The following is a 227,618-nucleotide window of genomic DNA, read 5'->3' as shown; positions in this document are numbered from 1 at the left end:
GCCACCTGCACGGGGTGTTGTTCGGGGTGGTGCCATTCGGGTGAGGGGGCGGGGCGGGGGCCGGCTGACGGTCGCCGCGGGATTGTTGGCGAGGGGAACGTGCGGGCGGGGACGGAGGTCAGCGCCGATGAGGAGACCGTTCCGATCGTTGGACGGCCCTTCGGTCATGCGGGTCGTCGCGCTCGATCGACCCTGCGCTGGGGCCGTAGCGCATTCTGCCGACAATTTCGCCCACCACACCGACATCGGCACTGTGAACAGCGCATTCCCGAAGGGGAGGCTGCTACTCGTCGTCGCAGCCGCCGTAGCAACGGCGCCATTGGAGCGACACGACCGAACTGGCACTAACGGCCCAAACGGCCGACTGTCGCCCTGCTAAAGCTGCCCCTCGTGGGGCAGGTTAGCGCGACATGCGGCCAGATGGATGATGCACATAAACTCGCGCTGACGGCTGCCAAGGGCCGAGCAGGTAGGAACTGTATACTGTCAGAACCTTCCGCTCCATATCGCATATGCGATATCGCATATGCGTGTTTGTGCGTGACTTTCGTCGCCGCGCACAAACACCGGTCACACGCAAAAGGGCATTTTCAGAAGAATCGATACGTGTAATCGAGATACACGCGATGGTCGGTGTTGTCCTGCAGGACGCCATCCACCCGACCCGTCTTGTCGGAATTGTACTCAAGGTACCTGTAACGAAGATTCAAGCCCTTGAGCAGCGGAATCTGGTAGCGCACATCGACTTCCAGTTCACTTTCGTCCGCCTTGCCCAGCGACGAGACGTGACTGTTCCTGGCGCCCGTGCCCTGCTTGTACTTGACCGTTGTCTTGAGTCCCTTGACGTAGTCTTTCCAATCGTAGCCCGCGCGAGCCATCCAGACCGTCTCGTCGTTGTTCGTCATGTCCGCCAGCACGCCGCCCGTGGGGAAGGGGTTCATGCCGTGGTCGCCGGTGAAATTGTCCTCGATCCACGCGCCATCGAACTTCGCCACCGCCGCCCCTAGCATGACGTTTCCGGCCGTCCACTCCGCATCGAGATAGACACCGCGCCCGTCGTTGTCGCTGCGGGTCACGCCGGCACGCGAGCCGGGGACGTCCTCGTCGTCCAGTTCGGCCCCCTCGGCGGCCGTGACGAACAGCTTGCCCGCATCTCGCGAGGTATGCAGACCGGCACTCAGCTTTAGCTTGTTCTTGTCCGCCAGATTGAACGTATAAGCTCCCACGAGACCGACCTTGGTCAGGAAGTCCTTCGAATTCAGGTACTCGAGGTTGATTTCGTAGGGCCCCTTCGCATAGCGTGCGCCTGCGGCGGCGACGTAGTCGATGGCGCCCTCGTCGGAACGATCGGTTGCGAATTTCTCGAAATGCGCTTCGCCGCGCCGCGACCACTCGTCGAACATCGCGCCGTAGAGCGTGAGCCCCGGGATGAGCGTCAGCTGGCCGCTCGCACCGGAGTAGGTGTTGGGCACCGCACGGCTGGTCGAGCTGATCAGGAGCAGGCTGTCATAGAGTTGCCGACCGATCTTGAGCTGGGCCTTGTCCTGGTACTTCAGCTTGACGAATGCTTGGGCGACCTTGCCGAAGGAGTCGTGCAGTTCTCCGTTGTTGTCGGCGGAGAGCACGTCAGTGGTGACAAAGCCGGTCGCATCGAGCTTGGTGACACTGTAGCCCGACACGCCGAATCCGACGATGTCGGCGAAGTACGGCGACTCGTAGTTGAGCTGCAGGCCGAGCCCGGTCTGGGTGCGATCCCTCGAGGATGTCTCGAACTCGCGGTCGAAATGCACGCCGCGCACTTTCAGTTCCAGCTTGTGCCCGTCCTCTTCGGCCGCCACGCCGATCGCGGGCGCAAACAGCCCGGCCACGAGCAGGGGCAGGACGCCCGCATTGATCTTCTTCATGCCTTCCTCCTTGGTTGGATTCGTTTTCTCGCCGTCGCCCCGGACTTCGGCCAGGGTCGTCATGAGCTCTTGCAGCCGCAGTGGATTTCTTCCGAGACTGTCGAGCGCAGGCGAAGTATGGGGATCGTACTTAATTGCGGGAAATGCAAAACGGCAATCGATTCATGCGGGATGCGCATCATTTGGCCGGCGCGTGCCGACGGCGGCCTCCAGGCTTCCGGCGACGCGCGCTTGGCTATTCGGGGGAGTTGCGCTTATGCGGCTTGGCCGGGATCGCACAGAGGAACGTGAACGGCTCCCCGAAACAGTGGGCGGGCCGTCCGGATCAGGCCTGCGGACTGGATGAGCGGAATGCCGTCGGCCCCCTTCGCCGCGACGTCGAGGCGGATGTCCAGCGTTCCGGCAGGCTGCTCGATGGTCACGAGGTACGGGTCTTCCGGCTTCGGCCGGGCGAGACCTTGCACCACGGAGCCGGGAATGATGCTCGCGGCCGCGAGGCACAGCGCGCCGGTCACGGCATAGGCGGAATGGCAGTTCCACGGGGTGAAGTAGCGCGAGGCGATCACGCCTCGGCCCTGCGGCGACGCAACCAGCGCGATCTTCGGCAAGACCTTGTCGCGCACGTCGCCGAGTCCTGCCAGCAGCGCAACCTGCAGTCGGATGGACTCGAGTCGGATCTTCAGTTTCCGGTCGGCATCGAGTTCGGCCTTCGTCTCGTGGCCGGTCTTGCCCATCGCTTCGGCCGGGACGAAGACCAGCGGCGTCGAGAAGTCGATGCAGGACACTCCCACGCCATCGACGACATCGACCACACGCCCGGTCGGCAGCAGGCGTCCCGTCTTGGCGCCGGCGGCATCACGGAAATTCAACTGGATCGGCGCGCCACTGCCGGGGACGCCGTCGATTCGTGCGAGTCCGTCGTAGCTCACCTTGCCGCCAGGCGTCTGGATTACGGCCTCGACGATCTTGCCGGTGTTCACGTTGAGGATGCGCAGGGTCGTGACGGGGTCGGTTGCAGCGACCAATCCGTTCTCGATTGCGAAGGGCCCGACGCCGGCGAGCATGTTGCCGCAGTTCGGCGTCGTGTCGACCGTGGCCGTTTCCACCGACACCTGGGCGAAGAGGTACTCGATGTCGATGTCGGCCCGGGACGAGGGGCTCACGATGACCACCTTGCTCGTGAGCGTGTCGCCGCCGCCGATGCCGTCAATCTGGCGCGCATGGGGCGACCCCATCGCCGCGAGCAGTACCCGGTCGCGCTCAGAGGGATCAGCGGGGAGGTCCGCTGCGTGGAAATACGGCCCCTTCGACGTGCCTCCACGCATCAGCGTGCAAGGGATGGTCAGCATCATGGTGGTGTTCCTCCGTCTCAACGATGGCGCGATTCTGGGCGCACGACGGAAAAACCTGAAATGCAATAATCGCTACGACTCTTGCGAGAATGGCATTAATAGGGCGGCGCGGTTCCCTGACCGGATGTCGCCTGTTCCCCGGCCACGAATCGCCGTACATGGGCGAATGCGTCGCGAAAGTAGGCCTCGTAGGTATCCTGATCGACGAAGCCCAGGTGCGGGGTGCACAGGATCGCCGGGTGGTTCAGGTAAGGTGCCGCGCCATCCGGCTCGCCCTCGAAAACGTCCAGCGCTGCGACACCCGGTCGGCCACGGGCGAGCGCGTCGAGCAGGGCGCCCGGCGCGAGAAGTTCGGCACGGCTGGTGTTCACCAGCAAGGCATCCGTGCGCATGCACCGAAGATCGTCGGCACCGATCATGTGGCGCGTGTCGGGGCCAAGCCGCAGATGCAGCGTCAGGACGTCGAGTTGCGCCAGGAACTCGCGGCGGTCGGCGATGAACTCGTAGCCTGCACGCGCTGCCGCTTCCCGTGACTGCTCGCGCCCATGCACGACGACGCGCATCCCGAAAGCCCGCCCGATGGCCGCGACGTGAGTGCCGATCTTGCCGAGCGACCAGACCCCGAGCGTTCGACCGTGCACGGCCCGTCCGAGCTGTTCATCCTCGATATGCTCGCGGCTGCGCTGCCACTGACCCTGCGACAGGTGGGCCGCATAGGGCAGCAAGCGGCGCGACGCAGCGAGGATCAACGCCCAGGTCAGCTCGGCCGGCGCGATCGGATTGCCGCCGCCGTCGCGGACTTCGACGCGCCGCCGCTTGCAGGCCTCGAGATCGATGGAGCCGGAAAGCCGCCCAGTCTGGACGATCAGTTTCAGCCGCGGCAGGGCCTCGATGACACGAGCGGTGATCTGCGTGCGCTCGCGAATCAGCACCAGGCAGTCGGTATCCTGCAGCGCGGCGATCAACCCGTCCTCGTCGACGAGGCGCTCCGTGAGCGTCTGGAGGCTTACCGGAATGTCCTCAAGCTCCTTCGTGGCGGCGAGGCACGGGACCACGCCCTGATAGTCGTCCAGGACGGTCACTCTCATCAGCTTTCTCCTCTACCTGTTGCAAGATTTTCGGGTGGCTGCGCCGGCATTGCCTCCGGGCACGCCCGGGTGCCGGATTCCGAGCGCCGCATAGATCGGGCGCAAATGCATGCGCAGGAATTCCAGCTTGAGCCGGAAATGAAGACTCGCGAGCAGGAGCGTCAATCCCGCCGCGACTTCGGTCGTTTCAGCACCCGCGTGATCGGCGACGATTCCCGCAAGCAGGCTCCCGACCGCGGCCGCGCCGAGGTTCGCGGCGGTATATAAGGCAAGCACGCGGCCCCGCAGCACGTCGGGCAGGATCGTCTGCAGCACCGTATTGCTCGACGCGTTGCCGGTAATGATCCCGAAGCCAAGCAGAAACAACATCCCGGCCCCCAGCCAGAGCGTGTCCGACAATGCGAATCCGATAAGCGCCAGCGCCGCGAGCAGGTTTCCCCCGGCAATGACACCGGTGAGTCCTCTCACGGACCGGCGCATCACGAGATGCAGGGACGCACACAAGGCTCCGGCGCCCGCGCTGCCGAGGAGCATTCCGAGGGTATCGGGGCCGCCGTGGAAGACGTCGCGGGCGAAAACCGGCATCAGGGGCACGTAGCTTGCGGCGAGAAAGTTGAGCAACGCGACCTGCATCAGCAGCTTGCGGACTGGCAGCTTGCTCCGCACGAACTGCGCCCCCTCCCGCATCGCAGCGCCGAACGGGACGGCGACGGCCTGATGGTGCGGGATGCGGATACACAGCAGGGCCGCAACCACGGCAAGAAACGAAACCGCATTCAACGCAAAGCACGCCGCCTCCGAGGTCATCGCCAGCACGGCGCCGGCAACAGGCGGTCCGATGAAGCGCGCAGTGTTGAAGATCAGCGAGTTCAGCGCGATTGCATTGGGTAGATCGTCCGGGTCGGCGATGAGAGGCGCGGCAAGCGCATGCCGAAGCGGCGCATCGAAGCTGTTGAGCACGCCCAGCAATGCCGACGCAATCAGGATCTGCAGCGGGCTGATCGCCCCCGAGAATGTCGAAACCGCCAGGAAGCTCGCCTGGATCAGCATCATGAGCTGCACGAGCAGCATCAGGCGTTTGCGCTCCACGCGGTCGATGACGATTCCGGCGAAGGGGGCGACTACGAGTTGCGGCGCCTGGGCGAGGAACGCGACGGTGCCGAGCAATGCGGCGGAGTCCGTGAGTCGATAGACGAGCCAGCCGAGTGCCACCTGCTGAGTCCAACTGCCCAGCAGCGACACCGACTGACCCCAGAAGTAGAGCCGATAGTTGCGATGACGCAGTGCGCGCCAGGACCGGCCGGACGTCCGCGGCGCGACGGTCGCGGCCGCGTTTCCGATCCGGTCCGGGCCCACCGGCGTCACTCGCTGCCGACGCCGACCGGATTGGGCGCGCGCTTCTCGATGGCCCATTTCAGCAGCGCGGCGGTGCGAAAGATGCCGTGCGCGAACTTGCCGTAGGGCATCGTCAGGAACAGTGCCATCACGGCGCCGAGATGTGCGGCAAGGAGCAGAGCCATCGCTGCAGTGTCGCGCCCGGCAAGAAGCGCGAGGCCCGTGGCGCTGGTGAGCAGCAGCAGCGCGATGAAGCCGCGGTCCATCGGTTTTTGCGCGGCGTCCCCGTGCTGCGCGTGGCGCCGCACGTTCAGCCACAGCAGGCCTGCCGGACCGATGAGCAAGCCGATCCCGCCCAGGGTGCCGAGCATGACGGGCAGACTCGTCAGCGCGTACGGCGCCGCCCAGCCGAAGACGTAGTGGTAGATCGTCGCCACACTCGTCGCAGCGAAGCACAGCATGAAGCCGTAGAAAGTCAGGTGGTGGAAGCGGCGGCGGGCGAGGGTGCTGGCGTCGTCCGCGTTCGGGCAGCCTTGACCGTGGCCGCCGTCGAGGTACTTGAGCTTGAGCACGTCATGCGCCGTCTCCGCGATTGCCGCCGCATTGGGGTCTCCCGCCGAGATGCCGCGCCAGAACTTCGCGACCCCCAGGCCCAGCGCCACCGCGACGAACAGGAACACCGGCCCGAACATCGACACCAGCAGATTGTGCGGGAAGATCGCGTAGAAATCGCCGGCGAGCGGGGCATGGAACAGCGTGCCATTCTTCGCCAGGGCCATCATCAGGAAGAGCGCGAGGCCGGCCGCAAGCGCCAGCGCGACGGTCAAGCCATTGTTGCGGTAGAGCGTGCCGAGACTGCTCGGCCACGCGAAGTCCGAGTAGGTTTGCCCGCGTACCTTGGCCATCGCCTGCGGGATGTTGACCGCGAACTCGTGCGGCGGCGCGTACTGGCACGCGTGCAGGCACGCGCCGCAGTTGTGGCAAAGGTTCGCGAGGTAATGGATGTCGGCCTGAGCGAATTCAAGCCGGCGTGTCATCGCCGGGAAAACCGCGCAGAAACCTTCGCAGTAGCGGCAGGCGTTGCAGATCTTCATCACGCGTTCGACTTCGGCTTCGGCTGCGCTGGGCGCGATGACGCCCTCGGCGAGATCGCTCGCTTCGCGGAGCAGGGCTTCAAGCTGCTGCATGTTCGACTCCTTCCTTCCTCGTCGCCGCGGCGGCCGAGGCGCCCGCGATACGTCCGAATACCGTGCCGATCGTCATGCCGACGCCGGCGGTGTAGCCCTGCCCGAGTACGTTGCCGGCCATCATTTCGCCGGCGACGAAGAGATTGCGGCTGGGCTCACCCTTGAAGTGGGCGGCCGCCCGTTCATCGACCTTCACGCCGAGGTAGGTAAAGGTGATACCGGGCTTGAGCGCGTAGCCGTAGAAGGGAGCGGTATCGAGCGGCAAGGCCCAGTGGGTCTTGGCCGGCGTCACGCCGTCCGTATGGCAGTCGTCGAGCACCGTGTGGTCGAAGGTGCCGACGCGGCAGGCGGCGTTGTAGTCGCGCACCGTGCGCACGAAGGCCTGCTCGTCGAGACCGAGCTGGCGCGCGAGCCCTTCGAGCGTGTCCGCCTTCGCACCGGGGAACACAGGGGGCATGAAGCGACCGACGGCTTTCGAGTCGATGACCGAAAATCCGACCTGGCCGGGCTGCTGGGCGACGAGCCGTCCCCAGATCGCGTAGCGCTTGGGCCAGAAATCCTCGCCTTCGTCGTAGAAACGCTGCGCATGCTTGTTGACGACGATGCCGAGGGAAACGCAGTCGATGCGCGTGCAGATCCCGCCGTCGTAGAGCGGCGCGCGCGCGTCGACCGCGACGCAGTGCGATTGCGAGGGATCGCCGATCGTGTCCGCCCCGGCCTCCATCATCGCTTTCAGCAGCACACCGCGATTGAAGCGCGTGCCGCGGATCGCGAAATTGTCCGCCGGCCACTCGCCGTCGGAATTCTGACCCCAGGCTTCGCGCAGCCATTCCCGGTTGGATTCGAAGCCCCCGGACGCGAGCACGCAGGCACGCGCCGCGATGCGCTCCTGTCCGATCCAGGCGGCACGGAACTCGCCGTCGACCACTTCCAGTCGATCCACCGGCGCCTCGTAGCGGACGCGCACCCCCAGCGCTTCGGCGCTGCGGTAATAGGCATTCACGAGCGCCTTCCCGCCCCCCATGAAGAAGGCGTTGGTGCGCGACAGGTGCAGCGTGCCCGACAGCGAGGGCTGGAAATGCACGCCGTGCCTGCGCATCCAGTCACGGCAGCGCGAGGACTCGCGGATCGCCAGTCGCGCGAGTTGCTCGTTGGTGCGGCCACCGGTGACCTTCTTGAGGTCCTGCCAGAATTCTTCCTCGGGATAGGCGTCGGTGAGGACGTCCTGCGGGGCGTCGTGCATGCAACGCAGGTTGCGCGTGTGGCTCGAGTTGCCGCCACGCCATTCGCGCGGTGCGGCTTCCAGCAGCAGCACGGAAGCGCCCGCCTCGCGGGCGGTCAGTGCTGCACACAAGGCCGCATTGCCGCCGCCGATGACGAGCACGTCGGGGGTGCCCTGATTCGATGTGTCTTGCTTCATGTCCTGAACTCCATTCGGGGCGAATTGTTCTTCGCCTCCACTATCGCGTCGGACGCACCCCGTGCCCTAAGCTGCTCCGATATCGCCTCATCTCGAATCGAGATGGCTGGTCGTGACGCCGCGCCAGCGCCCCTCGTCAATGAGCTGTTTCACGACGCGGGTCACCATACCGCGCGTCGCCAGTGCGGCCGGCGACAGCTCGTCGTCGGAGAGACTGCACAGGAGATTCCGGCGGGACGTCCCTTCGTCCGTGATCTCGCTCCAACCCAGGCGCGACATCGCATCGGGCTGGCGCGCGAGCGCTGCCCAGGGCTGCAGCGTGGCCGCCATGCCGCGCGCCACCATGTCCATCAGCACATAGAGCGAATCGACTTCGGCGATGACTGCGGGACGCACGCCGAGCGCCGTGAACGCGGCGTCGATGACCCGCCGCAGACCGTGGCGCGGAGTCGGCAGCACAAGCGGGACGTCGACGATGTCTGCGAGGCGCGTCGGCAGGGCCGAGGGGCGTGTGTTGGCACCGCAGATGAAGAACAGACGCTCTTCCAGCAGGGGCTGCACACTGCACCGGCTCGCAGGCCCGGTGTCGAAGAGGACAGCGAGATCGAGCTCGCGGCCGTTCAACATCTGGCCAAGGTGACCGGACATGCCTTCGACCAGGTGAATGCGGATGTCCGGATAGTGCTCGCGCATCGCCTCGATCAGAGGGAGGCCGAGCACCCCGGACGTCGACGGCGCGAGTCCCACGCTGACGACCCCCGACAGGCGCGATTGCTGCGCGGCCGTCGCCGCCTCCATGGCATGGCGCAGGGCGAGCTGCGCATGGGCGAGGAAGGCGATGCCGGCATCGGTCGGCATCACCCCGGTCGCGGTACGCTGCAACAACCGTGTCGCGAGTTCGCCTTCAAGGCGCTGAATCTGCAGGCTCACCGCGGATTGAGCGATCCCGAGATCGAGCGCAGCCTGGCTGATGCTGCCGAGCTCGATCGTGCGCACCAGATAGCGCAGCTGTCTGAGTTCCATGCTGTAGCCCTCCTTTGGCGATCTCTCTCCGCGATGCGAGTCAGCGCCGCGCTAGTTCGTGCTCAGCACTGCCACGGTTGCGAGTTCGTCGGATTCCTCACATCCGTCCGGCGCACGCTTGACGACCGGGGCCGACTCGCGGGCGGGAGACTCCCTCCCGCGGAACGGCTGTGACCTGCTTTCCGGCAATGACCTTGTCTGCGTTGTGTCGCTCATCGCACCGCTCCCGCCGCCCGCTGCAGCACCTTGTCGACCATCACGCCGGCCTGCCCAAGGTAGTTCGCCGGATCGCACAGGAGCGCGAGCGCGGCACGGTCGAGGTGGATGTTGATCTCGGGATGCTCGGCCAGGATGTCGAGCAGCGGCCGGTTCGTGCGGATCGCCTCGCGGCACAGGTCATAAACCAGGTCGTGCGCGTACTCGCGGCCGATGTAGGGGCCGAGCCCCATCATGACCGCTTCGGACATGACGAGACCGTTGGTGATGTCGATGTTCGCGCGCATCTTTGCCGCGTCCACCTCGAGCCCCTCGAGCACGAAGCGCGTCTGCTTGAGCGCGCCGGCGAGGAGGCAGAAGGCCTCGGGCAAGGCGATCCACTCGATCTCCCACGGGCCGGTGGAGCGCTCGTGGTCGGCGATCATCGCATCCATCAGCGCGGCGGCGTGCTGGCGCACGACCGACACGGCGGCGTGGATGTAGCAGCTCGAGATCGGGTTGCGCTTCTGCGGCATCGTGCTGCTCGAACCGCGGCCCGGGTGGAAGGGTTCGAACACCTCGGCCACCTCGTGCTGCATCATCAGCTTGACGTCCATCGCGATTTTGCCGAGCGAACCGCCGACCAGGCCCAGGAAGGCGCCGACTTCGGCGATCGTGTCGCGCACCGTGTGCCATGCGATGTCCGGTTGGGCGAGACCGAGCTCCTCCATCAGGCCGGCCTGGGTCTCCATCGCGCCCCGCTCGATCGACGCGAGGGTGCCGCAGGCGCCGCCGAATTCGCCCATCAGCACGCGCGGTCGGAGCTGCGCGAGGCGCTCGCGGTGGCGCTCGATGCCGGCCAGGATCGCGGCGGTCTTGAAGCCGAAGGTGACGGGAATGGCCTGCTGCAGGTTGCTGCGGCCGATCACCGGCGTGTCGCGATGGCGGCGCGAGATGTCCACGAGGGCCGCAGAGATGCCCTGCAGGTCGGCGTCAACAAGCTCCAGGGCCTCGCGGATCTGCAGCACGGTCGCCGTATCGGTGATGTCCTGCGTCGTCGCGCCCCAGTGGCAGTACTCGCCCAGTTTGTCGCGGCACAACGCGTTGAGCTGCGAGACGACGCCGAGCACCGGATAGCCGATGCGCTCGGTCGCCGCACGCAGCTTGTCCATGTCGATCTTGTCGATGTCGCAGTTCTTGACGATCTCGTCGGCGGCTTCCTGGGGAATGATGCCAAGCCGCCCCTGCACGACGGCGAGTGCGCGCTCGATCTCGACGTATTTGGCGGTACGGTTGCGGTCGGACCAGACCTGACGCATCGCGTCGGTGCTGAAGATGTTGCCGAAAATGCTTGAATCGATGATGGTCGCGCCCATGGGGACGTCCTCCTGAATGCTTGAAATGTGGAAATGCTGGATTGGGGGCGTCCGGCTAGCCGTGGCTGGAACGGCTGCGAGCAACGATCGCCTGGGCCTTGAGCACCACCGGACGGTCGATCATCCGGCCGTCGAGCTGCACGGCACCCTCGGAGGTTTGCGCCGCCACGAGCACGCGCTCGGCCCACGCCAACTCCTCGGCGGACGGGCGGCACACTTCGTGGATGACAGCGACCTGCCTGGGGTGAATGCACAGCTTCGCGCCGAAACCGAAAGCGCGCGCGGAGGCAAAGTCCGCGCGGATACGGGCCTCGTCGTCGATTGCGGGCGTCACGCCTGCGACCGGGGAGGCAAGCTCGGCGCAGCGCGAAGCGATCGCGATGCGTGCCGAGGCGTAGGCGAGGCCGGCCTCGTCGCCCGAAAGATCGAGGTCGACCGCATAGTCCAGCGTGCCGAACGCGAGCCGCAGCACGCCCTCGGTCGCCGCGATATCGTCCACGTTGCGCACGCCGCGCGCCGTCTCGATCAGCGGCAACACCGCGACCGTCGGCGACACGGCGTCGACGACCTGACGAACCTGCTCGCGCCATTCGGTCTTCGGCAGCATGACCTGACGGATTCCGATGGCTTCGAGCAGCGCGAGGTCGTCCGCGAAGCATGGGGACTGCGCATCGTTGATGCGCACGACGATGCGTGACGCATCGTCCGCGTGGCCGGGGAACCAGTCCGCGATCGCATCCCGTGCGAGGGATTTCTCGGCGGCGGCAACGGCATCCTCCAGATCCAGGACGATTGCCCCGGCTCCGGCAGCCAGCGCCTTGTCGAAACGCTCGGGCCGGTTCCCCGGCACGAAGAGATAGGTGATCGGCATCCGCATGGCCTGAACTCCCGCCGCTCAGATCACGCCGTCACGGCGCAGGGCCGCGATGCGTTCGGCTTCGTAGCCGAGTCCCGCGAGGATCGCCGCGCTGTGCTCGCCGAGCGCGGGAACGGGGTCCATGCGCGGCTCGCCTTCCTCCCAGGAGCCCGGCGGCAGCAAGGCCGGGACGGCGCCGGCGGCGGTGCCAACCTCACGCCAGCGACCGCGCGCCTTGAGCTGCGGGTGGTCCCACACGGCGTGCATGTCATTCACGTGGGCGTTGGCGATCTGGGCCTCTTCCAGGCGCGCGATGACCTGCTCGGCGGTCAGTGCGCTAAAAGCGTCGAGGATGATCGCGCGCAACTCATCACGTGCGGCGCTGCGCCGCGAGTTGGTGGAGAAGCGTTCCTCGCGTGCGAGCCCGGGCTGCAACAGCACCTTCTCGCAGAAAGCGCCCCATTCCCGTTCGTTCTGCAGACCGAGCATGACGACCTTGCCATCGCCGGCCGGAAACGGTCCGTAGGGATAGATCGTTGCGTGCGAGGCACCGGTGCGGCGCGGCGGCGAAGCGCCGTCGAAGGCGTAGTAAAGCGGATAGTTCATCCACTCGACGAGGCTCTCCAGCATGGAGATATCCAGGTGCTGACCGCGGCCGGTCTTTTGCCGCTGCAGCAGAGCCGCGAGGATGTTGCTGTAGGCGTACATGCCGGCCGAGATGTCGGCGATCGACGGCCCCGCCTTCGACGGCTCGGCTTCCGTGCCGGTCACCGAGAGGAAACCCGACTCGCTCTGGATCAGCAGGTCGTAGGCCTTCTTGTCGCGATAGGGGCCGTCGCTGCCGTAACCCGAGATGTCGCACACGATGATCTCCGGCTTCAATGCGGAAAGTTCGCGGTACGACAGGCCCAGACGGGCGGCGGCACCCGGCGCGAGGTTCTGCACGACGATGTCGGCCTCCTCGACGATCAGGCGCTTGAGGATCGCCTGCGCCTCCGGATGTTTGACGTCCAGCGTCAGGCTCTCTTTCGAGCGGTTGGTCCACACGAAATGCGACGCCAGGCCGCGCACGCGCTCGTCGTAGCCGCGCGCAAAATCGCCGACACCCGGGCGCTCGACCTTGATCACGCGCGCGCCGAGATCGGCGAGCTGACGTGTCGCGAATGGCGCGGCGATCGCGTGTTCGAGCGTGATGACGGTAATGCCTTCCAGGGGTCTCATTGCTCGTTCCTCACTTGATCACCGCGGTGGCTTCCATCGTCAGCCAGCCTTCGTGGTCCTTCGCCCACAGGCGAATCGTCTTGCCGTCCGCCTGCGGCTCGCCGCAGACGAAGAAATGGTTGATGTCGAACACCGGGCGGATCGCGCGAAACTCGTAACGCACGACTTCCGCGTCGGGCAGCTGGTGGCGCAGTAGGTCCAGCAGCAGCGTCGCGATCATCGGGCCGTGGACGATCAGGCCGGGGTAGCCCTCGGTTTCCGTCACGTACTTGCGGTCGTAGTGGATGCGGTGGCCGTTGAAGGTCAGCGCCGAGTAACGGAACAGCAGCACGTCGTCCGGCACCCACTTCTTCTCCCACATCGAGCTCGCGGGGGCCGCCTTCGGCGGCGGCGCGACGTCGTCGGGTTTCGGTGCTTCGCGGTAGACGATGTCGTGGAACTCCGTGAGAGCGACGTCCGATTCCCCCTCGCGGCGGATCTCGTGGCGCACCTTCACGAACACCAATGGGCCCGTGCGTCCGGTCTTCTCGGTGACGTCGTGGATCGTGGACGTGCGCGTCATCGCATCGCCGATGCGCAGCGGCTTGTGGAACTCGAACTGGCTGCCCGCCCACATGCGACGCGGCAGCGGCACCGGCGGCAGGAAGCCGCCGCGCTTGGCGTGGCCGTCGGGGCCGATTTCCGACTGCTTGTGCAGCGGCAGGAAGTACAGCCAGTGCCACAGCGCAGGCAGGGCGGTGCCGGCTTGTGGGCGAAGGGCATCGCGGTCGAAGGTCGCAGACAGCGCGGCATACGGGGTCGCCGTCGCGATGTCGGAGACTTCCTCCGCGCGGCCGATCCATTCTTTGAGGTTCATGTTGGGTTCTCCGTGGGGTATGACGAGGATGACTCGCTCCCCCGACGGCCCCGCTGGGGCCGCCGGGCACGCATCACATCATTCCGAGGGTCTTGGGCAGCCACAGCGTGAGCGGCGGCCAGTAGGTGACGATCGCGAGGAACACCAGCATCGTCAGCAGCCAGGGGCCGACGGCCTTGCTCATGTCCGTCAGGCCGAGCTTGCTGATGCCGCTCGCGACGTAGAGGTTCAGGCCGACCGGGGGCGTGATCATCCCGATCTCCATGTTCACCGTGATCATGATTCCGAAATGCACCGGATCGATGCCGAGGCTCATCGCGATGGGGAACAGGATCGGCGCGAAGATCAGGATGATCGACGCCGGTTCCATGAAGTTGCCCGCGATCAGCAGGATGATGTTCGCCATCAGCAGGAAGCCGATCACCCCCAGGCCACTCGCGACGATCCATTCGGACATTGCCTGCGGGATCTGCTCGTTGGTGAGCAGGAACGAGAACATCACGGCGTTGGTGATGATGTAGAGCAGCATCGCCGACAGGTTCGCCGACGAGATCAACACCTGCTTGAGATCGGACAGGCGCAGATCCTTATAGACGAAGGTGGCGATAACGAACGCATAGACCGCACTCATCGCCGCTGCCTCGGTCGCGGTGAAGATGCCGGTGTAGATCCCGCCCATGACGACGATGATCAGCAGCAAACCCCAGATCGACTCGCGGAACGCCTTGGCGCGCTGCGCCCAGGTCGCACGGGCGGCGCGCGGATAGTTGTTCTTGCGCGCGATCCACCAGGTCGTGAACATCAACATCGCGGCAAGCACCAGGCCCGGAATGACCCCCGCCATGAACAGTGCGCCGATCGAGCTGTTGGTCGACACCGCGTACATCACCATCGCGATCGACGGCGGAATCAGGATGCCCAAGCCGCCGGCGGAGGCAACCACACCCGCACCGAACTTGTTCGGGTAGCCCGCCTTGACCATCGCCGGCAGCAGGATCGAACCGATTGCCACGACCGTCGCCGGGCTCGAACCCGACACGGCGGCGAACAGCGAACACGCGACCACAGCACTCAAACCGAGACCGCCAGGCATGTGCCCAACCATCGAGGTCGCAAACGCGATCATCCGTTTCGCTACGCCGCCATGCGTCAGGAAGTTGCCCGCCAGGATGAAGAACGGCACCGCCATGATTTCGAACTTCTCGATGCCGGTGAAGAGCTTGAGGGCGACACTCTCGATCGGCACCTGGGTCATGAAGAACAGGAAACTCAGGACCGTCAGGCCGAGCGAGATGGAGATCGGCATGCCGCTGATCATCAGGACCAGCAGCAGCACGAATATGACAGCGGCGCTCATCGCACACCCCCGGTCTTGTCATGGATTTTCTTGCCGAGGTCGCGCGGATACACGTCGCTCGGGTCGGGCATGTCGAGCCCGACGTCGACCTCCTCGTCCATGCCTTCGACATGGCCGTGGTCGTGATGCGGCAGTTCGCCGGTGCGCATGAAGGACCCGCATACCTGCAGGAAGCGGAAACACATCAGGGCGCTGCCGAGCGGGATCGCGGAATAGACAACCCAGGTCGGCCACTCGAGGTCGACCGTCGTCGGCCCCTCCAGCGCTTCGCCCGTATCGAGGCCCAGTGCGCTGAAGATCGCGTAGTGGGCACCGTTCTCCCACACGAAATGGCCGCCCAGCGTTGCGATGATGCCGGTGAAGAACGCACCGGCGAGCAGGCCGAAGATGACGAACTTGGCGCGCGTGCGATCGGGCAGACGGTTGATCAGCACATCGACGCCGACGTGGATGCCGGTACGCACGCCGTAGGCGGCGCCGAACTTGGCCATCCACACGAACATGATGATCGTGAGCTCCTGCGCCCAGCTCATGTTGATCGAGATGAGCCAGTCCTGCACGACGGGAATCGGGAGTCCAGCGCCGTAGCGATGGATCACTGCAGCGAAGGTAATGACCGTCGCGCCGCCAATCAGGAGCGTGACGAGCCATTCCTCCAGAGCATCGAGGAATTTCATGGGGATCTCCTTGCGGAGTTGGGGGGAGCGGCAGACGGACGATCGCGCCCGGCCTGCCGTGGGGGAATGCTTAGTTCTGTGCGACCGTAGCGGTTTCCTTGCGGATCGCGTCGATCAACTCACGCCCGACGCGGGGGGCCATCTCTTCCTGAACGGGCATCATGGCCTTCATCCAGGCGTCCTTCTCCTGCGGGGACAGCGCATGGACTTCCGTCTTGCCGGAGGCCTTGATCGCGGCCAGAGACTTCGCATCGTCCTCGACGGCGACCTTGCGATTGAACTCGGTCGCGTCCTTGATTGCAGCCTCGAGTTCCGTGCGGATATCCTCGGGCAGCTTGTCCCAGAAGGGCTTGTTGGCGACGACCACGTAGCCGCTATAGGTGTGATTGGTCAGCGTCAGGTACTTCTGCACCTCGTACTGCTTCTGCGTGTAAAGATTGGAGAGGTTGCCGTCGGCCCCGTCGACCACTCCGGTCTGGAGCGCCTGGTAGACCTCGGAGAACGCCATCGTCTGCGGCAGTGCGCCAATCGAGCGCATGATCGACTGATTCACCTTCGATGAGTTGATCCGGATCTTCTGCCCCTTGGCCTGGTCGGGCGTGCTGATTGGCTTGTTCGAACTGAGGACGCGGAAGCCTGCATCCCAGTACGAAAGCCCGACGAAGCCGCGCGGCTCGAGTTTCTTCAGCAGTGACGCCCCGATCGGCCCCTGGGTGATACGGTGCAGTGCGGCGTCATTCGGGAATATGTACGGGAGATCGAAGACCTCGAACTCCTTCACGCCCGCAGGCCCGAACTTGCCCGCAACCGGCGCCAACATATGCACGGACCCCATCTGCAGCGCTTCGAGCTCCTCCTTGTCCTTGTACAAGGTGCTGTTCGCGTAGATCTCGACCTTCACGCGGCCCTTCGTGCGTTCCTCGGCCACCTTCTTGAAGTGCTCGGCTGCGCGCCCCTTGGGCGTGTCGGCGGCTGCGACGTGTGCGAACTTGATGACGATCGGGCTCTGCGCGAACGCCCCGCCGGAAAAGGCGATACCGACTGCAGCGGTCAATGCAATGATGGTTCTCATGTTTGGTCTCCTTGGTGTGAGCGTGAAACTTTTGTGGTTACGGTGATGAATCAGGTCGCCGTCCGCACGTACACCTCGCCACTGAGCAGTGGTCGGGCAGACGTCACGATCGAGGCGGAGTCGATGACCGGCACGTCGTGGATGGCATGCGGTGCGATGTGCAGGTCACAGGCCATCTGGCCGCTTGGGTGCTCGATGACGATGCGGTATGGGGTGTTCTCGTCGATCTCCGCGAGTTCCTCGGCGACGGTGTCCGGCGTGTGACATGCAGCGGCCAGTGCCAATGCGCCCGTGGCCGCGTGCACCGGATGGCAGCTCGAGGGCACGAAATAGCGCGACGCAATGCTTCCACCGTTGCGCGGCGCCGCGATCATCGCGATCTTCGGTACCCCGCGATCGGGTGAAACCTCCAGCCTCATGAGGGCCGCGGCGGCAACGCGAAGCGACTCCAGGCGCTGAAGAAAGTCGGTGTCGCTGTCGAGTTCTTCCTTCGACTCGTGCCCTGTCTTGCCGAGAGAGACCGCCTTCACGAAAACGATGGGAATCGCGAAATCCATGCAGGTAACGGGAAGCCCATCGATGACATCCTGGGCATTTCCGGTCGGGAGCAGGCGCCCGGTCCGCGTCCCCGCCGGATCGAGAAAATTGAGGGTCACGGGTGCGCTGGTGCCCGGCACGCCGTCGAGATGAAAGCTCCCCTCGTAGGTCACTTTTCCACCGGGCGTCTGCACGATCGCCTCGACTTGCTTGCCGCTATTGATATTCAGGATGCGAACGCGCGTGACCGGGCTGGACGCCTTGACCAGACCGCGTTCGAGTGCAAACGGCCCCACCGCCGCGAGCATGTTGCCGCTGTTGGGCAGCACATCCACCAGATCCCGGGCGACCGAGACTTGTGCGAAGAGATACTCCACATCGACATCGGGCCGGCGCGACGGCGCCACGATCACGACCTTGCTGCTCAGATCGTTTCCGCCGCCCATGCCATCGATCTGCCGAAGATCAGGGGACCCCATCGCTGCGAGCAGAAGGCGATCGCGGGCGGTCGTGTCGTCGGGCAGGCTCTCCGCGAGGAAGAACAACCCCTTCGACGATCCGCCTCGCATCAGCACACACGGAATGTGATCCACTTGCCTGTCTCCTTATTGCACGTTCTGCTGTTTTGTGAGGCAATGTTAGTCACGCTGGAGTGATTACTGAAATGCAACGGATGTCGGTTTTATTGCGATTTGAGCATAGCCGAATCCTGCCGCCCTGCTTGAGTGCGAGGACACAAGATGAAGATCGATTTCGACGGCATCCAGGCGTTCGTGGTGATTGCCGAACTGGGCGGATTCAGCAAGGCCGCGGAGCACCTCCATGTCACGCAGACGGCGCTGACACGCCGCGTGCAGAAACTCGAGAGCTACCTCGGATTGCGGCTCCTCGACCGCACGACGCGCTACGTCGAGCTCACGGCCGTCGGGCGCGAGTTTCTTCCCCAAGCCAAGGCCATCGTGGGGGAGATGACGCTTGCTGTCGGCCGACTGAAGGACATGTCGAAAAATGCCCGCGGGAGCTTCACCCTCGCCTGCGTGCCCACCATGGCCTCACACGTCCTGCCGGCGGCGATCCGGCGCTACCGGGAATCCCATCCGGGCAACAGGGTGCGTTTGATCGACACGACCGCTTTCGAAGTCCGCGACGCTGTGCTCCACGGTCAAGCCGAACTCGGAATCGGAATCCCGACAGAGCGCCATCCGGAGCTTCTCGAAACGCCGCTCCTGGAAGACCCGCTGATGTTCTTTTGCCGCGAGGAACATCCCCTCAGTCATCGAGAAGCGGTTACCTGGTCAGATATGCGCGAAACCGAGCTGGTGGTCGTCAGTAGCATGACTGCCACACGGGTTTTCATGGACTACCAACTGGCGAAGCGCGGAATCAGCCTCAGCGGGGCCTACGAAGTTCAACACCACGCCACGGCCATCAGTCTCGTCGCCGCGGGTGTCGGGACGGCCATTCTTCCTGCATCGACGCTCGAGGAGGGGGCCCGGCCGGGCGTCTGCCGGATTCCATTGGTCAGCCCGGTTGTGAAAAGAAGAATCACTCTGCTTCGTCGCAAGAACAGCACCCTATCGCCTGCGGCGAACGCATTCTTTGAGTTACTCAAGAGCGGCACCCCGTGAGGGGCTGAATCAATGGGATGGACGCCTCCTTCGTTTCGAGTGGTTGATCAGCGCTTCCACTCTGGCACATCGATGCCTACTCGGGTGGGGGCGTCCATCCCATTGATTCAAAACCGTTGAAGGGGGCGCGGGTTGAAACCGCCGCCTTCCTTGTGAAACTCAACGGCGGGACGCAGTGCGCGGGCGGTCTTTGGATCAAGGGTCAAAGGGGTTCTCTGTTGCGGTTCGCGGCTACTGGTCCTCACTTCGCTGGCGACTTACATGAACTCCTCGATCTCACGCAAAGGACTCCGCATTGCACCACTCGGTGCGGTCGCCGTACCGGTGGCCCCCGACGACCGATTGCGTGGGGCAACCGCAAGTTTGAGCTTGTTACTGGGGTGAAACACCACCACGCGGCGCGCGCTGATGAGCGCGGTTTCGCCCGTTTTCGGATTTCGTCCGGGACGTGCGCGCTTTTCACGTAATTGAAAGCTTCCAAAGCCCGACAGTATGGAAGTTCAGGTCCTGAAGAGTAAATTTCGGTGTCCCTTGACACGGAGAATGCGAATCCTGCACGGCATCTACCTGTGTGCTACTTTGCTGGCGTCTCCTATCATGGAACTGCCAGATCCTTACCCCCTTGCCCATGGCTATCAACAATCCGACATCCATTTCGCCAATGGCTGATCCGCGAGGTCAGGAGATGGCAGCCATGACTCGCGTCGACGATGTGTCTGAACTTGGCAACGAGTTGGCCGCGTGGGACGCCGTTTACGAGCAACTTTCGCCAGGTGTCTTCAACGGGAGCATCCGCGAGATCTGGATTGACGAGCGCCTCGAGATTCTTTGGGAAGTCGGGAGTCAGGCGATATGGACCGCGGGGAGTAACGTCGAGGGAATGGTGTCACTCGGCGTTCCGGTCGCTTCGGGGGCGGCGGGGATCTATTGCGGAGTCCCGCTTGACGACGGCGCGGTCTCATTCTTGCCGGCCGGCAAGGAGTTCGAGATTTATTGTCGGGGCAGGATGGACATTGTGTCGGCGACAATTGGCGAAACACTCCTCGCTGAGTTTGCTGCAGGGGAATCCCTTCAATTGGCTGACCGGATTTTCCGACAGCCCTTGGTGCGACAGCATCCACTTCAGGCGGCAAAGCTCCGCAGGGGGCTCGCGGAGATAGTCCGGGCCGTCCACCTCCATCCGGAGTTGCTGAAAATCGATGCGAGCCGGAAAGCGATGCGCGACTGCGTGCTCACACTGGCTCTCGAAGCGTTCGACGTCAATGCGAAGCGAACGTCGTGGAACCTGCACCCGAGCGCAAAGGCCTGGATCGTCCGCACTATTCGCGAACACGCGCTGGCCCACCCCGAAGATCAGCTCAATATCGGAGACCTATGCCGCTTCTACCGAATCTCCCGCCGCTCCCTGCAATATGCGTTCGAAGAGCTCACGGGGATGGGGGCGGTGCAATTCCTTCGTAACGTTCGCCTGAATGCAGTACGTCGCGAGATCCGGCGACTTGCGTCGAATCCTGTAGAGTCGATTGCCGGGATCGCTGCCCGATGGGGTTTCTGGCATCTGCCGCGATTCGCAGAGTACTACCGGGGCCTGTTCGGGGAACTGCCTTCGGAAACGCGGAAGCAGGGCTCCCAATTGAATACGCCGGAAAGCTGAGAGTCCGCCGGGTCGATCGACACTGCACCGCAGCACGAATTTCGTGCTGAAAGCGGATACCGCCCCGTCGGTCTTCTTCACTAGTCTCACCTCCACGACTCGAACCTGAGGTTCGAGCGAAACAAACAACGCAGGCCGTTGCCAACCAAGCAACCGGCCTCGACGGAGGAGACTAGGAACCATGCAAAAACCATCTTCGGATGGCTCGTCGGCTAATGCCCCGCACGAGCTGTCGGATTCGGCAAGAGCATCCCGGCGCAATTTCCTGCGGCTGGCAGGGGCCGCGGCAGCGGGTTCAGCCCTGTCTATCGACGTAAACGCGGCGGCGAGGTCAGGCGCCATGAAAAAGCCTGACGTCGTGGTCGTGGGCGGCGGCTTTGCCGGCGTCACGGCTGCACGCGAGCTGGCGCATGCGGGGGCGCGCGTGCTGTTGCTCGAAGCGCGCAATCGACTCGGAGGCCGGACCTTCTATACGCAGTTCGGTGACAAGAAGGTCGAGCTGGGAGGTACCTGGGTTCACTGGTCCCAGCCCCACGTGTGGGCTGAGATCATGCGTTACGGCCTGGACCTCGAGGAAACCATCGGCGCGTCGGCGCCCGAGCGCGTGATGTGGTTGTCGGAGGGGAAGGTGCAGGAAGTGCCCATCGAGGACAGCATGAAATTGCTGATCGATGCGAGCAATCGCTTCCACGAGGGCTCCGAGAAGGTCTTCCCGCGGCCCTATCTGCCCTTCCTGCCGGACGATGGTGCGATGCTCGATGAACTGTCCATTGCGGATCGCATCCGGCAGCTGAACCTTCCGCCTGTCCAGCGCGATCTGCTCGCCGGCCTGATGGCGACCAATTGCCACAACCGCACCGGTGACGGCGCGTTCACCGAGATGTTGCGCTGGTGGACGCTGGCCGACCGTGACGTGTTGCGCCTCTTCGATGCCTGCGCGCATTACAAGCTGAAGGGCGGCACTTCCTCGCTGATCGATCGCATGGTCGGCGACGGCGGCTTCGAGGTGCGCCTGTCGACGGCCGTATCGTCGATCAAACAGTCGGCCGCCGGCGTCGTCATCACCACGGAGGCCGACGAGCGGATCGAGGCGCGGTACGTCGTCATGGCGATTCCCGTCAACACCACGGGCGCGATCGAATTCCAGCCTGCGCTGTTGCCGGGCAAGCAGGCGATGGCGCGCGAGCACCACGCCGGCGCCGGTCACAAGGTGTACATGAAGGTCAAGGGCGAACTCGGCTCCGTCATGATGTATGCGCCCGAATCCGAACCCTTGAACCTGATCTTCACGGACCATCCGGGCGCTGACGGTGGAACGCTGATCGGATTCGGCGTGCCCGATTTCGAAGGCTTCGACGTGCACAACCCGAAGTCGGTCGAGCCCTTCATCCGCAAATTCCTGCCGCATGTGAGCGTGACCGAGGTGCTCGCCTACGACTGGCATCTCGATCCGTACTCGCTCGGCACCTGGTGCACCTACCGGCCCAGACAGTTCAGCCGTTATGTGCGGGATCTGCGCTCGCCCGAAGGACGCTTGTTCTTCGCTGGGGCAGACATCGCCGCGGGCTGGCGCGGCTTCATCGATGGCGCAATCGAATCCGGTCTGCAGGTCGCGCAGGCGGTGTCCGGCGCGCTGCGCCAGAAAGCATAAGGGGACGGTGCGATGAAGCTTGTGATTGCCCTCGGGGCAGGGCTTGCCCTGTCCGCTGCCGCCGCCCTTTCGGCCAGCGCAGCACAAACCGCGTCCGGTCCGCTGGCCCAGTGCGTGGCCTGCCATCCGATTGAGAAGGGTGCCCCGCACACGGTCGGTCCCAACCTCAACGGCGTATTCGGCCAAGCGGTGGCGCACGCGCCGGGCTTCGTGTTCTCGAAGTCCCTGCGGGCGCGTGGCGGGAACTGGACCGAGGAAGAACTGCACCGTTGGCTTGAGGCACCGCAGACCTACGCCCCCGGTACCAAGATGGCCTTTTCCGGGCTGAAGGACGCCGTGGCGCGGCAGGAAGTCATCGACGCGCTGAAGGGACTGCGCTGATACGCGTAGTCCGCTGCTTTGCCGAATGAAACGGATATTCCGATCCGACTCAAGGAGAGACGACAGATGATGAAACGAGTTGTGCTTGCTGCCATGGCTTCGATGGCGGTCCCGCTTGCCGCCCACGCAGCCGGCGAGGAATTCGCGAGGGCCCTGGATCAGCGTTATCGCGCGGTCGAGGCGGCCATCGAGGCCCGCGACGGTGCGCGCTGGTACGAGGAAATGTATACGGCGGACACCGTTGTGACAGGCGAGGGGACAAAGGAGGTCCTCCGCGGTCGAGCGGCGCTCCTGCCTGTGGTGATGGACATCGCCAAGAGCACACGGAGCTGCGCGATCAAGCCTGACGGCGCGCGCCAGGCCTCCGCCGGCCTTGGTTATTCCTTCGCGACCTACCGTTGCAGCCCCGCCGACACGAGCGCGGCCGACTACGAGGTTCGCGCGCTGTTCGTATGGAAGAAGACCCGTGCCGGCTGGCGGGTCGTGGCCGAGAGCTACACGATGGGCAGCATGTAGGACGCCGAGGCGGCGTACGACGCCGCCCGGATGCAAAACGACAACAACGCACGACGATGCGAGGAGACAAGGATGAAAGCATTACGCACAACGGGCCTGCTGACGCTGGCCCTGGCCGCCGGCGCCGCATTGGCGGCCGCGCCTCAGGACGCCGACAGGCTCGGTAAGGATCTCACCCCGCTGGGTGGCGAGAAGGCCGCCAACAAGGACAACTCGATTCCTGGATGGCAGGACGGAGGCGCGCTCAGCCCCGGGTGGGCCTATGGAAAGCCGCGCGGCAACTTCTTCAAGTACAAGGATGACAAGCCGCTCTACACGATCGATGGCTCGAATGCCGACAAGTACGCGGACAAGCTGGGTGAAGGCCAGCGTGCCCTGCTCAAGACGCTGAAGAACTACCGCATGGACGTGTACCCGACGCATCGCCACTGCTCGGCGCCGGACTTCGTGCAGGACAGCACCCGGAAGAACATCACCGCAGCCAAGCTGGGAAGCGATGGCTGGAGCCTCGCCGAAGCGGTCGTGCCTGGCGTCCCGTTCCCGGTGCCGACGAGCGGAATCGAGGTGCTGTGGAACGCCAAGATGAAATACGCGGGCGTCGGCATCACCTTGCCCGCGCAGTGGACGATGCTCTCGCCGCGGGCGAGCGGCGGCGACTGGATCGAGGCGAAGTCGACGCAGACCTACTACTACCCGTGGGGACGCAAGGGCGCCAAGAAGCTCAGCGAACTGCCTCCAGTCGAGTACAACACCTATTTCGCCTACGCGTCGCCCACCGCGCTCGCCGGTCAGGCGCTGCTCGTCACCTCCTACACCGACAAGACGGGTGACACCTTCTACTACTTTCCAGGCCAGCGCCGTGTGCGCCGCATGCCGAGTTATTCGTACGACGCACCGCAGATCGGCTTCGAGAATCAATACACGATGGACGAGCCGCGCGTGTTCAACGGTCCGGCCGACCGGTTCGACTGGAAGCTGATCGGGAAGAAGGAGATGTATGTCGCGTACAACGCGTTCGGCATGTACGACCCGGCGGCTGACCGCCACAAGGTCGTGACCCCGGAGGGCGTCGATGCGAAGGCGGCGCGCTACGAGCTGCATCGCGTGTGGGTCGTCGAGGCGACGGCAAAAAGCGGCGTGCGCCACGTGGCGCCGAAGCGCCGGTTCTACTTCGACGAGGATTCGTGGGCGCTGATGGGAGCCGAGGATTACGACGCGCAGGGCAAGCTCTGGAAGGTGCGCGAAAGCTTCCTGATCCCCGTCGCCGAGACCGGCACCTGCGACAACCCGGCCTTCGTGCAGTACGACCTCGCGTCCGGCCGAGTGCTGTACGACCAGGGTTCGCTGGGCGCCGGGCAGGACATGGCGTGGGCGACCGAGCCGAACGATCCCAAGTACCGGGACGATTTCTACACGCCCGACAACCTGCGGGCGATCAGCGACCGCTGATCCTCCAGCCTCTCCCGAAATCCGATCTCTCTTCGCCGCGACCGGGGCTGTCCCCGGCCGCCGGAGACCCTTTCGAGGTAAGAAACGATGAGCATCCATCTGAAACGGACGGTGCTGTGTCTCGCTTTCGCGGGCATTTTCGCCCCCGCGGCGCAAGCGTTCCAGTTCGAGGCGGGTTCGATCACCGGTTCGTTCGACACCACCCTCACGCTCGGCTTCGGCCAGCGTGTCGAAGGCCAGCGTTGCGATCATCACGGCGATCAATCCACAAGCTGCGGCGCCGGTGCGAACACCGTGCAATGGGGGAACGCCGACGACGGCAATCTCAACTACGACAAGGGCGATCTCTTCACGACGCACCTGAAGGGCTCGCATGAACTGCTGCTGAGCTTCCCCGACGAATGGAAGTTCATGGGCCGCGTCGGCTGGCTGTACGACTTCGTCGCGGATGAGACCGCGCGCACCTCGCTCGACGGCGAGGCGAAGCGCGCCGTCGGCCGCTATGCGCGGCTCTACGACCTGTGGGTGAGCAAGGAGCTCGATTTCGGCGGCCAGCGCGCCCGCGTGCGGCTCGGCAACCAGGTTGTGAGCTGGGGCGAGAGCTTGTTCATGGTCGGCGGCATCAATTCCAACGTCGCGATGGACCTGCAGCGCCTGTCGTCGCCCGGCGTGCAGCTGAAGGAGGCCTTCCTGCCGTCGCCGATGCTGAGCGTGGCGACAGGGCTCGGCCGCGGCGTGAACCTCGAGGCCTACTACCAATTTCAGTGGAAGCAGTACGAGTTTCCGCCTGCGGGAACCTACTTCTCGATGGGCGACACCTTCGACAAAGGGCGCGATAAGCTGCTGTATTTCACGCCCGACGCGGCGAGCCGTATCCGCACGCCGGGCGATCCGCTGTTCGGGCAGTCGCTGTCGAGCGCGAAGGCCTCGATGCTGGCGGCAGGCGAAGCCTTTCCGGTCGGCCGCGACGACGATCCGCGCGACAGCGGGCAGTACGGCGTCTCGCTGAAGGTCCGCCCCGCAGGCTGGGACGTGGACCTGGGCTTCTACTATCAGCGCTTCCACGACAAGACGCCGAACTTCCAGTACTGGAACGCGCAGAACAACACGAAGGTGTATTTTCTGGAAGACCGCGAGCTGTACGGCATCAGCGCGAACACGTCGATCGGCAACTGGGCGGTCGGCGCGGAACTCTCCTACCGGCCCAAGGATGCGGTCGCCACGAGCGTGTGCCTCGATCCGGCGACAGGCGGACTCGCGGGCGTCGACGAGTGCAACGGCTCGATCGACAGGGAGCGCTACCAGCTCCACCTCACCGGCATCCTCAGCCTGACGCCCAGCGACCACGGCTGGTTCCTCGACCTCGTAGGCGCGCAGACCGGTACCTTCCTCGGCGAGGCCGTCGCGATCGCCTACCCGGGCGTGAGCTCGAACAAGGTGTTCACGCGCACTCGCAACGGCGTGAGCTACCAGCAGCTTCCCGCGGCGGGCGCGTGGACCTATCTCGACGCCAACGGCGCCTTCAAGGGGGTGGGCGACGAGCTGTCCTGGGGCTACATGTTCGATTTCAGCCTGACCTACGACAGCACGCTGATTCCCGGCTGGCAGGTGATCCCGGGCGTGTTCCTGTCGCACGCGGTCCAGGGCAACACGCCGAACTTCATGGCGAACTGGATGGAGGGCGCGAAGTCGGCCAACTTCTACGTGCTCTTCAACCGCAATCCGGCCACGTGGCAGGCGGGCATCAACTACACGAAGTTCTGGGGCGGCGACATGCCCGTCAGCGCTCCGTTCCGCGACCGCGACTTCATCGGCGGATTCGTTTCGCGCAACTTCTGACGAGGCCACGCAGCGGCTGCCCGAAGCGCCGCTGCGTCATCCGCGGCACCCAACCCCACAGAGCACCTACACATGCTGAATCCACTCAGCGTCGACGAGGTCGACAGCTTTCTCACCCGCAGCCTGCGACGGCTGGAGGCATTCTGCTTCGGCCAGCGGCGCACCGTCCTGATCCTGCTCGCGCTATTTACCGGGCTCATGGGGTGGTTCGCGCTGCAGCTGCGCATGGACGCCGGCTTCGAGAAGCAGATGCCGGTCGGTCACGAATACATCCAGACCTTCAACCAGTACCGCGACGACGTGCTCGGCGCGAACCGGCTGAACATCGTCGTCAAGGCGCGCAAGGGCACGATCTGGACGCAGGACGCGCTCACGCGTCTTTATGAAGTGACGCAGGCGGTGAGCTTCCTGCCGAATATCGACCGGCTGGGTGTGCAGTCCCTGTGGACGCCGAACTCCTTCGTCAACGAGATCACCGAGGAAGGCTTTCGCGCCGATCCGCTGATCGCGGGCACGATCATGCCGAAGGATCTGACGCCCGACGTCCTCGCGGCGATCCAGCGCGCGGCGAGCCAGGGCGGCTTCGTCGGGACACTGGTGGCCCGCGACCAGACTAGCGCGATGATCGTCGCCGAGCTGCTGGAGCACGACCGCGACGGCAATCGCGTCGACTACGTCGCGTACAACCGCATCCTCGAAGAGCAGCTGCGCAGCAAGTTCGAGGACGGCGAGTTCGAGATCCAGATCATCGGCTTTGCCAAGCAGATCGGCGACATCGCCGACGGAGCATCGGCGGTGCTCGAGTTCTGCGCTATCGCGCTGCTGCTGACGGCGCTTGCAGTGTACTGGTATTGCCAGTCCGTGCGCTTCACGCTGCTGCCCATCGTGTGCTCGCTCACCTCGCTGGTATGGCAGTTCGGCACCTTGAAGCTGCTCGGCTACGGACTCGATCCGCTCGCCGTGCTGGTGCCTTTCCTGGTGTTCGCGATCGGCGTTTCGCACGGCGTGCAGCAGATCAACTTCATCGTGCGCGAACTCTCCCACGGCCGCAGCACCGACGAGGCTGCGCGCGCGAGCTTCACCGGGCTGCTGATCCCCGGCACGCTCGCCCTCGTGACCGCCTTCGTGTCCTTCGTGACCCTGGTCCTGATCCCCATTCCGATGGTGCGCGAGCTGGCGATCACCGCATCTCTGGGGGTCGGCTACAAGATCGTCACCAACCTCGTGATGCTGCCGCTGGCCGCGTCGCTGTGCCATTTCACGAAGGACTACGCCGACCGCGCGATGCTCAAGCGCGAGCGGCGCGCGACCTGGCTGCGGACGCTCGCGCGCGTCGCCGAGCCGCGCAACGCCGCGATCGTCATCGCCGTCACGGCGGCCGTCTTCGTCACGGCGGTATGGCAGAGCAGCGACCGGGTCGTCGGCACCGTGCAACCCGGAGCCCCGGAGCTGCGGCCCGAGGCGCGCTTCAATCGCGACGCGGTGGCGATTTCCGGCAGCTACGACACGGGCCTCGACTGGCTCACCGTGATCTTCGAGGCGCCGCCGGAGTCGTGCGAGAACGTGAAGGTCGGCCTCTACCAGGATCGCTTCGTCGCCGCGATGCAGTATGTGCCGGGAGTGCTGTCCGCGCTGTCCTTCTCTGGGCAGCTGCGCACCTACAACGAGGGCTACAACGAGGGCAATCCGAAGATGTCGGTGGTGCCGATCGATGCCGGCAACTACGCCTCCCTCGCGACTGAGATCGGCCGCGTGCGCGGCTTCATGAACAAGGATTGCAGCATGACGGCAGTCCATCTGTTCCTGACCGACCACAAGGCCACGACGATCGATCGCGTGATCCGGGAAGTGAAAACCTTCCGCGAACGTGACCGGGAAGACGGGATCGGTATCCGGCTCGCGTCGGGCAACGCCGGCGTGCAGGCGGCGGTGAACGAGGAGGTGCACAAGTCGGAACTCCCGATGATGCTCTACGTCTATGCGGCGATTGTGATCCTCGTCGCCCTCGTGTATCGGGATTTCCGTGCCGTGATCGCGTGCTGCCTGCCGCTCACGGTCGGCACCTTCATCGGCTACTGGTTCATGAAGGAGCTGGAGATCGGGCTAACGGTGGCGACGCTCCCGGTGATGGTGCTGGCGGTGGGGATAGGCGTGGATTACGCCTTCTACATCTACAACCGCCTGCAGTTGCACCTCGCCAACGGCCAGCACATCGTCAAGGCGCTGGAACACGCGATCCTCGAAGTCGGCACCGCGACCATCTTCACCGCGATCACGCTGGCGGTCGGCGTAGCGACCTGGATGTTCTCGGAACTCAAGTTCCAGGCCGACATGGGCAAGCTGCTGGCCTTCATGTTCATGATCAACATGGTGATGGCGATGACCGCGCTGCCCGCGCTGGCCGTCTGGCTCGAACGGCTCTTCCCGCGGCGGAGCGCCGTGCGCGCGCCGGGCATCCTGGCGCACTGAGCGGAGACATGCAATGAAGAACGGATTTCGAGTAATCCTCGGGGCGATCGTGCCGGTGATGATCGCGGCGTCGATGAATGCGTTCGCAGGAGCGGCGGACGCGGCGACGCTCACACCGCGCGCCGCCGAGCGCTCCGCGGCAGCGGGCAAGTCGATGATCCTCGCGGCCACACAGGCCGGAGAGCGTCTGGTCGCCGTGGGCGAACGCGGGGTCGTGTTGCTGTCGGACGACAAGGGGCTCACTTGGCGCCAGGCAGCGAAGGTGCCGGTAAATGCTGCGCTCACCGCCGTTTCCTTCGTCGATCAGAACACCGGCTGGGCGGTGGGGCACTGGGGGGCCATCCTCAACACTGTCGACGGGGGCGAGACCTGGACCTCGCAGCGCCTGGATACATCCGAGGACCGGCCCCTGTTCTCGGTGCGCTTCACCGACGCACAGCACGGCATCGCGGTCGGGCTCTGGTCGCTGATGTTGCGGACGGCCGACGGCGGCAGGACCTGGGATACCGTGAAACTTGCCCCTCCGCCGAACGACAGCCGAGCCGACCGCAACCTGATGCACGTTTTCGCGGATCGCAATGCAGCCCTCTTCGTGGTCGGCGAGCGCGGCACGGTACTCCGCTCCCTTGACCACGGCCAGACCTGGACCTACCTGCCGTCCGGCTATCGCGGCTCCTTCTGGAGCGGCACGGCTCTTGCCGACGGCACCCTGCTCGCGGCGGGGCTGCGCGGGAGCCTGTATCGCAGCGGCAATGGCGGCGAGAGCTGGCAGAAGGTGGAGACCGGCACGCAGAGTTCGATCACGTCGCTCGTCCCCCTCGCGGACCGGGTGCTGGCGGTCGGACTGGACGGCCTGATGCTGGAAAGCCGTGACGCCGGCAGAAGCTTCGCGGCAAGCCAGCGCCCCGACCGGCTCTCGCTCACTACTGCCGTGGGCACCGACCTGTCGCAGCTCGTCCTGTTCTCGCGCGCCGGCGTCGTGCCGCAGTAGGCGCGGGGGAATTCGCTCTGCCGAATTCGGCTAACGGGGCAGCGGTTCGCCCGATCAGCCTGCACTTTCAGCGTCACACGTCATGCCCATATGGCGGCGTTGTGACACTTACCTATGGACAAGAGGAGATCCGATGCAAGTTTTCGACATGATCATCAACGGCCAGCCCGTGAAGGCCGACAGCGCGTTCGACGTCATCAATCCGGCGACCGGCGAGGCCTTCGCGTGCGTGCAGGCCGGAAATGCCGGGCACGTGGACCAGGCGGTCGCAGCCGCACGTGCCGCGTTTCATGACTGGAGCCGCACGCCGGACGCGCGTCGCAAGGACTTGCTGCATGCCTTGGGCGCTGCGATCGAGGAGGACATGCCAACCCTGATGGAGTTGGTCACCAAGGAGAGTGGCAAGCCGCTCGGGGGCCTGAACGGCGTGGGCGCGGGCATGGAGGTCGGGGGTTCCATCGCCTGGACGCACGTCACCGCTGATCTGGATCTGCCGGTCGAAGTGATCCAGGACGATGACATCGCCCGTATCGAAGTCCATCGCAAGCCGCTGGGCGTGGTCGCGTCGATCACCCCGTGGAACTGGCCGCTGATGATCGCCATCTGGCACGTGATCCCGGCGCTGCGCGCGGGCAACACGGTCGTCATGAAACCGTCTGGCCTGACACCCACTGCCACGCTGCGCTTCGCCGAGCTCGCCAACCGTATCCTGCCGCCGGGCGTGCTCAATATCGTCACCGGCGAGAGCGGGGTCGGCTCGGCGATCGCCAAGCATCCCGACATCAACAAGATCGTGTTCACCGGCTCCACGCCGACCGGCAAGACCATCATGCAGAACGCCGCGGGCAACCTGAAGCGGCTCACGCTGGAGCTCGGTGGCAACGACGCGGGAATCGTGCTGCCCGATGTCGATCCGAAGGCGGTTGCGCCCAAGCTCTTCGGCGTCGGTTTCCACAATAACGGTCAGACCTGCGCCTGCCTCAAGCGCCTGTACGTGCATGACTCCATCTACGACGAAGTCGTCGAGGAGCTCGCGCGTCTTGCACGCGATACGGTCGTCGGCGACGGTCTGGTCGAAGGCACGCAGCTCGGCCCGGTGCAGAACAAGGCCCAGCTCGACTTCGTGCACGAATTGGTCGAGGACGCACGCGCGAACGGTGCGCGGATCCTGTCGGGCGGCAAGGCGCGACCCGGGAAGGGCTATTTCTACGAGCCGACGGTGATCGCCGATGCGAAGGACGGCATGCGCGTCGTCGATGAAGAGCAGTTCGGGCCGGTGCTGCCGGTGATCCGCTACTCGGACGTCGATGCGGTGCTGACCCGCGCCAATGACAACGAAAACGGCCTCGGTGGCTCGGTGTGGTCGAACGACCGCAAGAAAGCCGCCGAGCTCGCGCTGCAACTGGAGTGCGGCACGGCGTGGATCAACGAACACGGCGCGGTTCAGCCCGACGCACCTTTCGGCGGCGTGAAGCAGTCGGGGCTGGGCGTCGAGTTCGGTCGTTACGGCCTGGAGGAATACACCTCGATCCAGACGCTGAAGATCATGAAAGCCTGAGGCTCGGAATCGTCCCACGGATGCTGCCGTTAAGCGACGGCGAGTCGCAACGTCTCCGTCACCGTCGAGGAGCATCCCTTCGCGCCTCCTTAGCGGGGCGCGTTTTTTCCCCGACTCCGTTTCGTAAGGAAACTGGTTCTTGCACAAGTGCCGAGTCGTTCGCGGAAGGGCCAAGACCACAGGCTCCTACCGCATCGACGGTCTGCGGTACGACCATATAGCGGTTAGGCGTAAATCGCCTGGGATCAGAGCATCATGCGCAATGTATTCCGTGGGAAAGGCAATCGCTGTGATACGCCTATTTTCAAGCACGTCCCCCTCAACGGCGCGGAAGAGGGCTGTCTGATTTCGGCCATTCGACCGCAACCGTAGCTGTAATAGCGGCAGGGTGTTGAAGTGCGCGACGCCTTCGCCGCCGTATCCCTGACGACGGGTGCCGAGGCAGCAGTCCGGGGTCGTTGCTCACACGTATCCCAAAAGATACAATCCGTCGCATGAAGACCACTCTTACCACCGAGTTCTTCGACGCTTGGTTTGCCTGTCTCCGGGACCCGCAGGCAGCGGCCCGCATCAAGATGCGGATCGGCCGGGCAGAGTTGGGCGACTTCGGCGACTGTGAATCGGTGGGAGAGGGGGTTTCAGAGATGCGGATCCATTATGGGCCGGGCTACCGCGTGTATTTCACCCAGCGCGGCATGGAAGTGGTGATCCTGCTGGCGGGCGGCGACAAGACCACCCAAGCCAAGGACATCAAGACCGCCTTGAAGTTGGCACGGGAACTGTAGGAGAAGGCGATGGCACTCAAGCTGCGAAAATGGAACACGGCGGAGCACCTCAAGACCGAGGAGGAAATGGCGCTCTACCTCGAGGCTTGCCTGCAAGAAGCCGGGGACGATGCGGCCTTCATCGCCAAGGCACTGGGCGATATTGCCCGCGCCAAAGGCATGACCCAACTGGCCAAGGACACCGGTCTGGGGCGGGAGAGCCTGTACAAGGCCCTTTCCGGCGAGGGCAATCCGAGCTTTGCCACCATCCTCAAGGTGACGCACGCGTTGGGCCTGCAACTGCACGCGGCACCACGCCACGCGCCGGTGTGAACGCCTGGCGCGCGAAAAGTGAATTTCGCGCGGCGGTCCGTGCAACGCCGCGTCAGGAAGGGCGTCCGATTGACCCTTTTCACGGGCCGGATTGCTGGCTGCGGTCCATCGGGGGGCTTGCGCCGTCACGGCCAACAAAGGGGAGTTCCGCCGGGGCGGTGAGCTATGTGTCGAGAATTGGCGAGGATCAAGGGTAAGCTGAAGTGACCGGAACGCCCGCTGCGGTTGTTGCCCCGCGTGGCCTCGTCGGGATGGCAAACCGTGGAGCTCGCGACGATTTTGCCTACGCATTTGTTGTCGTCTGGAGAGCTCGAATTTTTTCGTAAGATCGCGTGGCCGTTTCCCGCCGATACTGGCCTTTAAAGGCGATGTTCTTACGAAAAATCGAGTCTAAAGTATTGATTTTGCGGAATTGTAAGGTCGGATTGTGGCTCCAGGTGTCACCGGTTCGATCCCGGTATGTCGCCCCATATATTCAAGCACTTGCAGCTCTCGTTGAAGCCAAAAGGCATATTACCAAGAGCGATGCATGTGCTTGTTTCGGCTGAATTGAGCACTGGACTCGTTTCCCGGAGATAGGGGCATCGGTGCAATTCCGATCACGCAATGCTTACGGTAACCTCGGAAGCGTTTGCTGTTCCAGAGGCCATGCGTTCAGGCCGATTATCTCCTTGAGTACTTTTTTGGCATATGCCACATCTTTGCGGCTACCGTTCGCATCCCGCAAACCTTGCAAGATCCACGGACTGACCAAGCCGTCTTCCCAGGTGTCGCTTTTGAGTTCGTGACGCCAATCAGTCGATTCAGGGACGCAACGGTGTGCCGATCACGGAAGTGCAGCGGGAGAATGATCACGTGATCGCGCCACATCAATCTAACGACAGTTTGCTCGGCTTTAGGAGATGAAGGCCTGACTGCCTCAGGCTTGCTGGCTCAGCGCACCCGCGTTTCAGGTTTCAGCTGTCCCCAGGCCCCATCAACCCGTCGACGAAGGCCCTCAGCACGGCGGGCATTGCTTGACTGCGACGGGTAACGACCGAGAACGGCCATCGGTTTTCGAGGTCGCGCGCACGCAGCCGGCGCATGCGCCCGGAATCGACCCAACGTTGCGCGTAGTGCAGGGGCAGGAAACCGATGTAGGCGCCGGAAAGGATGAGGATGGCCTGCGCCTCGACGTTGTCCACGGTGGCCGCTGCCATGTTCGCCTTGAGCAGGCGCAGATCCCTTTCCTGCATATAAGCGCGCGCGACGACACGGCTTGTCGAGATCAACTCCAGTAGCGCGTCGCCGTCGTCGGGCGCGGCGTGGAGCGGATGGCCCCGGCCGCAGAAGAGGCCGTCGGCTTCGTCGTAGAGGGCGACGTAATCCAGACCCGCGACCTGCAGCGGGAAGTGGCCGATCGCGACGTGCAGGCGGCCGTCGAGGATGCGGGCTTCCAGTTCGGCCGGACTGCCGATGTAGATGTCGATCTGCACGTCGTGGCCGAGTGCGAGGAAGCGCTGCAGGGCGGGGAGGATCGGGGAGCTCTCGTCGGTGACCGTGTTGTCGATGAGCCCCAGTTGCAGGCGTCCCGCGATGCGCTGCGCGAGCACGCTCGTGTCCATGCAGAAATTTTCGACCGCGAGCAGCAGGCGCTGGGCCGCTTCATAGGTCGCGTGGCCGTGCTCGGTGAGGCGGAAACCGCTGCGTCCGCGTTCGCACAGTTTCAGCCCGAGGCGGGTCTCCAGCGTCGTCATCTGCTCGCTGATCGTGCTCTGGCTCGCATTCAGTGCCGCCTGCGCGGCGGAGAAGCCGCCGTGGCGGACGACCGCGACGAAAACCCGGACCAGTTTCAGGTCGACATCCTGCAGTTGCTTCATCGCTTTGCTCCGTGGGTTTCTTCGTAAATTCCGATGTTAACATCTTGTCGCGACTATTTTTCCGAAGCAAGAGCGGAAATATAGTCCGCCCATGCCCGACGCCGGTCGTCAGAACCGGGGCGGCGCATACCGAACGAGGAGACACCGCAATGCCCACCAAACCCGCCCTCGCGGCGCGTCGCAGCCAGCGCGCGCCCGCAACCCCGAAGTTCTTCCGCGTCGACCCGCATGCCGGCCAGTCGACGCTTTCGCTCGATCGTTTCCACTTCACCACCCGCCTTCGCGCCCACGCCTGAGCGCGCACAATCACGGAGACAACGCATGGACAGCATCGTCGAAACCTACCTGCAGCGCTACGGGGTGTCTCCCGCGGCGCAGCGATTCCTCAACAAGACGCAGAAGATGTACATCGACGGCGAGTGGGTGGCCGCGAGCGACGGCGCGACGGCCGAGGTGACCGAGCCGTCGACGCTCGGCTGCATCACGCAGATCCCCCTTGCCACCGTGGCCGACCTGGACCGTGCCGTTGCCGCCGCCCGCGCGGCCTTCGACACCGGACCGTGGCGCACGATGAAGCCGCTGGCGCGCGAGCGCCTGCTGCACCGGTTGGCTGACCTGATCGAGGCCAATGCGGGCGAACTGGCCGAGATCGAGTCGGTGGATATGGGCAAGTCGGTCACCAGCGCGCGCGACGTCGACGTGCAGGGCACGGTGGATACCTTTCGCTATTTCGCCGGTTGGGCGACGAAAATCCACGGTCGCACCGTGGAGCCGGCCTCGCTCCCCGGCGATTACGTCGCCTTCACGCGCAAGGAACCGGTCGGTGTCGTCGGGGCGATCGTGCCGTGGAACTTCCCCTTGCAGACGATGGCATGGAAGCTCGCTGCGGCGCTCGCCGCCGGCTGCACGGTGGTGGTCAAGCCCGCCGAGCTGACCTCGCTGTCGACCTTGCGCTTCGCCGAACTCGTCGAGGAAGCCGGATTCCCGCGCGGGGTCGTCAATATCGTGACCGGCACCGGTCGCGACATCGGCGCCGCAATGTCACGCCATCCCGGCATCGACAAATTGAGCTTCACCGGCTCGACCCCGGTGGGGCAGGAAGTGGGGCGTGCCGGGCTCGACAGCCTCAAGCGTCTGACGCTGGAACTTGGCGGCAAGTCGCCGGTGCTCGTGCTCGAGGACGCCGATCTCAAGGCGGCGGCGCGCGCGGTCGCGAACGGTGTGTTCTTCAACTCGGGCCAGGTGTGCGACGCGGGCACGCGCGTGTATGTGCAGCGCGATGTGCACGATGAATTCATGCGCGAACTCGTCGACGTGACGCGCACGCTGAAGATGGCGCCCGGCCTGGATCCCGAATGCTTCATCAGTCCGCTCGTGTCGGTCCAGCAGAAGCGCCGGGTTGCGAGCTACATCGACGCCGGGATCACCGAAAGGGCGGAGCTTGCCTATGGCGGGCGAGCGCAGGACGGATGCTTCGTCGAACCGACGATCTTCGCCCATACTCGTAGTGAAATGCGCATCGTGCGCGAGGAGATCTTCGGGCCGGTGCTGGTGACGGCGCCCTTCGACGATCTCGATGCGGCGGTGGCGGAAGCGAACGATTCGCCCTACGGGCTGGCCGCGGCGATCTACTCGAACGACCTCGGACGCGTGCATCGGCTGATTCCGCGCCTGAAGGCCGGCTCGGTGTATGTGAACGCGCACAGCACGATCGATCCGGCGATGCCTTTCGGCGGCTTCAAGCAGTCGGGCTTCGGGCGGGATCTGGGCGCCGAGCAGCTCGACTTCCTGACGGAAACCAAGGCGGTGTGGATCACGCTGCCCTGAACACACCGATAAACGCTGCGGCCGGACGCGCGCAAGAACAGAGACGCGCGCCGGCGGCAGGCGACGAGGAGACAAACATGCAAACGACAATGGATCGGGAGCGCGAACAGGATCTGGAGCTTCGCCTGCGCGCCTACGAGAGGCTGGCCGACCAGCCGTACTGGCCGGGCGCGATGACCGCGCTCGATTACTGCCTGGCGCTCGCGTTGACCGTGGCGCTGGTGATCGGCTTTTACATCTGGGGGGTGTGAGATGTCGAACGCCGAACTGTTCCGCCAGGCCGCCGAGCGCGGCGATACCCCGCTGCTGCCGGGCGAGCGCCTGTGGGGTTTCTGGGAATTTACGTACGCCAACTCGGCCCTCGCGATCGCGACCTGGGCCTTCCTGATCGGCGGTGCGACCGCGGCCTTCGTCGGGCCGCGCGAGGGCATCGCGGCGATCATCATCGGCAACATCCTCGGCGTGATGCTGGTCACGCTGCCGACCTGCCTGCCTTGTGGCAAGTACGGCGTCGAGCAGTTCACGCTCTTGCGCAGCACCTTCGGACGCAACGGCAGCCGGCTCGTGTATGCGCTGGCGGTCGTGCTGCTCACGCTCGGCTGGCTCGCCGTGCTCGGCATGATGTTCGGACGCTCGGTCGACGGCATGCTCACGCTGCTCAAGACCGGCGAGGCCGTCACCGAACCCGCAAACGGTTTGCTGGTGTCCGTGCTGGCCGCGGTGGCGATCATCGTGACCGGGTTCGTCGTCGCACGCGGGCCGACGTCGATCAAATTCTTCAACATGATCATGTCGCCCGCGCTGGTGCTGCTGATGTTCGTGATGATGTGGCTGATCCTCGGCCAGCATCAGCCGGCCGAGCTGTTGGGCCTGCCCGCGCTGGCACCGCCGACGGAGGACAAGCGGCTCAACTTCATGATCGCCGTGGAGGTGAACATGGCCGCCGGCTTTTCGTGGTGGCCCTACCTCGGCAACCTCGCGCGCCTGTCGAAGAACGAGCGCACCTCGTTCTGGCCCAACGTGGTCGGGGTGTTCGGTGCCGCGTCGCTGGGCGAGATCGTCGGACTGCTGGGCGCCGCTGCCCTGGGCAACGCCGACCCGACGATCTGGATGACCTCGATCGGGGGAGTCGCGATCGGCATCGTCGCGCTCGGCTTCATCGCCTTCGCCAACGTCACGAGCATGATCAACATCCTCTACACGTCGGTCGTGGGGCTGCGGCAGTTGGCAGGACCGGTGCTCGGGCGCCTGTCGTGGGACATGCTCGTCGCCGCCTTCTGTGTCGTGCCGCTCGTCGTGGCGTTCGCGGCGCCCGGCATCTACGACGGCTTCTTCATCTTCCTCGTGTGGACCTCGGCCCTGAACGCGACGCTCGCGGGGATCGGCATGGCCGACTATTTCGTGCTGCGGCGCCAGCACATCAGCCTGCGCGCGGTGTTCGCGTCGCCCGAGCGGAGCCCCTTCGCGTACTGGGGCGGCTTCAACCCGATCGCGCTGACGGCTCTGGTGGCGGGTTCGGCGGTCTATGTGTTCGTGTTCAACCCGCAGACGCTCGCAGCGGGCCCCGGCTTCACGTTGCTGTCGGCGTCGATGCCGGCCTTCGTCGCCGCGGCCGTCGTGCAGTGGGTGGGGACGCGGATGTTCGGCAGCCGGCGTTTCGGCGACTACGGCGAGCGCATCGCCTCCGGCGCCGGGACGACGGTCGAGTCGCTCGCGGTCGTGGAGCCCGCGGTCGATGCGATCGTTCGGTGACGGGGAGACGGACATGCAAGAAACTTTCGACTACATCGTCGTCGGCGCGGGCTCCGCAGGTTGCGTGCTCGCCGCACGACTCACCGAGGATCCGGACGTCAGCGTGCTGGTCCTCGAATACGGCGGCAGCGACCGCAGCGTGATCATCCAGATGCCGAGCGCATTCTCGCTGCCGATGAACACGCGCCGCTACAACTGGCACTATGAGACTGAGCCTGAGCCGCACCTGAAGGGTCGGCGCCTGCACTGCCCGCGCGGCAAGGTGCTGGGTGGATCGTCTTCGATCAACGGACTGGTCTATATCCGCGGCCACGCCTGCGACTTCGATGAATGGGAATCGCTCGGCGCCGACGGCTGGGGCTATCGCAACTGCCTGCCGTACTTCAAGCGCGCCGAGCACTTCAAGTTCGGCGGGGACGCCTACCGTGGCGACGGCGGTCCGCTGCACACCAACAACGGCAACAACATGGCGAATCCGCTCTACGGCGCCTGGGTCGAAGCGGGTGCGCAGGCGGGCTACATCAAGACCGAGGACTGCAACGGCTACATGCAGGAAGGCTTTGGCGCGATGCACATGACGGTGAAGGACGGCGTGCGCTGGTCGACGGCGAACGCCTACCTGCGTCCGGCGATGAACCGACCCAACCTCAAGGTCGTCACGCATGCGATGACGCGCGAGATCGTCATGGAAGGCAAGCGCGCGGTCGGCGTGTGCTATGAGACCGGCGGCGACGTGTGCACCGTCCGTGTTCGGCGCGAGGTGCTGGTCGCGGCGGGGCCGATCGGATCGCCGCATCTGCTGCAGCGCTCGGGCATCGGACCGGGCGACGTGCTGCAGCGCGCCGGCGTCGCGGTGCGCCACGATCTGCCCGGCGTCGGCGCCAACCTGCAGGACCACAGCGAGATCTACATCCAGTGGGCGTGCAAGGAACCGATCACGCTCAACGGCAGCATGGACCTGATGGGCAAGGCAGCCATCGGCGCGCGCTGGCTGATGAAGCGCGACGGACTCGGCGCGAGCAACCACTTCGAGGCGGGCGGCTTCATCCGCTCCGCACCGGGGCTGCGCTGGCCGGACATCCAGTTCCACTTCCTGCCGGCGGCGATGCGCTACGACGGCCACAAGCCGATCGAGGGACATGGCTTCATGGTGCTGACGGGGCCCAACAAGCCCAAGAGCCGCGGCCATGTCCGTCTCGTGTCGGCCGACCCCTACGTGCACCCGGAGATCCGCTTCAACTACCTGTCGCACGAAGCCGACCGCGAAGGCTTCCGCCGCTGCGTGCGCCTCACGCGCGAGATCGTCGGCCAGCCGGCGATGGACCGCTACCGCGGCGAGGAGCTCGCGCCGGGGCCGGACGTGCGCACCGACGACGAGATCGACGCCTTCGTGCGCGAGAACATGGAGTCGACGATGCATCCCTGCGGCACCTGCCGCATGGGCGAGGACGACATGGCGGTGGTCGATTCGAACCTGCGCGTGCGCGGCGTCGAGGGGCTGCGGGTGATCGACTCGTCGGTGTTCCCGACCGAGCCGAACGGCAACCTCAACGCGCCGACCATCATGGTCGCCGAGCGGGCTGCCGACCTCGTGCGCAGCAGGCCGATGCTCGCGTCCGCCGACGCACCGGTGGGCTTCGTCAAAGACTGGGAGACGAAGCAGCGCAGCCGAAGTCCGGTGCGTCGTGTAGCGGTCTGATCCGCATCCCCTGAATTCACCCCTTGCCGTACCCGCGGAGGAGGCCCGAGCGCCCCCTCCGGGGACCTCTACGCCCCTAATTCCGAGGAACTCACCGATGAAACTCCGCACCCTTGCCCGCGCATTGGGCTTCTGCGCCGTGCTGGCCGCCGGCCAGGCGCACGCCGACCTCGTCCTGAACGTCGCCGCCGTCAGCGAGTACCGCGCCCGCGGCCTGTCGCAATCCCGCTTCAATCCCGCACTGCAGGCCGGCGCGGACTACACGAACGGCGGCCTCTACCTGGGCGCCTTCGCATCGACGATGCAATGGATCGAGGACATCCCCGGCGGTGACGCCGTCTACGAGCTCGACCTCTACGGCGGCTACGCCGGGGAACTGACCGAAGGCATCGGTTACGACGTGGGCTTCCTGCGCTACATCTTTCCGAACAACAACCTCCATCCCGGTGCCGATACCACCGAGCTCTACGCGGCCCTCAGCTACGGCGTCGCGAAGCTGAAATTCAGCCGGACCGTCAGCAAGAACTTCCTGGCGATTCCCGACAGCGGCGAGAGCTGGTACGCGGAGCTCGGCGCGACGCTCGATCTCGGCGACGGCTACACGCTCGTGCCGCACGTCGGTTACCAGTACATCAGCGGACCGTTCTCGAGCGATGCGAGCTATGCGGACGTCGCGCTGACGCTCTCCAAGGATTTCGACGGCCTGGTGCCGAGCATCTCGTTGATCGCGACCGACGCGCAACGCGACTTCTACAACCCGGGTGCCGGGATGACCGGCGATTCGCGCAACCTCGGGCGAGCCGCCGTCGTGCTCGGCCTGAAATACAACTTCTGACCCCCGCTTCGACAGGAGACCGAACATGTCCAACAACGCTTATGAATCCGGCCGCCTCAACCTTCCCTTCGTCGGACACTGCACCTTCGCGAAGTCGCCCCCGTGCGTCGATTGGGACAACATCGATGCCGACGTCGCGGTGCTCGGCGCGCCCAACGACATGGGCACGCAATGGCGCTCGGGGGCGCGCTTCGGGCCGCGCGGCATCCGCGAGGCCTCGACGCTGTTCTCGTTCGGCCACGCGGGTGCGTACGACTTCGAGGACGACGTGATGTACCTGACGCGCGACGAGGTGCGTATCACCGACGTCGGCGACGCGGACATCGTGCACACCGACATGGCGAAGAGCAACGCCAACATCGAGCTCGCGGTGCGCAAGATCCTCGAGAAGGGCGCGATGCCGCTGGTGCTCGGCGGTGACCACTCGATCCACGCGCCGGTGATCAAGGCCTTCGAAGGCCGCGGGCCGATCCACATCCTGCACGTCGACGCGCATCTGGACTTCGTCGACGAGCGTCACGGCGTGCGCTTCGGCCACGGCAACCCGCTGCGCCGCGCGTCCGAGATGGACCACATCGTCGGCATGACGCAGATCGGCATTCGCAACGTCTCGTCGTCGAACCGCGACGACTACATGGCCGCCCGCGAAGCCGGTTCCCAGATCCTGTCGGTGCGCGACGTGCGCCGGCTGGGCACGGAAGGCGTGCTCGCGAAGATTCCGCAGGGCGTGTCGTACTACATCACGATCGACATCGATGGCTTCGACCCTTCGATTGCGCCGGGTACCGGCACGCCGAGCCACGGTGGGTTCCTGTACTACGAAGTGCTGGAAATCATCCAGGCGCTCGCGAAGCGCAGCCGGGGCAACATCGTCGGCATGGATCTGGTCGAAGTCGCGCCGGCCTACGATCCGACCGGCACGACCTCGATCCTCGCCGCGCAGCTGCTGATGAACAGCATCGGGTTCATCTTCCACGCGCGCAAGGCCGGGGACCGGTGATGGGACACGAGTGATCGCGGCGGGCTGCCTTCGATGAGGTGCCCGCCGTTCAGCGCGCTGTCCTGCCTCGCAGCAAGGAGCGCGCCCCCGCTAGGCGATGTGCGTCGCCTGCGTTTCCAGTTCCCGGATCAGGCTCTCCGCGAGCGGCCATTCGCCGAAGCCCGCAGCCGGATTGAGGTGGCCGACGGCGCCGATGTTCTCGAACCGGCTGCCCCAGGCGTCGGCGAGTTCGGCCACGCGATCGATGTTGCCGAGGGGGTCGTTCGTGCTCGCGACGACGATGCTCGGGAAGGGCAGGGGACTGCGCGGAATCGGCAGCCAGCCGTTGTCGCGCAGCGCCTCGGTGCTCGGATAGCCGGGCGGGAAGGGCGATTCTAGATCGGCCGGCGCGGCGAGCAGGGCGCCGAGGATAGTCCGGGTGTGCTGCTGTGCCCAATGCACGGTGATCATGACGCCGGCGCTGTGCGCGACGAGGATCACCGGGCCGTCGATGGCGGCCAGCGCCTGGTCGAGCGCCGCGACGCGGGCGTCGCGGCTCAGCTTGTCGTGCTCCAGCGGTTGGACCGAGCGCGCCGGCTTGCCTGCGGCGAGGAGCTTCTGTTCGAGGAGGGTCTGCCAGTGCTCGGCGACGTGGTCGCGCAGGCCGGGAACGATCAGGATGGTCGGGGTGGTCGTCATGTTCTTGTGCGTGGCGAAGGATGAGACGGGAAATCAGTGTTGCTGCGCCTGGATGCGCGCGAGATCTTCGGCGTAGTGGCGCTTGCCGATGGCGAAGGCGGCGACGGCCCCGAGGGCGACCAGCGGCACCAATTGCATCGCGTCCATCAGGCCGACGCGGTCGGCAATGAGGCCGGTGACGAAGGGGCCGGGGGCCAGGCCCAGAAGGTTGTTCGCGAGCGTCAGCGTCGCGAAGGCGGTTGCATGGATGGGGGCCGGGGTCAGGTTGGCGACCATCGCGCCGGCCGGGCCGGTGGTGCCGGCGACCATCGCCATGCCTGCGCCGAGGAGCACGAGCTGCACGGGTCCGGGCGGGAACTGGAAGGCGAGGAGCAGCAGCGCGGCCGAAGTCAGCGAATAGGTCATCGCGATCGTCCATTTGCGCTCCGTGTTGGTACGGCTGAGGCGGTCGGTGACGATGCCGCAGACGATCATGCCGACCGCGCCGATCAGGATGAAGGCAGCGGCGCCGACACCGGCCTTGTCGGTGGGCAGGTCGTAATAGCGGTTGAGGAAGCTCGGCAGCCATGCGAGCATCGACGCCATGATGAAGAGTTGCAGCCCGCTGCCGATGTAGGCGGCGATGACCGACACGGATGCGAACAGCCCGGAAAAGATCATCCGCAGGCCGGGGCGGGCGGTGCGCTGCGCGACGCGGCGCGTTCCGCCGTACGGGCACAGGCGGCTTTCACGGACGATGAGGGCGTAGAGCACGACGAGCACAAGTCCGAAGGCCGCCATCGAACCGAAGGCCCAGCGCCAGCCGAGCTGCGCGGCGATGATGCCACCGAAGGCCATGCCGACCACGGAACCGACCGGGCCGCCGGCCATGAAGGCGCTGCTGAGCGTCGAGCGCAGGTGCGCCGGGAAAATGCTCAGGATCAGCGCGATGCCGACGCTGCCGTAGGCGGCCTCGCCGACGCCGACACAGAAGCGGGCGATGAACATCTGGTTGTAGTTGGCGGCCAGCGCGCAGCCGAGGGTGGCCAGGCTCCACAGCGTGGCCATGAGGGTCACGCTCTTCACTCGGCCCCAGCGGTCGGCGACGACCGAAAGCGGGAAGGTCAGGAGGCCGACGAGCAGGGCGACGATGCTGCTGAGCGAGCCCAGTTGCGTGTCGGTGAGCGTCCATTCGGCCTTCAGCACCGGAAACACGGCGTTCAGGACCTGGCGCGACATGTAGTCGGACAGCAGCAGTCCGAAGGTCAGTGCGAACACGATCCAGGCGTAGGTGCGCGGAGCGGTCGGGGTGGAGGTCGATGCCTCCGGCAGGGCCTCTGCAATATACGCGGCCAAGCTTGTCTCCTCTTATTGGTGGCCGTTCCGGCATCGCGGGACGGCGCTTTATGCGGGCAAGGGGACGAAATCGCTCCCTTGCCCGTACTGCATCGGTATTACCTTGTGCCGAGAATCATGCTGCGTGCTGCAGGAAGCCGACCTGGCCCGGCTTGCGGTTGGGTGCGAAGCCGTTCTTCGCCAGGGTCTCGTCGGCGCCTTCGTAGAACTTGCCGATCTTGTAGATCTCGCGCGCTTCCTTGGCATTGGCGACGTCGCGGCCGAACTCGCGCGAGATGCGCACGAGCTGCTCGATCTGCTCGACGGAGCCCATCTTGCGGTCGCGGCGCTGGGTCCAGATGTTGTCCTCGATGCCGCAGCGCACGTGCAGGCCCATCGCGATCGCCATCATGTTGATCGGCAGCACGTTGAGCATGGAGGTTTCCAGCGTCAGTACGGCGCCGTCCGGGCAGGCGCGAACGAAGTTCGCCAGGTTGTAGATGTTCGGCGCATCGAAACCGCCACCGATCGCCACCCAGGTCAGGATCAGCGGCACGTTGCAGGCGCCACGGCGCATCATGCGTTCGACGGTCTCGAGCTGCGTGATGTTGGCGAGCTGGAAGTGCGTCTGGATGCCCTTCGACGACAGGCGACGGATGTGCTCCTCGACCCATTCCGGGCCGGCCGGAATCGTCATCTCGCGGTAGGCCTTGTACATCGCCGGCTCGCCGAGCGAAGTGCCGGCGACGTCGGCGGCGCACATCTGCTCGACCACGTTCATCTGGTTGGTGTTGATCGCAATCGTCACCTGGTCGGGCGTCGGCTGCAGCTCGGCGAGCATGTGGCGGGTGTCGTCGGAGAGCCACTTGGCCGCCTCGCCATCACCCTCGGGGGCGAAGGAGATCGAGCCGCCGACCTGCAGGATCATGTCCGGCACGCGGGCGCGGATGCCGGCGAGCAGTTCATTGAATTTCGACAGGCGCTTCGACCCGTGCCCGTCGAGTTCGCGCACATGCACGTGCAGCACCGTTGCGCCGGCGTTGTAGCAGTCGACCGCCTTCTGGATCTGTTCCTCCATCGTCACGGGAATGTCTTCGGGGAAGTCGGAAGGCATCCACTCGGGGCCGTAGGGCGCGGCGGTGATGACGAGTTTCTGCTGGTTTTCGGGGAACAGCGATCCGTCGAGGAAATTCATGTCAGGTGCTCCTTGCGGGGATGGGTAGCGATTGGGGGATTCGTGTCGGCGCGCTTCAGGCGCCGGGGCCTTCGAGGCCGTAGGGCTTGTCGCCGATGATGCCGGCGCGTTCCATCTTGCGATGGCAGGGCGCGTAGTCCATGACGGCGTAGTGCTGGGTGCTGCGGTTGTCCCAGATCGCCATGCTGTTGGGCTTCCAGCGCCAGCGCACCTGGTACTCGGGGACGAAGGCCTGGCGGACCAGGTACTGCATCAGCTCGGACGCGCCCGGGGCGTAGTCCTGGCCGAAGCGCACGTTGGCCGGGGTGTGGAAGTTGGTGAAGTGGGTCGTGAAGGCGTTCACGAACAGCACCTTCTCGCCGGTCTCGGGATGCAGGCGCACCACCGGGTGTTCGGGGTCCGGGTACTGGGCCTTCAGCGCCAGGCGCTTCTCGATCGGCATCGCCGCGCCGAAGCTCGCCTCGATGCTGTGGCGGGCGCGCAGGTGCTCGATTTTCGCCTTGATGTCCTCGGGCAGGCGCTCGTAGGCGAGCACCATGTTGGCCCACATCGTGTCGCCGCCCACCGGCGGGCACTCGACGCAGCGCAGCACGCAGCCCATCGGCGGCGCCTCGCGCCAGGTGGCGTCGGTGTGCCAGGCGTTCTCGTAGCGGTCCATCGGCTGGTCGGGCGACTTGTAGATCTGCACGAGGCCGGGGTGTTCCGGGTGGCTGCCGGCCACGGGGTGGTCTTCGAGCCTGCCGAAACGCTCGGCGAAGGCGACATGCTCGGCGCGGGTGATGTCCTGATCGCGCAGGAACAGCACCTTGTATTCGAGCAGCAGGGCCTTGATCTCGGCGAACAGCGCCGGGTCGCGCGAGGCGTCGCCGAGGTTTACGTTGACCAGCTCGGCGCCAATGCTGGCGGTGAGCGGCTCGAACTTGACCGAGCTGTTCAGCACGCTTGGCCGCACGAAGGCCGGCGCTGCGGGTCTGTCCTGGGTCGTCTGATTCATGAAACCTGTCTCCTGTGTGTCCGTGGGTTCTCGTTATCTCTCTGCGGGACGACTTTTCTTGTATTCGTTCAGACCGTGAAGATCGACGAGCCGATCGTCCTGCCGGCTTCCATGTCGTGGTGCGCCTGCACGGCGTCCTGCAGCGCATAGCGCTGGTTGATCTCGATCCTGATGCGGCCGGCGGCGACGTGGTCGAAGAGCTCGCCGGCGAGCGCGTCGCGTTCTTCCGGGGTGGCGATGTAGTCGGCCAGCGCGGGGCGGGTCAGGTAGAGCGAACCCTTCATCGCCAGCAGTTGCGGGTTGAAGGCATCGATCGGGCCGGACGCGGTGCCGAAGCACACCATCAGGCCACGGCGCTTGAGTGAGGCGAGCGAGCCCTCGAAGGTCGTCTTGCCGACGCTGTCGAACACCACCGAGACGCCGGCGCCGTTGGTGATTTCGCGTACCCGCGCCGCGACGTCCTCGCGACGGTAGAAAATCACGTGGTCGCAGCCGTGCGCACGGACGATCTCCGCCTTCTCCTCGCTCGACACCGTGCCGATCACGGTGAGACCCAGCAGCTTCGCCCACTGGCATACGATCAGCCCGACGCCACCCGCCGCCGCATGCAGCAGGATCGTGTCGCCCGCCTGCAGCGGCCAGATGCGGCGCATCAGGTAGGCCGAGGTCAGGCCGCGCATCGTCATCGCCGCGGCCGTCTCGCACGAGATCGCGTCCGGCAGCTTGATCAGCGGCGCGGCGGGGATGAGGCGTGCGGTGCTGTAGGCGCCGAGGGTATTCACGAAGCCGGTGTAGGTGACGCGGTCGCCTTCGGTGACGTTCGTCACGCCTTCGCCGACCGCCTCGACCACGCCCGCGGCCTCGACGCCGAGGCCGTTGGGCATCGGGATCGGATACAGGCCGGTGCGGAAATAGGTGTCGGCGAAGTTCAGGCCGACGGCCTCGTGGCGCAGGCGGACCTGGCCCGGGCCGGGGGCACCGACTTCGACGGATTCCCAGCGCATCACTTCCGGCGCGCCGGTCTCGTGGATTCGAATCGCATTGGCCATGCTGTGTGCTCCTTGCTGCGGCGCGAAGTGCGGCCGCGGTATGTTTTAAGTAAAGCTCTTTATTGCTTCGCGGGCGAGGGCGCGAGATTCACGATGCGCGAGAACAGCCGCTTGAATTCCGCGTCGGTGTCGCGACCGAAGCGCGGATCGCAGTTTTCGGAGAAGGCTGCGTTGATCTCGTCCCAGTCCTCCTGAGTGAGGTAGCGCTGCGCGGCGGGCAGGATCACGCCTTCCTCGCGCCCCATGTGCTCCCAGATGAAGAGCGCGTAGCGGCTCACCGCTTCCTTCACGCTCGCGAGGTCTGCCTCGCCGGCCGTATGGCGGTCCACCGCTTCGGCCAGTGCATCCACCAGTTGCAGGTCGCGCTCGTGCTGGCGCTCCAGTTCGTCCAGTTCGGCGTTGCACTGCGAGGTGCGTTCGCGCAGCTTGCGGAACAGGTAGTCCTCTTCCTTCGGGTGGTGCAGCGCGACCGGGAAGGCCTTGATGTAGTGAAGCATCGCGCGCATCAGTTCGTCGCGCGAGCCCTCGGTCGGGCTGCCATCCGTTTCCAGCAGGTGCAGCCAGGCGTGCAGCACCGCGGCGAGCGAACGGTGTTCGTCGCGGATGATGCCGATCGCCTGCGAGGTGGCGGGCGGGCTCGACGTCGCTGCGACCAGCACCGGGATGCCCGCATTCACCAGCACTTTCAGCGTCTGCGAACCCAGCATCATGCCGATGCTGCTGCGCCGTCCGTGCGAAGCCATGTAGATCAGGTCGCAGCCGGAATCCTGTGCCGCGGCGATGATCGCGCGCCAGGGCGAATCGCTGACTGCGGTGGAGGAATCGCACGGCACACCGAGCGCCCGCGCCGCCGATTCGGCCTTCGCCAGCAGTTCGCGGGCGCGCCCCTGGTAGGCGTAGGCGAAGTCGGCCGGCGAGGTCAGGCGCACGATCTCGGATTCGCCCCCGAACGCCGCCGCATGGTTCGGCTGCGCGTGGAAGAAGGTGATGCGGGCACCGAGGCTGCGGGCGAATTCGACGGCGTTGCTGACGGTTTCGGTCGCGAGATCGGTACCGTCGATGGGCACGAGCAGATGGCGATACATGGCTACTCCTGGAGGCTGGGCGGGTGGGGACTCAGGCGGCGCTGTCGGGCGCGACGCGCACCCTGCCGTCGACAATTTCGACCGGATATTTCTGTACCGAAATCTCGGGGGCCACGAGGAGCGCGCCCGTCGTGACGTCGTACTTCCATCCGTGGGCCGGGCAGGCGACAATGCGGCCGCACAGCTTTCCGCCCGCGAGTGCCGCGCCGGCATGACGGCATGCGTTTTCGATCGCATGCACCACGCCATCGACATTGAACAGCGCAAGGTCGCGACCGCCGGCACGCACGGCCAGCGAGTCGCCCGGGGCGATGTTTTCCACTGCGCAGACATCGACGTATTGCATCCGCTTCTCCTCGCATGGGGGATGACTTGAAACGGATGGTAGAGAGGGGGCCCAAGGGCCACCCCCCTCGTATAAGGGGGGGAGGCCCCCCACGGGGGGTGTGCCTATAATTGCCCACCCCTCGCCGGAGCGTGGGTATAAGCTGCAATGGCGCCCTGTGCGGTGCTCTCCGCTATCCGGAGGAGCGAACGCCGTGGCGTATGAGCCGGATCCAAACCTGTCGGGACGCCCATGACCTCTGCGATCGGCGCTGCCGCGCTGCCGGAACTCGTTCTCAAGACCACGCCGCCTCGCGCGCCGCGCCATCTGCTGCTGCGCCCCCGGCTCAGTCTCGACGAAGAACAGTTCCGCGACCGGCAGGTGGTCGTCGTGCAGGCCCCGCCGGGCTTCGGCAAGACCTCGCTGCTCGCGCAGTGGCGGCGCGAGATCCTCGCGCGCGGCGCGGCGGTCGCGTGGATCTCGGTCGACGAACATACCGACCCGCAGCGCCTGCTGCAGAGCCTCGTGCAGGCCGTGCGCTCGGGCTGCGGCCGGCCCGCCTTCGGCCGTATCCTGATCGAGGGCGCCGGGGCGTCGGCGAGCGAGCTCGAAGGCGTCACCGCCTGGCTCGCCGAAGTCGCTCAGACCTCGCTCGACCTTGTGCTGATGGTGGACGAGGCGGAGCGCCTGCCCGAAGCCTCCTTCGCGTTGCTTTCCTACCTGCTGCACAACGCGCCGCCCAACCTGCGCCTCGTCGTCGCCGCGCGCAGCGGCTTCGAGCACGAGGTCGCGGACCTGTGCTCCTACGGCTATTGCGTCCTCCTCGGCGCGGAATCGCTGCGTTTCCGTCTCGACGAGACGCTCGACCTCGTGCGCAACCGCTTCGGTACCAAGGTCGACACCGACACCTGCGCGCGCATCCACGAGATCATCGAAGGCTGGCCGCTGGGCCTGCAGCTCGCGCTCGCGGCTCTCGAAAGCGGCGGCGACCCGCGCCTCGTCGTCGATGCCCTGGCGGCACGCGCCGGCAGCCGCCAGGACCAGCTCCTCGGCGGCCTGCTCGCCAAGCTCGCGCCCGACGACGCGGCCTTCCTCATGCGCATCTCGGTTGTCGACATGCTGCACCCCGACCTGTGCGGCGCGCTCACCGGCGTTGCCGATGCGGCCGAACGCATGGCGCGGCTGATGCGCGACATTCCCATCTTCGCCGTCGGCGACGACGGCGAATGGGTGCGCCTGCACACGCTCGCCCGCGACGCCCTGCGGGCCCGCCTTGCCGAACTGCCCGCAGCCGAACAGGCGGACGTGCACACCCGCGCGATGCGCTGGCTCGAAGCCCACGGAATGCTCGAGGAGGCCGCCCGCCACGCGCTCGCGGCGGGCGAGCGCGACGTCGCCTTCGGCCTCGCCGAGCAGTGCCTCTACGAAGCCGCGCTGCAGGGCCAGGTCGGCATGGTGCTCGACTGGGTGGAACTGCTGCCCGAAGCCGAACTCGACAAGCGCCCGCGGCTACGCCTCGCCGCCGCCTGGGTGCTCGCGCTGAGCGAACGCCACGACGCGGCCGAACGCCTCGTCGCGCGCATCCTCGAGGGGGCGGACGTCGACCTCGGCCTGCGCTACGAATGCGCGCTCATCGGTAGCGGCGCCGCCTATTACGGCGACGAGCCCGACCGCTGCATCGCTCTCTTCGAACCCTGGGCGGACGCGCCTCCCGCGCGCGAACCGCGGCTGCTGCAGATGCATGCCAACCGCCTTTCGGTGCTCGCGATCCTGCGCGGCGACCCGGCACTCGCGCGCCGTCACCAGCAGCAGGTGCCGCGCGGCGAATACGGCGTCGCCTATGCCTACTCCGCACGCTGGGGCGAGTTCATCACCGGCCTGAGCTACCTGTGGGAAGGGCAGGTGCGACTTGTCGAAGAGGTGCTGCGCCCGGCGCTCGTGCACGCCGACGAAGCGCTCGGCCGTCGCCATCCGCTGTCGTGCATGCTCGCCTCGCTGCTGGCCGCCGCGGCCTACGAACGCGACCGCGTCGACGAAGCCGCCGCGCTGCTCGCCAACCGCCTCGACGTGCTGGAACGCACCGGCACCCCCGAAACCGCGCTGCTCGCCTACCGCACGGCCGCCCGCGTCGCTGCCGCGCAGGGCGTGGAGCACCGCGCGCTGGACCTCCTCGAGACCCTTTTCGCGATCGGCGCCGCGCGCAACATGCCGCGCCTGTGCGTCGTCAGCCTCGCCGAACAGGCCCGCATGCACGCCGGCCGCTTTCGCCCCGAAACCTGCCGCGCGCTCGCCCAGCGCGTCGACGACATCCTCGCGCGCGAGGAGGGCAAACACGGCCCCGTGTGGCAGCGCATGGTGGAACTGCAACGAACGATGGCCCACGCCAACGCCGCCATCGCCGCCCAGGACTGGCGCAGCGCCCGCGATGCCCTCGAACGCGCCGCGCCCTTCGCCGAAGGCCTCAAGCTCGGCCGCGCCTACATCGAGAACATGGCGCTGCGCGCCTGGGTGCTCGACCGTTCGAGCGAACACGGCCGCGAGCTGCTGCGGGAAGCCATGGATCTCGCCCACACGTACGGGCTCGTCCGCGTCTTCGTCGATGCCCACCCCGCCATCGCCGACTGGGCGCGCAGCCTGTCCGTAGACGTATCCGGCGATCCCGAACCCGGCCGCAGCATCGCCGTGGCCCGCGTCCTGCGTCCGGCAACGCCCACGCCCCCCCGTGACGCCGCCGGTCCGCGTGCGATTCCGAGCATGGTGCTCACGCCCAAGGAGCGCGAAGTGCTCGAACTCCTCGCGCGCAACCTCTCCAACAAGGAGGTCGCGCAGGCGATGGGCGTCGGCGAGGAAACCGTGAAGTGGCACCTCAAGAACCTGTTCGGCAAGCTCGATGCTGCGAACCGCAAGCATGTGGTGCGGCGGGCGCAGTTGCTGGGCTTGCTGGAGGGGGCCGAGTAGCGCTCAGCCCTCACCGGTCGGGGCGCTTGCCCCCCCGTGGCTCAAGAGGTTTGCGGCATGCTGTGCCACCAGATGCGGGCTTCGGAGCACAACGAGCCCGCGAATTTCGCGTGCAGGATTCCGTCGAGCACCATCCGCGGCAACGGATCTCCGGGGCGGCGGGCGACCAAGTTCGTACCGGTCGACTTCGCCCAGATCTGGAACAATTCCTCCGACGCGACCTGGTAGGTCGTGTGCCAGTGAGCAATGCCGGAGTCTCCGGTGTTGGCGAGAACTTCGTAGGTGACCTGCACATCCTCCTGCAGTTTCACGCGCTCCCAGTACGCGGCCAACTCGGCCGGCCCGCGCTGCACTGCGAAGGGGGTGTTGTGGTAGGCCCCGTCGGGTGTGAACAGGGCGACAAATCTCGCTTCGTCGCGCGCCTCCCAGGCGGCCTTGTACCCCTGCATGAACTCTTCGATGCCCATCGTGGTTCCCCTGCAATTGTCAGTAGCTCCATCCGGTCGGGCGGCGTTGCGACCTGAGGGTCTCCGGTTGGAAGACGTCGCTGGCAAGTCCGATACCGCTCGCTTCGGGACAATAACAATATCGTGTGCAACCACAACGGTTGCTGTCGGACAATTGCCCTATGGATATATTGATATCTTCCGCCGCCGTTACGCCGGAGATTCTACGCCCGGCTCATTCGAATTGTCGGCCTCGATACACAGTGCCGATGTGCGCCGCTGGCGGATCGCGCGTGCTGATGGCGGGCCGCCCGACAGCTCTCCACGCTTTCCCTGAGCCGGCCCTTGCTCCCCCTCGCCACAGGGGGGGAGGGCGCGCCAAGCCTTCAATAAGCTTTCTCCAGTCTGTGCGATCGCGTACAGGGGCTATGCTGATCTTGCGCCCCGATCCGCTGATCGCACACCGGTTTCATCTCGAACAACCATGACGGAGACAACCATGCCGGACAATACGATCGTCGCCACGCCTTCGGCCTATACCTACCCGCTGCTGGTGAAGCAGCTGCTGCTCAATTCGGTCAACCTGCATGGCGACCAGGAGATCACCTATCGCGGGGAGATGCGCTACACCTTTCGCGATTTCCGCGCGCGCGTCGGCAAGCTCGCGTCGGCGCTGACGGCGCTGGGTGTGCGCCACGGCACGACGGTGGCGGTGATGGATTGGGACAGCCATCGCTATCTGGAGAGCTACTTCGGCATCCCGATGATGGGCGCGACGATGTTCACCGTGAACGTGCGCCTGTCGCCGCAGCAGATCGCCTACACGCTCAACGATTCCGAGGCGGAGGTGGTGCTGGTGCATGCGGACTTCGTGCCGCTGCTCGAGCAGCTGAAGCCCGAATTGAAGAACGTGCGGCAGATCGTGGTGATGGCCGACGGGCAGGCGGTGCCGGCGACGTCGCTCTCCTTTGCGGGTGAGTACGAGGCGCTGGTGGAGGCGGCGTCGGCGGATTTCGAATTCCGCGATTTCGACGAGAACACGAAGGCGGCGACTTTCTACACGACCGGCACGACGGGCGACCCCAAGGGGGTGTGCTACAGCCACCGCCAGATCGTGATGCACACGCTGGGCACGGCCCTGAGCCTGACTTCGCAGCCAGAGGGGCAGCGGCTGCATCGCGATGACGTGTACATGCCGATCACGCCGATGTTCCACGTGCTGGCGTGGGGCGTGCCCTACATCGCGATGCTGCTGGGCCTGCGGACGGTGCTGCCGGGGCGCTACGTGCCGGACCTGCTGTTGAAGCTACAGCGCGAGGAGAGGGTGACCTTCTCTCATTGCGTGCCGACGATCCTGCAGATGCTGCTGCAGGCGCCGTCCGGGGCGGATCAGGATCTTTCCGGCTGGAAGATCATCATCGGCGGTTCGGCGCTGTCGCCGGTGCTGTGCCGCGCGGCAGTGGAGCGGGGCATCGATGTGTTCGCGGGCTACGGGATGTCGGAGACGGGGCCGGTGGTGGCGCTCGCTCAGCTGTCGGCTGACGACGTAACGGCGGATCTGGGCGAGGAGGTGCATCTGCGCTGCCTGACGGGTCGGCCTGTGCCGCTGGTGGACTTCCGCGTGGTCGATGCCGACATGAACGACGTGCCGCGCGACGGCAAGACGCAGGGCGAGATCGTGCTGCGCGCGCCCTTCCTGACGCAGGGCTATTTCAAGAAACCGGAGGCGTCCGAGGAGCTGTGGGCGGGGGGCTACCTGCACACGCAGGACGTTGCGGTGGTGCGGCCGGACGGCTTCGTGCAGATCGTCGATCGCATCAAGGATGTGATCAAGACCGGCGGCGAGTGGGTGTCGTCGATCGAGGTCGAGGGGTTGATCGGCGAGGTGCCGGGCGTCCAGGAGTCGGCTGTGGTGGGCGTGCGCGACGAGAAATGGGGTGAGCGCCCGATGGCCTACGTGGTGTGCAAGCCCGGGGTGACCGTCGATGTGGAGGCGATCCGCCTCCATCTGCTGGGGCTCGTGGAGTCGAATCGCATCAGCAAGTACGCGGTGCCGGATGCCGAACGCATCGTATTCGTCGCGGAAATTCCGAAGACCAGCGTCGGCAAGATCAACAAGAAGGTTCTGCGCGAGCGGACTGCCTGATTTCCGTCGCCAATAGGCAGCACTGTGGGGGGCGTTCGGGCCCCCCGGTTTTTTTCACCCCCCGAGCGCTACCCCCCACACCCCCCTTACCCCCCGTCGCTGGGGGGAAGGGTAGGCTCCCCGGTGCGCACAATGAACATCATCCGGAATACAGTGACCGGACAGAGAAGCAGCTCAAGCCAACGATAAAAGAGGGGCAGCAGACGATGAATATGAGGAGACAAGGTTCGGCTCCGGCGCGCAGGAAGATGGCGCTGGCCGTCGCCGCAGCGACGCTGGCCCTGAGCGGCACCGCACAGGCGTTCGAGCTTGACACGGGGAACGCGGACCTGCAGGTTCGTTGGGACAACACCGTGCGCTACAACATCGCCTCGCGGGTGGAGTCGCGCAACAGCAAGTTTGCCAACTCGGCGCTCACCGACGAGGGTACGTACAGCTTCGACCGGGGCGATCTGGTGGCCAACCGCCTCGACCTCTTGTCCGAGCTCGACGTGGTGTACCAGGGCAAGACCGGCTTTCGCGTGAGCGGCGCGGCGTGGGTCGACGCGGCCTACGGCGACAAGAGCGAATCGAACCCGAACGCCCCGTTCGCGGCCATTCCGAGCTACCGGGACCATGAGTACAGCCGCTACACCAAGCGCTACTACGCCGGCCCCTCGGGCGAGCTGCTCGACGCCTTCGTGTTCGCCAACTTCGACGCCGCGAGCGTGCCGGTGCGCCTGAAGGCGGGCCGTCACACGGTGTTCTGGGGTGAATCGCTGTTCCTCGGCGGCGCGCTGCACAGCGTCTCCTACGCGCAGATGCCGCTCGACCTGCAGAAGGGTTTCGCGACCCCCGGCGCCGAAGCGAAGGAACTCTTCCGCCCGCTCAACCAGCTCTCGGGCCAGGCCCAGCTCACCGACACGCTGTCGGTGTCGGCGCAGTACTTCATGGAATGGGAAGCCTACCGCTACCCCGAAGGGGGCACCTACCTCGGCCCGGTCGACTTCGCCTTCAACGGCCCCGACCGCCAGTTCATCAGCCGCGGGCTGGGCTTCGCCGCCAACGGCAAGCCGGTCGAGCCCAGGCAGTCCGGCGAATACGGCGTGTCGCTGCGCTGGTCGCCCGAAGCGCTCGACGGCACGCTCGGCTTCTACTACCGCCGCTACGCCGACAAGCTGCCGCAGACCTTCCTCACGCGGGTCGGCCCGGGCGTCTCCCGCTACAACCTCATCTACGCCGACGACATCGACCTCTTCGGCGTGAGCCTGGCCAAGAACATCGGCGGCGTGAGCGTCGGCGCCGAACTCTCCTACCGCCGCAACACCCCGCTCAACTCGCAGGTGCTGGGCATCTCGACCACGGGGCTACCCGATCGGGGCGACACCAGCGGCCCGCGTGGCGACACCTTCCACGGGCTCGTGAACGTGCTGGGGCTCGTCTCCGAGACCCCGGCGTTCGATGCCGCGAGCTGGGCGGCCGAGCTCACCTGGGCCAAATGGGACAAGGTGCGTAGCGGCGAACGCCTCTTCTACGCCACCGGCTTCGCCCCCTGTGCCGGCCGCGACAAGTGGGACGGCTGCACGACCAAGGACTTCTTCGGCCTCGCGCTCGCCTTCACCCCGACCTGGTACCAGGTGCTGCCCGGGGTGGATCTGTCGGCGCCGCTGGCGGTGTCGGTGGGCCTCTCGGGCAACGCCCCGACGGTGTTCGGCGGCAACGAAGGCAACGGCAACTACAGCGTCGGGCTCTCGGCGGACGTGTTCCAGAAGTACCGCATCGATCTCAAGTACATCGACTACTTCGGCAAGTACCGCGACAACGGCACCGCGCTCACCACACAAAACGGCTTCACCACGCTGCTGCAGGACCGCGGCTTCGTGAGCCTGACACTGAAGACGACCTTCTGAGGAGGAGGACCCCCATGAGACTCACGCAAACCCTGCTGTCGGCCGCACTCGCGCTGGCCCTGAGCGGCGCGGCGGTGGCCGCGATCACGCCCGAAGAGGCGAAGAAGCTCGGCACCACGCTCACCGCGGTCGGCGCCGAGAAGGCCGGCAACAAGGACGGCACCATCCCCGAGTACACCGGCGGGCTCACCACGGCCCCGGCGGGCTTCAAGGCGGGCGACGGCATCCGCCCCAACCCCTTCGCCAACGAGAAGCCGCGCCTCGTGATCGACGCCAAGAACCTGGCGCAGCACGCCGACAAGCTCACCGAAGGCACCAAGGCGCTGCTGCAGAAGTACCCCAGCTTCCGCGTCGACGTCTATCCGACGCACCGCAGCGTCGCCTTCCCCAAGTTCGTCGCCGACAACACGCTCAAGACGGCCACGCAGGCCAAGACCAACAACGACGGGCGCTCGATCGAAGGCGCGCACGCCGGCTTCCCCTTCCCGATCCCCAAGACGGGTTATGAAGCGATGTGGAACCACCTCGTGCGCTACAACGGCCAGGCCTACGAGGTGAAGTACCGCAACCTCAACGTCGATGCGGCCGGGCGCACCACGCTCGCCACCGAAGGCGTGAACGTGCAGGAGTACCCGTTCTGGGATGCGTCGAAGAGCTCGGCCGAGACCTACTGGCGCATCAAGAACACCTACACGGGCCCCGCGCGGCGCGCGGGCGAGGCGCTCCTGATCGTCGATCCGCTCGACATCGGCACCAAGGACCGGCGTGCGTGGACCTACCTGCCGGGTCAGCGGCGCGTAAAAGTCGCCCCGGACCTCTCGCACGACACCCCCAACCCGGGCACGGCCGGCGGCAACACCTTCGACGACATCTTCATCTTCATCGGCTCGATGGACCGCTTCGACTTCAAGCTCGTGGGCAAGAAGGAGATGATCGTGCCGTACAACGCCTACACCGCGGTGTACCAGGCGAAGCAGGACGATCTGCTCAAACCCAACCACCTCAACCCGGATCTCGTGCGCTGGGAGCTGCACCGCGTGTGGGTGGTGGAAGCGACGCTGCGCGAAGGCAAGCGCCACGTGTATAGCAAGCGCACCTTCTACCTCGACGAGGACTCGTGGGCGGCGCTCGCCTCCGACCAGTACGACGCCCGTGGCCAGCTCTACCGCGCGGGCTTCGCCTACATGGCCCCGAGCTACGACCTGCCCGCGCCCTACACCGACATGTTCGGCCACTACGACCTCGTGGCGGGCATCTACTCGCTGACCGGCTTCGCCGCCGAGACCGGCGGCATGCGCCAGACCAAGCCGCTCACCGACCGCGACTGGTCACCCGACTCGCTCGCCGGCTCGGGCATCCGCTAAAACCATAATAAATCTCGTCCCCGGGAGCGGGGTGCGGCGCAGGCCGTGCCTCGCTTCCGCCCCCGACCGAGGAAAGAGACCATGAATGTGCATCGATTCGGTGGCGCAGCGCTCGCGCTCGCGCTGCTGATGCCGGCCGCGGCCCCCGCCGCCGCGGGCTTCCAGGACGTGCTCGACGTGCCGGCGATGGCGAGCGAGCTGGCGACGAAGGGCCTGATCAACGGCCTTGCGCAGGCGGGGTCGCGGGTGGTCGGCGTGGGCCAGCGCGGCCACGTCGTGTACTCCGACGACCAGGGCCGGAGCTGGCGCCAGGCGAAAGTGCCGGTGAGCTCGGACCTCGTCGCGGTGAGCTTCCCGACGCCGCAGCAGGGCTGGGCGGTGGGCCACGACGGCGTGGTGCTCGCGACGAGCGATGCCGGTGCGAGCTGGACCAAGCAGCTTGACGGCCGGGCGCTGGGCGAAGTGATGCTCGCGCACTACAAGGCCAAGGGCGAGGCGGCGTGGATCGTCGAGGCCGAGCGCTTCGCCGCGCAGGGCGCGGAGAACCCCTTCCTCGACGTGTGGTTCAGCGATGAGCGCAACGGCTTCGTCGTGGGCGCCTTCAACCTGATCCTGCGCACCACCGACGGTGGCAAGCGCTGGACGCCGTGGCTCGACCGCACCGACAACCCGCAGGCGCTGCACCTCTACGGCATCCGCGGCGCCGCCGGCGACGTGTATGTCGTGGGCGAACAGGGCCTCGTGCTGCGCCTCGACGCGGCGGCCGGACGCTTTACGCGCGTCGCCACCCCGTACCCGGGCAGCTACTTCGGCGTGACCGGCACGAACAGCGCCGTCATCGTCTTCGGCCTGCGCGGCAACGCGTACCGCAGCACCGACCGCGGCGCCACCTGGCACAAAGTGGAGACCGGGGTGCAGGAGGGGCTCACGGCCGGCGCCGCGCTGGGCGAGGGCGGCGTGCTGCTCGCCAGCCAGGCCGGGCGCATCCTCGTGAGCCAGGATGGCGGCGAGCGTTTCTCGCCCGTGAAGCTCGAGCGCGCCACGCCGGCTTCGGCGGTGCACGCCCTCGGCACGGATGCGGTGGTCGTCGCGGGTGCCCGCGGCGTGCGCGTCCAGCCCCTTCGCTAACAGGAGACCGACGCGATGGCCGTCGCACACGACTCGCACGACCGGGCTCCGGTGGTGCGCTCCCTTGCCGAGTTCGATCGCAACTCGGGCAATGCCCTCGAACGCATGATCTTCAACCACCGCCTCGCGGTGATGGTGCTGTGTGCGTTCGTCACCGTGGCGCTGGCGCTGGTGGCCGCGACGAAACTGCATCTGAACGCCAGTTTCGAAAGCATGCTGCCGCAAAGCCAACCCTACATCCAGAACTACCTGGACAACCGCAATGAACTGCGTGGCCTGGGCAACGTGCTGCGCGTGGTGGTGGCCAGCCGCGAAGGCGACATCTTCGACCCGGCCTACCAGGACACGCTGAAGAAGATCAACGATGAGCTGATCCTCACCCCCGGGGTGGACCGCGCGTGGGTGAAGTCGCTATGGACGCCTTCGGTGCGCTGGACCGAAGTGACCGAGGAAGGCTTCCAGGGCGGCCCGGTGATGCCCGACGCCTACGACGGCTCGCCGAAGGCCACCGAAGCCCTGAAGCTCAACATCGCGCGCGCGGGCATCGTCGGACGCTTCGTCGGCAACGACTTCAAGTCCAGCATGATCTTCGTGCCGCTGCTCGACAAGGATCCGGCCACCGGTGCGCCGATCGACTACCGCGCGCTGTCCGCGACCCTCGAGGACAACATCCGTACGAAGTTCGAGCAGGGCGGCGGACAGGCCATACCCGCGGTCAACATCCACATCATCGGCTTCGCCAAGCTCGTGGGCGATCTCATCGACGGCGTGAGCCAGGTGATGACCTACTTCGCGATCGCCGCGCTGATCGCCATCATCGTGATCTTCGCCTATACGCGCTGCGCCCGCAGCACCGCGCTGGTGGTGGCCTGCTCGGTGGTGGCGGTGGTGTGGCAGTTGGGGCTGATTGCCGGCCTCGGCTTCGCACTCGATCCGTTCTCGATCCTCGTGCCCTTCCTGATCTTTGCCATCGGGGTGTCGCACGGCGCGCAGAAGATGAACGGCATCGTGCAGGACATCGCCCGCGGCACGCACCGCCTGATCGCGGCGCGCTTCACCTTCCGTCGTCTCTTCCTCGCCGGCATGACGGCGCTGGTCGCGGACGCCGTGGGCTTCGCCGTGCTGATGGTGATCGACATCCCGGTGATCCAGTCGCTCGCGCTCTCGGCGAGCATCGGCGTGGCAGTGCTCATCTTCACCAACCTGATCCTGCTGCCGGTGCTGCTGTCCTATACCGGCGTCAGTGCTACCGCTGCCCAACGCAGCCTCAAGGCCGAATCGAGCGCGAGCACCGGACTGTGGGCCTGGCTCGAACGCTTCACCGAGCGGCGCTGGGCGATCGGCGCGATCGCGGTGTCGGTCGTGCTCACCGTGGCGGGCTTCGTCGTCAGCCTGCAGCTCAAGATCGGCGACCTCGAACCGGGCGCGCCCGAGCTTCGCGCCGACTCGCGCTACAACCGCGACAACGCCTTCATCACCGCCAACTACTCGCTCTCCAGTGACCAGTTCGCGGTGATCGTGAAGACCGCGGCCGAAGGCTGCCTCAAGTACGACACGCTCATCGAGGCCGACCGCCTCGCGTGGACCCTGCAGCAGGTGCCCGGCGTGCAGACGACCGTCTTCCTCGGTGACGCGGTGCGCCAGATCACCGCCGGCTCCTACGAGGGCAACCCCAAGTGGGTGACGCTCGCGCGCAACCAGGACGTGCTCAACTACGGCGCGCAGCAGGCCTCGGTGAATAACCCCGATCTCTTCAACAACGACTGCTCGGTGATGCCGGTGATCGCCTACCTCACCGACCACCGCGCCGAGACGCTCGACCGCGTGGTGGCGGCGGCGGCGGGCTTCGCCGAGGCGCACAGCACGCCCGAGCGAGCGTTCCTGCTCGCGGCGGGCAGCGCCGGCATCGAGGCGGCGACCAACATCGTGGTGAAGGAAGCCAACCGCACGATGCTCTTCTACGTGTATGGGGCGGTGATCGTGCTGTGCTTCATCACCTTCCGCAACTGGCGCGCGGTGGTGGTGGCGGTGGTGCCGCTGGTGGTGACGTCCATCCTGTGCGAGGCGCTGATGGTGGTGCTGGGGATCGGCGTGAAGGTCGGCACCTTGCCGGTGATCGCGCTGGGGGTGGGGATCGGCGTCGATTACGCGCTGTATCTGCTCTCCATTCAGCTCGCGCAGCAGCGCGCAGGGGCCTCGCTCGCGGACGCCTATCGGCGCTCGATTCAATTCACCGGCAAGGTGGTCGCGCTGGTGGGGGTGACGCTCGCGGCGGGGGTGGTGACGTGGATCTGGTCGCCGATCAAGTTCCAGGCCGACATGGGGATCCTGCTGACCTTCATGTTCGTGTGGAACATGGTCGGGGCGCTGATCCTGATCCCGGCCCTGTCGCACTTCCTGCTCAGGAGCCCGAAAGGCGTGCAGCGTGTGGGGGCGATGCCGGTGCTCGGCCTGGCAACGCGATAACAGAGGCGGAACCGATCGATGAGCGTTCACATGCGTGCAATGACGATATTCAGTTTCCCGGCGTGGTCGCAACTGTGGCCGGGCGTGCTGACGGCGATCACGATCGCCCTGGCGGCGAGCTTCGTCGCCGAGCACCAGGGCGGGCCGCAGCTGTTGTATGCGCTGTTCTTCGGCATGGCGTTCAACTTTGCCGCGGAGGGCGAGAAGATCCACCGCGGCATCGAGTTCGCCTCGCGCCAGGTGCTGCGCTTCGGTGTGGCGCTGCTGGGCGCGCGCATCACCGCGGAGCAGTTGGCGGGCCTCGGGGCGCAGTCGATTGCGATGGTGGCGGGCGGGGTGCTCGCGACCATCCTCTTCGGCGCACTCGTCGGGCGCCTGCTCGGCCGTCCCGGCACCGAAGGGGTGCTCACCGGCGGCGCGGTGGCGATCTGCGGGGCGTCGGCGGCACTGGCGATCTCGGCGGTGCTGCCGAAGAACGAGGCGAACCAGCGCTTCACGCTCTTCACGGTGGTGGGGGTGACGGCGCTCTCGACGGTGGCGATGGTGGTGTATCCGTCGCTGGTGAAGGCCTTCGGGCTGGATGCGAATGCGGCGGCGGTCTTCCTCGGCGGCACGATCCACGACGTCGCGCAGGTAGTGGCGGCCGGCTACATCCTCTCGCCCGAGGTCGGCGACGGGGCAGTCTTCGTGAAGCTCTTCCGCGTGGCGATGCTGTTGCCGGTGGTGGCGGTGGTGTCGGTGCTGTTTCGCGACGGCACGGCAACGGGCAAGAAGCCGCCGGTGCTGCCGGGCTTCCTCGTCGGCTTTGCGGTGCTGGTGGTGGTGAACAGCCTCGGCTTCATCCCCAAGCCGGTGACCGACGCGGCATCGAGCCTGTCGCGCTGGTGCCTGGTCGTGGCGATCGCGGCGCTGGGAGTGAAGACCTCGTTCCAGCAGCTCGCCGCGCTCGGGTGGCGACCGGTGGTGATGCTCACCGCGAACACGGTCTTCCTGGCCGCGCTGATCCTGGGCGGGCTGCTGTTGATGCGCTGAGCGGATCCCGCGCGGCGCAACGCGAAAAACAATCATTGGCAGACGGTGACCCCCGGCCCGCCCGACGGGCCGGGAGGGGACATCTTCGTCCGCATCGAGGAGACACAGAAAAATGGCTTTGGACAAGCAGGTGGATTGGTCCGACGTGGGACCGCTCTTCCATGACGGGATGAGCGTCATGTTCGGCGGCTTCATCGGTGTGGGAACGCCCGAAGGCCTGGTGTCGGTGCTGCGCGAACAGGGCAGGAAGAACCTGACCCTCATCGGCAACGACACCGCCGCCCCGGAGACGGGGGTGGGTCCGCTCATCTCCGATGGCCATGTGCGCAAGGTCGTCGTGTCGCACATCGGCACGAATCCCGTGGTGGGCAAGAAGATGATCGCGGGTGAGCTGGACGTCGACCTCGTGCCGCAAGGCACCCTCGCGGAGCGCATCCGCTGCGGTGGCGCAGGGCTCGGCGGCGTGCTCACGCCGACCGGTGTCGGCACCGTCGTGGAGGAGGGGAAGGCGAAGATGGTCGTCGATGGCAAGACCTTTCTCGTCGAGCTGCCGCTGAGGGCCGATGTCGCGATCCTGAAGGCGAAGCGGGCCGATCGCGCCGGCAACCTCGTGTACGAGCGGGCGGCGCGCAACTTCAACCCGATCATGGCGCTGGCCGCGGATCTCGTGATCGCGGAAGTCGATGAGATCGTCGAGATCGGCGAGATCGACCCCGACCATGTGATGACCCCGGCGGCGCTGGTGGACAAGATCGTCCTCGCGCGGAGGCAATGAACATGCAGGCAAAGGAAGTGATCGCGCGCCGCGTCGCGCAGGAGTTTCACGAAGGTTACGTCGTCAATCTGGGCATCGGCCTGCCTACCTTGGTCCCGCGCTATCTGCCCGCGGGGATGCACATCACCTTGCAGTCGGAAAACGGTTTCCTGGGCCTCGCGCCGCTCGACGGCGAACCGCTGCCGGGTGTCGTCAATGCCGGTGGCCAGCCCTGCGGGCTGATGCCCGGTGCGGCGATGTTCGACAGCGCCATGTCCTTCGCGCTGATCCGTGGCGGCCACGTCGACGTCACCGTGCTGGGCGGGCTGCAGGTGGATGAGGAGGGCAATCTCGCGAACTGGATGGTGCCCGGCAAGATGGTGCCGGGCATGGGCGGCGCGATGGACCTCGTCACCGGCGCGCGCAAGGTCATCGTCGCGATGGAGCACTGCACGAAGGAGGGCGAGCCGCGCATCCTCGACCGCTGCACGCTGCCGCTGACTGCGAAGGGACGGGTGGCGATGGTCGTCACAGAACTCGCGGTGTTCCGCATCACGCACGGCGAATTCGTGCTGATCGAGCACGCGCCGGGCGTCACGGTGGAAGACCTCAGGGCGCAGACGAAGGCGCGTTTCGCGATTTCGGACGAACTGAAGGCGATGAATTTCGGCTGACGCCACGGGACCGACACACGCCTCTCCCGCCTTGCCAAAAGGCGACCGTTTTGCGGGGGTGTCCACCAGACCACATCTACTCCTCTCTCTCCGGGATTCGGACACCTCCCTTTTTATCCCTCTGCGCGGCCCCTCGCGGGCTGCCGCTTGAACCTTCGGACAAGCGTGCGGACTTCTGCGGCGTACATTTCTTCAATCCCCTCGCTACGTGCCGCTCGTCGAATTGATCACGGCACCGGCGACGCGCCCCAGGGTGCTCGACCGACTCGAGCCATGGCTCGTCTCGCGCCTCGGCAAGGGCGTGGCGCGGGCGAAGGACGCTCCCAGCTTTGTCGCGAACCGCATCGGCGTGATGTGGCTGCTCGACGTCGAACGCCAGCAATTCGTCGCGCTCGCCCGCGGCCCGGGAACCCCGGCGCGCATCCGGAACATGCTGGACAGCGGCGAGCCCCTGCGCAACTGATCGGAGACGCATCGCAATGACATGGAATCTCAAGGATGCCTATCTGGTGTCCGCCACCCGTGCGCCGGTTGCCAAACGCCACGGCATGTTCAGGAACGTCCGCCCGGACGACATGCTCGCCCATGTGCTGCGGGCGAGCGTCGCGCAGGTGCCGCAACTCGATCCGCATGAGATTGGCGACGTGTATGTCGGCTGTGCGATCCCCGAAGGCGATCAGGGCATGAACCTCGCGCGCCTCGGGGTGCTGATGGCCGGGCTGCCCGACAGCGTGCCCGCGATCACGATCAACCGCTACTGTTCCTCGGGGCTCAACGCGGTCGCGATGGCGGCCGACCGCATCCGTCTGGGCGAGGCCGACGTCGCGATCGGAGCCGGCGTCGAGTCGATGAGCGCGATGCCGCAGATGTTCGGCACGAGCTACTCGGCCAACCCCAAATGGATGCAGGACGAGCACGTCGCGCTCGCCTACGGCATGGGCCTCACGGCCGAGCGGGTGGCCGATCGCTGGAAAGTGTCGGGTGCCGCCCAGGACGCCTTCGCCGCGGCGAGCCACGCCAAGGCACTTGCCGCGATGGCAGCGGGGCATTTCGACACCGAGATCACGCCCTATGCAGTGACCGAATATCTGCCGGGCGCCGACAGAATCGTGAAGCGCGTCGAACGCCTGTGCCGCAACGACGAAGGCCCGCGCGCGGGCACGACCCCTGAACAGCTCGGCAAACTTCGCCCCGAGTTCGCCGCGAAGAGCTCGGTCACGGCCGGCAACGCGTCGCAGATGTCGGACGGGGCCGGGTCGGTGGTGCTGATGAGCGGGGCCGCACTCAAGCGTTACAACGTCGAGCCCCTCGCGCGCTTCGTCAGCTTCGCGGTCGCCGGCGTTCCGCCCGAGATGATGGGCATCGGCTCGGTTGAGGCGATCCCGCGCGCGTTGAAGGCCGCAGGCCTCACTCTTGCCGCCATCGACTGGTTCGAACTCAACGAGGCCTTCGCCGCGCAGGCGCTCGCCGTGATGCGCAGCCTCGACATCGACCCGGCGAAGGTGAACCCCCAGGGCGGCGCGATCGCGCTGGGCCATCCGCTGGGCGCGACCGGCGCGATCCGCACCGCTACCCTCGTGCATGGCATGCGCCGCACCGGCAAGCGCTACGGCATGGTCACGATGTGCATCGGCACCCTCATGGGCGCAGCGGGGATCTTCGAGGTGTTGTAAGCACCCTGCCCGACGTCGCCCGAACCGTGTGACGAGCCCCCCCATGCAAGTGGGGGGGCAAGCCAATGCCAATACTGGAGAATGATTTTCTCCAAAATCATCTTGCCGGAACAACGTATGCACGGTCAGGAGCTCGCCTTGAACAACGTGGGCACGCGCAGCATGATGCCTTCGCTGCGTTTCCGCCTGGACCGGATCACGATCAGGGCCAAGCTCTGGTCGATGGCGGCCTTCTCGCTGTTCAATCTGGCGGTGATCGGCGCGGTGGGGTGGTTCTCGGTCAGTCACCTGGCCGGCGCGCTGAAGGAAATTACCGATCGCAGCGCGCCAGCGGTGGTCCTGATGGCAGAAATGCGCATGTGGCAAGCGAAGTCCCTGCTCGTGACGCGCGACATCGCAACGTGGCGTCCCGAGCGCTTCGCTGCCGAACAGTTGCGCCAGGATGGCATCACCGAGGCGAACGATCTGGCGCGTTCGGTGATCGGGCGGCGAACCGAGGCCGAAAACCATGCGCATCATGCCCTCTCGAGCTACGTTGCCCTGCCGAAGAGCGATGATGAAGCCAGGCAATGGGCCGCGGTCGAGGAGCGCTTGAAGGAGTTCGACGACACGTTCGAACCCGTCGTGCCGCTCCTCGAGGAGATGGCGAGCGCGCAGACCTGGGATCAGGTGCTGAACGTGATGCAGCGCTTCCAGATGATCGACGATCGCGTCGGCGCGGTGTGGGAGCGCACCGAAACCGAGATGGACCAGCTGAACGCGCTCGTGAAGGCCAATGCCCAACTGATAAAGGAATCGGCAGAAACAGCCCGAAGCAGCGCGCAGGGGGCGATCGCCCTGGTATCGCTCGCGGCGGCGGCTGGGCTGGCCTTGCTGATCTTCTTCACGGTGCGCGGCATCACCGGTTCGCTGGACAAGCTCCGCAAGACCATGGCGACCGTCGCGGAACGCAGGGACTTCACGCTGAACGTCGAGTTCGACGGAAAGGACGAGATCGCCGACACTTCGCGGGCGTTCAACAGCCTGCTCGGTTCGGTGCGCACGCTTCTCACGCTCGTGCTGCGCAATGCGGAAGGCATCCGCACGGCCGCCGACACGACGTTGGGCGCGGCCGAGGAGGTGGCCGAAGCCTCGCGCCAGCAGACCGACTCTGCGGCTGCGATGGCCGCCGCCGTCGAGCAGATGACCGTCAGCATCGGCCACATCGCCCAGTCGTCGGGCGACGCGGTCGATTGTTCGCACGGGGCCGGAACGGCCGCCGACGAGGGCGCAGCCATCATCGCGCAGACGGCGGTCGAGGTGGGACACATTTCCGACCGCGTACGCGAGGCGGAAGCCACTGTCCAGGAACTCGGCACCCATTCCACGCGGATCTCGGCCATCGTTCAGCTCATCAAGGAGGTCGCGGACCAGACGAACCTGCTCGCGCTCAACGCGGCGATCGAGGCCGCCCGGGCGGGCGAAGCAGGGCGCGGCTTCGCGGTCGTTGCCGATGAGGTGCGCGGACTGGCCGAGCGGACGCGCATCGCCACCGAAGACATCGGCGGCATGGTGCTTGCGATGCAGCGGCTCGCAGGCAATGTGAATAGCGACATGGCGACCGTCGGGGGCAAGGTCAGGGACGGGCAGACGCATGCCAATCAGGCGGCCGAGCGCATCATTGCGATCCAGTCCAACACCCGCCAGCTTTCCGAGGCCGTCAATGACATTTCGCTGGCCTTGCGCGAGCACTCGGCATCGTCGGAGGAGATCTCCCGTCAGGTCGAACGCGTGGTGCGGATGAGCGAGGGCAACGCCGCCTCCGCGATGCGGGCCGAAGACGTCGCCCAGGAACTGCAGACCATGGCCCTCTCGCTGCGCGAGGCCGTAGGCGCCTTCAAGGTGTGAGCTGCCGGGGTGACGTCATGACCTTGCCGGGAGCCATGCGGGCGGTACCGACGTCGTTTCAGTTCATCGGCGTGTCGCGAAATGTCAAACCCTCGTCCCCATCCGGCAAGAGGAGAAGCCCATCGTCTCCGCATTATGGGCAGGGCTTTCGGGGGCGGGGGGCATTACCCAGGGCGTTCAACGGCTCCGGTCGGGGGCATATCCCCGTGCGTGGCGGATGGCCCAATCGACGATGGGGGGTAGCGGTGAAGCATCTTTATCCGAAGGAAGCCGCGCAGTACCTGCGCGACCATTCCGACGCATTGTTCATCGACTGTCGCAGCGAAATGGAATACCGTTTCGCCGGTCATCCGGTCGGTGCGCAGCAAGTGTCATGGAATGACGGGCCGGGCTGGGAGGTCAATCCCGGCTTCATCGCCGAGGTCACGCGGATGGTCGGCGGTCGGCACGATCGCCCCGTGGTGTTGATCTGCCGGACAGGGGACCGCTCGGTGGCGGCGGGTGGAGCGCTCGAAGAAGCCGGTTTCTCGAACGTAGCCACTGTCTTGTATGGCTGCGAGGGTGATGTCGGGCCTACGCTTCGACGCGGTGAAGTTAACGGTTGGCGTTTCGACGGTTTGCCGTGGATCGTCAGCGGATGCGGAAAATGCGGCCCCTAGGTCCGGCTCCTTCACAGCGCCGACCAGGATTTGAGGGCCATCACGACCGCAATGATCCCGGCCGTGATGGCGAATCCCTGCTGTAGCGCAGGGCCGGAGATCAGGGGGGCCACCCTGCGTCCCAGGATCATGCCGAGAACCGCGCCTGCGACAAAGGGCAGGGCGGTCGCCAGGGGCGCGGGCCGTCCCTGCAGGATGCCTCCGACAAAGGTGAGCGAGCTGGTGAGCGCGATCGCCATCAACGAGGTTGCGACTGCAGAATGCATCGACAGCGGCAATGTCGCACGGATCGCGGGAACGATGATGAATCCCCCGCCAACCCCCAGCAGCCCAGAAAAAAAACCGGTTACAGCGCCGATCAGGGACACGATGATGGCAACCGGGCGAGTCCAGATCAGCCGGCCGGTCCTTGCATGCACACGGCCGACTCTGCCGATGGAGGACTGGCCTTCACCCGCCACTGCCGAGCGCACGACGGTGGCGTCGTCCCTCGATACCGTCGCGGTGTGGAACATGCGCACAGCGACCACGGCAAGCACCAGAGCGAAGATCAGTGTCAGGTTCGTCTGTGACATGCGGTCCGCGACCCCGATGCCCAGTGGTGCGAACAGGGCGCCGACTGCCGCCATCAACGAGGCTGCGCGATAGCGCACGTAACTGCGCTTCCATGCCATCGCGGTCCCGACCCCCGCCGATATTGCAACGGCCAGCAATGAAACGGTCGCGGCCTGGGTAATCGAATAACCGAGTCCAGCCATCAGCAGCGGCACGGCGAAGATCGAGCCGCCCGCCCCCGTCAGCCCCAGCACCAGACCGACGATCAGCCCGATCCCCACGCTCATTGGCGAAGCGTGCGATCGGGAATAAGGGAAGGTATCGGATCGTGCAAGCGGAATACCTCGTGGATGACAAGTGCGGAGTCGTATACCCCAAATAAGCGTGCCAGTCAGCCACGAGTATTGCGCTTCGATTCCTCACTGCAGGCGCTGGGCGGCATGCCGCGCGCGGATCCGCATGAGATCCGCCCCGTAATGGCAATAGCCGATTCCGAAGGCGACCGAGGCGGACAGGGCGACGAGCGGTATCAGTTGCATCGCGGAGAGCAGGCCGATGCGGTCGGCAAGCATCCCCGTGACGAACGGGCCTGGCGCCAGTCCCAGGAGGTTGTTCGCGAGCGTCAGTGTGGCGAAAGCCGTTGCATGGATCGACGTGTGGGTCAGATTGGCGACCATCGCACCTGCGGGACCGGTGGTTCCGGCGACGAAGAACATGCCCAAGCCTATGACCACGAACTGCAGCGGACCCGCCGGTAGCAGGAAGCCCGCAACCAGCAGGACGCAGGAGGTGACCGAATAGACGATCGCGATCAGCCATTTGCGCACGGCGTGATCGCGGCTGAGGCGGTCGGTGATGATGCCGCAAGTGGTCATGCCGACCGCACCGATGAGGACGAAGGCCGCCGCCGCAAGGCCCGCCTTGTCGGGCGGCAGCCCGTAGTAGCGGTTGGCGTAGCTTGGCAGCCACGCGATCATCGACGCCATGGTGAAGAGTTGCAGGCCGCTGCCGACATAGGCACAGACGACCGAGATCGACGAGAACAGCGCGGAGAACAGGTTGCGCAGGGACGGAGGGGCGCAACGCCCTGAAGCTCCGATCTTGTGTGCCGGGGAGCTCCCGTTGTTTCCTGCGGACAGGCGGGTCTCGGTGACGATCAGGGCGTAGAGGATGACGAGCGCGAGGCCTAACAGGGCCATCGCGCCGAAGGCCCAGCGCCAGCCCAGGTGCGTCGATACGACCCCGCCCAGCGCCATGCCCATCACCGAGCCCACCGCGCCGCCGGCCATGAAGGCGCCCGTGAGCGAGGAACGCAGGTGCGGCGGAAAGACGCTCAGGATCAGGGCGATGCCCACGCTGCCATACGCCGCTTCGCCGACTCCGACGAAGAAGCGCGCGGCGAACATCTGGCCAAAGCCTTCGGCCAACGCACAGGCCAGGGTGGCAAGGCTCCACAGGCCCGCCATCAGCACGATGCTGCGAACCCGTCCCCAGCGGTCGGCCAGGACCGACAGCGGGAAGCTCAGGAGCCCGACGAGCAGGGCGACGATGCTGTTCAGGGATCCGAGTTGCGTGTCGGACAGGCCCCATTCGGCCTTGAGCACCGGAAAGACGGCATTCAACACCTGCCGCGACATGTAGTCGGAAATCAAAAGGCCAAAAGTCAGTGCGAAAACAATCCACGCGAAGGAACGCGACACGGTCTGCGTGTATGGAATGTTCGCGCTCGCGTCAGCGACGTGCGTTGCCACGGTTGTCCCCTCCGGATTTGCCTGGTCGACCGGGCTCCACACAGGGGGAACCGGCCTCCGGCTTCCTTATGGTTGAAGGTGCGGAGGGGGATGACGACGCATCCGTCTCCGCGGTAACGGGGTGTCCGGTTGGGGCGTTTGCCCGCCACGTTTCGTCCCGAGACTGAGAGATATCCTACGGCCGTACGCGGCGGGATGCACCCCTCGGTGGTGGGGGGGCATCCCGCCCCGCCGGGGCGGGTGGGTGCGGATCAGGCAGATGTGGCAGGCGCCACGTTCATGCGCACGTAGATGGTGCCGACGTCCGGAATGACGACGCGCGGGCCGGTGCGGCGGACCGGGGCGGAGCCCGAGCTGCAGCCGCCTGAGCTGCAACTGGGCGAGCTGGAGGCCGAGCTGCAGGAGCCTGGCCCGCAGCCGCCGGTCGGGGCGGGAGCGGAGCCATCGTCCCCGTCATCGACGTAGGGGACGACTTCGACCTCGTAGCCCTTGACCTTGTACTTCGCGACCAGCTCGGAAAGCCGCGGCTCGCCGATCTGCATCATGCGCATGTAGCCGGCGCGTTCGAGCCGTTCGTGCAGCGCGTCGATTTCGTCCGGGTGATCGCTCCGCATCGGGCTGAGGGGGATGACCTTTTTCGTCGTCATGGCGGTGTCTCCTTCGTCTATGAATTGCTTTTTTGTGCGACCACGTTAAGCACTTTGGCGAAGGCGTAATTGACCTGCCGGGGCGTTGCCTTGACGTTTCGTACCAACGGCGACGGGGCGCCGAATGCGAGCTGCGACCAGTGCCGCGAACGCTAAGGCGATCACTGCTCCCCACCCGTGCGGTGGGGGGAGGCATGAGACAGAAAGTCAAAAAATTGGCTCGCCTCGTCAATCGACCGTTCATTCCCAAAGCGCCTAATCGATTCCGCCAAGCGACGTGTGGATGACCTTTGCGTTCTCCGGTTGCCTCACTCCATTAACGGACATCAGGTGCTTTCGTATGAATACTCAAACCATGACGGTGGACGAGCCCAGGGTCGTCGGCGGAATGCAGAAGACCCGGCCGATCGAGGAGATCAAGAGTGTCGTGATCCGCTTCGTCGGCGATTCGGGCGACGGGATGCAACTCACCGGCAACGAATTCTCGAAATCGGTCGCCCGCGCCGGCCACGATTTCGCGACGCACCCGGACTACCCCTCCGAAATCCGCGCCCCGACCGGCACGCTGTTCGGCGTTTCCGGTTACCAGATCCAGTTCTCGTCGGGCCAGGTGTTCACCTCCGGCGATGCGCCCGACGTGCTCGTCGCGATGAACCCTGCGGCGCTGAAGACCAACCTTCCAGACCTGAGGCACGGCGGGATGATCATCGCCAATGCCGGTGCCTTCAACAAGGCCAACCTGCAGAAGGCGGGATACCAGAGCAATCCGCTCGACGACGGCACGCTGATCGATTTCCGTCTCTACACGATCGACATCTCGGACCTGACGAATCAGGCGCTCAAGGACACCGGGATCGCGAAGAAGGAGATCGGCCGCTGCAAGAACTATTACGCGCTTGGGCTGATGCTCTATCTGTATAGCCGGCCGATCGAGGACGAAGAACAGAACATCCGCGCGAAGTTCGCGAAGAAGCCGGACATCGCCGAGGCGAACGTCATCGCGCTGCGCGCGGGCTACGCCTACGCCGAATCCACCGAGATGTTCGTCAGCACCTACCAGGTGCGCGCGGCCGACATCAAGCCGGGCCGCTATCGCAGCATCACCGGCAACCACGCCGCGGCGCTCGGTTTCGCGGCGGCGTCGGAACTCGCCAAGGTGCCGCTGTTCCTCGGCTCCTACCCGATCACGCCGGCGACCGACATCCTGCAGGAGCTGTCGGCGCTGAAGCACTTCAACATCACGACCTTCCAGGCCGAGGACGAGATCGCCGGCATCTGCTCCGCGATCGGCGCCGCCTACGGCGGCGTGCTGGGGCTGACGACGACCTCCGGTCCCGGCATGGCGCTGAAGACCGAGGCGCTGGGTCTCGCGGTGATGCTCGAACTGCCGCTGGTGATCACCAACGTGCAGCGCGGCGGCCCCTCGACCGGCCTGCCGACCAAGGTCGAGCAGTCCGACCTGCTGCAGGCCGTCTATGGCCGTAACGGCGAGTGCCCCATCCCGGTGATCGCCTCCCGTTCGCCGGCCGACTGTTTCGACTGTGCGATCGAGGCCTTCCGCATCGCCGTGAAGTACATGACGCCGGTGATCCTCCTCTCCGACGGTGGCATCGGCAACGCCGCCGAGCCGTGGCGGATTCCGAATCCGGCCGACCTGCCGCCGCTGGAGGTCAAGTTCCGCACCGACGCGGACGGATTCCAGCCCTACGCCCGCGACGAGCACCTCGCGCGCGCCTGGGTGCGCCCCGGCACGCCCGGCATGGAGCACCGCGTCGGTGGCCTGGAGAAGCACTTCCTCACCGGCAACATCTCGCACGACCCGATCAATCACGAGCGCATGGTCAATGTGCGCGCGGCGAAGGTCGCCGGCATCGCCAAGGACATCCCGCCGCTGACGGTGGAAGGCCCGCAAAGCGGCGACCTGCTGATCGTCGGCTGGGGCAGCACCTACGGCTCGATCGTGCAGGCGCGCGAGCAGGCCGAGGCCGCCGGCAAATCCGTCGCCCACGTCCATCTGCGCCACCTCAACCCGTTGCCCGCCGAGCTGGGCGACATTCTCGCCCGCTACAAGACCGTGCTCGTGCCCGAACTCAACCTCGGGCAGCTCTCGAAGCTGCTGCGCGAACGCTACCTGCGCGACGTGACCCTCATGTCCAAGGTGCAGGGAAAGATGTTCAAGGTGTCCGAAATCTACGACCGAATCCTGGAACTGTGCTGAGGAACCGACCATGAATCAGATGACTGAAATCAAGCCGCTGACGCGAAAGGACTTCGAGTCGGACCAGGATGTGCGCTGGTGCCCGGGTTGTGGCGACTATGCCTTGCTCGCCCAGGTCCAGAAGCTTTTGCCGGCGCTTGGCATCCCGCGCGAAAACTTCGCATTCATTTCCGGCATCGGCTGTTCCAGCCGCTTCCCGTACTACATGGAAACCTACGGGATGCACAGCATCCACGGCCGGGCGCCGGCCATCGCGAGCGGCTTGAAGCTCGCGCGGCCCGAGCTGTCGGTGTGGGTCGTGTCCGGCGACGGCGATTCGCTCGCGATTGGCGGCAATCACTTCATCCACGCGATGCGGCGCAATATCGGCCTCAAGATCATCCTGCTCAACAACCGCATCTACGGCCTCACCAAGGGCCAGTACTCGCCGACCTCGGAGTTCGGCAAGAAGACCAAGACCACACCGCTCGGCAGCATCGACCGTCCCTTCAGCCCCGTGTCCGTCGCGTTGGGCGCCGGTGCGACCTTCGTTGCGCGCACCGTCGATAGCGACCACCCGCATCTGCTCGACACCCTGAAACGCGCCGCGGAACACCCCGGCACGGCCTTCGTCGAGGTCCTCCAGAACTGTATCGTCTTCAACGACGGTGCCTATAACGCGCTGGCCGACAGGGAGACGCGGGACGACGCGCGCCTCCTGCTTCAGCATGGCCAGCCGATGCGTTTCGGCAAGGACAGCAACCGGGGCATCCGCATGCGCGGCTTTGAGCCCGAAGTGGTGACGGTCGGCGAAGGTGGCGTCACGGAAGCAGATCTGGCGATCCACGACGAATCGGCCGCCAACGGCGGGCTGGCATTCTTCCTGTCGCAGTTCGCAGCGCCGCTGCCGGTGCCGCTGGGAGTCTTCCGCGCTGTCGAGGCGCCGGTCTATGAGCAACTCAGCACCGGCCTCGCGGAGGATGCGCGCGCGCAAAGAGGCCAGGGAACGCTCGAAAAACTCTTCAACAGTGGCGATACCTGGACCATCGATTGATTCAGTCGCGTTGCGCAACAAACGATCACTGGTATCAGTGACGACAATAATTGAGGAGACGGCAGATCATGAAATATTCATTGCGTCCGATTGCGGCACTGCTTCTGATGTTTGCAGGAATCGGTTCCGGGTGCGCGGAAGACGGGAGCGCTGGCCAGCGGGCAATCACCGGGGAACACTACGCCGACATCTACGGGGCCTTCCTGACCGGAAGTGGATTCTCGTCGGGTCCGGAGCAATATGCGGCACAGGAAGTGACCGCCCCCGCGCGTACCGAAGGCGGCGACCATTTCTCGCGTACCGAGTACCTGTTCCTCACCGCCGCTGCTTTCTATTCCGGGCCGGAAGGTTATCCGTTCTCGTGGTGATTTCGGCAGCCCGAGACGAGCGACGCGTACCAGGCTTGCCATGACCGGCTCCGCAAGGAGCAGGGCAGGGCGGCCTGGCGCCTGCCTCTCGGGGGGCAGGCCGCGGCGCTGGAGCGCCTGATTCAGGCGATCACTACTGCCAGTAATGCCAGAAAGAGTCCAGTCCGGCTTGAGAAGCGCGATGCGACTCCGGCTGGAACGAAGCGACCGGGGTTGCCGGATCGCGTGGGGTCATGTCGCTTGCCACGCGGACCGCAATCCCGCCCGGAAGTGCGCCGGCGGCCAGCAGGCAAACTCCGACCGCCATGGAGCGGATGATTTTGCGCGACTTCTTGATCCGTTGCTGCATGCTCGTCTCCCCCATCAGGGTTTCGGGCTCAGGCATCCGCCTGAATCCGCATCCGCGTCTGTGATCGTGCGCGGCTAGGGTGAGATTAGGCCGTCTGAGAGAAAATCGCCCCCCTCGCGAAGAGGAGGGAGATCGAGATGGGAGGAGGTCGTCGCCTTGGCCCATGGATGCGTTATCTTTTGGTTTCCATCCATGGTGCGTGTCCATCCAATGACCAATTCAAATTTCTTCCGACCCGTTGCGCTCGAACACGCCAGCCGGCTCGTCAATCACGGCCCCACCGTCCTGGTGACGTCCTCCGACGGCACGAGGCGCAACGTCATGGCCGCCGCATGGTCCATGCCCGTGGAGTTCACGCCTCCTCGCATCGCCATCGTGATCGACAAGCGCACCTACACGCGCGAACTCATCGCCGCGAGCGGCGCATTCGCCATCTGCATCCCCGGCGCAGAACTCGTGGATTTGACCTATGCGGTGGGGAGCGCAAGCGGACGCGATCTTGATAAATTCGCCCGCTACAACATCACGGCCACACCCGGACCCGAACTCGGCATGCCCCTGCTCGAGACCGGATGCGCCGCCTGGCTCGAATGCCGCCTGATCCCGGAATCCCACACGGAAGACGCCTACGACACCTGCTTCGGTGAGGTCGTCGCCGCAGCCGCCGACGAGCGCGTGTTTGTCAAGGGACGCTGGTCTTTCACTGGCGAGAATACCGCGCTGCACACGATCCACCATTTGGGGGGCGGGAATTTCGTATGTGCCAGCAATGCGATTCAGGCGCATCCGTTGTAGGAAACGTCTTTGGATCTTGACCGCAGTTGATGGGGTTGGGCGGATGTGGCGTCGGCCCTGAGTTGCTGCTGGTTCATTTGACGAACTTCCCAGTCGAGTGTCCGGTTCGCTCTTATGCCTGCCGGGTAGCCTACGCGTGCAACTCGGCCATTGCCGTCGTTGGCCTGTCGCCCTCAATCGGGCAGCAATCCATTGGTTACCTGCCGTTCAGCCTTGAGAAGGTTCGAACCGCGGCTTCGCTAACCGTCGAACGCGAAGTACCGGTCAACTGCTGCCATTCAGAAAATTCCTGCAAAGCAGACGCTCAACAAGTTGGCAACTGCATAAATGGCTTCAGTACAATGGCAAGCTGTCCGGTTTCAACCCCCTTGTCCCCATGCCGCATAAACACCTTTCGTTTGAGAACGCCCGTCTGGCAAGGACTGCGGCTTTGTCCTGTATTCCAGCTTATTGGACACGCGCCAGAATATTGGACAATTTTGTCGTCTACTACTAGTTGGGTCTCACAATAAGGAGCCTCTATGCTTGCTAATTCACTGTCCCCCTGCATCACTACTGCGAAGGTCGAAGAGTCCCGCAATTTTTACGTCAAGTACTTTGGCGCGAAGATCACCTTCGACTGCGGCTGGTACGTCAACCTCGAATTCGGAACTGGGGCATCTCTTCAGTTCATGGCGCCTCAGCCCGATCAGCCGGCTTGCAATCCCGCTGGCCTCACTTACAACTTCAGCGTTTCCGATGTCGACGCTGAGTTTCAGTCACTCGCGGCCTCTGGTTTGGTTGCTGCCATGCCACTTGAAGATCATCCCTGGGGAGATCGCGGCTTTGCCGTTCAAGACCCTAATGGCATCGTTCTTTACATCTACTCCGAGCGCGAACCTAGCCCGGAATTCAAGCAGTACTACAAGTCCTGACGCCATGCCCGCCGACCGCATTTCAAAATTGCTCGAAGACATACGCCTTCTTGATTCTGAACGCTTCGAGATTGTGCAAGCACTGAGAAAGATCGTTTTGGGTTTAGCCCCCTCCATCTCCGAGGAAGTGAAGTACGGTGGCATCTTGTTCTCCGCCGAGAAGCCCTTTTGCGGCATCTTCTCTTACGCAAAGCACGTTTCGTTGGAGTTTGGTGCTGGCGCGTCTCTCCCGGACAAATTCAAGGTGCTTGAGGGCGAAGGCAAGTTACGCCGCCATATCAAGCTTACGTCTGTACCAGACATTGCGGAAAAGCATGTCGGTGAGTACCTTCTCTTGGCGCTCAAGGCGTCTCCGAAGCCGTTAGACCCAACCCGCCGCTCCAGAGGGATGCTCCGCCGGCAAGCCGGCTACGCGCCCCTGAGCTAGCACGTTCCTGAAAGACCGCTTTCGCAATCCACCTAGGTCCGCTATGGGTCGTCAGTCCCCGCTCAGGGGATAGAGAAGCTGCCGCTCGTCGCGCCTTCGCGGCTGAGCGGCAGGTGACCGGCGCATTGCGGCTGCACCGGTAGCCGTTAGCGAATGACGGCTGAGGCCGACCTGCTGTCGCTGCCGGCAACGGATTGAGGCTGAAAAGGGGGCGATGGGGTACGGTCGTTGCGTTTAGGGCGTGGCGTCTCGCTCAAGAAACGCATAACCGGACACACTGGTTAGTCGCCTGTCGACGAGGGCCTTGCCAACCGTGAAGTGGTAGAGATCTTGAAAGCGCTCGGTGTTGAGTCCGAGTGCCTCGTGCACGGCGTCGTCGAAGTAACAGCCGATGCCGGTACCCTGGACGCCGGCCGCGTCGGCTTCGAGATAACGCACTTGGCCGAGCATGCCGGCCTCCCAGAATCGCTGGCGGTAAAGCCACGGATGGGCGGCGTCGATGTCGTCGAAACGGGCCAGCATGCCGAGGCTAAATGCCGAATCGGCGGCGATGTCCTGATGGCAGGAGGCGGTGGTCGCAAAGTCGCGCGCGTCCAACGGTGCCAGCAGGTATAAGGGCAGGTGTTCGGGGCAGCCCGGAACGCTTGCCCAGAGCCAGTCTTCGCGCATGGCGGCGCGCAGGTCGGCGAGCGCGCCGGGTGCCCGGGGCAGGCAGTAGATGCCGGGGTCGAGGCCATCGACGCGGTGCACGAAGAACACAGGATGCACGCAGGGGGTTTCGAACAGTTGGAGGCGCTGTATCTTGAGACGCTGCGCGCCGCCTCCGGGCCGCCGGCTGTGACCGACGGCAAGGCGCCGAGGAGCCGACCCAATACGTGAAGATCCCGAGCAGAATTGAACCACTGGAGACCGGCGGTTTCGTCGACCACGTCATGCGTCAGCTCATGAGCGGCAAGGAAGCCATGGTTCATGTCGTCCAGTGTGGCGATGTGGTGCGCGGCGCTAAGGTCTACAAGGCGAGCACGCCTCATGTCATTTGAGTCCAGAGGCCCTGGGCATGTGCTCGTTGTAGAATGTCTCGTCCAGATGCCGGCAATTGCGATTTCGCGTCGCTCTAGCGACTCCCGCCACGGCGACGTGGCTACAGTCTGGAGCTCTTGGGGGCGCCAGGCGAATGGAGCAAGCAGACTTACTCCGAAGCAAGGTTCCCACGGTCAGAACTGAAATGGCGCCAAGAATGTGACTCCAGCGTCCATGCCCACAATCCGCTCCCGGCTAATCCTCCTGATCACCGCGTGCATCCTACCGATGGGAATGCTGGCAACGGCGCTGGTCGTGCACAACTATCAGCGCGAGAACGCCCAGCTTGTGCGCGACGCTATCGCCACAACCCGCGCGCTGAGTTCCGTCGTCGACCGTGAACTTTCCGCTGTGGAATCAGCTTTGACAGTCCTGGCGACGTCACCCCATCTTGATTCGGGTGATTTTTCCGCCTTCTATGGGCAGGCTCAGGACGTACTACGTACCCAGATCGCCGACAACGTCGTCTTGACTGACACTACGGGGCGGCAAGTGATCAACACGCTTCGGCCGTTCGGAGAAGTTTTGACCGCGCAAGGGATCATGCCCCAGATGCGACGCGTTCTCGACACCGGTAGGCCATTCGTGTCCGATCTTTTTGTAGGCCCGGTTACGGGGCGTCTCGCGGTGAGTGTGTCGGTTCCAGTGCGTCGCAACGGTCAGATCATCTACAACCTGAGTATGGGATTCTTCCCCGGCAGATTGTCTGAGATTCTGACCGCGCAGCAACTGCCGCTCGGCTGGACGGGTGAGATACTGGACCGCGGCGGCAACATCGCCGCGCGCACCCATGACTTGAAACGATTCGTCGGGCGGCAAAGTGCGCTTTCACTGACGGGGGCGATGTCTGCGGAAGGTTCGGTCGAGGCGATCACCGCTGAAGGCTTACCTGCCGTATCCGTCTTCACTCGATCGGCCGTTTCTGACTGGGCGGTGGTAATCAATATTCCGAAGGAATCATTGGTGAGCCAACTCAAGCAGTCACTGGTATGGTTGGTCTTCGGGACGGTCGTGTTACTCAGTGGCAGCCTCATTGTTGCCTGGAGGCTTGGCGGACGGATTGCCGATGCTTTTCGCGGACTGACCGATCCGGCCCTCGCTCTAGGCTCTGGTGAGCCCGTCGTGATTCGTTCTCTTGATCTGAAGGAAGCTGACGAGGTCGCAGCGGCCCTGATGAAGGCCTCCAGGATGTTGCAACAGGCACGCTACGACGCTCATCACGACGAGCTTACAGGCTTGGGCAACCGAGCCCTCTTCAAGGTGATTGTCGACCAGCAGTTGGCACTGTCCCGCAGGCAGGAGACTGAGCTCGCTCTGCTTTATATCGATCTAGATGGGTTCAAGGCGGTCAATGACCGATTCGGCCATCCCACTGGCGACGAGTTATTGCGCGCCGTATCTCAAAGAATACGGGCGGGTATCCGAAGTTCCGATCTGGCGGTGCGCGTGGGTGGAGATGAGTTCGTGGTCGTGATGTTCGCAGCAGGAAGCGACGCGGCACAGGTCATCGCGAAAAAATTGGTGGAAAGTATTTCGGATCCCTATCCCATCGGCCTGGAACTAATTGAGATATCCGCGAGCATTGGCGTTGCGATCTGTACGAATCCAGAGTTCACTTCTCAGATGTTGCTGGAACAGGCCGACGCCGCGATGTATCAGGCCAAGACCGTTGGCAAGAGGTGCTTTGCGCTTGCACCCGCGTCAATGGAAGCCGGGTAGTTGAAGATTCGCGCGGCGGGCGTGGGCTGGTCGAGGGCGTTGCCAAGCAAGATGAGTCAGACGCAGTCGAGCAGCTTTGCGCATTCGGCCATCAGTGCACGGGCCAGCTCGGAACCGTAGTTGGAATCGAGGGCTTCCATCATCTCGTGCGCCGTGTGGAGTCCGGCCTCGCGCGACAGCGCGCCGGCAAGCTGGCGGGCGAACTCATCACTGAGCGTCGACAGGTGACGTCGATCGACCCGCGGCAGACTGCGCCCGCTGCGGCCGAGCCAGTCTGCGACGAGGCTCGCGCCCTGCGCTTCGGTCGGCCCGTTTGCTAACCGAAGTTTGGCTTTTCGTCGACTCGAGTCGTCGAACATCACGAAGCATATTTTTTAGGCATCGGTGGTCACTAGGTGTTTTAGGAAAGGTGATAAGTCCGATTCCTTTCGGATGACGAAGCTTGCCATGCCGGCCTGGCTCGAAACGCCACCCGCTCCGTACCATTTCCTTGATCAGGCGGTTGATGTCCTTGTCGTTGCAGTAGTGCATGAATGATTGGCCTGCCCCCGATTCTCCGGACACATTGCATGGCAACATGTGTCTAGGAGGAATCGATGCGAACAAGAAGGAAGTTCTCGGACGAGTTCAAGCGCGAGGCGGTGCGTTTGGCAACGCAGCCGGGTATGACGGCGACAGCGGTCGCCCGAGATCTGGGACTCGAGCGCAGCGTGCTGCGCCGATGGATGTTGAATGCGGAAGAAGGTCGCACCGATTTGACGCCTGGCAGGCCTCTGAAGAGCGACAGCCAGGCGGAACTTGAGCAACTGCGGCGCGAACTGGCGCGGGTGAAGATGGAGCGCGATATCTTAAAAAAGGCGCTCGGCTACTTCGCGAAGGACCCGACGTGAAGTTCGGCTTCGTTGCCAAACATCGGGCGGTGTGGCCGGTTCGGGTTCTATGTGAAGTGCTCGGAATTTCCCGCAGCGGCTTCTACGAATGGTTCAGTAGGCGGCCAAGCCCGCGTACCCGCGCCAACGAGAAGCTCACGGGGCTGATTCGGCAAAGCTTCGAAGCGAGCGATCGGACCTACGGTAGCCGACGTGTTTGGCACGACGTGCTTGCCTGGGGCGAGCACTGCGGCATTCATCGCGTTGCTCGCCTAATGAGGGCGGCCGGGCTGGCTGCGCGCAAGAAGCGTCGTCGCTCGCCCAACGATGCGGGCCTGCGGCCCGAACACAGCATTGCACCGAATCTGCTGCAGCGCGAGTTCGAGGCGGATGCGCCGAACAAGAAGTGGCTGGCCGACTTCACGTACCTGTGGACCGACGAAGGCTGGCTATACGTTGCGGCCGTGCTGGACCTGTACTCGCGAAGAATTGTCGGCTGGTCAATGAAGGCGGAAATGACTGCGCAACTGGTCATCGATGCGCTCTTGATGGCGGTCTGGCGGCGCGGTAAACCCAAGGAGCTGTTACACCATTCCGATCAGGGTAGCCAATACACCCGCGAAGACTTCCAGCGGCTGCTAGCCGACCAGGGCATCGTTTGCAGCATGAGTCGAAAGGGCAACTGCTGGGATAACGCCGCGATGGAGAGCTTCTTCTCCAGCCTCAAGACGGAACGTGCCGCGCGAAAGCGATATCCGACACGCGACGACGCTCGGGCGGACGTGTTCGACTACATTGAACGCTTCTACAATCCGCGGCGGCGTCACTCCGTGCTTGGATATCTCAGCCCGGTTCAGTTTGAAGAAAATATGGTGGCTGTGTAGCTACCGAAACTGTCCGGAGAATCGGGGGCAGGCCACGCAATGATCACGAACTCTCAGCGCCAACCGCAGACCGGCGGTTCTGTTCGAGCCACTGGGCATAGGAGATCCGCGGCGCGTTGAAGCGGTCCGTCGTGCGGCAATAGACCGACGGTGAGCCGAGGCGGCCGAGGGGGGCGAAGCCTTCGATATGCAGTCGCGGCCCGACGAGGTGGTCGGCCACGTGGAACATTACCACCTCGCCGACATACACCGTGTTCGTGCCGAGCACGAGGCTGGTGTGCAGGCGGCATTCGAGGCTGACCTGCGCCTGGGTCACCCGGGGTACGCGGACATGGATCGACGCTTCGGTGGCGAGGCCAGCCGCCTCGATTTCGCTATGGTCGGGCGGGAAATCGGCGGCCGAGATGTTCATCGCAGCGAAGAGGTCTTCCGTGACCATGTTGACGACGAATTCGCCCGTGGCCTCGATGTTGGCCGCCGTGTCCTTGGGATGGCCGGCATCGTTGCGACCGACGCTGATCATCACGTAAGGGGGATTGGAGGCGACGGCGTTGAAGAAGCTGAAGGGCGCCAGATTGACGGTGCCGGCGGCGTTCACGCTGGTGACCCAGGCGATGGGCCGCGGCACGACGAGGTTGGTGAGAAGCTTGTAGTTGTCGGCTGGCGAATGGCGCGAGGGGTCGATCTGCATTGGTATTCTTTGTTGGGGGAAGGGGACGGGTATCGTAGGGTAAAACGGCTTCTCCGACCGGGTAGCCCTCGTCAGTGTTCAATGCCCCCGGTTTCCGGAATTCGGCCGGGCCAGTGAATTCGGTAGCGTGTGGAACGGCCTCCCCCGGGCAGTTTTTCCAGGCAGCCCTTGGCCACCAAGTCGGCCAGATGACGGGTTGCGGTGGCCTTGGACACCTTGGCGACTGCCTGATATTGCGCCGCGCTGATGCCGTGCTCGAAACCGCCCCGGCCGGGTTGGTCGCCGTCGAGCAGGTGGTTGAGCACCTTGATCTGCTCCGGGTTGAGTGCCTTGGGGCGGTGTACAAGCCAGAAGCGGCTCTTGCCGAGTACCCGGTCGATTTGCGCCGACGCGCCCTCGACGGCGCGCAGCAGGGTGACCAGAAACCAGTGCAGCCAGGGAGTGAGGTCGAGCGGCGAGGCCGACGCCTTCATCTTCTGGGTGGCTTCAAGTTGCGCGTAGCACCCCTTGCGATCGGCGAGGATGGCGACCGACATCGCATAGAAACGGATGCTTTGGTGCTCGCCTTGGGCCAGGGCGAGATCGGTGAGCGCGCGGGTGATGCGACCGTTGCCGTCGTCGAAGGGGTGCAGGGTGACGAACCAGAAGTGGGCCAGGGCTGCGCGCAGTAGGGGATCGAGCATGGCATCGCTGCGGCTGCGGTCGAACCACGCAAGGAATTCGGCGATGCGCGCTTCCAGCCCCTCGCGGGGCGGCGCTTCGAAGTGCACTGTAGGGCGGTCGATGCGGCCGGAGACAACCTGCATGGTGTCGGTCCCGCGCCAGTCGCCGACCCGGATCATGCGGCCAACGGAACTCTCTTCCCCGGCGAATAGCCAGGCATGCCACTGCAACAGGCGAGTCTCGGTGAGCGGGGCATCGAGGTTGGCCGTGGCGTCCCACATGATCTGCGCAAGTCCTTCGCTGCGCGGCTCGGGAGCGGCTTCGTCTGCCTCGGCCAACCCGAGGCGACGGGCGATGCTGGAGCGCACCGAGCCGACATTCAGCGATTCCCCTTCGATCGCGCTGGAATCGACGATGTTCTGCAGCAGAGCATCCAGCGTGAATTCGGCGCGCAGTTCGGGCACGGAGCCTTGGGCACGGCCGAGCAAAGCTCCTTGAGCGAGCGTGACCCGGCGCAGCAGGGGGGCCAGCGTGGCGGACTGCCAGGTGACATGTGGCCAATCGGGGTGTTGCCAGATCCAGCGGGACATCAGGGCGCGATTCGGTAGGACGGTAAGCTGAATCCTAGCATCATTCGGCTCATTTTTGCAGTATCCGTGAGCCGATTAAGCGGGTGATTCGGCTCACGGAGGCCGCGCCCTTCAACCGCCCTTTCTCGCCACTACATCGCTTTCGTGCGCCGCAGCAAATCACGAAATGTCAAACCGGTGTCACCGCCTGTCAATTTCGACAAGGCCGGAGCGCTTAATGTGCCTCCATGGACGCGCTAAAGAACATCGGAGGAAATGCTCATGGCCGCGCACCGCTTCAAAACTGTTGCCGCACTTGATCCACGGAAAGTGTTCGCGTTGCAGCCGTGCCCCTTCCACCCGAGATGGGGGGGAGCTACGTCCAAATCCCGGGGATAAAGTGGGCACCGTCCCGATAGGCAATCACCGCGGCGACTGTACGCATCGGGACGGGACTCGAGGCAAGAAAATAATTAATCACGTCCTAATCGAGGTGACGAGATGGTTTCAGAAAGCGCGACAAAGAAGATCGAGATGTGGCTGGCCGGAAGTGGAATGTTCTGCATCGTTGGCTACGTGATCGGCTGGGGAATTCTGGGGATGTGTGCCGGGCCGTTCATGATCAGTCCCGCAGCGACTGCCCAGCAGCACTTCGATTTTTACCAGGAACACAGCACCCGCATCATGATCGGAATGACCATCGCCAGCTTCGATGCCGGCGTCTTCATGCTGTTTGTTTCCCAGATAGCGAACCAAATGAAGCGCAGGGAAAGGAATGGTCACCACGTGCTGTCGACGGTGCAGCTCGTCGGCGGTCTCCTGACGGGCTGGGTCGGGATGATGGCCGCCATGATGTGGTGCGCGCTGGCTGAGTTTTCCACTCAGTTGGATCCTGACATGGTCAAGTTCTTCCACGTTATGACTTGGTATGTGTTCGATGGCACCTACTGGGTCACCATCGCCCAATTTGGCTCCATTGGCCTGATGGGGATCTGTGACAACGGCAAGGATCCGCTCATCCCGAAATCCACCGGTCTGATTGGTGTAATGCTCGCGTGCGGCTATGCCACCCTGGCGCTCATTCCGTTCGACCATACCTTCATCTTCTCGTATGACGGTCTTTGGAATTGGTATTTCGTCTGGATCACATTCTTCTGCTATCTGATGTGGGTGAGCCGGTTGTGTATCAAGGACCTCAAACGTACCCAGGTCAGCACCCAGACGGCCGGCGCCCATGCGCTGGCTCACTAGGCAAACCTTCGACTGGGGAACTTGAATGATTAACCTGAAAACGGAACTGACGCTTCCGGCCGTGGGCTTGACCGGCTTCGAGGCGCCGCTCAACGAGACCGAGCTGGCCATCCAGGAGACATTGCACCGGTTTGCCAAGGATGTGCTGCGGCCCGCCGGCCAGGAACTGGACAAGATGAGCGCGGAGCAGGTGATTGCCCCGGGTTCTCCGTACTACGAGGTTCTGGCCAAGGCCGCGCAACTCGGCCTCGATTCCAGCCTGCTGGAGCAGATGCCGCCGGAAACGGCCATCCGGGTCGAGTCGATCATCGGCGAGGAAATGGGCTGGGGTGACGCCGGTCTGGGGGTCTCGCTGGCCTGCGTCACCTTTCCGCTGGAAATGGCGAAGGCCGCCGGCAATTCCGAATTGGTCGACCTCTGCCGCGACAAGATCGGCTGCTGGATGATCACTCAGCCCGACAGGGGCAGTGATGCCCAGATTTTCGACATGGCGCGCGAATGGCCGGTCAAGGGCGGCCAGGGCAACAAGGGCAATGTCTGGGGCGTCGTCGGCAAGGATGAAATCGTCATCAACGGCCAATGTTCGGCTTGGGTGACCAACGGCGTCGTCGCCCAGGTGGCGCTGGCCTACATCAACGCTGATTATGGCGACGGGTTCTTTGACGCCAACGGCCGTCCGCACGGCCTGGTGGTGATTATCCCGCTCGATCTGCCCGGCGTCTCGAAGGGCAAGCCGCTGGACAAGATCGGGCAGCGCGCACTGCCGCAGGGTGAAATCTATTTCGACAACGTCCGCGTTCCCAAGCGTTTCGCGATTGCGCTCAAGGACGAGTATTACGGCAATCTGGCTTCCGTGTGGGCCTTCGCGGGTTGCCACATGGGTCAGATCATGACCGGGTTGGCGCGCGCGGCCTTCGAGATGGCGCTGCAATATTGTCATGAGCGCAAGCAGGGTGGCCAATTGCTGATCGATCACCAGCTTACTCGCTGGCGGCTGGGCGACATGCTGCGTCGAGTTGAACTGTGTCGCGCCGTCGCCCGCCGTTCCCTCACTTATGCCCGCCTCTCACCGGCCGGACACCCGTACGCCACGGCGTCGGGCAAGGTCACGGTCACCGAGGAAGCGATGAAGGTCGCGACCGAAGCGTTCCAGCTCTTCGGCGCCTTTGGCACCTCGCGCGAGTATCCGATCGAAAAGCTCTTCCGCGACGCGCGGTCCGCGCTGATCGAAGACGGTGAGAACTATGTCCTGACCATGCGCCTGGGCCTGCTCGCACAGCAGCTCTACGCCGATGGCTGGTCGAACAACTGAAGAACTCCGAAGGATTCAAAATGGCTAAATATCCCGTCGTCGTCTATGGCGCCAGTGGCTACACCGGCATGCTGATCATGGACTGGCTGATCGACCAGAACATCCCCTTCACGGCCGTCGCGCGCAACGCCAAACGGACCCAGGAGATGATGGCCCAGCGCGTCGTGCGCCTGGAGTCGGCCACCTACGAGATCGTCGAGGCGACGCATGACGTCGAATCGCTGGTCCGGGCGTTCAAGGGCGCAAAAGTCGTCTGCAATACGGTGGGCCCCTTCGTCAACTTCGGTCTGACGACCGTCGAGGCAACGCTACAGGCAGGCTGCCATTACCTGGACACCACGGGTGAGCAGAGCTTCATCCGGGCGGCCCGCGATCGCTTCGGTGAGCTGTTCCGGCAGGCAGGTCTGCTGCTGTCGCCGTCGACGGCCTATATGTACTCGTTCTCCGAGATCGCCGCTGAACTCGCCTTGGAGACACCCGGAATCGATGCGCTGGAGACCGCAACGCTTTGTCGCGGGCCGCGCGGCGCCGGGTCGGGGGTCACGGTGGGGTCGACGGCCTCGATCTTCGAGATCTTCCGTCATGAGGCCTGCTACCTGTGGGAGAAGAAGCTGGTGCCGCATGCGGCCAACGCCTCGTACACCGTCGCCGTTCCGGACCTCATTCAACCCGTCTTCACGATCCCGTGGGGCGGTACCTCGCTGCCCATCTTCTTCGAGAACGATCCGCGCGTGCGCAGTTGCGTTTCCAGCGTCGGTTTCTACGACAACGAAGTGATGAAGTTCGTGCATGCCGTGGGCCAGAAGTGGGAGAGCGAATACAAGAATCTGTCCAAGGAGGAGCAGGACCAGGTGGTCAAGGGGCTCGTCGACTCGACGACGCCCTCCATGCCGCCGCGCGAGCGCACGACCCTGACACGTACGGTCGATACGGCCATCGGGCGCGGCCAGCTCGCCGCGGTGCGTGCGACGGTACGCGGTGTCACACCCTACATTGCGACCGGCGCGCTGCAGACGGCCGCCGTGATGAAGCTCCTCGACGGCGAGACTGCGAAAGTCGGATTCGCCTCGGCCTGCAAGGCCTTCGGCCACCGCTATCTCCTGGGTTTCCTGGAGCAGCGCGGGTTGGCCGCCGCCAGCGTCACAACGCTCTGAGGACCCGACCATGGCGATCATCGATTTCTTCGACCGCGGCTGGCGCCTTAACCCCGAGGGTGCGGCCTACATCCAGGGAAACCGCAGCTACAGCTTCAACGAGGTCGGGCGGCTGAGCTGCCGCATCGCGCGTGCGCTGCAGACGGCGGGTTACGGGCGCGGCAGCAAGGGCGCCGTCTGGGCCGGCAACGACACCACCGCCTGGACCTGTGCGCTGGGGCTGTGGCGGGCCAATATGGCCTGGATCCCGGTGGGCGCGCGCAACGCCGCCGAGGAGAATCGCCACGTCCTCGACAGCTTCGACTGCGACGTGCTGTTCTTCCAGAAGGAGTTCGAGGCAACGATCGCCGCCCTGCGGCCGCAACTGCCGAAAATCAAGCTTTTCGTCTGCATCGACGGCGAGGCCGAGGCTGCCGTCTCGCTGCCGGCCTGGGTTGAAGGCCACGCCGACACCGATCCCGGCATCGCGGTCGATCTCGACGACGTGGTCGCGATCTCGCCCACCGGCGGTACCACCGGTCTGCCCAAGGGGGTGATGAACACCCACCGCAGCATTCAGACTTTCGTCGCCCACTTCATGATCGGCTGCAGCTATGGCGCGCAGGATCGCCCGGTCAACCTGGCGGCAGCGCCGATGACCCACACCGCGGGGCTGCTGTCGCTGCCCTGCACGGCACGTGGTGGCGCGGTCGTCATCCTTCCCAAGCCCGATCCGGCGCTGCTGCTGGAGGCCATCCCCGCACACCGGGTGACGGAATTCTTCCTGCCGCCGACGGTGATCTACCGCCTGCTCGACATCCCCGAAGTGAACAAGGTCGACTTCTCGTCGCTGAAGTACTTCCTCTACGGCGCGGCGCCGATGTCGCTGGACAAGCTCAAGCGCGCGATCGAGGTCTTCGGGCCGGTGATGATGGAAAGTTACGGCCAGACCGAAGCCCCGGGAGCGATTGCCTGCCTGCGCCCCGACGAGCATTTCAACGCCGACGGCGCGCTGGCGAGCGACGAGCAGCTGTCGTCGGTGGGACGCCCCCATCCGCTGATCCGACTCGAAATCCTCGACGACGACAACCGCGTGCTGCCCCATGGCGAAACGGGCGAGATCTGCATCCGCGGCGATCTGGTGATGAAGGGCTATTACAACGACCCGGTGAAGACCGCGGAAACCATCGTCGACGGCTGGCTGCACACCGGCGACATCGGCCATCTCGACGCCAGCGGCCGCCTCCACATCACCGACCGCAAGAAGGACATGATCATCAGCGGCGGCTTCAACGTCTATCCCAGCGAAGTCGAGCAGGTGATCTGGGCCCACCCGGCGGTGCGCGACTGCGCCGTCATCGGCATCCCCGACAAGAAGTGGGGTGAGGCGGTGAAGGCGGTGGTCGAGTTGAACGCCGACCAGAGTGTGAGCGAAGAAGAACTGATCACGCTGTGCAAGCAGAAGCTTGGCTCGGTCAAGGCGCCCAAGACGGTTGCCTTCGCGACCCTGCCGCGCAGCCCGGTCGGCAAGGTATTGAAGAAGGACTTGCGTGCCGAGTACTGGCGTGCTGCCGAGCGGAAGATCTAGACCATGACACGACTCTACATTGCCGGCATCGCGATGACGGTCTTCGGTCGCCACCTCGAGCGCAGCCTGCACGATCTCGCGGGCGAAGCCTTGCAGGGCGCGCTCAAAGACGCCGGCTGCGCCGCCTCCGACATCGGCGCCGCCTACTACTCGGGCATGACCAACGGCCCGTTGCAGGGCCAGATCTCGGTGCCGGGCCAGGTGATCTTCAGCAAGATCGGGATCGAGCGCATTCCCGTGTTCAACGTCGAGAACGCCTGTGCCTCGGGCAGCAGCGCCTTTCACCTCGCGCTGCAGAGCCTGAAGGCGGGCGCCACCGACGTGGCGCTGGCGATCGGCGCGGAGAAGATGAACATCCCAGACAAGGCCCGCGCAATGGCGCTGTTCGAGGGCGGCTGGGACGTCTCGCGCGTCGAAGAGAACTACGCCACCCTGATGAAGATGGGCGAAGGCATCACGCCGCCGCCGGGGTCGGAATCGGACCGCCCCTACAGCCGTTTCATGTCCATCTACGCGGCGATGTGCCGCTGGCACATGCGGACCTACGGCACCACGCAACGGCAGATCGCCGCCGTGTGCGCCAAGAATCATGGCCACTCGGTGCATAACCCGTACTCGCAGTTCCGCAAGACCTTCACGATCGACGAGGTGCTGGCGGCGCCGCCGATCACCTATCCGATCACATTGCCGATGTGCGCGCCGCTTTCCGACGGCGCCGCCGCCGCCATCGTCTGCACCGAGGAGGGGCTGAAGCGGATCGGCGCCGACCGCCGCCGCGCGGTCGAGGTCGCGGCCAGCGTAATCCGCAGTTTCAGCCACCGCAGCATCGACGAGCCGGAAAAGGCCGTCGGCCGCTTGGCTGCGCTGCAGGCCTACGAGATCGCCGGTATCGGGCCGGGCGACATCGACGTCGCAGAAGTGCACGACGCGTCGGCGATGGGAGAAATCATCCAAACCGAAAACCTCGGCTTCGTCGATCCGGGTCAAGGCGGCCCGGCGGCCGAGCGCGGTGACTTCACCATCGGCGGTCGAATCCCGATCAACCCCTCGGGCGGCCTCGAATCGAAAGGCCACCCACTGGGCGCCACCGGTATCGGCCAACTCTACGAACTGGTGACGCAATTGCGCGGCGAGGCAGGCGCACGCCAGGTCGAGGGCGCCCGCCATGCCATGCAGGAGAACGGCGGCGGCTTGCAGGGCGTCGAGGAAGCCGCGGTAGCGATCCATATCCTGCGGCACTGAGCGCGTCATGGCAGAGCTCTATCTCGTCAGGCATGGGCAGGCAAGTTTCGGCGCCGCCAACTATGACCAGCTCTCATCGTTGGGACGGCAGCAGGGGCAACTGGTCGGGGAATACTTTGCAGAGCGCAATATCGTTTTCGATCATGTATTGCTCGGGACGATGAATCGTCACAGGCAGACGGCGGAGGCGATATTCAATGGCTCGACTGCAGTTCCGACGCCAAAGGAGCACCGAGGTCTGAACGAGTACGACTTTGCCGCGCTGTTTGACGGTCTCGGCGATGAGCACCATGAATTGAAGGTCCTCGCAAAAGAGAGAAAGAAGGATTTCTACAAGGCCCTGAGGCAAGTATTGCTCTTGTGGATGGAAGATCGTATCGAAGGACCTATTCCGGAGACATGGTCGCAGTTCCAGCAGCGTGTTGCGGATGCCCGAAACCATATCCAGGGACTGAAAGGAAAAGTCTTGGCCGTGAGTTCGGGCGGCGTCATGGCTGCGATGGCGCAGCAGACGCTTGGCGCTCCCCGGGAAAAAGTCATATCGCTCAATCTGCAAATCAACAACTGCAGTTTCTGCCGCTATTTCTTCAACGCAGATTCATTTCATCTCGCGACGTTCAACAGCATTCCGTATTTCGACCGAGCGGATCGTCAAAATTTCATCACCTATGGGTAGGCATGATCGTGAACAGCGAAATTCACCAACTTGATGTCGACGGGCTGTGCAAATACCTGGAAACCCATGTTGATGGTTTTGAGGGGCCATTGAGCGCGGAGAAATTTACGGGTGGTCAGTCGAATCCCACGTTCTTGCTGCGGGCAAAGAGCGGCAACTACGTCCTTCGCCGGCAACCGCCGGGCCAGCTCCTGAAATCGGCGCATGCCGTCGATCGTGAATATCGCGTCATCACGGCGTTGTCACCGACGCAAGTGCCGGTGGCGCATGCTCATCATCTCTGCACCGATACGAGCGTGATCGGCAGCATGTTCTACGTCATGGATTACCTTGAGGGGCGCATCTTTTGGGATCCGTCGCTGCCCGAACTCGATATCGATCAACGCAAGCCAGCCTACGATGCCTTGATAGGGGCGTTGGCAGCACTGCACGACGTCGATGTCGATCATGTCGGCCTGAGTGATTATGGCCGGGCAGGGAATTATTTCGAGCGGCAGATTGGTACATGGACCAAGCAATATCGTGCTTCTGAAACCGAGCGATTGGAATGCATGGAAGCCTTGATCGACTGGCTTCCGAAGCATTGCCCCGCGGAGGACGGCAGGGCGGCGCTGGTTCATGGCGACTTCCGCTTCGACAACCTTATTTTCCATCCCAAGGACCTGCGCGTTTTGGCGGTTCTGGACTGGGAGCTTTCGACGCTGGGTAATCCTCTGGCAGATCTCGCCTATTTCTGCATGTGCCTGCGATTGCCAGAGGATTCTTACGTCAAAGGTCTGGGCAGCAAGAATCGTCGCGTTCTCGGCGTGCCCGAAGAAGCTGAAATAGTCAGGCGCTACTGTGCGTTGCGCGGTATCCCGAAAATAGAGGACTGGAATTTCTATATCGCATTCAGCTTTTTCCGCCTTGCTGCGATTGCGCAAGGGGTCAAGAAGCGTGCCATCGACGGCAATGCGTCCAGCGCGCACGCGCAAAAAGTCGGCGAGATGGTTGCACCGCTAGCCGAAATGGGTTTTGCGGCAGCGAACGAAAACGATATGGAAAGGAGTGTGGCATGACGACCAAACTATTCGATCTTGAAGGCAAGATCGCATTGGTGTCGGGGGCAAGTCGCGGCATCGGCGAAGAGATCGCCAGACTGCTGGCGGAGCAGGGCGCGCATGTGATCGTTTCCAGCCGAAAAGCTGAAGACTGCCAAAAAGTCGCCGCGGACATCCGCGAAGCGGGTGGAAGCGCGAGTGTGCTTGCCTGCAATGTCGGCAGGATGGAAGACATCGCTGCCGCGTTCGAACAGATCGAAAAGCTTCACGGCCGGCTCGACATTCTGATCAACAACGCCGCGGCTAATCCCTATTACGGGCATGTGCTTGATACGGATCTCGGCGCTTTTACCAAGACCGTCGACGTCAACATTCGCGGTTACTTCTTCATGTCGGTGGAGGCCGGCAAGATGATGAAGAAGCAGGGCAAGGGGGCGATCGTCAATGTCGGCTCGGTGAATGCTTTGCGGCCCGGGGAGAACCAGGGCATCTATTCGATCACGAAGGCGGCCATCGTCAATATGACCAAGGCCTTCGCCCGAGAGTGCGGCTCGTTGGGAATCCGCGTCAATGCCTTGTTGCCCGGGCTGACCAAGACCAAGTTTTCGACAGCGCTGTTCAATGACGAAAAGCTCTACAGCGAATGGGTCTCCAACATTCCCTTGCGCCGTCACGCTGAACCGCGCGAGATGGCTGGCGCTGTGCTCTACCTCGTATCGGATGCCGCCAGCTATACCAACGGCGACTGCATCGTCGTCGACGGCGGCATGACTCTTTAAAACATGGATCGATAGAAAGGAAATATCATGGATTTTGCCTACTCGTCCAAGGTCGAAGAGCTTAGGGACCGCGTGCGCGGTTTTATGGACACATATATCGTGCCCCGCCAGCGCCAATGGCAGGACGAAGTGCATCGCGGCCAGTTTCCGGTGTCCTTCATGGCCGATCTGAAGGCGATGGCCAAGTCGGAAGGCTTGTGGAACATGTTCCTGCCCAGCCTGCACGCCGACGAGCCGGGCACCGGACTGACCAACCTCGAATATGCGCCGCTGGCCGAGATCATGGGCCGTGTCAGTTGGGCGTCCGAAGTCTTCAACTGCAATGCCCCGGACACCGGCAACATGGAACTACTGCACATGTTCGGCACCCCGGAGCAGCAGAAGGCTTGGCTGCGTCCACTGCTCGAGGGCGAAATTCGTTCGGCCTTCGCAATGACGGAGCCTGACGTCGCATCCTCGGACGCCACGAACATCACCACCTCGATCCGTCGGGAAGGCGACGAATATGTCATCAATGGTCGCAAGTGGTTCATCACCAACGCCGCTCATCCGCACTGCCGCATTTTCATCGTCATGGGCAAGACCGACCCGGACGCCGAGCGGCACAAGCAGCAGAGCATGATCCTGGTGCCGCGGGACGCGCCGGGTCTGGAAGTTGTACGCAATATCAATATCGTGAACCACCATTCGCCGGAGGGCCACTGCGAAGTCATCTTTCGTAATGTGCGCGTGCCGGTATCCAACCTGCTCGGTGAGGAAGGCAGTGGCTTCGCCTTGGCGCAGGCGCGTCTCGGTCCCGGGCGTATTCACCACTGCATGCGATCGATCGGTGCCGCCGAGCTTGCTCTGGAAATGATGATCGACCGAAGCCTGGAGCGACGCACGTTCGGAAAGTATCTGCATCAGCATGGATCGATCGGCGAGTGGATCGCGAGATCCAGGATCGAGATCGATCAGGCGCGCTTGTTGGTGTTGAAAACCGCCTGGATGATCGATCGGTTTGGCGCCAAGCATGCGCACAAGGAAATTTCGATGATCAAGGCCTTGGTACCTGGGGTTTATACCGCGGTATGCGACCGTGCAATGCAGGTATTCGGGGCCATGGGCATCAGCCCCGATACGCCTCTGGCCGACATGTGGACCTGGGGCCGCGCATTGCGCTTCGCTGACGGCCCGGACGAAGTGCATCTCCAAAACATCGCCCGTATCGAAATCAAGAAAGGGCAGGAAAATCTGGGCGCTAGTGCGCCCTATTTGAGAATCCCGGAGGGCTGCTGAGACACCTCCCCCCCGAGGCCGGGGGGGGGCTTACGCCCGACCCCGGGCGTAAAGTGGTCATCGTCTCAACCAGCATTCGCAACCGCGATCGCGCGCACCGGGACCTGATTGGAGCGCTGATACTAGTCAAGATCATCCAGCCATGACTGCCATCGCCACTGTCCTACCCGTCGAAGTTCCTGCCGCGAAGCGCCTCCCCGGCTATCTGCCCGTCTGGGCATTCATCATGGCCGAAATGCTGCTCTTCGCCATGCTCTTCGCTTCCTACGCTTTCGCCCGCGTGGACAACGTGGAGATGTTCAACCTTCACCAGCAGACCCTGGACCGCAACGCCGGGGCCATTAACACCCTGCTGCTGGTGACCGGATCCTGGTTCGTCGTTCTCGCGGTCCAGGCGGCCCGTCGGGACGACAGTCGGGCCGCCAGCCGTGGTATCGGCCTGGGCTTCCTGTGCGGTGCCGGTTTCCTGGCCATCAAGGTGTTCGAGTACGGGAGCAAGTTCGGCGAGGGGATTTTCTTTTCCACCAACACTTTCTACAAGTTCTATTTTTCGCTGACCTTCTTCCACTTCATGCACGTCATCCTGGGGATGGTGGTTCTCGCCATCCTGTGGCTCAAGACCCGCCAGAGTGCCTACGGCAGCCACGATGTCCACGGTCTGGAGAGCGGGGCTGCCTACTGGCACATGGTGGATCTGTTGTGGATCGTGCTGTTTCCCTTGGTTTATGTGATGCGATGAGTGCCTTCTTCCTGAATCCCGCGAACCGGGCCTGGCTCGTTCTCCTCGTTGCCACCGGCGCCACCTGGTGGCTCGGTGACGTCGGCGCCGCTGGCACCGGCGCCATTCTTGCCATGTTGGCCATCGCCTTCATCAAGGGCCGGCTGGTCATTCTGGAGTTCATGGAATTGCAGGGCGCTCCCCTGGTGTGGCGCCTTCTTCTCGAAGGCTGGCTCATCCTGGTGGGCGGCCTCATTCTTCTCGCCTATTGGATCAGCCTCAAATGACGGAACACGCGCTGCCCGTCCGCGAAGCTGCCAGCAACGAATTCACCCTTCTCGAGCACGCCTTCAGGCAACGCTTGTCGCTCCTCATCGAGGCCCTGCCGGCTGTGAAGAGAAGGCAACTGACGTAGGTCTCTCCTTCTGGCGCGGGTCGAAAGATCCGCGCTTTTTTTTCATCGCAGAAGAGCGCATCCCGATGTACACGGGCCGATGCCGGCTACGGGCCGGCATTCTTCGGATCAAGCATCGATAAGATCAGGTCGCTCCCCAACAACGACGAGGCTTCGCACGGAGGACGGGCAAAAACGTGCGGTCGCGGCCGAAAAGGCCGCGGTCAATGACATCTGAAGAGGAAATGCCGGATCGATGCGATACGGCGAAAGGACGGACGCGGGATAGAGACGTCGAGGACGCCTCAAATCCCGAGCGTCGAGCGATACACGATGCTCCACAGGGCGACCCACTCCGCGCAGGCCAGCGCAACGAGGAGGAGCCGGATCAGGGTCGTTCCCATGGCTGTAGCTCCTCCCGTTGCGGGCTCGTGCCGCTCAGGACGCCATGCGGGCGTATTTTTCCTGAAGCTGATCCCGGCTTTCCTTGAAGGCGGGATCAGGGAAGATGCAGTCCGACAGACAGACCGTGATGCATTGCGACTTGTCGTAATGCCCGACGCATTCGGTGCATTTCGTGGGGTCGATCACGAAAATGTCTTCTCCCGGAGAAATCGCCTCGTTGGGGCACTCCGTTTCGCACACGCCGCAATTGATACAGTCCGCATTGATGATCAGTGCCATGTCTTCCTCCTGGCGCGTTCGCCCGACCGAAACCCGAAATGCGGATGGCTGGCGGCGCAGATGATTATGGATAGCGCGAGCACCGGTTTTGGTGATGCCTTGCCCGATGCCCTTGGGCGGTATTTAGCGCTTGGGGAGGTCGCCTGCCTTTGACCGTTCAAGTCATCGACTTGACGTTATGGGACAGTCCGTGGGGCAGCCGCGAGTGCGGCCGCATGGGCGAGGAGGGGGCGCGGAGGCCCCCAGCGGCTTACTGCCGGAAGGGATTGTTTTCGCTGCGCTGATGCTGGCGCCAGGCCGACGCCGTACAACCGAAGCGGCTCGCGAACCAGCGGGAAAAGGCGGAGGGTTCCGAGAAGCCGAGCAGCTCCGCGAGGTCCTTCAGGGGGCGTTGCGAGTTGCTCAGGTACTTGACTGCCAGGTCGCGCCGCGCCCCGTCGAGAATGTCCGAGAAGGTTTGGCCGCTCTTCTGCAGATGGCGGTGCAGGGTGCGGCGGTCGAGCCCGAGATGCTGGGCCACGACCTCGACGGAGCATCGCCCCGTCGGCAGCAGCAGCCAGATCAGTTGCCGCACGTTTTCCGCTGCCGAATGGACGGGTTCGGTATTCATCACGTCCAGCAGTTTGCGCACGTAGCGGGCGGTTTCGGGGTCGTAGCTGGGCAGGGGGTCGTCCAGGATCGTGGCCCGGCAGATGATGCCGTCGATATTGCTGTTGAACTGCAGGCGCGCGTCGAACACCCGCTGGTGGACACGCAGGTCTGCGGGAGCCGAGTGCCGGAAGCACACCGCGGTGGGCCGCCATTCGTTGCCCAGCAGCACCCGCAAGGTCCGATACAGGATGCCGAGCGACATCTCGGTCGCCTGGCGCGTCGGTTGCGCCTGATCTGGCATCAGTTCTTCGCGGATCACCAGCACGCCATCGTTCTCTTCGAACATCAGCATCACCTCTTCCGCCTGCAGGTGGGTATAGCTGCGGATCGCTTCGAGGGCCTGGCGCATCGTTGGCTGGCTCTTGATCACGAGCGCGAGCGGACCAAGGTTCGACAGCTGGCGGCCTTCGGCCATGCGCAGGCCAAAGTTCTCCACCCCCGCCGCCTGCGCGGAATTCTCGAGCAGGTGAAACAGCGCGGAGACCGGAATCTTGGTGTCCGGATTCGTCAGGCAGGCCGGATTGATGTTGACGCGGCGCAATTGATCGAAAGGCGAAATGTTCAGCGACTGAGCGAGTTCGACGTAGTTGGTCAGGCAGGCACTGCGGTGGAGCTTCTTCATTGCCATCTCAAACTCTCACTCGCCAGATTGTTGAATCTCCACTCTAACGGCCTGTGACCAAATGTCAAGTCGGTGTCTTTGCAAGTCAAGCTCGCGATTCGGGATGCGCTTAATGTGGCACCGCAGATCAAATCAAAAGTTCCAAACGGAGGAGCCTGCAATGAGCGAGAGCAGTTTCAAGATCGCGGATGTGATCGATCCGCGAAAAATACCCGAGTTGCAGCCGGTGACCACCGTCGGCATCGATATCGGTTCCCGGCAATCCAAGGCGGTGATGCTCACCGCTGAGCATGTTCATACCGTCATTACCGCCAGCGGCGTGCATCCGCATGAAACGGCGGCGCGGCTCGTCAACAAATTGCTGAAGCTGGCACAACTGCCGCGCAGCGACATCTCGATGATTGCGGGCACCGGTTATGGCCGCATTGCACTGCAATTCAGCGATATCCCGGCGGAGGTGATCACCGAGATCACCTGTCACGCGATGGGCGCGCATTACCTCAACGCCGATACCCGCACCATCATCGATATTGGCGGCCAGGATTGCAAGGCCATCAAGCTCGATACCAGCAACGGGCGCGTCACCGAGTTCGCGATGAACGACAAGTGTGCCGCCGGTTCCGGCCGCTTCCTCGAGAAAACCGCGGAGATGCTGGGCTACCCCCTCGAAGAGTTGGGTGCCCGCGCGATGCAATCCACCAAGCAGCTGCAGATGAGCAGCCAGTGCGTGGTGTTCGCCGAGTCGGAAATCGTGTCGCTGAAGGCCACCGGCGAGAAGGGCGAGGACATCGCGGCCGGCGTGCATTTCGCGATCGCTCGCCGCGTCTGCAATCTGGTCAACCGCATCGGCCTCGACCCTGAGCTCGCATTCTCGGGCGGCGTCTCCAACAACATCGGGGTCAAGCACGCGCTGGAAAGCCTGCTCGGCCGGCCCTTCGTCACACCGCGGCTCAACGCCGTGTTCGCCGGTTGCCTCGGGGCGGCCGTCATCGCCCAGCAGAAGGTCTGCGGTATCGCCGAACTCGATTCGGCGCCGCAGGAGATGGAGGTGGAGGCATGAACATGAGACACGAGAACATTCCCTCAGAGCGCAGCCTGCCCTTCACCGAGGTCATCGACCCAAAACTGGTCCATGAGCTCACCGGCGTGACCTCGCTGGGCATCGACATCGGCTCGCGCAACTCCAAGGCCGTGCTGCTCCACGACGGCCGGCTCTACACCGCGCTGCTACCCACCGGCCTCAACATGCAGGAAACCGCGGCCGAACTGCTTGAGGAGCTGTACGACAACGCCAACATCACGATGGAAGACATCGACTTCATCGTCGGCACCGGCTACGGCCGCGTGTCGCTGAAGTTCGATACCGTGCCCAGCGAGATCCTCACCGAGATCTCCTGCCACGCGATGGGCGCGCATTACCTCAACGCCGGCACCCGCACCATTATCGACATCGGCGGCCAGGACGCGAAGGCGATCCAGGTCGATCCCGAGACCGGCAAGGTCGTGAAGTTCCGCATGAACGACAAGTGTGCGGCGGGCACCGGGCGCTTCCTGGAGAAGGCCGCCAACCTGCTCGACCTCACGATGTACGACGTCGGCCCCGAGGCCCTGAAGGCCACCAAGGATCTGGAAGTCAGCGCCCAGTGTGTGGTCTTCGCCGAATCCGAAGTGATCTCCCACCGCGCCAAGGGCGAGACGGCGGCCGACATCGCCGCGGGCGTGCATATGGCCTCTGCCAAGCGCGTCGTCGGCTTGCTGCGCGCCATCCCCCTGGAATCGGACATCGTCTTCACCGGCGGCGTGTCCAACAACGCGGGCATGAAGCACGCGCTGGAAAGGCTGCTGGGCCAGAAGATCGTGCAGCCCAAGCTCGACATGGTCTTTGCAGGCTGCCTGGGCGCCGCCATGTACGCCCAGCGCCTGGCGGTCGAGAAACGCAAGATCAAGACCACGATGGTCGCCGAGCGCTGTGATCTGTCGGACGTGTCGCGCCGCATCGAGGACGCCGAGGTGTCCCTCATCGAGCGCAAGGACGTGAAGAAGGTCGGCTACCTCTGCACCTACACGCCGCCTGAGCTGCTCACCGCCGCGGGTGTCGCCTTCGGCCGCATCGACAAGTGCGGCACGCCGTCGGTGGTCGCCGAGGGTGAAGTGATCGTGAAGAGCGTGTTCTGCGACATGAGCAAGAGCGTGCTCGGCCATTTCCGCACCAAGGACCCGTTCCACGACGCGCTCGACCAGGTCGTGACCTTCTACACCTGCGACACGATGCGCGCGACCTCCAACGCGATCAACCACTACTTCAAGCCGTCCTACGGCTACGTGGTGCCTCGCACGGCCGACAAGCCCAGTGCCCGCGACTTCTTCCGCGGCGAGATGGTCGCCTTCAGCAAGGATCTCGAGAAGCTGACCGGCAAGCCGGTCGAAGAGGCCAAGTTGCGGGAGTCGATCAAGCTGCACAAGAAGCTGCGCCAGACGATCCACAAGATCTCGGATCTCCGCAAGCGCAACCGTCCGCCGCTCTCCGGTAGCGACTTCCTGGAGATCACGCGCGCCTACCGCTCGATCCCGGCCGAAGAGCAGCAGCCGATCCTCGACGAACTCTACGACCGCCTCGCCGCGGTGCCCGAGGACGATACGCCGCGTCTGCGCGTGATGGTCTGCGGCGGCATCATGGCCGACGGCGACCGTCGCCTGATGGATCTGCTGGAGAAGGACATCGGCGTGAACGTGGTGGTCGAAGACCACTGCACCGGCCTGTCACCCTTCTACTACGACACGCAGGAAACCGACGATCCGTACCGCGATCTCGCCAACGCCTACCTCGACCAGGCCCCGTGTGCCCGCCAGTCGCCGCTGACCCGCCGCATCGACTTCGCCGAGAAGCTCGCCCGCGAATACAAGGTCGACGCCGTCATCTACTACACGCTCAAGTTCTGCCCGTCCTTCTCCCAGACCAAGGGCCTCTTCATGCGGCGCTTCCACGAGATGGGACTGCCCGCCCTGGAACTCGACACCGACTACTCGCAAGGTGACACCGGCCAGATCAAGACCCGCCTCGAAGCCTTCATCGAAGTGCTCAAGGAATCGCAAGGAGAGAAAGAACTATGCACGCAGTAATGGAAAAGGCGGCGTCTGCCGCCATCACCGGCGAACCGCGCAACCAGGTCGAGTACATCCAGCAAAGCCGCGAGGCCCATCACTACTCTCCGGGCATCCAGAAGCTCTACGACCTGGCGCTCTCTTACTTCCCGGACGCGGAGAAGGGCAACCAGGAGGGCACACCGGCAGTGTGGTCGACGGGCCTGATGGAGGCGCCGCTGCTCTACGCCTGCGACACCATCCCGATGGCGGTCTATGACCTCGGCCGCCTGGGTTCGGCGGTGGAAGCGGCGGAGCTGTCGGAAAACATCTTCGACATGCCGAAGGAAACCTGCTCGATGGTTTCCGCGCTGATCGGCGAGTGGTACATGCGCCGCAACAACTCGGTGAAGAAGGTCGTTGCGCTGTCCACCGTCTGCGAGCCCCTGAACATGGGCTACGAGATGATCAAAGAGTTCGGCTTCGACATCCACCGGGTCGAGCAGGTGATCCGCCCGGTGCATGGCGGCGACGAGCGGCTGGAGCAGATGATCAAGTTCCTCGCGAGCGAGCTGGAGGACGTGGCCTTCTTCCTCACCGGCAAGCCGGTGGACGAGGAGAAGATGCGCGCCGAGATCAAGCGGCTCAACCGCCTGATGGCCAAGTTCCGCGAGATCCTAAAGCTGCGCCTGAAGAACCCGCTCTACATCAAGAGCCTGCCGACGCTGTTCCTGCTGATGGGCTCGGCCCACTACTTCGGCAAGCCGGCGGAGTACGAGGCGCTGCTCGACCAGCTGATCGAAGAGCTGAAGACTGCGGACTTCGTGCCGTCGCCGATGGGCAAGATCATCCCGCTGACCTGGGTCGGCGCCCGTGGCCTGGAGTTCGGGGTGTACAAGGCGGTGGATGATCTGGGCGGCGCGCTGCTGTCGTGGTTCACGCCGAACCCCTACGACCGCGTCTGGAACGAGGACATCCCGCCGCTGGAGTCGATGGCGCGCTTCATCCTCGACTACTTCGTCACCGGTTCGCCCGTCAATCAGATCAAGTACATCGAGAACATGATCGAGGAGTCGGGCTCGAAGGGGATGCTGTTCTACACCTACATCGGCTGCCCCTACGGCGGGATGCACGTCGAGCTCTTCCGCGACCACTTCCACAAGAAGGGCGTGCCGAGCTCGGGTCTGGAAGGCAGCTGGCAGGTCGGGGCGCCCTCGGGCCAGCTGATCACCCGGGTGCGCGCCTTCATCGAAATGTTGTCCTGACGGAACCAGGCCCGCTGGGCCTGCGTCGAGGCACCGGTCGGGGTTGGACGGCGTCGCCGCCCGATCCCGACCTGTCGCGATTCCGTTTCGCGACCGACTGCGATAGTCTCTAAGTCTCTTGTCCGGCGAGCCTCTGCGCGCACCTGCTGAATGACAACCGAAACGGCGAATCCCGAATTCGTTCTCAAGAGCACGCCGCCGCGCGTGCCCAAGGACCAACTGCTGCGCGGCCGTCTCAGCTGGGACGGCGAGGAGCTCCGGCACAAGACGATCATCGAGGTCATTGCTCCCGCGGGCTTCGGCAAGACTTCCCTGCTTGGCCAGTGGCGGCGCGAGGCCCTCAACCTTGGCGCGCTGGTTGCGTGGTTGACGCTCGACGACCGGGACGACGTCGCCCGCTTCACCGGCGGGCTCGCGTATTCGATGAGGGTGGCGAGCGGACGCCCGACCTTCGAGCGGGCCGTCGCACAGCTGATCCGACAGGGCAGCAGCGACTTCGAAGGCCTCACGGCGTGGCTCGCCGAAGTCGCGAATCTGGGCGCCGAGACGGTACTGATCCTCGACGAGGCGCAGTCGGCCCCCGATGCCGTTCAGCAATCGCTGCTTTACCTGATCCTCAACGCGCCGCCGAATCTTCGCGTCGTCCTCGCTTCGCGCAAGGCGCTGCAGCTTCCGCTATCGAGCTTCCTGGCACGGGGCCTGTATGCCTCGGTCGGTGCCGACCGGCTGCGCTTCACCCGTCAGGAAACGGCCGAGATCCTGAAGGCACGCTTCAAGGACCGGATCGACGCCGAATCCTGCATGCGCCTGCACGAAAAGGCCGCCGGCTGGCCGCTGGGGCTCCAGCTGGCGATGGTGGTCATTGAACGCCAGGCCGATCTGAACGCGGCGATCGCGACGATGGACGCCGCCACGGGCGATCTCGAACGCTACTTCCTCGAGGGATTGCTGCGGGATCTGGAGCCGCGCATCGTCGAGTTCCTCGTCCGCATCTCGATTCTGGACGCCTTCCGGGTCGACCTGTGCGCGTTCGTGTCCGGCTGCGAGGATGCTCCCGAAGTGCTGGCGCGCCTGCGTGATTCGCTGCCGATCTTCGCCGACGGGCTCACCACCGACTGGATCCGGTTTCATCCGATGGTGCGCGAGTTTCTCGCCGGGCAGCTGCGCAAGCGCCCCGACGCCGAGCGGCAGTCCCTGCACGGGCGCGCGGCACGCTGGTTCGCCGACCATGGCATGCGCGAGGCGGCGGCGGACCAGGCGCTCGCAGCCGGCGAGGATGCGCTGGCATACGGCCTGATCAGCGAATGCATCTACGGTGCCGCGCTCGAAGGCGACCATGTCCGCCTGATGTACTGGCTGGAGCGCATGCCGCCCGAAGAACTCGAGCGCCATCCACGCACGCTGCTCGGTGCCGCCTGGGTGCTTGCGTTGAGCGACCGGCACCAGGAGGCGACCCGGCTGATCGCGAAGATGCGCGGAAACGTCGCCGCTCCCGTGGAAGTGCGTTTCGAGAGCGATCTGATCAACAGTGCGGCGGCGTATTTCGCCGACCGGATCGACGAGGTGGAGAGCATTCTTGCGCCCTGGAAGGGGCACGACGACTCGGCATCGCCGCCCCTGAAGGCGATCTACGCCAATTGCACGGCGGTCGCCCAGATCTACTGCGGCAATCCGGAGCGGGCGCGCCATCTGATCCGGGCGGCGTACGTGGACGTGCCCGCCGGAATGCATGCCGTGCGGGGCTGGGCCGAGTGGGGGATCGGCTTCAGCTACCTGTGGGAGGGGCACGTGCAGCTTGCACAGGAGTGGCTCACGGAACCCTGCCGGCGGGCGGATGACGCGATCGGACGCCGCAATGGCGTGAGCGCGATGCTGGCCTCGGCATTGGCGATGGCGCACTGGGAGATGGGCGAAACAGATGCGGCGGAGGACGTGCTGCTGGGACGGCTGGACGTCCTGGAGCACGTGTCGGCGCCGGAGGCGATCGTCATGGGCTACCAGGTTGCCGCCCGGCTTGCGCGCATGAGGGGGCAGGATCGACGTGCGCTTGATCTGCTCGATAACCTTTATGCGCTCGGCGAGGTCCGCAAGATGCCGCGTTATTGCGTCGCCGGCCTGTTCGAACAGGCGCGCATGCACATGATCCAAGGGCACGCGCAGTCCTGTCTCGATGCCTGTGAGCGCCTCGAAGCGATGGCCCCGGACCTGGAGACGAACACCCTCCTGGGGCGCCTGCTGCTGCTGCGCGTGGGCCTGGCCCGCGGCTACGGTGCGATCGCGAGCGGTGCCTGGGAGGAGGCTCTGGCGATTCTCGAACCCCTGCACGACGAAACGGAGAAGTTGCGGCGCGGACGGGAAGGGGTGGAGATCAAATTCCTCGCCGCGCTTGCGCGCAGGCATCGCGGTCTTGAGTGGAAGACGCGGTTGGACGAGGCAGTGGCCGTCGCCGATATCTTCGGGATGCGACGGGCGCTCAACTATATGCAACCGCTGGTCGGTGAGTGGGCAAACGAGGAAGTGGCGGGCGAAGAGCTCGTGCCCGAACGCCCGCCCGTTCCCCCACGGCGGACGGCGGCTCCCCCCGCCCATGCGACGGCCGCCAGGACGGGCGGGCTACTGACCGCGAAGGAAGAAGAGATCCTTCAATTGCTGAGGCGCAATCTGTCGAACAAGCAGATCGCGAGTGCCTTGAGCATCAGCGACGAGACCGTCAAATGGCACGTCAAGAACCTGTTCGTGAAATTCAATGCGGGTTCTCGACGGCACGTGGTTGACCGCGCCCTCATGCTGGGCATCCTCAGCGATCCATACTGAGCCGTCGCTTAGACGGCGGGAGCGGCGGTTTCCGACGGCCAGGGGTGCCCGGCGAACATTGCCCGTAGCTGCCCTTTGTGCACCTTCCCGGTGGCGGTATGCGGAATGTGCTCGACAAACACCACGTCGTCCGGCAACCAGCGGCGGTCAACTCTCTGCGCGAGGTAGTCGAGCAGTTCGTCCCGGCTCACCTCGCAACTGCTTCGCCTCAAGATGATCAGCAGCCGGCGGGTACGCGATGGGGTGCCGGGAAGCGCGATCAGTGCCGCCTCGAACACATCGGGGTGGCCGACTGCGATCGCCTCGAGTTCGGCGGAGGACATCCATTCCCCGCCGCTCTTGAGCGCGTCGGCCGCCCGGTCCGTGACCCGTAGCCAGCCCTTGCCGTCGATTGTCGCGATATCCCCGCTTGCGAAGAATCCCTCCGCGTCGAGCGATGATGCCCCCGTCGCCTTGAAATAACCGGCGGGGACCCACGGGCCACGCAGGCGCAGGAGCCCCCGCGTGAGCCCGTCGTGCGGCACGCGCCGGCCGGCGTCGTCGACGAGGCGCAATTCGATCCCGAAGGGTGCACGCCCGTGGCTGGCCTCGGCTACGGTCGTCGCCCCTTTCTCCGCTTCACCCTGCGCGGAAAGGGGTGCGCCTACCGCGCCGATCGGCGAAGTCTCCGTCATCCCCCAGACCTGCGTGACGGAGGCCCCGAACTGCGAGGTGATCCGTTCGGTGAGCTCGCCGCCCGGCACGGCGCCTCCGATGACGACCCGACGCAGGCGGAGATCCTTGCGGGGACTGCGGTGCGTAGCGTCGGCATGGGCGAATATCGGGGGCCAGACGTTGGGTCCGCCGAGTGCGAGGGTGACGCCTTCATCTCGCATCAGTTCGTACAGGCTCCTGCCGTCGTTGGCCGGCCCCGGCAGCACGAGTTTCATGCCGCACATTGCTGCTGCATAGGGCACGCCCCAGCCATTGACGTGAGACATCGGCGCCGCCAGCAGCGCGGCCTCGTTCGCGGAAAGCGCCATGCTGTCGGCTGCGCAGATCGCGAACGCGTGCAGTACCGTCGATCGGTGGGAATACAGGACACCTTTGGGCGTTCCCGTCGTTCCAGCCGTGTAGCACAGCGACGAAGCAGTGGCTTCATCGAAGACCGGCCAGCTGAAGTCTTCGTCGTTCCCGGCGATCAAATCCTCATAACACAACAGATTTGGAATGTCGCTCAGTGGAAGGTTCCTGCGGTCCGTCATGGCCACGAAGTGCTTCACGGTCCTGAGCATCGGCGCCAGGCGTTCGACCAGCGGTGCAAAGGTGACGTCGAAGAACAGGTGCTGGTCTTCGGCGTGGTTGATGACGTATTCGAGCTGCTCGGGAAACTGGCGCGGATGGATGGTGTGGAGAACCGCGCCCATCCCGGATACGCCGTAATACATCTCCATGTGGCGATAGCCGTTCCACGCCAGCGTTCCGATTCGTTCGCCCGGCTTCACGCCGAGCGCGAGCAGCGCCTTGGCCACGCCCTTCGCCCGCCGCGCGATGTCGCGATATGTGCTGCGATTGATCGTCCCCTCCGCCGTGCGGGAGACGATTTCCGCGTCGCCGTGGCAGCTTGCCGCATGTTCGATCAGAGAAGAAACGAGCAGGGGGACGTCCTGCATGAGTCCCTTGAGCATGGGCGTGCCTCCTGAACCTTAGGTGTGATCGGCGTCCAGAGGGGCCAGATTCACGATACGCGAGAAGATGCGGCGGAACTCGGTCCTGCTGTTGCGGCTGTAACGCGGGTCGCCGTCTTCGGAGAACACCGTGTTGATCCAGTCCCAGTCCTCGGCGGTCAGGTGGCATTGCGCGGCAGGGAGAATGACACGCTCGACGAGCTCCATGTGTTCCCATGCGGATCGCTCGCATCGGCCCGCCGCTTCCCTGAGCGACGCAAGATCGCCCCTGCCGTCGATATAACGATCGATCGACGCCGCCAGTTCGTCGATGAGGCCGCAGTCCTCCTGGTAGCGTCGGCTCAGTTCGGAGAGTTCGGCGTCGTAACGCGATGACCGCTCGTGCAGCCGGGGCAGCAGGTATTCCTCTTCCTTCGGCCGATGATGGCTTGCCGAAAACGTCGTGACGTAGTGGATTGCCGTGCGCATGAGTTCGGCATGCGGGCGCTCGCGCAAATTCCGTCCGCTGCCGAGCAAGTCCTGCAGCGCGTGGAGGGCGGCCGCGAGGGAGCGGTGATCGTCCCGGATGGCGTCCATGGCCTGCGACTGGGCGGGCGAGCTGGACGTGGCGGCGACGAGGACGGGCATGCCGGCGTTGACCAGGACCTTCAGGGTCTGTGATCCCAGCATCATGCCGATGTTGCTTCGCCGGCCGTGCGACGCCATGTAGATGAGGTCGCAGTCGGCCTCCCGTGCCGCGGCGATGATCGCGCGCGCCGGCGAATCGCTGACCACCGTCGCAGAGCCGCAGGGAACCCCGAATGCCCGCGCGGCGGCCTCGGCCTTCGCGAGGAGTTCGCGCACGCGCCCCTCGAAGGCAAAGGCGAACTTCGTCGGCGAGGTCATGCGAACGATTTCGGCCTCGCCGTCCAGCGCAGCAGCATAGTCCGGCTGCGCGTGAAAGAAGGTGATGCGGGCGCCCAGGGTGCGGGCGAACTCCACCGCGTTACTGCAGATTTCCGTCGAGAGGTCAGTCCCGTCGATCGGCACGAATAGGTGGCGGTACATGGTGGCTCCAGGGGCTGGGCGAATCGGACGCGTGTGCCTTAAGCGCTGCGGACGGGCATGGCCGTGCCGTCATCGATCCGGTCAATGCGTCGGGCCCGCCGTCGACGGGGGATCATTTGCAGCCGATTCTAGTCCCGTCGGAATGCCCGGCCACCCCCTCTGCGAAGGGGGGAAGGGGCCGGCTACGCCAGTCAGGCCTTCCGCAGCGGATCCTGTGCGTGCCAGCAGGAGTGCCGCTCCCAGTCCGGGAACTCTCCTGCGGGAATGGGCCGGCTGATGAGATACCCCTGCGCCGTGTCGCAGCCGAGCGCCACGAGCCGCTCCCATACCGCCTGGGTCTCGACGCCCTCGGCGACGATCTTGAGTCCGAGGTTGTGCCCCAGTTCGATCGTCGACCGCACGATGATCTCGGAGTCATCGCTGGCGAGCATGTTTGCAACGAAGGACTGGTCGATCTTCAGGGTGTCGACGGGGATTTTCTGCAGGTAGGTCAGGCTCGAATAGCCGGTTCCGAAATCGTCGATCAGCAGCTCGACCCCCAGGTCCTTGAGCCGGGTGAGAATTTCCAGCGCGCCGACGGGCTCCTCCATCAGCGCGCTTTCGGTGAGTTCGAACTGGATCAGTTCCGGCGCCGTGCCCCACGTGTCGAACAGCCCCTTGATGCGGTCGAGCAGGCGCGGATCGCGCAGGTCATGCGCGGACAGGTTCACCGACATCGGCAGATCCATGCCGGCTTCCACCCACGCATAGCTCTGGCGGAACGCCGCTTCCAGCACCCACTGGGTGAGCGGCGTGATCAGTCCTGCGTGCTCCGCAATCTTGATGAATTCACCGGTCGAGAGCATCCCGTGTTTGGGGTGCTGCCAGCGCACCAATGCCTCGGCCCCGCACACGCGCTGCGACTCGAGATCGACCTTGGGTTGGCAGTAGAGGAGGAGTTCATTCCTCGCGATGGCGTGCCGCAACTCGCCCATCAGCGACAGGCGGCGCGAGAATTCGCGGTCGGGGCTGCCGCGATAGAGCGCATGGCCCGAGGCGGTGTGCCGTGCCTGGCCGGCCGCGACGGTGGCGCGGCGGAGAAGATCGTCCGCGTCGGTTCCGTGGCCGGGAAACAGCGCGATGCCGATGCTCGCGCGCGAATCGACTGCAAACTCGGTCAGTTCGACCGGTTCGCGCAGGATCCCCAGCAGGTTCTGCGCAACCTGGGTGGCATGTTCCGAGCCGGCGTCGGTGAGCAACATGGCGAATTCGTCTTCGCCCACCCGCGCCACCATTTTCGCTTCGTCGGTGAAAGGCTGCAGGCGGGTGCAAATCGCTTGCAGGAAGCGTTCGCCCTCGCGGTAACCGAGCGTTTCATTGATTTCCTGCAACTGGCCCATCTTGAGCACCAGCAGGGCCAGCGGATTGAAGTGCTGTTTCGCGCCTTCGAGAGTCTTGCTCAACTGTTCGCAGAGCGAGAGCCGGTTGGGTAGTCCGGTCAGCGGATCGTAGTAGGCCATGCGCTCGATGGTCCGCTCGGCTTCGCGGTGCTTGACCCGGGTGCGCAGATTCGAGATCCCGTAGGCGAGATCGTCGGCCAGTTCGCCCAGCAGCCGCATCTCCGCTTCGTCAAAGGCATCGGGGTCCGCGGCAAGGATGCTCAGCGCTCCGATGACCTGGCCTTCGATGCGGAGCGGCAGCGCGGTGGCGGCGGCATAGCCGGCCTTTCGTGCATAGTCGCGAATCGGGGCGTACGAGGGTTCGGTGAGAAGGTGCCTTCCGACCGACGGATCGCCGGTGCGGATCGCGGTGGCTACCGCCCAGTCGCCGAAACCGCTATCGGCCCAGGTGAGGGGCAAGCGTTCCAGATGCGCCCGTTCGATGCCCACGCAGGCCATGAGGTGGATGGTTTTCCTTTCGTCGTGTTCCGCGTAGCACACGGATGCGACGCGGTAGCCGCCGTCTTCGACGATCACCCTGCACATCTCGTGCAGCAGTTCCGTTTCGTCGTTTGCGCGCAGCAGTGTCCGGTTTCCGGCGCTCAAGGTCCGCAGCGCACGGACGGTTCGCGCGAGCATGGGGGAGCAGGCGTCGGCCGACGGCGGCGTCGGTTCGGGACGGGAAGGGGTCAGGCGTCGGGGTGTTGCCCGAGGTTTCATGATTGTTCGGCCCACGATTGGGTGCAGGTCCTTTCGATCCGTCCGCGCAATGCAGTAATCTGGCGGTACCCTGGCGCGTCGTGTGAATCCCTTGCATTGGACATCGTCCCGCAACGCCGATTCGCAGCTACGACTATAACCAAAGACTAGTCCCTTCATTCCAAGAATAAAGATTGTGCGCGCCCGGCGATGAATCGATCGTGGCCGTCGCATCAATTCCCCCAGCTGCTTCGCTAAGAATCAGGTCGCCGCGCAGACGCGCGACCTCGCCTGGCACGTTTCACCACTCTTCGCAGGGGGGTGAAAGTGCAGCCCTCGATGCGCAGAATGGATTGCGTCCGTTCTGCTGGTGCAGGACGAGCGAAATTGATCAAGCCAACAGAAAAAGAGGGGCTGAGGACGATGGAGACGAGGAAAAAAGGGGGCATCATCGCGCGCCGCCGCGTTGCGGTGGCAGTTTGGGCGGCGACGCTCGCGATGAGCGGCCCGGTGCAGGCGTTCGAGCTTGACACGGGGAACGCGGACCTGCAGGTTCGTTGGGACAACACCGTGCGCTACAACATCGCCTCGCGGGTGGAGTCGCGCAACAGCAAGTTTGCCAACTCGGCGCTCACCGACGAGGGTACGTACAGCTTCGACCGGGGCGATCTGGTGGCCAACCGCCTCGACCTCTTGTCCGAGCTCGACGTGGTGTACCAGGGCAAGACCGGCTTTCGCGTGAGCGGCGCGGCGTGGGTCGACGCGGCCTACGGCGACAAGAGCGAATCGAACCCGAACGCCCCGTTCGCGGCCATTCCGAGCTACCGGGACCATGAGTACAGCCGCTACACCAAGCGCTACTACGCCGGCCCCTCGGGCGAGCTGCTCGACGCCTTCGTGTTCGCCAACTTCGACGCCGCGAGCGTGCCGGTGCGCCTGAAGGCGGGCCGTCACACGGTGTTCTGGGGTGAATCGCTGTTCCTCGGCGGCGCGCTGCACAGCGTCTCCTACGCGCAGATGCCGCTCGACCTGCAGAAGGGTTTCGCGACCCCCGGCGCCGAAGCGAAGGAACTCTTCCGCCCGCTCAACCAGCTCTCGGGCCAGGCCCAGCTCACCGACACGCTGTCGGTGTCGGCGCAGTACTTCATGGAATGGGAAGCCTACCGCTACCCCGAAGGGGGCACCTACCTCGGCCCGGTCGACTTCGCCTTCAACGGCCCCGACCGCCAGTTCATCAGCCGCGGGCTGGGCTTCGCCGCCAACGGCAAGCCGGTCGAGCCCAGGCAGTCCGGCGAATACGGCGTGTCGCTGCGCTGGTCGCCCGAAGCGCTCGACGGCACGCTCGGCTTCTACTACCGCCGCTACGCCGACAAGCTGCCGCAGACCTTCCTCACGCGGGTCGGCCCGGGCGTCTCCCGCTACAACCTCATCTACGCCGACGACATCGACCTCTTCGGCGTGAGCCTGGCCAAGAACATCGGCGGCGTGAGCGTCGGCGCCGAACTCTCCTACCGCCGCAACACCCCGCTCAACTCGCAGGTGCTGGGCATCTCGACCACGGGGCTACCCGATCGGGGCGACACCAGCGGCCCGCGTGGCGACACCTTCCACGGGCTCGTGAACGTGCTGGGGCTCGTCTCCGAGACCCCGGCGTTCGATGCCGCGAGCTGGGCGGCCGAGCTCACCTGGGCCAAATGGGACAAGGTGCGTAGCGGCGAACGCCTCTTCTACGCCACCGGCTTCGCCCCCTGTGCCGGCCGCGACAAGTGGGACGGCTGCACGACCAAGGACTTCTTCGGCCTCGCGCTCGCCTTCACCCCGACCTGGTACCAGGTGCTGCCCGGGGTGGATCTGTCGGCGCCGCTGGCGGTGTCGGTGGGCCTCTCGGGCAACGCCCCGACGGTGTTCGGCGGCAACGAAGGCAACGGCAACTACAGCGTCGGGCTCTCGGCGGACGTGTTCCAGAAGTACCGCATCGATCTCAAGTACATCGACTACTTCGGCAAGTACCGCGACAACGGCACCGCGCTCACCACACAAAACGGCTTCACCACGCTGCTGCAGGACCGCGGCTTCGTGAGCCTGACACTGAAGACGACCTTCTGAGGAGGAGGACCCCCATGAGACTCACGCAAACCCTGCTGTCGGCCGCACTCGCGCTGGCCCTGAGCGGCGCGGCGGTGGCCGCGATCACGCCCGAAGAGGCGAAGAAGCTCGGCACCACGCTCACCGCGGTCGGCGCCGAGAAGGCCGGCAACAAGGACGGCACCATCCCCGAGTACACCGGCGGGCTCACCACGGCCCCGGCGGGCTTCAAGGCGGGCGACGGCATCCGCCCCAACCCCTTCGCCAACGAGAAGCCGCGCCTCGTGATCGACGCCAAGAACCTGGCGCAGCACGCCGACAAGCTCACCGAAGGCACCAAGGCGCTGCTGCAGAAGTACCCCAGCTTCCGCGTCGACGTCTATCCGACGCACCGCAGCGTCGCCTTCCCCAAGTTCGTCGCCGACAACACGCTCAAGACGGCCACGCTCGCCAAGACCAACAACGACGGGCGCTCGATCGAAGGCGCGCACGCGGGCTTCCCCTTCCCGATTCCCAAGACGGGTTATGAAGCGATGTGGAACCACCTCGTGCGCTACAACGGCCAGGCCTACGAAGTGAAGTACCGCAATCTCAACGTCGATGCGGCCGGACGCACCACGCTCGCCACCGAAGGCGTGAACGTGCAGGAGTACCCCTTCTGGGATGCGTCGAAGAGCTCGGCCGAGACCTACTGGCGCATCAAGAACACCTACACCGGCCCGGCACGGCGCGCGGGCGAGGCGCTCCTGATCGTCGATCCGCTCGACATCGGCACCAAGGACCGGCGCGCATGGACCTACCTGCCGGGGCAGCGGCGCGTGAAGGTCGCCCCCGATCTCTCGCACGACACGCCCAACCCGGGCACGGCCGGGGGCAACACCTTCGACGACATCTTCATCTTCATCGGCTCGATGGACCGCTTCGACTTCAAGCTCGTGGGCAAGAAGGAGATGATCGTGCCCTACAACGCCTACACCGCGGTGTACCAGGCGAAGCAGGACGATCTGCTGAAACCCAACCACCTCAACCCGGATCTCGTGCGCTGGGAACTGCACCGCGTGTGGGTGGTGGAAGCGACGCTGCGCGAAGGCAAGCGCCACGTGTATAGCAAGCGCACCTTCTACCTCGACGAGGACTCGTGGGCGGCGCTCGCCTCCGACCAGTACGATGCACGCGGCCAGCTCTACCGTGCGGGCTTCGCCTACATGGCCCCGAGCTACGACCTGCCCGCGCCCTACACCGACATGTTCGGCCACTACGACCTCGTGGCGGGCATCTACTCGCTGACCGGCTTCGCGGCCGAGACCGGCGGCATGCGCCAGACCAAGCCGCTCACCGACCGCGACTGGTCACCCGACTCGCTCGCCGGCTCGGGCATCCGCTAAAACCATAATAAATCTCGTCCCCGGGAGCGGGGTGCGGCGCAGGCCGTGCCTCGCTTCCGCCCCCGACCGAGGAAAGAGACCATGAATGTGCATCGATTCGGTGGCGCAGCGCTCGCGCTCGCGCTGCTGATGCCGGCCGCGGCCCCCGCCGCCGCGGGCTTCCAGGACGTGCTCGACGTGCCGGCGATGGCGAGCGAGCTGGCGACGAAGGGCCTGATCAACGGCCTTGCGCAGGCGGGGTCGCGGGTGGTCGGCGTGGGCCAGCGCGGCCACGTCGTGTACTCCGACGACCAGGGCCGGAGCTGGCGCCAGGCGAAGGTGCCGGTGAGCTCGGACCTCGTCGCGGTGAGCTTCCCGACGCCGCAGCAGGGCTGGGCGGTGGGTCACGACGGCGTGGTGCTCGCGACGAGCGATGCCGGTGCGAGCTGGACCAAGCAGCTCGACGGCCGGGCGCTGGGCGAAGTGATGCTCGCGCACTACAAGGCCAAGGGCGAGGCGGCGTGGATCGCCGAGGCCGAGCGCTTCGCCGCGCAGGGCGCGGAGAACCCCTTCCTCGACGTGTGGTTCGCCGACGACAAGACCGGCTTCGTCGTAGGCGCCTTCAACCTGATCCTGCGCACCACCGACGGCGGCAAGCGCTGGACGCCGTGGCTCGATCGCACCGACAACCCGCAGGCGCTGCACCTCTACGGCATCCGCGGCGCCGCCGGCGACGTGTATGTCGTGGGCGAACAGGGCCTCGTGCTGCGCCTCGACGCGGCGGCCGGACGCTTTACGCGCGTCGCCACCCCGTACCCGGGCAGCTACTTCGGCGTGACCGGCACGAACACCGCCGTCATCGTCTTCGGCCTGCGCGGCAACGCGTACCGCAGCACCGACCGCGGCGCCACCTGGCACAAGGTCGAGACCGGGGTGCAGGAGGGGCTCACGGCCGGCGCCGCGCTGGGCGAGGGCGGCGTGCTGCTCGCCAGCCAGGCCGGGCGCATCCTCGTGAGCCAGGATGGCGGCGAGCGTTTCTCGCCCGTGAAGCTCGAGCGCGCCACGCCGGCTTCGGCGGTGCACGCCCTCGGCACGGATGCGGTGGTCGTCGCGGGTGCCCGCGGCGTGCGCGTCCAGCCCCTTCGCTAACAGGAGACCGACGCGATGGCCGTCGCACACGACTCGCACGACCGGGCTCCGGTGGTGCGCTCCCTTGCCGAGTTCGATCGCAACTCGGGCAATGCCCTCGAACGCATGATCTTCAACCACCGCCTCGCGGTGATGGTGCTGTGTGCGTTCGTCACCGTGGCGCTGGCGCTGGTGGCCGCGACGAAACTGCATCTGAACGCCAGTTTCGAAAGCATGCTGCCGCAAAGCCAACCCTACATCCAGAACTACCTGGACAACCGCAATGAACTGCGTGGCCTCGGCAACGTGCTGCGCGTGGTGGTGGCCAGCCGCGAAGGCGACATCTTCGACCCGGCCTACCAGGACACGCTGAAGAAGATCAACGATGAGCTGATCCTCACCCCCGGGGTGGACCGCGCGTGGGTGAAGTCGCTGTGGACGCCCTCGGTGCGCTGGACCGAAGTGACCGAGGAAGGCTTCCAGGGCGGCCCGGTGATGCCCGACGCCTACGACGGCTCGCCGAAGGCCACCGAAGCCCTGAAGCTCAACATCGCCCGCGCGGGCATCGTCGGGCGCTTCGTCGGCAACGACTTCCGCTCGAGCATGATCTTCGTGCCGCTGCTCGACAAGGATCCGGCCACCGGTGCGCCGATCGACTACCGCGCGCTGTCCGCGACCCTCGAGGACAACATCCGGACGAAGTTCGAACAGGGCGGCGGACAGGCCACACCCGCGGTCAACATCCACATCATCGGCTTCGCCAAGCTCGTGGGCGATCTCATCGATGGCGTGAGCCAGGTGATGACCTACTTCGCGATCGCCGCGCTGATCGCCATCATCGTGATCTTCGCCTATACGCGTTGCGCTCGCAGCACCGCGCTGGTGGTGGCGTGCTCGGTGGTGGCGGTGGTGTGGCAGTTGGGGCTCATTGCCGGCCTGGGCTTCGCGCTCGATCCGTTCTCGATCCTCGTGCCCTTCCTGATCTTTGCCATCGGGGTGTCGCACGGCGCGCAGAAGATGAACGGCATCGTGCAGGACATCGCCCGCGGCACGCACCGCCTGATCGCGGCGCGCTTCACCTTCCGTCGTCTCTTCCTCGCCGGCATGACCGCGCTGGTCGCGGATGCGGTCGGCTTCGCCGTGCTGATGGTGATCGACATCCCCGTGATTCAGTCGCTCGCCCTCTCGGCGAGCATCGGCGTGGCGGTGCTGATCTTCACCAACCTGATCCTGCTGCCGGTGCTGCTGTCCTACACCGGCGTCAGTGCTACCGCTGCCCAACGCAGCCTCAAGGCCGAATCGAGCGCGAGCACCGGACTGTGGGCCTGGCTCGAACGCTTCACCGAGCGGCGCTGGGCGATCGGCGCGATCGCGGTGTCGGCCATCCTGACCGTGGCGGGCTTCGTCGTCAGCCTGCAGCTCAAGATCGGCGACCTCGAACCGGGCGCGCCCGAGCTGCGCGCCGACTCGCGCTACAACCGCGACAACGCCTTCATCACCGCCAACTACTCGCTCTCCAGTGACCAGTTCGCGGTGATCGTGAAGACCGCGGCCGAAGGCTGCCTCAAGTACGACACGCTCATCGAGGCCGACCGCCTCGCGTGGACCCTGCAGCAGGTGCCCGGCGTGCAGACGACCGTCTTCCTCGGTGACGCGGTGCGCCAGATCACCGCCGGCTCCTACGAGGGCAACCCCAAGTGGGTGACGCTCGCGCGCAACCAGGACGTGCTCAACTACGGCGCGCAGCAGGCCTCGGTGAACAACCCCGACCTCTTCAACAACGACTGCTCGGTGATGCCGGTGATCGCCTACCTCACCGACCACCGCGCCGAGACGCTCGACCGCGTGGTGGCGGCGGCGGCGGGCTTCGCCGAGGCGCACAGCTCGCCCGAGCGAGCGTTCCTGCTCGCGGCGGGCAGCGCCGGCATCGAGGCGGCGACCAACATCGTGGTGAAGGAAGCCAACCGCACGATGCTCTTCTACGTGTATGGGGCGGTGATCGTGCTGTGCTTCATCACCTTCCGCAACTGGCGCGCGGTGGTGGTGGCGGTGGTGCCGCTGGTGGTGACGTCCATCCTGTGCGAGGCGCTGATGGTGGTGCTGGGGATCGGCGTGAAGGTCGGCACCTTGCCGGTGATCGCGCTGGGGGTGGGGATCGGTGTCGATTACGCGCTCTACCTGCTCTCCATCCAGCTCGCGCAGCAGCGTGCCGATGCGACCCTGGCGGAGGCGCACCGCTGTGCACTGCAATTCACCGGCAAGGTGGTGGCGCTGGTGGGGGTGACGCTCGCGGCGGGGGTGGTGACGTGGATCTGGTCGCCGATCAAGTTCCAGGCCGACATGGGGATCCTGCTGACCTTCATGTTCGTGTGGAACATGGTCGGGGCGTTGATCCTGATTCCGGCCCTGTCGCACTTTCTCCTGAAAGACACGGTTCGCGCCCAGCGTTTCGGCACGCTACCGGAACTGAGTCTCGCCGCATGAGCAGGAACGAATCGATGAGCATCCAGGCACGAGCGATTAGCATGCTGAACGTTCCGATCGTCGCCCAGCTCTGGCCGGGCGTGCTGACGGCGATCACGATCGCCCTGGCGGCGAGCTTCGTCGCCGAGCACCAGGGCGGGCCGCAGCTGTTGTATGCGCTGTTCTTCGGCATGGCGTTCAACTTTGCCGCGGAGGGCGAGAAGATCCACCGCGGCATCGAGTTCGCCTCGCGCCAGGTGCTGCGCTTCGGTGTGGCGCTGCTGGGCGCGCGCATCACCGCGGAGCAGTTGGCGGGCCTCGGGGCGCAGTCGATTGCGATGGTGGCGGGCGGGGTGCTCGCGACCATCCTCTTCGGCGCGCTCGTCGGGCGCCTGCTCGGCCGTCCCGGCACCGAAGGGGTGCTCACCGGCGGGGCGGTGGCGATCTGCGGGGCGTCGGCGGCGCTGGCGATCTCGGCGGTGCTGCCGAAGAACGAGGCGAACCAGCGCTTCACGCTCTTCACGGTGGTGGGGGTGACGGCGCTGTCGACGGTGGCGATGGTGGTGTATCCGTCGCTGGTGAAGGCCTTCGGGCTGGATGCGAATGCGGCGGCGGTCTTTCTCGGCGGCACGATCCACGACGTCGCCCAGGTCGTCGCGGCCGGCTACATCCTCTCGCCCGAAGTCGGCGACGGCGCGGTCTTCGTGAAGCTCTTCCGCGTGGCGATGCTGCTGCCGGTGGTGGCGGTGGTGTCGGTGCTGTTTCGCGACGGCACGGCAACGGGCAAGAAGCCGCCGGTGCTGCCCGGCTTCCTCGTCGGCTTCGCCGTGCTGGTCGTCGTGAACAGCCTCGGTTTCATCCCCAAGCCGGTGACCGACGCGGCATCGAGCCTGTCGCGCTGGTGCCTGGTCGTGGCGATCGCGGCGCTGGGGGTGAAAACATCCTTCCAGCAGCTCGCTGCGCTGGGCTGGCGACCGGTCGTGATGCTCACGGCGAACACGGTCTTCCTGGCCGCGCTGATCCTGGGCGGGCTGCTGTTGATGCGGTGATCCTGATGTGGCGTGCGGGGATTGGAAAGGGAATTCGCACAAACGATAACGTCGAAACCGCCGAAGCGCGCGCCCGTGGCTATGACAGCAAGTGCCCCTTCATCGCCATGTACTACCTCACCGCCGGCAGAGTCCGGTTTCTGTCATTCTCGGCGTCTTGCTTAGTGCAGTGTGGGTGATGTCGTGATGTCAGCAATTACCTTTGCTGAACTTCAATCCGACGTGGGGCCGCCGACTGGAAGGCTTAAAAGCGAGCGTCATTTCGAGGTCGCTTTCGAAGCCAAGGCCGAAGAGTGAGCGTAGCGCCTGCCAAACAAGTGGTGGGACTGATGTTCCCGTCACAGTGTCATCGAGGACCCAACTAATCATGCCGAGGATGCGGCCGTGCGGCTGCTCCCGCCGGTCGAGCCGAGCGGTGATGACTTGGGGGCACCCGACGGTGACTGCCACTTCGATCAGGACATCGGGATCAACCAATTTGCGCCCAATGACTTTCAAAACTCCGCCGTAGTTCCGCGCCGTTACTGGGTTTGGCGAGACCTTGTTTTGAAAGAAAAGTGACGCAAATCTTTGATTTATAGGCTTGGGGCCCAGTCTTGTGGCTCCAGGTGTCACCGGTTCGATCCCGGTATGTCGCCCATATATTCAAGTAGTTGGCGAATCGCAGTATCCAAAGTGGTTGTAGAACGATCTACAAAAGCGGGCCCGCCGATGAGCGGGCCCGCTTTTCTTTAAACGGTTCCGCACTGGATTCGCGAATCTGCAATCATCGCGGTGGCGGACAACACTGAGCACCTGCATTGCGTCGCGATCATCGCATCGCCGGTAGCCATCGCACGTCGAGCACTGATTCATCTGTGTGCTGTCCGCGTTTCGGCGAGGAGCCCCTGCGGCCTGAGCAAACAGGGGCCCGTTCACAGTTTCAATGATGGCCGACGGTCCTGTTCCGGCGCCTGATCGAGCACCGCGATCGCTTCGTGGGCGACGAAATCGGCGACGGCATTGTTGGCGGCGGGAAAGGACACGCCGAGGAGGCGCTTCACCTGGTTGACGATGAAGACGGGCGTACCGATGAGAGCGGCGACGAGCTTGCGGCTCGCCGAGTCGGCACGCCGGTCCGCAACGCGCCGGTTCCTGTCGTCACGCAGGGCGGCCTGTTGCGCGGCAAGCGCCATCGACTCGTCGCAAGCGCTCATTGCCGCCTGCGTGAAGAAGTCGATGCAGCCGTCCCAGCGTGAGCGCAACTGGACTTCCAGCGGGGCACCGAAGTCGTCGCGCCGGTTACGGTACAGGAGGCCGGACACATACAGCGGCCGACATCCCTCCGCGGCAAGCATCAGTGGGACCCGCAGGCGTCCGGTGCGGCCTTGCCGTCGCGCTGCCAGATCAGACGGCCGTCCTTGAGCACTTCGCGGATGCGGTGCAGAGGCAGTTGGCGGGCCTCGCCTTCGTCATCGACGAGGGTGCAGGCGAAGTGGTCGTGGTCCGCGAACGCCAGCCGGCGCAGCGGCACGTGGACGATGCGCCGGGCGACGCGGTCGTAATAGCCGATGACGAACTCGCCGCGGCCGAAGGCGGGGTCCCAGCGGATGCGGGCGAGCAGTGCGTGGATTGGAATCATGGCGTGCGCTGGGGGCAGGGGACGGCAGGCGCGGTAGGATGATGCATCCGCCGTGTTTCATCCGCACTGACCGCCATGCCGCCTGCCCGTTCCACTGCCGAGCCTGCCGCCGAGCTTGTTGACCTGCGCACGCTGACACGCCGCTTCGCCCGAGCCGGCCGGCTCGAGGCGATCCTGTTGCGCCCGGCGCAACGGGCCGCGGCGCAGCCGGTGAGCGAGGCACGCGCGCTGGCCGGCCGCGGACTCGCCGGGGACCACCGCGCCGCCTCCGGCCGCGGCAGCGGCAAGCGCCAGCTGAGCCTGATCCAGGCCGAGCATCTGGCGGCGGTCGCGGCGCTGGCGGGCCGCGACGAGGTCGATCCGGCGCTGCTGCGGCGCAACCTGGTGGTCTCCGGCCTCAACCTGCTTGCCGCGCGCACGCTGTTCTGTGACCAGCCGCTGGTGCTGCGCATCGGCGCCGAGGTCGTGCTCGAGCTCACCGGCGTCTGCGAGCCCTGCTCGCGCATGGAGGAGGCGCTCGGCCCCGGCGGCTACAACGCGATGCGCGGCCATGGCGGCGTCGCCGCGCGCGTCCTTATTGGCGGAGTGCTGCGCATCGGCGACGCGGTCGTCTGCGAAGTGGCGCCGTCTGCGTCCGCCGCGCCCGGCGCCGACGCGCCCCTCACAACCCGCCCGGAGAACCCCGCATGACCGCCCTGATCCTCGGACTGCTGCTGTTCTTCAGCACCCATTCGGCGCGCATCTTCGCCGAGGACAACCGTGCCCAGTACATCGCCCACTACGGCCTGGCGAAATGGAAGCTGGCCTACTCGCTCGCCTCCGCGATCGGCCTCGGACTGATCGTGTGGGGCTACGGCGCGCTGCGGCTCGACCCCCTCGTGCTGTGGGCGCCGGCGCCGTGGACGCAGCACCTTGCCACGGTGCTGACGCTGCCCGCGTTCATCCTGATCGCCGCCGCCTACGTGCCCGGCACGCGACTGCGGGCGAAGCTCGGCCACCCGATGGTGCTCGGCGTGCAGTTGTGGGCGCTTGCGCACCTGCTCGCCAACGGCGCGCTCGCCGACCTGCTGCTGTTCGGCTGCTTCCTGGTGTGGGCGATCGCGAGCTTCGTCGCCGCGCGCCGGCGCGACGGGGCGCAGCGGGTGGTGCGGGGCGAAGGAGCGCTGGGTTGGGATGCGGTGGCGGTGGGGGGCGGGGCGGGAGTGTGGTTTGTGTTTGCGCGCCACCTGCATGGAGCGTTGTTCGGGGTGGTGCCTTTCGGGTGAGGGGTCGGGGCGGGTTCCGGCTGACGGTAGCCGCGGGATTGCTGGCGAGGGCGTCGTGCGGGCGGCGACGCAGGTCAGCGCCGATGAGGAGACCGTTCCGATCGTTCGGCGGGCCTTCGGTCCTGCCGGTCGTAGCGCTCGATCGACGCTGCGCCGGGGCCGTAGCGCGATCTGCCGACAGTTTCACCCACCACATCGACATCGGCACTGTGAACAGCGCATTCACGAAGGGGAAGCTGCTGCTCGTCGTCACAGCCGCCGTAGCAACGGCGCCTTTGGAGCGACACGACCGAACCGGCACAAACGGCCACAACCGGCCGCTCGTTTGATCGCCAAACCTCTCATTTGACAGACAGCCGCACTCAACAACCGGACGGATGATCCACGGAAGTACCTCGGCCATTCCCGTCGGTCACCCGTAGTCCCTCGCTGTCAGCAACACGCCCATTACTTGCCGTTCAGAGGCAAATTATCCTAATCGAAAGCTGACTGTGCGCCGGGCGATCGAGCCGAAAGCATACAGAACCCTTGCTCCGCAATGAACTACATGTAATCGGCGAGTCATGTTTATGTCATTGACGTTCTCCTAAGATGTACTCATGGCCATTCAACAACGATGGTCAGCATCCAAGAACTACTGTAAGGAGAACATCATGCTCAAGATCGCCACAATCGCTCTCGTTTCCAGTTTCGCGCTTTCCGCCTTTGCCGCAAATAGCTCCGCGCCGGAACGCTCAGTCGAGCTGAAAGACGGAACCACTGTCCACGTCTTCCGAGACGGGAAAATGGGAATGGAAGACAAGTTTGGCCGCCCCTTCCTGATGTCTAATGGGCACGTGATGGAAGCCAGGGACGGCACCAAGATTCAGATGAAGGGCAATGAGGTCTGGCGCGTCGCGGCACCCGCCCAACTCTATCGCGGCAACTGAATCATCCGGCCGCCCCGTGGTATGGCTCCTGCGAAGGGGCCATACGGCATCAACGGGCCGAGCCGGTGAAACCTGGCCCATCGAGACATTTAGCTTCCACCATTCGCCGCAGGACTGCCTCTTCGGCCGCAAACGCTTCGACAGCGACGGGGTCGAACTGACTGCCGCCCATACGCAAGATTTCGTTGCGAGCGGCATCGAAGCTCTCGCCCCGCCGGTACGACCGGTCGGAGGTCATGGCGTCTAGCGTGTCGATCACCGCGAAAAGCCGCGCGGCGAAAGGAATCGCCGCTCCGCGAAGGCCCCGAGGATAGCCGCGGCCGTCGAACCGCTCCTCATGGGAAAGCACGATTTCGGCAGCGACCGCCATACCGGGAAGGCGACTCACTAGATGAAAGCCATCTTCCGGGTGACGGCGGATCTGTTCCCACTCAGCTGCATCGAGGGGGCCCTCCTTGAGCAGGATGCGATCCGGCACCCCGATCTTGCCGATGTCGTGCAGGAGCGCTCCCCAATAGATCTGGCGCAGATCCGTCACACTTTGAGTAAAGCGACGCGCGAGCACCAAGGTGTGGCAAGCAACGCGACGGGAGTGCAAGCCTGTCTCGCGCTCGCGCAGGTCGAGGGCGTCCGCCAGAGCCTCGACGAACCCCGCCAGAGGCTCGTCGGGGAGGTCCGAGCTCATTTGGACTGCGCGGGCCGTTTGCCCGTGGTGCCGAGTTTGTGCTCCATCATGTCCATGCGGTGCTCCATCTGCTGCCTTCCCTTCATCATGGTCCCAGGATCTCCCCCGCCGCCCATCATCGGGCAGTCCATTTCGCCCGTTGCCATCTAGTCACCAAGCGTCATGTTCTCGCGCATGGTTTGCATGTGCTCCGTAGCATGGGCGCGCGTGAACGTTGCGCCTGCGCGACCATCTGGACGATTTGCGCGCGCATCGTTTGCGATCCGATCTTTTCCGCCTGCATGATGAGAGCGCCGCACGTATTGAGCGTCGCGCCGATCACATGGTCTCCGGACAGCTTCGTGACGGGCATCGGCTCCCCCGTCAGCATGGATTCGTCGACGGCGCTCTCGCCAGCGAGTACCGTCCCATCCACCGGAACCTTTTCGCCCGGCCTCACGCGCAGCCGGTCGCCCGGATGAACATGTGCGAGCGGGATGTCCTCCTCGGTGCCGTCGGCGTTGATCCGCCGCGCGGTCTTGGCGGCAAGGCCGAGGAGTGCGCGAATCGCCGCTCCGGTCTCCGAACGTGGTCGCAGTTCGAGCACCTGCCCGAGCAGGGTGAGCGAAATGATCACCGCCGCCGCGTCGAAATACACGACGACCCTGCCATCGATACGGAAGGACTCGGGGAGGATGCCGGGCGCCACCGTTGCCACGACACTGTGGAGATAAGCGGCGCCCACCCCGGTACCGATGAGCGTCCACATATTGGGGCTACTATTGAGGATCGATCGCAGCCAGCGCACGAAGAAGGGCCAGCCGCCCCAAAGCACTACCGGCGTCGCTAGCAGCAGCTCCACCCAGGGTTTCGACGCTCCGAACAAGGCTTCCGACGGGCCATGCAGCATTGCGATCAGCGTCACCGCCACTGTTGCCGGAAGTGGCCACCAGAAGCGACGGCGGAAGTCCCGGAGCCCCAGGTTCTCGCCTTCTTCAGCCTGCGGCAGGACCGGCTCCAGCGCCATGCCGCACACCAGGTCGCTGAACGCGTAGTTCGTCACTTCTTGTCGAGGCGCATGATGATGAGCATGGCCGGTCGGACGTGTCGTTTCGTTCACGGCGACGTTCCTCCTGCTCGGCATGTCGAACTCATCTGTTCGGCACACGGAGCGATAGCGCAGCGTTCCCTTACGGGCGGCATTCCCTTCAGTCCCCTGCGCTGCCCGAACGTTTGCCGAAGCGCGGAACGAAGGCCGGTGTGTGCCGTACATACTGGTCCCACTTCGTTCCGAACATCCTTGCCGCTTCCAGTTCCTCACGTCGAGCAAGCCGCACATAGGCGAAAACCAGGATCGGGAACATTGCGAGGGTGATCAAGGTCGGCCACTGGAGCAGGAACCCGAACATAATCAGCACAAATGCGATGTACTGCGGGTGCCTGACCCGCGCGTAGGGGCCAGTCGTCGCGAGCCGCTTCTCGAGCTGGGCCGCGTAGAGGATTTTCCACGCGCCAGCGAGGAGCCAGAAACCGCCACCGATGAAAAGCGTCGAGAGGAGATGGAAGGGACCGAAATGCGGATTGGCGCGCCAACCAAACATCACCTCCAGCAGATGCCCCGAGTCATGGGCAAGAAAATCGACTCCGGGGAAGCGTTGAGCGAGCCATCCGGACAGCAGATAGATCGTGAGCGGGAAGCCGTACATCTCCGCGAAGAGCGCGACGATGAAGGCTGAAAACATGCCGAGGCTGCGCCAGTCTCGCGCGTTCCCAGGCTTGAAGAAGCTTGCAGCGAAGACGATGAAGACCACCGAATTGATGATCACCAGACTCCACAAACCGTAAGCCGGGGCGGTGTCGCTCATGATTCGTCTCCTTTTCGGCCGTCCTCGCTCTGGCGGTGACCGTCATGACCGCCGTGGCCACCGTGCATGAAGAGATGCATCAGTGGGCATGCGAGCAGGAACATCCAAGGCAGCCAGCCGAGCAGGTGCGCGCGATGCTCCAAGGCAAGGAGCACGACGGCGATTGCAGCAAAACCACCAAACACCCAGCGGACGCGGCTTGAGTTCACCCTCTCCGTCGTGTCGTGTTTCGTGCCGTGATCATGTTCCAGCATGATTCGCTCTCCCATTACGCCAAGCCGATACATCCGTCGCCTGACGTATTCTCGGCCGCTCGATCTCTCCTTACCGCCGGCCCCCCCAGGAAAGACGTGGTTATGCGGCCGCCACGGCGGCAATTACCTCAATTCGACTCGCGCTGGTGATTGTGCTTTGACTTGTTCGGGACGGCCGCCGGCTTCTCACCGGCATTCTCCGACGCTTTCGACGCGGGCCCTACCTTTTCGTCGAGATGGGAATGGAGTCCGGGCTTCTTGACGAGCGTGTGCTTGACCTCGGCAGAGGCCGGCACCTTGTTTTCTGTGGATTCAGGGTCACCCACAGCTCGGACACTGAAGGACAGGGCGGTCAGCGCAGACAGTACGGCGGCAGCGAGAAGCGACTTCGCGTTCATGGCAGTTCTCCAACGAAAGGGGACGTGCGGCCGAAAATTGCTGAAGTGCCTGTGACGAAGTCATATTAGCTTCCTGTGCCTCACGGTACTCTGACGGCAACATTACATCTTCGTCATATAGAATTGTTGCCGCCAAAATTCAGCGGTGTTCAAATCCGAGCTGGCCCGGCCGAAACCCACGATAAGAAGGAACCTGTGGCCTTGCCGTCCCTCGGGCGCCACTCCTCGTCTACGAATACAAGGAGAAGTTACCGTCATGCAGCACGATGCGCTGTTGCGATTGATCGATCACTGGAAGTCCGACCCCCACAGCACGTACAACACATGGTTCCTGTGGGATGAGCGATTGAAGAATTTCAGATCGATCCGTCGGGGAATTGCGCAGGTTGTGCGCGAAATCGAAGCGGGTACTTTCGGTAATGCGTACCGCGGATCGTCGCTCGAAACAGTGGTCGGTTCCGTGGCTGAGCAGCGACAGATCTTTAAAGGCGCCGATCACGCCTTTCTGTGGAAACCCAAATTACGGATACCCGACATCTACGAGAACGAGGACAACCAACGCGCCTTCGCGCGCCTTCTCCATACTTGCGACTGCTGCGATAGCGCCGAGGCAATTCTTGAGGCGATCCGCCGCATCGACGCGTTGTGCATCAAGGGACTCGGACCGGCCGTCGCCAATCTGCTTTACTTCATCCATCCGACTCTGGTGACCCCTTTCAACACGGCCATCGTTAACGGCTTCAACGCCCTGACTGGCAGCAAGGTCAAGCTGGGTCGCTGGGACCACTATCTCTCGCTGCGCGACGGATTGATTCGCCTGAACGAGCAGCATCGTAGCCGTCTGTCCAACGACCTCGGCGCAATCGCCGGATTGATGTTCGACGTGGGGTCAGGCCGTTACACTGCACCGCCGACGAGTCCCGACCATGCCATGCTTCGCGCCTGGGAGGCGGATCTGCAACGGGTACGGGAGGAGACCACAGCCGCGCAACGGCAATGGCTCCAGGAACGAGAGGGCGACACGACGCATACCGAGATCCAGGGCTGGCTGCGAGAACTCGGATTGGCGCTCGGGTATCAGGTCTGGATTGCGGCGAACGACAGAACGCGGCCCTTTGGTGGCGGCCGACTTGCTGACGGATGCCTTGAAACGCTGCCCGAAGGTCTGGCCGGCGGCCTCGATTCGGTCCGTCTCATCGACGTCCTTTGGATCTCGCGCGAGGAACCTCGGGTGGCGGCCGCCTTCGAGGTGGAGCATTCTACGTCGATCTACTCCGGGATTGTCCGGATGCTCGATTTGGCACTCGGGACGGAGCTTGCCTCGCGCAGCCCGCTGTTTTTGGTCGCTCCTGATAATCGCAGGCATGAAGTCCAGCAACAGCTTAGACGGCCAGCCTTCTCGCGTGTCACCGAGCTTGGAATCCGCTATCTGCCCTACAGCGAATTGAAGAACCACAGGGAAACCATTGCGCGCTTCGGCTCGGGGATCAAGCCGGTGATGGAAATCTCGCAGGCGCTGTAATCACTTCCGCTCGTGCGCTGGTCTTCCTTACGGGAATGTAATCTACAGGTAAGCGTAGGGTCGGCTACCGCCGCTAATACTAGCGGCTCTAGAGCCTTCCGAGCACATGGATGTATATCGCGATACTGCGGAAAGCTTTGTTGCCGATCCTGTTGGCGACCCCCTTGCTTGCCGACGCCCAGACCTTGCACGAGGTGGTCAACGCCGCTTACGCCCGCGATCCCCGTTTGCTCGCTGCAGAGGCAAAGGGCGAGGAAGTTCGCGCGGGGCGGCTGCAGGCGGACGCTTTGCTCGCCGGACCGCCCGCGCTCGCAATAGGGCAGCGCACCGATCGCCCGCTGGATAACGCCGGCAAGCGCGAATTCGAAGTCGAGCTGTCGGCCCCCCTGTGGCTGCCTGGGCAACGCGGCGCACAGCAGGCGCTCGTCAGCGCCGAGGAAGCGGAAAACGAGCTGGAGGTCGCGGCGCTGCGCCTGGAGTTGGCGGGAGAATTGCGCGAGGCGATCTGGACGGTCAGGCTGGCAGAAGGCGAGCGCCAACTTGCGGTCGATCGCGCTGATACGGCGCGCAAGCTCGAAGCCGAGGTCGCGCGCCGCGTGTCGGCCGGCGATCTCGCACGCAGCGATCTGCTGCTCGCGCAAGGCGAGCGACTTGCTGGTGAGCAGGCTGCACTTGAGGCCGAGAACCGGACCGTGCAGGCGAGACGACGATATGCACTTCTGACCGGGTTCGCGGCGTTGCCTGTCGACGTCGATGAGCCGCGCCGTGAGGCAGATTCGCAGGCCGGTGCCGCGCCGATCCATCCCCGCATCGACGCCGCCCGCCGGGCGCTCGCGCGTGCCCATGCGAAGCTGCAGGCGGTACAGGCCGAATCGCGTGATGCGCCGGAGCTGACCGTGCAGTATCAGCGCGGGCGCGACGACTTCGATTCGCCCACGCGTGACAACGTCCGCGTCGGCATTCGCATTCCCTTCGGCACCGATGCCCGTAATCGCCCCCTCGTCGCGGCGGCCAACACTGAGATCGTGAAGGCAGACGCCGACCTGCGCGTGGCCGAAGCGACGGTTGCGGCTGAGCTGAATGAAGCGCGCGCCGCTCTTGCGAACGCCGAAAGGGCTTCGGCGCTTGCCGAGCAGCGCCATGTCGCGGCGGCCGAGAACCTCAAGCTCACCCGCAAGGGCTTCGACCTGGGCGAGCTGCCGCTTGCCCAGCTGCTACGCGCGCAGGCTCAGGCGCAGGAGGCCGAATCGGCTCGGACGCTGCAGAAGACGGCGCTCGCGCAGGCGGTCGCTCGTCTGAATCAAGCACAAGGATTATTGCCATGAAGCATTTCGCCATCGTCGCTGGGCTCGCCGCATCCCTTGCGGTCGCGGCGCCGGCCGGGGCGCACGAGGGGCACGAGCATGCCGCACCGGCGCCCACCGCATCGACCACGAGTGCGGCGCCACGCTTCGAGGCTCAGACCGAGGATCTGGAGGTCGTCGGCGTGCTCGATGCCGGCAAGCTCACGCTCTACGTCGACCGGCGCCAGACGAACGAGCCGGTCGGCGGTGCGCAGGTCGAGGTGGAAGGCGCCGGCGTGAAGGCGCTTGCGGCCGAAACGAGTTCCGCGACCTATCAGTTGCCCTTCCCGATGCCGGCGGCCGGCAAGCATCCGCTGACGATCACGGTGCAGGCCGGTGATCTGCTCGATCTCGTCGCGGCCGAGCTCCAGATCGCGGCCCCGCTCGAGTCTTCCGCCGGGCCGGTTCCGGTGGCGAAGCGCTCGCCGCCCCCTTGGCTGCCCTGGTCGGTCGGCGGGGTTGTCGCCTTGCTCGGCATTTCGCTCGTTGCCCGTCGCCGCCGGTCGCGGCCTGAGCACAAGGACTGACTGATGAAGTTACACACCGTATTTGCCGGCCTCGCGGTCGCGATCCTGAGCTCGGCCCACGGCACCTTCGCATTGGCCCACGGCGGTGAGGACCACAGCCACGAGGAGACGAAGGCTGCGCCGGCGGCAGCGGACCCGAGCGCGCCGTCACGCCTCGCCGATGGCAGCGTGTTCGTGCCGAAGGCTTCACAGCGTCAGCTCGGCATCCGTACCGTTGCGGCAGCGCTCGGCGAGCACGCCGAAGTGATCGAGTTCAACGGAAAAGTGGTCGCCGATCCCGGCGCCGGCGGGAAGGTGCAGGCGACGCAGGCGGGACGCGTCGAGGCCGGTCCACGCGGGCTGGCGGTGCTCGGGCAAGCCGTGCGGAAGGGCGACGTCCTGGCTTACCTGCAGCCGGTCATGAGCAGCGTCGAGCGCGGCAGCCAGCTCGCCCAGGTCGCCGAACTCGATGCCCAGCATGCAATCGCCGTGAAGCGTCTCGCCCGCCTTGAACAGCTCGAAGGCGTGGTGCCGGCGCGCGAGATCGAGGCGGCGCGCGTCGAGGCCGGGGCTTTTGCGGCACGCAAGGCGGCGGTGGCGAAAGGTCTGAGCGGCCGTGAGGCGCTTGTCGCGCCGGTCGCCGGCGTCGTGGCGAGTGCCCATGTCACGCTCGGCGAAGTCGTCGAGGCGCGCGACACGCTCTTCGAGGTCGTCGATCCGCGCCGCCTCGCCGTCGAGGCGCTGGCCTACGATGCCGACACGGCTGCCGGGCTCGGCGAGGCCACCGCGGCGCTGCCCGCTGGCGTGCTGCATCTCGACTATCTCGGCCGCGGTGCGACGCTGCGCGAGGGGGCGCTGCCGGTGCTTTTCCGGGTGCGCGCCAGCAAGGAGACACCCACCGTGGCCGTTGGTCAGCCGCTCAAGGTGCTCGCAAAGGCCGCGGCGAAGCGATCGGGGGTCGCGGTGCCCGTGGAGGCGGTGACACGCAATGCGGCCGGCGAGCCGGTCGTGTGGGTCCATGCGGACGCCGAGCGTTTCGTGCCGCGCAAGGTCACGACGGTGCCGGTCGATGCGGCCACCGTCGCGGTCACCGCAGGTCTCGCGGCGGCCGAGCGCGTCGTCGTGAAAGGCGCGGCCTCGCTCGCGCTGGTGCGCTGAGGGCCGGGCCGCGATGTTCGAATGGATCATCAACACCAGCCTGCGCCAGCGTCTGCTGGTGCTCGGCGTGTCGCTGCTGCTCGTGATCTACGGTGGGCTGACGCTGCAGAAGATGCCGGTCGACGTTTTTCCCGACCTCAACAAGCCGACCGTGACGCTGATGACCGAGGCGGGCGGCATGGCGCCGGAGGAGGTCGAGCAGCTCGTGACCTTCCCGCTGGAGTCGGCGATGAACGGCATGCCGGGCGTGACACGGGTCCGCTCGGTGTCCGGCATCGGGCTGTCGATCGTGTTCGTCGAGTTCGAATGGGGCACGGACATCTACCTCAACCGCCAGCAGATCGCCGAGCGCCTGAACCTGGTGCGCGAGCAGATGCCGGCGGGCGTCGTGCCGCAGATGGGGCCGATTTCGTCGATCATGGGCGAGATCTTGCTGATCGCGATTCCCGCCGACCCCGCGAAGGTCGATCCGATGGCGGCGCGCGAGTATGCGGACTGGGTGATGCGCCCGCGGCTGCTGACGCTGCCCGGCGTCGCGCAGGTGATTCCGATCGGTGGCGAGGTCAAGCAGTACCGCGTCGAGCCCGACCCCGCCCGCATGCAGGCGCTCGGTATCACCAGCGAGGAACTCGAAGCGGCGCTGAAGGGCTTCGGCGCGAACACGGCCGGAGGCTTCCTCGAACAGCAGTCGCGCGAATACCTGATCCGCCAGATCGGCCGCACGACGCGCATCGAAGACCTGCAGAACCTCGCGGTGGCGAGCCGCAATGGCCAGCCCATCCTGCTGCGACAGATTGCCGACATGCGCTTCGCCGCCGGCCTGAAGCGCGGCGATGCGAGCTACGGCGCGAAGCCGGCGGTGATCCTCTCGGTACAGAAGCAGCCGTCGGCCGACTCGGTGCAGCTCACGCGCGACGTGGAGAAGGCGGTCGAGGATCTGGCGCGCAACCTGCCGCGCGGCGTCGAGAAGCCGCAATTCCTGTTCAAGCAGGCGGAGTTCATCAAGGCCTCGGTCGATAACGTGCAGGAGGCGCTGCGCGACGGCGCGATCTTCGTCGCGCTGATCCTCTTCGCGTTCCTGCTTAACGTTCGTACGACCTTCATCTCGCTGACGGCGATTCCCGTGTCGCTGCTCGTCACGGCGCTCGTCTTCAAGTACTTCGGGCTGTCGATCAACACGATGACGCTGGGCGGCCTTGCAATCGCGATCGGCGAGCTCGTCGACGACGCAGTGGTCGGCGTCGAGAACGTGCTGCGGCGGCTGCGGCTCAACCGCGCGTCAGCCGAGCCCTTGCCGGTCGCGCAGGTGATCGGCGCGGCCACGCTCGAAGTGCGTTCGGCGATCGTCTACGCGACCGTGATCATCGTGCTCGTCTTCGTGCCGCTCTTCGCGCTGCCGGGGATCGAAGGCCGCCTCTTCACGCCGCTCGGCGTCGCCTACATCGTGTCGATCCTCGCCAGCATGCTGGTGTCGGTCGCGCTGACGCCGGTGATGTGCTACTACCTGCTGCCGCGCATCAAACATCTCGACCACGGCGACAGCCCGCTCGTCGCGCGGCTCAAGGCCTGGGACACGCGGCTCCTCGGCTGGTCCTTCGACCGCGCCAGGCCGCTCCTCGCCGGCGCTGCGGTGATCGTGATCGCCGCGCTCGCGACCGTGCCTTTCTTCCCGCGCGCCTTCCTGCCGCCCTTCAACGAGGGCACGCTCACCGTCAGTGTGCTGACGAACCCCGGCACCTCGCTTTCCGAGTCGAATCGCATCGGCCAGCAGGCCGAGGAGCTGATCGCGCAAGTTCCGGAGGTGCGCCAGGTCGGGCGGCGCACCGGGCGCGCCGAGTTGGACGAGCACGCCGAAGGGGTGCATTCCTCCGAGATCGAGGTCGATCTGAAGCCGTCCGAACGCAGCCGCGACGAAGTCGTCACCGACATCCGTAATCGCCTGGCCGTGCTGCCGGCCGCGAACAGCATCGGCCAGCCGATCTCGCATCGCCTCGACCATCTGCTCTCCGGCGTGCGTGCGCAGATCGCGCTGAAGATCTACGGCGACGATCTTGATACGCTGCGCGGTTTGGCCGCCGACGTGAAGGCGCGGCTTGAGAAGATTCCGGGCATCGCCGACTTGCAGATCGAGAAGCAGGTGCTGATCCCGCAGCTCAAGATCCACCTCGACTACGATGCCGCGGCACGCTACGGCGTGAATCCCGGCGCCTTGCTGGAGAACCTCGAACGGCTCGTTGGTGGCGACAAGGTCACGCAGATCATCGAAGGCAACCGTCGCTTCGATCTCGTGCTGCGCCTGCCCGACGCCGTGCGCGGACCGCAGGGGCTCGCCGGCCTGCTGATCGAGACGCCGGCGGGCCGCATTCCGCTGTCGAAGCTCGCGCATATCGAGGACGGCGACGGGCCGAACCAGATCGGGCGCGAGAACACGCGGCGCCGCATCGTCATTTCGGCCAACGCCGCGGGCGGCGCGGATCTGAGCGCGGTGGTGACGGCGATCCGCACCGAGCTGGCGGCGAAACCGCTGCCGGAAGGCTACTTCACGGCGCTCGAAGGCCAGTTCCAGGCGCAGGAGGAGGCGTCGAAGCTGATTGGGCTGCTCGCCGTGGTGTCGCTCGCGATGATCTTCCTCGTGCTTTACAGCCGTTATCGCGCCTTCGTGCTGGTTGCGATCATCATGGGCAACATCCCGCTCGCACTCGTCGGCAGCGTCGTGGCGCTATGGCTCTCCGGCCAGCCGCTGTCGGTCGCGGCGCTGGTGGGCTTTATCACGCTCACCGGCATCGCGACGCGCAACGGCATCCTGAAGATCAGCCACTACATCAACCTGTGCGCCTTCGAGGGCGAGACGTTCGGCCGCGCGATGATCGTGCGTGGCTCACTGGAGCGCCTGACGCCGGTGCTGATGACGGCGCTGGTCGCGGCCTTCGCGCTGGTGCCGCTGCTGCTCGCGGCCGACGCGCCGGGCAAGGAGATCCTGCACCCGGTCGCGGTCGTGATCTTCGGCGGGTTGGTGTCCTCGACGCTGCTCGACACCTTGCTGACGCCGGTGATGTTTTACCTCTTCGGCGAACGCGCCCTCAACCGACTGCTTGCCGAACATACGGCGGACAGTTTCTGACTTTTGAACGACTCCAGGAGATTGCGATAATGCTCAACCGTACCCTGCTGACCGGCCTGCTGGCGCTGTCCTTTGCTGCCGGCAACGCGCTTGCACACGGCGATGCCCCGCACAGCGCGATGAAACCCGCAAACGGAGGGCAAGTCCAGGCGACCGGGAGCTATCAGCTCGAACTTGTGGTTCGCAAGGACAGTGCCGATGCGAAGGACAACCCGGTCGCGCTCTACGTCTTCGATCACGATGGGAACAAGGTGGCATCCTCCGGCCTGAGCGGTTCAGCGACCTTGCTGAGCGCGAAGGAGAAGGTCGTCGTGCCGCTCAAGGCCGACGGCGACAACCGCCTCGCCGGCAGCGGGCGCTACGCGTCCGACCCGGCGATGAAGGCCATCGTCGCCGTGACGGTCGGCGACAAGACCGAGCACGCGCGCTTCACACCACTGCAGCCGGGCGACGGGCACTGAACCCCACCGCTACGTCGGAACCCGGATTTCTCCGATGGGTTGTCAGGCGCCGCCCTGGACGACACCTCCATTTAGAAACCGGCCGCTCACCCGCTGAGATGACGAATGTCTCTTAGGGGTCGAATATGGTTATAGCCTGAGGTGACAAGCGGTCATTAAGCGCCCCAAGCGAGTGAACGGCAGCTGACCGGCCGCATTGCCGTCGGAGGTGGGCCAGAGGTCCAAGGTCGGCGTTGGCCCGGGCGGAGTAGGCCGGCGAGAAAAACAGGTGCGCTTCTCGCAAGAACCTGCCGTACAGGAGGAACTGCGTCGATCGTCAGTGACGAGCCGAGAAGGGGACTCGTGGAGCGGGATCTGGATGGTTCAAAAGCGGCTGACGCAATTTAACCTGGTCTCTGCCAATCAGGGGCAGAGTGGTCTGTTCATTGTTCGGGTAGTGAAATATCAACACCGCTAACTGCGACACGGGAGTTCAGGATGCCCAACCTGTCAGTCAAACTCGACGAGGCCATGCGCCAACGACTGCACGACATCGCGATGCAAGAGGGGGTGACCCCGCACGCCCTGATGCTGCGCGCGATCGGGCGTGAACTCGATCGGGCCGAGGCGGAAGGCGCCTTTGTCAGGCGTGCCCTGCAAGCTCGTCAGCGGGTCGAAGCGAGCGGGATGGCCATTGACGGTCCCGCTTTTGGCGCCTACCTGCGGGCTCGAGTGCGAGGGGCGTCTGCGCAACGGCCTACCCCGCAAGACATTGGAAAGCCGGAATCCAAGGAACCAGACGCATGACGCGCTGGTGGTTGGCGCCAGAGGCCGCGGAAGATCTTGAGCGACTGGCGGATTTTCTTCATGATTCCGCGCCGGATCTGGCTGCCGACACCGTGGACCTGATCCTCGATGCCTTGGATACTCTGTCTCGTCATCCGAATATCGGCCGGCCGATGACCCATGGATTGTGCGAACTTGTAATCTCGCGCGGCCGAACAGGTCATCTGGCGCTCTATAGCTATGATGAGCAGCATGACGCAGTGCTCGTGCTGGCTATTCGACACCAGCGCGAGGACGACTATCTTTGCCGACGGTCAAGGGGCGAGGAGCGACAGCAGATCGACCGCATTGCCTGCCCTTGGCTCGTTACCCGCTCAAGCACGTCCAGCCTCCCTCCCTAAGCACGCCGAAAACTCCAGCGGCCTCAACCCGAAGCGGATCGCGTTGCCGGGGTGAATGGTCCTGAACCCGGCCTGCGTCAGCGCAACAAAACGCGTCTGATCTTCCTCAGCGAACGTGATGGGCATGACGGCGCGGATGGGCAACACGAAAGAGCCGTTCGAAAACTCGCACGACCGCGATGTTCGCATCCTCTTGACGGTCATGAACCTGCTTTTTGTCTTCCCGTCTATGACCAACCGGCATTGGGGTTCCAGAAGAGCGCTACCGGCATCAAGACAATCCTGCTGTGGCCGGGAAAGACCACCGAGTCGCTAAGGGCGCAGGCGGAGCGCGATCCGGTTAGCCTCTCGCACTTGCCGTCATCCGAATGTCAAGGCTTTTACGCCAGTGCAAAGAAATATCGCGTACTAGGATATTTCGATTCCCGCTGCAGCCTTCGTAGTCTTGCTCGCGACGGCCGCACACCTCTTTCAGGTTTGAAGCCCACGTTTTTTTGTGGCATGGATGTGTGCGCCTGTCTCCTGATGGCGCCCCGTGAGAAGGGCGGAATTGCATGGGCCCGTATTTGGAATAAGTGGTGGCGCGATACAGCGGCCATGCTCTCAGGCGCAGCCGGCCGACTCGCAGCCACGGGCGTAGTGTGTCGATTCGAGTTGCAGGGTGGCATGGCGAATCCCGAACTTGCCGAACAGCATCTCGGACGCGGCGTGCAGGAGTTGGTCGGCGGGGCGCGCGCGGTCGTCGACCACGAGGTGGGCAGTCAGGGCATTCTCCGAGGCGGCCATTGCCCAGACATGCAGGTCATGGACGCTCATGACGTCCGGCAGGGCCATCAGGGATCGACGCACCTCGTCGAGATTGAGGTGCTCGGGCACGCCGTCGAAGAGCAGGTGTAGTGACTGGCGGAACAGCGACCAGGTGCCGAGGATGACGACCGTGGCGATCACGAGGCTCACCACCGGGTCGATCCAGTACCAGCCGCGCCACCAGTACAGGGCGCCGGCGGCGACCACGCCGACCGACACCAGCGCGTCGGCCGCCATGTGCAGGAAGGCGCCACGGATGTTGAGGTCGGTCTTGCTGCCCTTGAGGAACAGCGCCGCCGTGACCGCGTTGATGACCATGCCGATTGCCGCGACCAGCATCACCGTGGTGCCGCTCACAGGTGCCGGCGCCTCGATCCGTCCCAAGGCTTCCCATGCCAGGGAACCCATGGTCACCAGCAGGACGATCGCGTTGGCAAAGCTCGCCATGATGGAAGCGCGCCGCCAGCCGTAGGTGTGGCGTGCGTCCGGTCGCGGCGTCCGGCGGCAAGCGCTAACCACGCCAAGGCCAATCCGCCGACGTCGCTCAGGTTGTGCGCGGCATCGGCGAGCAGCGCCAGCGAGCCCGTACGCCAGCCGTAGAAGGCCTCGACCAACACGAAACCGACGTTGAGCGCGATGCCGATGGAAAATGCCCGGCCGAACTGCGCCGGCAACTCCCCAAGTGCGTGGTGGTGGCGCATCGTTCGATCCTTCACGAAGGCACAGCGTGGGCGCCGCGCTGCACAACGCCGGACAGCCGCCTCAGGCGCCGAGCCACTGTTCGATCTTGTCGCGTCCGGGGACGCCTCCGGCATGAACCACCTTGCCGTCGACTACAACGCCCGGCGTCGACATCACGCCGTAGCCCATGATGTCACGCAATTCCTCGACCTTCTCGACGCGGATGGCAACACCCCTGGCGTGTGCGACCTGTTCGATCAGGGCGATGGTGGCGCGGCAGTTGGCACAGCCGGTTCCGAGAACCTTGACGTCTATCATGGTGGCGCTCCTCGATGCGGGTTGAAAAGGCACGTTAAAGAAGCACGTTAAAGAATCAGGTTGAAGACGAAGCCGACTAGCAGGATGCCGCTCGCGACGACGCCGACGAAGGTCGCGATCAGGCGCAGTTTCAGCACCTTGCGCAGGATCACCATCTCGGGCAGCGAGAGCGCGATCACGCTCATCATGAAGGCCAGCACTGTGCCCAGCGCGGCACCCTTGGCGAGCAGCGCCTGCACAATCGGGATCACGCCGGCGGCATTGGTGTACATCGGGACGCCGATCAGTACCGCGAGCGGCACCGACCACCAGGCTTCCTTGCCCATGAACCCGGCCATGAATTCCTGCGGCACATAGGCGTGGATGCCGGCGCCGATCGCGATGCCGGCGAGGATATAGGGCCACACCCGCCCGACAATCTCGCGCACGCTCGCCGCTCCGGCCGCAATGCGCTCGGCGAGCGGCATGCGCTGGTCCGCGAGCCGCGCCTGCACGTGGGGCATGGCGCGTACCCAATCCTCAAGATGGGCGTCCATCCTCAGGCGTCCGATGATCCAACCGGCGAAGATGGCGACGGTGAGGCCGAGGCCCAGATAAAGGAGCGCGATCTTCCAGCCGAAGAGACCGAAGAGCAGGGTGAGCGCGACCTCGTTCACCATCGGCGCGGCGATCAGGAACGAAAAGGTGACCCCCAGCGGCACGCCCGCCTGCACGAAGCCGATGAAGAGCGGGACCGCGGAGCAGGAGCAGAACGGCGTGACGACGCCGAGCGAGGCGGCCATGACGTTGGCGGCCCCCTCGGTGCGCCCCGCCAGCAGGGCGCGGGTGCGCTCGGGCGTGAAGTAGGAATTGACCATCCCCATGACGAACACGATGCCGACGAGCAGCAGCAACACCTTGGGCGTGTCGTAGAAGAAGAACTGCAGCGCGCCGCCGAGGTGACTGGCGCGGTCGACCGGCAACGCGGCGACCAACGCCTCGGACGCAGGGATCAGCGCCCGATAGAGCGCAAACCACAGCAAGGTCGCCATTACGAGGAAAAACCGCGGACTACGGTGCGGCCAGCTTGAAACCAGTTGCGTCATCTTCGTTGCTCCATGCGTGCGGGACCGCGGGCGGGGCAGCCCTGCGGTCTCCTTCAACCAGAAGACGAACGAAGCGCGAAAAGGATGCGGCGGATGTGCGCGATGCCGGAGCCGGAAGAAGGCTCAGGCGCCGGTTCCGGCAGGGTCGCGCGGGACGTGGCAGCACACCCGGCCGGTGTCGTCGAAGCGCACCTGGCAGTTACGCGTGAGGGCTTCACGCAGGCGTTTGCGCGCACGCAGCAGGCGGGCCTTGGCGGCGGGCAGGCTCAGGCCAGCCTTGTGCGCGAAGACCTGCTGCTTGACGCCCTGCAGATCGCACTGCTCGATGATCTCGCGGTCGTCCGCCGCGAGCTCGGCCAGGTTGCGCAGCAGGCAGGCGTCGAGTTCATCAACCGGGGCGCGCAGGTCCTCCTGAGCGGCGATCTGCTCGGAGAGCTCGACCTGCGGGTGCGTGAGTCGCGCGTGATCCACGAGGGCGTTGCGGGCGACCTGGAACAGCCAGGCGCGGGGGTTCTCGATGGTGCAGAAGTTCGCCCCCTGCCTCAGGGACTTGAGGAAGAGCTCCTGCAAGAGGTCGTCGGCGAGATGGGGGTCCGCGAGGCGACGCAGGAGGAAGCCGCGCAATTTACGCTCGTGCGCCTGCCAGGCAGCGAGTACGCAATCGAAGGGCATCGGCGTAGGGGGACCGGGGCTGCGGCGGGATGCCGTCAGCGGCGATCATACCCGGAAGCGCGCCGGTTCGTGCGGGTCGGCGGGCGCGTCGCGCGTGCGTCAAGTGCGAAGGGGCCGTGTTGACGGCGTGCGCGGGGATACGGCGGTACTCCTCACTCCCGTCAGAAGTAATAACGGGCGCGCAGCTCGAGGCGGCGGTCGTTTTGTTTTTCGCCGAAGTCGCTGAGGCGGCCGCCGGAAAGAAAGAACGCGCGCAGGCGCAGCTCCAGGTTGGTGATTCCCGAATACGACAGCTCGGGTGACAGCGAGCGGCTGCCGTCGTCGAAATTGTGGATGAGCGTGATCGAGGGCGTGAAGTACAGGATGTCGAAGGGTTCCTTCTGGCTGACCCGCAGGTAGAGGTAGTTCCGCATGGCGTTGGCGCGCGTGTAGGACGTCCCGACGGCGCGGGCACGCTCGATCGGCGCGGTGTCGCCGGGCGCCAGGAAGTGTTTGTGCGCGGTGTGGGCGAAGGTGAAGTAGTCGCGCATCTCGCGCTTCGTGTAGTCCGCGCCGTTGTGTTAGTACTCGGCGATCCAGGTCGTGTCCTGCGCGCTGAGGTAGCGTAGGCCGAGGAGGTAACTCGTGACGTCGCCCGTCTGTACCGTCTGGGTGCCGTTCGCGTGCAGAACGAGCCTGGCAGCGTCGGTGATGCGCGCCCACTCGCCATGGCGGAGCCGACCGGGTTGAACGCATAGCCCTTGCCCCAGCGCACGGCACGCTTGCCCGCCTCCAGGCGCACGCCGCTTGTGGCTTCGAGCGTTGCATAGCCCTCGTACAAGGTCGCCTCGTCGGTGGAGCCCAGATCGCCGCGAACCGCTTCGCCGTATATCGTGCCCTGGAAGGTCGCGATGCCATCGCGCCAGATGCCGGAAAGCTCCAGTGCGCCGGTCGCCCGGTCGAGGGGGGAACGCTGTTGCCGATCGAAGAAGTTGAGCCGGTAGAGCGCGGCATCGCGGTCGACCCAGGCGCGCTCGGGGCGCAGCTCGGCATACCATTGAGCTCGAAGGCCTTCTTCTCGAACTGCTCGACGTCGAAACGGTAGATTTCATCGGCCACCGCGGGTGCGGCGAGGAGTGTGGCCGCCCAGCAAGCGAGCCCTCCCGCGTGCAGGCGTGGCATCCTAACGAAGCTCCATCGCGCGCGGCAGGTAGTCGAGGGTGAAAACTTCATCGGGGAACGCCCGTGCCTTGATGCTGCCGTAGATCATCACGGACTTGTAGCCCTTGTAGAGCGGGCTGTCGATCTCCATTACCGCGGGGCGGCGCACGCCGTTGCCAAAGTCCTTCACGTCCTTGAAGTGGAGCGTCTTGATGAGCAGCCCGCTCGCCGCAAACGCCTCGATCCGGGTGGGGATCCGGGTCTCGCGATCGACCCGCATCCGGAGGCGGTCGTAGGCAACCGCCGCGGTGCGCGCCTTGAGTTCGGGCACATAGGCGTCGGGCTCCTCGGCGAGCTGCTCGACCCGGTACTCCGCGCTGTAGTCGAGGTTCATGATGTCGGCGTTGTTGAACACGCCGCCCACCACCGACTGCAGGCTGGTGATGCGGATCGGTTTGCCCACGCCGGGGATGTAGAGCCACATGTTGTCGCCGAGCCGCAGCGTCGCTCGCCCCTTTTCGCTCGGGGGATCGAGAAAGAGCGCGATCATCTTGTCCAGGCCCTTCTTGGCGGTGAACAGGACGTATTCCTTCTTCTTCCCGTCGGGCTCGATGTTGATCAGCTTGCGGTACATCTCGTAGGACTGGGGGTTGAGATTGCGATCCACCTGGCGCAGCAACTCGGCGCCGTCGAGCGCGTGGGCGCTGCCCGCCACGGCCCACGCCGCCGCCGCAATACTCAGCCATTTTGCGAGTCGATGCTTCATGATGCGCGCCTCCCGAGAAGATTCAACGGACAGCAGCGCGCAGTCAGACATGGCGCAAGGCCGTGATGGGATCCATGCGTGCGGCCTTCCATGCCGGCTGCAGGCTGGCGACAACCGCCACGACAAGCACGATGCCCCCGATCAAGAGCACGTCGCCGGCGGCGATGGCAGGAGCCAGGACGAACTGCTCGCGGCCGAAGGCGACCGTCACCGGCCACAGCAGGTTGAGGGCGAGGATCAGCGCCAGGCTGAGCGCGGCCCCGACCAAGGTGCCGACGAGCCCGAGCAGCGCACCGTCGGAAACGAACAGCGCGAGGATGCGCCCGGGCGGCGTGCCGATGGCTGCGATGGTGCCGATCTCGCGGATGCGTTCGTCCACCGCCATCATCATCACGTTCATCACCGAGATCAGCACAATGCCGACCAGCATGACGCGGATGAAGAGGTCAAGCAGGTCGATCATGCGCGCGATGTTGGAGAAGGGCGACAGCGCCTCCCAGCTGTGCACCTCGAGGGCCGGCTGGCCCTGCAGATTGCGTAGCTCCGCGAACGCCTGCTCGAGCCGCGCCTGCACCCGCGCCACGTGCGCCAGGCCGGCCAGGCGCACGGTGATCTCGCCCACCTCGGGCTCGGCCATGCGCAGGAGCTCGCGTGCGTCGTCCATGTGCAGGTAGCCGTCGCGCCCGCCGGGCCCGGTCGCCGAGGCGAGCACACCCTGCACCTCGAAGGTCTTGCCGTTCACCGAGCCGTCGATGTTGGTGGCGACGAGCACGACCGTGTCGCCGACCTTGACCTTCATGCCCCTGGCCAGCAGCTCGGGGATGAGGAGCTTGCCCGGATCCACCAGCTCGTTGGCCATGGAGCCATCGATCAGGCGCCCAGCGAGCTTCGGCATGGCCACCGCCTCACGCTGCGGCAGCACGCCGTTCAGGCGGATACTGGTCGTCTCGGTGAAGTTGCTGAACATGGCACCGAACTTGACCCGCGGCGACCAGGCGACGACGTCCTCCATGCCTTCCAGCGCCTTCTCGATCTTCGCCACCTGCGCGGGTTTCAGGTTGAGGTTGAGCGGCAGGTTGTCGATCGAGGCGACGTAGCCCCGGCGGTGCACCTGCACGTGTCCGATCATCGAATCGGTGATCTGGCCGATCACCGCCCCCTTGAAGGCGCCGGACACCGCGATGAACAGCAGCACCGCGATATCGCTTCGGCATCAGTGGCGCCTCATTTGACGGGTATCGTGCAGCTTCCACATTGCCTCGTGCCTCACGTCATCTTCATGGCTCCGGGCGTGCGGGACCGCGGGCGAGACAAGATGTGGGGCGTATTCCTTTCACCTGAGCCGAGCGTCATCTAGATTGAGAGGGAAAGTGTCACAGGGAGACTGACATGGATGCGATCAGACAGATTCTGACGAGCTTCAGGAGCACCCTGCCGGACGACAGCCGGACCGCCGCGGCGATCGACCGCGGCGCGGGACCGGAGGAAGTCTCCGCCTGCGCGACCGAGGAGGGCTTGCATGCGCTGGCCGGCGCACTGTTCGAGGCTTGCGAGGAGCATCTCGACACCGCGGCCGAGGCGCCCTCGCAGGGTTCGGTGCTCGACACGCTTGCCGAGCGGCTGCGTGAATTCCGCCAGCAGCTTCCGGCCGGCAGCGCCACTGCACGGGCCATCGACCGAGGCGCACGCTTGGAGGAGATCTCCGAGGCCGCGCATCAGGAGGGGCTCACTTCGCTCGCGAGCCTGCTGATGGAAGCCGAACGCGAGGCGGGGGGTACGGGCTGAACGCCTGCGGGTTCAGCCCGTGGCGTAGCGGCGGGCCAGCCGGTCGAGCGGAAGCGGCTTGATGCGGCTCGCCTGCCCGGCGGTGCCGAAGGCCTGGAAGCGCGCCTCGCAGATCCCGGCGGCAGCGTCGCGTGCGACCTTGAAGAATTTGCGCGGGTCGAATTCGCCGGGCGCGGTGACGCCCAGGCGCCGGATTGCACCGCTCATGGCGAGGCGCAGATCGGTGTCGATGTTGACCTTGCGCACGCCGTTGCGGATGCCTTCGACGATCGCCTCGACGGGTACGCCGTAGGTCTCGCCGATCTCGCCGCCATACTCCCGGAAGATCGCCAGCCACTCCTGGGGCACGCTCGACGAGCCGTGCATCACCAGATGCGTGTCGGGGATGCGGCGGTGGATCGCGGCGATGCGCTCGATGGCGAGGATGTCGCCGGTGGGCGGGCGGGTGAACTTGTAGGCGCCGTGGCTGGTGCCGATCGCGACCGCCAGCGCATCGACGCCGGTCGCGGCGACGAAGTCGGCGGCTTCGGTCGGGTCGGTGAGGAGGTGCGCATGATCGAGGATCCCGGCGGCGCCGACGCCGTCCTCCTCGCCGGCCTGCCCCGTTTCGAGCGAGCCGAGACAGCCCAGTTCGCCTTCGACCGACACGCCCACCGCGTGCGCCATCTCCACGACGCGGCGGGTGACATCAACGTTGTAGTCGTAGCTCGCGGGCGTCTTCATGTCCGCGCGCAGGGAGCCGTCCATCATTACGCTGGTGAAGCCGGAACGGATCGACTGCTGACAGACGGCCGGACTCGCGCCGTGGTCTTGGTGCAGGCAGATCGGGATGTCCGGCCACTGCTCGGCGGCGGCCTCGACCATCTTGCGCAGGAAGGTCTCGCCGGCGTAACTGCGAGCGCCGGCCGAGGCCTGCAGGATCACCGGGCTGTCGGTGCGCTCGGCGGCCGTCATGATGGCCTGGATCTGCTCCATGTTGTTGATGTTGAAGGCGGGTACGCCGTAGTCGTGCTCGGCGGCGTGGTCCAGCAACTGCCTGAGTGCAATCATTGCCATCGCGGGCCCTCCTTATTTGACGAATTCGGGTTCGGGTTTCGGCACTGCAGCCGGCGCGATGCGGCGGCTTGCAAGCCGGGCGCGTGCGTGCAGCGCGGTCACCGCGGGCAGTTCGCCACCCTCGAGGAACTCGAGGAAGGCGCCGCCGCCGGTGGAGATGTAGTCGATGCGTTGCGTGACGCCGAAGGCTGCGATCGCCGCCAGCGTGTCGCCGCCGCCGGCAAGCGTGAACGCGGGGCTTGCGGCGATGGCCTCGGCCAGCTCCCGGGTGCCGGCGGCGAATGCGGCGAATTCGAACACGCCGAGCGGGCCGTTCCACACCACGGTGCCGGCATGGGCGAGTTCGGCCGCCAGGCTGCGCTGTGCGCGCGGGCCGATGTCCAGGATCATCTCGCCAGGGCGTACGTCACCGGCGTCGCGCACGACGCCGGGTTCGTCGGGGGCGAAGCGGCTTGCGGTCACTACATCCTCGGGCAGCCACAGGCGTGCCCCGCGGGCGGCGAGTTTGCGCGTCACGACGTGGGCGGCGTCGAGCAGGTCCGGTTCGTGGAGCGACGCGCCGACCGGGAGTCCCTCGGCGGCGAGGAAGGTGTTGGCGATGCCGCCGCCGACCACCAGGGCGTCGACCTGCTCGGCGAGGTGCTCCAGGATCGTGAGCTTGGTCGACACCTTGGCGCCGCCGACGATCGCCACCAGCGGGCGGCGGGGCGCCGCCAGCGCACGGCCGAGGGCGTCGAGTTCCGCGGCGAGGAGCGGCCCCGCGCAGGCGACCGGCGCGGCGAGCGCCAGTGCGTGCAAGGTGCACTCCTTGCGATGCGCGGCGCCGAAGGCTTCATTCACGTAGACGTCGATCCAGCGCGCGATGCGGGCGGCGAGCGCGGGGTCGTCGGCCTTCTCGCCGGGGTTGCCGCGGCAGTTTTCGAGCAGCACGAATTCGCCGGGGGCGAGCGCAAAGCGGCCATCGACCCAGTCGGAAATGAGCGGCACCGGCCGGCCGAGGAGGCCTGCGAGACAGCGTGCGATGGAGGCAAGGCTGTCGGCGGGCGTGAGCGCGCCTTCCTGCGGTCGCCCGAGGTGGGAAGTCACCATCACGGCGGCGCCGGCGTCGAGGCAGCGGCGGATGCCGGGTAGCGTCGCGCGGATGCGCGTATCGTCGGCGACACGCCCGTCGGGCGTGAGCGGCACGTCGTCGAGTCTCAGCAGGGAAGTCTCGGGTTCCCGCCGGGCCGCCCCAAGGGAAACCGCCGCCCCCTCGGGGGGCAGCGAGTGGAGTGAGCGTGGGGGCTGTTCCTGTGCCATCTCAGTTGGCCTCCATCATCGCGACCGCGGTGTCGAGCATGCGGTTGGAGAAGCCCCATTCGTTGTCGTACCACGCGGTGATCTTCACGAGGTCGTGATCGACCTTGGTCAGCGTCAGGTCGCAGATGCTCGAATGCGGGTTGTGATTGAAGTCGCAGGAGACCAGCGGCAGTTCATTGATCGCGAGGATGCCCTTCAGCGCACCGCGCGCCGCCTCGCGGACGAGGTCGTTGACCTCGTCGCGGGTGGTCTCGCGCGAGGCGATGAAGGTGAAGTCGGTGAAGGAGACATTGGGCGTGGGTACGCGCATCGCGAAACCGTCGAGGCGCCCGGCGAGCTCGGGCAGCACCAGGCCGACCGCGGCGGCGGCGCCGGTGCGGGTGGGGATCAGCGATTGCGTGGCGCTCCTCGCCCGGCGCAGGTCCTCGTGATAGACGTCGATCAGCACCTGGTCGTTGGTGTAGGAATGCACCGTGGTCATCAGCCCGCGCACGATGCCGAGCGGCCGGTGCAGCGCGGCCACCAGCGGTGCGAGGCAGTTGGTGGTGCAGCTCGCGTTCGACACCACGCGGTGCTCGTGGCGCAGGCTGCGGTGGTTCACGCCGTAGACGATGGTCGCGTCGACGTCGGAGCCGCCGGGGGCGGAGATCAGCACCTTGCGGGCGCCAGCGTCGAGGTGCGCGTGGGCCGCGGCCTTGGTCGTAAAGCGGCCGGTGCATTCCAGCACGAGATCGACGCCCAGCTCCTGCCACGGCAGCCGCGCCGGGTCGCGCTCGGCGGTGACGCGGATGCGGTCGCCGTCGAACACCAGATCCGGGCCGGCGACTTCGACCGGGCGGGGGAAGGAGCCGTGCACGCTGTCGTAGCGCGTCAGGTGGGCATTGGTGTCGGGGCTTCCGAGGTCATTGATGGCGACGATGCGCAGGGGGTGGCGGCAGCCGCCTTCGTAATGCGCACGCAGGATGTTGCGGCCGATGCGGCCGTAGCCGTTGATGGCGACGCGGATGCTCACGGGGGTCTCCTCGATGGTGTGGCGAATGCGACGGGCGTGGCTGGACCGTGCCCGGCGCAGCGCGCGGGGCACGGAGCGGTGCGACGGGTGTGGTTCAGCGGGCGATCAGGCGCCGCGCAGCGTCGGCGACCCGTTCGGGCGTCAGGCCGAGGAAGGCTGTGAGCGCGCCGGCGGGTGCCGACTCGCCGAAGCGATCGATCCCGACCACGTCGCCGCGCGCGAGGCAGTCGCAGCCGGTGACGTATTTCCACCAGCCGTCGGGGTGGGCGGCTTCGACTGCGACACGCGGGATGGCCGGCGGGAGTACCGTGTCGCGCCACTCGGCGGCTTGCGCATCGAAGCGCTGCGTGCAGGGCATCGAGACGACGCGGGCACCGATGCCGTCGACGGCGAGTTGCGCGCGGGCAGCCTGCGCGAGCGGGACTTCGGACCCGGTCGCGATCAGCACGACCGCTGGCTTGCCGTCCTCCGCCTCGGCGAGCACGTAGCCGCCACGCGCGATCGCCGCGAGCTGTTCGGCACTGCGTTGCTGGTTGGGCAGGTTCTGGCGTGACAGCGCGAGGAGGCTCGGCCCGTCGACGCGCATGACCGCAGCGTTCCATGCGGCCTGCGTTTCCGCAGCGTCGCACGGACGCCACACGTCGAGGCCCGGGATCAGGCGCAGCGAGGGCAGGTGCTCGACCGGCTGGTGCGTGGGGCCGTCCTCGCCGAGGCCGATCGAGTCGTGGGTCATCACGTGCACGACCCGCAGCTTCATCAGCGCACTCATGCGGATGGCGTTGCGGGCGTAGTCGGAGAACGCCAGGAAGGTCGCGCCGAAGGGCAGGAGGCCACCATGCAGGGCAATGCCGTTCAGTGCCGCGGCCATGCCGAACTCGCGCACGCCCCAGTTGATGTGCCGCCCCCCGGTGTCGGCGCGCGCGGCGCCGCAGGCCGGCCAGTCGGTGAGGTTGGAGTGGGTGAGGTCGGCCGAGCCGCCGAGCAGCTCGGGCAGCGCTCGGGCGAGCCGTCCGATGGCCTGCTGGCTGGCCTTGCGCGTGGCGAGCTCGAGGCCGGCATTCTGCACGCCGCGCAGCAGGGCGTCGGCGAGGATGGGAAAGCCGACCGGCAGCCCGCCGGCCATGCGCCGGAGGAACTCGTCGGCCGCTTCGGGCCAGCGTGCGCGGTAGGCGGCGAAGCGCTGCGTCCACTCGGCGTGCGCGGCGGCGCCGGTCTCGCGGGCGTCGAACGCGGCCCGTAGCTCGGGCGGGATGTCGAAGGGCGCATGCGGCCATCCCAGCGCCGCACGGGTCGCCGCCGCCTCGTCCTTGCCGAGCGGGGCGCCGTGGGCGGCGGCGGTGCCGGCGCGCGCGGGACTGCCCTGGCCGATGGTGGTGCGGCAACAGATCAGGGTCGGGCCCATGTCGTTCTCGGCGTTCGCGAGGGCTTCGCGGATCGCGCGTTCGACGGCCTCGACGTCGTGCCCGTCGATGCGCTCGATGACGTTCCAGCCGTAGGCGCGGAAACGTGCCGGTGTGTCGTCGGTGAACCAGCCGGTGACGTCGCCGTCGATCGAGATGCGGTTGTCGTCCCACAACGCGATGAGCTTGGAAAGCCGTTGCCCGCCGGCGAAGGAAGCGGCCTCGTGGCTCACGCCTTCCATCAGGCATCCGTCGCCGAGGAAGACCCAGGTGCGGTGGTCGACGATAGCCTGCTCCGGGCGGTTGAACTCGCGCGCGAGTTGTCGCTCGGCGAAGGCCATGCCGACCGCGTTGGCGAAACCCTGGCCGAGCGGGCCGGTGGTGGTCTCGACGCCGGGCGTGAGGCCGTGTTCGGGGTGGCCGGGGGTCTTCGAGTGGAGCTGGCGGAAGCGCTTGAGTTCGTCGAGCGGCAGGTCGTAGCCGGTGAGATGCAGAAGCGCATAGAGCAGCATCGAGCCGTGGCCGTTCGAGAGCACGAAGCGGTCGCGGTCGGGCCAGTTCGGGGCCGCCGGGTCGTGCCGCAGGTGGCGGCGCCACAGCGCGACCGCGATCTCCGCCATGCCCATGGGCATGCCGGGGTGGCCGGAGTTGGCCTGCTCGACGGCGTCGATCGCGAGAAAACGCAGTGCGTGGGCGCATTGCCGGTCGAGCGCGGTCGAATCGAGGGCCGGCGATTCGAGTCTCATGTTCACGGGCGGATCTCCAGATAAGGTCGGTCGGATTGAGCAGATCAGGGCGATTGGCGGCGGCACCGTCGCTCCTCCCCTTGAAGGGGAGGGAGCAGGCTTCACAGCACCTTTTTGCGGCGCTCGATGAGGCGCCAGATGAAGGGAGTGAAGATCAGTTGCATCGCCAGTTCCATCTTTCCGCCGGGCACGACGATGGTGTTGGCGCGGCTCATGAAGCTTCCGTGGATCATGTTCTGCAGGTAGGGGAAGTCGATGCCCTTGGGGTTGGCGAAGCGGATCACGACCATGCTCTCGTCGGCGGTGGGCACGGCCCGCGCGATGAAGGGGTTGGAAGTGTCCACCATCGGCACGCGTTGGAAATTCACGTGGGTGCGCGCGAACTGCGGGGTGATGTAATGCACGTAGTCGTGCATGCGGCGCAGGATGGTGTCGGTGACGGCTTCGGTCGAGTAGCCGCGCGTGCTCTTGTCGCGGTGCAGCTTCTGGATCCATTCGAGATTGACCACTGGCACGACGCCGATTAGCAGATCGGGGTGCTTCGCGACGTCGACGGCTTCGGTCACGACCGCACCGTGCAGGCCTTCGTAGAACAGCAGGTCACTGCCGGCCGGAATCTCCTCCCACGCCGTGAAGGTGCCCGGCGGCTGGCGGTAGGGCTCGGCCTCCTCGGCGCTGTGCAGGTACTTGCGGCGCAGCCCGCGCCCCGTTTCGGCGTAGCTGCGAAAGAGTTCTTCGAGTTCCGCGAACAGGTTGGCCTCCTCGCCGAAGTGGCTGAAGTGGTTGTTCGGAACCCCTTCGAGTTCGGCCAGGCGCTTGCGCATTTCGGCGCGGTCGAAGGCATGGAAGCTGTCGCCCTCGACGACCGCGGCGCTGACCCCCTCGCGCCGGAAAATTTCCTCGAAGGTGCGCTGCACGGTGCTGGTGCCGGCCCCGGATGAACCGGTGATGGCGACGATGGGATGGCGTTCGGACATGTCGTCCCCCTGTGGCGATGAGAAATCAGTTCTGCCGGAACAGGCTGCGCGTGTGGAACAAGGGCGGCTCGCCGGGATCGGACGGGGCCGGCTCGCGGTGGTAGCGCTCGATGCGCGCGACCTCCTCGCGCGAGCCGAAGACGAAGCCGATGCGCTGGTGCAGGCGCTCGGGCTGCACCTCCAGCACCGGTCGTTCGCCGGTCGAGGCCCGCCCGCCGGCCTGTTCGACGATCATCCCGATCGGATTGCATTCGTAGAGCAGGCGCAGCCGGCCGGGCTTGGCGGGATCCTTGCGGTCGCGCGGGTAGAGGAACACGCCGCCACGCATCAGGATGCGGTGCGTCTCGGCCACCAGCGAGGCGATCCAGCGCATGTTGAAGTCGGCATCGCGCGGCCCGCTGCGCCCGGCAAGGCACTCGTCGACATAGCGACGCACCGGTGGCTCCCAGAAACGGGCGTTCGACGCATTGATCGCGAACTCGCGCGTCCGCTCCGGAATGCGCAGTTCCGGATGGGTCAGGAAGAACTCGCCGAGGATCGGGTCGAAGGTGAAGCCCGCAACGCCGTTGCCGACCGTCAGCACCAGCATGGTCGAGGGGCCGTAGATCGCGTAGCCGGCCGCGACCTGCTCGGTGCCCGGCTGCAGAAAGTCCTCGGGTTGGGCGTCGGTGCCCGGCAGCGGTGCGCGCAGGATCGAAAAGATCGAGCCGACTGCGACATTCACGTCGATGTTGGAGGAGCCGTCGAGCGGATCGAACACCAGCAGGTACTTGCCACGCGCGCCGCCCGGGGGCAACGCGATCGGTGCGTCGTTCTCCTCGGAAACCATGCCGGCGAGCTCGCCGCCCCAGTGGGTTGCGCGCAGGAAGATGCGGTCGGCCAGCACGTCCAGCGTTTTCTGCGTCTCACCCTGCACGTTCTCGCTGTCGAGCGAGCCGAGCACGCCGCCCAGCGCGCCGTGTGCGACCGCGCGCGAGATGGCCTTGCAGGCCTGCGCGAGCTGCAGGATCAGCGCGTTGAATTCGCCGGTCGCTCCGGGATGGCGGCGGCGCTGCGCGATGAGGTATTCGGTGAGGGTGGTGCGTTCGATGTCGAACATGGCGGACTCCCGTGGCGATCAGTAGTCGATGCGGTCCGCGGCGCGCTCGGGGTCGAGCTCGTCGGCAGGGGCCAGGTCGGGGGTGTTGGCGGTCCGTGCGGGGGTGTGGAAATGGCTGCTCGCACGGACGTCGGCCTCAGTGAGGGTGGTGAGCGCTGCCGCGTCGACCGTGGCGCCGGCCTCGAACAGGCGCAGGGCCTGGCGTAGCCGCATGCGGTCGAGGGCGTTGCGCACGCTGCGCGCATTGGCGAAGTGCGGCTTGGCGCGACGCCGCGCGATGTATTCGTCGAAGGCGTGTCGCGCGCCGACGTCGAAGCGGTAGTTCCACTGCGCGAGCAGCTTCTCGGCGATATCCGCGAGCTCGCCGTTGGTGTAATCGGGGAAGTCGATGTGGTGCGCAATGCGCGACTTCAGCCCCGGGTTCGACTCGAAGAAGCGCTCCATGCGGTCCGCGTAGCCGGCGAGCACGACCACGAGGTCGTCGCGCTGGTTCTCCATCACCTGCAGCAGGATCTCGATCGCCTCCTGGCCGTAGTCCTTCTCGTTCTCGGGCCGGTACAGGTAGTAGGCTTCGTCGATGAACAACACGCCGCCCATCGCGCGCTTGAGCACTTCCTTCGTCTTCGGTGCGGTGTGGCCGATGTACTGGCCGACGAGATCGTCGCGCGTCACCGCGACGACGTGGCCGCGCCGCACATAGCCGAGGCACTGCAGGATCTGGGCGATGCGCAGTGCGACGGTGGTCTTGCCGGTGCCGGGGTTGCCGGTGAAGCTCATGTGCAGCGACGGCGGCTCGGTCGCGAGGCCGATCCTGCGCCGCGCGCGGTCGACCAGCAGCAAGGCGGCGATCTCGCGCACACGGCGCTTCACGGGCACGAGCCCGACCAGCTCGCGGTCGAGGCCGTCGAGCACCTCGGCGACGCCCGCCTCGCGGTACTCGGCGGCGAGGTCCACCGTTTCCGGCATGTTCTCTGGTAGGTCCGGGGCCTGCCGGTCGACGGCGTTCATCGTGCGTGTCTCCTCGCGTGGACTCGGGGTTCCTGGGGCGGGGGCGCGGCGCGCCGTCGATGCGGCGCGTTCCTGCGTGGTTCAGGCGGTGTAGCGCTGGCCCTCCGGCGCGCGCGCGACGGCGTAGCTCTCGAGCGTGTAGCGCACGACGCGGCCCTCGCCTTCCTGGCGCACGAGGCGGAAACCGGGTTCGACGGGCGGGCGATTGACGATGAAGGACATGCGCACCGTCTCCCACCCGTGCGTCGAGTCGAAGGCGTTGATGCGGATGTACTCGCCGCCGTGCACCGCGCGGCATTCGGAGAGCTCGCCCATCACGCCCGCGGCGTCGCGCAGGTCGAACATCGGGTGGCCCCACATCGCCCAGTAGGTGTTGCGCGGGTGCGGGTCGTCGGTGTATTCGACGCTCACCGCCCACCCCTGGGCGAGGCAGTAGTCGATCTGCGCGGCGATCTGGCGGTCGCTGAGGTCGGGCAGGAAGGAAAAGGCGCCTTGGGTGATTCTCATGTCTTGTCTCCGGGGATGGGGGGCTCAGACGCTGCTCGCCGTGGGCACGAAGTCCGAGGTGTCGGTCGAGGTGTAGTTGAAGCTGACCTCGCCCCAGGTATCGAGCGCCGCGCGCAGCGGCGTGCAGTTGCGCGCGGCGTCCTTTAGGATGTCCGGGCCCTCGACTGCGATGTCGCGGCCTTCGTTGCGCGCCAGCACCATCGATTCGAGCGCCACGCGGTTGGCGGTGGCGCCGGCGGCGATGCCCATCGGGTGGCCGATGGTGCCGCCGCCGAACTGCAGCACGACGTCGTCGCCGAACAGGTCGAGCAGCTGGTGCATCTGGCCGGCGTGGATCCCGCCCGAGGCGACCGGCATCACGCGGCGCAGGCTGGCCCAGTCCTGCTCGAAGAACAGCCCGCGCGGCAGGTCGATGTCGCTCTTCATCTCGCGGCACACCTTGTAGTAGCCCTGCACCGTCATCGGATCGCCTTCGAGCTTGCCGACCGCGGTGCCGGCGTGCAGGTGATCAACCCCGGCCAACCGCAGCCACTTCGCGATCACGCGGAAGGACACCCCGTGGCTCTTCTGTCGCGTGTAGGTGCCGTGGCCGGCGCGGTGCATGTGCAGGATCATGTCGTTGTCGCGGCACCAGTTGCTCATCGACTGGATCGCGGTCCAGCCGATGATCAGGTCGACCATCACGATGGTCGAGCCGAGGGCCTTGGCGAATTCGGCGCGCTTGTACATCTCCTCCATCGTCCCGGCGGTGACGTTGAGGTAATGGCCCTTGGCCTCGCCGCTGTCGGCCGCCGCGTGATTGACGCCCTCCATGCAGTAAAGGAAGCGGTCGCGCCAGTGCATGAAGGGCTGCGAGTTGATGTTCTCGTCGTCCTTGGTGAAATCCAGCCCGCCTCGCAGCGCCTCGAACACGACGCGGCCGTAGTTCTTGCCGGAGAGGCCCAGTTTGGGCTTGATCGTCGCGCCCAGCAGCGGCCGGCCGAAGCAGTTCAGGCGTTCGCGTTCGACCACAATGCCGGTCGGCGGGCCGCGGAAAGTCTTCACGTAGGCCACCGGCAGGCGCATGTCTTCCAGGCGCGCGGCCTTGATCGGCTTGAAGCTGAACACGTTGCCGATGATCGACGCGGTGAGGTTGGCGACCGAGCCTTCCTCGAAGAGGTCGAGTTCGTAGGCGATGTAGCAGAAATACTGCCCCGGCTGCCCCGGCACCGGGTCGATGCGGTAGGCCTTGGCGCGGTAGCGGTCGCAGGCAGTGAGGCGATCGGTCCACACCACGGTCCAGGTCGCGGTCGAGGATTCGCCGGCCACGGCCGCCGCCGCCTCGATCGGATCGACACCGTCCTGCGGCGTGATCCGGAACACCGCGAGCACGTCCGTTTCCTTCGGTTCGTAGTCCGCATCCCAGTAGCCCATCTGGGCATACTTCAACACCCCGGCTCGGTAACGCTGCCTGGGGTCGGCGATCACTTCGACGCTGTCGTTGGCACCCATCGTCCTGTCTCCTCACGCGGCTCAAATCCCTTGTCGTGAGATGGACAATATGGCCATGCAGTAATAAGCTCAAATCGAATAATCTCCCGATTTGAGATAAGGAAAGCTGATGAGGCTCGCGCAACGACTGACACTGCGCCAGCTGCGCGCGCTGGTGGCGGTGGCCGACTCCGGAAGCTTCACGTCGGCTGCGCACCTGTTGCATGTGACGCAGCCCGCGGTGTCCATGCAGTTGAAGGAACTAGAGGAGATCATCGGCGAGGTGCTCGTCGATGGCCGGCGACAGGTGTTCCTCACCGCCGCCGGTGAGATCCTGGTACGCCAGGCCCGTGCGGTGCTCGACGCGCTGGAACTGGCCGAAGTGCAGTTGAAGGCGCAGCGCGACGTGCCCGCCGGCACCATAGAGGTCGCCGCGATCACGACCGCGGAGTACTTCGTCCCCTATCTGCTGGCCGAATTCGGGCAGCGCTTCCCTGACGTCGGCTTCCGTCTCACGGTGGCAAACCGCGAGACGGTTCATCGCATGCTACGCGAGCAGCGCGCCGATATCGCGATCACCGGCGAGCCACCGAGCGGACTGCCGCTGCGCCGCATCCCGTTCGCGCCGCATCCGCTGTCCTTCGTCGCCGCGCCCGATCACCCGCTCGCCGGGCGCCCACGCGTGACGCCCAGCGCGCTTGCCGGCGAGCGCCTGCTATTGCGCGAGCAGGGCTCGGGCACGCGCGCCAACCTCGAACGCTTCCTGCGCGCGCACGGCGTGCGTGCCGTGCGTGCCGACGAGATGGGCAGCAACGAGACGCTAAAGCAGGCTGCGATGGCCGGCATGGGTATCGCCTTCCTGTCGCACCAATGTTTCGCGATGGAACTCGCCGCCGGACGCCTGGTGCGCCTCAACGTGATCGGAACGCCCGTGATGCGCGAGTGGAACGTGCTGGTGCACGAGGGCCGCCCGCCGACCCCCGCGCTGGTGGCGCTGCTGGACTATTTTCAGGATGAGGGGGCGGAGCGGTTGCGGGCGTTGACCGCCTGAACAAACCGCATTGCGGGGATCTCGACTCCCCTCTCGAAGACCCGACGAGCTCAATGTTCGGCGCGAGGTGCGGGACATGTTCATGTCGATCACTTGAGGTTGATCGAGCCTGACCAGGAAGTCGGCCGCGGAATGCGCCAAGATCGCATGGACGCTACGGCTCGTCATGCGCTTGTATTCCAAGTCGGCGCATCTTCTCCCAGAGTGTCTTCCGGGCGCTCCCGCAAGGGCGGAATGCGCAGATGTATGACGTGAATGCGGTAATAGAGGTCTTCCCGGAACGTTCCGGCATCTACCATCGCTTTCAGGTCCTGATGCGTGGCACACACGAGACGCAAATCCACCTCGACGGAGACTTCGGCCCCGAGTCTGCGCAATTTCCGCTCCTGCAGCACTCGCAACAGCTTTACCTGCGTGTGCGGCGGCATCTCGCCGGTCTCGTCCAGCAACAGGGTGCCCCCTGGGCCTGCTCGAAATATCCGCGCTTCGCCTTCACCGCGCCGGTAAACGCCCCGCGCTCGTAGCTGAACAGCTCGGCTTCGAACAAGGTTTCGGGTATAGCGGCGCAATTGACCGCGACAAACGGTGCCGACTTGTCGGTCGCATAACGGTGAAACAACTGCGCAACGTGTTCCTTGCCGACGCCGGACTCGCCCGTGATGAGCAATGCGGTAGCATGGTGCGCAAGTCGTGGCAGGGATTCCGCAAGGCGCCGCGCGCGTCGTCGTCGGTGACGCTGCGCACGCTGACTGCGGCGTGGTCGAGCGACTCGCGGCCCGTTTCGGATCCGAGCGGATCGACATATCCGTGCCGGCGCGGCGCATCGAGGTGTGTCAGCCACGCGTGCTCGATGCGGACACGAGCTTCGACGCGCGCCCGGAGCAACCGCCCAAGGTGCTGCTTGCACTGTCGAAGCAGCGCTGCGACCGTCATTGTGTCTCGCAGTCGCCCGCGCAGACGTGCCCGGTTTGCCGCGAATTGGGCGACGTGCGGCGAACAGATGGTCGGCGACGCGTTCAGCCGCAGACCGATCTCTTCGTCCAGCCGCGTGCGGCATCGCGGCAATCGGGGCACAGGTCGAGGTGTGCCACGGGCAGATCCTGCCGCAGCAGGGCCGCTTCGATCACTGCGAGCTCCTTCTCGGTGGCGATCGGGGCGCCGCAGCGGCCGCACCGCCGCCAGCCGTCGCCGATCGGTCTCTGGCGGTACTTCGCACGGCGTTCGGCCATCGTCGCCGGGACCGGATGTGTGGCGCGCAAGGCCGTCTGCAGCAGCGCCAGCACTGTCCGGTAGGGGGATTCACGGATCTCGCCATCCTCGTCGGCTGCGAAACGCTCCTCCAGGCGGGGCAGGGTTGGTAGCAGGAAAGCATGGGCAAAGTCCGCCGCACGGGGCACGTCGCCCGCATCCTCGATGATCGCCAGCAATTCCAGCACGCAGCCGAGATGGTCCGCCTGCTCGGGAAAATCCGCGCAGCGGACGACACCATACGCCAGCATCCAGTGCTGAAGGGACTCGAAGGCGGCACCGCCCGGCAGGCCGTCCAGGTAGAGGCCAAGATTCAGCGGCACGCGGATGGGCGGCGACAGGAAGCACCGGCTGTAGTGTACGAGCAGGGCCTGGCTATCGGCGAAGCGACCGAAGCCCTTCGTCAGCAAGTCGAGTGCTGCCGCCACGTCGGCGTCGATGGCGTCCGGCAACAAGGCGACGAGGCTTTCCGGCAGAGCGTCGCGCAGCGCCGGCAGCAGGGCCGGATCACGGGGCAGCATGAGGGCGCGGGCCAAGGTGATCCAAAGCTCCGCGCGAACATCGTCATTCATTGCAGATCCGAAAAAATTGCGGTCCGGCGTGATCTGCCAGGCCGCGGTTGACGTTCACTCTGCAGCCAGTCGCGGCTCCAGCTGAGGTTCCAGGGCCGCCGACGCGGGTACCGCATGGAGCCGGAACAGACGCTCGCCGAGGGCATAACCGGAGAGCGCGATGCCGAAGCCCAGCATCAGCATGGCCCATTCGGTCGCCGAGGGCGTGTACGTGATCAGGCTGTTAGTCCATTGCCCCTTGAACATTGGCACCAACTGGCCGCCGATGATGAACTCGTAGCGGTTGATCAACATCGCCGCGAGCACCAGGACCGCTGACAGAAGCTGCCAGGACATGCTGCGCTGCGTGGCGGGGTTGAGCAAGATGATGAAGGGGAGCACGAGACCGACGGCGACCTCGGCCAGGAACGCCGGCTGACGTACCAGCGCGCCGAAACCTTCAAGGCCGTCGAGGTTGCTCCACAGACCGGTCCAGAAGCGGGTGAGGATCATCAGCAGGGCAATGCCGATCAGGGTGGCGAAGACCTTGGGCAGCTCGGCGCCCTCGGCCAGTCCGCGCAGGGTGGCGGGCATCGATGCGCGGCGAAACCCGTAGGCCATGTAGGTGGTGAGCACGATCATCGCCGCCCCGGACAAGGCCGCCGTGAGCATGAAGTAGATCGAGGTGAAGGATCCGACCCTTATGGAAATCTTTCCATAAGGGTCGGATCCGGCTGTAGGGCGAACTTCGAAGCGGACGTAGAGACCGATTTTCGGACCTACGACAGCTGACCGACCCGTTGCTGCCCGTGGCCGCGACAGAGACCATCGGCAGCTCAGGCCGCCAAGCAGCTTTCCGGCTTCTTCAACTCTTAGAAGCCCTAACAGAATGCTCAGCGTCACCACTCGCACTCCCACCTTTCACGCGGAGTGGCACTTCTGAGCGCCGAAGTGCGTGCGCAGATCCGCCGTGCAGCAGCCGGTGCGCGCGCCCGGCCGCGCTGCGCTCTGGCGATGTCCTGCAAACATGCCCAGCGATCCCCTTTTCCCTTCAGTCTTCGTCGAGCGCGGCGAAGCTCGCGGCGAGGTGGTCGATAAGCGCCCTGACCGAGGGCAGCAATCCCCTGCGCGACGGATACACTACGTGGATGATCTCCCGGCGGGGAGCCCAGTCGGGCAGCACGCGCACGAGCGTGCCGTGCGCCAACTCGTCGCAAACCATCAACGTGGGCAGTTGCACGACGCCGACGCCGGCCAGCGCGGCCCGGCGCAGCGCGACCATGTCGCTGGTGATCAGCCGCGGTTGATGACGAATTTCCGCACGAGCGCCTTGGGGGCCGAAGAGGGTCCAGATGTGCTCGTCCTGCGGCGGCCCCAGGGACAGACTTGGGAAGTCCGCCAGATCGGCGGGGCCGACCGGTCTGTCGCGCGCTGCGAGCAGGCCGGGGCCGGCAACCAGACACTGGCCGCGATCGGAAAGCACGCGCAGCACGAGCTCGCTGTCGGGCAACGGCGGTGGCCGCACACGGATGGCGAGATCGATACCTTCGCTGACCGGCGATACGGGCCGGTTGGTCGCCTCCAGATGAACCGTGACCTGTGGATTGTCCGCCATGAACACCGCGAGCATGCGGCCGACATGAGTGTGCAGGATTGCTATAGGGCAGCTCAAGCGGACGACGCCGCGAGGCTCCGCACGGCTCATCTCGATCGCCGCCCGTGCCGCTTCGGCCTCGACCAGCATGGCGCGGCAGTGCTCATAGTAGGTACGGCCGACCTCGGTGATCGAGAACTGCCGCGTAGAGCGTTGGATCAGGCGCACGCCCAAGCGCTCCTCCAGCAGCGCAATACGGCGGCTGAGTTTCGATTTCGGCAATCCCAGCGCGCGGCCGGCGGCAGTGAAGCCACCGTGTTCGACGACGTGAGCGTAGAAGTAGAGGTCGTTAAGGTCATCCATGGCCCGATCGATTCCTCACAGTTGGGATGGCATGATTGTTCCAAAAATAGGACAGTTAATGCAATTTTTACTGTCTTTTACTTCAATTGATGCTTCCATATAGTGACTCCATCGCGTCCCGCAACACATTCCGAGGAGATCACGATGAAACGAGTATTGGGGCTCTATGCCGCACCGCGCGCCCATTGGGTCGGGGACGGTTTTCCGGTGCGCTCGCTGTTCAATTACCAAAGTCACGGCAAGCAGCTGAGCCCCTTCCTGTTGCTCGATTACGCCGGTCCCGCCCGATTCGATGCGACCGAACGCGCGCGAGGCGTGGGTCAGCATCCGCATCGCGGCTTCGAGACGGTGACCATCGTCTACAAGGGCGAAGTCGCGCATCGCGATTCGACCGGCGAGGGCGGCGTGATCGGACCGGGCGACGTGCAGTGGATGACGGCGGGGGCAGGCATCCTGCACGAGGAGTATCACGGCGAAGCATTTTCGCGCAGCGGCGGCGAGCTCGAAATGGTGCAGTTGTGGGTGAACCTGCCGTCCCGCTCAAAGATGAGCGCGCCGAGCTATCAGGCGATCCTGGATGATCAGATTCCGGTGGTCGATCTTGCCGCTGGTGCGGGCTCCGCGCGGATTATCGCCGGCGAGTTCGAAGGTCGACGCGGCCCGGCGAGAACGTTCACGCCGCTGAACGTTTGGGACCTGCGCATCAGCGAGGGCCGTGCGGTCGAGCTGCCCGTGCCTGCGGGATGGACGGCGGCGCTGGTCGTGCTGCGTGGCTCGGTGCTCGTCAATGGCAGCGCGGTCGTGCGCGCAGCACAGATGGCGGTGCTAGACAGGACCGGCGTCGATGCATTCGTCGAAGCGAACACAGACGCGGTGTTGTTGCTGCTGAGCGGCGAGCCCATAGACGAACCGATTGTCGGGCACGGCCCCTTCGTGATGAATGACGAGTCGGAGATCGCTCAGGCTGTCGCCGACTTCAACGCGGACCGCTTCGGCGTGATTTCGCGCCCGACCGACGTGCAAGATGTCCCGGATGCGAGGGGCAACCCAAGCGCTGCGGAAACGCGGTGCTGACGAATCGGCGCGTGGCGACCTCGCCGCGCGCCAACCCGTGCCGCCCCCTCTTGCCGATCATTGCGGCCGGAGCGGGGCGGTCGATTCCCCTGAGAGAGAAAGGAGCATAAATATGAGCACCCCCTATGTACGCCTCGACAAGAACGACGCGGCGGTCTTGCTGGTCGACCACCAGGCCGGCCTGCTGTCTCTGGTGCGCGACATCGAACCCGACAAGTTCAAGAACAACGTGCTGGCGCTGGCCGATCTGGCGAAGTACTTCCGCTTGCCGACGATCCTGACCACGAGTTTCGAGGACGGCCCCAACGGCCCGCTCGTGCCCGAGCTCAAGGAAACGTTCCCGGAGGCGCCCTACATCGCCCGGCCCGGCCAGATCAACGCCTGGGACAACGCCGACTTCGTGCAGGCGGTGAAGGCCACCGGCAAGAAGCAGCTGATCATCGCCGGCGTGGTGACGGAAGTCTGCGTCGCGTTTCCCGCGCTGTCGGCCATGGAGGAGGGCTATGAGGTCTTTGTGGTGACCGATGCGTCCGGCACCTTCAACGACGTGACGCGTCACTCCGCCTGGGACCGCATGTCGGCCGCCGGTGCGCAGTTGATGACCTGGTTCGGGGTCGCCTGCGAGTTGCACCGTGACTGGCGCAACGACATCGAGGGGTTGGGCGCGTTGTTCTCGAACCATATCCCGGACTATCGCAACCTGATCACCAGTTACAACACACTCAAGGCCTCGAAGTAAGAATCGGCGCCGCATCGCGTGCGGTACGGGCCACCGTCAGGTGGTAAGTGCCGCACGTTCTGCAAAAACGCGTGCCTGTAACCGAAACGAGAGTTTGATGACAGTGCCGCCAGCCGCGGTCACGCCTCCGAAACGCGACAAGCAGTACCTGCTGACGCAGTCGGTGATTTTTCCGCTCACCCTCCTCGTCCCGTGGCTGGATAATCCAGCCTCCGACCAATTTGCATCGCAATTCCGGTGGCCGCCGCACTCAGTGTGCCGCCGTTAGACAGCTAAAATGACGCACAGCCGCTTTGGCAGAGAAATTGCCGCTTTGCCCGGTGCTGGCATCATGACCCCGTCCCCGTTTCGGTGCCGGTCGGGAGTGGAAAAATCCGGAGCGCCGTCAATTCAAAACGGGCCAGATGACGCATCGTCGCCCGCCATGCGCGCGCGCCGTGCGGCATCCTCGACCCTCGCCGCTTCGATGACCTGCATCACTTCATCGAGGTCCGCGGGCTTCTCGTCACGCTTGAAATGCCCGGTCAATTCGCTGTCGGGCTGCAGCGCACCGGACTCGTAGAGCGACCAGATTTCCTTGCCGTAATCGGTCACCAGAAGCTCGGGCGCGAATTGGCCGAAATAGGCGGCGAGGTTGTCGACGTCCCGCTCCAGCATGCGGCTGGCGTTGTTGTTGGCCGCCGCGTCGATGGCCTGGGGCAGGTCGATGATCACCGGCCCGTCCGCATCGACCAGGATGTTGTATTCCGACAGATCGCCGTGAACGATGCCGGCACACAGCATGCGCACCACCTGCCGCACGAGAAACGCGTGATGCCGCCGCGCGTCGTCTTCGCTCATCACGATGTCGTTGAGCCGCGGCGCCGGTTCCCCGTGCGCATCGGCCACCAGTTCCATCAGCAGCACGCCCTCGTGGAAATTGTACGGCGTCGGCACGCGCACGCCGGCCGCGGCGAGTCGATACAGCGCATCGACTTCGGCGCTCTGCCAGGCGGCCTCCTGCTCCTGCCGCCCATAGCGCGAACCCTTTGCCATCGCGCGCGCCTGCCGGCTGTTCTTCACCTTGCGGCCTTCGGTGTAGTCGACCGCCTGGCGGAAGGCGCGCTTGTTGGCCTCCTTGTAGACCTTCGCGCAACGCACTTCGTCGCCGCACTCGACAACGAAGACCATCGCCTCCTTGCCGCTCATCAACTGACGCGTGACGCGGTCGACGAGGCCGTCGGTCACCAGCGGCTCGATTCTGCTTGGCGTTCTCATGTCTTCAATCTGCTCCAGTGCGGCTTCGACTTCGCACACCCGCCACAGTGCGGGCGAAACTGGTCAGGTTACACCCTTGCTGCGTCCAACCGCGATTCGCGTCGTAACGTAAAATCCGTCCATGACCTCGAATGCAATGAATGAAGCCCCGGTGGAAGACGCTGCGGCTCAGGTAAAAGAGCCCCGCCTGTGGTGCGACGACGGCTGGACGGCCCGCGTCATCAAGAACATCGACGATGAGGGTTGGGCGGTCGAAATGATCAAGGATGGCGAGCCGGAGCCCGCGCTGGTCGGGCCCTGGACCATGGGGCGTGACAAGAAAAATCCCAAGCCCCTCGACGCCGCTGCCTTCAATACACTGGTCAAGACCGCCTCGGAAGTCCTGCGCCGCCACGAGCAACAGCTGCATGCAACGCTTCACAAAAAGCTCACCTTGAACACCGAGTTCGGCCCGGTCATCGTCACACTCGACATCGTTCCCGACGAATATGACCCCCACGCCTTGCTGGGCGCCTACGACGCTGCGGGCGAAGAACTCGCGCGGTTGCGCGTGGATGCGGGGTTCAAGCTGACGATGGCGAGCGCGAATGCGTGGCTCGAGGACGATTTCCGCAAGCCCCGCTGATCAGTGCGAAGGTAGGGAGGTCAACCCCCGCTTGCCGCTTCGATCTCCTCCGAAAGCTGCAGCCAGCTGTCCTCATGGGCGTTCAGGGTTTCTTCGATTTGCTGCAGCTCTTTTCCCAGTTCGGCAATTTGCTGCACCGATGGTGAGCCGGCGAGCCGGGCTTCGGTGGCGTGCTTGCGCGCCTGGACTTCCAGGATCGTCTGCTCCAGCTTGCCCAAGTCGCGTTTGAGGTTCTTGAGCTTCTCGGGGCTGATGCGGTTGACGGCAACCGGCGCAGGCACTGGCTCGTGCTTCGGGCTCTTGAGCGAGGCTTTAAGCTCTTCGCGGGCGCGGCGGGCTTCGTCGAGCAGGTATTGCTGGTAATCGTCGAGGTCGCCGTCAAAGGGTTCGACGCCGCCGCGGGCCACCAGCCAGAACTCGTCGCACACCGAGCGCAGCAAGGCCCGATCGTGGGAGACCAGCATCACCGTGCCCTCGAATTCGTTGAGCGCCATCGCCAGGGCTTCACGGGTGGCGAGATCGAGGTGGTTGGTCGGTTCGTCCAGCAGCAGCAGGTTGGGGCGCTGCCACACGAGCATGCACAGCACGAGGCGAGCCTTTTCGCCGCCGCTCATGGTGCCGACCGGCTGCTGCACCATGTCGCCGCTGAAGTTGAAGGTGCCCAGGAAAGTGCGCAGATCCTGCTCGCGACCGCTCTGGCCCGCCGGCAGGCCTTCGCGGGCCATGCGCACCATGTGTTCGAGCGGATTGTCCTCGGGGCGCAGCACGTCCAGTTCCTGCTGCGCGAAATAGCCGATGCGCAGCCCCTTGCCTTCGGTGACGACGCCGCTGGTCGGGGCGAGGTCGCGGGCGATGGTCTTCACCAGCGTGGATTTGCCGCGGCCGTTGGCGCCGAGGATGCCGATACGTTCGCCCGCCATCACGGATTTGTTCACACCCCGCACGATCACCGTCGGCGGCGTTCCGGTCGGGGAGCCTTCCGGCGCCGGATAGCCGAAGCACGCGTCTTCCATCGCCAGCATCGGGTTGGGCAGGTTCTGCGGTTCCTTGAACTCGAAGGTGAAGTCGGCGCTCGCGAGCACGGGCGCGAGCTTGTCCATGCGATCCAGCGCCTTGACCCGGCTCTGGGCCTGCTTGGCCTTGCTGGCCTTGGCCTTGAAGCGGGCGATGAATTTCTGCAGGTGGGCGATCTTGTCCTGCTGCTTGGCGTAGGCGTTCTGCTGCAACTCCAGCTGCAGGGCGCGGGTGTCCTCGAAAGTGGAGTAGTTGCCGCCGTAGCGCGTCAGCTTGTGGTTGTCGATGTGCACCGTGACGTCGGTGATGGCGTCGAGGAATTCGCGGTCGTGGCTGATGACGACCAGGGTGCCCGCGTAGCGCTTGAGCCACGCTTCGAGCCAGACCAGCGCGTCGAGGTCGAGGTGGTTGGTCGGTTCGTCGAGGAGCAGCAGGTCGGACGGGCACATCAGTGCGCGCGCCAGTTGCAGGCGCATGCGCCAGCCACCGGAGAAGCTGTTCACCGGGTTGCACAGTTCGGTGGTCTTGAAGCCGAGCCCGAGGATCAACGCCTGGGAACGGGCCTGCGCGTCGTGCGCGCCTGCGTCGTGCAGCGCCATGTAAGCGTAGGCCATGCGTTCGCCGTCGTCGCTGGCCTCGGCGGCCGCCACTTCCTGCTGCGCGGCGAGCAGGGCCGTATCGCCCTCGATCACGAAGTCGGTGGCAGACTGACTGGTTTCCGGCATGTCCTGCGCGACCTGCGCCATGCGCCAGGCCGCGGGCATGTGAAAGTCGCCTGCGTCTTCATGCAGCGTACCGTTGAGCAGGCCGAACAGCGAGGATTTACCGGCCCCGTTGCGCCCGACCAGGCCGACCTTCTCGCCGGGATTGAGCGTGACGGAGGTGCTGTCGAGCAGCACCTTGGCGCCGCGGCGGAGGGTGACGTCCTTGAGGGTGATCATGGGAATGAGGCTCCGGTATGGGATTCCAGTTGCGGGCGGATAGGGAAAGGAACGCGCACGCGGAACCGCACTGCGGAGTTCGACCGAATCGGGAAGGTCGCAAGGATACGTCCTTTGGGGTCATCCGAAGCGCGATTTAGCGAGTGATCAGGTTCGGGGATAACACCGGCACCGAGTTGGCCGGCGAGACACGGGAGTTCGACGGGCCGGGCGTGCCCACGTGTACTATCCGGTCTTGCTCACTCAAGGGACGCATCTCCAAATGCAAAGGGAAGTCCAGGAAACCCCCCGATACGCCGTCGTCGCGGCCGTACAACTGCCGAATGTGAGCGACGTCGAGTTCGAGGCGTCGCTGACCGAGCTGCGCGAACTCGCAAAGACATTGGGGCTGACCGTCGTCCACACCTTCGTCCAGAAGCGTTCCGGCTTCGACACGAACGGCTACCTCGGCGTCGGCAAGCGGCAGGAGATCCGCGAGTACGTCGATGGCAGCAGCGCTCACGAGATCGACGCGATCCTGGTCGATCACGAGATCTCGCCGTCGCAGGCGCGCAACCTCGAAGTCGAGGTGGGCTGCGAGGTGATGGACCGCACCATGGTCATCCTCGAAATCTTCCATCGCAACGCGCGCTCGCGCGCCGCCCGCGCACAGGTCGAGATCGCGCGCCTCGGTTACATGGCGCCGCGCCTGCGCGAAGCGGCGAAGCTCGCCGGGCCCCAAGGGCGCCAGCGCAGCGGCACCGGCGGCCGTGGGGCCGGCGAGTCGCACACCGAGCTCGATCGGCGCAAAGTGCGCGACCGCATCGCCGAGCTGCAAGAGGAAATCGACGCGATGGAGGTCGAGCGCAAGACGCAGCGTGCGCGACGGCAGGGGCGCCAGAGCCTCGCCGGGGTTGCGCTGGTCGGCTACACGAACGCCGGCAAGTCCACCTTGATGCGGGCGCTCACCGGCAGCGAAGTGCTCGTCGCCAACAAGCTCTTCGCGACGCTCGACACCACCGTGCGCGTTCTCTACCCGGAAAGCGTGCCGCGGGTGCTCGTCAGCGACACCGTCGGTTTCATCAAGAACCTGCCGCACGGGCTCGTCGCGTCGTTCAAATCGACGCTCGACGAAGCGCTGGACGCATCGCTGCTGCTCCACGTCATCGACGCCAGCGATCCGGGATTCCAGCGCCAGCTGGAGGTCACGGACCACGTGCTCGAGGAGATCGGCGCCGACGTCCTGCCGCGCCTGCGCGTCTTCAACAAGATTGACCACGTCGGCGATGCCGACGCGCAAGCGGAATGCGAAGCAGCCCTGCGGGCGCAGTATCCCGACTGCGTCGTAATGAGCGCCCGTCGCCCCGACGAGGTCGCGAAGCTGCGGCAGAAGATCGTCGCGTTCTTCCAGCAGGATCTGGTCGCCGCCGAATTGTTCCTTCCCTGGTCCGCGCAGCAATGGCGCAAGGACATCTACGCGAACTGCGAAGTGCTGGAGGAGCGCGCGGAGGACGAGGGCGCGTTCTTCCACGTGCGCGGCGAGCGCGACACCGTGGAGAGCCTGCGCGAGCAGTTCGAGCAGGTGCGGTGAGGCGAGGGTAGATGCAGAACCCGGCCATTCCTCACGCCGGATTCCGCGCGCTTCCGTCCGGAATTGCATTCACGCCCAGGTCGCGCATCGGGCGCCGTTCGCGCAATTCGTTGCAACGGCGCGAGCCTCACCGAATCTTCCAATCCAGCAAGGGCCACCCCTTTGCTTTGAATCGCCCCATTGGCTGCGCCTAATTCCGCTACAGCGAGCGAATGGCCGAAGAGGGCGTCGAGCGGTCGGTCGGCAGCTACGACAATGCGCTGGCCGAGACCATCAATGGACTGTACAAGGCGGAGATCATCCACCGGCGCGGTCCCTGGAAAAGCGTTGAAGCGGTCGCGTTGGCCACGCTCGAATGGGTCTAATGGTTCAACCTCCATCGGTTGCTTGAGCCGATCGGGTACATTCGGCCTGCTGAAGCCGCGGCAAACTATGACCGCAGTCGAACTGAGCAGGCGATTGCTGCCTGACTCAAACAAAACGGCCTTCGCGAAACCCGTGCGATTCACTTCGGGCGATAGGCGCCCGGCGTGCTGCCGGTCCATTTCCGGAACGCGCGATGGAAGGTGTTGGGGTCCTCGAAGCCGATTTCCTGGCCGATGACGGCGATCGGGGTATCGGTCTTCGTCAGCAGTTGAATCGCCGCATCGCGGCGGAGTTCGTCCTTGATCGCCTGGAAGGTGGTGCCTTCCGCTGCCAGCCGGCGGGTCAGGGTGCGCAAGGACAGGTGCAGGGCGCTGGCGGTCTGGGCGGCGGTGATCGGATGGCTGAGACGCGGGCGTAAGTGCTCGCGGACCTTCTGGCTGGTCGGGTGCTTCTCGAAGGCCACGAACATCCAGTCGCCGGGGGCCCGGGCGAGGAACTGGGCGAGCGACCGTCGATCCTGACGGATCGGGGTCGCCAGCTGGGAGGCCTCGAAGTAGAGCGCTGATACCGGTTGCTCGAAAGACACCGGGCCCGGATAGAGAAAACCGTATTCCGATGCGTGGCTCGGGCGTGGATAACTGCAGTCGACGCGCGCCAGCGTCATGCGGTGGCCGGTGAGCCACGAGGCCACGCCGTGGATCAGCTTGAGCATGATCTCCTGCCCGAAGGTATTGGCCGCCGCCTGAGGCGCCTGCGGTATCAGGGCCATCCGGATGAGCTCGCCCTGGCGAGAAAGCTCGATGCCGAAGTCGTCCAGGACCAGATGGAAGAAGCGGGTGAAGCGGAACAGGGCGGTCTGCAGCGTCGCAGAGTCCATCAGGCTCAGGCAGAGAAACTTCAACGAGCCCGAGCGCACGGGGCGGGAGAACATGCCCGGCAATTCGTCGTCCAGCTGGCGGGCCAGTTGCCGGTAGAGGGTGGCGAACTGTTCGGTGGTCACCCTGGCCGTTTCCGCCTCGAGCAGGACCGGAGCGATCCCCGCCCGCGCCAGCGCTTCCGCCTGTGCATCGGGCGGCGTGCCGCCCAGCAGATTCAGGACGAAGGACATCGGTACCGTGCCGGCAGAGATTTCGGTCGGGGTCATGGCGTTGTGCGTCGCATCACGATATTGGCCGATTATGCAAGTTTTTAGGCGTAAGCGGTGATCGGCATCACAACGGATCGTTCATAGAATCGCCAGTGAAATCCAAAGATTGGTTGGATTGGATCGCCCGGCGCCTGGTTCGACACAGCAATATTCTGTCGATGCGGGAAGCCTGGTTAAGGCGCAAATCGCATGTCGTCAGGCGATTCCAATTATCCGGAGACCCCGCTCTTGCCCGCCGAATCCACGCTGGAGCGCAGCAGCGTCGGCAAGATCAACAAGAAATTCATCCGCGAACAGCTGGCCGCCTGACGGCCCTCGCAAACCAGGAGACCATCGCGTGAACAGACTGCAAGTCAAGAAAACCGCCGTGCTCGGCGCCGGCGTCATGGGGGCGCAGATCGCGGCCCACCTCGCCAATGCCGGCGTGCCGGTCGTCCTCTTCGACCTTCCCGCCAGGGAAGGCGACAAGAACGGCATCGTTAGGAAGGCCATCGACGGCCTGAAGAAGCTCGAGCCGGCGCCGATCGCCAACAAGGCGGCGCTGAAGCTGATCTCGGCGGCCAACTACGACGAGCATCTCGGCGAGCTCGCCGGCTGCGACCTGATCATCGAGGCGATCGCCGAGCGCATGGACTGGAAGAACGAGCTTTACGGCAAGATCGCGCCGCACCTCTCGCCCGCTGCCATCGTCGCCTCCAACACCTCCGGCCTGTCGATCGACGCGCTGTCGCAGGCGCTGCCGGCGGACGTTCGTCCGCGCTTCTGCGGCATCCACTTCTTCAACCCGCCGCGCTACATGCGCCTCGTGGAGATCATCGCGACGCGCACGACGGATGCGGGCACGCTCGACGCGCTGGAAACCTGGCTGACTTCGCGCCTCGGCAAGGGCGTGATCCGCGCCCTCGACACGCCCAACTTCGTCGCCAACCGCATCGGCGTCTTCTCGATCCTGGCGGTGATGCACCACACCCAGCGCTTCGAGCTCGGCTTCGACGTTGTGGACGCCCTCACCGGGCCGAAGATCGGCCGTCCGAAGAGCGCCACCTACCGCACCGCGGACGTCGTCGGCCTGGATACCCTGGCCCACGTCGTGCGCACCATGCACAACACGCTGCCCGACGACCCGTGGCATGCGCACTTCAACGCCCCGGCCTGGCTGGAGCAATTGATCGAGAAGGGCGCTCTGGGCCAGAAGACCAAGGGCGGCATCTTCCGCAAGGTCGGCAAGGACATCCACGTGCTCGATGTCGGTCTGCAGGATTACCGCCCCTCGACCGGCGAACTGAGCGCCGACGTGGCGGGCATCCTGAAGGACAAGAACCCGGCCAGCCGCTTCGCCGCGCTGCGCGCTTCGAAGGATCCGCAGGCGCGATTCCTGTGGGCGATCTTCCGCGACGTCTTCCACTATGCGGCCGTGCAGCTCGAATCGGTCGCCGACAATGCCCGCGATCTGGACCTCGCGATGCGCTGGGGCTTCGGCTGGGCGCAGGGGCCGTTCGAAACCTGGCAATCCGCCGGGTGGGCGGACATTGCCCGGGCCATCGCCGCCGACATTGCCGCCGGCCATACGATGAGCGACGCGCCGCTGCCGGCCTGGGTGCTGGACGGGCGTGACGGCGTGCATACGCCGGAGGGCTCGTGGTCGCCGCGCCGCAAGGCCTATGTGCCGCGTTCGGAGCTCCCTGTCTACCAGCGCCAGCTCTTCCCCGAGGCCGTCCTCGGCGACGGCTCCCGGTCGCCCGAGCAATCCGGCGAGACGCTGTTCGAGAACGACGGCGTCCGCCTGTGGCGCCTGCCGGCGGTCGATGCCGGCATCGGCATCCTCTCCTTCAAGTCCAAGATGCACGCCATCGGCTCCGAAGTGGTGGAAGGCGTGGTCGCGGCCGTCCGCCAGGCCGAGCACAGCCTCGCCGGTCTGGTCATCTGGCACCATCCGCCGTTCGCGGTCGGCGCCAACCTGGCCCAGGTGGCGGAGGCATGCGCGGCCGGCGATTTCGCCAAGCTCGACGGTTACGTCGCCGCCTTCCAGCAGGCCGGCCAGACGCTGAAGTACGCGGCGGTGCCGGTGGTGGCAGCGGTCCAGGGCATGGCCCTCGGCGGCGGCTGCGAGTTCGCCATGCAGGCGACGCGCCGCGTGCTGGCGCTGGAAAGCTACATGGGCCTGGTCGAGGCCGGTGTCGGCCTGATTCCGGCGGGCGGCGGCTGCAAGGAATTCGCGCTGCAGGCGGCGGAATGGGCGGGGCGGACCGCGACCCCGGCCGAGCTGATGGCCCTCCTGCAACCGGTGTTCATGAACATCGCCACGGCCAAGGTCTCGAAGAGCGCCGCGGAGGCGGTGGACTACGGCTTCGCCCGCACGACCGACACCGTGCTGTTCCACCCGGACGAGCTGCTCTACGTCGCGCTCCGCGAAGCGCGTGCGCTGGCCGAATCCGGCTACGCGCCCCGCGCCTCGGCACGGGCCGTGCCGGTCGCCGGTCGCGGCGGTATCGCGACGCTGGAGATGACGCTGGTGAACATGCGCGACGGCGGGATGATTTCCGCCTACGACTACCAGGTCGCCCGCGCTGCGGCGGTCGCGCTGTGCGGCGGCGAGGTCGATGCCGGCAGCCTGGTCGACGAGGCCTGGCTGCTCGCGGTCGAGCGCCGGCTGTTCGTCGAGCTGCTGAAGAACCCCCAAACCCAGGCCCGGATCCAGCACATGCTCGAAACCGGCAAGCCGCTCCGCAACTGATCGGCCGACGAGGAATACCCAAATGAGCAAACAGATTCAGGAAGCCTACATCGTCGCCGCGACCCGCCTGCCGGTCGCGAAGCGCAATGGCATGTTCAGGAACGCCCGCCCGGACGACATGCTGGCCCACGCCATCCGCTCGGTGGTCGCGCAAGCGCCGGGCGTGGATCCGGCCCGCATCGGCGACGTCATCGTCGGCTGCGCCATCCCCGAAGCCGAGCAGGGCATGAACATCGCCCGTATCGGCGCGCTGCTCGCCGGCCTGCCGAATACCGTCCCGGGCATCACGATCAACCGCTTCTGCTCCTCCGGCCTGCAGGCCGTGGCGGATGCCGCCAACCAGATCCGTCTCGGCCTCGCCGACGTGATGATCGCCGCCGGTACCGAGTCGATGACCGCGATGTCCAACATCATGGGCAACAAGGTGATGCCCAACCCGGCCTTCTTCTCCGACGAGAACATCGGCATCGCCTACGGCATGGGCCTGACCGCCGAGAAGGTCGCGCAGCAGTGGGGAATCAGCCGCGAGGCGCAGGATGCCTTCGCCGAGGCGTCCCACCGCAAGGCCTGCGCGGCGATTGCCGCCGGCCATTTCAAGGCCGAGACCTCCCCCTTCACGGTGCGCGACTACAAGCCCGATCTCGCGACCGGCGAAGTCCGCCAGCGCGATCGCACGCCGACCGACGACGAAGGCGCACGGTCGGACATTTCCGTCGAGAAGCTCGCCAAGCTGCGCCCGGTCTTCCATGCCAAGGGCTCGGTCACGGCGGGCAACGCCTCGCAGATGTCCGACGGCGCGGGCGCCGTGATGCTGGTTTCGGAGAAGGTCCTGAAGGAGCACAACCTGACGCCGCTCGCCCGCTTCGCCGGCTTTGCCGTCGGCGGCGTGGCGCCGGAGATCATGGGCGTGGGCCCGATCGTCGCGATCCCGAAGGTGCTGCAGCAGGCCGGCATCCGCAAGGAAGACCTCGACTGGATCGAACTGAACGAAGCCTTCGCCGCGCAGGCGCTCGCCGTGATGAAGGAGCTCGACCTCGATCCGTCGAAGATCAACCCGCTGGGTGGCGCGATCGCGCTCGGCCACCCGCTGGGGGCCACCGGCGCCATCCGTACCGCGACGCTACTGCACGGCATGCGCCGTACCGGCGGTAAGTACGGGATGGTCAGCATGTGCATCGGCACCGGCATGGGTGCCGCCGGCATCTTCGAAAGCATCTGAATAGATAACGACAGAGAGAGGGAACACTACTATGAGCGATTACATCGCCCCCGTGAAAGACATGCGCTTCGCGATGGACGAGCTCGTCGGTCTCGACGGCATCGCAGCGCTGCCCGGCTTTGAGGAAGCAACGCCCGACATGGCGGACGCCGTCCTCGAGGAGGCGGCCAAGTTCGCCAGTGGCGTGCTGGCGCCGCTCAACCGCAGCGGCGACATGCAGGGCTGCAAGCTCGGGCCGGACGGCGTGGTCACCGCCGACGGCTGGAAGGAAGCCTACAAGGCCTTCTGCGAGGCCGGCTGGAACGGCCTGGCCTCGCCGGCGCAGTACGGCGGGCAGGGCCTGCCGGAGACCTTCGGCATCGCGGTGAAGGAAATGGCGGCGTCCGCGAACCTCTCGTTCTCGCTCGGCCCGATGTTGACCGGCGGCGCCGTCGCCGCGCTGCTGACCTGCGCCAGCGACGAGCTGAAGGCCACCTACCTGGAGAAGATGATCTCCGGCGAGTGGACCGGCACGATGAACCTGACCGAGCCCAACGCCGGTTCCGACCTGGCCCTGATCCGCAGCCGCGCCGAGCCGCAGGCCGACGGCAGCTACCGCGTCTTCGGCCAGAAGATCTTCATAACCTACGGCGACCACGACATGACGGACAACATCGTCCATCTCGTCCTCGCCCGTCTGCCGGACGCCCCCGCCGGCGTGAAGGGCATCTCGCTCCTCCTGGTGCCGAAGTTCCTGGTCAATGCCGACGGTTCGCTCGGCGAGCGCAACGACGCCTACTGCGTGTCAATCGAGCACAAGCTCGGCATCCACGCCAGCCCGACCTGCGTCATGGCCTTCGGGGATAACGGAGGCGCCGTCGGCTATCTGCTCGGCGAGGCGAACCGCGGCCTCGAGTACATGTTCATCATGATGAACGAGGCCCGCATGGGCGTCGGCCTGCAGGGCGTTGCCCTCGGCGAGCGTGCCTACCAGCAAGCCCTCGGCTATGCCCGCGAACGCAAGCAGGGCCGCGATGCGGTAACCGGCGAGGCGCTCGTCAGCATCGACAAGCATCCGGACGTGCGCCGCATGCTGATGCTGATGAAGTCGCGCGTCGAAGCCTGCCGCGCCGTCACCTACTTCACCGCCGGCCTGCTCGACCGGGCCCACGCCGGCACCGACCCGGAGCAGAAGAAGTGCGACCTGTTCCTGGCCGAACTGCTGATTCCCGTGGTCAAGGCCGGTGGCACGGAGATGGCGGTCGAGGTGACCTCGCTCGGCATCCAGGTGCATGGCGGCATGGGTTTCATCGAGGAGACGGGCGCCGCGCAGCACTGGCGCGACTCCCGCATCACGACGATCTACGAGGGCACCACCGGCATCCAGGCCAATGACCTGATCTTCCGCAAGCTGATGCGCGACCAGGGCGCCACCGCCAAGGTCGTCTTCGGCGAGGTGCGCGGCACGGCCAAGGACCTGCTGGCGTCCGCCCGCCCGGAACTGCGCGTCATCGGCCGGCATCTACTGGCCGCCACGCAGGCATGGTCCGACGCCACCGAGTGGGTGCTGGGCAACGCCAGGTCGAATGCCTCCGCCGTGCTGACCGCGGCCGTTCCCTACCTCAATCTCGCCGTCGTCGTCTGCGGCGGCTGGATGATGGGCAGGGCTGCACTGGCCGCGGCTGGCTACCTCGACAAGGAGGAGGGCGACCAGCGCTTCTATCGCAACAAGATCGCCACTGCCGGCTTCTACGCCGACCAGCTGCTCACTCAGGCGGAGGTCTGGACCAAGGTGACGATGACCGGCGACACGGCGATTCGGGGCATCGAGGACTTGTTCGAGTAAGCGCTATGGGGGGCTAGGATGGTGTGCCGTGCGGTGACGGGGAGTCTGATTGTCGTCGACGAACACGGACCGGAGCAGGGCGATGCCGACTGAAGGGCCTGCGCGAGATCTGCGTGACTTCATGAAGCCTCATGCTGCCGCCGCCATGCATCTGCAACGGGCGCGTGGTGCGGACAACTAATTTCGCACAGCGGGTTCGCGACTCATGGCGGGCACCTCCTGCGGAAGGGGATACAACCCGGGGAAGGACCTTCGACAAGGGGCATGTCCGCATGCTGCTAGTCCCCCCGGCTACGCTTGTCGCGCTGATCACACGTAGCCGCCTCGGGCGCTTTCGATTCACGTCGCCACTGCGGCTGCCCCCTGTGTTTCGATCACGGCGAATTCCACTTCGGCGCCCGCCGACACGATCTCCTTGACGGCGCAATGCGCAATGGAATCGAGCACCCTTGCACGCTGTTCGTCCGAAAAGCCCTCCGGAAAGCTGACTTCGGTCTTGAACTTGTGCAGCGTGAGCGGCCCTCTCGGCCCTGCGAAGGGACGGCTCTCGATGTGGATGCCGGCGGCCGAAACGCCGAGTTCCTTGCATGCTTTTTTCGCATACACGGCCGCACAGCCTGCGAGCGTCGCATAGAAAGCTTCCAGCGGATTCATATCCGATCCGTTCACGGCATAGCGGATTTCGTGCTTGCCGCTCGTCACGATGATCTGCGGATTGTCTTCAACAGTTACTGAATACACGTTCCACTCCTTGAGGGGGTTGAGTCCGCGTTCCGTGCGGGCGGAGACGCAGTCAAAATATAAGCGCATGCTAATATACAAAAGTTCGGGCGAGACTCGCAACACCCTCGCCTCAGTACCGCAGCAGGAGTGCCGCGGCGAGGGCGATGCCCGCGAGGCAGGCGGGTGCGGAAAACAGCAGGCGCCACGCTGCGGCGCGCGGGGTGAATCCCACGCCCGAAACGAATCCGGCGCTCATGGCCCAGAAGAGCGCCGCGGCGGCCCAATGATCGGCCGTTCCCTTGGCAGTAGTGAGCGCTCCGGGCCACGCGGTGATGAAAAGCATGATGAGAATGGCGGCGAGCAATGCGGGAAAATTCATGCCCGAGTGAACGGCCTGCTTGGCCGACCGGTCACCATGGCCGCTCGCGCTCATGATTCAGTTCTCCTCGCCCTCGGGCAATGCGGGCCGGCGCGAAACGCTGCGTGCTTCCTCGTTCTCGCCCCACATCGCATTGAGGATCGCGAGCAGAACCGCGAACCCGATTCCCAGCACCCAAGCGAAATACCACATGGTCGTTCTCCTGTCGGTTGCGGCGGATCAGTACGCCGAATGTTCGTGTTCGCGGATATACGCGGCGGTGACCTTGCCCGACATCACCTTGTAGGCCCAACTGGTGTAGGCGATGATGATCGGCATGAAGATCAGCGTTGCGACCAGCATGATGCCGAGGGTGCGTTGGCTCGAGACCGCGTCCCACACCGTGAGGCTCGCGTTAGGCATCGTCGATGACGGCATCACGAACGGGAACATCGAGACGCCGGCGGTCCCGATGACGCCCACAATGGCGAGGGATGACGCGACGAATGCAGCAAGGTGGCGTCCCCGAGCGACCAGGACGAGCGCCGCGACCCCCGCGACGTAGGCGAGTACGGGCACGATCAGCGTCGCGGGAGCGCGTTGGTAGTTGTCGAGCCACGCGCCCGCCTGAGCCGTCACGGTTTTCGCCAGCGGGTCGGGCAGAGCGGACGGATCGATGACCGAGGTGATGGCGTAGCCGAAGCTGCCTCTTGCGACCCATACCCCCGCCGCGCTGAAGGCGACGAGCATCAGGATGCCGAACACGATTGCGGCGCGGCGCGATCGGCGCTCGATGTCCCCCTCGGTACGGTAGGCGAGGTAGATTGCGCCGTGGAAGGTGATCATCGCCGTGCTGACGATGCCTGCGAGCAGCGCGAAGGGGTTCAGCAAGCCCCAGAACGACCCCGTGTAGTAGGGCACCAGATGGTCGTCGAAGTGGAACGGCACGCCCTGCAGCAGGTTGCCGAAAGCCACTCCGAAGATCAGCGGCGGGACGGCACCGCCGACGAACAGCCCCCAGTCCCAGGTTTTGCGCCACACGGCGTTGTCGATCTTGCTCCGGTAGTCGAAGCCCACGGGACGGAAAAAGAGCGCCCACAGGACAGCCAGCATCGCCCAGTAGAATCCGGAGAAGGCACTCGCATAGACCAGCGGCCACGCCGCGAAGATCGCGCCCCCTCCCGTGATGAACCACACCTGATTGCCGTCCCAGTGCGGCCCGACGGTGTTGATGATGACGCGGCGTTCCTCGTCGGACCGTCCGACGAACGGGAGCAGCGTGCCGACGCCCATGTCGTGGCCGTCCATGATCGCGAATCCGACGAGCAGGACCCCGACGAGCAGCCACCAGATGACTTTCAGCGTTTCGTAGTCAAGCATTTCTGTCTCCTCACTGGGGGGCTTTGATTGGGGCTTTGTCTGCAATCGGTGCAGGGATCACCGCCGGCGAGAGCGGTCCTTCGTCGGTGGAACGTTCGGATTCGCCGTAATAGCGGCCGGTCCCCAAGCTGCTGGGTCCCATGCGCGCGAACTTCACCATCAGGTACATCTCGACGACGAGCAGCAGCGTGTAGAAGCCGACAAAGCCGGCCAGCGAGCCGTACAGGCTCTCCACCGTCAGGGTCGATACCGATAGGTGCGTGGGCAGCACGCCGAAGATCGTCCAGGGCTGCCGGCCGTACTCCGCCACGAACCACCCCATCTCGCACGCGAGCCAGGGCACGGGCAGGAAGATCAGCGCCCATCTCAGGAGGCCCCGGCGTTCGGCGAAATCGCCCTTCACCGAGTGCCACAGCGCGAGGCCGAAGAGCACCAGCATCGCGAAGCCGAGCGCGACCATCACGCGGAAGGTCCAGAACAGCGGGGTCACCTTCGGCAGCGTGTCGCGTGCTGCACGGTCGATAAGTTCGGGCGTGACCTGATCCATCGAGGATACGTACTTGCGCAGCAACAGGCCGAAACCCAGGTCCTGCTTCACCTTGTCGAAGGCTGCCCGCGCGTTCGGGTCGCCGGGCGTCTTACGCAGGTGCTCGAGCAGTTTCACCGCCTCGATGCCCGTGACCACCCGTTCCCGGTTGTGTGCCAGGATCTGCTTCAGTCCCGGCAATTCCTTGTCGAGCGAGCGGGTTCCGATGAGGCCCATCACCCAGGGAATGTGAATGGCGAAGTCGTTCTTCAATTGCGCTTCATTCGGAAGCGCGATGAGATTGAAGCTCGCAGGCGCCGGCTCGGTGTCCCACATCGCCTCCATCGCCGCGAGCTTGGTCTGCTGCGCCTCACCGATCGAATAGCCGGATTCGTCGCCCAGCACGATCACGGAGCACACGGACGCGAACCCGAACGCCGCGGCGATGCGGAAGCTGCGTTTCGCGAACTCGACGTCACGCCCGCGCAGGAGATACCAGGCCGAGATCGACAGCACGAACATCGCGCCCGTGACATAGCCCGCCGAAACGGTATGGACGAACTTGCCCTGGGCCACAGGGTTGAAGAAAACGGCCCAGAAATCGGTCAGTTCCATGCGCATCGTCTGAAAGTTGAATTCGGCGCCGACCGGGTTCTGCATCCACCCGTTGGCAATCAGGATCCACAGCGCGGAGAGGTTCGTGCCGACGGCCATCAGGATCGTCACCAGCAGGTGCTGGCGGCGCGGGAGGCGGTCCCAGCCGAAGAAGAAGAGCCCGATGAAGGTGGACTCGAGAAAGAACGCCATCAGGCCCTCGATCGCGAGCGGCGCGCCGAAGATGTCGCCGACGTAATGCGAGTAGTAGGCCCAGTTCGTGCCGAACTGGAATTCCAGGGTGATACCGGTCGTCACGCCGAGGGCGAAATTGATGCCGAAGAGCTTGCCCCAGAAACGCGTCATGTCCTTGTAGATGACCTTCCCGGTCATGACATACACGCTCTCCATGATGACCAGCATCCAGACCATGCCGAGGGTGAGCGGCACGAAGAGGAAGTGGTACATCGCTGTCGCCGCGAACTGCAGGCGCGACAGGTCGACCAGTTGCTCACTGAGCATGTTTATCTCCAGGCGGTTGGGGTGTGCGGAGGGCATCCGCGCTGTCCGCAGGGTGCGGAGCGATGAACCGGGCCGCGGCGGCCGGCGGATCGACCTCGACCTGTACGTCGCGCAGGGCGAACCACCACAGCGCGGTCAGCAATGCGAGTTTCAGGGCAATGACAAGAACGAGTTCGCGGCGCAGGCCGCGGTCTTCTGGAGTCATGACATCGGTTTCTCCATGTCCATTTGGAATGGTAGAAACCAAGAAACGTGCCAGAAGGTAAAACGAGCCATACCTTGATGTGGATCAAGGATTTGCCGTGGGGGCGGCAGGATTAGGTTGACCTCGGTGCTGCCATAACGGCAGACTAAGCCGATCTAGAAGCTGTCAGGATGGCAGTCATGCCACATGCTGTGCGTCCCCTGCCGGAGCTGGTCTCCTTTCTGGAGAGTCTGTCCGAGCCGCATATCGTGTTCGACCGGAATTACCGGATCGCGGCCGCGAACGCCGCCTACCGCGAGGCGTTTCCCGATCGCCGGCAAGTCGTGGGGCGGCGCTGCTACGAGGTGTCCCACCACTACACCGTCCCGTGCGAGCAGGCGGGCGAATCCTGCCCGCTCGCGATGAGTCTTGCGTCGGGGCATCGGGAGCGCGTGCTGCACCTGCATCACACTTCGCGTGGCGAGGAGTACGTGAACATCGAGCTGTCGCCGCTGCGCGATGCGAGCGGCGAGATCGTCTGGTTCGTCGAGAAGACAGAGCCGCTGCATGTCGCCCGCGGCGTCTCGGGCCGCTCCGGCCTGATCGGGCGCAGCCCAGCTTTCCAGCGCATGCTGGAGCTCGTCGCCCGCGTGGCTCCTTCGAATGCCAGCGTCCTCCTGCAAGGGGAATCGGGTACCGGGAAGGAACTCGTCGCCGCTGCGGTCCACGAGGCGAGTCGCAGGGCAGAACATCCCTTCGTTGTCGTCGACTGCTCGGGCCTGACGGAGACGCTCTTCGAGAGCGAGCTCTTCGGCCACGAACGCGGGGCCTTCACGGGAGCCGTCTCGCGAAAGGCCGGGCTCGTCGAGGCGGCCAGCGGCGGCACGCTCTTTCTCGACGAAGTCGGCGACATCCCGCTGAGCATGCAGGTGAAGCTGCTTCGCCTGCTGGAGACCGGAACCTATCGCCGCGTCGGCTCCACCGAGTTGCAGCACGCCGACATCCGGCTGGTGTCGGCAACGCACCGCCCCCTGCAGGAAATGATCCGCGACGGACGTTTCCGGCAGGATCTCTATTACCGCATCAACACCTTTCCGATCCACGTGCCGCCCCTGCGCGAACGACCCGAGGATCTGCCGCTCCTCGTTACGTCGCTGCTCGAGCGGGTGGCACCGCAGCAGGGCGTCACGGTGTCCGATGCCGCAATGGAACTACTCTCCACCTATCCGTTTCCCGGCAACGTTCGCGAGCTTCGCAACGTGCTCGAGCGCGCGAGCCTGATGTGCGACGGCAAGCGGGTCGAACCCGAGGATCTTCCCGCCGAGTTCCGAGGGATGGGCGAGTCTCGGTCACGAGACCACCTGCCTGTCACTTCCCGGGGAGAAACCGGGGGCGACCGGGGGAGCATCGATATTCGAAAGATTGAGCGGGAGCTGTTGATGGGTGCGCTGAAGGCGCACCGCGGCAATCGCCAGGAGCTCGCGCAGAAGCTCGGGCTTAGCGAGCGCACGTTGTATCGACGCTTGCGCGCGCTGGCTGACGAGGGCAAGTAGATGACGGGGAGTGAAGCGGCGTAGGCTGGACCCATCCGGGCGTGTAAGACGCTACGGGGCGCACGCTCTCGCAGCGGCTGCGTTCGCCCCCCGCTCCGGCCGATGGCGCCGGATGGTGGCAGGATGTCCGCGTGAGTCGAATTTTGCCCCCTGGGAGGTGCGGACGAATTCATGGATGATCTCCTCAATAGTCCAAGTTTTCGTCCGCATCTCCAGCACGACATCACCTACATCCACACGCATGATCTACAAGCCGCAACGACGCCGCGGTTTCACCGATCAGTTCTCGCCGGTAGAGTTCGAGCGGCAGCATTTTTTGAAGAACGAGACCGTCTAGGAAACCAGGGGCGATTCATGAAGACCAAGAATAATGAGTGGCTAGCTGCGGAAGCCCTGGGCTTGGTGCATGGATCCATTGACGTCCGTCCGCAGGAAATGTTTGGATAACCCATGGACCACCCCACGCCTCCCACGGACACTCCTTCGGCGCTCCCCGATCGCCCCGAGATCGAATTCCGCGACATTCCCTTTCAGGGCATCATCGAGCAGTCGCTCGCGGGTGTGTACCTGGTGTTCGATGAACGCTTCCAGTACGTGAACTCGACCTTCGCTGCGATGTTCGGCTATACGCAGGAAGAATTCGTCGGCACGTCGATTCGCGAACTCGTTCTGCCGGACTTCGTGGGCGAGGCGATGGAGTACTACCGGCTGCGTGTGTATGAGGGTGTGCCGTCAATCCGCTATTTCACCCGCTGCCGACACCGGGACGGGCATGTCGTGCATATCGAGGTCCATGGTTCGCGGGTTGACTATCATGGGCGGCCGGCACTGGCAGGGGTCGTGATCGATGTCAGCGACCGCGTGCGACGGGACCTCGACCTGCACCGGTCGCGCCGACGGTTGAGGGAGCTGGCGTCCTATCTGAACAGATCGAGGGAAGAGTTGCGCGGGCAACTGGCGCGCGAGGTGCATGACGTGCTGGGCGGGATGCTCAGTTCGATCAAGCTCGATGTCTTCCGCATCCAGCGCCGCTCGACCGACCCCGCATTGGCAGAAATCCACGAGATCACCGAGGAGCTTCTGCCGCTGATCCAGGACACCATCGACACCGCGCGCCAGATTTCCGACGAACTTCGCCCGCGGATGCTCGACACGCTTGGCTTGGTAGCGGCGATCCGCAGCGAGTTGCAGGCCTTCGGGCGGCGCAACGAGGTCCTGGTCGGATTCACCGTGGAAGGCGGGGAACCTGAGCTCTCGGCGGAAGCCGCGACGCAGTGCTTCCGCGTGTTCCAGGAGGCATTGACGAATATCGGGCGCCACGCGCAGGCGGAAACGGTGGAAGTGCGGGTGCGCAGCCGGGACGGGCGCTTCGAGATGCAGGTCCGCGACGATGGGAAGGGGATCGATCGGCCTTCGATGCGCGAGGGGTCGATCGGAATGTTGAGCATGGCCGAACGCGCGCGCAATATTGGCGGTTCGCTGTACGTGCATGCGCGCGCCGGAGGGGGAACAGTCGTGCTTTTGGCAGTGCCGGGTTATATGGGACGACGGAGCAATGATCGAACTTCTGATCGTTGATGATCATACGATTTTCCGCTCCGGCCTGAGGCGGATGCTCTCGGACGAGGCGGACATCCACGTCGCGGACGAGGCGAGCGACGGGGCGGGTGCGCTCGCGAAGATACGCAGCGGAAAATTCGACGTCGTGCTGATGGATATCAACATGGCGGGACGCAGCGGCCTCGACACGCTCGAATCGATCCGCGCCGAGCGTCCCGAACTGCCCGTCATCATGCTGTCGATGTATCCGGAGGAGCAGTACGCGGTGCTTGCGCTTCGGGCGCGTGCGAACGCCTACCTGTCGAAGGACGTCGAGCCGCAGGAGTTGTTGACCGCGATTCGGCACGTGGTGGGGGGAGGGCGCTACGTCTCGCCCCGTAGCGCTGCCAACCTTCTGATGCAGATGGATCGGGCGCGCGAAGGCGCACCGCACGAGAAGCTCACCGCGCGCGAGATGCAGGTGATGATGAAGATCGTGCGTGGGATGTCGCTGACTGACGTGGGTGTGCAGATGTGCCTGTCGGTGAAGACCGTGAGCACCTACCGCGTCCGCATCCTCGAGAAGCTCGGACTCGCGAGCAATGCGGAGCTCGTGCAGTACGCGATGCGCAACGGCCTGCTGGATTGAGTCCCGAGGCGCACACTTCACTTCGTTGCCGAATCCGATGGCCTGACGCTCGGAAGCCGTGACGGCGGCACAAGCTTCGAAGCACGACAGCGCCCAGACCGGCTCTCGCTCGCTGCGGCGGTCGGCACCGGCTCGTCGCAGCTCGTCCTGTCCTCGCGCGCCGGCGCCGTGCAGCCGCAATGGCAGCAGCGAAGTTCGCGCTGCCGAATTGGGCTAACGGGGCAGCGCCTCGTCCCGTTAGCTTGTCGTTTCAGCGTCCGCCTCGTCCTGCCATGAAGGGCGGGGCGAGTCGCGCTCATATCGACAAGAGGAGACACGATGCAAGTTTTCGACATGATCATCAACGGCCAGCCCGTGAAGGCCGACAGCACCTTCGAGGTCATCAATCCCGCGACAGGCGAGGCCTTCGCGTGCGTGCAGGCCGGAAATGCCGGGCACGTGGACCAGGCGGTCGCAGCCGCACGTGCCGCGTTTCATGACTGGAGCCGCACGCCGGACGCGCGTCGCAAGGACTTGCTGCATGCCTTGGGCGCTGCGATCGAGGAGGACATGCCAACCCTGATGGAGTTGGTCACCAAGGAGAGTGGCAAGCCGCTCGGGGGCCTGAACGGCGTGGGCGCGGGCATGGAGGTCGGGGGTTCCATCGCCTGGACGCACGTCACCGCTGATCTGGATCTGCCGGTCGAAGTGATCCAGGACGATGACATCGCCCGTATCGAAGTCCATCGCAAGCCGCTGGGCGTGGTCGCGTCGATCACCCCGTGGAACTGGCCGCTGATGATCGCCATCTGGCACGTGATCCCGGCGCTGCGCGCGGGCAACACGGTCGTCATGAAACCGTCTGGCCTGACACCCACTGCCACGCTGCGCTTCGCCGAGCTCGCCAACCGTATCCTGCCGCCGGGCGTGCTCAATATCGTCACCGGCGAGAGCGGGGTCGGCTCGGCGATCGCCAAGCATCCCGACATCAACAAGATCGTGTTCACCGGCTCCACGCCGACCGGCAAGACCATCATGCAGAACGCCGCGGGCAACCTGAAGCGGCTCACGCTGGAGCTCGGTGGCAACGACGCGGGAATCGTGCTGCCCGATGTCGATCCGAAGGCGGTTGCGCCCAAGCTCTTCGGCGTCGGTTTCCACAATAACGGTCAGACCTGCGCCTGCCTCAAGCGCCTGTACGTGCATGACTCCATCTACGACGAAGTCGTCGAGGAGCTCGCGCGTCTTGCACGCGATACGGTCGTCGGCGACGGTCTGGTCGAAGGCACGCAGCTCGGCCCGGTGCAGAACAAGGCCCAGCTCGACTTCGTGCACGAATTGGTCGAGGACGCACGCGCGAACGGTGCGCGGATCCTGTCGGGCGGCAAGGCGCGACCCGGGAAGGGCTATTTCTACGAGCCGACGGTGATCGCCGATGCGAAGGACGGCATGCGCGTCGTCGATGAAGAGCAGTTCGGGCCGGTGCTGCCGGTGATCCGCTACTCGGACGTCGATGCGGTGCTGACCCGCGCCAATGACAACGAAAACGGCCTCGGTGGCTCGGTGTGGTCGAACGACCGCAAGAAAGCCGCCGAGCTCGCGCTGCAACTGGAGTGCGGCACGGCGTGGATCAACGAACACGGCGCGGTTCAGCCCGACGCACCTTTCGGCGGCGTGAAGCAGTCGGGGCTGGGTGTCGAGTTCGGTCGTTACGGCCTGGAGGAATACACGTCGATCCAGACGCTTAAGATCATGAAAGCCTGATCGTCGAAAGCTTCCCCGGGGGCTGCCGTCCGATGACGGCGGCCCGCACTGCCCCGCGAGCGTTCGACTGCTTCCTGCAACTCGTCGCCCATCGTCGGGCTGGGATAATGAGCACGGCTCTCTGGGCAGGAGCGGGTGCGCTTCTCCCCGAACCGAGCCGCGTGCGATCCCAGGCTGCCAACGACTATCGCTTATACTCTTCCGCGTCCATACAACTGCGAACCCGGAAGGAAGGTCCATGCGCACCCACATCGTTGCTGTCGCGTTCAGTGCCCTGTTCACTAGCACGGTATTTGCCGCGACGCCCGATGTTCAATCCTTGACCACGCCGTGTGCGGAATGCCACGGACCGGCAGGGGTCAGCGGGGCGCCGAAGACGCCGCACCTCAACGGCCAGCTGGCGGACTACCTGGAGCAGGAAATTGCCGGCCTCGCTAATGGCGATCGTGCCACCGGCGTCGCGAACCACGTGCCGAAGACGTGGTCGGCGGCGAACATTGCGGCTGTGGCGCAGTTCTACGCCCAGAGCACCGGGCAGCGCCCAGCCCAGGCGGTCGATTCGCAGAAGGTCGCGCAAGGACAGGGCATTCACAACAAGCGTTGTTCCGAGTGCCACCCGGATGCCGGCCGCCAGTCCGATCACGATGCGCCGCTGATGGCTGGCCAGGATCTCGACTACCTGATCGAGCAAACGAAGGCGTTCGTGTCGGGCAAGCGCAAGTTCGTCTTCCTCATGGACGATGCGTTCCGGGGGCTGACGGCCGACGAACTGGCCGCGGTTGCGCATTTCTTCGCGAGCCAGGATCAATACAAGAAGTAGCGGCGGCATTTGCCGGCGGCTTTCACTGTTGGCCTGAATGATTGATTCACGTCCCCCCGGAAGGAGGATTCTCGCCGCCGTCGCGGCAGCCTCCCTGGTCGTCGCGTCGGGGTCGGCCCGCGCTATGGATGCGGCCGCAGCCCAAACCTTCGCGCGCCAGAACTCCTGTTTCAAGTGCCACGCCATCGACAAGCGCAAGGATGGGCCGGCCTATCGCGAGGTCGCGGCGAAGTACCGGGAGAAGGAGGACGCGCAGGCTTCGCTGCTCCACCATCTCACGTCCGGACGCCAGGTGAAGTTTCCGGATGGACACGAGGAGAGCCACAAGATCCTCACGGCCCCGCGCGAAGATATCGAGAACCTGATCGAGTGGCTCCTGTCCCTGTAGCCCGTCGAGATACCGATCTGGTCGTCGCCCCATCCTCGCCACGATCGGCGCAAAATCACGTTTCCACGGGCGCCTGCCCCGCGCGTAGCGCCGCAGGTGTGAAGGTGCGCATTACTCGCCAGCGTATGGTCGGAAGATATCGCCCGACACAGTAATGCGGACATAGCAGCCGGGGTAACGCCCGGCCGCCCGTGGCCCACGCTCGGCTCCCTCGTCCGGGGAGTCGGGATGGCGTCGTCGGCTATTGCGTCTTCTGATCCAAAAGATGCTTCTCAAGGTGAACGTGTCTGTATCACGAGCACTTGTGTGCGAGCATCGTTTGCTTGCTGCATAAGGCGTTCCGCGCCTACCGTCCTTCCGCGGCACGCAATCAGAAAATTCCTACAAGAGGTCGGGAACACGCCGACATTCCGACCCGGGACACTCCCTTAGGATTCGTTCCAACGCGCGACTGTCATGAGTCAGTAAGGACAAGCGAAGCGCGATGATATGTATCACGTCGTAAGACGGATGCACGAACCCGGACAGAGGAGGAACAGCATGTACGCCCAGATGGTGGACACGGGGATGAAGCGCGTGCAGGGGCTCGACGAGATGTCGGCCGAGGAGCGCGCCTTCCAGGAGAAGATCGACGCCGGCATCAAGATCGAGGCCAAGGACTGGATGCCGGAGGGCTACCGCCGCACCCTGATCCGCCAGATCTCGCAGCACGCGCACTCGGAAATCGTCGGCCAGCTTCCCGAGGGCAACTGGGTGACGCGCGCGCCGTCGCTGAAGCGCAAGGCGATCCTGCTGGCGAAGATCCAGGACGAGGCGGGCCACGGGCTCTATCTCTACAGCGCCGCCGAGACGCTCGGCGTCACGCGCGACCAGGTTTATGCGGACCTGCTGTCGGGCAAGGTGAAATATTCCAGCATCTTCAACTACCCGACCACCAACTGGGCCGACATCGGCACGATCGGCTGGCTGGTCGACGGCGCGGCGATCATGAACCAGATCCCGCTGTGCCGCTGCTCCTACGGCCCGTACTCGAGGGCGATGGTGCGCGTGTGCAAGGAGGAGTCCTTTCACCAGCGCCAGGGCTACGACCTCGTGATGGCGATGGCCAAGGGCACGCCGGAGCAGAAGGCGATGGCGCAGGACGCGCTGAACCGCTGGTGGTGGCCGGCGCTGATGATGTTCGGGCCGTCCGATGGCGAGTCCGTGCATAGCGCGCAGTCGATGCAGTGGAAGATCAAGATCCTGTCGAACGACGAGCTGCGCCAGAAGTTCGTCGACCAGACCGTGCCGCAGGCCGAGTACCTGGGCCTGACGATCCCCGATCCCGAACTGAAATGGAACGAGGACACCGGCCACTACGACTTCGGCGCGATCGACTGGGAGGAGTTCCGCCAGGTCGTCGCCGGCAACGGCCCCTGCAACCGCGACCGCCTGCGCACCCGCGTGAAGGCCTGGGACGACGGGAAGTGGTTCCGCGACGCGCTGCTCGCGCACGCCGAGAAGAAATCCGAAAGACAGGTCGCGACCGCCAAGGCCGCCTGATAGCGAGATTGAGAGGAGAAGAGAAATGAAGGAATGGCCCCTTTGGGAAGTGTTCATCCGCAGCCAGCATGGCCTCGCCCACAAGCACGTCGGCAGCCTGCACGCACCGGATGCGGAGATGGCGATCAACAACGCGCGCGACGTCTACACGCGCCGCAACGAAGGCCTGTCGATCTGGGTCGTGCCTGCCGCTGAAGTGACGGCGAGCAGCCCGGCTGACAAGGAAGCGCTGTTCGAGCCCGCGAACAACAAGATCTACCGCCACCCGACCTTCTTCCCGGTTCCGGAAGAAGTGAAGCACATGTGATGACAGGATCGGGAGACAGACATGCTGCTCGATGACAAGTCCGTTTATCTGATGCGCCTCGGCGACAACGCGCTGGTGCTGTCGCAGCGCCTTTCCGAGTGGTGCGGCAAGGGCCCGGCCTTCGAGGAGGACATGGCGCTGACCAACACCGCGCTCGACCTGATCGGCCAGGCGCGGATGTGGCTGTCCTACGCCGGCGAGGTGGAAGGGCGCGGCCGCGACGAGGACGCGCTGGCCTTCCGCCGCGATGCCCACGAGTTCACCAACCTGCTGCTGGTCGAGCAGCCGAACGGCGACTACGCCCACACGCTGGTGCGCCAGTTCTTCTTCGACGTGTGGCACCACCTGACGCTCGACGCGCTGACGCGCTCGGCCGACGACCGCATCGCCGACATCGCGTCCAAGGCGATCAAGGAAGTGGCCTACCACCTGCGCCGCAGCAGTGACCTGGTGGTGCGCCTGGGCGACGGCAGCGCGGAAAGCCGCCGCCGCATGCAGGACGCGGTCGACGCGCTGTGGATGTTCACCGGCGAGATGTTCAAGGCCGACGAGACCGAGGAGTTGCTCGGCGCACAGGGCCTGGCCTGCGATCCCTCGACGCTGAAGGACGCGTGGCTGGCGATGGTGCGCGAGGTGTTCGACGAGGCGACGCTGACGGTGCCGGCCGGCGAATGGATGCAGAAGGGTGGCAAGCAGGGGCGGCATGGTGAGCATCTGGGGCTGCTGCTGGCCGAGATGCAGTTCCTGCAGCGCGCCTATCCCAACGCAAGCTGGTGACAACGTGGTGAGTGAGGCAGCGATGGGCAACTTGCGCGAACGCAGCGAGAGGGTGTGGGGCTGGCTGGCCGATGTGCCCGATCCCGAAATCCCGGTCATTTCCATCGTCGATCTGGGGATCGTGAGGGAGGTGAACTGGCACGACGATCCAGCCGGGGCGGTGTGCGAGGTGGTGATCACGCCGACCTATTCGGGATGTCCGGCGACCGAGGTGATCGGCCGCTCCATCGAGGAGGCGCTGCGCGAGCGGGGGGTGGAGCGGGTGCGGTTGCAGAGCCGCATCGCTCCGGCCTGGACCACGGACTGGCTGAGCAGCGAGGGCCGCCGGAAGTTGAGCGAATACGGGATCGCGCCCCCGGCCCGCCGCGCCGACGGACGCCAGGTGATCGACATCAGCGGGCTGCGCCGGCGCATCGCCGAGGACGCGCCCGCCGCATGTCCGCACTGCGGCTCGACGCACACCGAGCCTATCAGCCGCCATGGTTCGACCCCGTGCAAGGCGCTTCATCGCTGCCTCGACTGCCGCGAGCCGTTCGACTACTTCAAGTGCCACTGAGAAAGGCACTCCGAGAGGAGCAAGAGACATGAGCAAGTTCCACGATATCCGGGTCGCCAGCGTGCGCCCCGAGACCCGCGATGCGATCGTCGTCACCTTCGACGTGCCGCCCTCGCTTGCGGAGTCGTTCCACTACACGCCCGGCCAGCACCTGACCTTGCGCACCGAGATCGGCGGCGAGGACGTGCGTCGCTCGTATTCGATCTGTTCCGGCGCCGGGGAGCGCGAGCTGCGCGTGGCGATCAAGCGCGTGCATGGCGGCCTGTTCTCGAACTGGGCGAACGACTTCCTGAAGCCGGGCGTGAGCGTGCAGGTGATGCCGCCTTCCGGCCACTTCGGCATCGCGCCGGACGCGCAGACTGCGCGTCGCTACGTCGGTTTTGCGGCCGGCAGCGGCATCACTCCGATCCTGTCGCTGGTGAAGACGCTGCTGGCGGGCGAGCCCGACAGCCGCTTCACGCTGGTGTATGGCAACCGCTCGTCGTCGAGCGTGATGTTCCGCGAGGAGCTCGCCGACCTGAAGGACGAGTACGGCGAGCGCCTGAATCTGGTGCACGTGCTCTCCCGCGAGCAGCAGGACATCGACCTCTTCAACGGTCGCATCGACCGCGAGCGCTGCGACGCGCTGCTGGCGAAGTGGATCGACCCGAAGCGCATCGACATGGCCTTCATCTGCGGACCGATGGACATGATGGAAGCGGTGTCGGCGTCGCTGCAGGCGCACGGTATCGAGAAGTCCGCCATCAAGATGGAGCTCTTCGCGACCAGCCTGCCGAAGGGTCCGCGCCCGGCGCATGCGCATCCCGTGAAGGGCGCCGAGGAGTGCGAGGTTACCGTGATCCAGGACGGCCGCGTGCGTCAATTCACGATGCCGAAGAACCGCGATTCCGTGCTCGACGCCGGCCTCGCGCAGGGCATCGAGATGCCGTACTCGTGCAAGGGCGGGGTGTGCTCGACCTGCCGCTGCAAGGTCATCGACGGCGAGGTCGACCACGACACCAACTTCGCGCTCGAGGACTACGAGATCGCGCGCGGTTTCCGTCTGTCGTGCCAGAGCTATCCGGTCACGGACAAGCTGGTCCTGGACTTCGACCAGGAAACCTGAGGCCTTACCCGACGCATCACCGGCAGCGGCCCAATAGAGGCCGCGCCGCGCCCCCGAAGCCCCTATAGAGAGAATTCAGATGACCCACCCGATGTTTGCTCGCCATCAGGCGATGCTGGAGCGCGCCGTCCAGGCCGCAGCCGAACGCGGCTACTGGAGCCCGTTCTCCGAGATGCCCAGCCCCAAGGTGTATGGCGAGAACGCGATGGCCGAAGGTCGCGCGGCTTTCGACGCCTATTGCGGCACCGACTTCCAGCTTGACCAGCCCGGCTGCACCGGCACCGCCGGCGCGGAGCGCTCGCCCTACGGCGTGCCGATGAACATCCGTTACCCGCGCTGCAGCGGCGAAGCGCTGATCGAGGCGTCGCAGGCCGCGCGTGAATCGTTGCAGGCCCTCGGCGCCGAGGGTCGCGTCGGCGCGCTGCTCGAAGCGCTGGTGCGCCTCAACCAGCGCAGCTTCGAGATCGCCCATGCGGTGATGTTCACGACCGGCCAGGGCTGGATGATGGCCTTCCAGGCGGGTGCCGCGCATGCGCAGGATCGCGCGCTGGAAGCCGTCGCCTACGCCTGGCGCGAGATGTCCGCCATTCCCGCGGAAGCCGTCTGGGAAAAGCCGCAGGGCAAGAACCCGGCGCTGGTCATGAAGAAGCGCTACGAGATCGTCGGACGCGGCACCGCCCTCGTCATCGGCTGCGGCACCTTCCCGACCTGGAACACCTATCCGGGCCTGTTCGCGGCGCTCGCGACCGGCAACCCAGTGATCGTGAAGCCGCACCGCAACGCCATCCTGCCGGCGGCGATCACCGTGCGCGTGCTGCGCGAAGTGCTCGCCGAAGCCGGTGCGGACCCCAATGCCGTGCTGCTCGCCGTCGATGATTCGCGCGAACTGACGCGCTTCCTCGCGACGCACAAGGCGGTGAAGTCGATCGACTTCACCGGCAGCAACAGCTTCGGCAACTGGCTGATCGAGAACTGCCGCCAGGCCCAGGTGTATGCCGAGCTCGCCGGCGTGAACAACGTCGTCATCGAATCGACCGACGACTACAAGGGCATGCTGCGCAACCTCGCCTTCACGCTGTCGCTGTACTCGGGCCAGATGTGCACGACGACGCAGGCGATCCTCGTGCCGGCGAACGGCATCGACACCGACCAGGGCCACAAGAGCTTCGACGAGGTCGCGTCCGACCTGGGACGTTCCATCGACAAGCTGCTGGCGGACCCCGCCGTCGCAGCTGCGGTGCTCGGCTGCATCCAGTCGTCCGACACCCTCGGCCGCCTCGACGAAGCCTCGCGCTGGGGCGAAGTCGTGCTGGCGTCGAAGCCGGTCGCTCATCCGGAGTATGCCGAAGCGACGGTGCGCACGCCGGTGCTGCTGACGTGCGACGCAGCCGACGAGGCCGCCTACATGGAAGAGCGCTTCGGCCCGATCGCCTTCGTCGTGCGCACCGCCGACGCCGCGGCGGCGCTCGCGCTGTCCGAGCGCATCACGACGGAGCATGGCGCGCTCACGGTTGGCGCCTACAGCAGCAAGCCCGAGTTCGTGCAGCAGATGATCGCCGCGACCCAGCGCGCAGGCGTGGCGCTGTCGCTGAACCTGACCGGCGCCGTCTATGTGAACCAGTCGGCGGCGTTCTCGGACTACCACGGCACCGGCGCGAATCCGTCGGCCAACGCGAGCTATTCGGACAGCGCCTTCGTGGCGAACCGCTTCCGCGTGATCCAGCACCGCTTCGCGGCCTGATCGCCGGCTCGACCAATATCCGAAGACGACCGCTCGCAATCGCATTCCTCCCCCTTCGAGGGGAGGGAGCGGTTGTCGTCCGCTGAAAGCGAAATCCCCCAGCATCAAGAACGGTGAAGCGCACCCGCCCAGAAGGTTCGCCGCCGTTCCAACCCCAAGAGAGAGGAGTACAGGAATGAACGCACGCATGGAAAATGGCATCGGCTTCGACCCGATCGAGACCGCGAGCCGCGACGAACTGAGCGCGCTGCAGCTCGAGCGCCTGAAGAAGACCGTCCAGCACGCCTACGACAACGTGCCGCACTACCGCCGCAGCTTCGAGGCGGCCGGCGTCCATCCGTCGGACCTGAAGACGCTGGCCGACCTGTCGAAATTCCCCTTCACCGTGAAGAAGGACTTCCGCGACAACTATCCCTTCGGTCTCTTCGCCGTGCCCCGTGAGGAAGTGGTGCGCGTGCACGCCTCGAGCGGCACGACCGGCAAGCCGACCGTCGTCGGCTACACGCAGAATGACATCAACAACTGGGCCAACCTCGTCGCGCGTTCGATCTACGCCGCCGGCGGCCGCAAGGGTGATGTCGTCCATATCTCCTACGGCTACGGCCTCTTCACCGGCGGCATGGGCGCGCACTACGGTGCCGAGCGCCTCGGCTGCACCGTGGTGCCGATGTCCGGCGGCCAGACCGAGCGTCAGGTCCAGCTGATCCAGGACTTCCAGCCGAAGGTCATCATGGTGACGCCGTCCTACATGCTCAACATCCTCGAGCAGTTCGTGCGCCAGGGGCTGGACCCGGCCGACTCGTCGCTCAAGATCGGCATCTTCGGCGCCGAGCCCTGGACCGAGGCGATGCGCCATGAGATCGAGGCCCGCGCCGGCATCGACGCGGTCGACATCTACGGCCTGTCCGAAGTGATGGGCCCGGGCGTCGCGAGCGAGTGCATCGAGAGCAAGGACGGCCCGGTGATCTGGGAAGACCACTTCTACCCCGAGATCATCGACCCCGAGACCGGCGAAGTGCTGCCGGACGGTGAGGAGGGCGAGCTCGTCTTCACGTCGCTGTCGAAGGAAGCGCTGCCCGTGATCCGTTACCGCACGCGCGATCTGACCCGCCTGCTGCCGCCGACCTCGCGCTCGATGCGCCGCATCGGCAAGATCACCGGGCGCTCGGACGACATGCTGATCATTCGCGGCGTGAACGTGTTCCCGAGCCAGATCGAGGAGCTGATCCTGAAGCAGAAGGAGCTCTCGCCGCACTACCAGATCGAGCTGACCCGCGACGGCCACATGGACAAGATGGAAGTCGTCGTCGAGCTGTCGCCCGAAGCCGCCGACCTCGGCCCGCTGCGCCAGCAGGAGATCGGCAAGCTGCTGCAGCACAACATCAAGTCCTACATCGGCATCAGCACCAAGACGACGATGGCCCAGCCGGGCTCGCTGTTCCGCTCGGTCGGCAAGGCCAAGCGCCTGATCGACAAGCGCAACGTGACCGCCTGAGGAGGGAAGGGACGATGAACAACGCCTATATCTGCGACGCCATCCGCACCCCCTTCGGCCGCTATGGCGGCACGCTGTCCGCGGTGCGCGCGGACGATCTCGCGGCGCTGCCGATTCGTGCGCTGGTCGAACGCAATCCCGGAGTGGACTGGGCAGTCGTCGATGACGTGATCTATGGCTGCGCCAACCAGGCCGGCGAGGACAACCGCAACGTCGCGCGCATGGCGGCGCTGCTCGCGGGGCTGCCGCAGGACGTGCCCGGCACGACGGTCAACCGCCTGTGCGGTTCCAGTCTCGATACCGTCGGGATGGCCGCGCGGGCGATCAAGTCAGGCGAAGCCGACCTGGTGATCGCCGGCGGCGTGGAGAGCATGAGCCGTGCGCCTTTCGTGATGGGCAAGGCCGACACGGCCTTCTCGCGCAGCGCGAAGATCGAGGACACGACGATCGGCTGGCGCTTCGTGAACCCCGTGATGAAGGCGCAGTACGGCATCGACTCGATGCCCGAGACCGCCGAGAACGTCGCGCAGGAATTCGGCATCAACCGCGCCGACCAGGACGCGCTCGCGCTGCGCTCGCAGCAGCGCTGGGCGGCGGCGAACGAGGCCGGCCTCTTCGCCGGCGAGATCGTGCCCGTCGCGATCCCGCAGAAGAAGGGCGAGCCGAAGCTCTTCACCACGGACGAGCATCCGCGCCCCGAGACGACGCTGGAGACGCTGGCGAAGCTCAAGGGCGTCGTGCGCCCGGACGGCACCGTCACGGCCGGCAATGCGTCCGGCGTGAATGACGGCGCCTGCGCGGTGCTGCTCGCGTCCGAAGCCGCTGTCGATCGCTATCGCCTCAAGCCGCGCGCCCGCGTCGTCGCGATGGCCGCGGCCGGACTCGCGCCGCGCATCATGGGTTTCGGCCCGTCGCCGGCGTCGAAGAAAGTGCTCGCGAAGGCCGGGCTGACGCTCGCCGACATGGACGTCATCGAGCTCAACGAAGCCTTCGCCGCGCAGGCGCTCGCCGTCACCCGCGACCTCGGCCTGCCGGACGACGCCGCACACGTGAACCCCAATGGCGGCGCGATCGCGATGGGCCACCCGCTCGGCGCGTCCGGCGCACGCCTCGTCACGACGGCCTTGAACCAGCTCGAACGCACCGGCGGCCGCTACGCGCTGTGCACGATGTGCATCGGCGTGGGGCAGGGCATCGCGCTGATCATCGAGCGCGTGTGAGGCGCCTGGGCGCGTGACATGACTCCCGTTCGTCCTACGACCGGCTCGGGGCGAACGGGAGGTATCTGATTGCCACTGGATAAGAAAGACACCGAAGGAGACTCCCCAATGGAAAAGCGCACTTTCATCAAGTTCACCCTCGCCGCGGCCGCCTGCGCCACGCTCGGTACGGCCTACGCCGCCGACCCCATCCGCATCGGCGCCGTGCTCTCGGTCACCGGTCCCGCCGCCTACCTCGGCGATCCGGAGCTGAAGACGCTGCAGATGTACGTCGAGACGCTGAACAAGAACGGCGGCCTGATCGGCCGGCCGATCGAGCTCGTGCATTACGACGACGGCAGCGAGTCGGGCAAGGCCAACGGCTTCACCAAGCGCCTGATCGAGAACGACAAGGTCGACCTGATCATCGGCGGCACGACCAGTGGTGCGACGATGGCGATGGCGCCGCTCGTCGAGCGTGCGCAGATCCCCTTCATCTCGCTCGCCGGCGCCGTCGTGATCGTCGAGCCGCCGAAGAAGTGGATGTTCAAGACGCCGCACACCGACCGCATGGCCGCGGAGCGCGTCTTCGACGACATGAAGAAGGCGGGCCTGACGAAGGTCGCGCTGCTCTCGGAGAACAGCGGCTTCGGCCAGTCCGGGCGCAAGGAGTCGCAGGCCGTGGCCGCGAAATACGGCATCACCCTGGTGGCCGACGAGACCTACGGTCCCAAGGACACCGACATGACCGCCCAGCTCACCAAGATCAAGGGCGTGGCGGGCGTGCAGGCGGTGTTCGTGTTCGGCCTGGGGCAGGGCCCCGCAGTGGTGACGAAGAACTACGCGCAGCTGGGCATCAAGCTGCCGCTGTACCAGTCGCACGGCGTCGCGTCCGACGAGTACATCCGGCTCGCCGGCAGCGCCGCCGAAGGCGTGCGCCTGCCGTCGCCCGCGCTGCCGGTCGCGGCCAAGCTGCCAGCCACCGATCCGCAGAAGAAGGTCGTCAGCGACTACGCGAAGCTCTTTGCCGAGCGCTGGAAGGCCGAGCCTTCGACCTTCGGCGGCTACGCCTACGACGGGCTGATGCTCGCGGCCGACGCCATCCGCCGGGCCGGTTCGACCGACAAGGCCAAGGTGCGCGACGCGCTGGAAAGCACGTCGAACCTCGTCGCCACCAGCGGCACCTTCAACCTGTCGGCGAACGACCACATGGGACTGAGCCTGTCGGCCTTCCGCATGCTGGAGATCCGCAACGGGGACTGGACGCTGCTGAACTGAGTCTCCCTTCCGCCGCCTGCCGCGCGATACGCCCCGGGGTTCGCCCCGGCGGCGGAATCCGTTCGTCCCGACATCCGAAGGAGGCATTCCGTGCTGTCCGAACTTCTGCAGTTCCTCTTCTCCGGCCTTACCGTCGGCGCGATGTACGCGCTCGCGGCGGTCGGCTTTTCCCTCATCTATAGCGCCTCGGGCGTCATCAACTTCGCCCAGGGCGAATTCATCATGCTCGGCGGAATGTCCGCGGCGCTGCTCGTGCAGGCCGGCGTCCCGCTGCCGCTGGCGATCACGCTCGCGATCCTCGTCGCGGTCGTGGCCGGCCTGATCGTCGAGAAGCTCGCGATCGAGCCGGCCGGCAATGCCGAAGTCGTCACGCTCGTGATCATCACGATCGGCGCCTCGCTCACGCTGCGCGGGCTCGTGGAAGTGTTTCTCGGCAAGGGCAACCACGCGCTGCCGGCCTTCTCGGGCGAGGAACCCATCGCGATCCTGGGCGCGACGCTGATGCCGCAAAGCCTGTGGGTCATGGGCGTCACCCTCGTCGTGGTCGTCGCGCTGGCGCTCTTCTTCGGCCGCACCACGCTCGGCAAGGCGGTGCTCGCGACCTCGTGCAACAAGCTCGCGGCGCAGTTGGTCGGTGTCAATACGCGCTTCGTCCTGCTGCTGGCCTTCGGCCTGTCCGCGGCGCTCGGCGCGGTCGGCGGCATTCTCGTCGCGCCGATGACCTACACCAGCTACGACGCGGGAATCATGATGGGCCTCAAGGGCTTCGTCGCCGCGGCGCTGGGCGGGCTCGGGAGCGGCGTCGGCGCGATCGTCGGCGGCCTGCTGCTGGGCATCGTCGAGGCGATGACGGCCGGCTACATCTCGTCCGCCTACAAGGACGCGATGCCCTTCGTGCTGATCCTTCTCATCCTCTTCTTCCTGCCGCAGGGCATCTTCGGCAAGAAGACCACCGACCGGGTATGACCATGAAGCCGACCACACGCGGATTCCTGTTCCTCGCGTTCGTGCTGGCGGTGCTGCCGCTGGCGCTGCCGAACGCCTATTACTACGACCTGGCGATCCGGATGGCGATCAACGCCACCATCGCCGTCGGCCTCAACCTGCTCGTGGGCTACACGGGGCAGATCAGCCTGGGCCACGCCGGCTTCTTCGGCATCGGTGCGTACGCGTCGGCGATCCTGACGAGCCGCTACGGCCTGCCGTCGGCGCTCGCGATGGGACTCGGCGCGGCCGCGACCGCGGCGCTGGCCTTCGTCGTCGCGCGCCCGATCCTCAAGCTCAAGGGCAACTACCTCGCGATGGCGACGCTGGGGCTGGGCATCATCCTATCGATGGTGATCGTCAACGAGACCGAGTTCACCGGTGGGCCGGACGGCATGCCGGTGGACGCGTTCAGCCTGTTCGGCCTCCAGATTGCCGGCGAACAGGCGTGGTACGGCGTCGTCGCCGTGCTGCTGCTGTTCGTCACGCGCGGCGCGCTGAACCTCATCGACGCACCGGCGGGACGCGCGCTGCAAGCGATCCACGGCTCGGAAGTGGCCGCGCGCGTCGCGGGCATCGACGTGCCCTCGTTCAAGGTGAGAGTTTTTGTGCTGTCGGCGGTCATCGCCAGCGTCATGGGCAGCGTCACCGCTCACTACGTCGGCTTCCTGACGCCGGGCGTCGCGGGCTTCTTCCATTCCATCGAGCTCATCACCATGGTGGTGCTCGGCGGCATGGCGTCCGTATTCGGCTCCATCCTCGGCGCCGTCGTGCTGACGCTGCTGCCGCAGTTGCTGTCGGCCTTCGAGGGCTGGGAGACCGTCATCTTCGGCCTGATCCTGATGCTCACCATGATTTTCCTGCCGCGCGGCATCGTGCCGACGCTGCGCCTCAAATTCGCCGGGAGGGCCGCGTGATGCTGGAAGTGCGCAATCTCTCCAAGACCTTCGGCGGCGTGAAGGCGGTGCAGGACGTGTCCTTCACTGTCCGCGCCGGCACGATCCACGCCGTGATCGGCCCCAACGGCGCCGGCAAGACGACGCTCTTCAACCTCATCACCGGCATCTACACGCCCACCAGTGGCGAGATCCTGTTCGACGACGCGCCCGCCGGCGGCGTGAGCCCGGACCGGCTCGCGCGCCGCGGCATGAGCCGCACCTTCCAGAACCTGCAGGTGTGCATGAACATGAGCGCGATCGAGAACGTCATGGTCGGCGCGCACCTGCGGCTGGGGTCCAGCCTGCTCGCGGGCCTGTTCCGGCTGCCCGGGCTGGCGCGTGCGGATGCCGAATGCCGGGAAGAAGCGGCGCGCCTGATGGACTTCGTCGGCGTCGGCCAGTACCGCGACGCGCAGGCGAGCCAGATGTCCTACGGCGCGCTGAAGCGCCTGGAAATCGCGCGCGCGCTGGCGGCCAAGCCCAAGCTGCTACTGCTCGACGAACCGGCCGCCGGCCTCAACCACACCGAGACTGGCGAGATCGAGGCGCTCATCCGCAAGGTCGCCGATTCGGGCGTCACGGTCGTGCTCGTCGAGCACGACATGAAGCTCGTCATGAACCTGTCGGATCACATCCTCGTGCTCGACTACGGCCGGAAGCTCGCCGAAGGCACGGCCGCCGAGATCCGCGAGAACCCCGACGTCATCGCCGCCTACCTCGGCGCATCGGCCTGAAGGAGACGACCATGGAAGTTATGGAAGTTATGGAAGTTATCGAATCACGGATGCTCGCCATCGACATCATCCAGGCCGAGCATCGCGGCATGTGGCGCGTCGCCAGCGCGCTGGACGCGCTCGCCGAAGCGATCGCCGCCGACCGCGACGCGCAGGCCGCTGCCGCGACGACTGCCGAGCTGCTGGAATACCTGGATGCCTACATCGACCGCATCCACCACCGCAAGGAAGACGAGTTCCTGTTCCCCGCGCTGCGGCGGCGTGATCCGGCGGCTGCAGCCGCCATCGACCGGCTCGAAGCCGAGCACCGCGACGGCCCGGTCCATCGCGATCGCGTCCATGCGCTGGCGACCGCCTTCCGCGACGGGCAGCGCGATGAGCAGCAAGCCTTCCTCGTCGCGCTGCGCGAGTTCGCCGAGCATCTGCGCCAGCACATGCGCTTCGAGGAAACGGATGTTATCCCGGCCGCGCGCCGTGCGCTGCTGCCCGAAGACTGGGAGCGCATCGACGACGCCTTCGCCGCCGATGAGGACCCGCTGTTCGGCGTCCGTTCGCGCGGCGAGCTCGACGCGCTCAAGGCGCGCATCATCGCGCTCGCGCCCGAGCCGGTGGGCCTGGGCGGGCGGCGCGAGAACGCGGCCTTCGCGCCGGCGCCCGCTCCGGTGCGCGAGACGGTCCTCGAAATCCGCGGCCTGACCTCGCACTACGGCCGCATCCAGGCGCTGCACGGCATCGACCTCGACGTGAAGCAGGGTCAGCTCGTCGCGCTGGTCGGCGCGAACGGTGCCGGCAAGACGACGCTGCTTCGGACGATCTCCGGCGTACAGCCCGCGTCCGGTGGCGTCGTGCGCTTCAAGGGCGAGGACATCACGCGCCTCGCGCCCGAAAAGCGCGTGCGCGCCGGCATCTGCCAGGTCCCCGAGGGGCGGCAGGTGTTCGGCCCGATGAGCATCGAGGACAACTTGCGACTCGGCGCCTACTTCCGCCGCGACCGCGAGATCGAACAGGACCTGGAACGCATGTACGGCATCTTCCCGATCCTGAAGGAGAAGCGCGCGCTGCCGGCCGGAACCCTGTCGGGCGGCCAGCAGCAGATGCTGGCGATGGCGCGCGCGCTGATGGGGCGGCCGAAGCTGCTGCTGCTCGACGAACCCTCGATGGGACTCGCGCCGCTGCTGGTCGAGGAGATCTTCCGCGTCATCCGGAGCCTGAAGGCCGAGGGCATCACGATCTTCCTCGTCGAGCAGAACGCCCACGCGGCGCTTGCGATCGCCGACATCGGCTACGTGATCGAGACCGGCCACACCATCCTCAGCGGTCCCGGCCCGGAGTTGCTGCACGACGAGCAGGTGAAGAAGGCCTATCTGGGCATGTGATGCCCGCCATGACCCGGGCGGTGCGCAGGATGTTTTTTCCAGCGAGGGCCTGCGTCGCCCGGGGAGAAGGGAGACGAAATTGAAAGACGCAGTATCCATTGAACGCCACGGCGACGTCGTCGTGCTCGTGATCGACAATCCGCCCATCAATGCGGGCTCCGCCGCGGTCCGCCGGGGGCTGCTCGACGGTATCGAGTTGCTCGGCCGCGACGACGCGCTCGCGGCGGCCGTGATCATCGGCGCCGGCAACACCTTCGTCGCCGGCTCGGATCTGAAGGAATTCGGGCAGCCGCTCGAACACCCGCAGTTGCCCGCGGTGATCGCGGCCATCGAAAACTGCGGCAAGCCTGTCGTTGCCGCGCTCGACCGTGCCGCCCTCGGCGGCGGCTTCGAACTCGCCCTCGGCTGCGACGCCCGCGTCGCAACCGCGCGCGTGGTCGTCGGCCTGCCGGAAGTCACGCTCGGCATCATCCCCGGCGCGGGCGGCACGCAGCGCCTGCCACGCATCGTCGGCGTGCCGCGCGCGATTCGGATGATCTGCAGCGGCGAGCGTCTCTCCGGCCAGGCGGCGTTCAAGGCGGGGCTGGTGAATGAAATCGCGACCGGCGAACTGCTCGCCGCCGCGATCGCATATGCGCGACGCTTGAACGGCGCGAAATCGCCGCTGCGCACCGTGACACTCCCGTCCACGGATCCCGCGGAAGTGGAAGCCGCGAGTCGCGACGCGCTGCGTGCCGGCAAGAAGCGGCCGGCCGTCGTCGCCGCGATCGAAGCGGTGAGCTCCGCCGCCAGCCTGCCGATCGACGAAGCGCTGGCGCGGGAGCGCGCCGCCTTCGAAAGCCTGCGGCTGTCGCGCGAAGCGCACGCGCTGCGCTACCAGTTCTTCGCCGAACGCGAGGCGGCACGACATCCGCGGCTGAAGGGCGTGGCTGCACGCCCGGTCGCCCGCATCGCCGTGATCGGCGCGGGCACGATGGGCTCGGGCATTGCGATCGCCGCCCTGGACGGCGGCTACGATGTCCTGCTGCTGGAACAGGACCAGGCCGCGCTGGAACGCTGCGTGGCGCGCATCGCCGAGCATTACCGAGGTCGCGTGGAGGCGGGCAGGCTAGACGCCGCACGCGCCGACGCGTCGCTCGCGCGCCTCGAGAGCAGCATCGACTGGAATCGCGTCGCGACGGCGGACCTCGTCATCGAGGCCGTGTACGAGGATCTCGCCGTCAAGCAGGACGTCTTCCGCCGCCTCGACCATCTTGCCCGCCCCGGCGCGGTTCTCGCGACGAACACGTCCTACCTGGATCTCGACGCCATCGCGAACGTCACGTCCCGGCCGCAGGACGTCGTCGGCCTGCATTTCTTCAGTCCGGCACACGTCATGAAGCTGCTCGAAGTCGTCAGCGGCGCCGCGACTGCCCCCGACGTCCTCGCCACCGCGCTCGACGTGGGCAAGCGCCTGCGCAAGGTCCCGGTCCTTGCGGGCAACGCGTTCGGCTTCATCGGCAACCGCATCTACTCGGCCTATCGCAAGCAGTGCGAATTCATGATCGAGGAAGGGGCCTACCCCGAGCAGGTCGACGCCGCGCTCGAAGCGTTCGGCTTCGCGATGGGGCCGTTCGCGGTCGCCGACCTTTCCGGGCTCGACATCGCGTGGCGGATGCGCCAGAACACCGCGGCGAGCCGCGATCCCGCGCATCGCTATGTGCGCATCCCCGACATGCTGTGCGAAACCGGGCGGCTCGGGCGGAAGACCGGCGGCGGCTACTACGCCTACGACCCCGAGGGGCGGCGCACGGTGGATCCGGAGGTGCGCCGGCTGATCGACGAAGCCAGCGCCGCCAGGGGCATCACGCGACGCGTGCTCGATGAGCACGAGATCCGACGGCGCGCCGTGCTGGCGATGATGAACGAAGCGGCGCTGCTGCTCGCGGAAGGGGTCGCACAGCGTCCGGGTGACGTGGACGTCGTCCTGACGAACGGCTACGGCTTCCCGCGTTGGGAGGGTGGGGTCGTGTTTCACGCGCGACAGCGGGGCCACGAAGCCTTGGCGAGGGATCTCGACTGGCTGGGGAAACTCAGCGGACCGGGTTTCGTTCGGGGCGAGCTACGCTATCTGTTGGACTGACGCAGCGGGGGCAATCCGGCTTCGTGCCCGCTGGGGGCGCTTGCGATGCAGGGCCAATGCAGCCACGTGGACGTTGCCGCGACTCGTCTCGATATGAATCGTGCGTCTCATGCATTGACGCATCGGCAGTCGCCCGTGGTCGATCGCGATCCGGGAGGCTGGCGTCTCCAATCAGCGCCGGCCGTTGCCTTCCTGTTCGGCTCCGGCGGGCTAACATGAACAGGGAGGGCTGGTCCGGGAGCGACCGCGAGGTCGCGCGAGGGGGTAGTCATGCAGGGGCGGGCGGAGCGAATCCTGAGGTTGCAGCAGATGCCGCTGTTCGGCGGCATCCGCGCGGACATGCTCGACTTCCTGCTCGGCCGTTGTGCGGAGCGCGCGGTGCTAGCCGGAGCTTTCGTCTTCCGTGAGGGCGAACCCGCCGAGTCGATGTTCGTGCTGGAGGCCGGCAGCGTCGCGGTGCGTCGGCACGCGTGCGGGGGCGAGGTCGTGCTGTGTACGCTGGGGCCGGGTGCGTGCTTCGGCGAGATGGCGCTCATCGACCTGTCGCCGCGCAGCGCGACGGTGCAGGCGCTGGAGGATTGCCGCGCGCTCGAGATCTTCGCCGCGAACCTGTTCGAGTTGTACGAGCGCGACGTCGAGCAGTTCGCGCTGATCCAGATGAACATCGCGCGTGAGTTGAGCCGGCGCTTGCGTCTGGCCGACGACAGGGCGGGGGCGCGGTGAGGGCGGCTGGCGTGCGTCGCTCACCAGCGCGCCGGCAGGCGGCGCCGGATCACGATGCGCTGCGGCTCGAGCACGAGGTAGCCGCCGATCACGAGTTCGCGCACGATGCGGTTGACCATCTCGCGCGAGGCGCCGACACGGTTCGCGATCTCTTGCTGGGTGAGGCGCGGCTCGACGATCCACTGCTCGCCCTGCGCCACCGCGAGCGATTCGAGCAGGCGGTGCAGGCGCCCGAACACGTCTTCGAGCGCGAGCGCCTGCACGTTGTCGGTGAGCGCGCGGATGCGGCGCACGAGGTTGCGCAGCAGCACGTGGATGCTGTCGGGATTGGTGTCGAGCACCGCGAAGAAGGCCGGGCGGGCGACGTGGAGCAGTTCGCAGCGTTCGAGCGCGATCACCGAGGCCGAGCGTGGCGCGTCGTCGAGCAGCGCGAGCTCGCCGAAGTAGTCGCCCGGGCCGTGGATCGACAGGGTCAGCTCGCGGCCGTTCTCGTCCATCAGGTAGGCTTTCAGCGAGCCTGTCTGCACGACGAAGAGGCCGCGGGCTTCGTCGCCGACGTTGAGTACCACCGCGCCGCGCGGAAACACGCGCGGCTGCGCGCTGCGGGCGAGCGCCTCGAGCTGGGCCGGGGCGAGGCCGGCGAAGAGTTCGACCTGTTCCAGATATGCCGTCATGCACGATCCCGCGTTGCGTCGTTCAGCAGCTCATAGTCCGGGGCGCACGGCGGACGGCCCCGTCCGACCGTCCTGGCGCGGCGCCCTCGGGATGGCACTGGCGGGGGCGCTGCTCGCGCTCGCGCTGGGGCTGTCGCCGCTCGCGGAGCTCGAGCGCAGCTTCGGTCTGCGCTTCCTGTATGGACTGCGCGGGCCAGTCGCCGCACCACAAGACATTGTGATTGTAGCCATGGACGCGGCGTCGGCCCAAGCGCTAGGGGTGCCGGAGCGGCCCGAGCGCTGGCCACGCGGGCTGCATGCGCGGCTGATCTCGGGGCTCGCGGCGAGCGGTGCGCGGGTGATCGGGTTCGACGTGCTGTTTGCGCAGGCGCGCGAGCCGGCCGAGGACGCGGCGCTCGCCGACGCGCTGCGGCGCGCCGGGCGGGTCGTGCTGGCGGAGACGATCCGGCGCGACTTCGTCCGCGGTGCCGACGGCAGCGTCGTCGCGAGCGCCGACCAAAGGGTGCCGCCGCTGCCGCTGTTCGCCGAGGCGGCGGGCGCGAGCGCGCCTTTCGTGCTGCCGAAGACGCCCGACGGGGTGTTCGAATTCTGGACGCGGGTGCCGACGGTGGGCGACCGACCCTCGCTCCCGCTCGTGCTGGCCACGCGCATGGGCGTGGCGGGATCGCCGCAGGATCCGTCGCCGGATGAACCGCGTCGCCTGCTGAACCTGTACGGCCCGCTCGGCACGGTCACGACGATCTCCTACGGGCGCGCGCTCGAACTCCTCGCCGATCCCGTGGCGGCGACCGCGACCTTCGGTGGCAAGGCCGTGCTGGTGGGGTATTCGGAGGCGAACCAGTCGCGCCAGACCGATGCCTACCGTACCCCTTTCAGCACCGCCGACGGCGTCGATGTGAGCGGCGTCGAGCTCGCCGCGACCGCGCTCGGCAACCTGCTCGAAGGCAGCTGGCTGCGCCGGCCGGGCGAGGGGGCCGCGCTCGCGCTGCTGGCCGCGCAGGCGGCACTGCTGGCGCTGCCTTGGGGCCTTGCACGCCCGCGCGCGGCGCTCGCGGCGACCGCCGGCGTGTGCGTCGTGTATGCGGGGCTGGCTTTGTGGGCCTTCTCGGCGGCGCGGCTGTGGCTGCCGGTCGTGCTGCCGCTCGCGTTCTCGCCGGCGCTCGTCGGCGCGCTGGGGATCGCGCGCCAGCATCGCGCGGCGCTGCGCCGCCGGGGCGAGCTCGAGCGCGCGCTGGAGCTGGGCGTGCCGCGCGCGGCGATCGAGAGGCTGGCAGCGGTGCTCGGCGACGGGGGGCAGGGCAAGACCGTCATCGCGGTGTGCCTGTGCAGCGACATCGTCTCCTACACGACGATCGCCGAGTCGCTGAGTCCGCAGGCCGCGCGCGATCTGCTGAACCGCTATCTCGCGCGCTTCATCCCCATCGTCGAGAGTCATGGCGGCTACGCTGCCGACATGGTGGGCGATTCGGTGTTGTCGCTGTGGATCGCCGAGACCGGTCCGGAGCCCGCTGTCGCGGCGGCGTGCCGCGCGGGGCTCGAGCTCGACCGGGCGATGAACGCGAGCCCCGGCGCGGACGGCGCGCTGCCGACCCGCCTGGGCCTGCACTGCGGGCCGATCTTCTTCGGCGAGGTTGGTGCGCCCGGGCGACACGAGTTGCGCGCGGTGGGGGATATCGTGAACACGGCGAGCCGCATCCAGGGCGCCAACAAGTACCTGAACACCGGGGTGCTGGTTTCGCGCGCGGTCGCCGATCGTCTCGGGCCGGGCGAGGCGCGGTCGCTCGGGCGCTTCGCGCTGGCCGGCAAGGGGCAGGCGATGGAGCTGTTGCAGTTGTCGCGCGAGGCGTTGCCCGCGCCGGCCGCGGCCCGTTTCGGCGCAGGGCTGCAGGCTTTCGTGGCGGGCGAATTCGGCGCCGCGGCGGCGCAATTCGCGGCCGCCCGCGAGGCCGGTGACGCAGGGCCCGCGGTCTTCTATCTCGCGCAGTGTCGCGCGCTCGCGGCGCGTCCGCGCGACCCGGCCTGGCAGGGCGTCGCGGTGCTGCCCGGGAAGTAGCCGGCGATACCTGTTTTGCATCGGCTGCAAGGACATCCGACTGTAAGGGATGTTTCATTTCTTGATGTCGTCATCGGCCCTGACTACAGTGAGCAGCGGGTTGCGCTTCCATGCCCCTCCCCAACGAGGACTCGACAATGCGAAGCTTGCCTCCGGGCTGGCGCGCCTCCGGCGCGCGATGGCTGCAAGCGCTGGCGGTCGCCGCGGGTTGCGCGGCGGGCCCGGCCGCGGCCGACTGCGAGGTCGTGGCTGGCCGCCTCATGTCGGCGCAGGCGGCGGTCGAGCGGCGTGCGGCCGGGGAGGCCGGGTGGCAGCCGATCGCGCCGCCGCATGACTTGTGCGAAGGCGACATCGTAACGGTGCGCGCGCCCGGGCGGGCGGCGATCGTGCTCGCCGACGGCACGCTGGTGCGGCTCGACCAGAACACGACGCTGCATCTGCTGCAGGCAGGAACCGGGCGCGACACCGAGTTGGGTCTCGTCGCGGGTTTTCTTCACGTCGTCACCCGGCTGCGCAAGCGCTTCGGCGTCAGCACGCCCTTCGTCAATGCCCTTGTCGAGGGCACCGAGTTCACGGTCGCGAGCACGCCCGCGCGCGCCGAGGTCGTCGTCGCGAGCGGCGTCGTGCGCACGCGCAACGCGTCCGGCGAGGCCGCGTTGCAGGCGGGCGAGGCGATCGAGGCGGGGCCTGCCGCCCCGCCGAGGGCGATCGCGGTGCGGCCGCTCGACGCGATGCGGTGGGCGATCCACTATCCCCAGATCGTCTGGCATGGCGAGGCGGTGCTGGCGGGGCTCGCGCCGTCTCCACGCGAGGCTGTCGCGCGCGCGCAGCAGCTGATGGGTGAGGCGCGCCATGGCGAGGCGCTGGCCGCGTTACCGCCGGCCGCCGCTACGGATGCGCTGCCGGTCGACACGCTGCGCGCGGCGCTGTTGCTCGCGCTGGGTCGTGTCGATGAGGCGGGCGCCCTCGTGGAGCGCCTCGGGGGCGCCGCGGCCGACGTCGCCGCGCTCGATGCCTTGATCCGCGTCGCGCGTAACGAACGCGCGGCGGCACTGGCCGCGGCGCAGCGGGCCCGGGCCGCGGACGCGGCCTCACCCGCGGCAGCGCTGGCGCTGAGCTACGCCTGGCAGGCGCACGGCGACATGGACGCGGCGCTGGAAGCCGCGCGGCGCGCGAGCGAGCTCGGGCCGGACAACCCCTTCGCGTGGGCGCGGCGGGCCGAGGTCGAGCTCTCGCTCGCGCGCATCGACGCAGGTCGGGCGTCGGCCTGGCAGGCGCTGGCGCGCGCGCCCGGGCTGCCGCGCGCCCGGGCGCTGCTGGGGTTCGCGCAGCTTCTCGCCGGCGCGACGGCGACGGCCCGTGCCGAGTTCGCCGCCGCGATCGAAGCCGATTCGGCCGATCCGCTCGCGTGGTTCGGCAGCGGGCTCGCCCGGGTGCGCGCGGGCGAACCGGCCGCGGGCCGCCGCGACATCGAGATCGCGGTGCTGCTCGACCCGGGCAACGCGGAGCTGCGCAGCTACCTCGGCCGCGTCCAGCTCGAGGAAGACCGTGCCGGTCTGGCCGGCAAGGAATTCGAGGTCGCACGCCGTCTCGACCCCGCCTCGCCGACACCCTGGCATTTCGACGCCTTCCGCCTGCTGCGCGACAACGATCCGCTCGGCGCGCTCGCCGCCGGCCGTCGTGCGCTCGAGTTGAACGACAACCGCGTGGTGCTGCGCTCGCCGTTGCTGCTCGACATCGACCGCGCGGCACGCAGCGCGAGCCTCGGTGCGGCCTACGCCGCTGTCGGTTTCGACGAGTCACTGCGCTCGGCGGCGCTGGTCGCGCTCGATGACGACCCCGCCGGGCCGGCCGGCCACCGCCTGCTTGCCGACGCGCATGCCGAGCGGCCGCGCTTCGAGAGCGCGCGTGTGAGCGAGCTCCTGCAGACGCAGCTGCGCCTGCCGCTGGGCCAGCTGCCGGTGGCGCCGCAGTTTTTCGCCGCCGAGCTGCCGATCGTCGACGCGCCGCGCGCGCTGGCGCCGGAGGAGGCCGCGGCGCTGTTCGAGCGTGGCCCGCTGCAGTTCGCCGCGACCTTGCTCGCAGGCACGCGGGCGACGCGCGGCGGCAGCGTGCTCGGCTCCGTCTCCGCCGAGCGCGCGCAGGTCTCGCTCGGGCATTTCGACTATCGCCGCGAGGCGCTCGGCGCCGGACGCGACATCGCGCTGACCGGCACGCGGCTCGGATTGCAGCTCGTGGCGACGCCGGCGACGATGCTGCTCGCCGAGCTCGAGACCGGCGAACGGCGCGGGGGCGAGGTCGTCGAGCAATTGCTGGCCGGAGTGGGGGCGCTGCCGACGCGTCTCGACCATCGTGTGACTCGCGACGGCGCGCGCGTCTCGCTGCACCACCAGCCGGCGGTCGAGCGCGAGCTGATCGTCACGGCGGCCGCGCAGCAGGTCGGCGAACGCAGCCTCGACCGGCTCGAGGGGGCCGCGATGTTGCCCTTCGAGCGCGCCGACTTCGACCTGCGCACGCGTCTCGACAGCGAGGAGCTGGGCGTGCTGTACGGCGTGCGCGGCACCCGCCTAGGCCTGGTCGTCGGTGCCGACGCCTACCGCGAGCGCCGGCGCACGCGCCAGGATGCGAGCCTGTGCTGCCTGTTCGGGCCCGATCCCCTGACGGTGCCGCTCGCGCCGGCGAAGCGCGAGACGGTCGGGTACGACGCGCTGTTCGCCTACCTCGACCTGCGCCTTCGGCCGTGGCTGCGCCTCCACGTCGGCGTCGCGCATGACGCGCTCGATGCGGAACGGCCGACATCGGTCGAGCGCACCAGTGGCAAGCTCGGCGCGAGCTTCCTCGTCACGCCGTCGACGACGCTGCGCGCGGCGGCGTTCGACGGCGTGAAGGGGCCCAAGTACCATGATCGGACGCTCGCGCCGACGCAGTTCGCGGGCTTCAATCAGGTCTTCGACGATCTTGACGGCACGCGCTGGCGGCGCCGCGCGATCGCGCTCGACCACCGCTTCGCCGATGGCGGCGGCACGGGCCTGGAATGGTCGCGCCGCACGCTCGCAGTGCCGGGACTGGGCTGCGGCGCCGCAGATTGCCGTGCGGACTGGGACGAACGCCTGCATCGCGCCTGGGTCGAGTGGCCGCTGGGCCGGCGGGCGGCGGTTGCGGCGGCATGGCACTTCGAGCGGCTGCGCCTCGACGACGATCCGGCGAACGCGCCGTCGCTGCCCGCCCGCGTGCGCACCGAGCTCGTGCCGCTGAGCCTGTGGCTGCGGCCCGCGCCGCGCCTTGCGGTGCAGTTCGAGGCGGTGCGCGTGCGCCAGCGCGCCGCGATCGCGGACGGCGCGGGCGGCCTCGCGTCGCGCTCGGAGGCGGCGTGGCTCGGGAACGTCCGCCTCGCCTGGCTGCGTGCGGATCGGCGCGCCGTCCTGTCCTTGGCGGCGCACAACCTCTTCGATCGCGATCTGGCATTCCAGAACACCGATTTCAGCGGCAACCCCAGGGTGCCGCTGTTCTACCCGGAGCGCACGGTGCTGCTGCAGGCGAGCCTGCGCTTCTAGCCCGCGACAGGAGAACGAGATGAGAGCGACCAGAAACGGATCGATTGGGGCAATCGCGCGCGTGGTCGGTGCCGGTGCGCTGCTCGCCACGCTGGCCGGCTGCCAGATGATGGGCATGAGGCCGCCCTACGGCGAAGACGGCGGTGCACCGTCGCCGAAGCTGCCCGCGTCGGCGATCGGCGCCCTGATCTTCGGTGCGGAAGGCGAGATCTATGTCGTCGACGGCGCGGGACGCAACGTGCCGGGCTGCGTGCTGCCCGGCACGATGGACAAGAGCGCGCCCGAATGTCGCGCGCTCGCCGGCACCACGGTCCTGGCGATCAAGTCGGTGGCGGCCGTGCGGCACACCGGTTCGACCTGCACGACCGTGGGGCCGATCATCAGCGCCGGCCGCGCTTACTACTTCCAGCTGCCGGCCGGCTGCGCGCCCTAGCGCGACTTCCCGCGGCCCGGTTCGCCGGAGCCTCCGGGCGCTCCGCCTGTCGGCCGCTGCTCCGGCAGCTCGAACATGTTGTCGCCGCTGACCTCGCGCGTGGGCGTGCGCGTGACGGGCGTCGTCGAGGCGGCTTCCAGCGGTTCGAGCCCGCCGAGGCCAGACGCGAGCAGCGTGCCGATCAGCCGTCGCGCTTCGGGCGTCGCAACGAGCGCGCGCCAGTCCTGCGCGGCGGCGGGCTTGTGGCACGGGCCTTCGTCGGGCGGGGGGCGCCTGCCGCACGCGGCTTCGAGGCAGCGGCGCAGCGCGTCGAGGTCGATGCCCAGCGCCTTGAAGCGCTCGACGAGCGTGGGCGACTTCAGCACGTGCTCGATCAGGCAGCGCAGCGTGCGGCAGCAGGCGTCGCCATCGCCACCATGGCCACCACCGCCGCCCGAGCCGCCACCGCTGCCGCCGCCACCCGTGACCGGATCGTAGGGCCGGTCGCCGCCCGCCCACACGCCACCGGTGAGCACCTTGCTGCGCGTGAAGCGCGCGCTGGCGCTCGTGCGCCCCTCGGCGCGCACCGTGAAGCGATACACGCCCGGGCGCGAGGTCGGCCAGTCGGCGTGGTAGTCGCCGTCGGCGCCGCGCGCGAACGGGAGCATCGCGCGGCTGCCGTCGGGCTGGACGACGTCGGCCCAGACGGTGGCCTCACCCGCTAGCGGCACGCGGTATTCACGCAGGCTCGCGGTGAGATGCAGCGCGTCGCCCGGCGCGAAGCCGTCCTGGCGCAGGCTCGCGTCGAGCGAGAGGTTCGAGTAGGCATGCACCGAGAGGTTGAACGGTGTCGCACGCCGCGCGAACTCGCGCAGCCGGCGCAGGCCGTCCTGCAGCGCGGCCGACTCGGCCACGGCCGAGGTGTTGATGCCCTTCAGGATCACGTCGGGCGTCTGCAGCCGCAGCAGCGCGCGCCAGGTGCCGCGGTGCGAGCCGGCCGGGTTGCCCGGCAGCGCCGGCAGCATCAGCCGGTAGTACGCAACCTCGTCCCCCACGCGGTAGCGCACATTGGGCTCGACGCCCGACATCGCCGGCGTGATCTCCTGACCGCCCGGCGTGACGAGGCGGAAGTCGAGCGCGAAGGGGATCGGGCACAGCGTGACGACGTCGACCGACACGTCCGAGTCCGCGACCTGGAAGGGGATCTCCTGCGCGACGCCGTTCCACAGGAGCTGCCCCTCGGGGTCGAGCACGAGCTGGTTGAGCGTGGCGTCCTTGAGGATCTGGATGAAGAACTTCGCCAGCGTGAAGCGCTCGTCATCGTCGGTCATGTCGCCGGTGACGAGCAGATAGCCGCCGGTGTTGGCCGAGATCTGGCTCAGCACCGGGTCGCTGACGTCGCCGGGCAGGCCGAAGCCGATCGCGAAGGTCGTCTGGTTGATCGTCCCGGGCGGCAGGTCGGCGATCAGCGGGTCGAAGTTCTCGTTGCCGTCGGTCAGCACGATCATCGCCTTGTTCGGGTGCGTCGCGTCGGGGCCGTTGATCAGCCCGCTGCCGACAAGGATGCCGCCGCCGATGCTGGTCGCGCCGCGCGGGTCCAGCCCCGGCCCGGTGAGGGTGGTGCCCAGTCCGGCGGACTTCAGCGTCATCGGCAGCAGCACGTCGGCCTCATGGTCGAAGCGCGCGATGCCGATCTCGTCGCCGTCCTTCATCAGCTCGTGCACGACGCCGACCGCGCTCTTCATCAGCTCGCTGCGCGTGAAGCCGCTGTTGGCGGCTTCGGCCATGCTGCCCGAGCGGTCGAGCACCAGCACGATGGAGCTGTCGCTGGTGACGATGTCGTTGGCGACGAGCTCGATGTGGAAGGTCTCGGCGACGTAGGGGTCGTTTGGCGCGGCCGCGTAATAGCCTTCCTCGTCGATCACCGTAGCCTCGATATCGACGGCGCTCACCTGCACGTCGGGCCCGATGCCGTGGAAGCGTACCTCGATCTCGAGGATCTCGAAATCGTTCGCCTCCACCGGCGTCACCGTGAAGCTCGGCCCGCCGAACACAGAGAAGTTTCCGGTGGGCGCGCCGGTGACGGCGAAATACACCGGCCGGCACGACTGCACGCGAAAGCGGATGTGCTTCGCGACGGTGAGCCCCTCGGGCGTGTCGTTGAACGCGAGCGCCGGGCCCGACTCGAGCGTGATGTCGGGCAGATCCGTGTCGTACCAGGTGATCGCCTTGTGGTCGAGGAGATCGACCGGGCGCTCCAGCGTGCCGGCGCCGAAGTACTCGGCGAGGTTCTCCATCTGGTCGCTGAGGCGTTTCAGGTGATGCTGCGCGGGCGGGATCGCGTAGCCGTCGTCGGGCAGGTAGTGCGGCACGGCTGGGTACTTCTGCGTCCACACCGCCCACAGCTCGTCTTCCTTGGCGTGGTTGAGGAAAAATACCGGATCGTTGGGCGAGGTCGCCGGCAGCATCGAGCCGCCGACCCACACGTGCACGCGGTTGTGCAGGTTGGGGCCGGCCTGCGGGCCGACCCAGCCTTCGACGAGGTTGCGGAAGCTGTCCGCGCCAGCGACGGTGAGGTCGAAGGGCGGGCTGTCGTAGGTCGTCTCCGCGAGCGCGCCGGTGATCGCGGCGGTCGTGGGCAGCGAGGGTGTGCTCGCGCCGAATTCGCGCTGCAGGCGGTCGCTCGAGCCGAGGTGCAGCGTCCAGCCGTTGGCGAACGCGAACGGGCCCGATTGCACCTCACCGCCGGGGCCCGTGCCGTCGCCGCCGAGGAGATCGTCGATGAAGGGATAGCCCGCGTCGGCAGGCGCCTGGTCGCGCGAGAAGTCCCAATACGGCAGGCAGATCGTCGGGTCGCCCGACACGTCGCGCAGCGCATTTTCGAACTGGCGCAGGAATTCGCGATGCCACGGGAAGAACAAGGGGCCGCGGTGCGCGGCATGCGGCCCGGGGTCGCCGCCCGGGTGTCCGGCCATCGATTGCTCGTGCACGTAGACGAAGTCGTCGTAGCGGTTCGCCTGCGCGTGGGGTGGCGGCAGCGCGCTCGGCGCGGCCCCCAGGGCGACGACGGCGTCGCGGAAGCGGGCGAGCTCGGTGTTCGATTTGTCCGCCGCGGCATTGTGAGCCTCGATCAGTTTGCGGACGTTCTTTCGGCATCTCATGGGGCACCTCCACACGGTGACGCAGGGGCCGGCGGTGCGTTGTGAGAGTGGCGCCGTCGGGGGCTGCGCGGATTTCTGGCGGACACCGCGCGGCCGCTCGGGCCGCAGGGTGCGAGCACAGGTTAGGGGTGTGGGGTGGCGGGGGCCGATGACGTGGTGCACTGCGCCGAAGTGACGCAGTTCACTTGCGTTGCGCCCCGGGAGGTGCCGGGGGGCGGGAAAGGTTCAGCGCGCGCGGGGGAGCTGCGCGAGGTAGTCGTTCTTCAGGCGGACGTAGTGCTCGGCCGAGTAGCGCAGGAAGACGCGCTCCTCCGGAGTGAGCGGGCGCACCGGCACGGCCGGCCGACCGACGTAGAGGTGGCCGCTTTCGAGGCGCTTTCCTGGCGACACCAGGCTGCCGGCGCCGAGGATGACTTCGGGGCCGATCACGGCGTCGTCCATGACGATCGAGCCCATGCCGATCAAACAGGCGTCGCCGATCGTGCAGCCGTGCAGGATCACCGAATGGCCGATCGTGACGTGGCTGCCGATGATGAGCGGCGAGCCGTCCGGCTTGGCCGCGTTTCGGTGCGACACGTGGCACATGGTGAGGTCCTGCACGTTGCTGCAGGCGCCGACGATGATGCTGTTGACGTCGCCGCGCAGTACCGTATTGCACCAGATCGAGACGTCGCGACCCAGGCGCACGTCGCCGATCACCTGGGCGGAGTCGTGGATGAAGATACCCTCGGCGAGCGTGGGCGTGATGCCACGAAAGGAATCGATGGACATGCTCTACCTCCGATGCGATCTAAATCGTGCCGCGAATCGCCGCTCGGCCGACCGGCGCGCTCAGGATCCGCTCAGCGCTTGATTGCGGCGAGCGGGTCGTCCGGCTTGTAGGTCGGCGTAACCGGTCTCGGCGAACCCAGCATGACACACATCAGCGCCTCCTCGTCGCCGACGTTCTGTTCGCCGCGATAGACGCCGGGCGGTACCGAGATCAAGTCGCGCTCGCCGACCACCGCCTCCCACCTCTCCCCCTCGGGCGACTCGCAGAACACCTTCACCTTGCCGCGCAGCACGAAGAAGATCTCCTCGGTGTCCGTGTGCAGGTGTAGCGGGCCCGTGTGGCCGACCGGGATCTTCATCGTCGAAAAGGTGAAATGCACGGCCGGTACGACGTTGCCATCGGAATGCACGCCGGTGCCACCGGTGCCGACGTAGCGCATCTGCGCGCGCGCATAGGTGGGATCGACCTCGGTCTGGAACTTCAGCGCGTTCCAGTCGTAGCTGCGCGTCGAGCGCAGCACGCAGCGGGAATTCATCCAGTCCTCGAATGACGCGCCGTTCGGACGCTGCAGGGTCCGGCTGGCTTCTTCGGTCAGGCTTGCGATGTGGTCGTTCATGCTTCCTCCTCGGGTTTGGCTTCGTCTTGCGCTCGTTCTTTTCGACCTCGCCACGCCGCCCGCCGGGGGCGCTCCGGTCTCGGTGTCGAAAAGGAAAAATCGGCGGTGCCGCAAACGCGGTGCGTGCGTCAGTACGCCAGATGTTCCATAGGTGAAACAAGGGATTACCCACGGAACAACGCAACCCTATTTCCGTCGTGCAAGGTGCTGCAATTGCGGAAACTACGAATTGACAAGATTAGGAAAGTGAGGAGCGGAACTGCGCTCTTGAGCCGAAGGTGGCGCGTCCTTCTTGCGGTGGAGTGTCTGCAGCTTGTCCAGGCGTCCGCATTTAGCAGAACGCAAATAAATAGACAATCAGGGAAAACCCTAATTGATGGCGCTAGTGCGACGCGAGTAGCGTTCGAGGCGTTCCAAGAAAGGAACGCTGTTTCATAGGTGAAACAAAGCCAGCAACAACATGCCGGCACCGACGACAAGAACACGCACACCGCGAGAGGAGAACATGTTCATCAAGCATAAGTACGCCGCGACCGCCCTGCTCGCAGGGCTCGGCGCGACGGCGTCGATTCCCGCCCCTGCCGCCACCTGGTCCGACGCGATGGTCGGTTACCGGGTCGGTAACGACTTCCACGACCCCGGCACCGACGACGACATCCGCAAGCACATCGTCCAGTTCAGCTACGTCGGCGGCTACAGCTACGGGCAGAACTACTTCAACCTCGACGTCCTGAACTCCGATAGCGCCGACCCGGCCAATGGTAGCCGAAACGGCGCGACCGAGTTCTATGCCGCGTACCGCCACCAGCTGCATCTCGGCAAATTGCGCGACACGCCGATCGCGTTCGGTCCGGTGAAGGACGTCGCGATCACCGCGGGCCTCGACCTGCAGACCAAGAACAACACTTTCGCGCCGCGCAAGCGCATGTTCGTCGTGGGCCCGACGCTGAAGTTCGACGTGCCCGGCTTCCTCGACGTGAGCCTGCTGTATACGCAGGAATGGAACCACTGCGGCCTGCCTGCGTGTCGCAACGTGCCCGGTTTCAGCACCGACATCAAGTTCGATCCCTACCCGCGCCTCGAGGCCGCGTGGGGCATCCCGTTTCAGCTCGCCGGCCTGCCTTTGAAATACCAAGGCTTTCTGGCCTACAACGGCAGGAAGGGCAAGGATTATTTCAACAAGCAAACCGGCAGGGAAACGCTGTTCCGCTCGGCCCTGATGCTTGATGCCGGGCAGCTCGCGTTCGGCAAGAAGAACACCTTCCTGATGGGTGTGGGCTACGAGTTGTGGCGCAACAAGTTCGGCAACCGCGACATCCCCGGCGTGGACACCGACACCGCAACGCTCAACGTGGAGTTCCACTTCTGATTCCCGGCTCTCCCTGTCCGCGTAGCCGCCGCAGCGACGGCCGCCGGCCGAGCCCCCTGTACCGGACCACCGCGCGGCCGAGCCGAGTGCGTCGCGCCCACCATCTCGTTGCCGTGTTTGAGGAAAAGTCGTGATCGAGATCGAAACCCGCAACACCCGCCGCCCATCCTTCCCGCAGGGGGAGGCCGGCCGCCCCAGTACCGGCGAGGATCTGGACGTCCAGATCGAGTTCCGCAACGTCAGCAAGCGCTTCCCGACGAAGCGCGAACCGAACCCGCCCTACGCCGTCAAGGATCTGAACATCCGCATCCGCGCCGGCGAAGTGGTCTCCATCGTCGGCCCCAGCGGCTGCGGCAAGAGCACGCTGCTGAACATGGGCGCCGGGCTCTACCTGCCCAGCGAGGGCGAGGTGTATGTCGCGCAGCAGCGCGTGACGCGACCGGTAAAGCAGATTTCCTTCATGCTGCAGAAGGACCTGCTGATGCCCTGGCGCACGATCCGCCAGAACGTCGAGCTCGGGCTGGAGATCGACGGCGTCGCGCGCGAGCGGCGCCGCGCGGTGGCGCTCGAGCTGATCGCCAAGTGCCACCTCGTCGGTTTCGAGAACCACTACCCGTACCAGCTCTCGGGCGGCATGCGCCAGCGCGCGGCGCTCGCCCGCACGCTGGCGACCGATCCGCAGGTGCTGCTGCTCGACGAACCGTTCTCGGCACTCGATGCGCAAACCAAAATGGTGCTGCAGCAGGATCTTGCGCAGATGCTGTACGACGCGAAGAAGACCGCGCTCTTCATCACTCACGACCTGGTCGAGGCGATCGCGCTGTCCGACCGCTTGCTGGTGATGAGCCACCGGCCGGGCACGATCATTGAGGAGATCACCGTGCCGCTGCCGCATCGCAACAACCCGCTCGAGCGCCGCAAGCTCCCCGAGGTCGGTCCGCTCGTGAGCCGCCTGATGGAGCTGCTGCGGGTCGGCCAGGACGGGCTGGAAGGACACTGAGCGGGTACCGCGCGCCGCCTACAAGACAAATAGACACCCCAAAGGAGACCAACATGACATCCAACCTGCGCAAACTCGCCGGCTCCGCGTTCGCGGCCGCGAGCCTCGCCACGACCCTGCCCGCGGCGGCAGTCGCCAAGGAGAACATCACTTACCTGCTGCCCGCGCCCCCCACGCTGCCCGCGTTCGCGCCGTGGATCGTCGCGAAGCAGAACGGCTATTACGACGCCGCGGGCCTCAACGTGACCTTCGTCGCCGCGCGCGGCGGCGTCGACGTCGCCAAGCAGATCGGTTCGGGCAACGCGATCGTCGGTGGCGCGATCGGCGACACGCCCATCATCGTGCGTGCCAATGGCGTGCCGGTGCGGGCCGTGGCAGTGCTGGGCGGCGGTTCGCTGACGATGATCGCGGCGACCAAGGCCTCGGGCGTGAACAACGTCAAGGATCTTGTCGGCAAGACGATGACCGTGATGTCTTACGCCGATACCACTTATTACGCGCTGCTCGGCTCGTTGAAGCTCGCCGGTCTCGACAAGCAGAAGGTCTCGGTTCAGGCGTCGGGGCCGGCCGGCGTGTGGCAGATGCTCGCCGGCGGCCAGGCCGCGGCGATGGCGGGGGTGCCGGACTGGGTGGTTAGCGCGCAGGAGGCGGGCGGCGACATCCACCTGCTGCCCGCCGAGCAGCAGTTCAAGAGCATGGCGCAGGCGATCCTCGCCTCGGACGAGGCGATCAGGAAGCAGCCCGAGCTCTTGCGCAAGCTGGTGCAGGCGACGCTGCACGGCATGAAGGACATCATGGAGGACCCGACGGCCGCCGCGAAATCCTTTGCTGCCGCGGTTCCCTCCTACCAGGGCAAGGAGGCGACGCTCGTCGCGATCTTCCGCCTCTACGGCAAGCACGTCTATCCGGGCCAGGACACGCTCGGGCTGATCGATGCGGCGCGCCTGAAGGAAGTTCAGGACTTCTATCTCGCCGAGGGCATCGTGCCACGCGCGACCCCGGTCGAGGACCTCTACACCAACCAGTTCGTGAAAACGGGCCAGTGATTCAGGGAAGCATAGTGCCATGAACAACTCTTCCACGCTTTGGGGCAGCGCCGTGCTGCTCGCACTGACGCTTTCCCTGTGGCAATGGGCGCCTGGCTGGGTCGGTCTGCCCGAGTACATCTTCCCGACGCTCACCAGCACGGTCGTGGAGGCGGGACGGATGTGGTCGGAAAGCCAGCTCCTCCAGCACTCCGGCATCACCGCGCTGGAGGTCTTCCTCGGTTTCGTGCTCGGCTCGCTGCTGGGCATCGCGGTCGGGGTCGCGCTGGGCCTGTCGCCGACCGCCGAGGCGGTGCTCTCGCCCTACATCCTCGCGCTGCAGATCGCGCCCAAGGTCGCGTTCGCGCCGCTCTTCGTGATGTGGCTGGGCTACACGATGTACCCGAAGATCCTGGTCGCAATCCTGATCGTGTTCTTCCCGGTGATGATCAACGTGCTCGCGGCCATCCGCACCGTCGATCCGGACATGGTGAACCTCGTGCGCACGCTCAACGCGACGCGCTGGCAGATCTTCACTCTGCTCGAGTTCCCGTCGGCGCTGCCGAACCTGTTCTCGGGTCTGCGCATCGCCTCGACGCTGGCAGTGATCGGCGTGACGGTCGGCGAGCTTGTGGGCGGCAACCTCGGCCTGGGCTTCCTGCTCGTCGCCTCCGAAGGGCAGGGCAACACCGCCGGCGTGTTCGTCGCGATCACCGGCCTGACGGTCATTGGCATCGTCGCCTATGCGGCGGTGATCCTGATCGAGAAGAAGGTGTTGCACTACATGCCCAAGGCAAGCCGGACCACGGTGTGAGGATGGATGCGATGAATGGATTGCTGACAGGAAAGCGGGTGCTCGTCACCGGCGGCGCACGCGGACTGGGGCTCGCCTTTGCCGAGCGCATCGCGCGCGAGGGCGGCACGGTGGTGATCGCCGACCTGCGCGACGAGCTCGCCGCGGCCGAAGCCGCACGCCTCGCGGCCGAAGGGCTGGCGGTGCATGCACTGTCGCTCGATCTCGCGGATCCGGAGTCGATCCGCAGCTGTGCGCGGCAGGCGTGCGAGGTGCTTGGTGGCCTCGACGGCCTGGTGAACAATGGAGCGGTGACCGACTCGGGTGGCGTGCCGGCCGAGGAACTCGAGGTCGCGACTTGGGACCGCGTGATGACCGTGAACGTGCGCGGCACCTGGCTGATGACGATCGCGTGCGCTGCGGCGCTGCGCGCCTCCGGCCGCGGGGCGGTGGTGAACCTCGCTTCGGACACCGCGCTGTGGGGCGCGCCGCGTCTGCTGGCCTACGTCGCGAGCAAGGGTGCGATCGTCGCGATGACGCGCAGCCTCGCCCGCGAGCTCGGCGACGGCAGCGTCACGGTCAACGCGATCGCGCCGGGACTCACGCTGGTCGAGGCGACCGAGTACGTGCCCGAGGCACGTCACCGCCTCTATATCGAGCAGCGCGCACTGCAGCGCGAGCAGGTGCCCGAGGACGTGTGTGGCGCGGTGCTCTTCTGCCTGTCCGATCTCGCGCGCTTCACGACTGGCCAGCTGCTCGCCGTGAATGGCGGCTTCGTGATGAACTGAGGCGGGGCGACGGACATGAGAACGCATGAAGAACGCCTCGCTGCTCTCGGCACGCATTTTCCGCTCGTCGAAGCGGGCGAGGGCGGGCGGCGCTGGACCTACCGGACGGCCGGCCGCGGCGGGCGCACGTTGGTGCTCCTGCACGGCATCGGCTCGAGCTCGGCCTCGTGGCTCGATGTTGCGTTGGCGGCGGGCCGGGACTTCCGCGTCGTCGCGTGGGATGCGCCCGGCTACGGCGGCTCGACCCCGCTTGCGGCGGAGCGCCCGCTCGCGACCGACTACGCGCAGTCGCTCGAAGGCTTCCTCGCGACGCTCGGCATCGAGGGCTGTGTGCTGGTCGGGCACTCGCTTGGCGCGCTGATGGCGACCGCCTACGCCGCGGCCTACCCGCGGGGACGCGCGGCGCAGCTCATCCTGGTGTCGCCGGCGCGCGGCTACGGTGCGCGCGAATTCGACGCCGAGCGCGAGCGCGTGCGTGCCTCCCGCCTGCAGGCGCTGGCCGCGCTGGGCGTGGCCGGCATGGCCGCGGAGCGCGCGGGGCGGCTCGTGTCGCCGTCGGCGGGCGCGTCGGTGCGCGAATGGGTGCGCTGGAACATGGCGAGCCTGAACGCCGACGGCTATCGCCAGGCAACCGAGTTGCTGTGCGGCGACGATCTCGCCCGCTACGCGCCCGCGCCTCTGCCGGTCGCCTGCTTCTGCGGCGCCGACGACGTCGTGACGCCGCCGGCGGCCTGCGAGGCGGTCGCCGCCGCGTACGGCGTGCCACTGGTTCTGTTACCGGGCTGCGGCCACGCAAGCCCGGTCGAGATTCCCCACCTCCTCGCGGCGACGCTGCGGGAGTCCATCGAAATGAAAGGAGAGTGCTGTGAGTGACGACAATTCCCTCGACCACCCAGGCAACAAGTACTCGGTGCCGGCGCTGGAGCGCGGCCTGCGCCTGCTCGGCGAGTTCAGCCGCCACGATCCGGTGCTGTCGGCGGCGGAGCTCGCGCGCCGGCTGGACCTGCCGCGCTCGACCGTGTTCCGCATGCTGACAACGCTGGAGGACCTCGGCTTCGTCGAGCGCGCCGAGGGCGGGCGCGATTTCCGCCTCGGCATCGCGGTGCTGCGGCTGGGCTTCGAATACCTCTCTTCGCTCGAACTGACCGAGCTTGGCATGCCCATCCTCGGCCGGCTGCGCGACGAGATCGGCTACGCCAGCAACCTCGTCGTGCGCGACGGCCGTTCCATCGTGTATGTCGCGAAGGTCACGCCGGCCTCGTGGATCGCGTCCTCGGTCACCGTGGGCACGCGCCTGCCGGCGCATGCGACGGTCTTCGGCCGCATCCTGCTGGCGGAGCTGTCGCTCGACGATCTGCGCGCGCTCTATCCGGAGGAGCATCTCGAGCGTCACAGTGGGCAGACGCCCGCGACGGCGATGGATCTGTTCAACCTGCTGCAACTCGACAAGGGGCGCGACTGCATCGTCGGCGAAGGCTTCTTCGAGCCGAGCATCTCGACCGTCGCGGCGCCGGTGCGCGATCGCGAAGGGCAGGTAATTGCCGCGCTCGGCGCGACGGTGCCCTTCGGCCAGATCGAGGAGGGGCTGCGCGAGAGCCTGGTTACCCACATCCGCGCCGCGGCGCTGGAGCTGTCGTCCGCGCTCGGCTATTCGCAGCGCCGCGCCCGCACCGGCAAGGTCATTTCGCTGTGACGGGGGAGCGATGATGGCAATCTGCAATCTCGAAGACTCGGTCGCCGTGGTGACCGGCGGCTCGTCCGGCATCGGCCTCGCCTGCGTCGCCGAGTTTCTCGCGGCTGGCGCGGCCGTCGCCTTCTGCGGCCGCGACGAGGCGCGCCTGCGCGGCGCCGAGAGGCAGCTGCGCGAGCGCTTCCCCGGTGCGCGCCTGCTCGCCGCTCCGTGCGACGTGCTCGATGCGGCCTCGGTGCAGGCGTTCGCGGCACACACCGAGGAGACCTTCGGCCCGGCGTCCATCCTCGTGAACAACGCCGGCCAGGGGCGCGTGTCGACCTTCGCCGACACCTCCGACGAGGCCTGGACCGAGGAGCTGCACCTGAAGTTCTTCTCGGTGCTGAACCCGACCCGTGCCTTCCTGCCGCAGCTCGAGCGCCGGGCGGATGCGGCGATCGTCTGCGTCAATTCGCTGCTCGCGCTGCAGCCCGAGCCACACATGGTTGCGACTTCGGCCGCGCGCGCCGGCATCGCGAATCTCGTGCGCTCGCTGGCCGTCGAGTTCGCACCCAAGGGCATTCGCGTGAACGGCATCCTCATCGGGCTCGTCGAGTCCGGCCAGTGGCGCCGCCGCTACGAGCTGCGCGAGCGCCGCGAGCAGGGCTGGGACGCCTGGAGCGCCGAGCTCGCCCGTGCGAAGCAGATTCCGCTCGGGCGCCTGGGGCGCCCCGAAGAGGCCGCCCATGCCGTCTTTTTCCTGGCTTCGCCGCTGTCCTCCTACACGACCGGCAGCCATATCGATATTTCCGGAGGTTTGTCCCGCCATGCAAGATAAGAACACCGTCACCGTCGGCGCCGCCATCGCCGCCTTCCTCGAGCGCTGCGGCGTGCGCACGGCCTTCGGCGTGATCTCGATTCACAACATGCCGATTCTGGACGCGTTCCACGAGCGCGGCCGCATCCGCTTCGTGCCCGCACGCGGCGAAGCCGGCGCGACCAACATGGCGGACGCCGCGGCGCGCACGACCGCGGGCCTGGGTGTGTGCCTCACGAGCACCGGCACCGCCGCGGGCAACGCCTCCGGCGCGATGGTCGAGGCGCTCACGGCCGGCACGCCGCTGCTGCACATCACCGGCCAGATCGAGAGCCCCTACCTCGACCGCAACCTCGCCTACATCCACGAGGCGCCGGACCAACTGACGATGCTGAAGGCGGTGTCGAAGGCCGCGTTCCGCGTGCGCAGCGCCGAGACCGCGCTCAGCACGCTGAAACTCGCGGTGCAGACGGCGATGAGCGCGCCGACCGGCCCGGTCAGCGTCGAAATCCCGATCGACATTCAGGGCGCGCACATCCCGATGCCCGAGGACCTGTCGCCGCTGCCGCTGAAGACGCTTGCGCCTTCGGCCGAGGCGCTCGACCAGCTCGCCGACCGCCTTGCGAGCGCGCGCCGCCCGCTGCTGTGGCTCGGCGGCGGTGCGCGCCAGGCCGGCGCTGCGGTCAAGCGTCTGCTCGACATGGGTTTCGGCGTCGTCACCAGCACCCAGGGCCGCGGCATCGTGCCCGAGGACGACCCGCGCTCCCTCGGCGCCTACAACCTGCACGCGCCGGTGCAGGCGTTCTACCGCGGGTGCGACGCAATGCTGGTCGTGGGCTCGCGCCTGCGCAGCAACGAGACGCTGAAGTACGAGCTCGAGCTGCCGCGCCCGCTGTTCCGCATCGACGCGGACCCGTCCGCCGAGGGGCGCTGCTACAACAGCGACTACTTCGTCACGGGCGACGCCGTGCTCGCGCTCGAAGGGCTCGCCGACCGCCTCGAAGGGCGCATGCAGGTCGATCCCGAGCACGCCGCAGCGCTGCGCCGCGCGCACGACGAGGCCGTGCGCGGCCTCATCGACGGCCTCGGGCCCTACGCGCAGCTCGTCCGGACGCTGCAGGCGCGCCTCGGCCGCAACTTCAACTGGGTGCGCGACGTGACCGTATCGAACAGTACCTGGGGCAACCGCGAGCTGCGCGTCTTCGAGCCGACTGCGGGCGTGCATGCGCTCGGCGGCGGCATCGGCCAGGGGCTCGCGATGGGCATCGGCGCAGCGGTGGCGGCGGCCGTGAGCGGCTCGGGGCGCAAGACCGTGTGCCTCGCCGGTGACGGCGGCTTCATCCTCAACCTCGGCGAGCTCGCTGCCGCCGTGCAGGAGGAGGCCGACCTGCTGATCGTGCTGATGAACGACAAGGGCTACGGCGTCATCAAGAACATCCAGGACACCTACTACGGCGGGCGCCGCTGCTACGTCGACCTGCACACCCCCGACTACGCGCAGCTGTGCGCCGCACTGAGCCTGCGGCACGCGCGGGTGAGCGAGCTCGGTGGACTGGGCGCCGCGCTCGACGGCGCGCTGTCGCGCAAGGGGCCGTTCCTGCTCGAGATCGACATGCTCGCGATCGGCAGCTTCAAGACGGTGTTCGCCGGCCCGCCGGTGAACGAAAAGAGCGACCTCGAAAAGAGCGCGGCATGAGCGGGCCGGCCAACGTGAAGCGCGTGACCATGATCGGCTTCGGCGCGATCGGCGCCGGCGTGCTGGAGCTCGTGCGCGGCAACCCCGAGATCGCGATCGACACCGTCGTCGTCCCGGACCCCGCGGACGCGGCCCTGCGTGAGGCGCTGCGCCGTGCCGCCCCGGGTGCGAAGCTCGCCGCTGAGGTCGAGCTCGGGGCAGGCCGTCCGGATCTCATCGTCGAGTGCGCCGGACATTCGGCGATCGGGCAACACGTGATCCCGGCGCTCGAGCGCGGCGTGCCCTGCCTCGTGATCTCGGTCGGCGCGCTGTCCGAGGACGGGCTCGCCGAGCGGCTGGAGGAGGCGGCACGCCGCGGCGGCACCCAGGCGCAGCTCCTGCCCGGCGCGATCGGCGCCATCGACGCGCTCGCCGCGGCGCGCCTCGGCGGCCTCGAAGAGGTGCGCTACGTCGGACGCAAGCCGCCGCAGGCCTGGAAAGGCACGCCGGCCGAGGCCGAGCTCGACCTCGACATGGTCGACGAGCCGGTGCGCATCTTCGTCGGCACCGCCCGCGAGGCCGCGCACCGCTTTCCGAAGAACGCCAACGTCGCCGCCACCGTCGCGCTCGCCGGGCTGGGCCTGGACGCGACCCGTGTCGAGCTGTGGGCCGACCCCCGCGTCGAGGAGAACCAGCACCACATCGACGCGCAGGGTGCCTTCGGCCGCCTCGAGCTGACGATGAGCGGCAAGCCGCTGCGCGCCAATCCCAAGACCTCCGCGCTGACGGTGTTCTGCGTCGCGCGGGCGCTGACCAACAGCGCGCACGCGATCACGATCTAGGAAACGCCATGTACGACCCCGACCAGATTCAATCCATCTGCATTGCCGGCGAATGGCGCCGGGGCGGCGGCGACGTCTACGCCTCGCTCTACCCGGCGAGCGGCGAAGTCGTCGCGCGCCTCAACGCGGCGAACCTTGCCGACGTCGAGGAGGCCATCGCCGGCGCGCAGCGCGCCTTCGAGACGAGTGGCTGGGCGCAGAAGAAGCCGCACGAGCGCGCGCTGGTGCTGTACCGCGTCGCCGAGCTGATCCGCGCGCGCGGCGAGGAGCTCGCGCAGAAACAGCGCCTCGACAACGGCAAGCCGATCCTCGAGACGCGCGCGCTGGTCGCGAGCGCGGCGGGCACCTTCCAGTTCTTCGCCGCGGCCTGCGAAACGCTCGAAGAGGCGATCACGCCGGCGCGCGGCGACTACCTGTCGATGAGCGTGTACGAGCCCATGGGCGTGGTCGCCGCGATCACGCCGTGGAACTCGCCGATCGCGAGCGAGGCTCAGAAGATGGCGCCGGCGCTCGCGGCGGGCAACGCGGTCGTCGTCAAGCCCGCCGAGGTCACGCCGCTGCTGGCGCTCGAGCTCGCGCGCATCTGCGAGGAGGCGGGCGTGCCGCGCGGCATGGTCAGCGTGCTGCCGGGCAAGGGCTCGGTGATCGGCGACGCGATCACCCGTCACCCGCTGGTCCGCCGCGTGTCCTTCACCGGCGGCACGACGACGGGCCGCCACATCGCGCACATCGCGGCCGACAAGTGCATGCCGGTGTCGCTCGAACTCGGCGGCAAGTCGCCGACCATCGTGTTCGACGACGCCGACCTCGATCACGCGGTCAATGGGGTGCTCTACGGCATCTTCAGTTCGTCGGGCGAGTCCTGCATCGCCGGCTCGCGCCTTTTCGTCGCACGCGCCCTTTACGAGGACTTCGTCGCGCGCCTTGTCGCCGGTGCGGAGGCACTGACGGTCGGCGACCCGGCGAGCGAGCGCACGCAGATGGGGCCGCTGATCACCGCGCAGCACCGCGAATCGGTCGAGCGCTACGTCGCGCTCGGCCGCGAGGAGGGCGGGCGCGTGCGCTGCGGCGGCGCACGCCCGCAGGGCGCACATCTGGAGCGGGGCAACTACTACCTGCCCACGATCCTCGACGGGCTCGACAACCGCAAGCGCCTCTGCCGCGAGGAAATCTTCGGGCCGGTGCTGGTCGCGCTGCCCTTCGACGACGAGGCCGATCTCGTCGTGCAGGCCAACGATAGCGTCTATGCGCTCGCCGCCGGCATCTGGACGCGCGACTACCAGCGTGCCTGGCGTGTCGCCCGCGCCGTGCAGGCGGGCACCGTGTGGATCAACACCTACAAGCAGTTCTCCGCCTCGACGCCCTTCGGCGGCTGGCGGGACAGCGGCCTCGGCCGCGAGAAGGGGCGCCTGGGGATCCTGCAGTACATGGAGCAGAAGGGCGTCTACTGGGGCATGAACGAGACCCCGCTGGCCTGGGCCGCGCCGCGGACCGACTTGGCGGGCGTCTGAGCAATCGTCACGGGGCGCGACAGGCGCCCCGGAAGAAATACAGAGAGAGTGAGAGGAGACAGCATCATGGCGGTACTGGGCATCGACGAGATCACCTATCGCGCCGAGGATCTCGCGACCTGCGGGAAGTTCTTTGCCGACTGGGGCCTGCGGCTTGTCGCCGAGCGCGACGACGAGCTCGTGTTCCACACGCTGAACGACTGTGTCGTGCGCGTCGCCCACCCATCGCGCGCCGGCGTGCCGGCCGGCATCGAGGACGGCCCGACCCTGGTCGAGGTCGTGTGGGGCGTCGACAGCGAAGCCAATCTCGCGACCTATGCCGAGGGCCTGCGCGATGCGCCCGGCTACTCGGTCGCGGACGGACGGGTGCGTTGCATCGACCCCAACGGTATCGCACTCGGCCTGCAGGTGAGCCGCAAGCGTGCGGTCGAGGTCGAAGGCGCCGAGTTCAATACCTGGAACCGGCGCCCGCGCGTGAACCGGTCCGCGCCAATCTACGAGCGCGCGGTGCCGATCGAGGTCGGCCACGTCGTGTTCTTCGCTGCGCATCGCGAGGAGGCGGTGCGCTTCTACACGGAGAAGCTCGGTTTCGCGCTGTCGGACCAGTACCCGGGGCGCGGCAGCTTCCTGCGCTGTGCGCCCCATGGCGGCCATCACGACCTGTTCCTGCTGCAGCTGCCGAGCGGCAAGAACGGCCTCAACCACGTTGCCTTCACGGTGCGCGACATCCACGAGGTGATCGGCGGCGGGATGGCGATGGACCGCTGCGGCTGGCGCACCCAGCTTGGCCCGGGTCGCCACCCGGTGTCCTCGGCCTACTTCTGGTACTTCGAGAACCCCGCCGGGGGGCTCGCCGAGTACTACGCCGACGAGGATGAGCTCACCGGCGAATGGGTGCCGCGCGACTTCGAGCCCGGCCCGACGGTGTTCGCGGAGTGGGCGGTCGAAGGCGGTATCGACGGGTTCAGTCGCCGGCCGCACGGGGCGGACGCGCCACGCTCGGGCTTTCTCACGGACCGCAGCGGCGAGACCGACCGCTGAGGGGCCGACAAACCTTTATTTCACGCCATCGCCGCGGCATGCATCCGCAGCGAGTCAATCACGAGGAGACGTCACATATGTGCACAGCAAACCGGCCGCTCTATCTCGAGCCGCACCAGGCCCGCAGCGCGGCGCCGACCCCCTTCGAGGACCTGCTGGGCGACGCGATCGAGCGCGCCTACGCGCAGGGGATCCACGAGCTGGAGTCCTTGATCGCCTATCTGAACCAGTCCGGCCCCAGCGCGCCGAACGGCTCGCCGTGGACGACCGACCTGTTCTGCGCCGAGATGGCCCGCCTCGGCGCCTGAGCGCCGCGACTCGATAACGAATCGGAGATACCAAAGTGAGCACCAAGGAAATCGACCCCATCGACGAATACCTCGCGGACGGCCTGAAGGAACGCTGGTACGCGATCTGCCCGTCCAGCTTCGTCACCGACCGCGCCATCAGCCTGCGCCGCCTCGGCCTCAAGCTCGCCCTGTGGCGCGATCCCGCGAGCGGAACGATCCACTGCCTCGAGGACCACTGCCCGCACCGTGGCGCGCCGCTGTCGGTCGGCGTCGTGCTGGGTGACCGCATCGCGTGCGCCTACCACGGCGTCGAAGTGCGCTGCGACGGCGTCGTCACACGCGTGCCCGGCAGCCCGGGATGCAAGCTCGAAGGCTCGCGCACGACACGCTCGTACCACGTGCAGGACGCCGCCGGCATGATCTTCCTGTACAACGCCGCGAGCCCCGTCGAGGTCCCGCCGCCGCTGGAGCTCCCGGAGTACCTCGCCTCGCCCGAGTGGAGCAGCTTCCACTCCTACATGGAGTGGAAGAGCGACTACCGCTACGTCGCCGACAACGTCATGGACCCGATGCACGGCGCCTACCTGCACCGCCAGTCGCACTCGATGTCTGAAGGCGACATCTCGGCCGACTTCGTGATCCGCGACACCGACCACGGCTTCTTCTTCGAGAAGAAGGGCCAACGCAACGTGAACTTCGACTGGACCGAGCTCCACGACGACGGCAAGCTCATGTACCACCGCCTCGAGATCCCCTACCCGAAGACTGGCGGTCCCGGCGGCAACTTCACCATCATCGGCATGTACGTTCCGATCACGCGCGACACCTGCGGCGTCGTGTTCTGGCGCTGCCGCAAGCTGGGCGGCTGGCAGCGCGACGTGTGGCGCTTCCTGTACAAGAACCGCCTTGAGGCGCGGCACTGGGAAGTCGTCGAACAGGACCGCACGACGCTCGAGCTGATGGAGCCCGATGCGTGCGAGCGCGAATTCCTCTACCAGCACGACATGGGTCTCGTGCGCCAGCGGCGCTACATGCGCAGCATCGCGGCAGAGCAGATCGAGGCCGCCCAGTCGGCCCGCTGAGCGGGTCGCCCACACGACGGGCCGTCCGCATACCGGACGGCCCGGGAGCCGATGGATATCGAGATGACTACAGACGAAACCGTGACGATGCGCGTCGAGGCCATGCGCTACGAGGCCGAGGGCATATTGAGCATCGAACTGGCTGCCCCCGACGGCGCCGAACTGCCCGTGGTGGCAGCGGGCGCGCACGTCGACCTCTTCCTCCCCAACGGAATCGCGCGCAGCTACTCGCTGGTCGTGCCGCGATCCTCGCCGCGCGCCTACGTCGTCGGCGTGCTGCTCGACCGCTCGAGCCGCGGCGGATCGCGCTACATCCACGAGCAGCTGCGCGTCGGCCAGGAGATCCCGGTGTCGCGCCCGCGCAACCATTTCGTCCTCGACGAGGATGCGGGCGACACCGTGCTGCTCGCGGGCGGCATCGGCATCACGCCGATCTACAGCATGTACGCGCGCCTCGTCGCGCTGGGGCGGCCGGTGCGCCTGCTCTATAGCGTGCGCTCGCGCCGCCAGGCCGCGTTCGCGCGCGACATCGAGCGGCTCGGTGGCGCAACCGACTGGCACATCGACGACGAGGCGGGCGGCCCGCCGGACCTGAAGGCCTACCTTGCAAGGTTCGACGCCAAGGCGCACTTCTACTGCTGCGGGCCGACACCGATGATCGACCGCTTCGAGGCGGTGTGCGAGGAGCTCGGCTACCCCAACGTGCATGTCGAACGCTTCGCCGCGCGCACGGATCAGGCGCCCGCCGAAGGCGGCGGCGCCTACGAGCTCGTGCTCCAGCGCAGCCGCCGCAGCCTGCACGTCGCCGCCGGCGAGTCGCTCATCAGCGTGCTGCAGGCGAACCGTATCGAGGTACCGTTCAACTGCCAGGAAGGGGTGTGTGGCTCGTGCGAGACGCGCATCATCGAAGGCGAGGCCGACCATCGCGACTCGGTGCTGAGCAAGGCCGAGCGGGCGGCCAACAAGAGCATGATGGTGTGCGTCTCGGGCTGCAAGGGCGCGCGCCTGGTGCTCGATCTCTGAGCGGCCGGCGGGCGGGAGACGACGATGGAAGTCTGCGTCGCGCAGTCGTGGAGCGATCTGCAGGCGCTGCTCTTCGAGGGTGCGTGGAACGAGCGCATCCTGCGCTACCGCTCGCCCTGCGCGTTCCGTGGCCTGGACGATGCGGGCCATCGCCTCGCGACCAGCCTCGCCCGGCTGGGCGGCGACAGCGCGCGGCTCGAGCGCCATCTGATCCGCAACTTCATCAAGTACGCCCACCGCGACGTCGTCGAGCGCGACTCCCTGTGGCACTGGCTCTCGGTCGCGCAGCACCACGGCCTGCCGACGCGCCTCCTCGACTGGACGCACTCGCCACTGGTCGCGATGCACTTCGCGACCGCCCGCGCCGAAGCGATGGAGCGTGACGGCGCGATCTGGTCCATCAACTACGAGCGCGCACACCGCCTGCTGCCCGCCGTGGTGCGCGACGCGCTCGACCGCGAGGGGGCGAACGCCTTCACGACCGAGATGCTCGCGCACACCGTGACGACGCTGGACAGCCTCGAGGCCATGTCCGCGCAGTCCTTTCTGCTGTTCTTCGAGCCGCCGTCGATCGACGACCGCATCGCGAACCAATACGCGCTGTTCTCGGTGATGTCCTCGGCGGCGGCCGGCGTGGACGACTGGATCGCGCGGCATCCGGCGCTGTGCCGCAAGATCGTCGTCCCGGCGGCCCTCAAGTGGGAGATCCGCGACAAGCTCGATCAGTGCAATATCACCGAGCGGGTGCTGTTCCCCGGGCTGGACGGCCTGAGCCGCTGGCTGGCGCGTCAGTACCGTGCGCGTGCCTGAGCTACCGCCCAATCAGCTTCTCAACCTCCCGCACCGCCGCATCCAGCCCGCCTTCCCGTTCCATCCGCTCGCCAAGCTCCGCCGCCCGCCTCTGAACCGCCAAAGAGTCAACAAAGTCTATCGCCGTCTGCAATGACGTCGCATTCAACTTCGCTGCGTCGATCGCTGGCGGCGCAATACCCAGGCGCGTAAGGCGTTCCGCCCAGAATGACTGGTCGCCGGCGAAGGGGATGACAATCGAGGGCTTGCCTGCACGGGTGGCAGTATGGGTGGTGCCGGAGCCCCCATGGTGGATGACGGCAGCGGTGCGCGGGAACAGCCAATCGTGCGGGGTGGTGCCGATGCGCAAGATGTTGTCCGGCAACACGATGTCGTCCATGCCGCTCCAGCCCGGATAGAACAGCGCGCGGCGCCCGGCCAGGGCGGTGATCAGCGTCTGCATCATGCACTGCTCGTCGATCCCGACCATGCTGCCGAAACCGATATAAATCGGCGACGGCCCGGCGTTAAGGAAGCTGGCAAGTTCGGGTGGCGGCGTGAACTCGCCGGCCGGCGTCTGCCATTGGCCGCACAGACGGGCGTGAGCTGGCCAGTCGGCGGGTTGCGGGAGGATCGTCGGGGAGATGCCGTAGAGCATCGGATGTTCGGTCGGCAGCGTTCGGCGCGGCGGCAGCCCGAGGACCGTTTGGCGCGCTTCGTTCAGGGTTTTCCTGAAGGCCAGCCAGAACAACTGGTTGGTCAGCCTGAGACTGGCGTGGTTGAGCCAGCGTGGCACGACGCCGGCGGGAAGGAAGGGCGAGGCGAATTCCCGTGAAGGCGTGAGCGGGATCATGCCGGTGCCGATGGCCGGAATGCCCAGGCGTTCGGCGACCGACAGGCCGACGAAGCCGGCCAAGCCCGACGTGAGGATCGCGTCGCAGCCTTCAGCAGCGGCCAGCGTCTCCAGCATCCAGGCGCGGGTGTGAGCGTTGGTCAGTTGCACCAGTGCCTTGGCGGTGCCTTTCGGCCCCTGGCCGCTCCATTCAGAGAACAGTTGGCGGATGTCGCCGGACAGCGCCGAGTGGGGTAGACCTGCCTCCTCGGCCGAACCAAGGGTGCGCGCATCGCCGAGCACATGCACCTTGTGACCGGCGCCACGCAGGGCGTCGCCGAGGGCGACGAGCGGGCGAGTGTCGCCTTCGGTGCCGTACGTGAGGATCAGCAGTTTCATCGAAGTACCTTAAAAGGTATACGGCGTATACTTTAACATTCTCTATACTGCCTGACGATGACCCCCTCGGCCGACCTGGAAGACCAACCCGACGTGCTCGCCGGCGGCCTGCGCCCCCTGAAGCGGGCGCGTCTGATGGAGCGCATCGCCGCTGCGGCCGGCGAACTATTTCAGATCCAAGGCTACGCGGCGGTAACGATGGAAGAGATCGCATGCGCCGCCGAGGTCTCAAAGCGCACCTTGTACAAGTATTTCCCGGTCAAGGAGGCGGTGCTGGCGCATCTGCTTGAAGCTGAGCTGGCGCGAGACCTCGCTCGCCTCGATTTCCGCCTTGATGAGAACGCTTCTTTCCGCGCCAACGTCTCGGCACTGCTGACGGAGTCGGCAGGCTGGTGCGAGCGCCATCCCGACTACCTTCTGCCCTATATCCGTTACAAATTTGCCAGTTTTGAGCCGAGCGCAAATACGGCCGATAGACCCGGCGGCAGCGGTGACATGGTGCAGGCGTGGATGCTGCTGATCGTCGCCGGGCAGCAGCGCGGAGAACTTGATCCGACGCGTCCGCCTGAACAACTCGCGACCTATTTCCACTACCTGTACTTCGGCGCCCTTATGCGCTGGATCACCGACCGGCGGCTCGATCTGAAGCAGGAATTAGCGGAAGTGGTGCGGCTGTTCGTCGATGGGGCCCGTGTTGCAGGCGTGCGATAGAAGCCCACCCTGAAAAGGCCAGGGGTTCGAGATTGTGTGAGCCTCTCAAAGCGGGAATTCGCGGTGGCTAACGCGGCCCCGATCCTCGATGGCTTCCTTTAACGGCGACCGATCACCGTACGCATGTTGCCGGGCATATTCCTGAGCAAGTCAGCGAAAAAGCGGTACGTTGGCAATAGGTCGCCAGCACCAGTGCGATGAACCGGAGACCTGTTGGTAGATGGCGGTGAACGTCGTGCGGCCGCGCTGCCGCCGCTTAACTGGCGCTGGCTGGCCGGAAGCGGCGGCGGAGGTGCTGAAGTGCGGGAATCGAGGCAGAACAGCCCTCGCGAAGGGGGGGCTGCGCGAGGATGAGTCCGCAGCCGTCTCCAGCCCGGACCGACTCGCTGCTGCCGTTGGCGGCGGTGCTTAGGGCAGGGTGACTTGCTGCCCGTCCGGGCGATAGGTCAGCAGATGCTTGACCACTCCGCCCTGAATCGACTTGACCATGGTTTCCAGTGCCTGCTGTGTCGCCTCGTCGCTCGGTTCTCTGCGTCCTTGCCCGCTTAGGCAGCCGACAAACACCATATCCCAGGATTGTCCGGTGTGGCGCGATTCTTCCACCAGTTCAGCGAAGCTCTGGATTTCACTGGTTTTCTTGTCTACGTACATCACGGGAACGAGCGCGCCCCCCTGACCATTTTCGAAGATGCGCTTTTCTTTCACAGAGGCGCCTTCCGGCAATTCGGCCCGCACGAAAACGAACAACAAACGCTGCGGCTCGGGTTGCCGGCGAGCCGTCTCCAAGAGATTTTGAAACCCTGAAATGATCATCTTTCCGCACTTCCCTTCCTGTCATCAGGAAGCGGATTCTGTCACAAAACCGCGAAGGGGCAACGATAGTGAATCGCGCCGGGGCGCGATGCGACCGCGGTGAGGCCCACGTCCCTGCGCGATCCTTGATGTTCTCAACCGAGGTGGCGGGAATGGCTAGAGCTTGTGTCAAACCAAATTCTTGCGAGCAATGATTGAAGCATTGTTGAAACAGGATGGGACCGTTCAGGTCGTGGAGCCGATTGCGGATTTCTGAAACTGTTCCAGCAACCAGG

At 65.9% G+C, this 227,618-nt stretch carries 201 protein-coding genes and 5 pseudogenes (2 of these 206 running past the window's edge); 125 read left to right on the top strand and 81 right to left on the bottom strand.

The window, feature by feature from the left end:
• A protein-coding gene (locus ToN1_RS02015; RefSeq protein ID WP_244860941.1) for an NnrU family protein crosses the window boundary here: on the top strand, window positions 1-44 show its 3' portion. It extends 778 nt beyond the left edge of the window; the window shows 44 of its 822 coding nt (coding positions 779-822); its start codon lies off the left edge, out of view; its stop codon occupies window positions 42-44.
• Window positions 45-590: 546 nt separating this feature from the next.
• On the opposite strand, the gene ToN1_RS02010 is transcribed toward ToN1_RS02015, so the two are convergent.
• From ToN1_RS02010 to ToN1_RS01940, 15 genes are all read right to left on the bottom strand, one after another.
• Window positions 591-1,904 (bottom strand): OprD family outer membrane porin, encoded by a 1,314-nt coding sequence (locus tag ToN1_RS02010; RefSeq protein WP_169208191.1) that lies wholly within the window; start codon window positions 1,902-1,904, stop codon window positions 591-593.
• A gap of 254 nt (window positions 1,905-2,158) precedes the next feature.
• Complete coding sequence (locus tag ToN1_RS02005) at window positions 2,159-3,256, bottom strand: 4-oxalomesaconate tautomerase (protein WP_169208190.1); 1,098 nt, start codon at window positions 3,254-3,256, stop codon at window positions 2,159-2,161.
• Window positions 3,257-3,351: 95 nt separating this feature from the next.
• Window positions 3,352-4,344 carry a D-2-hydroxyacid dehydrogenase family protein gene (locus tag ToN1_RS02000; RefSeq protein WP_169208189.1) on the bottom strand — a complete coding sequence of 331 codons (993 nt, stop codon included), beginning with the start codon at window positions 4,342-4,344 and terminating at the stop codon, window positions 3,352-3,354.
• A 12-nt stretch (window positions 4,345-4,356) separates the two neighbouring features.
• Complete coding sequence (locus ToN1_RS01995; protein WP_210147982.1) at window positions 4,357-5,709, bottom strand: MFS transporter; 1,353 nt, start codon at window positions 5,707-5,709, stop codon at window positions 4,357-4,359.
• The gene (tcuB, locus tag ToN1_RS01990) at window positions 5,706-6,866 is read right to left on the bottom strand and encodes a tricarballylate utilization 4Fe-4S protein TcuB (protein WP_169208187.1); all 1,161 of its coding nucleotides are present in this window, start codon (window positions 6,864-6,866) and stop codon (window positions 5,706-5,708) included. Before tcuB ends, ToN1_RS01995 begins: the two co-directional genes overlap by 4 nt.
• The gene (gene tcuA / locus ToN1_RS01985; protein WP_169208186.1) at window positions 6,853-8,286 is read right to left on the bottom strand and encodes an FAD-dependent tricarballylate dehydrogenase TcuA; all 1,434 of its coding nucleotides are present in this window, start codon (window positions 8,284-8,286) and stop codon (window positions 6,853-6,855) included. Before tcuA ends, tcuB begins: the two co-directional genes overlap by 14 nt.
• An 87-nt stretch (window positions 8,287-8,373) precedes the next feature.
• Complete coding sequence (locus tag ToN1_RS01980) at window positions 8,374-9,309, bottom strand: LysR family transcriptional regulator (RefSeq protein WP_169208185.1); 936 nt, start codon at window positions 9,307-9,309, stop codon at window positions 8,374-8,376.
• 212 nt (window positions 9,310-9,521) lie between these two features.
• Window positions 9,522-10,880, bottom strand: a complete 1,359-nt coding sequence (locus tag ToN1_RS01975; protein WP_169208184.1) for a class-II fumarase/aspartase family protein — start codon at window positions 10,878-10,880, stop codon at window positions 9,522-9,524.
• A gap of 55 nt (window positions 10,881-10,935) precedes the next feature.
• The gene (locus ToN1_RS01970; protein ID WP_169208183.1) at window positions 10,936-11,757 is read right to left on the bottom strand and encodes an HpcH/HpaI aldolase/citrate lyase family protein; all 822 of its coding nucleotides are present in this window, start codon (window positions 11,755-11,757) and stop codon (window positions 10,936-10,938) included.
• Between the two features lie 18 nt (window positions 11,758-11,775).
• Complete coding sequence (locus ToN1_RS01965; RefSeq protein ID WP_169208182.1) at window positions 11,776-12,957, bottom strand: CaiB/BaiF CoA transferase family protein; 1,182 nt, start codon at window positions 12,955-12,957, stop codon at window positions 11,776-11,778.
• A gap of 10 nt (window positions 12,958-12,967) precedes the next feature.
• Window positions 12,968-13,813: an HTD2 family dehydratase gene (locus tag ToN1_RS01960; RefSeq protein WP_169208181.1), complete on the bottom strand. Its 846-nt coding sequence runs from the start codon at window positions 13,811-13,813 to the stop codon at window positions 12,968-12,970.
• Between the two features lie 73 nt (window positions 13,814-13,886).
• Window positions 13,887-15,170 carry a TRAP transporter large permease gene (locus tag ToN1_RS01955; RefSeq protein WP_169208180.1) on the bottom strand — a complete coding sequence of 428 codons (1,284 nt, stop codon included), beginning with the start codon at window positions 15,168-15,170 and terminating at the stop codon, window positions 13,887-13,889.
• Window positions 15,167-15,847: a TRAP transporter small permease gene (locus ToN1_RS01950; protein WP_169208179.1), complete on the bottom strand. Its 681-nt coding sequence runs from the start codon at window positions 15,845-15,847 to the stop codon at window positions 15,167-15,169. The genes ToN1_RS01955 and ToN1_RS01950 overlap by 4 nt, the downstream gene beginning before the upstream one ends.
• 70 nt (window positions 15,848-15,917) lie before the next feature.
• Entirely contained in the window at window positions 15,918-16,919 is a 1,002-nt protein-coding gene (locus ToN1_RS01945) for a DctP family TRAP transporter solute-binding subunit (protein ID WP_169208178.1), read from the bottom strand.
• Window positions 16,920-16,969: 50 nt separating this feature from the next.
• Window positions 16,970-18,049 carry a 4-oxalomesaconate tautomerase gene (locus ToN1_RS01940; RefSeq protein WP_169208177.1) on the bottom strand — a complete coding sequence of 360 codons (1,080 nt, stop codon included), beginning with the start codon at window positions 18,047-18,049 and terminating at the stop codon, window positions 16,970-16,972.
• 147 nt (window positions 18,050-18,196) lie between these two features.
• Here ToN1_RS01940 and ToN1_RS01935 point away from each other — a divergent pair, with 147 nt between their 5' ends.
• Complete coding sequence (locus tag ToN1_RS01935) at window positions 18,197-19,084, top strand: LysR family transcriptional regulator (RefSeq protein ID WP_169208176.1); 888 nt, start codon at window positions 18,197-18,199, stop codon at window positions 19,082-19,084.
• Window positions 19,085-19,341: 257 nt separating this feature from the next.
• Here the strand turns inward: ToN1_RS01935 and ToN1_RS01930 are convergent.
• Window positions 19,342-19,575, bottom strand: a pseudogene (locus ToN1_RS01930) (HU family DNA-binding protein); the annotation flags it as partial.
• A 203-nt stretch (window positions 19,576-19,778) separates the two neighbouring features.
• Here ToN1_RS01930 and ToN1_RS01925 point away from each other — a divergent pair.
• The 11 genes from ToN1_RS01925 to ToN1_RS01875 all read left to right on the top strand — a co-directional run bounded on the left by ToN1_RS01925 (window position 19,779) and on the right by ToN1_RS01875 (window position 32,689).
• The gene (locus tag ToN1_RS01925) at window positions 19,779-20,738 is read left to right on the top strand and encodes a helix-turn-helix domain-containing protein (protein WP_244860940.1); all 960 of its coding nucleotides are present in this window, start codon (window positions 19,779-19,781) and stop codon (window positions 20,736-20,738) included.
• A 340-nt stretch (window positions 20,739-21,078) separates the two neighbouring features.
• Window positions 21,079-22,389: a flavin monoamine oxidase family protein gene (locus tag ToN1_RS01920; RefSeq protein WP_244860939.1), complete on the top strand. Its 1,311-nt coding sequence runs from the start codon at window positions 21,079-21,081 to the stop codon at window positions 22,387-22,389.
• A 12-nt stretch (window positions 22,390-22,401) separates the two neighbouring features.
• A complete protein-coding gene (locus ToN1_RS01915) occupies window positions 22,402-22,770 on the top strand; it encodes a c-type cytochrome (protein ID WP_169208173.1) in 369 nt (122 codons plus the stop codon).
• A 66-nt stretch (window positions 22,771-22,836) separates the two neighbouring features.
• The gene (locus ToN1_RS01910; protein ID WP_169208172.1) at window positions 22,837-23,286 is read left to right on the top strand and encodes a nuclear transport factor 2 family protein; all 450 of its coding nucleotides are present in this window, start codon (window positions 22,837-22,839) and stop codon (window positions 23,284-23,286) included.
• Window positions 23,287-23,358: 72 nt separating this feature from the next.
• Window positions 23,359-24,735: a DUF1329 domain-containing protein gene (locus ToN1_RS01905; protein ID WP_169208171.1), complete on the top strand. Its 1,377-nt coding sequence runs from the start codon at window positions 23,359-23,361 to the stop codon at window positions 24,733-24,735.
• 87 nt (window positions 24,736-24,822) lie between these two features.
• The gene (locus ToN1_RS01900) at window positions 24,823-26,574 is read left to right on the top strand and encodes a DUF1302 domain-containing protein (RefSeq protein WP_169208170.1); all 1,752 of its coding nucleotides are present in this window, start codon (window positions 24,823-24,825) and stop codon (window positions 26,572-26,574) included.
• Between the two features lie 72 nt (window positions 26,575-26,646).
• The gene (locus tag ToN1_RS01895) at window positions 26,647-29,043 is read left to right on the top strand and encodes an efflux RND transporter permease subunit (RefSeq protein WP_169208169.1); all 2,397 of its coding nucleotides are present in this window, start codon (window positions 26,647-26,649) and stop codon (window positions 29,041-29,043) included.
• Between the two features lie 13 nt (window positions 29,044-29,056).
• Window positions 29,057-30,034 (top strand): WD40/YVTN/BNR-like repeat-containing protein, encoded by a 978-nt coding sequence (locus tag ToN1_RS01890; RefSeq protein ID WP_169208168.1) that lies wholly within the window; start codon window positions 29,057-29,059, stop codon window positions 30,032-30,034.
• Between the two features lie 133 nt (window positions 30,035-30,167).
• Window positions 30,168-31,592 carry an aldehyde dehydrogenase family protein gene (locus ToN1_RS01885; protein ID WP_210147981.1) on the top strand — a complete coding sequence of 475 codons (1,425 nt, stop codon included), beginning with the start codon at window positions 30,168-30,170 and terminating at the stop codon, window positions 31,590-31,592.
• Between the two features lie 494 nt (window positions 31,593-32,086).
• Complete coding sequence (locus tag ToN1_RS01880; protein WP_169208500.1) at window positions 32,087-32,377, top strand: type II toxin-antitoxin system RelE/ParE family toxin; 291 nt, start codon at window positions 32,087-32,089, stop codon at window positions 32,375-32,377.
• A gap of 9 nt (window positions 32,378-32,386) precedes the next feature.
• Complete coding sequence (locus ToN1_RS01875; RefSeq protein WP_169208499.1) at window positions 32,387-32,689, top strand: addiction module antidote protein; 303 nt, start codon at window positions 32,387-32,389, stop codon at window positions 32,687-32,689.
• Window positions 32,690-33,645: 956 nt separating this feature from the next.
• Here the strand turns inward: ToN1_RS01875 and ToN1_RS01870 are convergent.
• Window positions 33,646-34,548 (bottom strand): LysR family transcriptional regulator, encoded by a 903-nt coding sequence (locus ToN1_RS01870; protein ID WP_169208498.1) that lies wholly within the window; start codon window positions 34,546-34,548, stop codon window positions 33,646-33,648.
• A gap of 149 nt (window positions 34,549-34,697) precedes the next feature.
• Between ToN1_RS01870 and ToN1_RS01865 the strand changes: the two genes are divergently transcribed.
• From ToN1_RS01865 to speB, 7 genes are all read left to right on the top strand, one after another.
• Window positions 34,698-34,844: a hypothetical protein gene (locus ToN1_RS01865; protein ID WP_169208497.1), complete on the top strand. Its 147-nt coding sequence runs from the start codon at window positions 34,698-34,700 to the stop codon at window positions 34,842-34,844.
• A gap of 25 nt (window positions 34,845-34,869) precedes the next feature.
• Window positions 34,870-36,375 (top strand): aldehyde dehydrogenase family protein, encoded by a 1,506-nt coding sequence (locus tag ToN1_RS01860; RefSeq protein WP_169208496.1) that lies wholly within the window; start codon window positions 34,870-34,872, stop codon window positions 36,373-36,375.
• A 77-nt stretch (window positions 36,376-36,452) separates the two neighbouring features.
• On the top strand, window positions 36,453-36,626 hold the full coding sequence (locus ToN1_RS01855; protein ID WP_169208482.1) for a hypothetical protein: 174 nt from the start codon (window positions 36,453-36,455) through the stop codon (window positions 36,624-36,626).
• Between the two features lies 1 nt (window position 36,627).
• Window positions 36,628-38,127 carry a purine-cytosine permease family protein gene (locus ToN1_RS01850; protein ID WP_169208495.1) on the top strand — a complete coding sequence of 500 codons (1,500 nt, stop codon included), beginning with the start codon at window positions 36,628-36,630 and terminating at the stop codon, window positions 38,125-38,127.
• Between the two features lie 13 nt (window positions 38,128-38,140).
• Window positions 38,141-39,826: a choline dehydrogenase gene (gene betA, locus ToN1_RS01845; RefSeq protein ID WP_169208494.1), complete on the top strand. Its 1,686-nt coding sequence runs from the start codon at window positions 38,141-38,143 to the stop codon at window positions 39,824-39,826.
• 97 nt (window positions 39,827-39,923) lie between these two features.
• Window positions 39,924-40,661, top strand: a complete 738-nt coding sequence (locus ToN1_RS01840; protein WP_169208493.1) for a TorF family putative porin — start codon at window positions 39,924-39,926, stop codon at window positions 40,659-40,661.
• 25 nt (window positions 40,662-40,686) lie between these two features.
• Complete coding sequence (gene speB / locus ToN1_RS01835) at window positions 40,687-41,661, top strand: agmatinase (protein WP_169208492.1); 975 nt, start codon at window positions 40,687-40,689, stop codon at window positions 41,659-41,661.
• Between the two features lie 90 nt (window positions 41,662-41,751).
• Here speB and ToN1_RS01830 read toward each other — a convergent pair whose 3' ends face one another.
• The 7 genes from ToN1_RS01830 to ToN1_RS01800 form a co-directional block, all read right to left on the bottom strand.
• Window positions 41,752-42,339 (bottom strand): RBBP9/YdeN family alpha/beta hydrolase, encoded by a 588-nt coding sequence (locus tag ToN1_RS01830; RefSeq protein ID WP_169208491.1) that lies wholly within the window; start codon window positions 42,337-42,339, stop codon window positions 41,752-41,754.
• 33 nt (window positions 42,340-42,372) lie between these two features.
• Entirely contained in the window at window positions 42,373-43,674 is a 1,302-nt protein-coding gene (locus ToN1_RS01825) for an MFS transporter (RefSeq protein WP_169208490.1), read from the bottom strand.
• A gap of 115 nt (window positions 43,675-43,789) precedes the next feature.
• A complete protein-coding gene (locus tag ToN1_RS01820; protein WP_169208489.1) occupies window positions 43,790-44,848 on the bottom strand; it encodes a beta-keto acid cleavage family enzyme in 1,059 nt (352 codons plus the stop codon).
• 55 nt (window positions 44,849-44,903) lie between these two features.
• A complete protein-coding gene (locus tag ToN1_RS01815; protein ID WP_210147980.1) occupies window positions 44,904-45,842 on the bottom strand; it encodes a TauD/TfdA dioxygenase family protein in 939 nt (312 codons plus the stop codon).
• 68 nt (window positions 45,843-45,910) lie between these two features.
• On the bottom strand, window positions 45,911-46,891 hold the full coding sequence (locus tag ToN1_RS01810) for a quinone oxidoreductase family protein (protein WP_169208488.1): 981 nt from the start codon (window positions 46,889-46,891) through the stop codon (window positions 45,911-45,913).
• A 59-nt stretch (window positions 46,892-46,950) separates the two neighbouring features.
• Complete coding sequence (locus tag ToN1_RS01805) at window positions 46,951-47,976, bottom strand: universal stress protein (RefSeq protein WP_169208487.1); 1,026 nt, start codon at window positions 47,974-47,976, stop codon at window positions 46,951-46,953.
• A gap of 31 nt (window positions 47,977-48,007) precedes the next feature.
• Window positions 48,008-48,322 (bottom strand): Rieske (2Fe-2S) protein, encoded by a 315-nt coding sequence (locus ToN1_RS01800; RefSeq protein ID WP_169208486.1) that lies wholly within the window; start codon window positions 48,320-48,322, stop codon window positions 48,008-48,010.
• A gap of 231 nt (window positions 48,323-48,553) precedes the next feature.
• Between ToN1_RS01800 and ToN1_RS01795 the strand changes: the two genes are divergently transcribed.
• Window positions 48,554-51,259, top strand: a complete 2,706-nt coding sequence (locus tag ToN1_RS01795) for a winged helix-turn-helix domain-containing protein (protein WP_169208485.1) — start codon at window positions 48,554-48,556, stop codon at window positions 51,257-51,259.
• A gap of 41 nt (window positions 51,260-51,300) precedes the next feature.
• Here the strand turns inward: ToN1_RS01795 and ToN1_RS01790 are convergent, their stop codons facing one another.
• Entirely contained in the window at window positions 51,301-51,726 is a 426-nt protein-coding gene (locus tag ToN1_RS01790) for a nuclear transport factor 2 family protein (RefSeq protein ID WP_169208484.1), read from the bottom strand.
• A 478-nt stretch (window positions 51,727-52,204) separates the two neighbouring features.
• On the opposite strand from ToN1_RS01790, the gene ToN1_RS01785 reads away from it, so the two are divergent.
• From ToN1_RS01785 to ToN1_RS01730, 12 genes are all read left to right on the top strand, one after another.
• Window positions 52,205-53,851 carry a fatty acid--CoA ligase gene (locus tag ToN1_RS01785; RefSeq protein ID WP_169208483.1) on the top strand — a complete coding sequence of 549 codons (1,647 nt, stop codon included), beginning with the start codon at window positions 52,205-52,207 and terminating at the stop codon, window positions 53,849-53,851.
• Between the two features lie 212 nt (window positions 53,852-54,063).
• Window positions 54,064-55,740 (top strand): DUF1302 domain-containing protein, encoded by a 1,677-nt coding sequence (locus tag ToN1_RS01780; protein ID WP_244860938.1) that lies wholly within the window; start codon window positions 54,064-54,066, stop codon window positions 55,738-55,740.
• A gap of 14 nt (window positions 55,741-55,754) precedes the next feature.
• Window positions 55,755-57,104, top strand: a complete 1,350-nt coding sequence (locus ToN1_RS01775; RefSeq protein WP_210147978.1) for a DUF1329 domain-containing protein — start codon at window positions 55,755-55,757, stop codon at window positions 57,102-57,104.
• Between the two features lie 81 nt (window positions 57,105-57,185).
• Window positions 57,186-58,232 carry a WD40/YVTN/BNR-like repeat-containing protein gene (locus ToN1_RS01770; protein ID WP_210147977.1) on the top strand — a complete coding sequence of 349 codons (1,047 nt, stop codon included), beginning with the start codon at window positions 57,186-57,188 and terminating at the stop codon, window positions 58,230-58,232.
• A gap of 15 nt (window positions 58,233-58,247) precedes the next feature.
• A complete protein-coding gene (locus tag ToN1_RS01765; protein ID WP_210147976.1) occupies window positions 58,248-60,698 on the top strand; it encodes an efflux RND transporter permease subunit in 2,451 nt (816 codons plus the stop codon).
• An 18-nt stretch (window positions 60,699-60,716) separates the two neighbouring features.
• On the top strand, window positions 60,717-61,730 hold the full coding sequence (locus ToN1_RS01760) for a YeiH family protein (RefSeq protein ID WP_210147975.1): 1,014 nt from the start codon (window positions 60,717-60,719) through the stop codon (window positions 61,728-61,730).
• Window positions 61,731-61,842: 112 nt separating this feature from the next.
• Window positions 61,843-62,505, top strand: coding sequence for an acetate CoA-transferase subunit alpha (gene atoD / locus ToN1_RS01755; protein ID WP_169208785.1), 663 nt, complete (start codon window positions 61,843-61,845; stop codon window positions 62,503-62,505).
• Window positions 62,502-63,158 carry a 3-oxoacid CoA-transferase subunit B gene (locus ToN1_RS01750; RefSeq protein WP_280516662.1) on the top strand — a complete coding sequence of 219 codons (657 nt, stop codon included), beginning with the start codon at window positions 62,502-62,504 and terminating at the stop codon, window positions 63,156-63,158. The genes atoD and ToN1_RS01750 overlap by 4 nt, the downstream gene beginning before the upstream one ends.
• Before the next feature lie 253 nt (window positions 63,159-63,411).
• Window positions 63,412-63,621, top strand: coding sequence for a hypothetical protein (locus ToN1_RS24990; RefSeq protein ID WP_210147974.1), 210 nt, complete (start codon window positions 63,412-63,414; stop codon window positions 63,619-63,621).
• Between the two features lie 16 nt (window positions 63,622-63,637).
• Entirely contained in the window at window positions 63,638-64,831 is a 1,194-nt protein-coding gene (locus ToN1_RS01740; protein WP_169208784.1) for an acetyl-CoA C-acyltransferase, read from the top strand.
• Between the two features lie 117 nt (window positions 64,832-64,948).
• A complete protein-coding gene (locus ToN1_RS01735) occupies window positions 64,949-66,718 on the top strand; it encodes a methyl-accepting chemotaxis protein (RefSeq protein WP_169208783.1) in 1,770 nt (589 codons plus the stop codon).
• A 245-nt stretch (window positions 66,719-66,963) separates the two neighbouring features.
• On the top strand, window positions 66,964-67,377 hold the full coding sequence (locus tag ToN1_RS01730) for a rhodanese-like domain-containing protein (RefSeq protein WP_169208782.1): 414 nt from the start codon (window positions 66,964-66,966) through the stop codon (window positions 67,375-67,377).
• An 11-nt stretch (window positions 67,378-67,388) separates the two neighbouring features.
• On the opposite strand, the gene ToN1_RS01725 is transcribed toward ToN1_RS01730, so the two are convergent.
• The 3 genes from ToN1_RS01725 to ToN1_RS01715 all read right to left on the bottom strand — a co-directional run bounded on the left by ToN1_RS01725 (window position 67,389) and on the right by ToN1_RS01715 (window position 70,330).
• Window positions 67,389-68,219 carry a sulfite exporter TauE/SafE family protein gene (locus ToN1_RS01725; protein ID WP_210147973.1) on the bottom strand — a complete coding sequence of 277 codons (831 nt, stop codon included), beginning with the start codon at window positions 68,217-68,219 and terminating at the stop codon, window positions 67,389-67,391.
• Between the two features lie 132 nt (window positions 68,220-68,351).
• Complete coding sequence (locus ToN1_RS01720) at window positions 68,352-69,683, bottom strand: MFS transporter (RefSeq protein ID WP_169208946.1); 1,332 nt, start codon at window positions 69,681-69,683, stop codon at window positions 68,352-68,354.
• 251 nt (window positions 69,684-69,934) lie between these two features.
• The gene (locus ToN1_RS01715; protein ID WP_210147972.1) at window positions 69,935-70,330 is read right to left on the bottom strand and encodes a hypothetical protein; all 396 of its coding nucleotides are present in this window, start codon (window positions 70,328-70,330) and stop codon (window positions 69,935-69,937) included.
• Window positions 70,331-70,670: 340 nt separating this feature from the next.
• Here ToN1_RS01715 and ToN1_RS01710 point away from each other — a divergent pair, with 340 nt between their 5' ends.
• The 3 genes from ToN1_RS01710 (at window position 70,671) to ToN1_RS01700 (ending at window position 73,949) form a co-directional block, all read left to right on the top strand.
• Window positions 70,671-72,548: a 2-oxoacid:acceptor oxidoreductase subunit alpha gene (locus ToN1_RS01710; RefSeq protein ID WP_244860937.1), complete on the top strand. Its 1,878-nt coding sequence runs from the start codon at window positions 70,671-70,673 to the stop codon at window positions 72,546-72,548.
• A gap of 10 nt (window positions 72,549-72,558) precedes the next feature.
• On the top strand, window positions 72,559-73,581 hold the full coding sequence (locus tag ToN1_RS01705; RefSeq protein ID WP_169208829.1) for a 2-oxoacid:ferredoxin oxidoreductase subunit beta: 1,023 nt from the start codon (window positions 72,559-72,561) through the stop codon (window positions 73,579-73,581).
• Window positions 73,582-73,649: 68 nt separating this feature from the next.
• Window positions 73,650-73,949, top strand: coding sequence for a hypothetical protein (locus tag ToN1_RS01700; protein WP_169208827.1), 300 nt, complete (start codon window positions 73,650-73,652; stop codon window positions 73,947-73,949).
• Between the two features lie 133 nt (window positions 73,950-74,082).
• Here the strand turns inward: ToN1_RS01700 and ToN1_RS01695 are convergent, their stop codons facing one another.
• On the bottom strand, window positions 74,083-74,334 hold the full coding sequence (locus ToN1_RS01695) for a hypothetical protein (RefSeq protein ID WP_169208830.1): 252 nt from the start codon (window positions 74,332-74,334) through the stop codon (window positions 74,083-74,085).
• Window positions 74,335-74,454: 120 nt separating this feature from the next.
• Between ToN1_RS01695 and ToN1_RS01690 the strand changes: the two genes are divergently transcribed.
• The 3 genes from ToN1_RS01690 to ToN1_RS01680 all read left to right on the top strand — a co-directional run bounded on the left by ToN1_RS01690 (window position 74,455) and on the right by ToN1_RS01680 (window position 76,434).
• Entirely contained in the window at window positions 74,455-75,093 is a 639-nt protein-coding gene (locus ToN1_RS01690; protein ID WP_342344163.1) for a flavin reductase family protein, read from the top strand.
• Between the two features lie 521 nt (window positions 75,094-75,614).
• Window positions 75,615-76,007, top strand: a complete 393-nt coding sequence (locus ToN1_RS01685; RefSeq protein WP_169208831.1) for a VOC family protein — start codon at window positions 75,615-75,617, stop codon at window positions 76,005-76,007.
• Window positions 76,008-76,011: 4 nt separating this feature from the next.
• A complete protein-coding gene (locus tag ToN1_RS01680) occupies window positions 76,012-76,434 on the top strand; it encodes a DUF1801 domain-containing protein (RefSeq protein ID WP_169208832.1) in 423 nt (140 codons plus the stop codon).
• Window positions 76,435-76,668: 234 nt separating this feature from the next.
• Here ToN1_RS01680 and ToN1_RS01675 read toward each other — a convergent pair whose 3' ends face one another.
• Window positions 76,669-77,202, bottom strand: a complete 534-nt coding sequence (locus ToN1_RS01675; protein ID WP_210147971.1) for a nitroreductase family protein — start codon at window positions 77,200-77,202, stop codon at window positions 76,669-76,671.
• A 107-nt stretch (window positions 77,203-77,309) separates the two neighbouring features.
• On the opposite strand from ToN1_RS01675, the gene ToN1_RS01670 reads away from it, so the two are divergent.
• Window positions 77,310-77,474 carry a hypothetical protein gene (locus tag ToN1_RS01670; protein ID WP_244860936.1) on the top strand — a complete coding sequence of 55 codons (165 nt, stop codon included), beginning with the start codon at window positions 77,310-77,312 and terminating at the stop codon, window positions 77,472-77,474.
• Between the two features lie 268 nt (window positions 77,475-77,742).
• On the top strand, window positions 77,743-79,233 hold the full coding sequence (locus ToN1_RS01665) for a sensor domain-containing diguanylate cyclase (RefSeq protein ID WP_169208834.1): 1,491 nt from the start codon (window positions 77,743-77,745) through the stop codon (window positions 79,231-79,233).
• A gap of 56 nt (window positions 79,234-79,289) precedes the next feature.
• Here the strand turns inward: ToN1_RS01665 and ToN1_RS01660 are convergent, their stop codons facing one another.
• On the bottom strand, window positions 79,290-79,592 hold the full coding sequence (locus ToN1_RS01660; RefSeq protein WP_244861100.1) for a hypothetical protein: 303 nt from the start codon (window positions 79,590-79,592) through the stop codon (window positions 79,290-79,292).
• 237 nt (window positions 79,593-79,829) lie between these two features.
• On the opposite strand from ToN1_RS01660, the gene ToN1_RS01655 reads away from it, so the two are divergent.
• Window positions 79,830-80,986 (top strand): IS3 family transposase gene (locus tag ToN1_RS01655; RefSeq protein ID WP_210147871.1). Its coding sequence is split into 2 segments (ribosomal slippage): window positions 79,830-80,094 and window positions 80,094-80,986, totalling 1,158 coding nucleotides; the frame shifts between segments, so codons are not numbered across the junction.
• Between the two features lie 43 nt (window positions 80,987-81,029).
• Here ToN1_RS01655 and ToN1_RS01650 read toward each other — a convergent pair.
• Both ToN1_RS01650 and ToN1_RS01645 read right to left on the bottom strand, forming a co-directional pair.
• Window positions 81,030-81,677 carry a flavin reductase family protein gene (locus ToN1_RS01650; RefSeq protein WP_169208135.1) on the bottom strand — a complete coding sequence of 216 codons (648 nt, stop codon included), beginning with the start codon at window positions 81,675-81,677 and terminating at the stop codon, window positions 81,030-81,032.
• Window positions 81,678-81,748: 71 nt separating this feature from the next.
• Window positions 81,749-82,930, bottom strand: coding sequence for a Fic family protein (locus ToN1_RS01645; protein ID WP_169208134.1), 1,182 nt, complete (start codon window positions 82,928-82,930; stop codon window positions 81,749-81,751).
• 480 nt (window positions 82,931-83,410) lie between these two features.
• On the opposite strand from ToN1_RS01645, the gene ToN1_RS01640 reads away from it, so the two are divergent.
• The 11 genes from ToN1_RS01640 (at window position 83,411) to ToN1_RS01590 (ending at window position 94,213) form a co-directional block, all read left to right on the top strand.
• Window positions 83,411-84,160 (top strand): hypothetical protein, encoded by a 750-nt coding sequence (locus ToN1_RS01640; RefSeq protein ID WP_244860935.1) that lies wholly within the window; start codon window positions 83,411-83,413, stop codon window positions 84,158-84,160.
• A gap of 25 nt (window positions 84,161-84,185) precedes the next feature.
• Window positions 84,186-85,472, top strand: coding sequence for an acyl-CoA dehydrogenase family protein (locus ToN1_RS01635; protein WP_169208133.1), 1,287 nt, complete (start codon window positions 84,186-84,188; stop codon window positions 85,470-85,472).
• A 20-nt stretch (window positions 85,473-85,492) separates the two neighbouring features.
• Entirely contained in the window at window positions 85,493-86,626 is a 1,134-nt protein-coding gene (locus tag ToN1_RS01630; protein WP_169208132.1) for a saccharopine dehydrogenase family protein, read from the top strand.
• 10 nt (window positions 86,627-86,636) lie between these two features.
• The gene (locus tag ToN1_RS01625; protein WP_169208131.1) at window positions 86,637-88,193 is read left to right on the top strand and encodes a class I adenylate-forming enzyme family protein; all 1,557 of its coding nucleotides are present in this window, start codon (window positions 86,637-86,639) and stop codon (window positions 88,191-88,193) included.
• Window positions 88,194-88,196: 3 nt separating this feature from the next.
• Complete coding sequence (locus tag ToN1_RS01620) at window positions 88,197-89,435, top strand: thiolase family protein (protein WP_169208129.1); 1,239 nt, start codon at window positions 88,197-88,199, stop codon at window positions 89,433-89,435.
• A gap of 7 nt (window positions 89,436-89,442) precedes the next feature.
• Entirely contained in the window at window positions 89,443-90,111 is a 669-nt protein-coding gene (locus ToN1_RS01615) for a histidine phosphatase family protein (RefSeq protein WP_169208128.1), read from the top strand.
• Between the two features lie 2 nt (window positions 90,112-90,113).
• The gene (locus ToN1_RS01610; protein ID WP_169208127.1) at window positions 90,114-91,169 is read left to right on the top strand and encodes a phosphotransferase; all 1,056 of its coding nucleotides are present in this window, start codon (window positions 90,114-90,116) and stop codon (window positions 91,167-91,169) included.
• Window positions 91,166-91,930 carry an SDR family oxidoreductase gene (locus ToN1_RS01605; protein WP_169208126.1) on the top strand — a complete coding sequence of 255 codons (765 nt, stop codon included), beginning with the start codon at window positions 91,166-91,168 and terminating at the stop codon, window positions 91,928-91,930. Before ToN1_RS01610 ends, ToN1_RS01605 begins: the two co-directional genes overlap by 4 nt.
• A 27-nt stretch (window positions 91,931-91,957) precedes the next feature.
• The gene (locus ToN1_RS01600) at window positions 91,958-93,208 is read left to right on the top strand and encodes an acyl-CoA dehydrogenase family protein (RefSeq protein WP_169208125.1); all 1,251 of its coding nucleotides are present in this window, start codon (window positions 91,958-91,960) and stop codon (window positions 93,206-93,208) included.
• 142 nt (window positions 93,209-93,350) lie between these two features.
• Complete coding sequence (locus ToN1_RS01595) at window positions 93,351-93,947, top strand: cytochrome c oxidase subunit 3 family protein (RefSeq protein ID WP_169208124.1); 597 nt, start codon at window positions 93,351-93,353, stop codon at window positions 93,945-93,947.
• Entirely contained in the window at window positions 93,944-94,213 is a 270-nt protein-coding gene (locus tag ToN1_RS01590; RefSeq protein WP_169208123.1) for a cytochrome C oxidase subunit IV family protein, read from the top strand. The genes ToN1_RS01595 and ToN1_RS01590 overlap by 4 nt, the downstream gene beginning before the upstream one ends.
• 545 nt (window positions 94,214-94,758) lie before the next feature.
• Here the strand turns inward: ToN1_RS01590 and ToN1_RS01585 are convergent.
• Complete coding sequence (locus ToN1_RS01585) at window positions 94,759-95,004, bottom strand: YfhL family 4Fe-4S dicluster ferredoxin (protein WP_169208122.1); 246 nt, start codon at window positions 95,002-95,004, stop codon at window positions 94,759-94,761.
• Window positions 95,005-95,254: 250 nt separating this feature from the next.
• On the bottom strand, window positions 95,255-96,277 hold the full coding sequence (locus ToN1_RS01580; protein WP_169208121.1) for an AraC family transcriptional regulator: 1,023 nt from the start codon (window positions 96,275-96,277) through the stop codon (window positions 95,255-95,257).
• A 160-nt stretch (window positions 96,278-96,437) separates the two neighbouring features.
• Between ToN1_RS01580 and ToN1_RS01575 the strand changes: the two genes are divergently transcribed.
• The 4 genes from ToN1_RS01575 (at window position 96,438) to ToN1_RS01560 (ending at window position 103,437) form a co-directional block, all read left to right on the top strand.
• Window positions 96,438-97,337 carry an acyl-CoA dehydratase activase gene (locus tag ToN1_RS01575; RefSeq protein WP_169208120.1) on the top strand — a complete coding sequence of 300 codons (900 nt, stop codon included), beginning with the start codon at window positions 96,438-96,440 and terminating at the stop codon, window positions 97,335-97,337.
• Window positions 97,334-99,397 (top strand): 2-hydroxyacyl-CoA dehydratase, encoded by a 2,064-nt coding sequence (locus tag ToN1_RS01570; RefSeq protein WP_169208119.1) that lies wholly within the window; start codon window positions 97,334-97,336, stop codon window positions 99,395-99,397. Before ToN1_RS01575 ends, ToN1_RS01570 begins: the two co-directional genes overlap by 4 nt.
• Window positions 99,385-100,623 carry a 2-hydroxyacyl-CoA dehydratase family protein gene (locus tag ToN1_RS01565; protein ID WP_169208118.1) on the top strand — a complete coding sequence of 413 codons (1,239 nt, stop codon included), beginning with the start codon at window positions 99,385-99,387 and terminating at the stop codon, window positions 100,621-100,623. Before ToN1_RS01570 ends, ToN1_RS01565 begins: the two co-directional genes overlap by 13 nt.
• A gap of 150 nt (window positions 100,624-100,773) precedes the next feature.
• Window positions 100,774-103,437 (top strand): helix-turn-helix transcriptional regulator, encoded by a 2,664-nt coding sequence (locus tag ToN1_RS01560; RefSeq protein ID WP_169208117.1) that lies wholly within the window; start codon window positions 100,774-100,776, stop codon window positions 103,435-103,437.
• Window positions 103,438-103,445: 8 nt separating this feature from the next.
• Here ToN1_RS01560 and ToN1_RS01555 read toward each other — a convergent pair whose 3' ends face one another.
• The 3 genes from ToN1_RS01555 to ToN1_RS01545 form a co-directional block, all read right to left on the bottom strand.
• Entirely contained in the window at window positions 103,446-105,104 is a 1,659-nt protein-coding gene (locus tag ToN1_RS01555) for an AMP-binding protein (protein ID WP_169208116.1), read from the bottom strand.
• An 18-nt stretch (window positions 105,105-105,122) separates the two neighbouring features.
• Window positions 105,123-106,151: a universal stress protein gene (locus ToN1_RS01550; protein WP_169208115.1), complete on the bottom strand. Its 1,029-nt coding sequence runs from the start codon at window positions 106,149-106,151 to the stop codon at window positions 105,123-105,125.
• Between the two features lie 191 nt (window positions 106,152-106,342).
• On the bottom strand, window positions 106,343-108,208 hold the full coding sequence (locus ToN1_RS01545; protein ID WP_169208114.1) for a putative bifunctional diguanylate cyclase/phosphodiesterase: 1,866 nt from the start codon (window positions 108,206-108,208) through the stop codon (window positions 106,343-106,345).
• Window positions 108,209-108,691: 483 nt separating this feature from the next.
• On the opposite strand from ToN1_RS01545, the gene ToN1_RS01540 reads away from it, so the two are divergent.
• From ToN1_RS01540 to ToN1_RS01520, 5 genes are all read left to right on the top strand, one after another.
• Complete coding sequence (locus tag ToN1_RS01540; RefSeq protein ID WP_169208113.1) at window positions 108,692-110,374, top strand: DUF1302 domain-containing protein; 1,683 nt, start codon at window positions 108,692-108,694, stop codon at window positions 110,372-110,374.
• A 14-nt stretch (window positions 110,375-110,388) separates the two neighbouring features.
• The gene (locus ToN1_RS01535; protein WP_210147970.1) at window positions 110,389-111,738 is read left to right on the top strand and encodes a DUF1329 domain-containing protein; all 1,350 of its coding nucleotides are present in this window, start codon (window positions 110,389-110,391) and stop codon (window positions 111,736-111,738) included.
• An 81-nt stretch (window positions 111,739-111,819) separates the two neighbouring features.
• A complete protein-coding gene (locus tag ToN1_RS01530; RefSeq protein WP_210147969.1) occupies window positions 111,820-112,866 on the top strand; it encodes a WD40/YVTN/BNR-like repeat-containing protein in 1,047 nt (348 codons plus the stop codon).
• A 15-nt stretch (window positions 112,867-112,881) separates the two neighbouring features.
• Window positions 112,882-115,329, top strand: coding sequence for an efflux RND transporter permease subunit (locus tag ToN1_RS01525; RefSeq protein ID WP_210147968.1), 2,448 nt, complete (start codon window positions 112,882-112,884; stop codon window positions 115,327-115,329).
• 41 nt (window positions 115,330-115,370) lie between these two features.
• A complete protein-coding gene (locus ToN1_RS01520; protein ID WP_210147967.1) occupies window positions 115,371-116,357 on the top strand; it encodes a YeiH family protein in 987 nt (328 codons plus the stop codon).
• Between the two features lie 914 nt (window positions 116,358-117,271).
• On the opposite strand, the gene ToN1_RS01515 is transcribed toward ToN1_RS01520, so the two are convergent.
• Window positions 117,272-117,694, bottom strand: a complete 423-nt coding sequence (locus ToN1_RS01515) for a hypothetical protein (RefSeq protein WP_210147966.1) — start codon at window positions 117,692-117,694, stop codon at window positions 117,272-117,274.
• Window positions 117,694-117,978 (bottom strand): DUF504 domain-containing protein, encoded by a 285-nt coding sequence (locus ToN1_RS01510; RefSeq protein ID WP_169208731.1) that lies wholly within the window; start codon window positions 117,976-117,978, stop codon window positions 117,694-117,696. The genes ToN1_RS01515 and ToN1_RS01510 overlap by 1 nt, the downstream gene beginning before the upstream one ends.
• A gap of 75 nt (window positions 117,979-118,053) precedes the next feature.
• On the opposite strand from ToN1_RS01510, the gene ToN1_RS01505 reads away from it, so the two are divergent.
• The 3 genes from ToN1_RS01505 (at window position 118,054) to ToN1_RS01495 (ending at window position 120,172) form a co-directional block, all read left to right on the top strand.
• Window positions 118,054-118,668, top strand: coding sequence for an MOSC domain-containing protein (locus ToN1_RS01505; protein ID WP_169208732.1), 615 nt, complete (start codon window positions 118,054-118,056; stop codon window positions 118,666-118,668).
• The gene (locus tag ToN1_RS01500; RefSeq protein WP_210147965.1) at window positions 118,665-119,243 is read left to right on the top strand and encodes an NnrU family protein; all 579 of its coding nucleotides are present in this window, start codon (window positions 118,665-118,667) and stop codon (window positions 119,241-119,243) included. Before ToN1_RS01505 ends, ToN1_RS01500 begins: the two co-directional genes overlap by 4 nt.
• 653 nt (window positions 119,244-119,896) lie before the next feature.
• Window positions 119,897-120,172, top strand: a complete 276-nt coding sequence (locus ToN1_RS01495; protein WP_169207235.1) for a CopK family periplasmic copper-binding protein — start codon at window positions 119,897-119,899, stop codon at window positions 120,170-120,172.
• 49 nt (window positions 120,173-120,221) lie between these two features.
• Here the strand turns inward: ToN1_RS01495 and ToN1_RS01490 are convergent, their stop codons facing one another.
• The 5 genes and pseudogenes from ToN1_RS01490 to ToN1_RS01470 all read right to left on the bottom strand — a co-directional run bounded on the left by ToN1_RS01490 (window position 120,222) and on the right by ToN1_RS01470 (window position 123,353).
• Window positions 120,222-120,857 carry an HD-GYP domain-containing protein gene (locus ToN1_RS01490; RefSeq protein ID WP_169207236.1) on the bottom strand — a complete coding sequence of 212 codons (636 nt, stop codon included), beginning with the start codon at window positions 120,855-120,857 and terminating at the stop codon, window positions 120,222-120,224.
• Window positions 120,858-121,047: 190 nt separating this feature from the next.
• Window positions 121,048-121,863, bottom strand: a pseudogene (locus ToN1_RS01485) (P-type ATPase actuator domain-containing protein); the annotation flags it as partial.
• Between the two features lie 181 nt (window positions 121,864-122,044).
• On the bottom strand, window positions 122,045-122,701 hold the full coding sequence (locus ToN1_RS01480) for a methyltransferase family protein (RefSeq protein WP_169207237.1): 657 nt from the start codon (window positions 122,699-122,701) through the stop codon (window positions 122,045-122,047).
• Window positions 122,698-122,955, bottom strand: a complete 258-nt coding sequence (locus tag ToN1_RS01475) for a DUF2933 domain-containing protein (protein ID WP_169207238.1) — start codon at window positions 122,953-122,955, stop codon at window positions 122,698-122,700. The genes ToN1_RS01480 and ToN1_RS01475 overlap by 4 nt, the downstream gene beginning before the upstream one ends.
• Before the next feature lie 128 nt (window positions 122,956-123,083).
• Window positions 123,084-123,353: a hypothetical protein gene (locus tag ToN1_RS01470; protein ID WP_169207239.1), complete on the bottom strand. Its 270-nt coding sequence runs from the start codon at window positions 123,351-123,353 to the stop codon at window positions 123,084-123,086.
• A 256-nt stretch (window positions 123,354-123,609) separates the two neighbouring features.
• On the opposite strand from ToN1_RS01470, the gene ToN1_RS01465 reads away from it, so the two are divergent.
• From ToN1_RS01465 to ToN1_RS01430, 8 genes are all read left to right on the top strand, one after another.
• Window positions 123,610-124,875, top strand: coding sequence for a type II restriction endonuclease (locus tag ToN1_RS01465; RefSeq protein ID WP_169207240.1), 1,266 nt, complete (start codon window positions 123,610-123,612; stop codon window positions 124,873-124,875).
• A 140-nt stretch (window positions 124,876-125,015) separates the two neighbouring features.
• Window positions 125,016-126,200 (top strand): TolC family protein, encoded by a 1,185-nt coding sequence (locus tag ToN1_RS01460; RefSeq protein ID WP_169207241.1) that lies wholly within the window; start codon window positions 125,016-125,018, stop codon window positions 126,198-126,200.
• On the top strand, window positions 126,197-126,745 hold the full coding sequence (locus ToN1_RS01455) for a hypothetical protein (protein WP_169207242.1): 549 nt from the start codon (window positions 126,197-126,199) through the stop codon (window positions 126,743-126,745). Before ToN1_RS01460 ends, ToN1_RS01455 begins: the two co-directional genes overlap by 4 nt.
• 3 nt (window positions 126,746-126,748) lie before the next feature.
• The gene (locus ToN1_RS01450) at window positions 126,749-127,882 is read left to right on the top strand and encodes an efflux RND transporter periplasmic adaptor subunit (protein ID WP_169207243.1); all 1,134 of its coding nucleotides are present in this window, start codon (window positions 126,749-126,751) and stop codon (window positions 127,880-127,882) included.
• A gap of 13 nt (window positions 127,883-127,895) precedes the next feature.
• Window positions 127,896-131,003, top strand: coding sequence for an efflux RND transporter permease subunit (locus ToN1_RS01445; protein ID WP_169207244.1), 3,108 nt, complete (start codon window positions 127,896-127,898; stop codon window positions 131,001-131,003).
• A gap of 29 nt (window positions 131,004-131,032) precedes the next feature.
• Window positions 131,033-131,464 (top strand): hypothetical protein, encoded by a 432-nt coding sequence (locus tag ToN1_RS01440; protein WP_169207245.1) that lies wholly within the window; start codon window positions 131,033-131,035, stop codon window positions 131,462-131,464.
• 477 nt (window positions 131,465-131,941) lie between these two features.
• Complete coding sequence (locus ToN1_RS01435; RefSeq protein WP_169207246.1) at window positions 131,942-132,250, top strand: CopG family ribbon-helix-helix protein; 309 nt, start codon at window positions 131,942-131,944, stop codon at window positions 132,248-132,250.
• Complete coding sequence (locus ToN1_RS01430; protein WP_169207247.1) at window positions 132,247-132,630, top strand: type II toxin-antitoxin system RelE/ParE family toxin; 384 nt, start codon at window positions 132,247-132,249, stop codon at window positions 132,628-132,630. Before ToN1_RS01435 ends, ToN1_RS01430 begins: the two co-directional genes overlap by 4 nt.
• Window positions 132,631-133,233: 603 nt before the next feature.
• On the opposite strand, the pseudogene ToN1_RS01425 reads toward ToN1_RS01430, so the two are convergent.
• From ToN1_RS01425 to ToN1_RS01390, 7 genes and pseudogenes are all read right to left on the bottom strand, one after another.
• Window positions 133,234-134,138 (bottom strand): annotated as a pseudogene (locus ToN1_RS01425) (cation diffusion facilitator family transporter).
• 61 nt (window positions 134,139-134,199) lie between these two features.
• Window positions 134,200-134,436: a thioredoxin family protein gene (locus ToN1_RS01415; RefSeq protein ID WP_169207248.1), complete on the bottom strand. Its 237-nt coding sequence runs from the start codon at window positions 134,434-134,436 to the stop codon at window positions 134,200-134,202.
• A gap of 47 nt (window positions 134,437-134,483) precedes the next feature.
• On the bottom strand, window positions 134,484-135,521 hold the full coding sequence (locus ToN1_RS01410) for a permease (RefSeq protein ID WP_169207249.1): 1,038 nt from the start codon (window positions 135,519-135,521) through the stop codon (window positions 134,484-134,486).
• Between the two features lie 123 nt (window positions 135,522-135,644).
• On the bottom strand, window positions 135,645-136,145 hold the full coding sequence (locus ToN1_RS01405; RefSeq protein WP_244860934.1) for a sigma-70 family RNA polymerase sigma factor: 501 nt from the start codon (window positions 136,143-136,145) through the stop codon (window positions 135,645-135,647).
• Between the two features lie 209 nt (window positions 136,146-136,354).
• A complete protein-coding gene (locus ToN1_RS01400; RefSeq protein ID WP_169207251.1) occupies window positions 136,355-136,723 on the bottom strand; it encodes a hypothetical protein in 369 nt (122 codons plus the stop codon).
• 632 nt (window positions 136,724-137,355) lie between these two features.
• Window positions 137,356-138,099: an outer membrane lipoprotein-sorting protein gene (locus ToN1_RS01395; protein ID WP_169207252.1), complete on the bottom strand. Its 744-nt coding sequence runs from the start codon at window positions 138,097-138,099 to the stop codon at window positions 137,356-137,358.
• A gap of 43 nt (window positions 138,100-138,142) precedes the next feature.
• Window positions 138,143-139,294, bottom strand: coding sequence for an ABC transporter permease (locus ToN1_RS01390; protein WP_210147962.1), 1,152 nt, complete (start codon window positions 139,292-139,294; stop codon window positions 138,143-138,145).
• A 194-nt stretch (window positions 139,295-139,488) separates the two neighbouring features.
• On the opposite strand from ToN1_RS01390, the gene ToN1_RS01385 reads away from it, so the two are divergent.
• The gene (locus ToN1_RS01385) at window positions 139,489-139,884 is read left to right on the top strand and encodes a hypothetical protein (RefSeq protein ID WP_169207253.1); all 396 of its coding nucleotides are present in this window, start codon (window positions 139,489-139,491) and stop codon (window positions 139,882-139,884) included.
• Window positions 139,885-139,896: 12 nt separating this feature from the next.
• Here the strand turns inward: ToN1_RS01385 and fba are convergent, their stop codons facing one another.
• The 9 genes from fba to ToN1_RS01340 form a co-directional block, all read right to left on the bottom strand.
• Window positions 139,897-140,940, bottom strand: a complete 1,044-nt coding sequence (gene fba, locus ToN1_RS01380; protein WP_169207254.1) for a class II fructose-bisphosphate aldolase — start codon at window positions 140,938-140,940, stop codon at window positions 139,897-139,899.
• Window positions 140,941-140,952: 12 nt separating this feature from the next.
• A complete protein-coding gene (locus tag ToN1_RS01375; protein WP_169207255.1) occupies window positions 140,953-142,239 on the bottom strand; it encodes a phosphoglycerate kinase in 1,287 nt (428 codons plus the stop codon).
• A gap of 1 nt (window position 142,240) precedes the next feature.
• Entirely contained in the window at window positions 142,241-143,251 is a 1,011-nt protein-coding gene (gap, locus tag ToN1_RS01370; protein WP_169207256.1) for a type I glyceraldehyde-3-phosphate dehydrogenase, read from the bottom strand.
• Between the two features lie 94 nt (window positions 143,252-143,345).
• Complete coding sequence (gene tkt, locus ToN1_RS01365; RefSeq protein WP_169207285.1) at window positions 143,346-145,397, bottom strand: transketolase; 2,052 nt, start codon at window positions 145,395-145,397, stop codon at window positions 143,346-143,348.
• A 101-nt stretch (window positions 145,398-145,498) separates the two neighbouring features.
• Window positions 145,499-146,374, bottom strand: coding sequence for a phosphoribulokinase (locus ToN1_RS01360; protein ID WP_169207257.1), 876 nt, complete (start codon window positions 146,372-146,374; stop codon window positions 145,499-145,501).
• Between the two features lie 25 nt (window positions 146,375-146,399).
• Window positions 146,400-147,473, bottom strand: a complete 1,074-nt coding sequence (locus ToN1_RS01355) for a class 1 fructose-bisphosphatase (protein WP_169207258.1) — start codon at window positions 147,471-147,473, stop codon at window positions 146,400-146,402.
• A gap of 18 nt (window positions 147,474-147,491) precedes the next feature.
• Window positions 147,492-148,481 (bottom strand): CbbX protein, encoded by a 990-nt coding sequence (gene cbbX, locus ToN1_RS01350; protein WP_244860933.1) that lies wholly within the window; start codon window positions 148,479-148,481, stop codon window positions 147,492-147,494.
• Window positions 148,482-148,562: 81 nt separating this feature from the next.
• Window positions 148,563-148,988: a ribulose bisphosphate carboxylase small subunit gene (locus ToN1_RS01345; protein ID WP_169207259.1), complete on the bottom strand. Its 426-nt coding sequence runs from the start codon at window positions 148,986-148,988 to the stop codon at window positions 148,563-148,565.
• 24 nt (window positions 148,989-149,012) lie between these two features.
• Window positions 149,013-150,479, bottom strand: coding sequence for a form I ribulose bisphosphate carboxylase large subunit (locus tag ToN1_RS01340; RefSeq protein ID WP_169207260.1), 1,467 nt, complete (start codon window positions 150,477-150,479; stop codon window positions 149,013-149,015).
• Between the two features lie 109 nt (window positions 150,480-150,588).
• Between ToN1_RS01340 and ToN1_RS01335 the strand changes: the two genes are divergently transcribed.
• The gene (locus ToN1_RS01335) at window positions 150,589-151,509 is read left to right on the top strand and encodes a LysR family transcriptional regulator (RefSeq protein ID WP_169207261.1); all 921 of its coding nucleotides are present in this window, start codon (window positions 150,589-150,591) and stop codon (window positions 151,507-151,509) included.
• 164 nt (window positions 151,510-151,673) lie between these two features.
• On the opposite strand, the pseudogene ToN1_RS24650 reads toward ToN1_RS01335, so the two are convergent.
• The 4 genes and pseudogenes from ToN1_RS24650 to ToN1_RS01315 all read right to left on the bottom strand — a co-directional run bounded on the left by ToN1_RS24650 (window position 151,674) and on the right by ToN1_RS01315 (window position 155,265).
• Window positions 151,674-152,566 (bottom strand): annotated as a pseudogene (locus tag ToN1_RS24650) (sigma 54-interacting transcriptional regulator).
• The gene (locus ToN1_RS01325; protein WP_169207262.1) at window positions 152,526-153,329 is read right to left on the bottom strand and encodes a molecular chaperone TorD family protein; all 804 of its coding nucleotides are present in this window, start codon (window positions 153,327-153,329) and stop codon (window positions 152,526-152,528) included. Before ToN1_RS01325 ends, ToN1_RS24650 begins: the two are co-directional and overlap by 41 nt.
• Window positions 153,330-153,383: 54 nt before the next feature.
• Window positions 153,384-153,980, bottom strand: a complete 597-nt coding sequence (locus ToN1_RS01320) for an NrfD/PsrC family molybdoenzyme membrane anchor subunit (RefSeq protein WP_169207263.1) — start codon at window positions 153,978-153,980, stop codon at window positions 153,384-153,386.
• A gap of 379 nt (window positions 153,981-154,359) precedes the next feature.
• Window positions 154,360-155,265, bottom strand: coding sequence for a LysR family transcriptional regulator (locus ToN1_RS01315; protein WP_169207264.1), 906 nt, complete (start codon window positions 155,263-155,265; stop codon window positions 154,360-154,362).
• Window positions 155,266-155,472: 207 nt separating this feature from the next.
• Between ToN1_RS01315 and ToN1_RS01310 the strand changes: the two genes are divergently transcribed.
• Window positions 155,473-156,339, top strand: a complete 867-nt coding sequence (locus ToN1_RS01310; RefSeq protein WP_244860932.1) for a pirin family protein — start codon at window positions 155,473-155,475, stop codon at window positions 156,337-156,339.
• Between the two features lie 112 nt (window positions 156,340-156,451).
• Window positions 156,452-157,078, top strand: coding sequence for an isochorismate family cysteine hydrolase YcaC (ycaC, locus tag ToN1_RS01305; RefSeq protein ID WP_169207266.1), 627 nt, complete (start codon window positions 156,452-156,454; stop codon window positions 157,076-157,078).
• 390 nt (window positions 157,079-157,468) lie between these two features.
• Here ycaC and ToN1_RS01300 read toward each other — a convergent pair whose 3' ends face one another.
• Window positions 157,469-158,335, bottom strand: a complete 867-nt coding sequence (locus ToN1_RS01300; RefSeq protein ID WP_169207267.1) for a PA4780 family RIO1-like protein kinase — start codon at window positions 158,333-158,335, stop codon at window positions 157,469-157,471.
• Window positions 158,336-158,456: 121 nt separating this feature from the next.
• Between ToN1_RS01300 and ToN1_RS01295 the strand changes: the two genes are divergently transcribed.
• The gene (locus tag ToN1_RS01295; protein WP_169207268.1) at window positions 158,457-158,960 is read left to right on the top strand and encodes a hypothetical protein; all 504 of its coding nucleotides are present in this window, start codon (window positions 158,457-158,459) and stop codon (window positions 158,958-158,960) included.
• A gap of 20 nt (window positions 158,961-158,980) precedes the next feature.
• On the opposite strand, the gene ToN1_RS01290 is transcribed toward ToN1_RS01295, so the two are convergent.
• Window positions 158,981-160,915 carry an ABC-F family ATP-binding cassette domain-containing protein gene (locus ToN1_RS01290; RefSeq protein ID WP_169207269.1) on the bottom strand — a complete coding sequence of 645 codons (1,935 nt, stop codon included), beginning with the start codon at window positions 160,913-160,915 and terminating at the stop codon, window positions 158,981-158,983.
• A 262-nt stretch (window positions 160,916-161,177) separates the two neighbouring features.
• On the opposite strand from ToN1_RS01290, the gene hflX reads away from it, so the two are divergent.
• Both hflX and ToN1_RS24645 read left to right on the top strand, forming a co-directional pair.
• Window positions 161,178-162,485, top strand: coding sequence for a GTPase HflX (hflX, locus tag ToN1_RS01285; RefSeq protein ID WP_169207270.1), 1,308 nt, complete (start codon window positions 161,178-161,180; stop codon window positions 162,483-162,485).
• Between the two features lie 197 nt (window positions 162,486-162,682).
• Window positions 162,683-162,955 (top strand): annotated as a pseudogene (locus ToN1_RS24645) (integrase core domain-containing protein); the annotation flags it as partial.
• 35 nt (window positions 162,956-162,990) lie between these two features.
• Here the strand turns inward: ToN1_RS24645 and ToN1_RS01275 are convergent.
• On the bottom strand, window positions 162,991-163,995 hold the full coding sequence (locus tag ToN1_RS01275; RefSeq protein WP_169207271.1) for an AraC family transcriptional regulator: 1,005 nt from the start codon (window positions 163,993-163,995) through the stop codon (window positions 162,991-162,993).
• A 340-nt stretch (window positions 163,996-164,335) separates the two neighbouring features.
• On the opposite strand from ToN1_RS01275, the gene ToN1_RS01270 reads away from it, so the two are divergent.
• From ToN1_RS01270 to ToN1_RS01260, 3 genes are read left to right on the top strand one after another with little or no spacing between them, the layout of a single operon-like run.
• Window positions 164,336-166,732 carry a 3-hydroxyacyl-CoA dehydrogenase/enoyl-CoA hydratase family protein gene (locus ToN1_RS01270; protein ID WP_169207272.1) on the top strand — a complete coding sequence of 799 codons (2,397 nt, stop codon included), beginning with the start codon at window positions 164,336-164,338 and terminating at the stop codon, window positions 166,730-166,732.
• Between the two features lie 22 nt (window positions 166,733-166,754).
• Entirely contained in the window at window positions 166,755-167,951 is a 1,197-nt protein-coding gene (locus tag ToN1_RS01265; RefSeq protein ID WP_169207273.1) for an acetyl-CoA C-acyltransferase, read from the top strand.
• Between the two features lie 31 nt (window positions 167,952-167,982).
• On the top strand, window positions 167,983-169,776 hold the full coding sequence (locus ToN1_RS01260; RefSeq protein WP_169207274.1) for an acyl-CoA dehydrogenase: 1,794 nt from the start codon (window positions 167,983-167,985) through the stop codon (window positions 169,774-169,776).
• A gap of 339 nt (window positions 169,777-170,115) precedes the next feature.
• Here ToN1_RS01260 and ToN1_RS01255 read toward each other — a convergent pair whose 3' ends face one another.
• From ToN1_RS01255 to cydP, 6 genes are read right to left on the bottom strand one after another with little or no spacing between them, the layout of a single operon-like run.
• Window positions 170,116-170,619: an OsmC family protein gene (locus ToN1_RS01255; protein ID WP_210147961.1), complete on the bottom strand. Its 504-nt coding sequence runs from the start codon at window positions 170,617-170,619 to the stop codon at window positions 170,116-170,118.
• A gap of 10 nt (window positions 170,620-170,629) precedes the next feature.
• Complete coding sequence (locus tag ToN1_RS01250; RefSeq protein WP_169207276.1) at window positions 170,630-170,932, bottom strand: cyd operon YbgE family protein; 303 nt, start codon at window positions 170,930-170,932, stop codon at window positions 170,630-170,632.
• 3 nt (window positions 170,933-170,935) lie between these two features.
• Window positions 170,936-171,070: a cytochrome bd-I oxidase subunit CydX gene (gene cydX, locus ToN1_RS01245; protein ID WP_169207277.1), complete on the bottom strand. Its 135-nt coding sequence runs from the start codon at window positions 171,068-171,070 to the stop codon at window positions 170,936-170,938.
• Between the two features lie 27 nt (window positions 171,071-171,097).
• Window positions 171,098-172,237 (bottom strand): cytochrome d ubiquinol oxidase subunit II, encoded by a 1,140-nt coding sequence (gene cydB / locus ToN1_RS01240; RefSeq protein ID WP_169207278.1) that lies wholly within the window; start codon window positions 172,235-172,237, stop codon window positions 171,098-171,100.
• Between the two features lie 10 nt (window positions 172,238-172,247).
• Window positions 172,248-173,879, bottom strand: a complete 1,632-nt coding sequence (locus ToN1_RS01235; RefSeq protein ID WP_169207279.1) for a cytochrome ubiquinol oxidase subunit I — start codon at window positions 173,877-173,879, stop codon at window positions 172,248-172,250.
• Entirely contained in the window at window positions 173,869-174,084 is a 216-nt protein-coding gene (cydP, locus tag ToN1_RS01230) for a cytochrome oxidase putative small subunit CydP (RefSeq protein WP_169207280.1), read from the bottom strand. Before cydP ends, ToN1_RS01235 begins: the two co-directional genes overlap by 11 nt.
• Window positions 174,085-174,263: 179 nt before the next feature.
• Here cydP and ToN1_RS01225 point away from each other — a divergent pair, with 179 nt between their 5' ends.
• The 22 genes from ToN1_RS01225 (at window position 174,264) to ToN1_RS01120 (ending at window position 197,632) form a co-directional block, all read left to right on the top strand.
• Entirely contained in the window at window positions 174,264-175,616 is a 1,353-nt protein-coding gene (locus ToN1_RS01225) for a sigma-54 interaction domain-containing protein (RefSeq protein WP_169207281.1), read from the top strand.
• 171 nt (window positions 175,617-175,787) lie between these two features.
• A complete protein-coding gene (locus ToN1_RS01220; RefSeq protein WP_169207282.1) occupies window positions 175,788-176,063 on the top strand; it encodes a hypothetical protein in 276 nt (91 codons plus the stop codon).
• Between the two features lie 3 nt (window positions 176,064-176,066).
• The gene (locus ToN1_RS01215; protein WP_210147960.1) at window positions 176,067-177,194 is read left to right on the top strand and encodes a PAS domain-containing sensor histidine kinase; all 1,128 of its coding nucleotides are present in this window, start codon (window positions 176,067-176,069) and stop codon (window positions 177,192-177,194) included.
• Window positions 177,172-177,804 (top strand): response regulator, encoded by a 633-nt coding sequence (locus tag ToN1_RS01210; protein ID WP_121428569.1) that lies wholly within the window; start codon window positions 177,172-177,174, stop codon window positions 177,802-177,804. Before ToN1_RS01215 ends, ToN1_RS01210 begins: the two co-directional genes overlap by 23 nt.
• Before the next feature lie 318 nt (window positions 177,805-178,122).
• Window positions 178,123-179,547, top strand: a complete 1,425-nt coding sequence (locus ToN1_RS01205; protein WP_210147959.1) for an aldehyde dehydrogenase family protein — start codon at window positions 178,123-178,125, stop codon at window positions 179,545-179,547.
• 238 nt (window positions 179,548-179,785) lie between these two features.
• A complete protein-coding gene (locus tag ToN1_RS01200) occupies window positions 179,786-180,367 on the top strand; it encodes a c-type cytochrome (RefSeq protein WP_169208647.1) in 582 nt (193 codons plus the stop codon).
• Window positions 180,368-180,491: 124 nt separating this feature from the next.
• A complete protein-coding gene (locus ToN1_RS01195; RefSeq protein WP_210147958.1) occupies window positions 180,492-180,755 on the top strand; it encodes a c-type cytochrome in 264 nt (87 codons plus the stop codon).
• 540 nt (window positions 180,756-181,295) lie between these two features.
• Window positions 181,296-182,297: a 1,2-phenylacetyl-CoA epoxidase subunit PaaA gene (gene paaA, locus ToN1_RS01190; RefSeq protein ID WP_169208645.1), complete on the top strand. Its 1,002-nt coding sequence runs from the start codon at window positions 181,296-181,298 to the stop codon at window positions 182,295-182,297.
• 25 nt (window positions 182,298-182,322) lie between these two features.
• On the top strand, window positions 182,323-182,604 hold the full coding sequence (gene paaB / locus ToN1_RS01185; RefSeq protein WP_169208644.1) for a 1,2-phenylacetyl-CoA epoxidase subunit PaaB: 282 nt from the start codon (window positions 182,323-182,325) through the stop codon (window positions 182,602-182,604).
• Window positions 182,605-182,625: 21 nt separating this feature from the next.
• Complete coding sequence (gene paaC / locus ToN1_RS01180) at window positions 182,626-183,381, top strand: 1,2-phenylacetyl-CoA epoxidase subunit PaaC (RefSeq protein WP_169208643.1); 756 nt, start codon at window positions 182,626-182,628, stop codon at window positions 183,379-183,381.
• A gap of 22 nt (window positions 183,382-183,403) precedes the next feature.
• Window positions 183,404-183,937, top strand: a complete 534-nt coding sequence (paaD, locus tag ToN1_RS01175) for a 1,2-phenylacetyl-CoA epoxidase subunit PaaD (RefSeq protein WP_169208649.1) — start codon at window positions 183,404-183,406, stop codon at window positions 183,935-183,937.
• Window positions 183,938-183,965: 28 nt separating this feature from the next.
• Complete coding sequence (gene paaE / locus ToN1_RS01170; protein ID WP_169208642.1) at window positions 183,966-185,042, top strand: 1,2-phenylacetyl-CoA epoxidase subunit PaaE; 1,077 nt, start codon at window positions 183,966-183,968, stop codon at window positions 185,040-185,042.
• 79 nt (window positions 185,043-185,121) lie between these two features.
• Entirely contained in the window at window positions 185,122-186,783 is a 1,662-nt protein-coding gene (paaN, locus tag ToN1_RS01165) for a phenylacetic acid degradation protein PaaN (protein WP_169208641.1), read from the top strand.
• A 175-nt stretch (window positions 186,784-186,958) separates the two neighbouring features.
• Entirely contained in the window at window positions 186,959-188,278 is a 1,320-nt protein-coding gene (paaK, locus tag ToN1_RS01160; RefSeq protein ID WP_169208640.1) for a phenylacetate--CoA ligase PaaK, read from the top strand.
• Between the two features lie 14 nt (window positions 188,279-188,292).
• Window positions 188,293-189,498 (top strand): 3-oxoadipyl-CoA thiolase, encoded by a 1,206-nt coding sequence (gene pcaF, locus ToN1_RS01155; protein WP_169208639.1) that lies wholly within the window; start codon window positions 188,293-188,295, stop codon window positions 189,496-189,498.
• Window positions 189,499-189,606: 108 nt separating this feature from the next.
• Window positions 189,607-190,755, top strand: coding sequence for an ABC transporter substrate-binding protein (locus ToN1_RS01150; protein ID WP_169208638.1), 1,149 nt, complete (start codon window positions 189,607-189,609; stop codon window positions 190,753-190,755).
• A 90-nt stretch (window positions 190,756-190,845) separates the two neighbouring features.
• Window positions 190,846-191,721, top strand: coding sequence for a branched-chain amino acid ABC transporter permease (locus ToN1_RS01145; RefSeq protein WP_169208637.1), 876 nt, complete (start codon window positions 190,846-190,848; stop codon window positions 191,719-191,721).
• 2 nt (window positions 191,722-191,723) lie between these two features.
• Window positions 191,724-192,656, top strand: coding sequence for a branched-chain amino acid ABC transporter permease (locus tag ToN1_RS01140; RefSeq protein ID WP_169208636.1), 933 nt, complete (start codon window positions 191,724-191,726; stop codon window positions 192,654-192,656).
• Complete coding sequence (locus ToN1_RS01135) at window positions 192,656-193,411, top strand: ABC transporter ATP-binding protein (protein ID WP_169208635.1); 756 nt, start codon at window positions 192,656-192,658, stop codon at window positions 193,409-193,411. Before ToN1_RS01140 ends, ToN1_RS01135 begins: the two co-directional genes overlap by 1 nt.
• Window positions 193,412-193,422: 11 nt before the next feature.
• Window positions 193,423-194,787, top strand: coding sequence for an ATP-binding cassette domain-containing protein (locus ToN1_RS24985; RefSeq protein ID WP_425305825.1), 1,365 nt, complete (start codon window positions 193,423-193,425; stop codon window positions 194,785-194,787).
• A 79-nt stretch (window positions 194,788-194,866) separates the two neighbouring features.
• Window positions 194,867-196,909 (top strand): 3-hydroxyacyl-CoA dehydrogenase NAD-binding domain-containing protein, encoded by a 2,043-nt coding sequence (locus ToN1_RS01125; protein ID WP_169208634.1) that lies wholly within the window; start codon window positions 194,867-194,869, stop codon window positions 196,907-196,909.
• Between the two features lie 270 nt (window positions 196,910-197,179).
• Window positions 197,180-197,632: a cyclic nucleotide-binding domain-containing protein gene (locus ToN1_RS01120; RefSeq protein ID WP_169208816.1), complete on the top strand. Its 453-nt coding sequence runs from the start codon at window positions 197,180-197,182 to the stop codon at window positions 197,630-197,632.
• Between the two features lie 20 nt (window positions 197,633-197,652).
• Here ToN1_RS01120 and ToN1_RS01115 read toward each other — a convergent pair whose 3' ends face one another.
• Window positions 197,653-198,306 carry a Crp/Fnr family transcriptional regulator gene (locus tag ToN1_RS01115; RefSeq protein WP_169208815.1) on the bottom strand — a complete coding sequence of 218 codons (654 nt, stop codon included), beginning with the start codon at window positions 198,304-198,306 and terminating at the stop codon, window positions 197,653-197,655.
• Window positions 198,307-198,397: 91 nt separating this feature from the next.
• Here ToN1_RS01115 and ToN1_RS01110 point away from each other — a divergent pair, with 91 nt between their 5' ends.
• The 3 genes from ToN1_RS01110 (at window position 198,398) to ToN1_RS01100 (ending at window position 204,346) form a co-directional block, all read left to right on the top strand.
• On the top strand, window positions 198,398-200,359 hold the full coding sequence (locus ToN1_RS01110; protein WP_169208814.1) for a CHASE2 domain-containing protein: 1,962 nt from the start codon (window positions 198,398-198,400) through the stop codon (window positions 200,357-200,359).
• Window positions 200,360-200,496: 137 nt separating this feature from the next.
• Entirely contained in the window at window positions 200,497-203,913 is a 3,417-nt protein-coding gene (locus tag ToN1_RS01105; RefSeq protein ID WP_169208813.1) for a FecR domain-containing protein, read from the top strand.
• A 19-nt stretch (window positions 203,914-203,932) separates the two neighbouring features.
• Window positions 203,933-204,346, top strand: a complete 414-nt coding sequence (locus tag ToN1_RS01100; protein ID WP_169208812.1) for a hypothetical protein — start codon at window positions 203,933-203,935, stop codon at window positions 204,344-204,346.
• Here the strand turns inward: ToN1_RS01100 and ToN1_RS01095 are convergent.
• The 3 genes from ToN1_RS01095 to ToN1_RS01085 all read right to left on the bottom strand — a co-directional run bounded on the left by ToN1_RS01095 (window position 204,343) and on the right by ToN1_RS01085 (window position 208,874).
• On the bottom strand, window positions 204,343-207,486 hold the full coding sequence (locus ToN1_RS01095; protein WP_169208811.1) for a tyrosinase family protein: 3,144 nt from the start codon (window positions 207,484-207,486) through the stop codon (window positions 204,343-204,345). The genes ToN1_RS01100 and ToN1_RS01095 overlap by 4 nt on opposite strands.
• Window positions 207,487-207,711: 225 nt before the next feature.
• Complete coding sequence (locus ToN1_RS01090) at window positions 207,712-208,257, bottom strand: gamma carbonic anhydrase family protein (protein ID WP_169206418.1); 546 nt, start codon at window positions 208,255-208,257, stop codon at window positions 207,712-207,714.
• A 71-nt stretch (window positions 208,258-208,328) separates the two neighbouring features.
• On the bottom strand, window positions 208,329-208,874 hold the full coding sequence (locus ToN1_RS01085; RefSeq protein WP_169206417.1) for a cupin domain-containing protein: 546 nt from the start codon (window positions 208,872-208,874) through the stop codon (window positions 208,329-208,331).
• Window positions 208,875-209,379: 505 nt separating this feature from the next.
• On the opposite strand from ToN1_RS01085, the gene ToN1_RS01080 reads away from it, so the two are divergent.
• The 16 genes from ToN1_RS01080 to ToN1_RS01005 all read left to right on the top strand — a co-directional run bounded on the left by ToN1_RS01080 (window position 209,380) and on the right by ToN1_RS01005 (window position 224,609).
• Window positions 209,380-210,243, top strand: a complete 864-nt coding sequence (locus ToN1_RS01080; RefSeq protein WP_169206416.1) for a hypothetical protein — start codon at window positions 209,380-209,382, stop codon at window positions 210,241-210,243.
• A 130-nt stretch (window positions 210,244-210,373) separates the two neighbouring features.
• Window positions 210,374-211,243, top strand: a complete 870-nt coding sequence (locus ToN1_RS01075; RefSeq protein ID WP_210147957.1) for an ABC transporter ATP-binding protein — start codon at window positions 210,374-210,376, stop codon at window positions 211,241-211,243.
• 53 nt (window positions 211,244-211,296) lie between these two features.
• Entirely contained in the window at window positions 211,297-212,289 is a 993-nt protein-coding gene (locus tag ToN1_RS01070; RefSeq protein WP_169206415.1) for an ABC transporter substrate-binding protein, read from the top strand.
• Window positions 212,290-212,308: 19 nt separating this feature from the next.
• The gene (locus ToN1_RS01065; RefSeq protein ID WP_169206414.1) at window positions 212,309-213,082 is read left to right on the top strand and encodes an ABC transporter permease; all 774 of its coding nucleotides are present in this window, start codon (window positions 212,309-212,311) and stop codon (window positions 213,080-213,082) included.
• 11 nt (window positions 213,083-213,093) lie between these two features.
• The gene (locus tag ToN1_RS01060) at window positions 213,094-213,849 is read left to right on the top strand and encodes an SDR family oxidoreductase (protein ID WP_210147956.1); all 756 of its coding nucleotides are present in this window, start codon (window positions 213,094-213,096) and stop codon (window positions 213,847-213,849) included.
• Between the two features lie 15 nt (window positions 213,850-213,864).
• Window positions 213,865-214,722 carry an alpha/beta fold hydrolase gene (locus ToN1_RS01055; RefSeq protein ID WP_169206412.1) on the top strand — a complete coding sequence of 286 codons (858 nt, stop codon included), beginning with the start codon at window positions 213,865-213,867 and terminating at the stop codon, window positions 214,720-214,722.
• Entirely contained in the window at window positions 214,715-215,542 is an 828-nt protein-coding gene (locus ToN1_RS01050) for an IclR family transcriptional regulator (RefSeq protein WP_169206411.1), read from the top strand. Before ToN1_RS01055 ends, ToN1_RS01050 begins: the two co-directional genes overlap by 8 nt.
• Before the next feature lie 13 nt (window positions 215,543-215,555).
• Window positions 215,556-216,356 carry an SDR family oxidoreductase gene (locus ToN1_RS01045; protein ID WP_169206410.1) on the top strand — a complete coding sequence of 267 codons (801 nt, stop codon included), beginning with the start codon at window positions 215,556-215,558 and terminating at the stop codon, window positions 216,354-216,356.
• A complete protein-coding gene (locus ToN1_RS01040; RefSeq protein ID WP_169206409.1) occupies window positions 216,346-218,031 on the top strand; it encodes a thiamine pyrophosphate-binding protein in 1,686 nt (561 codons plus the stop codon). Before ToN1_RS01045 ends, ToN1_RS01040 begins: the two co-directional genes overlap by 11 nt.
• Window positions 218,028-218,852 (top strand): aspartate dehydrogenase, encoded by an 825-nt coding sequence (locus ToN1_RS01035; RefSeq protein ID WP_210147955.1) that lies wholly within the window; start codon window positions 218,028-218,030, stop codon window positions 218,850-218,852. Before ToN1_RS01040 ends, ToN1_RS01035 begins: the two co-directional genes overlap by 4 nt.
• Before the next feature lie 8 nt (window positions 218,853-218,860).
• The gene (locus ToN1_RS01030; RefSeq protein WP_169206408.1) at window positions 218,861-220,363 is read left to right on the top strand and encodes an aldehyde dehydrogenase; all 1,503 of its coding nucleotides are present in this window, start codon (window positions 218,861-218,863) and stop codon (window positions 220,361-220,363) included.
• 66 nt (window positions 220,364-220,429) lie between these two features.
• Complete coding sequence (locus ToN1_RS01025) at window positions 220,430-221,404, top strand: VOC family protein (protein ID WP_169206407.1); 975 nt, start codon at window positions 220,430-220,432, stop codon at window positions 221,402-221,404.
• 77 nt (window positions 221,405-221,481) lie between these two features.
• On the top strand, window positions 221,482-221,712 hold the full coding sequence (locus tag ToN1_RS01020; RefSeq protein WP_169206406.1) for a recombinase-like helix-turn-helix domain-containing protein: 231 nt from the start codon (window positions 221,482-221,484) through the stop codon (window positions 221,710-221,712).
• Between the two features lie 35 nt (window positions 221,713-221,747).
• Entirely contained in the window at window positions 221,748-222,776 is a 1,029-nt protein-coding gene (locus ToN1_RS01015; RefSeq protein WP_169206405.1) for an aromatic ring-hydroxylating oxygenase subunit alpha, read from the top strand.
• A 63-nt stretch (window positions 222,777-222,839) separates the two neighbouring features.
• Window positions 222,840-223,799, top strand: a complete 960-nt coding sequence (locus ToN1_RS01010) for a PDR/VanB family oxidoreductase (RefSeq protein WP_169206404.1) — start codon at window positions 222,840-222,842, stop codon at window positions 223,797-223,799.
• 24 nt (window positions 223,800-223,823) lie between these two features.
• Window positions 223,824-224,609, top strand: a complete 786-nt coding sequence (locus ToN1_RS01005) for an FRG domain-containing protein (RefSeq protein ID WP_169206403.1) — start codon at window positions 223,824-223,826, stop codon at window positions 224,607-224,609.
• Window position 224,610: 1 nt separating this feature from the next.
• Here the strand turns inward: ToN1_RS01005 and ToN1_RS01000 are convergent, their stop codons facing one another.
• Entirely contained in the window at window positions 224,611-225,819 is a 1,209-nt protein-coding gene (locus tag ToN1_RS01000) for a glycosyltransferase (RefSeq protein WP_169206402.1), read from the bottom strand.
• A 57-nt stretch (window positions 225,820-225,876) separates the two neighbouring features.
• Between ToN1_RS01000 and ToN1_RS00995 the strand changes: the two genes are divergently transcribed.
• Window positions 225,877-226,530 carry a TetR/AcrR family transcriptional regulator gene (locus tag ToN1_RS00995; protein WP_169206401.1) on the top strand — a complete coding sequence of 218 codons (654 nt, stop codon included), beginning with the start codon at window positions 225,877-225,879 and terminating at the stop codon, window positions 226,528-226,530.
• A 408-nt stretch (window positions 226,531-226,938) separates the two neighbouring features.
• On the opposite strand, the gene ToN1_RS00990 is transcribed toward ToN1_RS00995, so the two are convergent.
• Together ToN1_RS00990 and gcvA are read right to left on the bottom strand one after the other, a co-directional pair.
• Window positions 226,939-227,343, bottom strand: a complete 405-nt coding sequence (locus ToN1_RS00990) for a ribonucleotide reductase subunit alpha (RefSeq protein WP_169206400.1) — start codon at window positions 227,341-227,343, stop codon at window positions 226,939-226,941.
• A gap of 225 nt (window positions 227,344-227,568) precedes the next feature.
• Window positions 227,569-227,618 carry the final stretch of a transcriptional regulator GcvA gene (gene gcvA / locus ToN1_RS00985; protein ID WP_169206399.1) on the bottom strand. 862 nt of this gene lie beyond the right edge of the window, so only the last 50 of its 912 coding nucleotides appear in the window; the start codon falls outside the window, past its right edge; the stop codon is at window positions 227,569-227,571.

Origin of the sequence: Aromatoleum petrolei (assembly GCF_017894385.1) — a bacterium.
Taxonomy (GTDB): domain Bacteria; phylum Pseudomonadota; class Gammaproteobacteria; order Burkholderiales; family Rhodocyclaceae; genus Aromatoleum; species Aromatoleum petrolei.
The sequence above is the reverse complement of the archived record's forward strand: the minus strand, read 5'-3'. Positions and strand labels throughout refer to the sequence as shown.

What these genes read in the sequence shown, in the direction of transcription:
- ToN1_RS02010 (WP_169208191.1), bottom strand. Translation starts at nt 1,904, where the DNA reads ATGAAGAAGATCAATGCGGGCGTCCTGCCCCTGCTCGTGGCCGGGCTG.
- ToN1_RS02005 (WP_169208190.1), bottom strand. Translation starts at nt 3,256, where the DNA reads ATGATGCTGACCATCCCTTGCACGCTGATGCGTGGAGGCACGTCGAAG.
- ToN1_RS02000 (WP_169208189.1), bottom strand. Translation starts at nt 4,344, where the DNA reads ATGAGAGTGACCGTCCTGGACGACTATCAGGGCGTGGTCCCGTGCCTC.
- tcuB (WP_169208187.1), bottom strand. Translation starts at nt 6,866, where the DNA reads ATGCAGCAGCTTGAAGCCCTGCTCCGCGAAGCGAGCGATCTCGCCGAG.
- tcuA (WP_169208186.1), bottom strand. Translation starts at nt 8,286, where the DNA reads ATGAAGCAAGACACATCGAATCAGGGCACCCCCGACGTGCTCGTCATC.
- ToN1_RS01980 (WP_169208185.1), bottom strand. Translation starts at nt 9,309, where the DNA reads ATGGAACTCAGACAGCTGCGCTATCTGGTGCGCACGATCGAGCTCGGC.
- ToN1_RS01975 (WP_169208184.1), bottom strand. Translation starts at nt 10,880, where the DNA reads ATGGGCGCGACCATCATCGATTCAAGCATTTTCGGCAACATCTTCAGC.
- ToN1_RS01970 (WP_169208183.1), bottom strand. Translation starts at nt 11,757, where the DNA reads ATGCGGATGCCGATCACCTATCTCTTCGTGCCGGGGAACCGGCCCGAG.
- ToN1_RS01965 (WP_169208182.1), bottom strand. Translation starts at nt 12,957, where the DNA reads ATGAGACCCCTGGAAGGCATTACCGTCATCACGCTCGAACACGCGATC.
- ToN1_RS01960 (WP_169208181.1), bottom strand. Translation starts at nt 13,813, where the DNA reads ATGAACCTCAAAGAATGGATCGGCCGCGCGGAGGAAGTCTCCGACATC.
- ToN1_RS01955 (WP_169208180.1), bottom strand. Translation starts at nt 15,170, where the DNA reads ATGAGCGCCGCTGTCATATTCGTGCTGCTGCTGGTCCTGATGATCAGC.
- ToN1_RS01950 (WP_169208179.1), bottom strand. Translation starts at nt 15,847, where the DNA reads ATGAAATTCCTCGATGCTCTGGAGGAATGGCTCGTCACGCTCCTGATT.
- ToN1_RS01945 (WP_169208178.1), bottom strand. Translation starts at nt 16,919, where the DNA reads ATGAGAACCATCATTGCATTGACCGCTGCAGTCGGTATCGCCTTTTCC.
- ToN1_RS01935 (WP_169208176.1), top strand. Translation starts at nt 18,197, where the DNA reads ATGAAGATCGATTTCGACGGCATCCAGGCGTTCGTGGTGATTGCCGAA.
- ToN1_RS01925 (WP_244860940.1), top strand. Translation starts at nt 19,779, where the DNA reads ATGACTCGCGTCGACGATGTGTCTGAACTTGGCAACGAGTTGGCCGCG.
- ToN1_RS01920 (WP_244860939.1), top strand. Translation starts at nt 21,079, where the DNA reads ATGAAAAAGCCTGACGTCGTGGTCGTGGGCGGCGGCTTTGCCGGCGTC.
- ToN1_RS01915 (WP_169208173.1), top strand. Translation starts at nt 22,402, where the DNA reads ATGAAGCTTGTGATTGCCCTCGGGGCAGGGCTTGCCCTGTCCGCTGCC.
- ToN1_RS01910 (WP_169208172.1), top strand. Translation starts at nt 22,837, where the DNA reads ATGATGAAACGAGTTGTGCTTGCTGCCATGGCTTCGATGGCGGTCCCG.
- ToN1_RS01905 (WP_169208171.1), top strand. Translation starts at nt 23,359, where the DNA reads ATGAAAGCATTACGCACAACGGGCCTGCTGACGCTGGCCCTGGCCGCC.
- ToN1_RS01900 (WP_169208170.1), top strand. Translation starts at nt 24,823, where the DNA reads ATGAGCATCCATCTGAAACGGACGGTGCTGTGTCTCGCTTTCGCGGGC.
- ToN1_RS01895 (WP_169208169.1), top strand. Translation starts at nt 26,647, where the DNA reads ATGCTGAATCCACTCAGCGTCGACGAGGTCGACAGCTTTCTCACCCGC.
- ToN1_RS01890 (WP_169208168.1), top strand. Translation starts at nt 29,057, where the DNA reads ATGAAGAACGGATTTCGAGTAATCCTCGGGGCGATCGTGCCGGTGATG.
- ToN1_RS01885 (WP_210147981.1), top strand. Translation starts at nt 30,168, where the DNA reads ATGCAAGTTTTCGACATGATCATCAACGGCCAGCCCGTGAAGGCCGAC.
- ToN1_RS01880 (WP_169208500.1), top strand. Translation starts at nt 32,087, where the DNA reads ATGAAGACCACTCTTACCACCGAGTTCTTCGACGCTTGGTTTGCCTGT.
- ToN1_RS01875 (WP_169208499.1), top strand. Translation starts at nt 32,387, where the DNA reads ATGGCACTCAAGCTGCGAAAATGGAACACGGCGGAGCACCTCAAGACC.
- ToN1_RS01870 (WP_169208498.1), bottom strand. Translation starts at nt 34,548, where the DNA reads ATGAAGCAACTGCAGGATGTCGACCTGAAACTGGTCCGGGTTTTCGTC.
- ToN1_RS01865 (WP_169208497.1), top strand. Translation starts at nt 34,698, where the DNA reads ATGCCCACCAAACCCGCCCTCGCGGCGCGTCGCAGCCAGCGCGCGCCC.
- ToN1_RS01860 (WP_169208496.1), top strand. Translation starts at nt 34,870, where the DNA reads ATGGACAGCATCGTCGAAACCTACCTGCAGCGCTACGGGGTGTCTCCC.
- ToN1_RS01855 (WP_169208482.1), top strand. Translation starts at nt 36,453, where the DNA reads ATGCAAACGACAATGGATCGGGAGCGCGAACAGGATCTGGAGCTTCGC.
- ToN1_RS01850 (WP_169208495.1), top strand. Translation starts at nt 36,628, where the DNA reads ATGTCGAACGCCGAACTGTTCCGCCAGGCCGCCGAGCGCGGCGATACC.
- betA (WP_169208494.1), top strand. Translation starts at nt 38,141, where the DNA reads ATGCAAGAAACTTTCGACTACATCGTCGTCGGCGCGGGCTCCGCAGGT.
- ToN1_RS01840 (WP_169208493.1), top strand. Translation starts at nt 39,924, where the DNA reads ATGAAACTCCGCACCCTTGCCCGCGCATTGGGCTTCTGCGCCGTGCTG.
- speB (WP_169208492.1), top strand. Translation starts at nt 40,687, where the DNA reads ATGTCCAACAACGCTTATGAATCCGGCCGCCTCAACCTTCCCTTCGTC.
- ToN1_RS01830 (WP_169208491.1), bottom strand. Translation starts at nt 42,339, where the DNA reads ATGACGACCACCCCGACCATCCTGATCGTTCCCGGCCTGCGCGACCAC.
- ToN1_RS01820 (WP_169208489.1), bottom strand. Translation starts at nt 44,848, where the DNA reads ATGAATTTCCTCGACGGATCGCTGTTCCCCGAAAACCAGCAGAAACTC.
- ToN1_RS01815 (WP_210147980.1), bottom strand. Translation starts at nt 45,842, where the DNA reads ATGAATCAGACGACCCAGGACAGACCCGCAGCGCCGGCCTTCGTGCGG.
- ToN1_RS01810 (WP_169208488.1), bottom strand. Translation starts at nt 46,891, where the DNA reads ATGGCCAATGCGATTCGAATCCACGAGACCGGCGCGCCGGAAGTGATG.
- ToN1_RS01805 (WP_169208487.1), bottom strand. Translation starts at nt 47,976, where the DNA reads ATGTATCGCCATCTGCTCGTGCCCATCGACGGTACCGATCTCGCGACC.
- ToN1_RS01800 (WP_169208486.1), bottom strand. Translation starts at nt 48,322, where the DNA reads ATGCAATACGTCGATGTCTGCGCAGTGGAAAACATCGCCCCGGGCGAC.
- ToN1_RS01795 (WP_169208485.1), top strand. Translation starts at nt 48,554, where the DNA reads ATGACCTCTGCGATCGGCGCTGCCGCGCTGCCGGAACTCGTTCTCAAG.
- ToN1_RS01790 (WP_169208484.1), bottom strand. Translation starts at nt 51,726, where the DNA reads ATGGGCATCGAAGAGTTCATGCAGGGGTACAAGGCCGCCTGGGAGGCG.
- ToN1_RS01785 (WP_169208483.1), top strand. Translation starts at nt 52,205, where the DNA reads ATGCCGGACAATACGATCGTCGCCACGCCTTCGGCCTATACCTACCCG.
- ToN1_RS01780 (WP_244860938.1), top strand. Translation starts at nt 54,064, where the DNA reads ATGAGGAGACAAGGTTCGGCTCCGGCGCGCAGGAAGATGGCGCTGGCC.
- ToN1_RS01775 (WP_210147978.1), top strand. Translation starts at nt 55,755, where the DNA reads ATGAGACTCACGCAAACCCTGCTGTCGGCCGCACTCGCGCTGGCCCTG.
- ToN1_RS01770 (WP_210147977.1), top strand. Translation starts at nt 57,186, where the DNA reads ATGAATGTGCATCGATTCGGTGGCGCAGCGCTCGCGCTCGCGCTGCTG.
- ToN1_RS01765 (WP_210147976.1), top strand. Translation starts at nt 58,248, where the DNA reads ATGGCCGTCGCACACGACTCGCACGACCGGGCTCCGGTGGTGCGCTCC.
- ToN1_RS01760 (WP_210147975.1), top strand. Translation starts at nt 60,717, where the DNA reads ATGAGCGTTCACATGCGTGCAATGACGATATTCAGTTTCCCGGCGTGG.
- atoD (WP_169208785.1), top strand. Translation starts at nt 61,843, where the DNA reads ATGGCTTTGGACAAGCAGGTGGATTGGTCCGACGTGGGACCGCTCTTC.
- ToN1_RS01750 (WP_280516662.1), top strand. Translation starts at nt 62,502, where the DNA reads ATGAACATGCAGGCAAAGGAAGTGATCGCGCGCCGCGTCGCGCAGGAG.
- ToN1_RS01740 (WP_169208784.1), top strand. Translation starts at nt 63,638, where the DNA reads ATGACATGGAATCTCAAGGATGCCTATCTGGTGTCCGCCACCCGTGCG.
- ToN1_RS01735 (WP_169208783.1), top strand. Translation starts at nt 64,949, where the DNA reads ATGCACGGTCAGGAGCTCGCCTTGAACAACGTGGGCACGCGCAGCATG.
- ToN1_RS01725 (WP_210147973.1), bottom strand. Translation starts at nt 68,219, where the DNA reads ATGAGCGTGGGGATCGGGCTGATCGTCGGTCTGGTGCTGGGGCTGACG.
- ToN1_RS01715 (WP_210147972.1), bottom strand. Translation starts at nt 70,330, where the DNA reads ATGACGACGAAAAAGGTCATCCCCCTCAGCCCGATGCGGAGCGATCAC.
- ToN1_RS01710 (WP_244860937.1), top strand. Translation starts at nt 70,671, where the DNA reads ATGAATACTCAAACCATGACGGTGGACGAGCCCAGGGTCGTCGGCGGA.
- ToN1_RS01705 (WP_169208829.1), top strand. Translation starts at nt 72,559, where the DNA reads ATGAATCAGATGACTGAAATCAAGCCGCTGACGCGAAAGGACTTCGAG.
- ToN1_RS01700 (WP_169208827.1), top strand. Translation starts at nt 73,650, where the DNA reads ATGAAATATTCATTGCGTCCGATTGCGGCACTGCTTCTGATGTTTGCA.
- ToN1_RS01695 (WP_169208830.1), bottom strand. Translation starts at nt 74,334, where the DNA reads ATGCCTGAGCCCGAAACCCTGATGGGGGAGACGAGCATGCAGCAACGG.
- ToN1_RS01685 (WP_169208831.1), top strand. Translation starts at nt 75,615, where the DNA reads ATGCTTGCTAATTCACTGTCCCCCTGCATCACTACTGCGAAGGTCGAA.
- ToN1_RS01680 (WP_169208832.1), top strand. Translation starts at nt 76,012, where the DNA reads ATGCCCGCCGACCGCATTTCAAAATTGCTCGAAGACATACGCCTTCTT.
- ToN1_RS01665 (WP_169208834.1), top strand. Translation starts at nt 77,743, where the DNA reads ATGGGAATGCTGGCAACGGCGCTGGTCGTGCACAACTATCAGCGCGAG.
- ToN1_RS01660 (WP_244861100.1), bottom strand. Translation starts at nt 79,592, where the DNA reads ATGTTCGACGACTCGAGTCGACGAAAAGCCAAACTTCGGTTAGCAAAC.
- ToN1_RS01650 (WP_169208135.1), bottom strand. Translation starts at nt 81,677, where the DNA reads ATGCAGATCGACCCCTCGCGCCATTCGCCAGCCGACAACTACAAGCTT.
- ToN1_RS01645 (WP_169208134.1), bottom strand. Translation starts at nt 82,930, where the DNA reads ATGTCCCGCTGGATCTGGCAACACCCCGATTGGCCACATGTCACCTGG.
- ToN1_RS01640 (WP_244860935.1), top strand. Translation starts at nt 83,411, where the DNA reads ATGGTTTCAGAAAGCGCGACAAAGAAGATCGAGATGTGGCTGGCCGGA.
- ToN1_RS01635 (WP_169208133.1), top strand. Translation starts at nt 84,186, where the DNA reads ATGATTAACCTGAAAACGGAACTGACGCTTCCGGCCGTGGGCTTGACC.
- ToN1_RS01630 (WP_169208132.1), top strand. Translation starts at nt 85,493, where the DNA reads ATGGCTAAATATCCCGTCGTCGTCTATGGCGCCAGTGGCTACACCGGC.
- ToN1_RS01625 (WP_169208131.1), top strand. Translation starts at nt 86,637, where the DNA reads ATGGCGATCATCGATTTCTTCGACCGCGGCTGGCGCCTTAACCCCGAG.
- ToN1_RS01620 (WP_169208129.1), top strand. Translation starts at nt 88,197, where the DNA reads ATGACACGACTCTACATTGCCGGCATCGCGATGACGGTCTTCGGTCGC.
- ToN1_RS01615 (WP_169208128.1), top strand. Translation starts at nt 89,443, where the DNA reads ATGGCAGAGCTCTATCTCGTCAGGCATGGGCAGGCAAGTTTCGGCGCC.
- ToN1_RS01610 (WP_169208127.1), top strand. Translation starts at nt 90,114, where the DNA reads ATGATCGTGAACAGCGAAATTCACCAACTTGATGTCGACGGGCTGTGC.
- ToN1_RS01605 (WP_169208126.1), top strand. Translation starts at nt 91,166, where the DNA reads ATGACGACCAAACTATTCGATCTTGAAGGCAAGATCGCATTGGTGTCG.
- ToN1_RS01600 (WP_169208125.1), top strand. Translation starts at nt 91,958, where the DNA reads ATGGATTTTGCCTACTCGTCCAAGGTCGAAGAGCTTAGGGACCGCGTG.
- ToN1_RS01595 (WP_169208124.1), top strand. Translation starts at nt 93,351, where the DNA reads ATGACTGCCATCGCCACTGTCCTACCCGTCGAAGTTCCTGCCGCGAAG.
- ToN1_RS01590 (WP_169208123.1), top strand. Translation starts at nt 93,944, where the DNA reads ATGAGTGCCTTCTTCCTGAATCCCGCGAACCGGGCCTGGCTCGTTCTC.
- ToN1_RS01585 (WP_169208122.1), bottom strand. Translation starts at nt 95,004, where the DNA reads ATGGCACTGATCATCAATGCGGACTGTATCAATTGCGGCGTGTGCGAA.
- ToN1_RS01580 (WP_169208121.1), bottom strand. Translation starts at nt 96,277, where the DNA reads ATGAAGAAGCTCCACCGCAGTGCCTGCCTGACCAACTACGTCGAACTC.
- ToN1_RS01575 (WP_169208120.1), top strand. Translation starts at nt 96,438, where the DNA reads ATGAGCGAGAGCAGTTTCAAGATCGCGGATGTGATCGATCCGCGAAAA.
- ToN1_RS01570 (WP_169208119.1), top strand. Translation starts at nt 97,334, where the DNA reads ATGAACATGAGACACGAGAACATTCCCTCAGAGCGCAGCCTGCCCTTC.
- ToN1_RS01565 (WP_169208118.1), top strand. Translation starts at nt 99,385, where the DNA reads ATGCACGCAGTAATGGAAAAGGCGGCGTCTGCCGCCATCACCGGCGAA.
- ToN1_RS01560 (WP_169208117.1), top strand. Translation starts at nt 100,774, where the DNA reads ATGACAACCGAAACGGCGAATCCCGAATTCGTTCTCAAGAGCACGCCG.
- ToN1_RS01555 (WP_169208116.1), bottom strand. Translation starts at nt 105,104, where the DNA reads ATGCTCAAGGGACTCATGCAGGACGTCCCCCTGCTCGTTTCTTCTCTG.
- ToN1_RS01550 (WP_169208115.1), bottom strand. Translation starts at nt 106,151, where the DNA reads ATGTACCGCCACCTATTCGTGCCGATCGACGGGACTGACCTCTCGACG.
- ToN1_RS01545 (WP_169208114.1), bottom strand. Translation starts at nt 108,208, where the DNA reads ATGCTCGCGCGAACCGTCCGTGCGCTGCGGACCTTGAGCGCCGGAAAC.
- ToN1_RS01540 (WP_169208113.1), top strand. Translation starts at nt 108,692, where the DNA reads ATGGAGACGAGGAAAAAAGGGGGCATCATCGCGCGCCGCCGCGTTGCG.
- ToN1_RS01535 (WP_210147970.1), top strand. Translation starts at nt 110,389, where the DNA reads ATGAGACTCACGCAAACCCTGCTGTCGGCCGCACTCGCGCTGGCCCTG.
- ToN1_RS01530 (WP_210147969.1), top strand. Translation starts at nt 111,820, where the DNA reads ATGAATGTGCATCGATTCGGTGGCGCAGCGCTCGCGCTCGCGCTGCTG.
- ToN1_RS01525 (WP_210147968.1), top strand. Translation starts at nt 112,882, where the DNA reads ATGGCCGTCGCACACGACTCGCACGACCGGGCTCCGGTGGTGCGCTCC.
- ToN1_RS01520 (WP_210147967.1), top strand. Translation starts at nt 115,371, where the DNA reads ATGCTGAACGTTCCGATCGTCGCCCAGCTCTGGCCGGGCGTGCTGACG.
- ToN1_RS01515 (WP_210147966.1), bottom strand. Translation starts at nt 117,694, where the DNA reads ATGCTTGCCGCGGAGGGATGTCGGCCGCTGTATGTGTCCGGCCTCCTG.
- ToN1_RS01510 (WP_169208731.1), bottom strand. Translation starts at nt 117,978, where the DNA reads ATGATTCCAATCCACGCACTGCTCGCCCGCATCCGCTGGGACCCCGCC.
- ToN1_RS01505 (WP_169208732.1), top strand. Translation starts at nt 118,054, where the DNA reads ATGCCGCCTGCCCGTTCCACTGCCGAGCCTGCCGCCGAGCTTGTTGAC.
- ToN1_RS01500 (WP_210147965.1), top strand. Translation starts at nt 118,665, where the DNA reads ATGACCGCCCTGATCCTCGGACTGCTGCTGTTCTTCAGCACCCATTCG.
- ToN1_RS01495 (WP_169207235.1), top strand. Translation starts at nt 119,897, where the DNA reads ATGCTCAAGATCGCCACAATCGCTCTCGTTTCCAGTTTCGCGCTTTCC.
- ToN1_RS01490 (WP_169207236.1), bottom strand. Translation starts at nt 120,857, where the DNA reads ATGAGCTCGGACCTCCCCGACGAGCCTCTGGCGGGGTTCGTCGAGGCT.
- ToN1_RS01480 (WP_169207237.1), bottom strand. Translation starts at nt 122,701, where the DNA reads ATGAGCGACACCGCCCCGGCTTACGGTTTGTGGAGTCTGGTGATCATC.
- ToN1_RS01475 (WP_169207238.1), bottom strand. Translation starts at nt 122,955, where the DNA reads ATGCTGGAACATGATCACGGCACGAAACACGACACGACGGAGAGGGTG.
- ToN1_RS01470 (WP_169207239.1), bottom strand. Translation starts at nt 123,353, where the DNA reads ATGAACGCGAAGTCGCTTCTCGCTGCCGCCGTACTGTCTGCGCTGACC.
- ToN1_RS01465 (WP_169207240.1), top strand. Translation starts at nt 123,610, where the DNA reads ATGCAGCACGATGCGCTGTTGCGATTGATCGATCACTGGAAGTCCGAC.
- ToN1_RS01455 (WP_169207242.1), top strand. Translation starts at nt 126,197, where the DNA reads ATGAAGCATTTCGCCATCGTCGCTGGGCTCGCCGCATCCCTTGCGGTC.
- ToN1_RS01450 (WP_169207243.1), top strand. Translation starts at nt 126,749, where the DNA reads ATGAAGTTACACACCGTATTTGCCGGCCTCGCGGTCGCGATCCTGAGC.
- ToN1_RS01445 (WP_169207244.1), top strand. Translation starts at nt 127,896, where the DNA reads ATGTTCGAATGGATCATCAACACCAGCCTGCGCCAGCGTCTGCTGGTG.
- ToN1_RS01440 (WP_169207245.1), top strand. Translation starts at nt 131,033, where the DNA reads ATGCTCAACCGTACCCTGCTGACCGGCCTGCTGGCGCTGTCCTTTGCT.
- ToN1_RS01435 (WP_169207246.1), top strand. Translation starts at nt 131,942, where the DNA reads ATGCCCAACCTGTCAGTCAAACTCGACGAGGCCATGCGCCAACGACTG.
- ToN1_RS01430 (WP_169207247.1), top strand. Translation starts at nt 132,247, where the DNA reads ATGACGCGCTGGTGGTTGGCGCCAGAGGCCGCGGAAGATCTTGAGCGA.
- ToN1_RS01415 (WP_169207248.1), bottom strand. Translation starts at nt 134,436, where the DNA reads ATGATAGACGTCAAGGTTCTCGGAACCGGCTGTGCCAACTGCCGCGCC.
- ToN1_RS01410 (WP_169207249.1), bottom strand. Translation starts at nt 135,521, where the DNA reads ATGACGCAACTGGTTTCAAGCTGGCCGCACCGTAGTCCGCGGTTTTTC.
- ToN1_RS01400 (WP_169207251.1), bottom strand. Translation starts at nt 136,723, where the DNA reads ATGCGCGACTACTTCACCTTCGCCCACACCGCGCACAAACACTTCCTG.
- ToN1_RS01395 (WP_169207252.1), bottom strand. Translation starts at nt 138,099, where the DNA reads ATGAAGCATCGACTCGCAAAATGGCTGAGTATTGCGGCGGCGGCGTGG.
- ToN1_RS01385 (WP_169207253.1), top strand. Translation starts at nt 139,489, where the DNA reads ATGGATGCGATCAGACAGATTCTGACGAGCTTCAGGAGCACCCTGCCG.
- fba (WP_169207254.1), bottom strand. Translation starts at nt 140,940, where the DNA reads ATGGCAATGATTGCACTCAGGCAGTTGCTGGACCACGCCGCCGAGCAC.
- ToN1_RS01375 (WP_169207255.1), bottom strand. Translation starts at nt 142,239, where the DNA reads ATGGCACAGGAACAGCCCCCACGCTCACTCCACTCGCTGCCCCCCGAG.
- tkt (WP_169207285.1), bottom strand. Translation starts at nt 145,397, where the DNA reads ATGAGACTCGAATCGCCGGCCCTCGATTCGACCGCGCTCGACCGGCAA.
- ToN1_RS01360 (WP_169207257.1), bottom strand. Translation starts at nt 146,374, where the DNA reads ATGTCCGAACGCCATCCCATCGTCGCCATCACCGGTTCATCCGGGGCC.
- ToN1_RS01355 (WP_169207258.1), bottom strand. Translation starts at nt 147,473, where the DNA reads ATGTTCGACATCGAACGCACCACCCTCACCGAATACCTCATCGCGCAG.
- cbbX (WP_244860933.1), bottom strand. Translation starts at nt 148,481, where the DNA reads ATGAACGCCGTCGACCGGCAGGCCCCGGACCTACCAGAGAACATGCCG.
- ToN1_RS01345 (WP_169207259.1), bottom strand. Translation starts at nt 148,988, where the DNA reads ATGAGAATCACCCAAGGCGCCTTTTCCTTCCTGCCCGACCTCAGCGAC.
- ToN1_RS01340 (WP_169207260.1), bottom strand. Translation starts at nt 150,479, where the DNA reads ATGGGTGCCAACGACAGCGTCGAAGTGATCGCCGACCCCAGGCAGCGT.
- ToN1_RS01335 (WP_169207261.1), top strand. Translation starts at nt 150,589, where the DNA reads ATGAGGCTCGCGCAACGACTGACACTGCGCCAGCTGCGCGCGCTGGTG.
- ToN1_RS01325 (WP_169207262.1), bottom strand. Translation starts at nt 153,329, where the DNA reads ATGAATGACGATGTTCGCGCGGAGCTTTGGATCACCTTGGCCCGCGCC.
- ToN1_RS01320 (WP_169207263.1), bottom strand. Translation starts at nt 153,980, where the DNA reads ATGCTCACGGCGGCCTTGTCCGGGGCGGCGATGATCGTGCTCACCACC.
- ToN1_RS01315 (WP_169207264.1), bottom strand. Translation starts at nt 155,265, where the DNA reads ATGGATGACCTTAACGACCTCTACTTCTACGCTCACGTCGTCGAACAC.
- ycaC (WP_169207266.1), top strand. Translation starts at nt 156,452, where the DNA reads ATGAGCACCCCCTATGTACGCCTCGACAAGAACGACGCGGCGGTCTTG.
- ToN1_RS01300 (WP_169207267.1), bottom strand. Translation starts at nt 158,335, where the DNA reads ATGAGAACGCCAAGCAGAATCGAGCCGCTGGTGACCGACGGCCTCGTC.
- ToN1_RS01295 (WP_169207268.1), top strand. Translation starts at nt 158,457, where the DNA reads ATGACCTCGAATGCAATGAATGAAGCCCCGGTGGAAGACGCTGCGGCT.
- ToN1_RS01290 (WP_169207269.1), bottom strand. Translation starts at nt 160,915, where the DNA reads ATGATCACCCTCAAGGACGTCACCCTCCGCCGCGGCGCCAAGGTGCTG.
- hflX (WP_169207270.1), top strand. Translation starts at nt 161,178, where the DNA reads ATGCAAAGGGAAGTCCAGGAAACCCCCCGATACGCCGTCGTCGCGGCC.
- ToN1_RS01275 (WP_169207271.1), bottom strand. Translation starts at nt 163,995, where the DNA reads ATGACCCCGACCGAAATCTCTGCCGGCACGGTACCGATGTCCTTCGTC.
- ToN1_RS01265 (WP_169207273.1), top strand. Translation starts at nt 166,755, where the DNA reads ATGAGCAAACAGATTCAGGAAGCCTACATCGTCGCCGCGACCCGCCTG.
- ToN1_RS01260 (WP_169207274.1), top strand. Translation starts at nt 167,983, where the DNA reads ATGAGCGATTACATCGCCCCCGTGAAAGACATGCGCTTCGCGATGGAC.
- ToN1_RS01250 (WP_169207276.1), bottom strand. Translation starts at nt 170,932, where the DNA reads ATGAGCGCGAGCGGCCATGGTGACCGGTCGGCCAAGCAGGCCGTTCAC.
- cydX (WP_169207277.1), bottom strand. Translation starts at nt 171,070, where the DNA reads ATGTGGTATTTCGCTTGGGTGCTGGGAATCGGGTTCGCGGTTCTGCTC.
- cydB (WP_169207278.1), bottom strand. Translation starts at nt 172,237, where the DNA reads ATGCTTGACTACGAAACGCTGAAAGTCATCTGGTGGCTGCTCGTCGGG.
- ToN1_RS01235 (WP_169207279.1), bottom strand. Translation starts at nt 173,879, where the DNA reads ATGCTCAGTGAGCAACTGGTCGACCTGTCGCGCCTGCAGTTCGCGGCG.
- cydP (WP_169207280.1), bottom strand. Translation starts at nt 174,084, where the DNA reads ATGACTCCAGAAGACCGCGGCCTGCGCCGCGAACTCGTTCTTGTCATT.
- ToN1_RS01225 (WP_169207281.1), top strand. Translation starts at nt 174,264, where the DNA reads ATGCCACATGCTGTGCGTCCCCTGCCGGAGCTGGTCTCCTTTCTGGAG.
- ToN1_RS01220 (WP_169207282.1), top strand. Translation starts at nt 175,788, where the DNA reads ATGGATGATCTCCTCAATAGTCCAAGTTTTCGTCCGCATCTCCAGCAC.
- ToN1_RS01215 (WP_210147960.1), top strand. Translation starts at nt 176,067, where the DNA reads ATGGACCACCCCACGCCTCCCACGGACACTCCTTCGGCGCTCCCCGAT.
- ToN1_RS01210 (WP_121428569.1), top strand. Translation starts at nt 177,172, where the DNA reads ATGATCGAACTTCTGATCGTTGATGATCATACGATTTTCCGCTCCGGC.
- ToN1_RS01205 (WP_210147959.1), top strand. Translation starts at nt 178,123, where the DNA reads ATGCAAGTTTTCGACATGATCATCAACGGCCAGCCCGTGAAGGCCGAC.
- ToN1_RS01200 (WP_169208647.1), top strand. Translation starts at nt 179,786, where the DNA reads ATGCGCACCCACATCGTTGCTGTCGCGTTCAGTGCCCTGTTCACTAGC.
- ToN1_RS01195 (WP_210147958.1), top strand. Translation starts at nt 180,492, where the DNA reads ATGGATGCGGCCGCAGCCCAAACCTTCGCGCGCCAGAACTCCTGTTTC.
- paaA (WP_169208645.1), top strand. Translation starts at nt 181,296, where the DNA reads ATGTACGCCCAGATGGTGGACACGGGGATGAAGCGCGTGCAGGGGCTC.
- paaB (WP_169208644.1), top strand. Translation starts at nt 182,323, where the DNA reads ATGAAGGAATGGCCCCTTTGGGAAGTGTTCATCCGCAGCCAGCATGGC.
- paaC (WP_169208643.1), top strand. Translation starts at nt 182,626, where the DNA reads ATGCTGCTCGATGACAAGTCCGTTTATCTGATGCGCCTCGGCGACAAC.
- paaD (WP_169208649.1), top strand. Translation starts at nt 183,404, where the DNA reads ATGGGCAACTTGCGCGAACGCAGCGAGAGGGTGTGGGGCTGGCTGGCC.
- paaE (WP_169208642.1), top strand. Translation starts at nt 183,966, where the DNA reads ATGAGCAAGTTCCACGATATCCGGGTCGCCAGCGTGCGCCCCGAGACC.
- paaN (WP_169208641.1), top strand. Translation starts at nt 185,122, where the DNA reads ATGACCCACCCGATGTTTGCTCGCCATCAGGCGATGCTGGAGCGCGCC.
- paaK (WP_169208640.1), top strand. Translation starts at nt 186,959, where the DNA reads ATGAACGCACGCATGGAAAATGGCATCGGCTTCGACCCGATCGAGACC.
- pcaF (WP_169208639.1), top strand. Translation starts at nt 188,293, where the DNA reads ATGAACAACGCCTATATCTGCGACGCCATCCGCACCCCCTTCGGCCGC.
- ToN1_RS01150 (WP_169208638.1), top strand. Translation starts at nt 189,607, where the DNA reads ATGGAAAAGCGCACTTTCATCAAGTTCACCCTCGCCGCGGCCGCCTGC.
- ToN1_RS01140 (WP_169208636.1), top strand. Translation starts at nt 191,724, where the DNA reads ATGAAGCCGACCACACGCGGATTCCTGTTCCTCGCGTTCGTGCTGGCG.
- ToN1_RS01135 (WP_169208635.1), top strand. Translation starts at nt 192,656, where the DNA reads ATGCTGGAAGTGCGCAATCTCTCCAAGACCTTCGGCGGCGTGAAGGCG.
- ToN1_RS24985 (WP_425305825.1), top strand. Translation starts at nt 193,423, where the DNA reads ATGGAAGTTATGGAAGTTATGGAAGTTATCGAATCACGGATGCTCGCC.
- ToN1_RS01120 (WP_169208816.1), top strand. Translation starts at nt 197,180, where the DNA reads ATGCAGGGGCGGGCGGAGCGAATCCTGAGGTTGCAGCAGATGCCGCTG.
- ToN1_RS01115 (WP_169208815.1), bottom strand. Translation starts at nt 198,306, where the DNA reads ATGACGGCATATCTGGAACAGGTCGAACTCTTCGCCGGCCTCGCCCCG.
- ToN1_RS01110 (WP_169208814.1), top strand. Translation starts at nt 198,398, where the DNA reads ATGGCACTGGCGGGGGCGCTGCTCGCGCTCGCGCTGGGGCTGTCGCCG.
- ToN1_RS01105 (WP_169208813.1), top strand. Translation starts at nt 200,497, where the DNA reads ATGCGAAGCTTGCCTCCGGGCTGGCGCGCCTCCGGCGCGCGATGGCTG.
- ToN1_RS01100 (WP_169208812.1), top strand. Translation starts at nt 203,933, where the DNA reads ATGAGAGCGACCAGAAACGGATCGATTGGGGCAATCGCGCGCGTGGTC.
- ToN1_RS01095 (WP_169208811.1), bottom strand. Translation starts at nt 207,486, where the DNA reads ATGAGATGCCGAAAGAACGTCCGCAAACTGATCGAGGCTCACAATGCC.
- ToN1_RS01090 (WP_169206418.1), bottom strand. Translation starts at nt 208,257, where the DNA reads ATGTCCATCGATTCCTTTCGTGGCATCACGCCCACGCTCGCCGAGGGT.
- ToN1_RS01085 (WP_169206417.1), bottom strand. Translation starts at nt 208,874, where the DNA reads ATGAACGACCACATCGCAAGCCTGACCGAAGAAGCCAGCCGGACCCTG.
- ToN1_RS01080 (WP_169206416.1), top strand. Translation starts at nt 209,380, where the DNA reads ATGTTCATCAAGCATAAGTACGCCGCGACCGCCCTGCTCGCAGGGCTC.
- ToN1_RS01070 (WP_169206415.1), top strand. Translation starts at nt 211,297, where the DNA reads ATGACATCCAACCTGCGCAAACTCGCCGGCTCCGCGTTCGCGGCCGCG.
- ToN1_RS01065 (WP_169206414.1), top strand. Translation starts at nt 212,309, where the DNA reads ATGAACAACTCTTCCACGCTTTGGGGCAGCGCCGTGCTGCTCGCACTG.
- ToN1_RS01060 (WP_210147956.1), top strand. Translation starts at nt 213,094, where the DNA reads ATGAATGGATTGCTGACAGGAAAGCGGGTGCTCGTCACCGGCGGCGCA.
- ToN1_RS01055 (WP_169206412.1), top strand. Translation starts at nt 213,865, where the DNA reads ATGAGAACGCATGAAGAACGCCTCGCTGCTCTCGGCACGCATTTTCCG.
- ToN1_RS01045 (WP_169206410.1), top strand. Translation starts at nt 215,556, where the DNA reads ATGGCAATCTGCAATCTCGAAGACTCGGTCGCCGTGGTGACCGGCGGC.
- ToN1_RS01040 (WP_169206409.1), top strand. Translation starts at nt 216,346, where the DNA reads ATGCAAGATAAGAACACCGTCACCGTCGGCGCCGCCATCGCCGCCTTC.
- ToN1_RS01035 (WP_210147955.1), top strand. Translation starts at nt 218,028, where the DNA reads ATGAGCGGGCCGGCCAACGTGAAGCGCGTGACCATGATCGGCTTCGGC.
- ToN1_RS01030 (WP_169206408.1), top strand. Translation starts at nt 218,861, where the DNA reads ATGTACGACCCCGACCAGATTCAATCCATCTGCATTGCCGGCGAATGG.
- ToN1_RS01025 (WP_169206407.1), top strand. Translation starts at nt 220,430, where the DNA reads ATGGCGGTACTGGGCATCGACGAGATCACCTATCGCGCCGAGGATCTC.
- ToN1_RS01020 (WP_169206406.1), top strand. Translation starts at nt 221,482, where the DNA reads ATGTGCACAGCAAACCGGCCGCTCTATCTCGAGCCGCACCAGGCCCGC.
- ToN1_RS01010 (WP_169206404.1), top strand. Translation starts at nt 222,840, where the DNA reads ATGACTACAGACGAAACCGTGACGATGCGCGTCGAGGCCATGCGCTAC.
- ToN1_RS01005 (WP_169206403.1), top strand. Translation starts at nt 223,824, where the DNA reads ATGGAAGTCTGCGTCGCGCAGTCGTGGAGCGATCTGCAGGCGCTGCTC.
- ToN1_RS01000 (WP_169206402.1), bottom strand. Translation starts at nt 225,819, where the DNA reads ATGAAACTGCTGATCCTCACGTACGGCACCGAAGGCGACACTCGCCCG.
- ToN1_RS00995 (WP_169206401.1), top strand. Translation starts at nt 225,877, where the DNA reads ATGACCCCCTCGGCCGACCTGGAAGACCAACCCGACGTGCTCGCCGGC.
- ToN1_RS00990 (WP_169206400.1), bottom strand. Translation starts at nt 227,343, where the DNA reads ATGATCATTTCAGGGTTTCAAAATCTCTTGGAGACGGCTCGCCGGCAA.